Consider the following 226,424-nt stretch of genomic DNA (forward strand, 5'->3'; position numbering starts at 1 on the left):
CAGCATGCATCATTTCGACGGCACAGCAAGCCAAGCCAAATGTCATCGGCCACAGAGAGCCGGTCTTGGCCCAATTCACCACCGAGTCGTAACTCGTGGTGATGAAGCCTTCCTTCATCACGCCTTCAATCATTGCATCATCCTTGTTGAGGCTCGCTCATTCCCAATCCAGGGCACCCTTTTTCCACTCGTAGGCAAAACCCACAACCAGAATGGCCAGGAAAATAACGACCGCCACGAAACCAGCGATCCCCACCTCATGCAGCGTCACCGCCCACGGGAAGAGGAATGCAATTTCGAGATCGAACAGAATGAAGAGAATGGCCACAAGGTAGTAGCGCACATCAAACTTCATGCGCGCATCCTCGAAGGCTTCAAAGCCACATTCGTAGGGAGAGTTCTTCGCGGCATCCGGGCGGTTGGGGCCCAGTATGTAGCCGAGTACAAGGGGGACAACGCCTACGGCGATGCCGACCAAGATGAACAAAAGGACGGGGAGGTACTGATCGAGGTTCATCTTGAGGATGTGCTCACCGCTGTGGCCTTGCCCGTCAGGACCCGAGCCGGGTCATGCAGGCAGGCCTTTGTTTTGGTGCCGTCGGCGAGACTCGAACTCGCACAGCTTTCGCCACTACCCCCTCAAGATAGCGTGTCTACCAATTTCACCACGACGGCTGATTTTTGCATCTGGATGGCATGAGGAACCTTGCGGTTTTGGCTTTCCAGACAATCCAGAATTCTACTCCGGAAAAACCCTGCTTCGGCTTACGGAGCCCAATTTAGTGCAGATTATTTGGTGGGGATCTGCGCTGCACCCGAGGCGGGCACGGCAGGAGCCACAGCAGCATCCGAAGCCGACAACGAAGGCGCACCTGCAGGCACTGCAGCAGCGGGATTTTCCAGCACGCTACCCGAACTGGCAGGACGCGCATTGCCGAAATAGGCCAGTGCCAGCGTTGCCACAAAAAACACCGCAGCCAGCACCGCCGTAGTACGCGACAAGAAGTTGGCGCTACCGCTGGCACCAAACAGGCTTCCGGAACTGCCACTGCCAAACGCTGCGCCCATATCGGCACCCTTGCCATGCTGGATCAGGATCAGGCCAATCATCCCCAAGGCCGTCAGCATCTGCACAGCCAACACCACATTCACGATCACGTTCATTCTCTGTTCACTCCTGATTGAATAGTTTGAAGGGCAGCCTCAACGGGCGGCCGCAATGATTTGAAGGAAATCGGGCGCTTTCAGCGAGGCACCGCCCACAAGGCCGCCATCGATATCCGGCTGGGAAAGCAACTGGGCGGCATTGGCCGCATTCATGCTGCCGCCGTACAGCAGGCGGATTCGATCCGCATGCTCGCTGGCCGCAGACAGCTGTGCCCGCAGCACTGCATGCACTGCCTGCGCCTGCTCAGGCGACGCCGTGCGGCCCGTGCCAATGGCCCAGACCGGTTCGTAAGCCACCACCACTTCGCTGATGCAGTGACCATTGAGGTGGATCACAGCCGCCAATTGACGCTTGACCACAACCTCGGTCTGCCCAGCTTCGCGCTCCTGAAGGGTCTCGCCCACGCAGACGATAGGCGTGATACCTGCCGCCAGTGCGCGTTGCGCTTTCTCGGCAACCACCACATCGGTTTCACCATGGTATTGGCGGCGCTCTGAATGCCCCACCAGCGCGTACCGCACACCAAAGTCTTTCAACATGGCGGCCGACACCTCTCCGGTGTAGGCACCTGCTTCGTGCTGCGATACATCCTGGGCAGCCACAGCCACCAAAGACCCCAACGCAGCAGCCTGCACCTGCGCCAGATAGGGTGCCGGCACCGCAACGGCCACGTCACAAACCGCGTCAGCCAGCCCCGCCAAGATGCCTTTCAGCAAAGCATCGTTGGCAGCCAGACTGCCGTTCATCTTCCAGTTACCTGCGATGAGTTTTCTCTTGTTTTTCATGATTACCACGTCAAAACAATCTTGCCAATGTGCTGATTTGACTCCATCAGCGCGTGGGCCTTAGCAGCCTCCGCCGCCGCAAATGTGCCGTGAATGACGGGCCGCACACGCCCCGCCACCAGCAGAGGCCACACATGCTCGCGCAATGCACGCGCAATCGCCCCCTTGAATGCCACAGAACGCGGACGCAAGGTGGAGCCAGTAATGGTCAGCCGGCGGCGCAGCACCAAACCCGCATTGAAGTCGCTCTTGATGCCACCCTGCACCGCAATGATGACAATGCGGCCGTCCTCAGCCAGGCACTGCACCTCGCGCGCCACGTAGTCACCTGCCACCATGTCCAGTACCACATCCACGCCTTTGCCCTGCGTGATGCGATTGGCTTCTGCCACAAAATCCTGCGTCTTGTAGTTGATGGCCTCGTGGGCCCCCAGCTGCAGGCATGCCGCACACTTCTCGTCGCTACCTGCAGTTGCAATGACCGTTGCGCCAAAGGCCCGCGCCAATTGAACAGCCGTCACACCAATACCACTGGTACCGCCTTGCACCAGCAGGCTTTCACCCGCCTGCAGATGCCCCCGATCGAACACATTGCTCCACACGGTGAAGAACGTCTCGGGCAGTGATGCAGCCTCAACATCGCTAAAGCCATCAGGCACCGGCAGGCACTGCACCACAGGCGCCACGCACCATTGGGCATAACCACCACCCGCCACCAGCGCACAGACGCGGTCACCCACCCGTATACCCGCCTCGGCCATGGCTGCAGCATCCCCCGACTCCACCACTCCCGCGACTTCCAGCCCCGGCAGGTCCGACGTGCCAGACGGAGGGGCATAGTGCCCCATCCGCTGAAGCACATCGGGGCGATTGATACCGCTGGCAGCGACACGGATCAGCAGCTCACCGACACCCGGCTGCGGCACGGTGCGCTCACCCAGGCGCAAGACCTCGGGCCCGCCAAAGGAAGTGATCTCGACAGCACGCATATTGCGATTCATGGGACGGTTAATTTTTGAGTGATTTTGGCTACGAGCGCTTTATTTAAAAGCGCAAGCAGCTACAAAATCAATAGCAAAAATCCGATCAGCCGACGATCTGCCCTGAACCGCTATCCGAAGGCAAGGACTGTTGCTGTTGCTGCTGATCCGCTGGCTGACGCCCCCCGTCACGACCGTGGTCGCGGCGTGGTTCGCGGTCGCCGCGCTCTGCTGGAGCAGGACGGTCGCTGCCGCCGGCAGGACGATCGGCCAGCACCTTCATCGACAGCTTGACGCGGCCCTTCTCGTCGGTTTCCATGACCTTAACCTTCACAATCTGGCCTTCGGTCAGGTAGTCACCCACGCGCTCAACGCGCTCGTGGGCAATCTGGCTGATGTGCAGCAGGCCGTCCTTGCCGGGCAGCAGATTGATCAGTGCGCCGAAGTCCAGAATCTTGGTCACAGGGCCTTCGTAGATCTTGCCAATTTCGACTTCAGCCGTAATTTGCTCGATGCGCTTCTTGGCCTCATCGGCCTTGGCTGCATCGGTGGCGGCGATGGTGATGGTGCCGTCTTCCTCGATGTTGATCTGGCAGCCGGTTTCTTCGGTCAGCGCACGGATCACCGCGCCGCCCTTGCCGATCACGTCGCGGATCTTCTCGGGGTTGATCTTCATGGTGTACAGCTTGGGCGCGAAGTTCGACACTTCGGTCTTGGCTTCACCCATGGCCTCTTGCATCTTGCCCAGGATGTGCATGCGCGCTTCCTTGGCCTGGGCCAGGGCTACCTGCATGATTTCCTTGGTGATGCCCTGGATCTTGATGTCCATCTGCAGCGCGGTAATACCGGCCGTGGTGCCCGCCACCTTGAAGTCCATGTCACCCAAATGATCTTCATCACCCAGAATGTCGGTCAACACGGCAAAACGGTTGGCATCCTTGATCAGGCCCATGGCGATACCCGCCACATGCGCCTTCATCGGAACGCCCGCGTCCATCAGCGACAGGCAGCCACCGCAGACCGATGCCATCGACGACGAGCCGTTGGATTCGGTGATTTCGGACACCACGCGCATGGTGTAGGGAAATTCTTCCTTCGTCGGTAACACGGCAATCAGAGCGCGCTTGGCCAGACGACCATGGCCGATTTCGCGGCGCTTGGTCGAACCCATGCGACCCACTTCACCGGTGGCGAAGGGAGGCATGTTGTAGTGCATCATGAAGCGGTCTTCATACTCGCCAGCCAGCGCATCAATGCGCTGAGCGTCGCGCTCGGTGCCCAGCGTGGTCACCACCAGCGCCTGGGTTTCGCCACGCGTGAAGAGCGACGAGCCATGGGCGCGAGGCAGTACGCTGCCACGGATTTCGATAGGGCGCACGGTGCGCGTGTCGCGGCCATCAATGCGGGGCTCACCAGCCAGGATCTGGCTGCGAACGATGCCGGCTTCGATATCGAACAGCATGCCTTCAACCTTGACAGCGTCGAACTCGACACCCTCAGCCTTCAAGGCTGCCATCACGGCCGCATAAGCTTCGCGGCAAGCCTGCGTGCGGGCTTGCTTGTTGCGGATCTGGTAGGCAGCGCGCAGCTTGTCGTCGGCCAGGGCCACCACCTTGGCGATCAGTGTTTCGTCCTTGGCAGGGGCTTCCCACTGCCATACGGGCTTGCCAGCATCGCGCACCAGTTCGTGGATGGCGTTGATGGCCACATTGCCTTGCTCGTGGCCAAACACCACGGCGCCGAGCATGATTTCTTCGGACAACTGCTGGGCTTCAGACTCCACCATCAGCACGGCGGCCTCGGTACCCGCCACCACCAGATCCATCTGCGAGTTCTTGCGCGCAGTCTGACCAGGGTTGAGCACGTATTCGCCGTTGATGTAGCCCACGCGTGCGGCGCCGATGGGGCCATTGAACGGGATGCCAGAGATGGCCAGGGCTGCACTGGTAGCGATCAGGGCTGCGATGTCAGCGTCCACTTCGGGGTTCAACGACACCGTGTGGATGACCACATGCACTTCGTTGAAGAAACCTTCGGGGAACAGCGGGCGGATCGGACGGTCGATCAGACGGCTGGTCAGGGTTTCGTGCTCGCTGGGCTTGGCTTCGCGCTTGAAGAAGCTGCCAGGAATCTTGCCTGCAGCGTAGGTCTTCTCGATATAGTCCACCGTCAGGGGGAAGAAGTCCTGTCCCGGCTTGGCACCCTTGGATGCCACCACGGTGGCCAGCACCACGGTGTCATCAATGTTCACCAGCACAGCGCCGGAGGCTTGGCGGGCGATCTCACCCGTTTCCATGATGACGGTCTTGTCACCCCATTGGAAGGTCTTGGTGACTTTGTTGAAAATGCTCATGTTCAGCTCCTGTTTTAATAGCTGGTAGCGCTCTACCAGATTGGCTTGGAGAGCAATTCAGAACACGATGCCATTCCAGGGAACCTGCACACCAACCCATGGCGGCAACTTCATTGGAATGACACAGCTTCGCTCTGTTTTGCGACTCCGAAGTAAAAAACGCCTGAGCTAGCGGACTAACCCAGGCGTTTTCGCATGCGATTGCAATTACTTGCGCAGACCCAGCTTGGCGATCAGCGCGGTGTAACGGTCAGCGTCCTTGGCCTTCAGGTAGTCCAGCAGCTTGCGACGACGGCTCACCATGCGCAGCAGGCCACGGCGACCATGGTGGTCCTTGGCATGCGTCTTGAAGTGGGGGGTCAGTTCGTTGATGCGGGCGGTCAGCAGGGCCACCTGCACTTCTGGGCTACCAGTGTCATTGGCAGCACGGGCGTTCGCCTTGACGACTTCGGCCTTGATGGAGGATGCGATCATTGTTTTTCCTTGATAAGGCCCGCAAAGGAAGCTGGGCCGTGGTTTTTACTTGCGCCAGCGGCTGGAACGGCTGCAGGCGTGCGTCTTGCACCATGCAAAACCGTCTGAGTATAACTCAGCCACATTTGCACCTTGCCAAGCACCATCCTCTCCAGAAACACTACACACATTCATTTTCGACCGAAAACCGCATGATGCAATCCGAGCACTCCCCCCACCACACCACTACTCACACCCTGCATCAGAGTCTGCTTGCCTTGCTGGCTGCAGGTATCGCGCTAACACTACTCACAGGCGTCGGCGTCGCGCAGGCCAAAGGCTCCACAGACGACAAAACCCATGTAGCCAAAACCTCTCCCAAGAAAAAAAGCGTGAGCAAGGTCACCTACCAGCGCAGCGCCTCTGAAGAGACGGCGGCTGAACGCGACCGTCGTATGTTCCGGGAGTGCCGAGGCTTACACAACGCCGGGGCCTGCAGGGGATACACACGCAAGTGACAGGCTGAAGCCCGCCTCTCGTCGGCGTGTAGGCGCCACCTGTCACCTGATCTGACTACCACGCACCTCATCTTCGTAGGATCACGATATGCAAGTACTACCCCCATCTCTTCCACCGCAAATGCAGACACGCTCTAGGCCAAGTCACGGATTCACGGCGATCGAATTGATGATTGTTGTAGCCATTGTGGCCGTTCTGGCAGCTTTGGCTGGACCAAGCTTTAGAGACTTGATGGACGGCTTCAGGGTCAGGGCTGCGACCGAAGAGATAACAAACAGTATTTATTTAGCCCGCTCAGAAGCAATCAAGCGGGGAGGGCTTGTCTCTGTGAGAAAGAATTGCGCCACCGGGACCGTCCAACAATGGGAATGTGGATGGATTGTTTTTACGGATGCAAATAATGATGGGATTCTGAATGGAACAGATACAGTCCTGCAGACGTTTCCAAACTTGCCTAATGTCAACGTTAACCACCTTTTCAATGGTGCATTTTACAAAGTGGATCGCTGGGGACAGATCAACGGACTTGGGGCTGCCAGTTTCAGCGTCACACCCCAGCCGCTGGGCGTAGCGTCGAGGCATGCAACAGCTCTGTGCATTTCTTCAGGTGGCCGCATTAAAGCAACGAAAGGAGCAACCACATGTCCGTGAAAAATAACCAACAACGCGGCGTCAGCCTGATCGAATCGCTTGTTGCTATTGTCGTTACAGCGCTAGGCATTCTGGGCATTCTGGGGGTACAACTTCGTACACTAGCAGACACACAGACAGGGGTACGACGTGCGCAAGCCATTCGACTGATTGAAGACTTGAGCGAACACGCCAAGGTGAACCCCAATGCCCTAGGAAACTTCAACAGCTACTTAATGAACTGGGGCGCAACACCTACAGCACCTGTTGATTGCAAAACTGCACCCTGCAACTCTCAACAGCTGGCCCTCTATGACGTCTCACGCTGGCGTCAGGCTGTTACCAACGCACTTCCCAATTCGGATGTCAATGTCTTTATTGTTCCAGATGAAACCGTTGCAAACAACAATCGACAATTGGGGGTTATGGTTAGCTGGCGAGAAAACGAGAAGGATACGGGAACAGGCGCTGTCTTCAAAATTACAAACACAGAGACAGGCAATGTTTCCTGCCCGGCAAACAGCATCTGCCATCTTCAATACATTCAACTGACAGCCCGTTGCGCGCCCTACACAATGGGAGGCCCGACCTTGCCGCAGACTTTTTGCCCTGGAGTCTGAACAATGAAAAATAACCATCTCCCAAGGTTCAAAAATCCAACCACTCAATATGGTGCCACACTGGTGGAGTTATTGGTTGGAATTACCATCGGCCTTATGACGATTGCCGTTGCCGCCAGTGCACTGATGATTTCGCGCGGGGTATCTGGCACTGTGACTGATGCCAGCCAAATTCAACAACAAGCCTCTTATATCTTTCGCATTATTGGACAGCAACTGCGGCAAGCAGGTTCGATGCGCCTGGATCTGGCTGCCAATAAGGGGCCTGCTGATCCCATTGACGCGGCAGATGTTGTTGCTTTCACTCCAGATATATCACTTCACTCACTGACAGCATCTACACCGCCAATCTCTGGAAAAGACTCACCAACAGCGTCTGAATACAAACTCTCTGTGGCTTATCAGAACTATGCGGAGCCGAGCTTCACATCTGCATCCAGCGTGTCATTTTTCCGCGACTGCCTTGCCAACGCACCAAATTTACCGGTAGCCCCCCTCGAACAAAACATCATTCAAAGTCAGTTCGTGGTGCAAAGCGAGGAGTTTCGCTGCAATGGAACAGGAGTGGGATCACAAGCGTTGGCCCGCAATATCGCAGACTTCCAAGTCAACTACCTTCGGCAAACGGATAGCAGTACAGGTACTCCGAAAATTCAGACCGTCAATGCAACCACGATTGGAACGGCCTGGAATACTGTTTATGGAGCGGATGTATGCATCGTACTTTATGGCGATGAACCTATCGATATGCCCGCCGGTAGCTCCTACACTGGCTGTGATGGCACTGCCGTCAATATGAGCAGCACCGGCACACTTCCGGCCAATCGAAAAAATCGCCTTCACATGACCTTTCGCACCACATACCAGTTGCGAAGCCAAGGGCTGACGGGCTGATTACGGACAATGATCATCATGCAAAGCATGTCAAAAAAATCCCATCAAATACAACGTGGCATTTCTCTATTCGTAGTAATAGTTATTGTCATGCTCTCAGCTTTACTGGCAATGTGGGGATCCAGAACCTCTCTGTTTAATGAAATGATCGTTGGGAACGACGCCGACTATCAGCGAGCTTTTGAAGCAGCGCAAGCGCTCATCCAAGATGCAGAATTCGACATCCGTGGTGAGCGACCAGATGGGACCGCCTGCGTCCCGGCCGCAGGTAAACCCGAGGTATGCAGGGTTCCTGACGCGGTAGTAAATAAAGTGTGGATACCCACGGAAGACAAGGAAATTGGGGACATCTTAAGCGAACTGGATGGTGCAACTACAAAATGTATCAAAGGAATATGCCTGAAACGTACAGGCAATCAGGATTTCTGGAATGACAAGACCACATTGACTGCACTAATGGTGGATGGTGTTGGGGCGCGCTATGGCCAATTTACTGGCGCCGAGGCAGGCAGCAAAAGCAATCCAATCCTGAAATTAAATCAGCCAGGAGATGATGCCACCAAAGGCGGCTGGTACTGGATTGAAATTCTTCCCTACGATAACAATGCAGGGAATACAGGCCTTATCACCAATGGCTCCAACAGCCTTGCACTAAACCTCCTTCCAAGCGTCGCATACCGCATCACTGCCGTAGCTCGTGGGCTTAAACCGAGTACGCAGGTTGTGCTGCAGTCAACTTTTGTTCGTCAGAAAATGAAAAACTGACAGGAGAATTTTTATGAAAAAATCGCCATTATTCAAAAAAACGGCTATCGGCGCTCTGATTGCTGCAGTCTGCACCCCTCAAGTAACGTTAGCTGACCCCCTGGATTTTTCGACACTTCCCCCGGGTTTGGTATCCATACCCCCGACACCGAATGTCATTCTGTCCGTGGATGATTCCGGGAGTATGAGCGAACAAGTAGGAGGCGGGGATACCAAGACCAAGATGTTCCGCTTGAAAGAAGCTCTCGCAACTGTATTCAATGACAAACTACTGCTGCCCGATGGGAAGATTCGCTTGGCATGGCAGGTGATGCACAACAATGGTGGATCTCCTGGGGCAGGCAATCTGACTGCAGGTGCTGTCAACTCCATGAAAGTTCTTGACGACGCCCATCGGACCAATTTTTTGAGCTTTGCAAGCAGCCTTTCACCAAATAGCGGAACCCCATCTCACCGGATGATGAAGCAAGCCTACACCTATATGAAAGTGGGTAAGAGCTTGAATAGTCCTTGGGCCTATACACCTGGGACAAAGGAAGAACCTTACTTGGGTTGCCGCCGCTCATACCACATTTTCATGACCGATGGCGGTTGGAATGGTTATGCCGCCAGCGAACTGCCTGGAGAGGCAGACAATGTGAATTACACACTCCCTGACGGACAAATTTACGATACAGCATCTGATCAAACCAACGTCTATCGGGGTGCACAAGGTGATTTGTTAGCAGATTGGGCCATGAGAATGTGGCGAGAAGATTTGCAGACAGGGATTGACGACTTGATCAAGCCCAGTACAACTGATGGAGTTCCCTCTACAGAAACTTTTGGCTCAACCACATTACAACGGTACTGGAATCCGAAGCACAATCCAGCCAAATGGCAGCACATTGTGAACTATACCATCGGATATGGCACTGGCGCTTATTCGTGGCCAAGCGCACCCAAATGGTCGATGGCAGATGATGACAACTACGGTGCGGGCGGAGATTACTCAAAGCTCGTCGCAGGCACAACGACCTGGGTACCCACAGTACTCCAAAATCTTAATTCCAACAATCCTGCCGAACTTTGGCATATTGCAATTAATAGTCGCGGAAAATTCTACCCTACCGGCCCTGGCCGTAAATATGACTTAAAAGAAGCATTTAAAAAGATTCTTGAAAATATTAATCTTGAAAATACAGCCGATGTAGCCAGTATGGCAGGCAGTTCAAGCACCAACATCCGAACTGATCTTCAGCGATTTACTGCAGGCTATGACCCCAAGAAGTGGTCAGGGTATGTAAGAGCCGATAAAATTGACACGTCAGGCAATACATCGCCTGATCCAGGATGGGGAGTTGTGAGCGGCAGCACCCACAAAACTACAGCCAACAAGCTGGATCTTCGGGACATTTCAACCCGGGTGATTTTGACCACAAATGACGATACCAACCAAGGCGTATCTTTTGAATGGGAAGCTGGGACGACAAAATTGAGTGCAACTCAGAAGGCACTTCTTGACGCTGGTAGTCTTGGGGAAAAACGTACCAACTTCATAAGGGGTGAAAGAACCTATGAAGAAGGTACTGTCAGCAAACCCTTTCGCGTACGCGACTCACGGCAGGGAGATATTGGAAACTCCAGCATCTGGTACGTCGATAAGCCTGCCAGCAATTATTCGTTCAAAGGTTATAAATCCTTCGTTTCTACGCACAAAAACCGACTTCCGATGGTCTATGTAGGCGGCAACGACGGCATGCTGCACGGTTTTTCTGGAGTGGATGGGGAAGAACAGATTGCATATATTCCCAAAGCAGTCGTTCCTGAACTCGCTAAGCTAAGCGAGCCCGGTTACGTTCATCGCTATTACGTAGATGGCTCTCCATTCACAGGTGATGCAAACTTGGCAGATAGTGCATCGCCACCAGATTGGCGAACCCTTCTAGTTGGCACCTTGGGAGCAGGAGGCAAGGGGTACTTCGTGCTTGATGTTACCCAGCCTGGTGGAAAGTCAGGCACTCCTGCAACGACCTTCGCCACTGTGAATGCCAAAGACTTGGTTGTAATGGATAAAACTTTGCACCCCAGCGCACCATTGACGGCAGGCAGCGACGATGAGGACATTGGTCATATTTTCCATCCTCCCGTCATGGATGACAACAATCCATTCAAAGCCAGCCAAGTCGCAATGATGAACGACAACCGGTGGGCTGTAATTATGGGCAATGGGTATAACAGTAAAAATGAGCGGCCCGTTCTACTGATTCAATATCTGGATGGCCTCAAGGAATTGGTGAAAATTGTTGCCACAGGGAACCAAAAAATCAGCTCTCCAGTTAATGCTACTCTCGACACCAATGTCATTGCCAACGGCCTTTCGGCACCCAAACCAGTGGATATCAACAGCGATGGTAAAGTGGATATCGTTTACGCTGGTGATCTGAAAGGTAATCTCTGGAAGTTCGACTTGACCAGCCCTAATGCCAGCGTCTGGTCGGTCGCAGCATGGGGAAGCACCGATGCCACACCTTGTGCCTGGAAAACTTCTATTTGCAAACCTTTGTTTACCGCAGAGTACTCGGGGAAGCGGCAGCCCATCACTGCACCTCCCACCGTCAAGGCAAATGACCGCGGTGCCGGCGGAATGATGGTGGCCTTTGGTACCGGCGCGAATCTAACTGACAATGATCGGAGCAGTACAGATGTGCAGTCTGTCTATTCCATTCTTGACAATACACACTACAAAATCGATTCTGGCAAGCTTGTGATCAACACAGATATATCCGACGATGGTGTGATTCCTACTGCTGTCAGTGGAACCAGCGATCTGGTTAAGCAAGACATGGTGGATACCGCAGGGATTGCGGGTCAAGGAGTAAGTTCTGCTCGGCGCTTCTGGCAAATGACCCAGAATAATGTCAACTACGATGCTACCAAAGGCCCGGTGAAGAAAGGCTGGTACTTCAACTTTCAAGTAACCAGCGAGCGTGTGCTGCGTCCGATGAGTTTTTTCGATGCAAGCAACAATTTGATGGTTTTTTCAGTTACTCCAGCGTACGGTGGCAACGGTTCTACTGACGAAACCTGTGAACCGGCAGGCACGCCAGAGAAAGCCTACCTTACCTTGCTCAATATCATGGATGGCAAGAAACCAGGCGTACAGGTTATGGACCGCAATGGTGATGGCTTCTACAACACCACAGACGATGGCGTGTCACGGATGACACTGCCACCCGGAGCTGTCAGCAATGTAGCCGGCAAAAAAACCATTACGCTCTCCGGAGGAGACAACAAGCCCGACAAGCTTGCACGCATGCCCGAGCAACCTGCACGCCCCAGCTGGCGCCAGCTGCAATAATCGGTGCTTCAACCAGGGAGCAAAATCATATGCATAAAAAGCACCAAGGCTTCACGCTGATCGAGGTGATGATTGTGGTGGCCATCATTGGCATCCTCACCGCAATCGCCATACCTTCGTACAGCGAGTACATCCGACGCGGGCACCGTGCTGACGCGCGCGCTGGATTGCTACAGGCGCAACAATGGTTGGAGAGAGCCTCCACTGCCACCGGCAGTTATCCAACTGCTATTCCAAATTCCCTCCAGTTTCGCCGTTCGGATGGGACTCTGGACCCTACCAAGCGCTATACCATCGCCATTGGTGGGCCTGCCACGACGTCGTCATTCACACTGACGGCAACACCGAGGGCTGGCACTCCCCAGGCAGGTGACAAGTGCGGCGACTACACATTGACCCACACAGGGATACGAGGCGCCAACGGGAAAATCCAAACCGACGCTGGCTTTGATGCCACCTGCTGGGACAAATAGCCACTAAGCTACCATCTTGGGCGCCATGATTCATAAAGCGCCCCCCCATATCCACCAAGCGCTTGGGCTCGCCACCCAAGCGCTTTTTGTTTCCAACCCCAACCCTCGTGTTGGCTGCGTGCTTGTCTCTCCAAGCGGCGAAGTGATAGGCCAAGGGTTCACGCAGCATGCGGGTGGGCCACACGCTGAAGTCGTGGCCCTGCGCGACGCCAGCGGCAAGGGGTTCGACACGGCAGGCGCCACAGCCTATGTGACGCTGGAGCCCTGTTCCCACCATGGGCGAACTGGCCCCTGCTGCGATGCACTAATCCAAGCGGGTGTTGCCAAAGTGGTGGCCTCGTTGGCGGACCCAAACCCTTTGGTGGGCGGACGTGGGTTTGACCGGCTGCGTGCGGCAGGGGTGGAGGTCGTGGTCGGCCCTGGGGCTGAAGAATCCCGAGAACTCAACATTGGTTTTTTCAGCCGCATGATCCGGGGTACACCCTGGGTGCGGCTGAAAGTAGCAAGCTCGCTGGATGGCACTACCGCCCTGAACAATGGCGCCAGCCAGTGGATCACGTCCCGCGCTGCGCGGGCGGATGGACACGCGTGGAGGGCCAGGGCGTGTGCTGTATTGACGGGCATTGGCACCGTGCTGGATGACAACCCCCGGCTCGACGTCCGCGAAGTTCCCACGCCACGCCAGCCCCATGTGGTGGTGGTGGACAGCCAGTCGCAATTGCCGACCGACGCCAATCTGCTAATGAAAGGGCGCGATTGTTATGTCTACACGGCCTCCGACAACGAAACCAAGAAGGCCGCCTTGCAAGCCTGTGGAGCCACGGTGATCTACCTGCCCAATGCGAACGGCAAGGTCGATCTTTCGGCAATGCTCAAGGACCTGGGCCAACGGGGCATCAACGAGCTGCATGTAGAGGCTGGGCACAAGCTCAATGGCTCTCTGGTCCGAGAAGGCCTTGTCGATGAGCTGTTGCTGTACCTGGCACCACGGCTTTTGGGTGCGGGACGGGGAATTGCAGACTTTGGCCCGTTGACGGCCTTGGCCGATGGGCTGGCGCTGGAATTCAAGTCCGTAGAGACCTTGGGCGCGGACTTGCGTGTTGTGGCACGGGTGCAGGGACGCGACAGTTTCTAATTCCCCCACCCCACACTCCCGGCAGGCACGGGCTTCGCCATGCGGAAGGTAAATAATGGGTGGGGCAACGACCGAACAACAGCAGCTGGTGGGCTCTGCGGGCGCATCCCAGTGGGAAGTGCCTGCAAAACAACGCAAGCCCCCAGCCGCAAGGGGCGCTCAACCGCGCAGCACAAAGATGACCCGCCACCACCACCCAGCTCAGCCCACCTCCGCAGAAGACGACAGCCTCGGCAAGGCGGCTGCGTTTTGATACTAAAAAAACTCTCACAAAGACACCAGCGCCAAACTCGCTCAAAACTTGGGCTTTGCACAAGCCAGATACCTCGCAACTTTCACTGGATGGCAGTTGCGCGCTCGCGCCGTCGTCATCGCTGCTGGGCGGCGGCGACCCTCGCGGCACGGCCCATTGTCACCTCTCCTCCCCAGCCCTTTCCGCACCACACCAAAACAGTGCAAAACAACGCACCATTCTTTGGCGCGATTTTTGCTTCAATTTGGTGCAAATCTGGTAGCTAGGCTCGAAACGCACCAGAACAGATCAACCAATCGCGCGAGGACGTTATGGAAGCACTCAAACAGGGCACTGATGCCCTGTTCATTCTTCTGGGGGCCATCATGGTGCTGGCCATGCATGCAGGGTTTGCCTTTCTGGAACTGGGCACGGTTCGCAAAAAGAACCAGGTGAATGCGCTGGTCAAGATCCTGGTGGACTTTTCGGTGTCCACAGTGGTGTATTTTGTGGTGGGCTACAGCGTGGCCTATGGCACGCATTTCTTTGTGAGCGCGGAATCGCTGGCGCAGCAAAACGGCTACGCACTGGTCAAGTTCTTCTTCCTGCTCACTTTTGCGGCTGCCATTCCGGCGATCGTGTCGGGCGGGATCGCGGAGCGGGCCAAGTTCTGGCCCCAGCTGATGGCCACGGCGGTCATTGTGGGGTTTGTCTATCCGTTCTTTGAAGGCATTGCCTGGAACCAGCACTTTGGGGTGCAGGCCTGGATCAAAGGACTGACGGGCGAAGAGTTCCACGACTTTGCGGGCTCCATCGTCGTGCATGCCATGGGCGGGTGGATCGCCCTGCCGGCCGTGATCCTGCTGGGCTCGCGCGCCAACCGCTACCGCAAGGACGGGGCCATCTCTGCCCACCCGCCTTCCAACATCCCGTTTTTGGCGCTGGGCGCCTGGGTGCTGGTGGTGGGATGGTTCGGCTTCAATGTGATGAGCGCACAGACCGTGGACAAGCTCTCCGGCCTGGTAGCGGTGAACTCGCTGATGGCCATGGTGGGCGGCACGTTGGCGGCGTTGGTGCTGGGCAAGAACGACCCGGGCTTCGTGCACAACGGCCCGCTGGCCGGGCTGGTGGCTGTGTGCGCGGGCTCCGATCTGATGCACCCGCTGGGAGCGCTGGTGGTGGGTGCCGTGGCGGGAGCAATCTTTGTGGTGATGTTCACGCTCACCCAGAACCGCTGGAAGATCGATGACGTGCTCGGCGTGTGGCCGTTGCATGGCCTGTGCGGCACATGGGGCGGGCTGGCAGCAGGCATTTTCGGCAGCAAGGCGCTGGGTGGGCTCGGTGGTGTGAGCTTCTCGGCCCAGTTGATCGGCAGCACCCTGGGCGTGGCCTGGGCGCTGGTAGGTGGCCTGGTGGTGTATGGCATTCTCAAGAGCACGGTGGGCCTGCGGCTCACGCAGGAAGAGGAATTTGACGGGGCTGACCTGTCGATCCACAAGATCAGCGCCACGCCAGACCGCGAAGTGAGCTGGTAAGCCCGGCGAGGCGCTGAGAAGGCCACTGCCAACCTGGCAGCCGCTGTGGCGGAGTTGGCGCCGCGTCTGACAAGCGCGGCCACCGCCACACGGTCACAATCGCGCCATGCTTTTATCGACCCCTGCCATTCCAGCGTTTCTGGGCAACACGGCCCGCTACGGCTGGCTGGCGCTTTTGGCCGTCATCGTCGCAGGCGCAACCAGCGGCTGCGCCGGCCTGCCCAAGGACGTGGAGCGGCCGGTGTCGAGCGCCCTGGCCTCCCCCGCAGGGACGCCCCTGGGCCAACTCGTCGAGGAGCGCCGGGCATCGGCAGGCGGCCGCCACCCCTCGGGGTTCCTGCTGCTCAGTGGGCCACAGGCAGCCTACAGCAGCCGCCTGGCGCTGGTAGATGCCGCGCAGAAAACGCTGGACCTGCAGTACTACGCCATCCATGCCGACGCCAGCACCGAGCGCCTGCTGCTCAGTGTGGTGGCCGCAGCCCGGCGCGGCGTGCGTGTGCGGGTGTTGCTGGACGACTTTCACAGCGTGGGCCGGGATGCGCAGGTGATGCGCCTGGCCTTTGTGCCCAACATCGAGATGCGCATGTTCAACCCGCTCACCGGGACACGGGGCTCGCCGCTGGGGCGCATGTTCAGCGCGTTGAGCGACTTTTCGCGGGTGCAGCAGCGCATGCACAACAAGCTCTTCATCGCCGACAACGCCATGGGCGTCACCGGGGGCCGCAACCTGGGGGACGCCTATTTCGGCAATGCCGACTCCGGCAATTTTGTGGACCTGGACGTGCTGGCCGCAGGGCCTGTGGTGCAGGATCTCTCCCGCAGTTTCGACAGCTATTGGAACAACGAGCGCGCCTACCCCGTGCAATCGCTGGTCACGCGGGAGGAACTGGACATTCTGCGCGAGCGCATGCGCAACTCAGATGCCGTGCAGCGCGAGCGTATCGCAGGCCAGGGTGGCGCCCTGGCACCGGACAGCCAGCCCGTGCAAGACGGCCGGCGAACCACCGCCGCCCAGCGTGCGCGCATCTGGGACTACCAGCCCATGGACCTGGCGCAAGCGCAGTTCACCTGGGCCCCGGCAGCGGTGCTGGTGGACAAGCCAGCCAAGATTCCGCCCGATGGCACCTCCCTGGCCGCGCTGCCTGAAAAGCCCCCGGCCCGGGCCACGCCCCTCGCCGTCGTGTCGCGGGGCGCTGCGCGTGCGCCAGCCAAGGCCCCCACCGAAGCCCTGACCGTTGCTGCCGGGGCCGCTGCCCCACCCGAATCGTCAGCGCCCAATCCCGCCAACGGCATCCCATCGGCCACTGCAGCAGTGTCTACCCCCGACCCTGCAACTCTTGATGCCCAGACCGATACCGTGGTGGATGGGCTGCTGCACCTCATGGGACAGGCGCGGCGCGATCTGCTCATCATTTCGCCCTACTTCGTGCCAGGGCCTGACATGAAGCAGGCCTTTGCAGCCGCACGCGCGCGGGGCGTTCGGGTGCGGGTGCTCACCAACTCGCTGGCCTCCAACGATGCACCCATTGCCCACGCAGGCTATGCGCGCCACCGGCCCGATCTGCTGGCCATGGGCGTCGAGCTGTACGAAATGCGCAGCGAGCTCACGGGCGTGCTGCGCGGGGCACTGGGCTCCACGGGCAGCACGGGGGGGCGTGATGGGACCAGCGGTGCGGCCAGTTCTGTCGGCAGCTCACGCGCCATGCTGCACTCCAAGATTCTGATCATGGACGGCCGCCTGCTGGTGGTGGGTTCGATGAACCTGGACATCCGCTCGCAGCGGCAGAACACGGAGATCGCGCTGCTGATCCGCAGCAGCGACCTGTCACGCCGCGCCACCACGCAGATCGAAACGGCATTGCGCGAAGCCGCCTGGCATGTGCAGTTGCGCGATGGCGGCCAACTGGTGTGGCATGCCCCCGAGGGCAGCGGCCTGCCAGATGCCACCACCGAACCCGATGCCAGCGCGCCACTGCGGCTGATGCTGCAACTGCTGAGCCCGCTGGCGCCGGATCACCTGCTCTAGGGATGGCCTGCATAAAACTCCCTGCGGTCGGTGATAGCGCGGTCTCGGGCGGTCCGCTGCGTTGCTTTTCTTGCCAATAGCACCGCTATTGGCAAGAAAAGACGCCTTGCGGTCTGTCCCGATCCGCACTACCACCGACTCGCGAGGGTTATGCAGGACATCCCTAGATCAACCCTCGGCTGGCTGCAATGCATCCACCCACGCGGTGATCGCCCGCTGGTCCGTCATCGTGCGCACGCGCTGGTAGGCGACCTCGGCCTCCGGAAAGCGCCTGCGCAGGAGGTTGAGCCATTGTTTGAGCCGCCCCGCGCGCTGGCGTGGTTCCAAGTCGTCACACACCAGTTGCCAGAAGGCCGCCAGGTGCGGCAGCAGGTCGGCCCAGGCCACCGTGTCCGCGCCGGGCTGCCCCGCATCCGACGCGCGGATGGCCCGGGCCAGGCCGGGGTCAGCCACCATGCCGCGCCCGAGCATCAGCGCATCGCAGCCCGACACTTCGCGGCAGCGCTGCGCGTCGGCCACGGTCCAGATCTCGCCATTGGCCACCACGGGGATGCCGACCGCAGCGCGGATGGTGGGGATGTGCTCCCAATACGCTGGGGGCCGGTAGCCGTCGGCCTTGGTGCGGGCATGCACCACCAGCTCAGCAGCGCCGCCCGCCTGCATGGCCTGCGCACATTCGCGCATCAGCCCGGTGTCGTTGAAACCCAGGCGCATCTTGGCGGACACGGGCAGGTGCAGAGGCACGGCGCGGCGCACAGCGGCCACCACGGTGGCGATGCGTTCGGGCTCCTGCAGCAGCGCCGAGCCCCCGCCGTGGCGGTTGACAACCTTGGCCGGGCAACCAAAGTTCAGGTCGATCCCCTCGGGCCCCAGGGCCGCCAGGCGTGCGGCGTTCTCAGCCATGCAGACGGGATCAGAGCCCAGCAGCTGCGCACGCACCGGCACACCGGCCAGCGTGCGGCTGCCGTTGTGCAACTCCGGCACGTAGCGCAGAAACACCTTGTCCGGCAGCAGCGTGCCGGTGATGCGGATGAACTCCGAGACGCAGCGGTCCACCCCGCCCACGCGGGTCAGCACATCACGCAGCACAAAATCCAGGAGCCCCTCCATGGGGGCAAGCAGCAAGGTCATCGCGAGAAAGGCCACCGGGCCCAGCACCCCAGCACAGAGCGCGGCCCGCACACAGCCAAAATATGAATCAAAAGGGCCCTAGCGCTTTATGGATAAGCGCAAGCAGCTATTAAATATATAGCAAATACTGCTTTTGCAGCCATGCTACGACCAGGGGCAGCCCGCCATTGTGCGGCAGCGAGGTCATCACAGCGTCATGGCGGCTTGCTGCAATCTCCGCCATTCACCCGTGAATGGAGACCCCCATGCTGCTACAAAAAACCGAAAAAGCCCGCCTGGAACTCTTGCCCGGCGTACGCACCCTGAGCCTGCGGGAGCGTTCTCTGCTGCTTCTGGTGGATGGCAAGCCGCTGTCCGACTTGCAGGCCATGTACAACGGCATCGGCGCGCAGATTGTCGACAACCTCATGCGCCAGGGCTACCTGGCCGGCCCCGCCGATCTACCGCCGCCCTCCGCCGCGCAAACCGCTGCACACAATAAGCCATCCATCCAGCGCCCGGAGCCCGGCGATGCCCTGCGCTCCCTGGCCGGTGCACGCATGTACCTGTTCGACACCTGCGAGCGTCTGTTTGTGCGCCGCGACCCCGTGCTGGCGCAGCAGTTTCGCGAGGCGCTGCGCGCCGCCAAGGACCGCGCGAGCATGCTGGACGTGGGCGAAGCCATGTTTGAAGAAGTAGCGATGACCGCGGGGGCCGAACGTGCTGCCAGCCTGCGCGAAAGATTCGAGCAGTTGCTGCCTTCTGCACCTTCGGCCTCCGAGCCGTTTGATTCGACCCAACCCTCAGCACTGGCTTGAGGGGTAGGTTTTTTGAAACGTGTCTTGCGCAAAACAGGGTTCAGGCAAGCGGTTCACCCCATGGCGAGGCGGCTGTTGCATCCGGACTTGCGTAGGTCCTGTGAAAATGACTCCGTGGTCAGGCTGCAGCCAGCCGCCACAACGAAGTGACCTCCGCCGCGCGGGCAGCGTGCAGGGCGTCACCCGCATCGGCCGCCTTGGCGTGGTGCGGCTTCACATCGTGCCGGCCACGCACCACCAGCCCCGCATCGGCAATCCATTCGAGCAGTTGCGCGCGTGGGCGCAGACCCAGGTGTTCGGCCAAATCCGACAGTATCAGCCAGCCCTCGCCGCCAGGCTCCAGATGGTCGGACAAACCCGCCAGAAAGCCTTTGAGCATGCGGCTGCCTTCGTCGTACACCGCGTGCTCAATGGGCGAACTGGCCCGTGCGGGCACCCACGGGGGGTTGCACACCACCAGGGGCGCGCGGCCGGGCGGAAACAGGTCGGCCTGCAGCAGCTCAACCTGTGGCATGACACCGAGGCGCTGCAGGTTCTCCCGCGCGCAGGCCAGGGCGCGCGGGTCCTGGTCGGTGGCCACCACGCGCTGCACCCCACGGCGTGCCAGCACGGCAGACAGCACCCCCGTGCCCACACCAATGTCAAAGGCCAATGTCTTGCTAGGCAGTGCCGTGTCGGCCACCAGGCCCACGTATTCGCCGCGCACGGGCGAGAACACGCCGTAGTGCGGGTGGATGCGGTTGAGCGGCGGAGCGCCAAGCGCTGGCACTTCTACACCCTTTTTGCGCCATTCGTGCGCGCCCACCAGGCCCAGCAACTCACGCAGCGTGGCCACCGAGCGCTCGCCCGTGGCCGGGCCCCAGGCTTCGGTACAGGCCTGGCGCCAATCGGGCGCGCGGCGCAGGTCAATGGTGTAGTCGCCTTCGAGCGGGATGAGCACCGACGCCAGCACCCGCGCGCGCTGCGCCTGCGCCTGGCGGTGCAGATGAAAGGCTTCGGCGGGGGTGGCGGCAGCAGCTTTTTCGGCGGCCTTGGCGGCGGACTTGCGGGGTTTGGCCGATTTGCCCGCCTTGCCGGACTTGGCATCGGCCCGGCGCATCAGCGCCTGCAGCAGCATGCGGGCGTTCTGGAAGTCGCCCTGCCACAGCAGCCCCGTGCCTTCACAGGCCATGCGGTAGGCCGTGTCGGCGGCCAAGGTATCGTCGGCGGTGACAACCCGGCGCGGGGCCGGGGCACCACTCTCGGAGCGCCACTGGGCTTGTTGAATCTGGCCCTGGCGGCTCCATTCGATCATTGAGTGCCTTTGCGTGACTACGCGTTGATGGGGCGCTTCAGGCGCACTTCTTCGATCTTGACGCCCCCCACCACAGCCGTCTTGGCGGTGGAGAGTTCGCGCTTGAAGCCCGCCAGTTCGTGAAACCGGATGGCGCGCTCGTTGCGCAGCGGCACCCACGCCGTAACGTTGGTGCAACCTTCTTCCTGCAGGCCGTCGCGGGCAGCATCCCACAGAGCCAGACCCACGCCTTGGTTCCAGTGGGTAGGTGCGGCGTAGATGGCCCAGATTTCACCAGTGGTGGGGCGGGATTTTTCATCGCGCGAGCGGTCGTAGCCGACAAAACCGACGATCTTCTCGCCGTCCACGGCCACCTGGACCTGGGGCTCGCAATATTCAATGGCCTCGCGCCAGTAAGCCTGGCGCTTTTCGACCGACATGGATTTCAACTGCTCGTCTGGCACCAGCCCTTTGTAGACCTCTTGGGCTGAGACGGTATGGATCTGGGCAATGGCTTTGGCATCGCGAAGCGTGGCGGGACGAACCTGGATACTGGACATGAAAAAACCGAACGAAAACAGGGAAAGAAAAAACGAAAGGACCGGCATTGTCGCCGCAAACGGTTTTTCCCCCTGTCCGCCCCCCTCGCAAACCCTCTGTGGGGCCCTCTCAAATGCCTGTGTACATAGCATTGCGGCGCCGGTAAAGCGACTGCCGCTGCGGGCTGCGCCGCAAGCAACACCCAGCAGCGGGCTCCAACCAGGATCTCAGGCCAGCGCCATGGAGCCCGAGAGCGAAGTCCCCGCCGCACCGGCTGCCGCCGCAGCACGCTGCACCAGCGCGCGCTTGTTACGGGGGCGCGGCACATGCACGGCAGGAGGCGCGCCGTTGATGGCCGAGAGCCCCAGCACCAGCGTGACGGTGCGCGAACACCCATCCTCGCGCTCGTCGCTCGCATAGGCGCGGTAGCTGCCGTTGCCTTGCCCGTGGCGACGCTGCACCGTGTGGAAAGCCACACGCACGCCGCTGACGCGGTGGCCCCCAAAAGGCAGCACGCGCAGCCGCGCATCGCAGTCCAGCGCCAGCCCCAGATTGCCATCGCGGTTGATGAGATCGGTGCGGATGGCACGCCATGTCTGCCCCTCGTCCATCGAAAACTGCCAGGTGCCTGCCTGGGCGTCCAGGTGCTCGATCACCACGCCAGCCGACGCCTGCGTGCCCGGGCAGTTATCTTCCACGATCTGGGCCAGCGTGTTGCCCCCCAGCCCCGTGCTGCCCTGCGGCGAAGCGATGGCCCCCGGTCGTCGTTCGCCGTGGTGGCGGGACACATCGGAAGCGGCTGAACCTGGGTGAAGTGCATTGGCAGTCATGGGAAACCCTTTGAAAAACGAAGGTTGCGCATTGATGGATGGTTGGTACGCACCCCCTCAGGTGCTTTTCAATGCTTGACGGAAAGTCTAGAAAGTGCACAACGGAGCGTCCATCGCACAAATGGACTAGTCCGCAACAGTGTGTTGTGCGCAATACTTGCTCATGACTTACGCAAAACAGAGCTCAGGCAAACGGTTCATCCCAAGGCAAGGCGGGTGTTGCACCTCGGTTTGCGCCGGGGCTGTTGCTGTATGACTGCCCGCCTTTTGCTGGTGGACGACCACAACCTGTTTCGCACCGGGCTGCGCCTGATCGTGCAGGACCACCCCCGCGTGGGCACGATTGCCGAGGCGGGCTCGATTGCCGAAGCCTGCGCACTGCAACTGGCCGATGCCGACCTGGTGCTGCTGGACATCCAGCTGCCCGGCATGAGCGGCCTGGATGGGCTGCGCCTGTTGCGCCAGGCCTGCCCCCGGGCGCGCATCGTGCTCGTTTCGGCCAGCGTGGCGCCCGATGCGATCCATGAAGCGCGCGCCCGTGGCGCCGATGGTTTCCTGCCCAAATCCGCCAGCGCCGAAGACATCCTGGAGGCCATTTCGTGCGCCTTGTCGGGGCAGCCGTGTTTTCCGATCAACAGCGGCAACAGCGCCACCACACGCGGGCCGGACACGCCGTCGCTGACCGCTCGCCAGCTCGACGTGCTGTCGCTGCTGTGCACCGGCAAGCCCAACAAGGTCATAGCACGCGACCTGGGCCTGAGCGAAAACACCGTGCGTGTGCACGTGGCGGCCATCTTTGCGCAGCTGGGCGTCAACAGTCGCAGCGCCGCCTTGCTGGCGGCCCAGCGCCTCGGCCTGTCCACCCCCCAGCTCCATGACTCCCTCTGAGGCCCTGCCGGTGCAGCCGGATGCCGCCCAGCCCCCCACCCGCTGGGGGTGGCCGGCGTGGGAGCGCGATGAGGTGCTGCGCGAGCAGGTGGCCCTGCTGCGGCACAACTTTCCGATGACGCTGCTCGCGTCGCTGGCCACCGCGCTCGGCACGTTGTGGGTCATGGCGCGGGTGGCCGAGCCCCAGGCCATCACGGTGTGGCTGGTGTCCCACGCACTCGTGGTGGCCGGGGTGTACCTCACGCTGCGCAGCATTGCGCCTTTCACCGACCCGGCGCAGCAGGCGGCGCGCAAACTGATCGCCTGCATGGCCGCCATGGGGCTGAGCTGGGGCAGCCTGGGGTATGTGGTGCTCTACTGGGGCACCCCGGAAAGTGTCATCTACGCCATCGGCATCATCAGCACGGTGTCGTCGGGTGCACTCGGGCTGGGGGCCCCGCTGTACCGCGCCTATGTCACTTACCTCACCTGTGCCATCGGCGGCGTGATGATGGCGGTGGCGCTGGCTGGCGGGCCTGTGATGTGGCCCGCGCTGTTTCTCACCGGTGTCTACTATGCGCTCACGGGCATGCAGGCGCGCACCGCCGACCGGGCCACACGGCGCAGCATTGCACTCAAGCTGGAAAACGACCGGCTGGTGAACCAGCTGCGCGCCGAATCGCAACGCGCCCTCGCGGCCCAGGAGGCCGCAGAGAAGGCCGACCGCGACAAATCCCGTTTCCTGGCCGCTGCCAGCCACGACCTGCGCCAGCCCTTGCACGCGATGGGCCTGTTCCTCGAATCGCTGCAGCGCAGCCCGCTCAACGACCACCAGCTCACCGTGCTGGGGCATGCCCATGCCGCCTCGGGCGCGGCGGCCGAGATGCTGACCACCCTGCTCGACTATTCGCGGCTGGAAGCCGGTGTGGTGAAGGTGCGGCCCGATGCCTTTGCCGTGCAGCCGCTGCTGACGGCGCTGGAGCAGGAGTTCGGCGTACAGGCCGACACGGCGGGACTGGTGTACCGCACGCGGGAGACTTCGGCAGCGGCCTTTGCCGACCGCTCGCTGGTCGGGCTGGTCATGCACAACTTCATCTCCAACGCGCTGCGCTACACCGCCAAAGGCGGTGTGCTGATTGCGTGCCGCACGCGCGGCAAGCGCCTGGCGCTGGAGGTCTGGGACACGGGGCCGGGCATCCCCCGGAGCCAGTGGGACAACATCTTCAAGGAGTTCCACCAGCTCGGAAACCCCGAGCGCGACCGCCGCAAAGGTCTGGGGCTGGGGCTGGCCATCGTGCAGCGACTTGCGCGCGAGATGAACACCTCGGTCGAGGTGCTGTCGCAGCCGGGGCGGGGTTCGGTGTTCCGGCTGTGGCTTGACCGCTGGCAGGGTGCGCTGGAGGACGACACCGCGCCTGCGCCCGATACCGTCAGCCTCGTGGGCCTGAAGGTGCTGGCCATTGACGACGATGAGGCCGTGCGCCTCGGCATGCAATCGTTGCTGCACAGCTGGGGCTGCCAGTGCATCACCGCAGAGTCGAGCGCCGATGCGCTCGAATGCCTGGAAGACATCACACCCGACATCATCATCACGGACTTCCGCCTGCGCCACGAAGAGACCGGCAAGCAGGTGCTGCAGGCCCTGCGCGCCTACCTGGGCACCAGCGTGCCCGCCATCATCATGACGGGCGACACATCCCCCCAGCGCCTGCGCGATGCGCAGTCCACCTCGGCCCTGCTCCTGCACAAGCCGGTGTCCACCGGCCAGCTGCGCGATGCCATGGTGCAGCTCATCACCCAGCCGCAGCCCGTGCCACCGGACAGCATGCCGCAGGACGACGACGAGGGGACGGCTACAACCAGCGCCGCAGCATCCCCATGACCTGGTCAAACCGGGCGCCATAGGGAGGGTAGAACAGCGAGCCCATGGACCAGCGCGACTGCACCAGCACCGACTTCTGGTGGCAAAAGCGCAGAAAGCCCTGCTCGCCGTGGTAGGCGCCCCAGCCGCTATCGCCCACACCACCAAAGGGCAAGTTGTCGTGGGCAATGTGCATCAGCGTGTCGTTCACCGTCACGCCGCCGCTCACGGTGCGGCGCAGTACGTCGTCACGCACAGCCTCGCTCTGGCCAAACCAATACAGCGCCAGCGGGCGTGGCCCGGTATTGATGTGGGCAATGGCATCGTCCAGCCGTTCGTATGAAATCACGGGCAGGATGGGGCCAAAAATCTCTTCCTGCATCACCTGCATCTGCGATGTGGCACCGAACACCAGCGTGGGCAGCATCTGGCGGCTGGCGCCATCGCCCAGGGTGCCGACGGTGTTCACAACAGGTTTGCCTGCAGCGGGGTCGATGGTCTGCACTTCAGCCCCCTGCGTCTGGGACTGCTGCAGCATGGTGCGCAGGCGCGCATGGTGGCGCGGGGTGATGATGGAGGCGTAGTCAGCGTTGCCCTCGATGGTGGGGAACAGCCGCGCTACCGCGGCCCGGTAGGCCTGCGCAAACTCGCCCTCGCGGCCGCGCGGCAGCAGCACATAGTCGGGAGCAATGCAGGTTTGCCCCGCATTGAGCAGCTTGCCGTGCGCAATCTTGAGCGCCGCATCCGCCATGTCGCAGTGACCATCGATGATGCAGGGCGACTTGCCACCCAGCTCCAGCGTGGTGGGTGTCAGGTTCTGCGCCGCCGCCTGGGCCACCTTGCGGCCCACGGCGGTCGAGCCGGTAAACACCAGATGATCGAACGGCAGGGAGGCAAACAGGGCCGACAGGTTGGCATCGCCCTGCACCACACAGAACTCGTCGGGTGAAAAAAACTGGGCCACCAGCAACGCCAGCTGGGCCGAGGTGTGGGGTGTCAGCTCGCTGGGCTTGAGCATCACGCGGTTGCCCGCCGCCAGCGCCGTGATGGCGGGCGCCAGGGCCAGCTGCACCGGGTAGTTCCACGGGGCAATCACGCCCACAACGCCCAGCGGCTGGCGCTGGATGTGCGCACTGGCGGGCTGCAGGAAGATGGGCGTGCGAACCTTGCGGGGCTTCATCCACTTTGCCAGGTGACTCAGCGTATGCGACAGCAGGGTGCGCAGCACAAAGAAGTCGGCCACCTCGGTCAGGCGCGGAGAACGCATGCCAAAGTCGGCCTGCACGGCCGCTGCCAGCACCGGGCCATGCTCATTGAGCATCTTGGAGATACGCAGCAGCCGCTCGCGGCGCACCAGCAGTGGCACATCCACATGCGCTCGGCTGGCCTGGCGTTGAAGATCGAAATGGGCGTGGATATCGGCGGGTGTCATGGTTGGATCATAGAAGACACCCCGACAGGCGCGTCACGAAAAAAACAGAGGCGACACCGGTGCAGGTTCCCTGTGGCTCCGCGCTGGATGGGGCGTGGTGCGGGGCAGTGCCCGGTCAGAAGCGCCCCTTCAGCGCACTTCGCGCGCCTCGACGTCGGTGACCTCAGCGGCGCCAGGCAGGATGCCACCTCGGCGCGATGCTGCGGTCTCTTCGCTGGCGTCAGGCGCCGCTGGCGCGGCGCCACGGCGGCCTGCGGACCAGCGCTCGGTAGAGCGAAACACCGTGCTGAAGCCCGTGCGCGGGTCCATGCGCATGACCCACGGGGTCACGGGGCGGCCAGTCAGGCGAGCCCAGCCCGCGCGCAACGCCCAGACCAGCGCGAGCACCATCACCGCCACCAGCAGGCTGGCAAACAGCACCAAGCCCATGGCGACGACCATTACCCGCAGCAAAAGGCGCACAACGCCCGCAACAAAATCATTCAAACGTCACCTCTCCTTCACATCTGGGAAGAGGGGAAAAGGGGTTACCCCCTTCTCCCCTGGTCCCGATCAACCCTGCGGCGCGGCGCTGAACTGGAACACCCCCGGTTCCAGCACCGGGTTCACGCTCACAGCGATCACGCTCTTGGGAGGGAACTGTCCCTCCAAGAGCAGCTTGGACAGCGGGTTCTCAATGCGCTGCTGGATCGCCCGCTTGAGCGGCCGCGCACCAAACACCGGGTCGAACCCCACCTTGGCCAATTCTGCCAAGGCAGCATCGGACACCTGCAACTCCAAATCCATCTTCGCCAGCCGGGTTTGCAGCAGTTGCAGCTGGATCTTGGCGATGGAGGCAATGTGCTGCGCATCGAGCGCGTGGAACACCACGGTCTCGTCGATGCGGTTCAAAAACTCGGGCCGGAAGTGGTTCTTGAGCTCGCCCCACACTGCTTCCTTGATGTCGTCAGAGTCCTGCCCCACCATGGCCTGGATCAGGTGCGAGCCGATGTTGCTCGTCATCACAATCACCGTGTTCTTGAAGTCCACCGTGCGGCCCTGTCCGTCCGTCAGGCGGCCATCGTCCAGCACCTGCAGCAGCACGTTGAACACGTCGGGGTGCGCTTTCTCCACCTCGTCGAGCAGCAGCACGCTGTAGGGCTTGCGGCGCACGGCCTCGGTCAGGTAGCCGCCCTCTTCATAGCCCACATAGCCGGGCGGTGCACCGATCAGGCGGGCCACGGAGTGCTTCTCCATGAACTCGCTCATGTCGATGCGGATCAGGTGGTCTTCGCTGTCGAACAAAAAGCCCGCCAGCGCCTTGCACAGCTCGGTCTTGCCCACGCCCGTGGGGCCGAGGAACAGGAACGAGCCCGTGGGCCGGTTGGGATCGGACAGGCCCGAGCGCGAGCGGCGGATGGCGTTGGCCACCGCAGCAATCGCCTCTTGCTGGCCCACCACGCGCTCGTGCAGCTTGGTCTCCATCTGCAAGAGCTTGTCCTTTTCGCCTTGCATCATCTTGGCCACGGGAATGCCCGTGGCGCGGCTCACCACCTCGGCGATTTCTTCGGCACCGACTTGTGTGCGGAGCAGGCGGCGCGCGGCAGGGGCGCCGTCCTTGCCCGCCTCTTGCGCCTGCGCTTCCTTCAGCTGCTTTTCCAGCTCGGGCAGCTTGCCGTATTGCAGCTCGGCCACCTTGTTGAAGTCGCCCTTGCGGGTGAATTCTTCGATCTGGAATTTGAGCTTGTCGATGGCCTCGCGCACATGCGCGCTGCCCTGCGCCTGGGCTTTTTCGGACTGCCAGATTTCGTCGTAGTCGGCGATTTCCTTTTGCAGCTTGGTGATCTCTTCCTCAATGAGCGCAAAGCGTTTTTGCGAGGACTCATCCTTCTCGCGACGCACCGCTTCGCGCTCGATCTGCAGCTGGATCAGGCGGCGGTCGAGCTTGTCCATCACCTCGGGCTTGGAGTCCATCTCGATCTTGATCTTGGACGCCGCCTCGTCAATAAGGTCGATCGCCTTGTCGGGCAGGAAGCGGTCGGTGATGTAGCGGTGGCTCAGCTCGGCGGCAGCCACGATGGCCGGGTCGGTGATGTCCACGCCATGGTGCACTTCGTACTTTTCCTGCAGGCCGCGCAGGATGGCGATGGTGGCCTCCACCGTGGGCTCGCCCACCAGAATCTTCTGAAAGCGGCGCTCCAGCGCTGCGTCTTTTTCGATGTACTTGCGGTACTCGTCGAGCGTGGTGGCACCCACGCAGTGCAACTCGCCACGGGCCAGCGCGGGCTTGAGCATGTTGCCCGCGTCCATCGCGCCTTCGCCCTTGCCAGCGCCCACCATGGTGTGCAACTCGTCGATGAAGACGATGGTCTGGCCTTCATCCTTGGCCAGCTCGTTCAGCACGCTTTTGAGGCGCTCTTCAAACTCGCCACGGAACTTGGCGCCTGCGAGCAACGCAGCCATGTCGAGCGACAGCACGCGCTTGCCCTTGAGGCTCTCGGGCACCTCCCCCGCCACAATGCGCTGGGCCAGGCCTTCGACGATGGCGGTCTTGCCCACGCCGGGCTCGCCGATGAGCACGGGGTTGTTCTTGGTGCGGCGCTGCAGCACCTGGATGGCGCGGCGGATTTCATCGTCGCGGCCGATCACGGGGTCGAGCTTGCCCATGCGGGCGCGCTCGGTCAGGTCCAAACAGTATTTGGCCAGGGCGCCGCGCTGGCCTTCGGCCTCGGCGCTGTCCATCTTCTGGCCGCCGCGCACGGCCTCAATCGCAGCCTCCAGGCTCTTGCGCGTGAGGCCGTTGTCCTTGGCGATCTTGGCGGCTTCGCCCTTGCTGTCGATCACGGCCAGCAAAAACAGCTCGCTGGCAATGAACTGGTCGCCGCGCTTGATGGCCTCTTTCTCCGTCGCTTGCAGCACGCGGCCCAGCTCGGGGCCGCCCTGCACCTGGTCATTGCCCTGTACCTGGGGCAAACGCTTGACGGCGGCTTCCGCCGCTGCCAGCAGGCCGGGCACGTTGGCGCCCGCACGCTGCAGCAGCGCCTTGGGTCCGTCGTCCTGCTTGAGCATGGCCACGAGCATGTGCACGGGCTCGATGTAGGCGTGGTCGTTGCCCAGCGCAATGCTCTGTGCATCGCTCAGGGCTTCCTGGAACTTGGTGGTGAATTTGTCGAGACGCATGTGGATGTCCTCCGAATTGCGCTGCACTTGGGGCAAATCTTCTGGAATTTCAAGACGACGCCCCAGCGCAGGCCTTGCGCCAGATCAATCTTCGCCCAGGCGCCCTGATGCCTTGAACCGATTCATTTGATCACCGCCGGCTCAGACCGCCTGCGCTGAGCCCGCAAAGCAAAAAAGCGCAGGCGGAATACCGCCTGCGCTTTTTTCTGGGTCCGCGAGAAATTACTTGGCGGGAACGACGATCACGGTATCGCCCTTTTTGCCATCGGCTCCCGTATCGCCCGTGGCACCGGTAGCGCCAGTGGAACCCTTGGCACCGTCATAACCGGGAGCACCCGAAGAACCGGTGGCGCCAGTGGCACCCGTCTCGCCCGCAGGACCGGGAACGGCCACCGTGGCACCGGTCGAGCCGGTTGCGCCCGTAGCGCCAGCAGGGCCTGCCGGGCCCGGGACCACGACCACGGGGGCAGTAGCGGGAGGGGTCACAACCGTTTTCTCGCAAGCGGCAAGACCAAAAGTAACGATAAGTGCAGCGAGCAGCAGGGATTTTTTCATGGGAAGCCTTGTAGGAGATGAAGCGCACGCGAAGATGAAACTGTGCGGAGAGTTTCTTTCTGGCTGCAACTGTGGCGTTCAACAGTCACTGCCAGCGGTAGCGCTAATTTATCGATGCCCCCCCTGCCGCCTTGTAGGACGGCCCGACGACTGCTTGTGGTTCCTGGCGATGCCTCACCGCAACCCAGTGAGCCGACGAAGTCCTGGTGCAGCCGAAACCTTCCATCCGCCCCATTCAGAATCACTACAAAATTTATAGCTGCCAGCGCTTTACCAATAAGCGCTAGCCGCCAATTCTGCTCAAAATCTTGTTTGAGCCACCGCTCCGACAAACCGCGCAGACGTGCGTCGGCCGCTCCGCAACGCCAGCAACCCCAGCAGCGCGGCCAGCCCACCCAGGCCCCAGGTCGACAGGGTGGGGATGGCCGCCGGGCTGGGCGCCAGCAGCACGGGGACCACCGGGTCGTTGATGGTGCCGTCCTGCGCGCCAAAGCTGTTGTCGCCCCAGCCACCGTCCGTCACGTCGTAGGTCACGGTGTTGCCGCTGATCTGCAGGTTCACGGGGTCGTAGTAACGGCTGGACAAGGGGCTGTCGGGTGTGGGGCCGTACTTCTTCACCGTGAAGCCCGTGAGGTCTGGAAAGGTCACCGCCACACGCACCGTCTCACCCGGCTGGCAGTTGATGAGCCGCAGGCGGAACGCCCCGTGCGGCAAAGTGGCGCCGGGGTACGGCGCCGGTGCCGCCACCGGGCCGGTGCCCGCCAGGTCCAGCTGGCAACCCGCGCTGCCATCCACCACGCCCACGTTGACCGGCCCCGACCCGGTGTTCGTGGGTGTGGGCAGGGTTTCAAAACGCGCCTGCACAGTGCAAGCGGCCGTCACCGCTGCCGTGGTGTAGGTGCTGCCCGCCAGCGTGCCGCCGCAGCCCGTGACGGCCGCAATGCGGTAGCCCGCAGCGGGCGTGACGGTGAAGGCGCCCGTTTGGCCTTCGGCCACGTTGACGGCCCCAGCCGGACTGATGCTGCCGCCCGCCCCCGCTGTGGCGGTGACCGTGTGCAGGGCGGGTTGACTCCGTTCTACGGTGACGGTGTAGGTGCGCCGGGCCACGCCGTTCTCAGCCACCACGTCCACCTGGATGACATTGGCACCGACCGCAAGCGGCAGCGGCGCAGTCGCCATTCCGCTGGTCACCACCACACCGTTGACCGTGATGGACGCCCCGGCCTGCGCCGCCACCGGTGTCAGCGACAGCTGGGCCACCCCATGGGGCACCGTGGCGGTATACGCCGTCACGCCACCGGCAAATGCCGGGCTGAGCGCCCCCTGCGACAACGCCAGCGACGCGAGCGCGGCATTGGGGGATGGCGAGGCATTCACCAGCACGGTGATGCCCCCCAGACCATTGGCGATGGCAATGTCCAACAGGCCGTCCCTGTTGAAGTCGGCAACCACCATCTGCTCGGGCGTGCCGCCCACAAACCGCAGGAGCGGCGCACCCAGCCCACCGGGGGCGCCCTGACCACGCACGATGGCAAGCTCGCCCGAAGCTGCGTCAGCGGCCACCACATCGGGCGCGCCATCGCCATCAAAGTCAGAGGCGGCAAGAACGCTGGCAGAGATTCCCGCGCCGTAGGTGCCGACCATGCTCAGCGCCTGCCCGGGCGCGGCCGCCAACGAGGCAATCTGCACTCCTGCGGAGGCAAACACCCCTGCCCGGCCCGTCTGGCTCCAACCGGCAATCGCGCTCAGGGCGCCTACGCCCGCCGGCACATAGACGGGATCGCCCGGATACGAGGCTGAGGACAGCGAGGTACCCACGGTGCCCACGGACGTTGCGGCCACGATGTCGGCACGGCCGTCCTGGTCGACATCCAGCGGGGCAAACCCCTTCACGTCATCCCACGACGCCACATCCAACATTTCGATGGAGCCCTGAGGGCTCACGCCGACCCACTGGATGCCTTCGTAAACACCTGCCGTCTCTGGCGCCCACACGGCCGCGTACGCGGGGTAGCCAGCCCCCCGGAAATTGCCAATCACCACTGACCGCGGGGCCAGGCCGATGAAGGACCGCTGCCCGGCCACCGTGAAGGTGCCCCGGCCATTGCCGAGGAAGACCATGATCGTCTTGTCAACCTCGTTCACCACGGCCAGGTCCGCATGCCCGTCCCCATTGAGATCGCCAGCAGCCACGGATCCCGCGCCCGCACCGGCATCAAGCCGGGTGCTGAATTCAAATCCACCAGCACCATCGCCACGCATGATCCAGACAGCATCATCGTCACGGTGCGTCACGGCGACGTCGGCGCGCCCGTCTTCATCAAAATCGGCGACGGCTATCGCCTGGGTGTAACGCTCTGGGATTCCGTAGGCACGTGCTGCAGCGAATCGGCCCGCGCCGTCTCCCCGCAGGTTGGCCAGGTAGCCACGCTGGTCGTCCAGTACGACGATGTCTGGATGCCCGTCGCCACTGAAGTCCGCCACTGCCGGGGGGCTGGCAGATTCGCCCACCGGGTATTCCAGCCCCTGGGCACTGAATCCGCCGCCGGCAAGGCCCGGCACAACCACCACCGTGCCGCTAAAGCGGGACAGCACCACGTCGGCCCGGCCATCGCCCGTGGCGTCCACGATCTGCCCGCCGCTGAAGCGCCCAAAGGCAGGGCCCACCCCTCTGCGCGAAAAACCACCCTGCCCATCTCCGAGCAGGAGGACAGGGCTGGCGGAGGTGTTCTGCACAAGTGCCAGGATGTCCAGGTGGCCGTCGCCATTGGCATCCCCTGCGGCCACAAACGGGACGTACTCGTCACCGGTCACGCGCTGGGCCGCCGCAAAACCGCCCGCGCCATTGCCCAGCAGCAAAAACACACCGTCGCCCGACCCCACAACAATGTCCACATGACCGTCCTCGTTCCAGTCGCCCGAAACAACATGGCGCCCTGCAACACCCAAACCGATGTCAGTGCGGGGGCGACCGTCAAACCGCCCGTCACCATCACCCCACAAGACGGAGACGCCTTTTTGCGCCCCGGAAAAGACGGCAATGGCCAGGTCGAGCCGCCCGTCACCGTCGAAATCCGCCACTGTCAGATCGCGCGGATTGAGCCCCGCACCAAAAGTGACCGGAGCAGACAAACCACCGCTGCCATCCCCCAGGTGAATCGTGGCGGTTCCGTTGTTGAAGCTGGTCACGGCAACATCCAGATGCCCGTCACCATTGAAATCCGCCGCCGCCACGCCATAGGGAGCAGAGCCCACGCTGAATGCTCCCGCCTCGGAAAAACCTGAAACCCCGCCTGTGTTGAGCAGGATCTTGACGGTACTGCCCAGGCGATCCACCACCACGAGGTCGGGCCGGCCGTCTTCATTGAAGTCTCCCGTCGCCATCTCACTGGGAAGCCCACCCAGGCGCAAACTGGTCGCGGCCCCGAAAGCCAGATCAGCACGGGCCTGCCCAGAGACCGCCAGGCACAAACCGACGACGGCCAGGCTCAGCCTCCACGCGCGCCACAGCGCTCGTGCTACAGATTTCATGAAGAATTCCTCCCTGTTCAGGCCCTATCTGGGCAGGAGGCGATTCTCGAAATGGACGTGGCTGCGCACAAGTCCAAACATTGCATGGATGTGAATGACGTGCCCGGCAGGATGCGTATCCGCAACGCCGCAGGGCGCCCGCTGCAGCGACTGACTAGGCGTTGTTCGCCACAATGCCCCAGCGCGCCAGCGCCGCGTCGTCAGACACGCGGGCATCCACCCAGCGCGCGCCCTGGGCGGTTTCTTCCTTCTTCCAGAAAGGCGCCTGGGTCTTGAGGTAGTCCATCAAGAACTCGCAGGCCTGAAAACTCTGGCCCCGGTGGGCACTGGTCACCGCCACCAGCACGATCTGGTCGAGCGGCTGCAGCAGGCCCACGCGGTGGATCACGCGGGCGCCAAAAATATCGAAGCGCCGAAAGGCCTCGTCCACCATGGCTTCGATGGATTTTTCGGTCATGCCGGGGTAGTGCTCCAGCTCCATGGACGACACCTGGTCGCCTTCGTTGCGATCCCGCACCGTGCCCACAAAGCTGCACACTGCGCCGATGCCTTTGTTTTCGCGGCGCAGCGCAGCGACTTCGGTGGACAGGTCGAAGTCCTCGGTCTGGATGGAAACGCGGGGCAGGGTCATGGCAAAAAACTCTCTACGGGGCGTGTGGAAGTCAGACAAAAAGAGTCTTCAGGGCGAGCGGTGCAACCGGGGCGCGGCCAGCAGGGCACGCTCTTCTTCCACCACCTTGTTCAACTGCGCCAGTGCGGGCGACGGAGGCAACTGGGCCAGCAGGGTCTGCAGGCGCGTGACGTCACCGACGGTGGGCGCGACCTTGATCTGTGCAATGGCGGCGGGCAGGTTGCCGCCCCGGACCAGCGCCAGCACCTTGGTGGGCCATTCACTTTTGTTGCGTGCCATAAATAGGTCAAAAGGTTTGTCTGTACGATTCGCCCGCACTGTACCCGCACTTGCTCGCACCACAGCCACCCCTGCACCTTAAGCCCATGGCCACACAAACGATTCAGACCGCTCATTACAAGCTCTACCCGTCCCCGCGCAATACGGTCCGCAACGTGTTCGAGCACCAGGTGTTCGTGCCCCACCCCTACGCCCTCATCGACCTGGATGTGATGGAGCTGGCGGGCAAAACCACCCTGTTTGGCGCCTGCCGCCTGTCGGACATGAAAATGGGCCAGGTGGTGACCTTTGAGCTGGCGTCCGACCAGGCCAAGTTCGAGCGCCTGTTCACGCCGGACTGAATCAGCAACCCTGCACCGCAACACGCCCCATGGACCTGCAAGAATCCTTCGAGGCGCTCGACTCCCGAGCCCCGGACACCTATGCCCAGGCCGTAGAGGCCTATTGCGACGGCATTCTGCGGCTGCACTGGAACGAGCGCCTCATCAACAAGATATTCGGCCGGGCGCTGCAGTCGCATGCGGCGGGGCGGCTGGTGGTGCAGCACTACCAATGGCAATTGCGGGGGGCACCCCGGCCCACGCTGGCACTGCTGCAGCGGCGCATGCCCGGGGGTGCGCGCACGCTGGCCACGTTCTTTGCGGTGCTGCGCCTTGCGGGCATGGTGGCGGTGGACATTGACCCCGACGACCGCCGGGTGCGCTACCTGGTGCCCACCCCCCGGCTGCTGGACGGCCTGCGCACCTGGGTGCGGCACCACCTGCACTGCGCTGAGGCCCTGGGCGCCCTGCCCCCAGGCCATGCACAGCGGCTGGACAGCGATACGGACTACTTTGCCGCCTTTCTGGCCGGGGCCGACCACATCCTGGATCGCCTGGCCGAAACCCGGGGCCGGTTTGGCGGCTGGGACTGGTTTGACCAGCGCGACGGCGGTGGCCGCATTGCCATGCTGCTGTTGCGCGAACACTGCCGGGTGCACCGCCCTGGAGAAGAAGGGTCCACGCCGTTTCCCCTGCGGGCCAGCGAGCTTGCGCAGCGCCTGGGTTTTTCGCACTCGCATGTGCGCAACCTGGTCAATGAAGCCGCAGCGCAGGGCCACCTCACCCAGGACGCGCCCCGGGGCCTCGTCGCGCTCACACCCCGCTTTCAGGCGGAGCTGCAAATCTGGCTGCAGCACCTGCTGGGCTGGTTTGCAGAGACAGCGGCCATGGCGCAGCACCACCTGCAAGCCCGCTCACAAGCACCCACGCACAATAAGTCCGCTGGTGTGCACAACCCCTGACTGCACCGCTCTGGCGGGCTTTTTTTCCTGCCCCCGAACCGCGCCCACCACCCAACAAGCCATGTACGACGACAACCAGATCCACGTGCCGCCCTCCTTCATGGCGGTGTACACCGACACCCGAGGGCGCCTGACGGAAAAGGCGGACGGCGTGCGCGCCCGCTACGAACTGTGCGAAGACTTGGCAGGCCACCTGGTGGAGCACGCGCAGACGCTGTACCACGTGCAGGCGCCTTCCGAGACCGAGATCCTGCAGCGCATCCACGCGGGGCTGTGCACGGCCGAATCCGGCGTGGCGGTGGCCGAAGCGACATGGATCGTCACCCGGCTGGCCGAGTTGCTGGTGTGGCAATGCCCCGTGCTGGTTCCGCCGCAGCCTGAATCTGCAGCCGACGCGGCCCAGCCACCGCAGGCAGGCTGACCAACCTTGGGACACGGTGGGCGCTTGGCTATACTGCGGCCCATGTCCACGCACACCCCCTTTGCCATGACCGCCGCACTTGCGGTGGCGTTGCAGTGCGTGGGCAAAACCAAAAAACCAGAGCTCATCTGACCGGAGCTGTGGTTCCGTCCGGATGAGCGACGGAACCACCTGGTAGAGAAATTTCCTTTTCTCGTTTCACTCCCCGGCATTCCGCGCGCGCTCCCTCCGGACGGTTCTTCCCCTGGTCGAACCCTGAAAGGACGCTTCGCATGTCTGCCACCGATACCGCTACCTCCCACCAGCCGCTGTTCAGCGGGCTCTGGATCGCCTTGGTCACACCGTTCAAGGACGGCGCCGTGGACCACCCGGCCCTTGCCGCCCTCACCACCCGGCTGCGTGCCGACGGCGTTGCGGGCTTCGTTGCCTGCGGCTCGACCGGTGAGGCCGCGGCCCTCGTCAAGGCCGAGCAACTGCAGGTACTGGAGACCGTGCTCAGCGCCGCCCAGGGTTTGCCCGTGGTGATGGGCGTATCGGGCTACCACCAGGGCCAGGTGCTGGAACAGGTGCAGACCCTTGCACACTACCCGGTTGCAGGCCTGCTGGTGTCCGCCCCGCACTACATCCGCCCCTCGCAGGAGGGCCTGCTGCACTGGTTCCGCACCCTGGCCGACGCCAGCGCGGTGCCCCTGCTGATCTACGACATTCCGTACCGCACGGGCGCCACGCTCACCACCGAGACGCTGCTGGCGCTGGCGGCGCATCCGCGCATCCAGGCCATCAAGGACTGTGGCGGCAACACGGCCAAGACGCAGGCCTTGATCGCCGATGGTCGGCTGCAGGTGCTGACGGGCGAAGACGCGCAGATCTTCCCTACCCTGGCCCTCGGCGGCGCAGGCGCCATTTCTGCCTGTGCACACTGGCAGACGCCGCGTTTTGTGGAGTTGATGGCATTGCTGCGCCTGGGCGACCTACCCGCAGCCCGCCACTTGTGGCAGGCCTTGCAACCCTGGGTGGAAGCGTGTTTTGCAGAGCCCAACCCTGCCCCGCTCAAGGCCATGCTGGCGCATGCAGGGTGGATGCGCAGCGAACTGCGCGCGCCGATGATGCCGGCCTCGGAGGCGCTGCAGGATCGTTTGAAGGCGCTTTGAGGTGACGTGCCAGAGCGTGCGAGAGCGCCCCGGCTAACCGCCCGTCACCGGCGGGAAAAAAGCCACCTCGGCCCCATCGGCCAGGGTGGCGGATTCATCGCTCAAGGTCTGGTTGAGTGCCATGCGCACGGCCCGGCCACGCGCGAGGCTGCTGGCATGGGCGCCGCCGCGTGCAATAAGCTCATCGCGCAGGGCACCCAGCGTGGTGGCAGCGGTATCGACCGCTTCGCTGCCTTGCCCAATGGCCTCGCGGATGGAGGCAAAGTAGCGCACGGTGACCGTCATGACAAAAGCTCCGAAAAGGCAATGAACCGCACCGTGTCGCCGGATGCAATCGTCTGGCCCGCCGGGTTGTCCACCACACCATCACCCCAGGCGGCCGAAGTGAGCACGCCCGAACTCTGGTTGTGAAACAGATCCAGCCCACCTGCCGCGTTGTGGCGCACGCGCAGAAACTCGCGGCGTTTATCGGCCTTGGGCCAGGTGAAATCAGCGCGAGCAGCTATGGGTTGAGGAGCAACGTCCACCACACCCTGCAGCCGCAGCACAAACGGGCGCACCAGCAGCGCAAAGGTCAGAAAGCTCGACACCGGGTTGCCGGGCAGGCCCATGAAGTGGGCAGCACCACCGTCACGCGGGATCTGGCCATAGGCAAACGGCTTGCCGGGCTTCATGGCGATCTGCCACAGGTCAAGCGTGCCCAGCGACTCGACGGCGGGCTTGATGTGGTCTTCCTCGCCCACACTCACGCCGCCGCTGGTCAGGATCAGGTCGTGTGCGCTGCTGGCTTGGCGCAGGGCGTCGATGGTGGCGTCGCGCCGGTCGGGCACGATGCCAAAGTCCGTCACCTCGCAGCCCAGGCGCAGCAGCATGGCGCGCAGGAAAAAGCGGTTGCTGTTGTAAATGGCACCAGGGCGCATTTGCTCCGGCGGCACCTCGCCGGGCATGACCAGTTCATCGCCCGTGGAGAACAGCGCCACGCGGGGGCGACGGGCCACCTGCAGTTCGTGCAAGCCGATGCTGGCGGCCAGGCCCAGCTCGGCCGGGGTCAGGCGTGTACCGGCCGACAGCACCACGGCACCCCGGGTGATGTCCTCGCCCGCGCGGCGGATCCACTGGCCCTGTGGGGGCACGGCGTTGATGCGCACCTGGCCCAGGCCGTCGCCCGTGGCGAGGGCTTCGCAGTCTTCCTGCATCAGGATGGCATCCGCCCCCTCGGGCACTGGCGCGCCGGTGAAGATGCGGGCGGCACTGCCTGGCGCGAGCAGATCACCAGCACTGCCCGCGGCAATGCGCTGTGACACCGGTAGCACCACACCCGCTTGTGCCACGTCGGCGCAGCGCACGGCGTAGCCGTCCATGGAGCTGTTGTCCTGCGGCGGCACCTGCAGGGCCGAAACACAGTTTTGTGCCAGCACGCGGCCGTCCGCGTCAAACGTGGTGACCGTCTCAGCCTCTGGCAACGGCGTGGCCTTGGCCAACAGGTCGGCCAGGGCCTCGTCGAGCGGCTTCAGGGGCTTCATTGGGGGGCGCATGGCACCAGGCCTCCGTGCAGATCCCAGTTGTACTCAAAGCGGTGTTCGTATTGGAGCAGCCAGTCCACCACCTGCGCCGGGCTGTTGAGGTCCAGCAGGGGCAACTGGGTGGGCACAGGCAGGCCCTGCGGTGCATCGGTGGCCACGGCGACCACAAAATCGTCTTCGGGGTAGCGCACAGGCTTGGCCACCTGGCCGGGTTCGGGGGCACGCCAGACCTCGATCTTGAGCAGGTCGCTGTCCTTGAAGCCCTCCACCAGCACCCAGTCCACGCCCTGGTACAGCTCGGCCAACAGGTGGTGCACGCTGAGCGTGGCGGGCTGCTCGAACTCGCGCACCAGCATGAGGCGCTTGTCCGATGCCGCGACCACCTCGAAGGCCCCTGCCTCGCGGTGGCGGTAGGTGTCCTTGCCCGGGTGGTCGATGTCGAAACTATGGTGGGCATGTTTGACCACCGACACGCGCAACCCCCGCAGCCGCAGCTCGGGGATCAACTGCTCGACCAGCGTGGTCTTGCCACTGCCGGAAAAACCGGCAAAACCGACAACCTTCATCCACTGCTCCTTGGTTAGCTATTGTATTTATAGCTGCTAACGCTTACCAGACAAGCGCCAGGGGCATTTTTAGTTCAAACCCAGTATCCTGAGCCGCTCCCGCATCCGCAGCGACAGAGCGGCTGCGGATTGCCCACCCTAGAGAGCGGGCGTGCAATGGCGTTCGATGTATTGCTTGACCAACTGCACGTTGGCCGGCATCACCTGCACGCGCTTGGGCAGGTCTTCGATGCCCGCGAACTTGGCGGGCCGCTCGGGCGCATGGCCCAGGGCTTCGACGATGGTCTCGGCAAACTTGATGGGCAGCGCGGTCTCCAGCACGATCATGGGCACCTTGGGGTCCTGGTGGTGTTCGCGCGCCACCTTCACGCCGTCGGCCGTGTGGGTGTCGATGGTGACGCCGTGGCGCTCGAAGTTGTCCTTGATGGTGGCCAGGCGGTCGGCGTGCGTGCTCTTGCCGCTTTCAAAACCGTATTTGGTGGCGGCATCGGCAAACAGCGGTTCGGCGCTCAAGTCGAACCTGCCATAGGCGGGCAGCGCTTTGGCAAACAGCGCGTTCGTGCGCTGGCCGTTGCGGCCCAGCAGGTCAAAGATGAACCGCTCGAAATTGCTGGCCTTGCTGATGTCCATCGAGGGGCTCGATGTCTCGTGCGTGTCGGCTGCGGCGCGCACGCGGTAGGCGCCGGTGCGGAAGAACTCGTCGAGCACGTCGTTCTCGTTCGTGGCCACCACCAGCTTGTCAATGGGCAGGCCCATCATGCGCGCCACATGGCCCGCACACACGTTGCCAAAGTTGCCGCTGGGCACCGTGAAGCTGACCTTCTGGTCGTTGGTCTCGGTGGCCTGGATGTAGCCCGCGAAGTAGTACACCACCTGCGCCAGCAGGCGCGCCCAGTTGATGGAGTTGACGGTGCCAATCTTGTACTTGCGCTTGAAGGCCAGGTCGTTGCTGACGGCCTTGACGATGTCCTGGCAGTCGTCGAACACGCCTTCGATGGCGATGTTGTGGATGTTCTCGTCCTGCAGGCTGAACATTTGCGCCTGCTGGAACGCGCTCATTCGGCCGTGCGGGCTGGTCATGAAGACGCGCACGCCCTTTTTGCCGCGCATGGCGTACTCGGCCGCGCTGCCGGTGTCGCCGCTGGTGGCGCCCAGGATGTTGAGCTCTTCACCGCGGCGGTTCAGTTCGTATTCGAACAGGTTGCCCAGCAATTGCATCGCCATGTCCTTGAAGGCCAGCGTGGGGCCGTTGGACAGGGCTTCGAGCCACAGGCCGTCTTCGAGGTGGCGCAGGGGCACGATCTCGCCCGTGCCAAACACCTCGGCGGTGTACGTCTTGGCGCACAGGGCCTTCAGATCAGCGGCGGGGATGTCATCGATGTAGAGCGACAGGATCTGGAACGCCAGCTCGGCGTAGCCTTGCTCGTGGTAAGCCTTGCGCAGCTTTGTCAGCATCGCGTCGCTGACCTGCGGGTAGTGCTCGGGCAGGTACAGGCCGCCATCGGGCGCCAGGCCTTCGAGCAGGATGTCGCAGAAATGCTTGCGGTCGGCGTGGCCGCGTGTGGAGATGTACAGCATCAGTTCAGTTCCTCCTTGCGGATGCGCGTGATGGGCGCCAGCACCGTGGGCAGGGCCTGCATCTGGGCGATCACGGCGTCCATGGTGCCTTCCCGGGTGTCGTGGGTCAGGATGATCAGGTCCGTTTGCGTAGATCCTTCACCACCGACTTCGTCAGCCTCACGCTGCAATACTGCGTCGATGCTCACACCGGCCTCGGCCAACAGGCCGGTGACCTTGGCCAGCACACCGGCTTGGTCGGCCACGCGCAGGCGCAGGTAGTAGCTGGTGACCACTTCGCTCATCGGCAGCACGGGCAGCGTGTCCATGGCGTCGGCCAGCGTGTTGGCCTGGAAGGCCAGGTGCGGCACGCGGTGCTCAGGGTCGGCCGTGTGCAGGCGCGCGATATCCACCAGGTCGGCAATGACGGCGCTGGCGGTGGGCTCGCTGCCCGCACCCTTGCCGTAGTACAGCGTGGTGCCCACGGCGTCGCCCTGCACCACCACGGCGTTCATGGCGCCTTCCACATTGGCGATCAGGCGCTTGGAGGGCACCAGGCTCGGGTGCACGCGCAATTCGATGCCCCCCACCGGCTTGCCGGTCGCATCAAATCTTTCGGCACGCTTGGTGATGCCCAAGAGCTTGATGCGGTAGCCCAGTTGCTCGGCGTACTTGATGTCGGCAGCAACCAGCTTGGTGATGCCTTCCACATAGGCCTTGTCAAACTGCACGGGGATGCCGAACGCAATCGCGCTCATCAGCGTGACCTTGTGCGCAGCGTCCACACCTTCGATGTCGAAGGTGGGGTCGGCCTCGGCGTAGCCCAGGCGCTGAGCTTCTTTCAGCACCACGTCAAAGTCCAGGCCCTTGTCGCGCATCTCGGACAGGATGAAGTTGGTGGTGCCGTTGATGATGCCGGCGATCCACTGGATGCGGTTGGCCGTGAGGCCTTCGCGCAGCGCCTTGATGATGGGGATGCCACCGGCCACGGCGGCTTCAAACGCCACCATCACGCCCTTGGCCGATGCGGCCGCAAAAATCTCGGTGCCGTGCACGGCCAGCAGCGCCTTGTTGGCGGTGACCACATGCTTGCCAGCGGCGATGGCTTCAAGCACGAGCGCGCGGGCGATGCCATAGCCACCAATCAGTTCGATGACGATGTCGATGTCAGGGTTGGCAATGATGGCGCGGGCGTCGTTGACGACCTGGATGTCAGCACCCACTACCGCCTTGGCGCGCTCCACGTCCAGATCGGCCACCATGGTGATCTCAATGCCACGGCCAGCGCGGCGGCTGATCTCGTCCTGGTTGCGCGCGAGCACGTTGAACACGCCGCTGCCGACGGTGCCGATGCCCAGAAGGCCTACTTGGATGGGTTTCATGGGATTTTTATCAGTCAAAATGGGCTCTGGCGCTTATCCATCAAGCGCTAGCAGCTATGAAAAAATGAGTTTCTGCACCACTCAACGTGCAAGTTACGCAGCCGCCGCCATTTGCACGCGCTTGCGGTATTGCTCCAGGAAGCGCGCCACGCGGCCGATGGCGTCGCGCAGATCGTCTTCGTGTGGCAGGAACACGATGCGGAAATGGTCCGGCGCCGCCCAGTTGAAGCCTGTGCCCTGCACCAGCATGACCTTGGTCTCCTGCAGCAGCTCCAGAAAGAACTGCTGGTCGTCCTCGATGGGATACACGGCAGGGTCGAGGCGCGGAAACATGTAGAGCGCTGCCTGGGGCTTCACGCAGGTCACGCCCGGGATGGCCGTGATCAGCTCGTACGCCAGATCACGCTGCTTGCGCAGGCGGCCGCCCTCGCCTACCAGCTCATTGATGCTCTGGTAGCCACCCAGCGCCGTCTGCACCGCCCACTGGCCGGGCACGTTGGCGCACAGGCGCATGTTCGAGAGCATGTTCAGGCCCTCGATGTAGTCCTTGGCGGGCTTCTTGTCGCCCGACACCACCATCCAGCCCGCGCGGTAGCCACATGAGCGGTAGCTCTTGGACAGCGAATTGAAGGTGAGTGTGAGCACATCCTCGCTCAGCGAGCCAATAGCCGTGTGTTTGGCGCCGTCGTACAGCACCTTGTCATACACCTCGTCGGCAAAGATGACCAGGCCATGCTCGCGTGCAATGGCGACGATGCCCTTGAGCAATTCGTCCGAATACAGCGCGCCCGTCGGGTTGTTGGGATTGATGACCACAATGCCCTTGGTGCGGGGCGTGATCTTGGCGCGGATATCCTGAAGGTTGGGCATCCAGCCGTTGGCTTCATCGCACACATAGTGCACGGGCGTGCCGCCCGACAGGCTGGCAGCGGCGGTCCACAGGGGGTAGTCGGGCGAAGGCAGCAGCAGTTCGTCGCCGTTGTCCAGCAGCGCATTGGTGGCCATCACGATCAGCTCGCTGGCGCCGTTGCCCAGGTAGATGTCGTCCAGCATCACACCCTTGATGCCCTGCTTTTGGGTCTCGTGCATGACGGCCTTGCGCGCCGCAAAGATGCCCTTGCTGTCCGAGTAACCCGCCGAATTGGGCAGGTTGCGGATCATGTCCAGCTGAATCTCTTCCGGCGCATCAAAACCGAACACCGCCAGATTGCCGATGTTGAGCTTGATGATCTTGTGGCCGTCTTCCTCCATCTGCTTGGCCGCGTCCATGATGGGCCCCCGGATGTCGTAGCAGACGTTGGCGAGCTTGGCGGATTTTTGGACGGTTTTCATGCGCTGACGGTGGTGCAGTGGGGTCAGGTGGCGGCCAGAGCGGCTGGCACCTTGGCGAAACCTATAATTTGACCACAGATCACAAGCGCGCCCGGGCCCTGCGCCGGGCCTACCCGCAGCGCCACCGCCTGCAACCGACGCCAACACCCATGAAATTCCAGCCCGACCGCTCCAACGCTCAGACCATCAGCGGCTACGGCCCCGGCTGGATCGGCGTGGATGCCGAGAAGATCACGCACAGCGTCATCATCGGCTCGTCGGGGCTGCGCCAAGCCTGGCCCTGCACGCGCTTTGAAGACCTGACCCCCGAACACTTCGCGCAACTGGCAGCCCTGGAGACAGAGCTGGTCATTTTTGGCAGCGGCACACGCAACCGGTTCCCGCCACCGGCGTGGCTTGCGCCGCTCATCGCCCGCCGGCTGGGGCTGGAAACCATGGACACCCCTGCCGCCTGCCGCACGTACAACATTCTGGCCAGTGAAGGGCGCAACGTGGTGGCAGCACTGATTCTGGAAGCCTGAGCGGCAGGCCCGCAACCGCCGCGGCAAGCTGCAAATCCGGCGCTTGCACCTATGCAAGCCCTTGCCTAAATGCCCGCCACTGCGGGCCGGACACACTGTCTTACATTTGGCCGAAGAGTGAATTCGGGGTAAAATCGCCGGTTGCGGTCGGGGGCACCACCAAGAGCAATAACACACTAGCTCCCCCGGCTTACCAACGACTACATCCTGAGAGATTGAAGTGATATGGCGATCGTTGTCAACAAACCCCTCCCTGAATTTGAAGCCAACGCTACCGGTGGACTCAAGGTCTCCAACACCTCCCACCTTGGCCAAATTCTGGTTCTCTACTTCTATCCCAAGGACAACACGCCTGGCTGCACCACGGAGGCCATGCAGTTTCGCGACAAGTACAAGGACTTCGTGAAGGCAGGCGCTGCGGTTTTCGGCGTGTCCCGCGACAACATGAAGTCGCACGACGAATTCAAGGAAAAGCTGGAACTGCCCTTCGAACTCATCGCCGACACCGAAGAAAAGATGTGCCACATGTTCGGTGTGGTCAAGAACAAGATCATGTACGGCAAGAAGGTCAAGGGCATTGAGCGCAGCACCTTCCTGATCGGCCCCGATGGCCTGCTAGTGCAAGAGTGGCGCGGCCTCAAGGTTCCCGGCCACGTGGACGAGGTCCTGAAAGCCGTCAAATCCATCAAGGCCCTGAAAAAGGCCGCCTGATCTGCACATTGGGGCATCGGCGCGACACCCCGCTTGTTTTGCCCAGGCAAGACATCCGGAGTAGGCATAATGGTTTTATGCCCCTGGTTATCGCAACGTTTGCCCTCCTCCAAAAAGCCGCCTTGGCCTCCAGGCGGCTTTTTGCTTTCTGACCCACCCGTTACCCCTTTACCGACCGAGGCCCTGCCACCATGCCCCTGCCCCCCGCCCCCAGCCGGCGCGCTGCACTCCTCGCGCCAGAAGCCTTTGAAGTCGCAGCCCGCCCCCGCGTAGCTACCACCTCGGCGAACGAAGCCGTTGCTACGCCCCAGCGCACCGCCACCGCTACAGCCCCCACCCGCGCCGGACGCAAGGCAGACAGCGTGGCCTCGTCGCTGGCAGCGCCTGACACAGCTCCATTGGTCCAGATTGAGACCCGAGCACGCACACCCCAACCCTCCGCCGCCCCCGTGGCCCGAAGCACCGGCACGCGCAAGGCACGCAGCACCGGCACACCTGCCGCCGTCACCGCCAGCACCACCCCGGCCACCGCGACCACCACACGCACCCGCAAATCCGCACCGCAAGGTCCGACCAAGCTCTTTGTGCTGGACACCAACGTGCTCCTGCATGACCCAACCAGCCTCTTCCGCTTTGAAGAGCACGACATCTTCCTGCCGATGATCGTGCTGGAAGAACTGGACGGCCACAAGAAGGGCATGACCGAAGTGGCCCGCAACGGCCGCCAGGCCAGCCGCACGCTGGATGCCCTGGCTGCCGCCCAGGGCGCCGACATGGCCAAGGGCCTCAAGCTTGACTCCACCGGCCAGCGTGCTGCGGGTGGCCACCTGTTCTTCCAGACGGTGCCACTGGACTACAGCCTGCCCACCAGCCTGCCCCCGGGCAAAGCCGACAACCAGATCCTGGGCGTGGTCGAAGCCCTGCGCAAGCTGCACGCACCGCGCGAAGTGGTGCTGGTCTCCAAAGACATCAACATGCGCGTCAAAGCCCGCGCGCTGGGCCTGACTGCCGAGGACTACCAGAACGACAAGACGCTGGAAGATGGCGACCTGCTCTACGCTGGCGTGCTGGCCCTGCCCCCCGACTTCTGGGCCAAGAGCGGCAAGAACGTGGAAAGCTGGCAAAGCGGCGCCCACACCTATTACCGCATTGGCGGCCCCATCGTGCCGCAGCTGATGATCAATCAGTTCGTGTACTTCGAAGCCCCCGGCGAGCCCAGCCTGTTTGCGCGCGTGAGCGAAATCCGCGAGAAAACAGCGGTACTGCAGACCCTGAAGGATTACGGTTCGGCCAAAAATGCCGTGTGGGGCGTGACCACGCGCAACCGCGAACAGAACTACGCCATGAACCTGCTCATGGACCCCGAGATCGACTTCGTGACCCTGACCGGCACGGCCGGCACCGGCAAGACCCTGCTCGCCCTGGCTGCAGGCCTGACCCAGGTGCTGGACGATCGCCGCTACACCGAGATCATCATGACCCGCGCCACGGTGAGCGTGGGCGAGGACATCGGATTCCTGCCCGGTACCGAAGAAGAAAAGATGGGCCCCTGGATGGGCGCGCTGGACGACAACCTGGAGTTTTTGGCCAAGGGCGACGGCGGCAATGCTGGCGAGTGGGGCCGCGCTGCCACCAACGAGCTGATCCGCAGCCGCATCAAGATCAAGAGCATGAACTTCATGCGCGGACGCACCTTCCTGAACAAGTACGTGATCATCGATGAGGCGCAGAACCTGACGCCCAAGCAAATGAAGACGCTGATCACCCGCGCCGGTCCCGGCACCAAGATCATCTGCATGGGCAACCTCGCGCAGATCGACACGCCGTACCTGACCGAAGGGTCATCCGGGCTTACCTACGCCGTGGACCGCTTCAAGGGCTGGCCGCACAGCGGGCACATCACGCTGGCGCGCGGCGAACGCTCGCGCTTGGCAGATTTCGCCAGCGAGGTGCTCTGAGTTGGCTGCAGGCTGGGTTGCAGCACTGAAACTGGTGCCCTGGGGCGACGTCATCGAGGCGACGCCCCAGATTCTCCAGGCGGCCAAGAAGCTGCTGGGCACCACCCGAAAAGGGAACGCTGAAGCTGCTGCGGGAGCACTCGAAGGCGCTGGGGGCGAACCCGCCATTCCCGTGGCCTTGCAGCTGGAACATCTGCGCGAGCGGGTGGTAATGCTGGAGCAGGAGCAGCAGGAATCCGCCGTGCTGATCCAGTCACTGGCCGAACAGAATGCCCAGGTGGTGCAGGCGGTAGAAGTGCTGCGCCAACGCCAGCAACGGCTCACTGGGGCTGTGGGTGTTCTTGCCGTGGGATGTGCGGGTTTGCTGGTGTGGGTGCTGCGACCGTAACGGAACTCCGACCAAGACCATCTACCCCGAACAAAACTCCTAATTTGATAGCTACTTGCGCTTACCCAATAAGCGCTAGTGGCTATTTTTATTAGAAATCGTCACCCGAACCCATGGCCAGGTTCTCGAAGCGCGTCTGGTTCTTCTGGAAGAACAGCTTCACGGTACCCGTGGGGCCGTTCCGCTGCTTGCCGATGATGACCTCGGCCACGTTGGGCTCCTTGGAGTCTTTGTTGTAGTAGTCGTCGCGGTAGATGAACATGATGATGTCGGCATCCTGCTCGATAGCGCCTGACTCGCGCAGGTCGGACATCATGGGGCGCTTGTCGGTGCGCTGCTCCACCGAGCGGTTGAGCTGCGACAGCGCGATCACCGGGCACTGCAGTTCCTTGGCCAGCATCTTGAGGCCCCGGGAAATTTCACCCAGCTCGGTCGCCCGGTTGTCCGAACTGGCCGCCGAGCCCGAGCCGCTCATCAGCTGCAAATAGTCGACCACGATCAGGCCCAGCTTGCCGCACTGGCGCGCCAGGCGCCGCGCGTTGGCGCGCAACTCGCCAGGTGTGAGGCCCGGGGTCTCATCAATGTGCAGTGAGACGGTGCGCAGTTTTTCAATCGCCTCGGTCAGGCGCGGCCACTCATCATCGGTGAGCTTGCCGGTGCGCAGATTGCCCTGGTTCACCCGGCCAATCGAACCCACGATACGCACCGCCAGCTGAGCGGCACCCATTTCCATCGAGAAGATGGCGACCGGCAGGCCCTCATTGAGCGCCACGTGCTCGGCAATGTTCACCGCGAACGAGGTCTTGCCCATGGAGGGGCGCGCGGCCAGCACCACCATGTCGCCCGCTTGCAGCCCACTGGTCATGCGGTCGAGGTCTGCAAACCCGGTGGGCACACCCGTCACATCCACAGGGTTGTCTGCCATCTCCTGCACGCGATCGAGCAGGTCGATCACCAGCGTATCCAGCGACTGGAAACCCTGCTTGGTGCGCGAGCCTTCCTCGCCAATGGCAAAAATCTTGGACTCGGCCTCGTCCAGAATCCGTTCGACCGTCTTGCCTTGCGGGTTGAACGCGTTGGTGGAAATTTCGTCGCTGGCCGTGACCAGCTTGCGCAGGATGGCACGCTCGCGCACGATTTCCGCATAGCGGCGGATGTTGCTGGCGCTGGGTACGTATTGCGCCAGATTGTTCAGATAGGCCAGCCCGCCCATCTCTTGCACTTTGCCCAGGTTCTGCAGGTGCTCGAACACGGTGATCACGTCGGCCGGCTTGCTGGCGTTGATCAGTGCGCCGATGGCCGAGTAGATCATCTGGTGCTCATGGCGGTAGAAATGGCTTTCTACCAGCAGGTCGCCCACGCGGTCCCAGGCGTTGTTGTCCAGCAGCAACCCGCCCAGCACGCTGGACTCCGCTTCTATCGAGTGCGGCGGCACGCGCAACTGGGCGATTTCACGGTCGGGCACCGGCGTGAAGCCATCGTCAAGGGGCGGAAAAACAGCAGACATGGAATCCTCGGAGCTAACCCGGCATGCTAGCGCCCGTGCGGCGCGCCGTCATGGCACAAGTCTGTGGATAAAGTTGGGGCAACCAGTGGGTAACCATGTACAACCCAGAGCCGCACAAAAACAAAAGCCGCCCGAAGGCGGCTTTGCGTGAAACACCGAAGTGAATCTCAGGCGGTTTCGCCGTAGACCGACACGGTCACGTCCACCACCACATCGGTGTGCAGAGCCACGCTGACAGTGCTTTCGCTCACGACCTTGATCGGGCCGTTGGGCAGGCGGATTTGCGACTTGGCAACCTTGTAGCCTTGCTTGCTCAGCTCTTCGGCGATGTCGTGGTTGGTCACGGAACCAAACAGACGACCGTCCACGCCAGCCTTTTGCGTCAGCTTGACGGTGGTGCCGGCCAGCTTTTCGCCTTGGGCTTGAGCTTCTGCCAGCTTGGCAGCTGCGGCCTTTTCGAGTTCAGCGCGCTTGGCTTCGAACTCTGCCTTGGCGGCTTCCGTGGCGCGACGGGCGCGGCCAGCGGGGATCAGGAAGTTGCGGGCGTAGCCGTCTTTGACCTTGACGATTTCACCGAGGTTGCCGAGGTTCACAACCTTGTCGAGCAGGATGATTTGCATGGGTTGTGCTCCTTAGATCTTGTGCTGGTCGCTGTAAGGCACCAGGGCCAGGAAGCGAGCGCGCTTGATGGCGGTGTTCAGCTGACGCTGGAAGATGGCGCGCGTGCCGGTCAGGCGTGCGGGGATGATCTTGCCGTTTTCGGCGATGAAGTCGCGCAGCGTATCGACATCCTTGTAGTCGATTTCTTCAACACCGGTCACCGTGAAGCGGCAAAAGCGCTTGCGCTTGAACAGCAGGGACTGGGTGTTGCGCTTTGGGCGCTTGTCTTTGTTGAACTTCTTGAACGTGGCCATTGCGGACCCCTTGAAAATTAATTTTGTTGAATATCCTGGATGTGCAGTACTGCGGTCTTTCCATTGCGCGGGTTGGCCAGAAATCCATGGAAAGTCCAGAGACTTCCGATGTTCTGCCGTGCCAGTCGCTCGGCCATCGCTCCAAAGGCAATGGCTTTCATGGCAGCCTTGACTTCGCGGGGGTGGCCTGCCTCGGTTTGCTGGGACTCGTGTTCGAGGCGCAGCGTAAGGGCAGGCAATCCGGCGGGCGTGTAGCGCAGGGGTTCAGCCTCTGCGATACAGGCGGTCAAGGCGACGCGGTTCTCCACTCCAACGGGCTAGATCAGCGCTCGGCGCGATCTGGGCGCTCGCCGCGCTCACCACCGGCCGCTGCATATTCAGCTTGGCTGGCCTTGCGGGCTTCTTCGCGCTCGACGGTCTTCATCATGGAAGATGGGCCCGTATCAGCCTTCTTCTTCTGAACCGTCAGGTGGCGCAGCACGGCGTCGTTGAACTTGAAGGCGTGCTCCAGTTCAGCCATCACGGCCTGATCGGCTTCGATGTTCACGCACAGGTAATGGGCCTTGGCCAGCTTGTTGATCAGGTACGCCAGTTGACGGCGACCCCAGTCTTCCACGCGGTGCACCTTGCCACCGCCAGCGGTGATCATGCCCTTGTAGCGCTCCAGCATGGCTGGAACTTGCTCGCTTTGATCCGGATGGATCAACAAAATGATTTCGTAATGACGCATGCATACTCCTTTTGGGTAAGACCACCCACTGCGTCTTGAAGTGGTGTGGCAAGGGAAAGCCTGCGATTATAGCCCGGCCTGCGTCGCTTGTACACTCAGTGCTTCGCCGCCCCTGTCCAGGCGTACAAAAAGATGCCATAGATGCTGCCAGCCCCTTGCAAAACCAGTGGCTGGGCCGACATGCACTACAACAAACCGCGATGCATACGGGGCCCGAGAGACCATACCCATGGTGCAGACCTTGATTTGTGGTGGCACGCCCCCAGATCCCGCGCGTACCGTTCATTTACTTCCAGACCAAGACATGTCCGACACCAGCCAAACCCCCCACGCACAGAGCGCCCCCGCCCCCGAAGAAGTCGAAGCCGCCATGGCTGCCCACGCCTCTGACGAGCTGGCACGCCTGCAGGGCGAGTTGGCCGAGCTCAAGGCCAAAAGCGCTGATCTGGCCGACCAGTTCCTGCGCGCCAAGGCCGAGGCCGAGAACGCCCGCCGCCGCGCCGAAGACGAGGTTTCCAAGGCCCGCAAATTCGGTATCGAGAGTTTTGCCGAGAGCCTGCTGCCCGTGGCCGACAGCCTGGATGCCGCCCTGGCCATCAAGGAAGCCACGCCCCAGCAGCTGCGCGAAGGCGCCGACGCCACCCTGCGCCAGCTGACGTCGGCACTGGAGCGCAACAAGGTGATTGCCATCAACCCAGCCGCTGGCGCCAAGTTCGATCCGCACCAGCACCAGGCCATCAGCGTGGTGCCTGCCGAGCAGGAAGCCAACACCGTGGTGGCTGTGCTGCAAAAGGGCTATGTGATCGCCGAGCGCGTGCTGCGTCCGGCCCTGGTCACGGTGACGGCTCCCAAGTAAGCCTCAAAAAAATCGACCCGGAAGACTTGAACCACACCAAGTTATCCACAAGTTACTAGCCATCCAAACCATTCAAGCATTCGGAGAAAAATCATGGGAAGAATCATCGGCATTGACCTGGGTACGACCAACAGCTGCGTCTCCATCATGGAGGGCAACACGACCCGCGTGATCGAAAACAGCGAAGGTGCACGCACCACGCCCTCCATCGTGGCCTACCAGGAAGACGGCGAGATCCTCGTCGGTGCCTCGGCCAAGCGCCAGGCCGTGACCAACCCCAAGAACACGCTGTACGCCGTCAAGCGCCTGATCGGCCGCAAGTTCACCGAAAAAGAAGTACAAAAGGACATCGACCTGATGCCCTACAAGATCGTGGCCGCCGACAACGGCGACGCATGGATCGAAGTGCGCGGCAACAAGCTGTCGGCACAGCAAGTGTCTGCCGACATCCTGCGCAAGATGAAGAAGACGGCTGAAGACTACCTGGGCGAGCCCGTAACGGAAGCCGTCATCACCGTGCCCGCGTACTTCAACGACGCACAGCGCCAGGCCACCAAGGACGCTGGCCGCATTGCGGGCCTGGACGTCAAGCGCATCATCAACGAGCCTACCGCCGCGGCCCTGGCCTTCGGCCTGGACAAGCAGGAAAAGGGCGACCGCAAGATCGCGGTGTATGACCTGGGTGGCGGCACGTTCGACGTGTCCATCATCGAAATCGCCGACGTGGACGGCGAAAAGCAGTTCGAAGTGCTGTCGACCAACGGCGACACCTTCCTGGGCGGCGAAGACTTCGACCAGCGCATCATCGACTTCATCATTGACGAGTTCAAGAAGGAGTCGGGCGTCAACCTCAAGAATGACGTGCTGGCCCTGCAGCGCTTGAAGGAAGCGGCCGAGAAAGCCAAGATCGAACTGTCGAACTCGGCCTCGACAGACATCAACCTACCCTACATCACGGCAGACGCATCGGGTCCCAAGCACCTGAACATCAAGCTGACCCGCGCCAAGCTGGAACAACTGGTGGAAGAGCTGATCGAGCGCACCATCGCTCCTTGCCGCATGGCCATCAAGGACGCTGGCGTGTCGGTGTCTGACATCCATGACGTGATCCTGGTCGGCGGCATGACCCGGATGCCCAAGGTGCAGGAAAAGGTCAAGGAATTCTTCGGCAAGGACCCCCGCAAGGACGTGAACCCTGACGAAGCCGTGGCCGTGGGCGCCGCCATCCAGGGCCAGGTGCTGTCGGGTGACCGCAAGGACGTGCTGCTGCTGGACGTGACACCCCTGTCGCTGGGTATCGAAACCCTGGGCGGTGTCATGACCAAGATGATCACGAAGAACACGACCATCCCGACGAAGTTCGCACAGACCTTCTCGACGGCCGATGACAACCAGCCTGCCGTGACCATCAAGGTCTACCAGGGCGAGCGCGAAATCGCTACCGGCAACAAGCTGCTGGGCGAATTCAATCTGGAAGGCATTCCACCGGCAGCCCGCGGTGTTCCGCAGATCGAAGTGTCGTTCGACATCGACGCCAACGGCATCTTGCACGTGGGCGCCAAGGACAAGGGCACGGGCAAGGAAAACAAGATCACCATCAAGGCCAACTCGGGCCTGTCGGAAGAAGAAATCCAGCAGATGGTGAAGGATGCCGAGCTGAATGCGGCCGACGACAAGAAGAAGCTGGAGCTGGTGCAAGCCCGCAACCAGGGTGAAGCCGCCGTGCACAGCGTGAACAAGAGCCTGGCCGAACACGGCGACAAGCTCGACGCAGGTGAAAAGGACGCGATCACTGCCGCCGTCAAGGCGCTGGAAGAAGCCTTGAAGGGCGAAGACAAGGCCGCGATTGACGAAAAGACCACGGCGCTGATGGCTGCCAGCCAGAAGCTGGGCGAAAAGATGTACGCCGAGTCCCAGGCCGCGCAAGCTGCTCAGGCAGCCGGGGGTGCTGAGGCCGCAGGCGCGTCGGCTGGTGGCGCGTCCGCCAAGCCCACAGACGACGACAACGTCGTCGATGCCGAGGTGAAGGAAGTCAAGAAGGGCTGAGCACGCCGCCGTTGACCCCAGCCGCCGCGCGGGGCCCTTGACGGGGCTTGCGCGGCGTTCCTGTTCCAACCGGGCTCAGAATGACCATGTCCAAAAGAGACTTTTACGAAATCCTGGGCGTTCCCAAGAACGCCTCGGACGAAGAAATCAAGAAGGCCTATCGCAAGCTGGCGATGAAGCACCACCCTGACCGCAACCAGGGTGACGCAGCCAAGCCTGCCGAAGAGAAGTTCAAGGAGGCCAAAGAGGCCTACGAGATGCTCTCCGACCCGCAAAAACGCGCGGCCTACGACCAGTACGGCCACGCCGGGGTGGACCCCAACATGCGCGGCCCCGGCGGCGCGGGGGCGGAGGGCTTTGGTGGTTTTGCCGAGGCCTTTGGCGACATCTTCGGCGACATGTTTGGCCAGCAGGGCGGGCGTGGGCGCGGTGCCGGCGGCCGACAGGTGTACCGGGGCAGCGACCTCAGCTACGCCATGGAGATCACGCTGGAAGAAGCTGCGCGCGGCAAGGATGCGCAGATCCGCATCCCCTCGTGGGAGAGCTGCGACACCTGTCACGGCAGCGGTGCCAAGCCCGGCACCAGTGCCAAGACGTGTGGCACCTGCCAGGGCGCAGGCACGGTGCAGATGCGCCAGGGCTTCTTCAGCGTGCAGCAGACCTGCCCCCACTGCCGCGGCACGGGCAAGATCATTCCCGAGCCGTGCACCACCTGCCACGGTCAGGGCAAGCTCAAGAAGCAAAAGACGCTGGAAGTGAAGATTCCTGCGGGCATCGACGACGGCATGCGCATCCGCTCCACCGGCAACGGCGAGCCGGGCACCAACGGCGGCCCGCCGGGTGACCTGTACATCGAAATCCGCCTGAAGAAACACGACATCTTCGAGCGCGATGGCGACGACCTGCACTGCCAGGTGCCCGTGAGCTTCATCACGGCAGCACTCGGCGGCGAGATCGAAGTGCCCACGCTGGCTGGCAAGGCAGCGATCGACATTCCTGAAGGCACCCAGGCCGGCAAGCAGTTCCGCCTGCGTGGCAAGGGCATCAAGGGCGTGCGTGCCAGCTACCCGGGCGATCTGTACTGCCACATCGCAGTCGAGACACCCGTCAAGCTGACCGAGCACCAGCGCAAGCTGCTGCGCGAACTGGAAGATTCGCTCAAGAAGGGCGGCGCCCGCCACTCGCCCAGCGGCGAGAGTTGGACGGACCGGCTGAAGAACTTCTTCAGCTGACCGCGCACCGGCATCCCATCGAAAACCGCTTGTGGCCTTTTGGCCCAGGCGGTTTTTTCTTGACGCAGGGCAAGAAACTCCCTAAGGCCCGTGCGATGCACGCACAGCGCAGTAGGATGGGTCTCATCGATGATCACCCGGGAGCTTGGGCACATGAACGTCAACATCACCTTCCTGGGCGGCTCCGGCACGGTCACCGGCTCCAAGTACCTGGTGCGTTACAACGGAAAGAGCCTCCTGGTCGATTGCGGCCTGTTCCAGGGCTACAAGCAGTTGCGCCTGCGCAACTGGCAGCCTCTGCCCGTCACGCCGCACCAGATCGACGCCGTGGTGCTGACCCATGCCCACCTGGATCACAGCGGCTACCTGCCGCTGCTGGCGCGCGACGGCTACACCCACGCCATCCACTGCACACCGGGCACACGCGACCTGTGCACCATCCTGCTGCCCGACAGCGGGCACCTGCAGGAAGAAGACGCGGCCTTTCTCAACCGCCACCAGCTCAGCAGCCACAGCCCCGCCCTGCCCCTGTACACCCGGCTCGACGCGCTGCACTGCCTCAAGCAGTTCCAGATCCACCCATTTCACAAGGCGTTTGAGCCCCTGCCCGGCTGGCGTGTGACGTTTTCGCCCGCAGGCCACATCCTCGGAGCAGCCAGCGTGCTGCTGGAGGTGGGGGGCAGGCGCATTCTGTTTTCGGGCGACCTGGGCCGGCCCGATGACCAGCTCATGAACCCGCCTGACGCGCCGCCCCAAGCCGACACCGTGCTCATCGAATCCACCTACGGCGACCGCGAGCACCCGCTCGAAGGCTTGCTCGATGAACTGGGCCCCGCCCTGCAGCGCCTGGCAGCGCGCGGCGGCATTGCCGTGGTGCCGGTGTTTGCCGTGGGGCGTGCACAGGTCGTGCTGCACGCGATTGGCCTGCTCAAGGCGCAGGGTGTGGTGCCCGCATCGCTCAAGGTATTTCTGGACAGCCCCATGGCCGTCAGTACCACGGGGCTGTTCCAGCACCACATGCAGGAACACCGCCTGAGCGGCCGCGAGGTGCAGGCACTGGAGCATGGCGCCACCATGGTCCAGACGCCCGAGCAATCCAAGGGGCTGGCCAAGCTCCATGGCCCCATGGTCATCCTGTCGGCCAGCGGCATGGCCACCGGTGGGCGCGTGCTGCACCACCTGGCACTGCACGCGGGCGACCACCGCAACATGATCATCCTGACCGGCCACCAGGCCCCAGGCACCCGTGGTGCGCGGCTGGCAGAGGGCGAAAAAACCATCCGTATCCACGGCCAGGACGTGGCCGTGCGCGCCGAGGTGGTTCGGCTGTCCTCTGCATCAGCCCATGCCGACGGCAACCAGCTCATCGCCTGGCTGCGCAGCATGGGGCACGCGCCGGACAAGGTGTACGTGGTGCATGGTGAAATGGGCGCGGCCGATCTGCTGCGTCAGCGCATTGAACATGAGCTGCGCTGGCGTGCCGCTGTGCCAGAGCACGGCAGCACCTGCACCGCCTGAGCCACGGTAGCTTTCTGGGCCTCAGCGGTTCTACCCTCGCGCAGAAGGGCAGTGCCGCCATCGCGTATCGCGATGTCAAAGCGGTAATAATGGGGAGAAAATAGACAACCTTCTCATTTCGAGAAGTTAAAACCCCATGAAAAGCTCCGAGCGCAGTTTTGCGCGCCGTATCGACCTGACCTCGCTGCAACTGTTTGTGGCGGTGTGTGAGCTCGGCAGCATTGGCCGCGCGGCTGAGCGCGAATTCATTGCGGCATCGGCCGTCAGCAAGCGCCTGTCGGACCTGGAAACCGCCGTGGACACCGCCCTGCTCTACCGCCACAGCCGGGGCGTCACGCTCACACCCGCAGGCGAGAGCCTGCTGCACCATGCGCGCACCGTGCTGTTTGGCCTCGAACGCATGCAGGGCGAGTTGAGCGAATACGCCGACGGCGTGCGCGGCCATGTCCGTATGCACGCCAACATCTCGGCCATCTTCCAGTTCCTGCCCGAAGACCTGGGCGCCTTTGCGCGCGAGCACAGCCAGATCAAGATCGACCTGCAGGAGCACCTCTCCAGCGACGTGCTGCATGCCGTGCAGGAGGGCGCCGCCGACTTGGGCATCTGCAACATCGGCATGGCCAGTGGCAACGGTGCCCTGGAATTGCAAAGCCGCCCTTACCGCGCCGACAATCTGGTGCTCGTTGTACCCCTGGCGCACGACCTGTCTGCGCTGGACGCTATCAATTTTGAAGAAGTTCTGGACTGGGACATCGTGGGCCTGCATGCCAACAGCAGCATCAGCCTGGCCATGCGCGCCGCCGCGGCCGCCGCCGGGCGCCCGCTGCGACAGCGCATCCAGGTCACAGGGCTCGATGCCATGTGCCGCATGATCGACAACGGCCTGGGCGTGGGCCTGCTGCCCGACCGGGCGTTTGCACTGATGCGCGGCGTGGGCAACCTGCAAGCCATCCCGCTGACCGATGCCTGGGCCCACCGCGAGCTGCGCGTGGTGGCTCGCGACTTCGACGCCCTGCCCGTCACGGCCCGTTTGCTGGTGGAACACCTGTCACCCCGGCCAGACCCCGACACTAAAATCCAATCACCCACCTGAAAAGCAGAAAGAAAGCCACGCCATGGGACGCACCCTGTACGACAAGATCTGGGACGAGCATGTCGTCCACACCGAAGAGGACGGCACCTCCATCCTCTACATCGACCGCCATCTGGTGCACGAGGTGACCAGCCCCCAGGCGTTTGAAGGCCTGCGCGAGGCGGGCCGCAAGGTCTGGCGCATGAGTTCCATCGTGGCCACCGCCGACCACAACACGCCCACCACCGGCTGGGAAAACGGCTACGACGGCATCACCGACCCCATCAGCAAAGAGCAGATCACCACGCTGAACGACAACATGGCGCAGATCTCTCCCGCTGCGTTCTTCCCCTTCATGCACAAGCGCCAGGGCATCGTGCACGTCATCGGCCCTGAAAACGGTGCCACCCTGCCCGGCATGACGGTGGTGTGCGGCGACAGCCATACCAGCACGCACGGCGCGTTCGGCGCACTGGCCCACGGCATCGGCACCTCCGAGGTCGAGCACGTGATGGCCACACAGACGCTGCTGGCCAAGAAGGCCAAGAACATGCTGGTGCAGGTGGACGGCACGCTCGCCAAGGGCGTGACGCCCAAGGACGTGGTGCTGGCCATCATCGGCAAGATCGGCACGGCCGGCGGCACCGGCTACACCATCGAATTTGCAGGCTCCGTCTTCCGCGCGATGAGCATGGAAGGCCGCATGACCGTGTGCAACATGGCCATCGAAGGCGGCGCGCGCGCTGGCCTGGTGGCGGTGGACGACAAGACCATTGAATACGTCAGGGGCCGCCCCCTGTCGCCCACGGGCGTCGAATGGGACCAGGCCGTGGCGTACTGGAAGACGCTGCACTCCGATGCCGACGCGAAGTTCGACACCGTGGTGAAGCTCGACGCCTCCGAAATCGTGCCGCAAGTCACCTGGGGCACCTCGCCCGAGATGGTGCTGGGCGTGGATGCCCGCGTGCCGGACCCCGACAAGGAAAAGGATGCCAACAAGCGCGGCGCCATCGAGCGCGCCTTGACCTACATGGGCCTGCAGCCCGGCAAGGCGATCAACGACATCACCATCGACAAGGTGTTCATCGGCAGTTGCACCAACAGCCGCATCGAAGACATGCGCGAAGCCGCCGCCGTGGTCAAGAACCTGGGCCGCAAGGTGGCCAGCAACGTGAAGCTGGCCATGGTGGTTCCCGGCTCGGGCCTCGTCAAAGAGCAGGCCGAGCGCGAAGGCCTGGACAAGATTTTTGTGGCCGCAGGCTTTGAGTGGCGCGAGCCCGGCTGCAGCATGTGCCTGGCCATGAACGCCGACCGCCTGGAGCCGGGCGAGCGCTGCGCATCCACCAGCAACCGCAACTTCGAAGGCCGCCAGGGCGCTGGTGGCCGCACCCATCTCGTCAGCCCCGCCATGGCAGCCGCCGCCGCCGTGCACGGTCATTTTGTGGACATTCGCCAATTCGCCTGAAGGAGCCCGCCATGAAGAAAATCGCCGCCATCCTCATCGCACTGTCTGCCGCCTTGCTGCTGGGCGGGTGCAACACCGTCAAGGGCGTAGGCCAGGACGTCCAACGGGCAGGGGGCGCACTCGAACGCGCCGCCAACAAGTAACAAGGCACCCATGCAGAAATTCACCTTACTCAAGGGCCTGGTGGCCCCGATGGACCGCGAGAACGTCGATACCGACGCGATCATCCCCAAGCAGTTTCTGAAGTCGATCAAGAAGACCGGCTTTGGCGTGAACCTGTTTGACGAATGGCGCTACCTGGACCACGGCGAGCCGGGCCAGGACCCGGCCAGCCGCAAGCCCAACCCCGACTTCGTGCTGAACCAGCCGCGCTATGCAGGCGCCTCCATCCTGCTGGCACGCAGGAACTTCGGCTGCGGCTCCAGCCGCGAACACGCGCCCTGGGCACTGGACCAGTTCGGCTTTCGCGCCGTGATCGCGCCGAGTTTTGCGGACATCTTCTTCAACAACTGCTTCAAGAACGGCCTGCTGCCTATCGTGCTGCCCGAGGCAACGGTGGCCCAGCTGTTCGATGAAGTGCACGCCTTCCCCGGCTACCAACTCACCATCGACCTGCAGCGCCAAGTCATCGTGCGTCCTCAGGGCGAAGAGATTCCGTTCGACGTGCAGGCCTTCCGCAAGTACTGCCTGCTCAACGGCTTCGACGACATCGGCCTGACCCTGCGCCAGTCCGACAAGATCAAGGCTTTTGAAGCGCAGCGCCTGGCGACCAAGCCCTGGCTGGCGCACACCATGGTGTCGTAAGACACCGCAGGCATCAAAAAATATCATTTAAATTAGCCTCTAACGCTTTATCCATAAGCGGTAGCAGCTATCAAAATCAAAGCAAATTCAATGAAAATCGCAGTTCTGCCGGGTGACGGCATCGGTACCGAAATCGTCTCCGAAGCCGTGAAGGTTCTGGAAGCCCTGGACCTGAAGTTCGAGATGGAATCTGCCCTGGTCGGCGGCGCCGCCTACGAGGCCCACGGCCACCCGCTGCCCGAATCCACCCTGAAGCTCGCCAAGGAAGCCGACGCCATCCTGTTCGGCGCTGTGGGCGACTGGAAGTACGACAAGCTCGACCGCCCCCTGCGCCCCGAGCAGGCCATCCTGGGCCTGCGCAAGAACCTGGGCCTGTTCGCCAACTTCCGCCCCGCCATCTGCTACGAGCAACTGGTGGGCGCATCGAGCCTCAAGCCCGAGCTGATCGCGGGCCTGGACATCCTCATCATCCGCGAGCTGACGGGCGACATCTACTTTGGCCAGCCGCGTGGTCGCCGCGTGGCCACCGATGGCCACTTCCCCGGTTCCGAGGAAGCCTTCGACACCATGCGCTACAGCCGCCCCGAGATCGAGCGCATCGCCCACGTCGCCTTCCAGGCCGCTCGCAAGCGCAACAAGAAGGTCACCAGCGTGGACAAGGCCAACGTGCTCGAAACCTTCCAGTTCTGGAAGGATGTGGTCACCGACGTGCACAAGGAATACCCCGACATCGAGCTGCAGCACATGTACGTGGACAACGCGGCCATGCAGCTGGTCAAGGCCCCCAAGGCGTTTGACGTGGTGGTGACCGGCAACATGTTCGGCGACATCCTGTCGGACGAAGCCTCCATGCTCACTGGCTCCATCGGCATGCTGCCCTCGGCCAGCCTGAACAGCAGCAACCAGGGCCTGTACGAACCCAGCCACGGCAGCGCCCCCGACATCGCCGGCAAGGGCGTGGCAAACCCATTGGCCACCATCCTGTCGGCCGCGATGATGCTGCGCTTCAGCCTGAACCAGGAAGCCGCCGCCCAGCGCATCGAAGCCGCCGTGCAAAAGGTGCTGGCGCAGGGCCTGCGCACGCCCGATATCTACAGCGAGGGCACCACCAAGGTGGGTACGGCGCAGATGGGCGATGCGGTGGTGAAGGCGCTGACCGCCTGATCCCCCGCTCAGCGGTCACAAAAAAAGCGCCGGACGCTCCCGGCGCTTTTTTATTGTGGAGCCGGGTTACTGCCCGTACCGCCTACAGCCACCCGTTGTCGATGAATTCGATGATGGCGTAGCGCCGGTTCTCCAGCGGCCGCTCGCGCACGGCGGCCACGATGTGCGCAACGCCCTCTGCATACGGCGCATCGCCATAAACACGGGTTTCCAGCGTCACGCTGCAGGCCCCATCCTCTATCAGGACCTGGTGGTAGGCATGGCGGCCAAGATGTTCTGGGGGAATCTGCAGCACGCGCTGCTGAACCTCGGCATCGCGCACGGACCGGATATCACTGGGTACAAGACCCAGCGCCTGCGCCATGCTCACGGCCGTGCCCGGCACCGACGACTTCTGAGCCTGGTGCGACTCGGTCAGCCCGATGCGATAGCCACGGAACAAGTGCCCACTGCGCTCCAGCATGGCCATGAACTTAAGTATGAGAAGGTTGGTGTTGGGACACAGGACCACCGGAAAATCTGCTGCCACGTGTTCCAGCGCTGATCCCGTGGCCAGCTCCACCAGGGGAGAGCATGTTGATTCACAGAACGCGCTCACCGCTTGGAGCTCCCGGCCCGAGCCTGCATGCACCACCACCGATTTTTCTGCAGGCAGCCCCTCGGCAGCCCAGGGCACAACCTGCCCTGCGTCCCCAGAGGGCAGCGCCCCCAACAGCTCCCTGGCCAGCTTGCCAGACCCCACAACGATGACTTGCATTTTTCCACTCTCGATGAATCGCAGACAAAGCGATAGGCAGGACTGTAGTGCGGTGCAGACCATGGGCGCAGGCTCTCCCCCAAGTCATTGGCTTTTTTCTACCGTCTATCCCGCCGATCGCTCCCCAGAGATGCCTGTTGGAGCAACGGCACAGAGCCCAAAGCCCGCATCCGCTACAATCTTCGCCTATGTTTGCCGCCCACACGTTCGCCCTGAACATTGCACCCGCCGCCACGGCCGGTGTGGCTGCGCGCGCAACCATCACCAAAACCACGACCATTAAGGGCTGACTCAGCCTGGTTCGTCGTGCGCCCTTCCTGGCCAGACGAGCCAGGCGAGCAGTCCGGTCTGGCACTGTTTCTTACTTAGAAAGGGCGTTGAAATGAGCAAGTTGGTAGGGTTGGTCGGCTGGCGCGGCATGGTCGGCTCGGTCCTGATGGACCGTATGGAACAAGAGAAGGACTTCGATCTGATCGAACCCATGTTCTTCTCCACCTCGAACGCAGGCGGCAAGGCCCCTGCCCAAGCCAAGAACGAGACTGCACTGCAGGATGCGTTCAACATCGAGGCTCTCAAGCGCTGCGAAATCATCATCACCGCCCAGGGCGGTGACTACACCTCTGAAGTGTTCCCAAAGCTGCGCGCCGCCGGCTGGAACGGCCACTGGATCGATGCCGCCTCCACCCTGCGCATGGACAAGGACGCCGTGATCATTCTCGATCCGGTCAACATGCCCGTCATCAAGAACGCCCTGGCCAACGGCGGCAAGAACTGGATTGGCGGCAATTGCACCGTGAGCTGCATGCTGATGGGCGTGGGCGCTCTGTACAAGGCAGGTCTGGTGGAATGGATGAGCACCCAGACCTACCAGGCAGCATCAGGCGGCGGCGCGCAGCACATGCGCGAGCTGCTCACGCAGTACGGCACGCTGAACGCCGAAGTGCGCGCACTGCTCGACGATCCCAAGAGCGCCATCCTGGAAATCGACCGCAAGGTCATCGCCAAGCAGCGCAGCCTGTCAGCCGCTGAAACCGCCAACTTCGGCGTACCGCTGGGCGGCTCGCTGATCCCCTGGATCGACAAGGACCTGGGCAACGGCATGTCCAAGGAAGAGTGGAAGGGCATGGCCGAGACCAACAAGATCCTGGGTATGGGCGAGGGCTTCAACGCCTCCGCCATTCCCGTCGATGGTTTCTGCGTGCGCGTGGGCGCTATGCGCTGCCACAGCCAGGCGCTGACTTTCAAACTCAAGAAGGATGTGCCCGTGGCCGACCTCGAAGCCATGATCGCCGCCGACAACCAGTGGGTCAAGGTGGTGCCCAACACCCGTGAAGCCACCATCCAGGACCTGACCCCCGTGGCGGTGACCGGCACCATGAACATCCCCGTGGGCCGCATCCGCAAGCTGGCCATGGGCCCTGAATATGTGGGCGCCTTCACCATTGGCGATCAGCTGCTCTGGGGCGCCGCCGAGCCCTTGCGCCGCATGCTGCGCATCTTGCTCGACGCCTAAGCCGGCAATCCCCAAAAAGCGCGCACGGCCCTCGCCGTGCGCGCTTTTTTACGCCCGGCGCCTTGACACACTCAGTTACGCCACGTTGGCAATTGGCAACATTTGAATGCCCCAATCTGGTGCGTCTGAACCTCGCTCAAAGCTTCGGAGCCACCTCAGCTTGTCAGTGCAAAACATTGATGCTATGGTGCTTTTTACATATTTTCACGCGCCGGGGCGGGACCAGACCATGAGAAAAAAAGCACCGCTCGACCGAGCCGCACAAAAACCTAATCAGTTGTTGGCAAACATGCATCGTTGGAAATTTTCTGTCCTGGCGGCTGCGGCCGTAGCGTCGGCTGGCTTTTACGCTGGCGACGCCTCGGCCCTGGCGTTGGGCCGCATCACCGTGCAGTCTGCCTTGGGCGAGCCTTTGCGCGCCGAAATTGACCTGCCCCAGATCACCCCCGCCGAAGCCGACACCCTGCGCGCTACGACGGCTACCCCGGAAGTTTTTCGCGCCCAGGGCATGGAATACACGCCCGCGATCAACAACCTGCAAATCCAGCTGCAGCGTCGCCCAGACGGCACCGCCGTGCTGCGTCTGACGAGTGATCGCCCGGTGAACGACCCCTTCCTTGATCTGGTGCTGGACGCCAACTGGGGCTCGGGCCGCATTGTGCGCAGCTATACCATGCTGTTTGACCCGCCAGCACTGCGCCGCGCAGCACCGAATGTGACGGCGTCCCCTCAGATCTCGGCACCTGCTGCCCCATCGGCGCCCGCCGTGCGCGCACCGGTTGCCCCGCGCGCCACCGAATCCTCTGCCGCTGCTGCACCTCCAGCACCACGCCCGGCAGCAGCTGCCCCTCGTCCAGCCCCCGCAGACGGCGTCAAAGTGCAGGCCGGTGACACCGCTGGCCGCTTGGCGAATGCCTACCGCCCCGCCAGCGTGTCTCTGGATCAGATGCTGGTTGCCATGATGCGTGCGAACCCGGACGCATTCATTCAAGGCAATGTCAATCGCCTCAAAGCTGGCGCGGTACTGCAGATGCCCGATGAAGTTGCGGCGCAGGCAACCCCAGCCCCCGAGGCACGCCAGATCCTGGCAGCCCAGGCCAAGGATTTCAACGAATTCCGCCGCAAGCTGGCAGGTGCCGCCCCGACCACGGCAGTGGCCGCTGCCGAGCGCTCTGCGTCGGGCACGGTGCAGACCCGCGTGGAGGACAAGAAACCTGCCACGACCGCACCCGACAAGCTGACGCTGTCCAAAGGCTCCGTGAAGGGCCAGAAGGCCGCCGAGGACCAGCTCGCCAAGGACAAGCAAGCCAGCGAGGCCGCCACCCGGATGGCCGAACTGTCCAAGAACATTACCGACCTGAACAAGCTGGGCGCAGCATCGGCCGCTGCTGGCAGTGCCGCGCCCGCTGGCGGTGCCAGCGCCCCCGCTGGCGTGGCCGTGCAGGCCCCCGCAGTCCCCGCCACGCCTACAGCACCCGCCGCGCCTGAAACACCTGCGTCGGCCCCCGTGCCCCCAGCCAGTGCCCCAGCGGATGTTGCCGTTCCTGCCGAGGCGGCCTCCGAACCCGCCTCTGCACCGGCTCCCGTCGCATCCGCACCCGCAGCCCCCGTACGGATGCCTGCGCCAGCACCAGCCCCTGTTGAAGAGCCGAGTTTCCTGTCCGGCCTCATGGACGATCCGATCCTGCCCCTGGCCGGTGGTGGCCTGCTGGCCCTGTTGCTGGGTTATGGCGCTTACCGTGTGGTGCAGCGTCGCCGCCAGAACGCTGGCGTAGACAGCTCGTTCCTGGAAAGCCGCATCCAGCCTGATTCATTCTTCGGTGCCAGCGGCGGACAGCGCGTGGATACCGCCAACAGCGAAATGACGACCGGCTCGTCCATGGCCTACTCCCCGAGCCAGCTCGATGCTGGCGGCGATGTGGATCCCGTGGCGGAGGCAGACGTTTATTTGGCCTATGGCCGCGACCTTCAGGCCGAGGAAATCCTGAAGGAAGCGATTCGCCACAATCCGGCCCGCGTGTCGGTCCATGTGAAGCTCGGCGAAATTTACGCCAAGCGCCAGGATCGCAAGGCACTGGAAGCGGTGGCAGGGGATGTGTTCAAGCTGACGCAGGGCGAAGGCCCGGACTGGAACCGCATTGCCGAACTCGGCCGCGACCTGGACCCCGAAAACCGCTTGTACCAGCCTGGCGGCCGCCCCGGCATGGCCGAGGACGAATCTCCATCGCTGCCCCCAGGTGGCTTCCCGAGCACCTTCACGGGCGGTGCTGGCAATGCGGCGGCCACAGCGGCACTCCCCCCCGATCTCGACCTGGATCTCGATCTGGACCTGCCAGATGACGCACTGACCGACGCTCCCTCGGTGGCACCAGCACCCCCAGGCGGGTTTGCAGCGGCTGCCGCTGCAGCAGCGGCCGCAGTTGGCACCCGCCGCACTACGGACGCCGATGCCAGCGATGAACCACAAACACTGCGCCCGGAACTGGATTTGCCAGAGCTGCCCTCAGCAACGGCCCCAGCCTGGGGTGGTCAAGATACAGCCCCCGGCCCGATGATGGCCCCTCCACCCGTCGCCAACCTCGACTTCCCGAGCGCTGACGACCTGAGCATGGCGCCATCTGGCCCCATGCCGCTGGCAGGCGACGCCAAGGATTCCGGCCCCATGGAATTTGATCTGGGCGAACTGTCTCTGGACCTGAACGCACCGTCCAAGCCCATGGCAGCCCCTGCGGCCAAGGCACCCGCTCCGGCACCCGAGTTCGTCGATGATGGCTCGGCTGCGGCCCAGGATGATCCGCTGGCCACCAAGCTGGCATTGGCCGAAGAGTTCAACGCCATTGGCGACACCGACGGCGCTCGCACGCTGATCGAAGAAGTGGTGGCCGAATCCAGCGGCGCCCTCAAGACCCGCGCCCAGCGTATGCTGGCCGAACTGGGCTGATGCAGCCGGGTTCTCTCACGGCGCGCTTTCCCCACCCCCAGGCCGCCCCATGACGCGGGTGGCGCTGGGTGTCAGCTACAACGGACAGGCCTACAGCGGCTGGCAAAGCCAGCTGTCGGGCAACACGATTCAGGACAAACTCGAAGCGGCCCTGGGCCGCTTTGCCACGCACCCTGTCAGCACTTTGTGCGCAGGCCGTACCGACGCAGGTGTGCATGGATTGATGCAGGTGGTGCACTTTGACACGCCGCTGAACCGCCCGCCCTCCTCCTGGGTACGGGGTACCAACACCTTTCTTCCTGCCGATATTGCCGTGCAATGGGCGCAGCCCGTGCCGGACGGCTTCCATGCTCGCGCCAGCGCGGTCGCGCGGCGCTATGCCTATGTGCTGCTGCAGTCCCCCGTGCGGCCGAGTGTGGACGCCGGTCGCGTGGGCTGGGTTTTCCATCCGCTGGACCACCAAGCGATGCGGCAAGCTGCGGACTACCTGCTGGGCGAGCACGACTTCACCTCGTTTCGTGCGTCGGCGTGCCAAGCCAAGTCCCCCGTCAAGACCCTGCAGCGCATCGACATTACGCGCCGGGGTCTGGGAGAACCACACCCGGAGCTGGGCTGGATCCCCTGCTACTGGCGCTTTGAGTTCGAAGCCAACGCGTTTTTGCACCACATGATCCGCAACATCATGGGCTGCCTGATTGCCGTGGGCCAGGGCAACCAGCCTCCTGAATGGGTGGCGCAGGTGCTCGCCGCCAAATCCCGCGATGCGGCAGCGCCCACGTTTTCGCCGGATGGGCTGTTTTTTCAAGGCCCGGTCTATGACGCCGCCTGGGGCTTGCCCCAGCGCACGGCTGCGTATGATTGGTTGCCATGAACGCACAAGACATCTCCAAGCTGCCGCATGCACGCACCCGCATCAAAATCTGCGGCCTGACCCGCGAGCAGGACGTGGATGCCGCCGTGGCGGCAGGCGCCGATGCAGTGGGTTTCGTGCTGTATGCCCCCAGCCCGCGTGCGGTAACACCCGAACGCGCAGCACAACTGGCCAGACGCCTGCCGCCCTTTGTCACACCAGTTTTGCTGTTCGTGAACGAGCCCGCTACCAATGTGATAGCTACCAGCGCTTTGATAGCAGGCACTACGATCCAGTTTCACGGTGATGAATCTCCCCAGGATTGCCTGGCCGCCACCCACCAAGGCGCACGCCCCTACCTGCGAGCCGCCCGAATTCCCCTGGGCGACGGTGCGGCCAGCTTTGACCTCGTAAAATACGCCTACGATTACTCTCACGCCCAGGCCATCCTGCTCGACGCCCATGTCGAAGGTTTTGGCGGCAGCGGCAAGGCATTCAATTGGTCACTCCTTCCACCAAGCGTCAGCTCTCACCTCGTTTTGTCTGGTGGACTCACGCCTGCAAACGTGACCGATGGCATTTTGCAAGTCCGTCCGCGGGGTCTCTCGCTGGCGGTTGATGTCAGTTCCGGCGTCGAAGCCGATGGCCCCGATGGAAAGCCCATCAAGGGCATCAAAGACGCACTGAAGATCCAACGCTTCGTTGCCGCCGTGCGGGCGGCCGATGCACAACTTGCAAAGAACCCCCATGAATTCCTATCAGCAACCTGATACTTCTGGCCATTTCGGCCCCTACGGCGGCAGCTTCGTCAGCGAAACCCTGACCCACGCCATCCAGGAACTGCGCGAGGCCTACGCGCGCTACCAAAACGACCCCGAGTTTCTGGCCGAGTTTCACTACGAACTCAAGCACTTCGTCGGTCGCCCATCACCCATCTACCATGCAGCCCGTACCAGCCGCGAAATGGGTGGCGCGCAGATCTACCTCAAACGTGAGGACCTGAACCACACCGGCGCCCATAAGATCAACAACGTGATTGGCCAGGCCATGCTGGCCAAGCGCATGGGCAAGCCCCGCGTGATTGCAGAAACGGGCGCAGGTCAGCACGGCGTGGCCACGGCCACCATCTGCGCGCGCTATGGCCTGGAATGCGTGGTGTACATGGGTGCAGAGGACGTCAAGCGCCAAAGCCCCAACGTGTACCGCATGAAATTGCTGGGCGCCACGGTGGTGCCCGTGGAATCGGGCAGCAAGACGCTGAAAGATGCCCTCAACGAGGCCATGCGCGACTGGGTGGCCAATGTGGACAACACCTTCTACATCATCGGCACGGTGGCAGGCCCACACCCCTACCCCATGATGGTGCGTGACTTCCAGAGCGTGATCGGCAAGGAGTGCATCGACCAGATGCCCGCCATGTTGGCCGAGCAAAAAGTGCTGGGCGACCAGCCCGATGCCGTGATCGCCTGCGTGGGTGGCGGCAGCAACGCCATGGGCATCTTCCACCCCTACATCCCGTTCGAGAAAACGCGCCTCATTGGCGTGGAAGCGGCAGGCGAAGGGCTGGAGTCGGGCAAACACTCGGCATCGCTGCAAAAGGGCAGCGCGGGCGTGCTGCACGGCAACCGCACCTTCATCCTGCAGGATGACAACGGCCAGATCACCGAAACCCACAGTATCAGCGCAGGTCTGGACTATCCGGGCGTGGGCCCGGAGCACGCCTGGTTGCAGGAAATCGGGCGTGCCGAATACGTCGGCATTACCGACAAGGAAGCTCTGGAAGCCTTCCACTACCTGTGCCGCACCGAGGGCATCATCCCCGCGCTCGAATCCAGCCATGCCGTGGCCTACGCCATGAAACTGGCCAAAACCATGCGCCCTGACCAATCGATCCTGGTCAACCTCTCGGGCCGTGGTGACAAGGACATTGGCACCGTTGCCGACCTGAGTGGCGCCGATTTTTACTGCCGACCCAGCTGCCAGGGACAGTCCGTCAAGGGCGGCGAGCAATCCATCAAGGTGGTGAAGTAAATGACCCGTATTGCATCCACCTTCTCTGCCCTGCAAGCGCAGGGCCGCAAGGCACTGATTCCCTATGTGACCGCTGGTTTCCCGTTCGCCGACATCACCCCTGCACTCATGCACGGCATGGTGGAGGCCGGTGCCGACGTGATTGAGCTGGGCGTGCCCTTTTCCGACCCCATGGCCGATGGCCCGGTGATTCAAAAGGCGGGCGAAAAAGCCCTCAGCCTGGGCATTGGCATGGTGCAGGTGCTCGACCATGTGCGCGAGTTCCGCAAGCGCAACAGCACCACACCCGTGGTGCTGATGGGCTATGCCAACCCCGTGGAGCGCTACGACCAAAAGCACGGTGCAGGTGCCTTTGTGCGCGATGCGGCGGCCGCTGGCGTGGACGGCGTGCTCATCGTGGACTACCCACCCGAAGAGTGCGAGACCTTTGCCGCCAGCCTGCGTGAGCACGGCATGGACCTGATCTTCCTGCTGGCCCCCACCAGCACCGATGAGCGCATGGCCCAGGTGGCGCGCGTGGCCAGCGGCTACGTGTACTACGTGTCGCTCAAGGGCGTGACCGGCTCGGGCGCGCTGGACACCTCGGCCGTGGAGCAAATGCTGCCTCGCATCCGCCAGCATGTGACGATCCCCGTGGGTGTGGGCTTTGGCATTCGCGACGCCGCCACCGCCCAGGCGATTGGCAAGGTGGCCGACGCCGTGGTCATTGGCAGCCGCATCATCCAGCTGATTGAAGACCAAGAGCACGCCAAGGTGGTGCCAATCACGATCGACTTCCTGCGCGGCATCCGCAAGGCAATGGACGCGTAGACGCATAATGCAGCCCGGCGCGCCGCCCTCATCGGGGCACGGCGCGCCACAGATTCCACCCGGCCTGCCCCCTGCGGCGCCCCAGCGCCCCGGCAGGCCGAGCCACTGAAGAGGAGAACACCATGTCCTGGCTCGAAAAACTTCTGCCCTCCAAGATCCAGCAAACCGACCCCACCGAGCGCCGCCAGGTGCCTGAAGGGCTGTGGATCAAGTGCCCGAGCTGCGAAACGGTGCTCTACAAGGCCGATCTGGAGCAAAACCAGAACGTTTGCCCCCATTGCAGCCACCACCACCGCATTGGCGCCCGCGCGCGGCTGGACGCTTTTCTGGACGCCGAAGGCCGCTATGAAATCGGCCAGGAAGTGCTGCCCGTGGATGCCCTCAAGTTCAAGGACAGCCGCAAATACCCCGAGCGCCTGAAGGAAGCCCTGGAAAACACGGGTGAAACCGATGCCCTCATCGTCATCGGTGGCGCGGTCAAGAGCATCAACGTGGTGGCAGCGTGCTTTGAGTTCGACTTCATGGGTGGCTCGATGGGCTCCGTGGTGGGCGAGCGTTTTGTGCGCGGCGTGGAAACCGCCATCGAGCAGAAGGTGCCCTTTATCTGCTTTACCGCCACCGGCGGCGCACGCATGCAGGAAGGCCTTCTGTCCCTGATGCAGATGGCCAAGACCAACGCAGCGCTGACCCGCCTGGCCAAGAAGGGCCTTCCCTACATCAGCGTGCTGACCGACCCGACCATGGGCGGCGTGAGCGCAGGTTTTGCGTTTGTGGGCGACATCGTGATTGCCGAGCCCAAGGCCCTGATCGGCTTTGCCGGACCGCGTGTGATCGAATCCACAGTGCGCGTGACCCTGCCCGAAGGCTTCCAGCGCGCCGAATTCCTGCAAACCAAGGGCGCCGTGGACTTCATCTGCGATCGCCGTGAACTGCGCAACACCGTGGCCAGCAGTCTGGCCATGCTGCAGCGTTTGCCTGCTGACGCAGTGATGTAACACCACCGGGTGGGTGCGTGCGCAAAGCCTCGTGCTGAGGTGATGCGCCCGCCAAAGCCGCGAAAACACTATTATTTTGATAGCTGCTAGCGCTTTATGGATAAGCGCTAGGGTTCGATTTCACTGATATTTTGGTATCAGATATCTATTGCCGCGCATCATGCGCAGCCGCCGAAACCGGCGCGGCCCCAACCAGGGACGGCAAGAAAGGGCCGCCCCGCAGCAAGGCCGTCGTCCCCCTGGGGGGAAGGCGCCAAAGGCGACTCAGGGGGGCTACTTCATTACGCTGGCCTGCAAATGGCCCAGCACGATCATCGCCACCTGCAGCAACACCAGCACGGCCAGCGGCGACAGGTCGATACCGCCCACCAGCGGGATGATGCGGCGAAACGGCCGCAGGATGGGCTCGCACAGCCGGGCAATCACATCGGCCAGGGGTGACCGCGCCTGCACCCACGACATCACGGCATAGACGATCAACAAGCCAATCAGCCCCGACACCGCCACCCGCGCGAGGCCAAACAATGCCAGCCACGGCAGCCAGGCCCATGCCGAGGCGGCGCCCAGCAGCAGGGTCAGCAAAAAATACTGCGCCAGCTGCAGCAACACGGCTGCCACCAGGCTCGACACATCCCAGCGCCCCACCGGCGGGATCACGCGGCGCAGCGGCATGATGAGCCAGTCCGTCAGCGCAAAAACCAGTCCGCCGACGGGGTTGGAAAACGGCACGCGCTGCCACTGCATGTACAGCCGCAACAGGCATGCCCCGGTGAGCAGGCCACCAACAACGTCGAGCAGGAAAGAGGCGATCTGGTAGAGCATGGATGAGACAAAAATAAGGGGCCGCCGCGAAAGCAGGCTGCGCCATGGGATGATAGCGAGCCAAGGTATCCCCCCTTTCATGACACAACCCCTCACCCTGTCATCCTTGCCCCTTTTCCCTCTGGGCTCCGTGCTGTTCCCAGGTGGTCTGCTGGCCCTGCGCGTGTTCGAAGTGCGCTACCTGGACATGGTGCGCAAGTGCCATCAGGCGGGCGCCCCCTTTGGCGTGGTCGCCCTCACGCAAGGCCGCGAAGTGCGCCAGGCGGGCGCGCCTGAAGAACAGTTCAACGATGTGGGCACCCTGGCCGTCATCGAGCAGATCGACACCCCGCAGCCTGGCCTGATCACACTGCTGTGCCGTGGCAGCCAGCGCTTTCGCATCACCCAGCGCAGCCACCTGCCCCATGGCCTGTGGATCGCCGATGTGGGGCACATCGACCCGGATCTGATGGTGCCAATCCCGCAAGACCTGAGAAAGGCATCGACAGCCCTCGCCCAGGTGCTGCACACCCTGAAGCAGCGTGACCCCGAAACTCCGACTGCGATTGTCCCCACAGCAGCCCAGCTGGACGACTGCGGATGGGTGGCCAACCGCTGGTGCGAGCTTTTGCCCGTGCCCCTGGAACTCAAGCAGCGCCTGATGGAGCTGGACAACCCGCTGGTGCGGCTGGAACTGGTGGGCGATGTGCTGGAGCGGACCGGAATTGCCCCCACACAATGAGCCGCCGAATCGCTACTGCCCCCTCTTCTTCTCATAGCCCATGCTGAACCGCATCCTGGGCTGGTCCCGCACAGCCAAGCGCATGGTGGTGGTGGCCATGGACATCTGTCTGGGTGTCATCGCGATGTGGCTCGCCTTCACGCTGAGGCTGGAGACGCCCCACTGGCCCTCAGGCATGCAGTGGCTTGCGTATGCGCTGGCGCCCGCCCTTGCGTTTCCGATTTTTGCCAAGCTGGGGCTTTACCGCGCCATCTTCCGCTACACGGGGATCACGGCGCTCATCACCACGGGCAAGGCCGTGGCCATCTACGGTGCCCTGTTGCTGGGCTGCCTGCTGGCCGCCCAGTGGGAGGGCGTTCCGCGCAGTGTCGGCATTCTCCAGCCCCTGCTGTTCATGCTGCTGGTCGGTGCCAGCCGCGCACTGGGCTGGCTGGCGCTGGCAGGGCGCAGCAGCCATGCGCCGTACCGACTGCTGATCTACGGCGCTGGCAGTGCCGGCGCACAGACGGCTGCGGGGCTGGGCAGCATGCGCCAGTACCTGCTCAAGGGGTTTGTGGACGACGATGCCAGCAAGATCGGGCGCAGCATCAACGGCGTGCGTGTGCACGCCTCCAACGCGCTGCCCGAGGTGGTACGCCGCCTTGGCATCACCGACGTGCTGCTGGCGCTGCCCAGCACCACGCGCGAGCGACGGCGGCAGATCATCGAAAGCCTGCGCGAGCTGCCCGTGCGGATCCGCACGCTGCCGGGCCTGTCGGACCTGGCCAGCGGCCGGGTGACCGTCACGGACTTCCAGGACCTTGAAATCGAAGACCTGCTGGGCCGGGAGCCGGTGGCGCCGGACCCAGGTCTACTGGGGCGCAATCTGGCGGGCACCGTGGTCCTGGTCACCGGCGCGGGCGGCAGCATTGGCAGCGAGCTGTGCCGGCAGATCGTGCGCGAAGGGCCGCGCCAGTTGCTGCTGGTGGACCATAGCGAATACGCGCTGTACTCCATCCACCACGAATTGGCGGCGCTCGCGCACCAGGGCGAGCATGCATGTGCACTGGTGCCCCTGCTCGCCAGCGTCACCCACAAGGCGCGCATGGCAGACATCTGCCAGCAATACCGGCCCACCTCCATCTACCATGCGGCCGCCTATAAGCACGTGCCCATGGTGGAGGCCAACGCGGGCGAAGGTATTTTGAACAACGTGTTTGGCACCCTGAACATGGTGCAGGTGGCGCTAGAGTGCGGTGCCACCCATTTCGTGCTGATTTCCACCGACAAGGCCGTGCGCCCGACCAACATCATGGGCGCCACCAAGCGTGTGGCAGAGATGGTGCTGCAAGCGATCGCAGCGTCGCCCCGCGCACCTTTCCCGCAGCTTGCCGACAGCTCACCCGCCTGGGCTTGCCCCACCCGCCTGTCGATGGTGCGCTTTGGCAACGTGCTGGGTTCCAGTGGCAGCGTGATACCGCTGTTTCGCAAGCAGATCGCGGCCGGTGGCCCCCTTACCGTGACGCACCCGGACGTCACGCGCTACTTCATGACCATTGCCGAAGCCGCCCAGCTGGTGCTGCAGGCAGGGGCGATGGCCGAGGGCGGCGACGTGTTCCTGCTGGACATGGGCGAGCCCCTACAGATTCTGGAATTGGCAGAGCGCATGGTGGCCTTGTCGGGATTGACGGTGCGCGACGATCTGCACCCCGAAGGAGACATCGAAATCGTTTTCACCGGACTGCGCCCGGGTGAAAAACTTTTCGAGGAACTGCTGATTGGGGACAATCCCTTCCCCACCGACCACCCCCGCATCCTGCGGGCGCGTGAAGAATACCGCCCATGGGAGGAGCTGCAGACCTTGCTCCAGGCATTGCAGAAGGCAGCCCATGCGGGCGACCCCATCGCCATGACCGCTCTGCTGCGACAGCTGGTGCCTGGCTACCACCCCGAAACGCAACCCGTACTGCCATGAAGTCGGGACTTGTACGGGCAACGCTGACCCTGCTCACGGGCAGCGTTGCAGCCCACGCCATCCCGCTGGTGCTGGGCCCCGCACTCACACGCCTCTACAGCCCTGAGGACTTCGGACAGTTTGCACTGCTGTGGGCGCTGGCCACCAACCTGGCGGTGGTGGGCTGTGCGCGCTATGAATTCGCACTCCCCCTCGAAAGCACCGAGCTGCGCGCCGCCCAGCTCATGGCGCTGTGCGCTCGCATCTTGCTCGCTGTCACCACGGCATCTGCTGCAGCCGCAGCCGTGCTTCTGCTGTGGCGCGGCATGCCGATGGTGTGGGCGCTGCCATTGGCGGTGTTCGCAGGCGGCGCTGTGCAATGGCTCACCCTGTGGGCAAGTCGGTCCCAACGCTTTGGTCTGCTGTCGGCGGCCAGGCTGCTGCAACAAGGCGGTGGCGCCATCCTGCAATTGCTGTTCGGATTCATGAAGACCGGCCCGCTGGGTCTGGTGCTGGGCGCCACATTGGCCAGCCTGGGCGCGGCATGGATGCTGGCCAGGCCTGCCCCTGCGGGTGGCTGGGTGGGTCTGTGGCGCCAGCCGTTGGCCACACTCCGGTCCATGGCCCAACAGCACCGGGACTTTCCGTTGCTCAACACACCCCACGCTTTCATGGGGGCGCTGCAGGACACCCTGACTTTGGTGTTGGTGGCGGCCTGGACTGGAGACGCCGCTGCGGGGTTCTGGGCGCTGGCGCTGCGCTACCTCAAGGCCCCTGCGACCCTCATCGGCGGGGCCTTGTCGCAAACCTTGTACCCCCGCCTTCTGAAGGCGCAGAGCCCCAACGAAGCGCGCACCCTGGTGCGCCAGGCCCTGCTGGGGCTGGCCGCCCTGGCCTGCCCGCTGGCGGCAGTGCTGCTTGCCTGGGGTCCGGACATCTTTTCCCTGGCCTTTGGCGACCAATGGGCGCAGACCGGGGAACTGGCCCGGTCCATTGCGCCGTACATCGCCGTGCATTTCATGGCATCGCCCCTCGCGGTGGTCACCATGGCCTGGGGCGCGCAGGCCTGGGCGCTGCGCCTGGCGTTGGTTGGACAATGCCTGTTTTTTGCGGGCCTGCTGCTGGGCCTCCATCTGGGCGGGCTGACCGGCGCCGGATGGGGCGTGTCAGCGAGCATGCTGGCCTACTTTGCCTACTATTTCTGGGCGTTGGCAAACTGGAAGGACATCCCCCATGAGAGCCGTGCTTAACCGCTGGCGCCGCCGCCTCTGGCAGGCGCTGTTCTACCGCATGGTGTTCGGGGAAAGCGACCACCTGGGCCGCAGCCTGCCCCACACCCGCATTGCCCCCAGCACCTGCATCGAAGGCGCCGAGGGGCTGCGGCTTTCCGACCACGTGTTCATAGGGCAATTCAACTTCATCGACGCCACGGCAGGCCTGCAGATTGGGCAAGGGGTGCAGATCACCAACTTCGTCAGCATCGTCACCCACAGCTCCCACCGCGCCATTCGCCTCCTGGGCAGCAGCTACGCAGTCTACGAGGGCCCCAAGCCTGGCTACATCAGCGCGCCCGTGGAGATCGGCGCCTACACCTTTGTCGGCCCCCACAGCCTGATCGAAGCGGGTACACGCATCGGCAAGGGGGTGGTGGTGTGCGCCTACGCGCAGGTGCGCGGCGAAGTGCCCGATTTCGCCATCATGGCAGGGGCCCCAGCGCGCCAGATTGGCAATGTGCGCGAGCAGGATGAGCGCCTGCTGTTGCAGCATCCGGAACTGCGCCCACACTACGAATCCTGGACACGGGCAAGCTGACATGGCCACACACCTGTGCCTGCTGGGCGATGCCACCAGCCCCCATGTCCAGCGGTGGGCGCGGGAGATGCTCCAGCGTGGCTACCGCGTTTCGCTGATCACGGCCCGCCCCGCGTCCATCGATGGCGTCACGGTGCGGGCCATCCGGCCTGTGCACCGATCGCTGGACTGGCTGCTCCGTGTACGGGAAACGAGGCGCCACGTGGCCAAACTGGCGCCTGACCTCCTGCATGCCCATTACGTCACCTCCTACGGCTATCTGGCCGCACGTTGCGGCAAACATCCGCTGGTGATGACCGCCTGGGGCAGCGACCTGTTGGTGACCCCAGGCAAAAGCGCCTGGATGCGCTGGCTGACCGGCTGGATACTGCGCCAGGCCGACCTCATCACGGGCGACTCAGCGAGCCTGATGAGCGCGGTGGCAGACTTCCGCCCGCCCGGCGCCGCCGAGGAAATCCATTGGGGTGTGGAACTGCAACGCTTCCATCCCGTTCCCTGGAGTCACAAGCAAGGCAGCCAGCTGGTGAGCCTGCGCGCCTGGGAACCCAACTACAACATCGACACCATCATCGAAGCGTTCGCCCTGCTGCAGGCGCGATTGCCGGGCGCCGATCTGCGCTTGCACCTGCTCGGCGGAGGCAGTCTGGAAGGTGCCCTGCGCAGCCAGGTGCACACGGCGCAGCTGGACAACAAGGTGCAGTTCCACGGCCGACTCGATGACGCGGGCATGACCCGGGTACTGGGCGAAAGCAAGATATCTGTGTCGGTGCCCAGCAGCGATGCAACATCGGTCGCCATGCTGGAGAGCATGGCGTGTGGCCTCGCCGTGGTGGCCAGCGAACTGCAGGCCAACCGGCACTGGATCGACGCTGAGTGGCTGGTTGCAGCCGGAGATGCCACAGCGCTCGCCGCCCGGCTCGAAGCCCTGATTGCCAATGAGGCCATCGCGGAACAAGCCGGGCTGCAAAATGCTGCCCGCATAGCGCAAGACGGCGACCGCGCGGTGCAAATGAACCGCATGCACGCGCTGTACCAGCAACTGCTCCCTACCCCTTGATCCCCATGCCCACAGGCCTTGACTTGGACAACCTGATCAGCGTGATCGTGCCATGCCGCAACGAGCGCCAGCACATCGACGCTTTCTGTGACTCCGCCCTTCGCCAGCAACTCCCGGTGGGCTGGCGCATGGAAGTGCTGATTGCAGACGGTGACAGCGATGACGGCACGCGCGAACACCTGATGCAGCGCTGTGCTGCAGACCCCAGGCTCGTGCTGGTGGACAACCCCGGCCGCATTGTGTCCACCGGGCTCAACGCCTGCATTGCCCGCGCACGGGGCGGCACCATTGCCCGCATGGACGTGCACAGCCAGTTTGCCCCCGACTACCTTGCACAGTGCATTGAGGCGCTCGAACGCACCCGCGCCGACAACGTGGGCGGCCCATGGGTCGCCCACGGAACGGGCCCCACCGGGGCCGCCATAGCCGCCGCCTTCCAATGCCGTTGGGTGGTGGGTGGCGCACGGTCGCGCGATGTGCAATACGAAGGCGAGGTGGATACCGTCTACCTCGGATGCTGGCCCCGCAGCGTGTTTGACCGATTCGGGCTGTTTGACGAAACGCTGGTGCGCAACCAGGACGACGAGCACAACCTGCGCATGCGCCTGGGGGGTGCACGCATCTGGCAGAGCAGCCTCATCCATTCCACCTACCATCCGCGCAATTCGCTCAGGCACCTGTTCGCACAACAACGGCAATATGGCTACTGGCGGCCTTTTGTGATGCGCAAACATGGGCAGCCGGGCTCCGTGCGACAACTGGTGCCTGCAGCTTTTGTGGCCGCAGCAGTGGGAGCCTCCGCTGCCTCGCCGTGGTCCGCCTGGCCCTTGGCTGCACTGGGCATCGCCTACGCAGGGTATCTTCTGGCGGCATCAGTGGCGGCAGCCCGGTCGGCCCGCAACGGGGGACTGCTGCCCCGCCTCCCGGGGACGATTGCAGCGTTTCATGTGGGCTACGGCCTGGGTACCTGGCGAGGACTGTGGGACATTGCGCGCTCGCGCGCCCCTTCGTCCGACTTTGCACGCATCACCCGATGACCGACAACGAACCCCAGGCCGTCAAGGCCCGCTACGCCCGGCGCGACACAGTGGCCGACGAAGCGCGCTACAGCCTGTATGCCAACGCTGCGGCGCTGCAGGCGCAGCAGGAGCGCCTGCGCGCCATGGCACGCATCTGGCAAGCCCACGGCTGGAGCAGCCTGGCCCAGCGGCCCATGCTGGAGGTTGGCTGCGGGAGTGCGGGCAATTTGCACGATCTGGTGCGGCTGGGCGCCACGCCCGCTTGCCTGACGGGCCTGGAGCTTCTTCCCGAACGTGCCGCCGCAGCGCGCGCCTCGCTGCCAGCAGGCGTGGCCATTGTGGAAGGGGATGCCGCCTTGGCCCCGGTGCAGCCCGCCAGCCAGGATGCCGTGCTGGCGTTCACACTCTTCAGCTCCTTGCTCGACGAGGGCTATCGCCGCCATCTGGCCGACGTGATCTGGCAATGGGTCGCGCCCGGCGGCGGTGTTCTCGTCTATGACTTTGTCGTCAACAACCCCGCCAACACCGATGTACAGGGCATTCCACTGCGCGAACTGGGCATCCTGTTTCCCGGGGCCCAGATACACTCCCGCCGCGTTACGCTGGCACCTCCGCTGGCACGGCGCCTGCCCGCGCCAGCGATTACGCCAGCATCCGCACTGCTGTGGTTTCTGCGCACCCACCGCCTGACCTGGGCCGTGAAGCCACGCTGAGCGCGGCCTCGCTCTGGCCCTTTTAGCACTCACCACAACGCCCATGAACTCCCCCGCCGACCTACCCTTTCTCCCGTTCGCCCGCCCCGACATCGGGCCGGCAGAAATCGATGCCGTCAGCGCGGCCATGCGCTCGGGATGGGTCACGACCGGGCCCAAGACCAAAGAGTTTGAGCAGGCATTCACCGCCTTCCTGGGCGGCGGTGGTCTGCAGAGCATCGCCGTCAACTCCGCCACGGCGGGCCTGCACCTCGCGCTGGAGGCCCTGGGCATCGGCCCCGGCGATGAAGTGATCGCGCCCACACTGACCTTCACCGCCACCGTGGAGGTGGTGCGCTACCTGGGTGCGGACCCGGTACTGGTGGACGTGGACCCGGTGACCCTCAATATCGACCCGGCCAAGGTACGCGCGGCCATTACACCCCGCACCAAAGCCATCATGCCCGTGCACTACGGGGGCCTGGCCTGCGACATGGACGCCATCCTGGCCATCGCCAAAGAACATGGCTTGAAGGTGGTGGAAGACGCAGCCCATGCCTTGCCCACCACCTGGCGCGGCACCCTGGTGGGGCAGTTGCAGTCCGATGTCACGGTGTTCAGCTTCTACGCCAACAAGACCATCACCACCGGCGAAGGCGGCATGGCCGTCACGCATGACCCGGCGCTTGCGCAACGCATGCGCACCATGCGCCTGCATGGCATGAGCCGGGATGCGTTTGACCGCTTCACCTCCAAAACCCCGGCCTGGTACTACGAGGTGGTCGCTCCGGGCTTCAAGTACAACATGACGGACGTTGCCGCCGCCATGGGCGTGGAGCAGCTGGCACGGCTGCCACAGTTTGTGCAGCGGCGTCAAACCCTGGCAAGCCGCTACAACACACAGCTGGCGCCCCTTCCGCTGCTATTGCCAGCCGATGCACCACACGGCGACACCCATGCGTGGCACCTGTATGTCATCCGGCTGCGAGCGGACGCACCACTGGGGCGTGATGAGGTCATCCAAGCGCTGTCGGACCGGGGCATCGGCACCAGCGTGCACTATGTGCCGCTGCACCGGCACCCGTACTGGCGGGACCGCTATCAGCTCACGCCGGAGATGTTCCCCCAGGCCGATGCAGCCTACCAGGCCATGATCAGCATCCCCCTGTTCACCGCCATGGGTGACAGCGATCAGGACCGTGTGATTGCCGCGCTGCACGAGGTGCTGGGCTGACATGCCCAAGCGGCTGTTCGACCTGTTCTTGGCCGCCCTCGGGCTGCTGCTGCTCGCGCCCGTTCTGCTGACCGTGGCACTGTGGGTGGTGTGGGATTCGCCCGGCCCGGCATTCTTTCGCCAACAGCGCGTGGGCCGCGCAGGCAGGTTGTTTCGCATCGTCAAGTTCCGCACCATGCACCCGCGTGCAGAAGCTGCGGGGCCTGCGATTACCGTGGGGGCCGACGCCCGCATCACCCGGGCGGGCCACTGGCTGCGGCGCACCAAGATCGATGAATTGCCGCAGCTTTTCAACGTGCTGCTGGGCCATATGAGCCTTGTCGGCCCCCGACCCGAAGTGCCGCACTATGTGGCGCTCTACCCGGATTCCGTGCGGGACCTGGTGCTCAGCGTCCGGCCGGGCATCACGGACCGCGCCTCCATCGAATTTCGCGACGAAAGCACTTTGCTGGGCCAGAGCAGCGATCCAGAGCGCACTTACGTGGAGCAGATTCTGCCCATCAAGCTGCGCTATGCCGCCGAGTACGCCCGCTCGCACACGCTTTGGAGCGACCTGAAGATCATCGTGAGGACGGCATCCGCGCTGTGGGGTGACCGGCCGTCCAGGGGATAAGAACCTGTTCAAAATCTTTTCGGGGTCGCACAAGGTCCTTGCCGGGATGGGATGCAAGGAGCGGTGCGCAGTGGATAGCCCGGCTATCCACAAGCGCCGCAACGCCGCAGACCGTCCGGCAAGGCACTTGCCCGAAGGGTTGGAGTGAAATCGGGCGATTGGACGCCCCGGCTGCTTGCATGGGCACGAGCCCATGCGGCGCATCCGAAGCATCCACTCATCCCGATTGCACTCCAATGCGATCCCCGAAAAGATCTTGAACAGGTTCTTAGGACCTGTCGGCAACACATAGCCGATAAAATGAGGGGTTTGGCTGAACCCAGCCCCATTTCACGCCCCCGCACCGACGGCACCTATGTCAGACCAAAACCACGCCCCCGCTCCCCAGGACGAAAACCAGCTCATCGCAGAGCGCCGCGAAAAGCTCCGCGCTCTGCGCGAAGTCCAGGCCACTGGCGGTGGGGTTGCCTTCCCCAATAACTTCAAGCCCGGCCACAAGGCTGCCCAGTTGCACCTGGAACACAGCACTGCCACGAACGAGTCCCTCGAAGCCACGCCAGTGAACGTCTCCGTGGCTGGCCGCATGATGCTCAAGCGCGTGATGGGCAAGGCCAGTTTTGCAACCGTGCAGGATGGCTCGCTGGGCGACGTAGGCGGCCGCATTCAGCTCTATGTGACCCGTGACGCCGTGGGCGAAGACCTGTATGCCGCCTTCAAGCACTGGGACCTGGGCGATATCGTGGGAGCCGAAGGCACGCTGATGAAGACCAAGACGGGCGAGCTGTCGGTCAAGGTGACCAGCCTGCGCCTGCTCACCAAGAGCCTGCGCCCGCTGCCCGACAAGTTCCACGGCATGGCCGACCAGGAGCAGAAATACCGCCAGCGCTACGTGGACCTGATCACCGACGAGCACGCCCGCAAGCGCTTCATGGCGCGCAGCAAGGCCGTGAGCGGGCTGCGCGAATTCATGGTGAGCCACGGCTTCCTTGAAGTCGAAACGCCCATGCTGCACCCCATCCCGGGCGGTGCCAATGCCAAGCCGTTCGTCACGCACCACAACGCGCTGGAGCAGGAGATGTACCTGCGCATCGCGCCCGAGCTCTACCTCAAGCGCCTGATCGTGGGCGGCTTCGAGCGCGTGTTCGAGATCAACCGCAGCTACCGCAACGAAGGCATCTCGGTGCGCCACAACCCCGAGTTCACCATGATGGAGTTCTACGCGGCGTACTGGAACTACCTGGACCTGATGGACTTCACCGAGACCCTGATCCGTGAAGTGGCCCTGAAAGCCACGGGTTCGCTGCAGATGACCTACCAGGGCCGCGCGGTGGACCTGACCCAGCCCTTTGCCCGCCTGACGATCCGCGAAGCCATCTTCCAGCACACCGAAGCAGGCGCCCATGTGGACGATGCCGCCTGGCTCATCAGCGCATTGAAGAAGCTGGGCATGACCGAAGAGAAGGACAAGCTCTCGGCCCGCACGCTGGCCAGCCTGCAGGTGCTGTACTTTGAAGAAACGGTGGAAGACAAGCTGTGGCAGCCCACCTTCATCATGGAGCACCCCACCGAGATCTCGCCCCTGGCGCGTGCCAACGACGCGCGCCCCGAGGTGACGGAGCGCTTTGAGCTGTACATCACCGGCCGCGAGTTCGGCAATGGTTTCAGCGAACTGAACGATGCCGAAGACCAGGCCGCCCGCTTTCACGCCCAGGTGGCCGCCAAAGACAGCGGCGATGACGAAGCCATGTTCTACGACCACGATTTCGTGCGCGCGCTGGAATACGGCATGCCCCCCACGGGGGGTTGCGGTATCGGCATTGACCGTCTCATGATGCTGCTGACTGACAGCCCCAGCATTCGCGACGTGATCCTGTTCCCCGCGCTTCGCCGCGAGTCCTGAGTCGCGCGTCCCGGATGCCCTCGGGGCATCCCGGACCCGCCCTTTGAAGGCCCCAAGGAGACACTACCGTGCCCTTCAGTTCCAGCAACGCCCCCTACCCGGCCAGCCAGCCCTTGCCCTCGGGCAACGCTTTTTCGGTGCTGGTGGTCGAAGACCAGGGATCCGTGCGCGCAGCGCTGGTGGCCGAGCTGCGGCGGGCCGGGGTGTCAGACATCTTTGAGGCGCCCGAGGGCAACGCAGCGCTGCACCTGTTCAAAACCCACCGCCCCGATCTGGTGCTGCTGGACATCCGGCTGCCCGGCCAGGACGGCTACTGGGTGGCCCAGCAGATGCGCGAGAGCGAGGCGGGCGACTGGACGCCCATCATCTTCCTCTCGGGCCTGGACAACGAACTCGATGTGTGGCGCGGTATTGAAGTGGGTGGTGACGACTACCTCGTCAAACCCGTCAAGCCCATCGTGCTGATGGCCAAACTGCGTGCCATGCGCCGGCTGCTGGACATGCGCCGCAGGCTCGTCTCCATGTCGGCCGAGTTGCATCTGGCCAACCAGCGGCTCAACGAAATGGTGGAAATCGATGCGCTCACCGGCCTGGTCAACCGCCGGGGGTTTGACCGCATTTTGCACAACGAGATCCTGGCTGCGCGCCGGGACGGTACGCCGCTCACGCTGATGCTGTGCGACCTGGACCACTTCAAGCTCTTCAACGACGCCAGCGGGCATGTGCAGGGCGATGCCTGCCTGAAGGAAGTCGGCCGCCTGTTGCGCGAGGTGTGCGTGCGCCCTCGTGACATCGCCTCACGCTACGGTGGTGAGGAATTCGCCCTCATCCTGCCCAACACGCCACGCTCGGGTGCCATGACCTTCGCGCGGGCCCTGGGACAGCTGCTCAAGGTGCGCGCCCTTCCACACGCAGATTCCCCGCTGGGCAACATCCTCACGCTGTCAGGCGGCATCACCACCTGCGTGCCTGACGACAGCACGAACGCCGAAAGCATGATCATGCGTGCCGACCAGGCGCTTTATGCCGCCAAGGCCCAGGGCCGCAATCGCTTCTTCAGTTTTGAAATGCAGATGGACACCGTGGAGCAACTGCGCAATTGAGTTTCTTTTCTGCCCTCACGTTTGACGCCACCGAGCGCAACGCCCGCACCGCCGTTTCGCGCATGCAGCTGCTGAAAACCCGCCTTCCCGACTGGGTACAAGACTGGCTCGAAGTCATCATCCCCGGCACGCAGATCCTGCTGATCCTGTTTGTCGCCTGGCTGCTACAACGGGTGCTGCGCCGCATAGTGCGCCGTGCCAGCGCGCACTACCAGGTGCCCGACGAACTGGTGGTGCCCATGAACGGGCTGATCCGCTGGCTCATCATTGCCAGTGCGGCGCTGCTGGTGCTGGAACGCATGGGGGTGTCGGCCACCGTGCTCTGGACCGCGTTCACCGGGTTTGCCACTGTCGGGGCCGTGGCCTTTTTCGCGGCGTGGAGTGTGCTCTCCAACCTGTTTTGCGCGCTGCTCATCTTCACCGTGCGGCCCTTCAAGATTGGCGACTACATCGAGGTGCTGGACACCGCCGAAAAGCCCGGGGCCAAAGGACGTGTGGTGGACATCAACCTGCTCTACACCACGCTCGAAGACCATGGCGCTGCGGCGGACCAGGTCGCCTGGCTGCAGATTCCCAATGCGCTGGTATTTCAACGCGTGGTGCGCAGGTTTCAGGGGGTGCCACCACCGCCTGCACTACCCGCCACCGCTGCAGAGGCCGCAGAAAGTGCACCGGCAGCCCCGCCTCCAGTCACGCCAGGGCCCTTCAACACGCCCTAATCCACTGAAGCCGAGAAATCGGCTGTGCGTGAGGGTCTGGCAGGGTCGCACGCTAGGCGGCGGGCGCAGGCGGGTTGCACACCCGGCGAGCACGGCAACGACGAGGGCGCCGCACCAGACTCCGGGCCAGGGGCTCTCACGGCGTCAGGGCAACAGGTCCAAGGCCTGCAGATAGGCGGGCTGGTACATCAGCTCATCCCAGGCCTGGGGAAGGGTTTCGGGCAGCAGCGCCAGGCGGCGGGATTCGCTGTCCACACTCGGCTGCCAGCGGCCCTGGTTCTGGGCCTGTTCCAGGCCGTCGATGAGTTCATCCACGGCCTTGCCATCGCCCACGCTCTGGTTGCACAACAGCACCAGGTCGCAGCCTGCCTCCAGCGCTGCCACGGCGGCATCGGTGTAGCTGACGACCTGGCCGTCCAGGCGCCGCGCACCTTCCATGCTGAGGTCGTCGCTGAAGATGGCGCCGTCAAAACGCATCTGCCGCCGCAGGATGTCCTGCAGCCAGCGCTGCGAGAAGCCTGCGGGGCGGCTGTCCACCTTGGGGTAGATCACATGGGCGGGCATCACGCTGGTGAGCGTGCTGCTGAGCCAGGGGTATGGCGCGGCGTCGTCGGCCAGGATGGCCTTCAAGCTGCGCTTGTCCACCGGCACCTCGGTGTGCGAGTCGGCTTTGACAAAGCCGTGCCCCGGGAAGTGTTTGCCGCAGTTGGCCATGCCGGCCTGCAGCAGACCGTGCATGAGGCTCTTGGCGAGTAGCGCCACCACACGCGGGTCGCGGTGAAAGGCACGGTCGCCGATCACACTGCTTTCACCCCAATCGAGATCGAGAACGGGGGTGAACGAGAAATCAACCCCACAGGCGCGCAACTCCGCACCCAGCACGTAGCCCGCCGCCGTGGCCGCATTGGTGGCGCGCAGCGCGCCGCTGCCAGGCACGGCCTTGGCGCCCTTGCCATCGTCCATCCACATCTCGCCGAGAGCGCGCATGGGCGGCAGGTGGGTGAAGCCATCGGTGCGAAAGCGCTGCACGCGGCCGCCCTCATGGTCCACGCAGATCAGCAGATCGTCACGCACGGCCTTGATACTGCTGGTCAGCTGCAGCAGCTGCGCGCGGTTTTCCCAGTTGCGGGCAAACAGGATCACGCCACCGGTCAGCGGATGGGTCAGGCGGCGGCGGTCGGCGGCGGTCAGCTCTGTGCCTGCCACGTCGAGGATGAGGGGTGCGTGTTCGGTCATAGGGTGTCAAACATCAGGTTGCTATTACAAACATAGCTGCTAGCGCTTATCCATCAAGCGCTAGAGGCCATTTTTAATCCAATTTCTCTACCACACAGAAGCTGGCGGCGTAGTCGGTCTCGTCCGTAACGCTCAGGTGCGCTTTCAGCCCTTTGGCGTCAAACCATTCCTTGAGTGCGCCGTGCAGCACGATCACGGGCTGGCCGCTCGCAAGCTTGGCCACTTCACAGTGGCGCCAGGTCATGGGCATGCGCATACCCAGGCCGATGGCTTTGCTGAACGCTTCCTTGGCAGAGAACCGCGTGGCCAGGTAGCGCAGGCCGCGGTCGGGCCAACGGCCACTCCTCTCGTGCCAGGTGGCCAATTCACCGTCGGCCAGCACCTTCTGGGCAAAGCGCTCGCCGTGGCGTTCCAGGCTGGCCGCGATGCGGCGCACGTCGCAGATGTCGGTGCCAATGCCGTAGATCATGGTTTTTGAATAAAATTGGGCTCTAGCGCTTATCCATCAAGCGCTAGCAGCTATCAAATCAGGAGTTATCAGGTTGTGCGGCACAACCCGACTGGATGCAGCCCAGGTAGGCCAACACCGTGGCGGCGTAGCCCAGCTCCAGCGCGTCGGCAATGAGGGCGTGGCCGATCGAGACTTCGAGCACACCGGGCACCTCGCGCACAAAGGCGGCGAGGTTGTCACGGTTGAGGTCGTGACCCGCGTTCACGCCCAGCCCCACATCCAGCGCGGCCTGGGCGGCGGCGGCGTAGCGCTTGAGCTCAACGTCTTGCTGCGGCGTGCCCCAGGCTGCGGCATAGGGCTCGGTGTACAGCTCCACCCGGTCAGCGCCCACCGCCTTGGCGGCGGCCATCTGCTCGGGCACGGGGTCCATGAACAGGCTCACGCGCACGCCCAATGCTTTGCACTCGGCGATCAGGGGCGCCAGGCGCTCGGCATCCTGCGGAAAGCTCCAGCCGTGGTCGCTGGTGAACTGGTCTTCGCTGTCGGGTACAAAGGTCGCCTGGTGCGGGCGAACCTTGCGGATGAAGTCCATCAGGTTCTGAGATGGATTGCCCTCGATGTTGTATTCGCGGTCGGGCCAAGCCTTCATCAGCGTGGCCAGCTCGAACACGTCCTGGCTGCGGATGTGCCGCTCGTCGGGCCGGGGGTGCACCGTGATGCCCTGGGCCCCCGCCTGCAGGCACAGCTCGGTCGCCCGGGTGACACTGGGAATGCCCAGGTGGCGCGTGTTGCGCACCAGGGCGACTTTGTTGACATTGACCGAGAGGGCCGTGGCGTGGGGAGTGCGTGAGGTCTGGTTCATAGGGCCTGCAGATCGATCATGAGCTGGCGGGTGCGCAGCATGGGGCTGCCGCAATGGTATTGCAGCAGGGCGCGCAGCTGGGGTTTGAGTTCTGCAGCCACCGGCGCGCAGGCACGCAAGGTGGCGGTGTAGGTGGCGGCGTCGTCCAGCGCGCGTTGCAGCGTCTGCCACTGGCCGCCGAGCAGGCCCACGCGGTCGGCCGAGGAGGAGGCGCGCAGGCCGCCTTCGGGCACCAGCGTGTAGCGCGTCTTGGGTTGCAAGACTTCCAACGTCATGGTCTGAACATCCAGGCCAGGAAGCAAGCCAATCTCGCGCAGCAGCAATAGTTCGAAGCTGCGCAGCACTGGTTCTAACGCATCACCATGTTCGCTGGCCAACACGCGAACCACACCGGCATAGGCATCGAACAGGGCCGCATGTGGATCGGCGCGCGCCAGCAGGCGCAGCAGTAGCTCGTTGAGGTACATGCCCGAGAGCAGGGCATCGCCCGTGGGCATCACATGGCCGCCCACCCACTCCGCCCCCTTGAGGGTGTGGATGTCTGCGCTGCCATCGCCGGTGAGCGTGTAAGTCACCAACAAGGGCTGGAGCGGCAGCAGCACCGGGCGGAAGTTGGAGCTGGGCTTCTTGGCCCCCTTGGCCACCAGCGCCACACGCCCTTGCTGACGGCAGAAAACCTCCAGGATCAGGCTGGACTCGCTCCAGTCGTAGCTGTGCAGCACGAAGGCGGGTTCATCGGAGATGCGCTTGGCGGCAGCCATTGGCTTCAGGCCCGCAGAAATGCATGCGGCTGGCAAGCGCCAGACAGCTTGTGCCGCCCGGACAAGACAGGGTCGCAGGCGGGCACGGAATTATTCGTAACCGAACGAGCGCACGCGCGCCTCGTCGTCGGCCCAGCCGGAGCGCACCTTGACCCACAGCTCCAGGAACACCTTGGCATCCATGAGCTTTTCCAGCTCCTGGCGGGCTTCGGTGCCAATACGCTTCAGGCGCTCGCCCTTGTCGCCGATCACCATCATCTTGTGGTTGTCACGCTCGACCACGATGGTGGCAGCGATCTTGACCAGCCGCTTGTGCTGCTTGCTGGCTTCTTCCTCAAACTTGTCGATCACCACGGTCGAGGTGTAAGGCAGCTCGTCGCCCGTGAAGCGGAAGAGCTTCTCGCGCACGGTTTCGGACGCCAGAAACTTCTCGCTGCGGTCGGTCAGCTCGTCTTCGCCGTACCACCAGCCCTGCTCGGGCAGGTACTTGGCGCAGATGCCAAATAGGCGCTCGATGTCGCCCTTGTTCTTGGCCGACATGGGCACAAACTCGGCAAACGGGTGGCGCTCCTGCATGCTCTTGAGCCAGGGGGCCAGCTCTGCACGGCGGTGCACCATGTCGAGCTTGTTGGCCAGCAGCAGCGTCGGGATGCCGGGCTTGAACAGCGACAGCACCTTGGCATCGGCCAGCGTGAAGTTGCCCGCCTCGACCACGAAGAGGATTAGGTCCACATCGCCAATCGCGCCCATCACGGTCTTGTTCAGCGACTTGTTGAGTGCGGTGGCATGGCGCGTCTGGAAACCCGGTGTGTCCACAAAAATGAACTGAGTCTGCTCGCGCGTACGAATACCGGTGATGCGGTGCCGCGTGGTCTGCGCCTTGCGCGAGGTGATGCTGATCTTCTGCCCCACCAGGGCATTGAGCAATGTGGACTTTCCCACGTTGGGCTTGCCCACGATGGCGATCACGCCACAGCGCTGGCCAGGCACGGCGGCCGGGGAGCCTGCTGCCGCCAGCATGGCTTCGAGGTCATTTTGCGCTCCAGCGCTTGCTGGATCGTCTTCATTCGCTACATCTTTGGTAGCATCATTCATAATTTCTTTGCTTTCAATGTAGCCAGCATGGCAGCAGCGGCTGCCTGCTCGCCCGCCCGGCGGGAGCCGCCGATGCCGCGTTCGGTGAGGCCCAGCTCAGGAATATCGCACTCGACGTCGAAGGTCTGGCGGTGCGCAGCGCCCACTGTGGCGACGACCTTGTACTGCGGCAGCTTCATTTTGCGGCCCTGGAGCAACTCCTGCAATGCAGTTTTCGCGTCCTTGGATGCAGCCTGCATCTGCGGGTTGATCTCCACGCCCTGAAAAAGGCGGTGCACCAACGCTTCGGCACTCGCATAGCCGGCATCTAGGTACACGGCGCCAATCAGCGCTTCCAGCGCGTCGGCCAGAATGGATGGACGTTGCTGTCCTCCCGATTTGGACTCGCCCTCACCCAATCGCAGCACGTCGGAGATCTTGAGGCCCAGCGCCAGCTGGTGCAGCGTGTCCTGCTTGACGAGGTTGGCACGCACGCGAGAGAGATCGCCTTCCGGCAACGCCGACAACTGCCGATACAGCAGGCTCGCAACCGCCAGATTCAACACGGAATCACCCAGAAACTCCAGCCGCTCGTTGTGGTCGGCCGAAAAACTGCGGTGCGTGGTGGCGCGCTGAAGAAGGGATGGATCGGAGAAAACATGCTGCAGACGGGTCTGCAGCGCTTGAAGGCCGGGATGCACTAGTTGGTCTGTCCTTCAAAGCGATAGACAAGGTAGGCAGGGCCTGCCAGCGCTATCTCGCGGGAATACTTGAAGGAAACCACGATCTTGTTGTCCCCCCGTTTAGCAACCTCCAGATCTTTTCCCTGGATGGAGTTGATGGTGTCAATCGCAGCAGAGCGGTCGAAGTTCCCCCGGACATCCGCGACAGTGGAGGCTTCCTTGGCAGCTTTGCTCGCAGCCTTCTTGATCGCCTGATACTCCAGGAAAATCGGGACAGACTGTCCGCCAATAGCAAATGCAGCCACGGCGATCAAACCCACAAAAATCACCCCAATGAATGACAAACCGCGTTGGCGAAATGGGCTGGTAGAGCGATTGATATGCATGTGTTTCCCCCTCAGTGTCCAAAAAAGCTGGTCATCCATCAATGGAACGACCCAATGCGCTTGAGATTACCGAAATTCATCCAGACAAAAAAGGCCTTCCCGACGATATTGCCCTCAGGAACAAAGCCCCAGTAGCGCGAATCGAGCGAGTTGTCCCGGTTGTCCCCCATCATGAAATAGTGGCCCTCGGGCACCTTGCACACAACGCCCTCAACACTGTAACGGCAGTTCTTGCGATAGGCAAAATTGCTGGCGCCTTGTACAAAAGCGGGCACATCCGGGTTGTTCAACAAACGGTGGGGCTGTGCACCCAGTTGCTCTTCAAACTGTTTGAAGTAGCGCATCGAGTCTTCTTCGAAAAAGTCTGGCAGCGCCTTGGTGTCAATGGCCTGGCCGTTGACCGTGAGGCGCTTGTTGAGGTAGGCCACCTCGTCACCCGGCACACCCACCACCCGCTTGATGTAGTCAAGGCTCGGCTGGGGTGGATAGCGGAACACCAGAACATCACCGCGCGCAGGCTTGGCGCCCTCGGTGATCTTGGTATGGATCACCGGCAGGCGGACGCCGTAGGTGAACTTGTTCACCAGGATCAGGTCGCCCACCAGCAGGGTGGGAATCATCGAACCCGACGGGATTTTGAAGGGCTCGAAAAGAAACGACCTCAAAACAAACACGGCAACAATGACCGGGAAAAGCCCCGCCGTCCAGTCCAGCCACCAAGGCTGCATGAGCAGCCGCCCCTTGGCCTCCTGCACATCCACATCGACCTTCTGGATGCCCATGCGGTCCAGCTCCGCACGGCGTGCGGTCGCCGCATCTTCGACGGCCTGGGCGGCTCGGCGGCGTTGGGGCAAAAAGTAGAAACGCTCGGCCAGCCAGTACGCGCCCGTGACCACCGTGGCCAGGAACAACAGCAAGGCGAAATTGCCTTCGATGGCACCAAAGTACCAGGCCCCGATATAGCCACCAAATGCGGCCAGTACCAGGGATGTGAAAATCTGCATGAACTGGAGCATCAGTCTTCCACCTGCAAAATGGCCAGAAATGCCTCTTGTGGCACTTCGACCGATCCGATCTGTTTCATGCGTTTCTTGCCCGCTTTCTGCTTCTCAAGGAGCTTGCGTTTGCGGCTGACATCGCCGCCGTAACATTTTGCCAGCACGTTCTTGCGCAATGCCTTGATGGTCTCGCGCGCAATGATGTTGGCGCCGATGGCGGCCTGAATGGCCACGTCATACATCTGGCGGCTGATGATCTCGCGCATCTTGGCAACCACTGCGCGGCCACGGTACTGCGATTGTGATCGGTGCACGATGATGGACAGCGCGTCGACCTTTTCACCGTTCAGAAGGATATCCACCTTCACCACGTCGGACGCACGGTACTCCTTGAACTCGTAGTCCATGGATGCATAGCCACGCGACACCGACTTGAGCTTGTCGAAGAAGTCGAGCACGATTTCGCCCAGCGGCATTTCATAGGTGAGCATCACCTGGCGACCGTGGTACGCCATGTTCATCTGCACACCGCGCTTTTGGTTGGCGAGCGTCATCACCGGGCCGACATAGTCCTGGGGCATGTACAGATGCACCGTGACGATGGGCTCGCGGATTTCCTCAAGCCGCCCCTGGTCCGGCATCTTGGAGGGGTTCTCGACCATGATCACTTCACCATCGGCCTTGACCACTTGGTAGACCACGCTGGGTGCAGTCGTGATGAGATCCTGGTCAAACTCACGCTCCAGACGCTCCTGCACGATTTCCATGTGCAGCAGGCCAAGAAACCCGCAACGAAAACCGAAGCCCAACGCTTGGCTCACTTCCGGCTCGTAGTGCAGCGAAGCATCGTTGAGCTTGAGTTTTTCAAGCGCGTCACGCAGCGAGTCATATTCGCTCGCCTCGGTCGGGTACAGACCGGCAAACACCTGGGGCTGGATTTCCTTGAAGCCGGGGAGCGCCTCGGCGGCAGGGCCCGCATTGTTGGGCAATTTCTTTTCGAGCGTGATCGTGTCACCCACCTTGGCAGCCTGCAACTCCTTGATACCAGCGATGATGTAGCCCACCTGCCCTGCGTCAAGCGTGTTGCGCGGCTCGTTGGCGGGCGTGAACACGCCGAGGTTGTCCGCGTTGTACACCGCACCACTGGCCATCATCTTGATGCGCTCGCCCTTGAGCAAACGGCCATCGACCACGCGCACCAGCATCACCACACCCACGTAGCTGTCGAACCAGCTGTCGATGATCATCGCGCGAAGCGGTCCATCGGCATTGCCGCGCGGCGCGGGCACCTTGGCCACGATGGCTTCAAGGATCTCATCAATACCCATGCCGGTCTTGGCGGAGCAGGGAATCGCGTCGGTCGCGTCAATGCCGATCACATCTTCGATCTCAGCCTTGGCATTGTCGGGATCGGCATTGGGCAGATCCATCTTGTTGAGTACCGGCACCACCTCGACACCCAGATCCAATGCGGTGTAGCAGTTCGCAACGGTCTGAGCTTCCACGCCTTGCGAAGCATCCACCACCAGCAACGCGCCCTCGCATGCCGACAACGAGCGGCTCACTTCATACGAGAAGTCCACATGCCCCGGTGTGTCGATCAGATTGAGGTTGTAGACCTGCCCATCCTGCGCCTTGTATTGCAGCGCTGCGGTCTGCGCCTTGATGGTTATCCCACGCTCTTTTTCGATATCCATCGAGTCCAGAACCTGGGCCTCCATCTCACGGTCCGCAAGGCCTCCGCAGCGCTGGATCAAGCGATCTGCAAGCGTCGACTTGCCATGGTCGATGTGCGCAATGATGGAAAAATTTCTGATGTGGTTCATCAACGGAAAGCGTCAAGTGATTGAATTAAAACGGAGCACACAAGAAAAAAGGGCGCGTCGAATGGCGACGCGCCCTGAACCAACAATCATTGGCAACTGCGATAGTTGGAGCTTCATTGTAGGCAAAAAGCCCGCAGTAAAAAGCCCATCCGACTGCATCCAAGGGGAGTTGCCAGGGTGCAACAGGGATCTTATCAACAACTTATACACAGTCTGCACAACTACAACGCTGGACAACTTGTGGGTGAGCTGTGGATCGGCTGTGCATGACACCGTCACATCCCGCATCGTGAATCAACGTCCAGCCAATATATGAATTAGCGTTGAACAGGGGCCTCTATTCTATCGAAATCAGTTGATAGGCCCTCATAAAGTTAGCCAAGGCTAACTTGCAACATCGAAAGAAGGAAAAGACAAAAAAACCAAAATGCCCACACCTCCGGCAAAGGCCTGCTGCAAACGTGGGGAAATGGGTCAACCCATCCCCCCATATCTGCCACAACGCCACTCGTCATCGTCCGGGACGGATCAAGGCATATTGGGCCCACTCGCCGCGCCGATACAGCACATTGATGGACTTGTTCTTGTCGGCCTTGGCGAGTACAGCCTCAAACTCCTTCACACCAGACACTTCCGTGTTGGCAATCGCGAGAATCACATCCCCTTCGCGCAGGCCGGCACGTGCTGCGGCCTCTGTGGCGGTCGCGACCAGCACACCGCCCTTGATCTTGAGCTCCTTTTTCTGGGCGTCCGAAAGTTCCGTGACCGCCAATCCCATTTGCTGTGCAGCAGCCGAAGCCTTGGGTTTCTCCTCACGCTCCGCCGTTTTGGCCGCTGGCTTGTCGGGCTCAATTTCGGCAATGGTGATGCCCAGATCCCGCGAAGCGCCACGGCGGAATACGGTCATCGTGCTCTTGGTACCAGGCTTGGTATTGCCCACCAGTCGGGGCAGGTCCGCAACCTTCTCGATGGACTTGCCGTCAAAGCGGGTGATGATGTCACCAGCCTCCACGCCCGCCTTGTCTGCGGGTGACCCCGCCTCTACCCCGGTCACCAGCGCACCCTGGGCCTTGCCCAGGCCAATGGACTCCGCAACGTCCTTGGTGACCTGCCCGATCTGCACGCCGATACGGCCCCGTGTCACCCGACCGGATGCGCGCAACTGCTCACTCACGCGGATGGCCTCGTCCATCGGAATCGCGAACGAAATGCCCATGAATCCACCCGAGCGCGAATAGATCTGGCTGTTGATCCCCACCACCTCGCCACGCATGTTGATGAGCGGACCGCCCGAGTTGCCCGGGTTGATGGCCACATCGGTCTGGATGAACGGGAGATAGTCCCCCGTATCGCGCTGCTTGGCACTCACAATGCCCGCAGTCACGGTGTTCTCCAGCCCAAAGGGCGATCCAATCGCCATCACCCATTCGCCCACCCGCAGACGCCCCACATCACCCACCTTGACGGCAGGCAAGCCCGTGGCCTCGATCTTGACCACCGCCACATCAGTACGCTTGTCCGCACCAATGATCCTGGCCTTGAATTCGCGCTTGTCGGTCAGGGTGACGATCACCTCATCAGCGCCGTCCACGACATGCGCATTGGTCATCACAAACCCGTCCGCAGTCAGGATGAAGCCAGAACCCACGCCGCGCGGCTGCTCATCGTCTTGCGGCCGCTGAGGACGTTGCTGCCTGGGCACATTGGGGATCGGCACGCCAAAGCGGCGGAAGAACTCCATCATCTCCTCGTCCATGCCGTTTGCACTTGCACGGCTCGACGCTTTTTCTACCGTCCGAATATTGACCACCGAGGGCCCCACCTGATCCACCAGATCCGTAAAGTCTGGCAACCCGCGAACCGCTGCAGCAGGTTGTGCCAAGGCAGCTTGGGGCAAAGCCATGCCGCCAGCAGCCCCTGCGAACATGCATGCAAATGCCAGGGAGCGCAGCGCATTTCCATCGAACTTCGACATCATCGACCTTTCGTGATTGGTAGCAAATACAGTCATCAAACTGTGTGTAACTGTGAAGAGTGTGCCGCCATTTGGTTCCCGCATCGCAAATGCACTTCGCATGCCCCTGCAAACGGCCCCGCCACAGCGCAGGCTCAAAGACAGCAGCCGCCGGCATCACACCCGCTGGCCTCAGTGTCAGCGTGTGCGCTCCAATTGACCCGCAAACAGGCGAAGGGTCTGCAAAGGAACCTCCCCCACCGCTGTGAGCCATACATCGGGCAAGACCCGTTGCGCAAGAAGCTGCGTAGCCCCCATACCCGAGACCTGGGGCTGGGAGGGGTGTCGCTGGGGATCAAAGGTCTCGATGAACAGTGATACCGATGCAAGACCATCGGAGTACAGGCACTGCAAGACACCCTGCGCACCGTCGTCAGCAGACACAGCACGCCGATGGCAGCTCACCGGAACAAAGCCAGCAACCGGCTGACGAAGCACCCAGCCCTCGGCCGTGGCCGTTGTCTTGACCACGACCGGCGCCACCACCTTGTAACCAGCGGTCGCGTCCATCAGGCGTGAAAGCTGCTCCACGCGAACGGGGGCGTTCAAGTCCAACTCAGAGAATGCAGCCTGCTCCAGAACGCGTCCGTTCGCGCCCAAGGTCTGCAGCTTCACGACCAGACCGGTCTCCCGCTCGCTCCAAAGCTTGTAGCCAAAACGCAGCGAGTCCACGGGTTTGAACCACACCACGTCGGCAACAAATCCAGCAACGCGCTCTTGGCCCACAGGGCGTGCGGCATAGAACTGGGATATGGAAGTGCCCTCAACCACCGGAACTCGTGGAAACAGCCCAGAGGCATCTCGTCGATCCGAGCGCACCACACGCGACTGGAGCCAGAACGTACGTACCTCGTCGTTGCGCCGAAAAATGGTCCGGGGAGTGCCACTGAGAGCCTCCACGCGCTCCATCTGCTGCGCCCCTTCACAGGCGTGCCAGATGCGTGAACTAGCCATCGCTCCGGAAGCAGCCAGCACCACAAAGGTACCGGCATACGGGCGCGCGCAGGGCGCGCTGTGCATGCGCTCGATCCACTGCAGAATACTGCGCTCCGCAGGCGCGGGAGCCGCCTCTGCTGCAGAAGAAACACCCCCCTCTGCCGACGAGGCCCCTGCCGATACGGAGAGTCCTGTCACGCACAGGGCAGCAACCACCCCGTGTTTGAACTGCTGCGGCAGTGCTTTCAACCAAACGCACAAAACTCCCGGGTAGCTCATCACACAATCTCACCACGCCAGCAAGCCACTCCCGGCTCAGCGGCTGGGCGTCTCAAAGGTGGCATTGCGCAAAAATCCTGCAGGCATCTGCAAGGCGGATGTGCTGCCAAACTGCTTGTGTGCCGCCAGCAACTCATCCAGGCGGGGATCCCGAATCATCACCTGCGCTCCGCCATCGGCATCAGCCACTGCGACCACAGGGGCACCGGAGCTGGGGCCATTCGCACCCGACTCGGGAGAGATGGCCAGCTGGGCTCCACCCGTGGCACTGGGTGCACCATTGCCTTGCAACGTGGCCAGAGAGGTCCAACCAATCGCCGCAACTGCCGCCAGAGACGCAAAACCCGCGACCATTTTCCAGCGAAAGACCGACGCATTGGCAGCATCCGCCATTGCGGGGGCCACCACATCCACCTGCTGCACAGCAGCGGCCGCAGGACGTACAACAGGCCCTTCCTTGGCCAGTTCATCACGCAACCGCGCCATGAAATTCGGATTGGCAGGTTGCGCGAGGTCGGAAGAACGCAATACATCTCCCACCAAATGGTAGAGCTGCCAAGTGGCATGGCCCTCGGCTTGCGCCGCATAGGCCAGGGCGTCCGCCACCTCGTCCCCATGCAACTGACCATCCGCCAGTGCCGACAATTGCTCGCGCCTGCTTATCTCAGCCACCACAGCACCGCCCACCAATCCATCACTTCGTACAGCGTTGTTCATTTCATTACCTCACCACCGTTTGCCTGACTGGTTCTCAAGCAGAGGACGCACTTTTGCCGAAATGGCCTCTCGCGCCCGAAAAATCCGTGACCGCACCGTGCCGATGGGGCAATCCATGGCCGTCGCAATCTCTTCGTAACTCAGCCCTTCAATCTCGCGCAACGTTACCGCCTGGCGCAGATCGTCGGGCAACGCCTCCATAGCCGCATTCACGGCTTGCGCGATTTCTCGGGCAGCGAGTACGGTTTCGGGGGTTTCGTCGCTGGTTAGTTCGTGTCCGAGGCGGGAAGTTTCATCTTCGTCCTCGTTCCCCCGCAAAGCGTTCTCAGAGATGACCGGATTGCGTTTCATGTCCATGAGCGCCTTCTTGGCGGTATTGACAGCAATCCGGTAGAGCCAAGTGTAGAACTGCGCATCCCCCCGGAACTGGTGCAGCGCGCGGTAGGCCCGGATGAACGTCTCCTGCGCTATGTCTTGAACGATGTCGGTGTCCCGCACCATCCGGCCAATGAGACGCTCGATACGGCGCTGGTACTTGATGACCAGTAACTCATAGGCACGCTGATCGCCCGCTACCGCGCGCTCCACCAGTTGGAGGTCGCTATCTTCGGAAGGGGAAGGCGGAATTACAGTCATGGATACTCAGGATTCACGCCCACGGCTGCTGGCCGGGGCGGTTTCGTCAGCGTTGTCAGCGCCCGGTCTGGCGCGCGAATATACCGCACGCCGCAGATCCAGCCAACGCTCGGGCTGCGCGGAACACGCCAGCCACAGCCAGGTGCGGCGGTGCCCCACCGGAATGACATGCAGCCACAGATGTGACTGCAAATCGAGAAGGACTTCAGGAGGCCCGGACAATGCCATCCAGGCCGCCCCGGAGTTCGGAGCCACCAGTGTCCAGGTCTGGCCATCCCAGTGGATACCACCAGAGAATTGACAGAACCAGAAATGGAATGCGCTGGCGGCAGCCAGACACCAGAGACCACCCGCCATCGCTGCGGGCCATGGGGATGCAGCACCACCACTTCGAACGAACCAAGCAACCAGCCCCGCTGCGCTGATCAGCAACAATGCCCCCAGCAAGCCCCCGAACAGGCGGCTGCGCCGCAGGGGGTAAAACACCGAAGGTGGTCGCTGCGAAGTCACACCCACGAAACGCTACCAAGGCTGTGCCGCCTGCTTAGCACGGAACATAGGCCCGTGCTGAGCAACCAACGATTGCAGGACCGCAACAAGAACCACGACCTCGCCAAGTCGGGCGGCAGAGCACCTGACCCAATGATCAGACGCGCTTGAAAACCAGCGTCCCGTTGGTGCCACCAAAACCGAAGTTATTCTTGACTGCAACGTCGATCTTCATGTCACGCGCCGTGTTGGCGCAGTAGTCCAGATCGCACTCGGGGTCCTGATTCGCCAAATTGATGGTGGGTGGTACCTTTTGGTCATGCAAGGCCAGCACTGTAAAAATGCTTTCAATACCGCCCGCACCACCCAGCAAATGACCGGTCATGGACTTGGTGGAGCTCACCACAGCCTTGTAAGCATGGTCGCCCAAGGCCGCCTTGATGGCATTCGTCTCATTAATATCACCCAGCGGCGTGGAAGTGCCATGGGCGTTGAGGTAGTCAACTTGATCGGCATTCATGCCGGCATTGCGCAGGGCGTTGAGCATGGCACGGCGCGGACCATCCATACTGGGGGCCGTCATGTGGCCTGCATCGGCGCTCATGCCAAAACCACCCAGTTCCGCATAGATCTTGGCACCACGGGCTTTGGCATGCTCGTATTCCTCCAGCACCATGACCCCGGCGCCTTCACCCAAAACAAAACCATCTCGGTCCTTGTCCCAGGGGCGGGAAGCGGTCTTGGGGTCGTCGTTGCGGGTAGACAGGGCGCGCATGGCAGCAAAACCACCAATGCCCAGCGGCGACACCGTGGATTCAGTGCCACCCGCCACCACCACATCCGCATCACCGTATTCGATCATGCGGCCAGCCTCGCCAATGCAATGCAGGCCGGTTGTGCAGGCCGTCACGACCGCAAGGTTCGGCCCCTTGAAGCCAAAGCGCATGGACACATGGCCCGCCACCATATTGATGATGGACGCTGGTACAAAGAACGGCGTGATGCGCCGCGGACCGCGACTGACCAGTTCCGCGTGGGTATTCTCGATCAGTGGCAAGCCACCAATCCCCGAACCGATCACGCAGGCTATGCGTGTCGCAAACTCTTCACTGAGCGCTTCACCCGTGGGCAGACCGGCATCTTCAACCGCCTGTGCAGCAGCTGCAATGCCGAAATGGATGAAGCTGTCCATCGCGCGCGCATCCTTGGCGCTGATGTACGACTCCAGGTCAAGACCTTTGACCTCCCCTGCAATCTTGCAGGCAAAGTTCGACGTGTCGAACTTGGTGATGAGGTCAATACCGGATTTTCCGGCAAGGAGATTGGCCCAGGATTCGGCCACCGTGTTGCCCACGGGGCTGACGCATCCCAGGCCGGTCACGACAACGCGACGACGGCTCATGCGTAAAAACCTTCTGTTGATCGCTTGAGTCAGGCGCAGTGCGCCGCTCAGGCCTTCTGGTGGGTGTTGGCGTAGTCGATGGCGTTTTGCACCGTCGTGATCTTCTCGGCGTCTTCGTCAGGGATCTCGATGCCGAATTCGTCTTCCAGTGCCATCACCAGTTCCACCGTGTCGAGCGAGTCGGCACCGAGGTCTGCCACGAAGGCCTTTTCATTGGTGACTTGGGACTCTTCCACACCGAGTTGTTCGGCAATGATTTTTTTGACGCGTGCTTCGATATCGCTCATGGTTTCCCTCTGGGGGTTGTGAATGAATCCGCGATTCTAGCCGCTTAAGGAGAAGCCCCTCAGCAGCCCGCCGTCCGGATGAACCGGCGTTAACTTGTCTCAATTACATGTACATGCCGCCATTGACATGCAACTCCTGCCCGGTCACGTACCCTGCTTCGCGCGAAGCAAGGTAGGCCACGGCATGTGCGATGTCTTGCGGCTTGCCCATATGCCCCAAAGGGATCTGGGCGTTGAGGGCTTTTTGCTGTTCTTCGGGCAGCACCGACGTCATATCCGTCTCGATAAATCCCGGCGCTACACAATTGACCGTGATGCTGCGGCTGCCCAGTTCGCGGGCCAGTGCACGGGTCATTCCCGCCACTCCAGCCTTGGCTGCCGCGTAGTTGGCCTGACCAGGATTGCCCGATGCCCCCACCACACTGGTGATGCTGATGATGCGCCCGAATCGCTGTTTCATCATCGGGCGAATCGCCGCGCGGCTCACGCGGAAAACCGCCTTGAGATTGGTGTCCAGCACCGCATCCCAGTCATCGTCCTTCATGCGCATGGCCAGGGTGTCGCGGGTGATGCCCGCATTGTTGACCAGCACATGCAGACCACCCTGCTGCTTGACGATGGAATCCATCAACGCCTCGATGGCAGCTCCGTCATTCACATTCAGATTGGCACCACGGCAGCCGGGGTAGGCCGCCAGGGCCTGGCTGATGCGCTCGGCGCCATCGTCCGTCGTGGCCGTGCCCACCACCTGGTAGCCACGTACCGCCAGCTCGAGCGCAATGGCCGCACCAATGCCGCGCGATGCGCCTGTGACCAACGCCACTTGCGCGGCCGATGAGGATTGCGTCATGCCAACAACTCCCGGGTTTCGGCCAGCGTGGCCATATCAAACAGTGCCGCACCCACCAGCTCAGGATCGATGCGCTTGGTCAGACCCGCCAGCACTTTGCCAGGGCCACTTTCAATAATATGGGTGACCCCCCGGGCCTTGAGGGCCTGCACACACTCCACCCAGCGCACGGGGCCAAAGGCCTGGCGGTAGAGCGCGTCTCGGATCGCCTCAGCGTCCTGCTGCACCGCGACATCCACATTGTTCAGAACCGGAATCTGGGGCGCAGCAAGCGCCACATCCGCCAGCGCCAAGCGCAGCTTCTCAGCGGCAGGCTTCATCAGGCTGGAGTGAAAAGGGGCGGACACCGGCAACGGCAGTGCGCGCTTGGCACCTGCCGCCTTGAGCATTTCGCAGGCCTTTTCGACGCCGGCCTTGGTGCCCGCAATGACCGTCTGGACGGGGTCGTTGAAATTGACAGCCTCAACCACTTCTGCCGTTCCCACACCGAACGAGGCCACTGCCTCGGCACATCCTGCGATGACCTTGGAAGCCTCCATCCCCAAGATGGCAGCCATGGCGCCAGTGCCAACCGGCACGGCCTCCTGCATGGCAGCTGCACGCAGGCGCACCAGCGGCGCCGCCTGGGCCAGCGTCAACACACCTGCGGCAACCAGCGCCGAATACTCGCCCAGAGAATGCCCCGCAACAGCGACCGGGGCTGCACCACCTTCTGCACGCCAGACACGCCATGCAGCCACCCCAGCCACCAGCATCACCGGCTGCGTGTTGGTGGTCAGGGCCAGCGCCTCCTTGGGACCTTCCTTGATCAGCAGGCCGATGTTTTCACCCAGGGCATCCGAGGCTTCCTGCACGGTCTGGGCCACCACCGGGTGATCACCCCATCCGTCGAGCATGCCCACCGATTGCGAGCCTTGTCCCGGAAAGACAAATGCAAAAGACTTCATGAAAAATCCAGAAATATGATTGAAATTGATGCCTAGCGCTTATCCAGCAAGCGCCAAAAGCTATAACTTCAGGAGCACCGCGCCCCAGGTAAAGCCGCCGCCCACACCTTCGAGCAGCAGGGTCTCACCCTTTTTGACCTGGCCCGTACGCACCGCATGGTCCAGCGCCAGGGGGATAGAGGCTGCCGAGGTGTTGCCATGCTGATCCACCGTGACCACCACCTTGTCCATGGACAGCTTGAGCTTGCGGGCCGTGCCCTGCATGATGCGGATATTGGCCTGGTGTGGAATCAGCCAGTCAATATCGGCCTCGGTCAGCCCCGCCTTGGCCAGCACCGCATGCGCGGCCTTCTCCAGCACGCCCACCGCCAGCTTGAAGACAGCCTGCCCGTCCATCTTGAGGACAGGGTCCCCCAGGACCTTGCCACCCGACACGTTGCCGGGCACACACAGGATGCCGACATGTTTGCCGTCGGCATGCAGGTCGCTGGACAGGATGCCCGGCGTTTCCGATGCCTCCAGCACCACTGCACCAGCACCATCACCAAACAACACGCAGGTCGTGCGGTCATTGAAATCCAGAATACGGCTGAAAACTTCTGCCCCAATGACCAGCGCGCGGTTGGCAGCGCCCGTCTGGATCATGGCATCCGCCACGGACAGGGCATAGACAAAACCGCTGCACACCGCCTGCACATCAAACGCAGGGCAACCATTGGCTCCCAGCTTGTTCTGCAATATGCAAGCAGCCGAGGGAAACACCATATCCGGGGTGGACGTGGCCACGATGATCAGATCAATGTCGGTCGGCAGTAGGCCCGCCGCCTGCAAGGCATTGCGCGCAGCCTCCAGGCCCAGATCGCTGCAGGCAACATCAGGCGCTGCAAAGTGGCGCGCGCGGATGCCGGTGCGCTCCACGATCCACTCATCTGAGGTTTCGATGCCGCGCTGGGCCAGTTCAGCCACCAGATCAGCGTTGGTCAGCCGGCGCGGGGGCAGGTAGCTGCCGGTGCCGGTAATGCGGGAGTAGCGTCTCATCAATGTGTCATCGTCGCCGCAACGCCAGGCTGGGGCTGGGCATCCGCAGGCACCAGAAGCGGCGCTGCGTGCGCAATCCGGGTCCGGACGCGGTCGAGCAGGTTGTTGCGGGCTGCATCATACGCCCGGTTCAAAGCCTGCTCGAACGCCATTGTGTCAGCCGACCCATGGCTCTTGAACACCAGCCCGCGCAGCCCCAGGAGCGCCGCGCCGTTGTAACGGCGGTAGTCCATGCGCTTCATGAGCGCTTTTAAGATCGGATACGCGGTGATCGCAGCGATTTTAGTGAAGATGTTGCGAGAGAACTCCGTTTTCAGGGCACCAATGATCATCGATGCCACCCCTTCACTGGCTTTGAGGGCCACATTGCCCACAAATCCGTCGCATACCACGATGTCAACGGTGCCCTTGAAAATGTCATTGCCTTCAACATTTCCATAAAAATTCAAATCACCGGAATTGGCTGCAGATCGAAGCAATTCACCGGCTTTTTTGATTACTTCACTACCTTTGATCGCCTCTTCACCGATATTGAGCAAACCGACGGTGGGCTCCCCGCCATCCCGAAGGACCGAAACCAAGGCAGAGCCCATCACGGCAAACTGCAGCAAATGCTCGGCGGAACAATCCACATTCGCCCCAAGGTCCAGCACCGTGGTGGCACCACCTGCGGCGTTGGGCAATTGCGTCGCAATGGCGGGGCGGTCGATGCCGTCCAGCGTCTTGAGGAGATACCGGGCAATAGCCATCAGCGCGCCGGTATTGCCTGCCGAAACGGCCGCAGAGGCCGCGCCATCCTTGACCTGCTGAATCGCCACGCGCATGGAAGAATCTTTCTTCTTGCGCAGAGCCACCTCGACAGGATCATCCATGGCCACCACTTCGGTAGCAGGAATGATCGTGGCACGGTCGTGCGAAAACGATTGCAGACTATCCACCAGGCCGACGAGCAGCAGGCGGGCATCAGGGTGTGTATCGAGAAACTGGCGGCACGCCGCGAGCGTGACGCGGGGGCCATGGTCGCCCCCCATGCAGTCAACAGCCAGTGTGATCATGGGCGACTTGTCCGGCCGGCCAGGAGGGCCGGAAAAATAAATACGACGGTCAAAACAAAGGCCCGCGCTACGGTTTCAGTAGCAACGGGCCTTTGGATGGGGCGAAGATCAGGCTTCAGACTTGTTCTTCAGCACCTGACGGCCACGGTAGAAACCGTTGGGGCTGATGTGGTGACGCAGGTGCGTTTCACCGGTGGTGGGTTCCACAGCAATGCCTGGCACATTCAGGGCATTGTGCGAGCGGTGCATGCCGCGCTTGGAGGGGGACTTTTTGTTTTGCTGAACGGCCATGATGGCTCCTGATCTGGAATAGGTTGGTAAAAACGCGATCAGCCCAAAAGACACGATGGGGTTCGCGTGAAGCCCACGATTATAACCCAAATGATTTTTGGGTCGTCCAATCAGCCCTTGTTGTCTTTGCGCAGTGCGGCCAACGCCGCAAAAGGATTGGGCTTTTCGTCGTTGGCTTCCTCAAAATCGTCGTCCGAAGAAGCCAGTGGTACTGCGGTGGGGCACTCGTCGTGTTTGGGCACCACGGGCAAGGCCATCAGCAACTCATCCTCAATCAGCTCGTGAAGGTCAAACTCGCGGCTCATGGCCAGCAGGTCTTCTTCGCTTTCGTCGTCCAGAGCCTCTGCGGTGGCCTCGTCGGCCACGAAGCGAAACTCACGGTCCACCTCCAGCGGCACATCCACCGGCGTCATGCAACGCTGGCATTCCATGGGGAAGCTCGCAGTAACCTTGATATGCAGCCAGACTTGGCCCATGCCGCCCAGCGCCGTGCGCACTTCGCCCACAGCCTCCCAGTCCACCATCAGGTCCGGGTGCAGGCCCTTGGCCTCCTGGGCCAGGCGTTCGTACTTCAGCAGTGAATCGTGGCCCGCCAGCCGACCGCCCGCCTGTGCAAAGGCTTTCACGTCGAGGCGCTGGGGGGAGAATTCCTTGGTCATGGCGGCAGTGTAAGAGAATCGGCGCATGCATCAATCCCCCCCCCTGAAACGCCCTCTGGTATTGGGCTCCACATCGCGGTATCGGCGTGAATTGCTAGAGCGGTTGAACCTGCCTTTCGACGTCACGGCCCCGGAGGTGGATGAGACCCCCCTGCCCGGCGAAGCCCCTCGCTCACTGGCCTTGCGCCTGGCGCTGGCCAAGGCACGCGCCGTGGCGCAACTCCACCCCGATGCGGTGGTAATCGGCTCCGACCAGGTTGCCGACCTCGCTGGCGAGCCCCTGGGCAAGCCCGGCCACCACGAGCGTGCGGTGGCGCAACTGCGCCAGATGCGCGGCCAGACCGTGGTGTTCCAGACCGCCGTGGCCGTGGTGTGCGCCGCGACGGGTTTCGAGCAGATCGACCTGGCCCCGGTGGAGGTGAAATTCCGTGACCTGTCCGACGCGGAAATCGAGCGCTACCTGCGCGCCGAGCAACCCTACGATTGCGCTGGCAGCGCCAAGAGCGAAGGCCTGGGCATTGCGCTGCTGGATGCCATCCACAGCGACGATCCCACAGCCCTCATCGGACTGCCTTTGATCCGCACCTGCCGCATGCTGCGCGCGGCAGGCTTGGTGCTGCCATGACAAATCCCCCCACCGAACCGCGCTCTGGCGCTCGCAAGGGCACGCTTTATCTCGTGCCCGCCCCCCTCGACTTTGGCTGCGACACCCAGGTCCCGCTGCAGAATGCCTTGCCCTCCGCCACCCTTCAGACGGCTGCCCGGCTGACCCAGTGGGTGTGCGAGAACGCCAAGAGTACACGCGCCTACCTCAAACGCATCGACGCACTGCACCCCCTGGCAGCCCCCCTGCAGCAACAGCAGATCACCGAGCTTCCCCGCGAAGTCCACAAAAAAGGCGACCATGGCGACAAAGGATCAGCCCCGTTCGACGCACGCCCGCTGCTCGCAGCGGCACTGAATGGGCACGACATGGGGCTGATCAGCGAGGCGGGCATGCCTGCAGTGGCCGACCCCGGTTCGTCTGTGGTGCGCGCGGCACACGACCTTGATATCCCCGTTGTACCCCTCGTGGGCCCTGTGTCGCTGCTGCTGGCGCTGGCGGCCAGCGGATTGAACGGGCAAAACTTTGCGTTTGTCGGCTACCTGCCTCAGGACAGCCAGGAGCGCAACCAGCGTATCAAGGAGTTGGAAAGCCTGGCCCTCAAGACAGGACAGACCCAGCTTTTCATCGAAACTCCCTACCGCAACGCCGCCCTCTGGCAGGCCCTGGTGCAAACGCTGCAGCCCCACACCCGCCTGGCGCTGGCCAGCGGGCTGACGCTGCCCGACGCACGCATCCGCAGCCAGCTCGTGCGGCAATGGCGCCAGCAACCCACGCCCCCAGACAACCGCACCCCTGTCGTGTTTGCGATGGGCCGCTGAGCATGAACCGTCTATTCACTATATTTTTTATAGCTGTTAGCACTTATGGTTCAAGCGCTGAGGCCACTATTCGTTGTGAATTGAATGGCAAACCCATCAATATCTCCAACGGTGCCGAAACCGCCGGCCAGTCCGGGCTGGTGCGCTGCCGCGAAGAAGACACCGGCCACCTCCAGCGCGAGCAGGAACTGCGCGACGGAAAGTTCGTGGGCCTGGAGCGCATGTTCGACCGCGAAGGCCGCCTGCAGCGCGAACGCACGGTCAACGAACGCGGCAACAGCCACGGCCGGGTGGCCGAGTTCTGGCCCAACGGCCAGGTGCGGCGCGAAGAAACCGCCGACAACGGCCGCACCCAGGGGGCCGTGAGGCGCTTTGACGCCACCGGCCGCGTGGAGCGCGTGTCGTACCACGGCGGAGGGCAGGAGCTGTTCTATGTGGAAACCAACAGCAAGGGCCAGCCCACACGCCTGTTCTGCCCGCGCACCAGCGTGCTGCCCGAAGACCGCAAACTCTGCGGCTTTGACGGTGCCACTGACACCCTGCTCCATGCAGACAACGGCGCCAAAACCGCGCAGCTGCACTACGACCAGGGCCGCCTGCTGAGCGCGACCGAATGGACCCGCGACGGCATCGTCGCCGCCCAGCAACTCGTGGTGGACGGTCGGCGTGTGCACCGCAGCTTCACCACCGAGGGCGGCAAAAGTGTGCTGCGCGAGGAACGGGTGTTCGCACCGGATGAGCGCACACTGCGCGATACGCGCGGCTCGCTGCTCAGCGCCAAGCGCTACGGCGCATCCGGCCAGCTGATCGAGCAGCGCAGTTTTGCCGATGGGCGGGAGGTGCAGGTCGAGCGCTGGTACCTCAACGGATTGGTGCGAGAGCGCAGCACCTGGACCGGCACCGGTGAGCAGGGGCGCGTGCAGCGCGAGATGTACCGTGACGATGGCAAGCTGGCGCGGCGCGAGCAGCTCAATGCCGAGCAATGGCCCGTGGGCACGCAGCAGGCCTTTCACGACAACGGCCGGCTGGCGATTGAAGAACAGTATTCAGCCCCCGATGCCCGGGGACGCACGCGCCTTACGGCCCGCAAGCAGTGGGACGAGACGGGCAAGCTGGTGGCCGACGACACCATCCTGGAAGACGGCTCGCGCCAGCGCAAGGCGGGCGGGCTGGACAGCTAAAACCCCCCTCCTGCCAGCCCTCGGAGGCCCGGCACTGCAGGATGCGTCACACCACGTACCGCCACGCAGGCCCAGATGCAAAAAAGCCCCGTGTGGAGTCTCCACCCGGGGCTTTTTTTGTGCATGGCCCAAAGGCCGCGTCGGACGGTGTCAGCGCAGCTGAGGTCCAGCCACGGCCAGTGACTTCACGGCGCCCACACCAATCGCCGCGCCAAAGCGCTTGACAAGCCGTTCCGCCACATTGTCGCGGCGGGTGTAGTCGATGATGTCTTCGGCCTTCACCACCTCGCGGGCCACATAGTCCAGGTTGCCCAGCTTGTCGGCCAGGCCCATTTCCACGGCCTGCTGGCCGGTCCAGAACAGGCCACTGAAGGTGTCGGGCGTGGTCTTGAGGCGGTCACCACGCCCGGCTTTCACCACGGCAATGAACTGCTGGTGGATCTGGTCGAGCATGGTCTGCGCGTAGGCACGCTGCTTTTCGGTCTGCGGGCTGAACGGGTCGAGGAAACCCTTGTTCTCGCCAGCGGTCAGCAGGCGGCGCTCCACACCCAGCTTTTCCATGGTGCCGGTGAAGCCAAAGCCATCCATCAGCACGCCGATACTGCCCACGATGCTGGCCTTGTCCACGTAGATGTCGTCCGCTGCAGCGGCAATGTAATAAGCCGCCGAGGCGCAGGTTTCTTCAACCACGGCGTAGATCGGCTTGTTGTGCTTGGCCTTCAAACGAACAATTTCGTCATTGATGATGCCGGCCTGCACCGGGCTGCCGCCGGGGGAGTTGATGAGCAGCACCAGGGCCTGCGAGCCTTCGTCCTCCAGCGCGCTGCGCATGGCGGCCACCACAAACTCGGCGCTGGCCTCGGCGCCGCTGGCGATCTCACCTTTGATGTCCACCACCGCCGTATGGGGCGTGCTCTTGCTGGCACTGGGCGATGCCTGGCGCAGGGCCGCAAAGGCAACTGCGGCAATCAGCAACAGCCATGCCAGGCGGAAGAAGATCTTCCAGCGGCGGGCGCTGCGCTGTTCTTGGAGGGCGGAGAAGGCCAGCTTTTCAAGCGTGGCGCGCTCCCAGCCGGGTTCACGCGATGAGTCGCTCACAGATGCTCCTGAATTTGTAGCTGCTTGCGCCCACAGGTCGGGCGCGGGATTACTTTTTGGGTCAAAACCCGAAGAGCCGGGCTGCTGGGGGTCTGTCATGTCGTACGTCCTGGGCACTGCAACACTGCTGCCCGCGCATCGCGCTGGCTGGCACCAGGCGACAGCACATAAGGGTAATTCATCTGGATTTTCTAGAACTCTACGGGTTGCAGGTTGTAGGCAGTATGCCAGTGCACCACACCATCGCTTTCGGACAAAGCAATTTTCACCAGCCCGCCGCGGCACGGGCCGCCCGCGCACTGGCCGGTGCTCGGCAGGTAGGCGGCCCCGTGGGTGGCACACAGCAGCCAGTGGCCCGTGTCGTCAAAAAAGCGGTCCGGCTGGTAGTCCATCTCCATGGCCACATGGGTGCAGCGGTTCAGGTAGGCATGCGGCAGGCCCTGGTAGCGGATCGCAAAGGCCCGGCAGGTCTGACCTGCGTACTGCACATCAAACGGAACCGCCAAGCCCCCATCGACGAGGTCGGCACTGTTGCACAGCGCAATGGGCTGATCGGGTGGTGTGGTCATGGGCTCGTCCCGCTCCAATATCCGGCGTCACGCGTTGTGCAGCAGCCAATCGTGCAGCTCGCGCACCGAATGCACGACCGCCAGCGGCTGGAGCGCGTGAAAGGCGTCGGGCTCATGCGCGCCATAGCTCACCCCCACGCTCGCACAGCGCGCGTTGACCGCCATCTGCAGGTCGTGGGTGGTGTCGCCAATCATCAGCAGGCGCTCCGGCGCCACGTCAAATTCGGCCATCAGCTCCTGCAGCATCAGCGGGTGCGGCTTGCCAGCGGTCTGGTCGGCGGTGCGCGAGCCGTCAAACACGCCGCGCAAGTCCACCGAGTGCAGCGCATCGTCCAGCCCGCGCCGGCTTTTGCCCGTGGCCACGGCCAGCAGGTGGCCGCGTTCACGCAGGTCGTTCAGCAGGGGCAGTACGCCGTCGAACAGGCTCAGGTCGTCCTGGTGCTGGATGTAGTGGAAGCGGTAGCGGTTGCCCAGCTCGGTGTACTTTTCGGTTGGCACATCCGGCGCCGCATGGGCCAGGGCCTGCATCAAGCCCATGCCAATCACATAGGCCGCCTCTTTGTCGGTGGGCACGGTGCCACCCACGTCACGCACCGCCGCCTGGATGCAGCGCACGATGATGGCGGTGGAGTCGAACAGGGTGCCATCCCAGTCAAAGGCGATGAGGTCGAAGCGGCGCGGACGGAAGTTTTTGGCAGACATGGAGGGGGTTCTTCGCGCAGGATCGTCAGGCAGGGGACACAAAATCGGCCAGCTCGCGGGGCAGCTCGGCAATCAGCTGCACACGCTCGCCCGAAGCGGGGTGATTGAACTGTAACCGCCATGCGTGCAGGAACATGCGCTTCATCGAGAGCTTCTGAAGGCGCCTGTTGAGGTCAAAGTCGCCGTATTTGTCGTCCCCGACGATGGCGTGGCCCTGGCTGGCCAGGTGCACACGAATCTGGTGGGTGCGACCGGTCTTGATGGTCACCTCCAGCAACGACATGGCGGGCAGGCCCTGCGCAGCGCGCGCGGGCACGGTGCTGCGCACCTTGACCAGTGTGATGGACCGCATGCCATCCGGGTCGTCGGCCGTGGTCACACGCACGCGGCGCTCGCCGTCAGCCTGCAGGTATTTGTGCAGGGGCAGGTCGATGACTTTTTTGTTGGCAGGCCAGGTGCCCGTGACCAGTGCCAGATAGGTCTTTCCCGTTTCTCGCTCGCGGAACTGGTCCTGCAGGTGGGTAAGCGCAGACCGCTTCTTGGCCACCAGCAGGATGCCCGAGGTGTCGCGGTCCAGCCGGTGCACCAGTTCCAGGAACTTGGAAGCCGGCCGCGCCTGGCGCAGCTGCTCGATCACGCCAAAGCTCACCCCGCTACCGCCATGCACCGCCACGCCAGCAGGTTTGTCGATGGCGATCAGGTGCTCGTCTTCGAGCAGGATGGGGAATTCGCGCGCGGGCGCCGGGCGCTCGGCCTTTTCGGCCACCTTGTCTGAAATTCGAACAGGAGGCAGGCGCACCACGTCCCCTGCTTCCACGCGGGTGTCGGCACTCACGCGGCCTTTGTTGATGCGCACCTCGCCGCTGCGGATGATGCGGTAGACATGCGTTTTAGGCACACCTTTCAAGTGGCGTATCAAAAAGTTATCGAGCCGCTGGCCTGCGGAGTCAGCATCCACTTCCACCAGGCGGGCTGCGGGAAGCCCCCCAGGGGCGGCGGGCGGTTTGGCCCCTATAATGTGTTTCACCTGCGCGTTGTTATGTAAGTGGTTGATTTGTCTGGAGTTTAGTCCACACAGCCCTTGCCCCTCGTGCAGGCAGGTCGATGCCAGCGGGCGTCGTGCGCGCAGATTGCAGGCCAGATGCCTGTGGTGGCCAGCACGCCGTGCGGCGGGCTGACAGATTGAAACACTGATACGGAATCCCCCAAGCTGGCAGATGTTCCCTACCCGGGCGCAGCCTGCCAGCGGATCAAAGCGAGCATGTGGTTGTTGATGGCATGGATGGTGACCCTGTGGCGGAGGCTGCGGCCTTTGGCTGCATGCTCAAAATCGCCCTCAGCGCACAGCCAGCAAGCGCAATCAGCTACTCTTTTGCTAGCAAAACTGCGTTCCTACCACTCGCCCCCATCCACGCGCCCCTGCCTCCCGATGCTGCGCTAGAGCGCAGCAGATCATTGGCATCCCCGGCAATTCCCTTCGTTTCGATGCGTCAGTCCAGGCATTCACAGCTCCTGTAGAGCTTGTTGCATTGGTTTGGAAACTGTGGGCGGCAGCCCGCGCAGCCCTCTCCGTGGGTCACGGTTGGCTGCTCCGCTGCTGTCCGCGAAACACTGAAGGAATCGCATCATGAAGCGGATGCTCATCAACGCCACGCAGCCCGAAGAACGGCGCCTGGCCATCGTCGACGGACAAAAACTCCTCGACTACGAAATCGAAATCGAAGGGCGCGAGCAGCGCAAGGGCAACATCTACAAGGCCGTCGTCACGCGCGTCGAGCCCTCGCTGGAAGCCTGTTTTGTGGACTACGGCGAAGACCGCCATGGCTTCCTGCCGTTCAAGGAAATCTCGCGCAGCTACTTCACCCCCGGTGTCTCGCCCAGCCAGGCGCGCATCAATGAGGTGATCAAGGAAGGCCAGGAGCTGCTGGTCCAGGTTGAAAAGGAAGAGCGCGGCAACAAGGGCGCTGCCCTGACCACCTTCGTCTCGCTGGCTGGCCGCTACGTGGTGCTGATGCCCAACAACCCCCGGGGCGGTGGCGTTTCGCGCCGCATCGAGGGCGAGGACCGCGCCGAGCTCAAGGAGGCGATGGACCAGCTCGAATACCCGAACGGCATGTCCATCATCGCGCGCACCGCCGGCATTGGCCGCACCGCGCCCGAGCTGCAGTGGGATCTGAACTACCTCCTCAAGCTGTGGAATGCCATCGACGGCGCCGCCAAGGGTGGCAAGGGCGCCTTCCTGATCTACCAGGAATCGAGCCTGGTGATCCGCGCGATCCGCGACTACTTCAACAACGACATCGGTGACATCCTCATCGATACCGACGACATCTACGAACAGGCACAGCAGTTCATGGCGCACGTCATGCCCGAGCATGCCGCCCGCGTGAAGCGCTACCGCGACGACGCCGCCCTGTTCAGCCGCTTCCAGATCGAGCACCAGATCGAATCGGCCTACGCCCGCACCGTGCAGCTGCCCTCGGGTGGCGCCATCGTGATCGACCACACCGAAGCGCTGGTGTCCGTGGACGTGAACTCGGCCCGCGCCATCAAGGGCGGCGACATCGAGGAAACCGCCACCCGCACCAACCTGGAAGCTGCCGACGAAGTGGCCCGCCAGATGCGCCTGCGCGACCTGGGCGGCCTGATCGTGATCGACTTCATCGACATGGAGGAGAGCAAGAACCGCCGCGAAGTGGAAAACCGCCTGCGCGACGCCTTGCGCCAGGACCGTGCCCGCGTGCAGTTCGGCACCATCAGCAAGTTCGGCCTCATGGAAATGAGCCGCCAGCGCCTCAAGCCCGCCTTGAGCGAAGGCTCGTCCATCCCCTGCCCCCGCTGCGGCGGCTCGGGCCACATCCGCGACACCGAATCGTCGGCCCTGCAGATCCTGCGGATCATTCAGGAAGAGTCGATGAAGGACAACACGGCCGCCGTGCACTGCCAGGTGCCGGTGGAAGTGGCCTCGTTCCTGCTGAACGAGAAGCGCACCGAGATCGCCAAGATCGAACTCAAGCAGCGCGTGGCCGTGCTGATGGTGCCCAACAAGACGCTGGAAACCCCCAACTACCGCCTGGAACGCCTCAAGCACGACGACCCGCGCCTGGACCACATCGAAGCCAGCTACAAGCTTGCCGAAGAAGTGGAAGACCCCACCGCCGTGACGCGCCGCTCGCAAGAGCCCACCAACAAGCAGACGCCGGTGATCAAGGGCGTGTTGCCCGACGCACCCGCCCCGGTGGCCGAGCCCCGTGCCGAAGGCGCCGCCCGCCCACCACGCGCCGGCCAGCGCCCTGCCGCTGCGACCGCGCCAGCACCCGCCCCCGTGGCAACGCCAGCCCCGGCTGCGGCCGCCCCCCAAGAGCAAGGCTTCTTTGGGTGGATCAAGAGCCTGTTCGGCGTTGGCACCACACCGGCAGCCCCTGCCCCCGTGGTTGCACCCGCACCGGCAGCAGCCCCGGAGACCACCGCCCGTGGCGAACCCCGCCGCGATGGCCGCAACGGTGAAGGCCGTGGCCGCCGTGGTGGCCGCGACGGCAACCGGGACGGCCAGCGCGAAGGCGCACCCCGTGACGGCAACCGCGAAGGCAACGGCGAAGGCCGGGGCCGCCGTGGCGAACGCTCGGCCGAAGGCCGCGCACCCCGCGACGCCGAGCGCCGCCCCGAAGGCGAGGCCCGCGAAGGCCAAGGCCGCGACGGTGGCCGCAATGGACGCGAAGGGCGTGAAGGAGGCGGCCGTGGCCGCCGTGACAACACCGAGCCGCGCAACCAGAACGCGGGCTTGAACGGTGATAACAACACCGCCGTGACCGCACAGGTGGAAGGCCCCAACGCTGGCAATCCCGGCAACAGCACAGAAGGCCAACCCACCCAGCAGCCCCGTGGCGAACGCGGCCCACGCCGTGAACGTGGGGATCGCGGCAACCGTGGCGAACGTGGCGAGCGCGCCCCCCGCGCGGTGGAAGCCCAGGAAACGGCCGCTGCCGCAGCGCCTGGCGACTTTGCCGACACAGCGCCACTGGCTGCCTTGCCCGATCTGGACCTGTCCGGCAACGACGCTCAGCCCAACGGCAATGGAGCCGCTGCAGAAGAACAGCGTCGCGAGCGCCGTTCGCGCGACCGCTACGGCCGTGACCGCCGCGAGCGTGGCGAACGCGGTCCGCGTGACAACAACGGCAATGCCGAAGCCGCCGCACCGGCGATGCTGGATTTCGACCCCACGCAGGCCGAGCCAGCACCCGCGCAGGACGAAGCGCCACGCCGCAGCTACTTCACGGCCCCTGCAGCGGAGCCAGCGGCAGCGGCACCCGCTCCAGCGCCTGTGGCAGCACCCGCGCCCGCCCCGGCCCACGCACCGGCCCCCGTTGCTGCACCTGTCGCCGCGCCGGTAGCAGCCCCGGTGGCGGCCGCGCCAGCACCTGTGGCGGCACCAGCGCCTGTTGCAGCACCTGCACCCGCTGCGGCACCCGTCGCACCGGTGGTACCCGCTGCGAACGGTCTGCCCCGCGTCCAGGCGTTCGCACTGCCCATCGACGAGCTGCAGCAAGTGGCTGCCGCGTCGGGCCTGCAGTGGGTCAACTCCGACATGGACAAGATCGCTGCCGTGCAAGCTGCGATTGCCGCCGAGCCCAAGCCCATCCGCGTGCCGCGCGAGCGCCCACCTGCAGTAGTGCTGGACGAAGGCCCGCTGGTGCTGGTGGAAACCCGCCGCGACCTGTCTGCCATGAAGCTGCCGTTTGAGCAGACTCCCTCGGCCTGATGCGCTGAAAACAGCTGCTGCCCCTCCGGGAGCCGCAGCTATGCAAAAAGAAGGCGGCCCAGGCCGCCTTCTTCTTTTGCGGGAGCCTGCCAATGCCCGCAAGCGCCCGAAGACAGTCCTTCAACAGGTACCATTTCGAGCCACCGCCTCCCCAGAATCGCAGCAGCCCACCCGGCCACCTGCTTCACCTTCCGAGATCCACGGACCTTCTGCCTCCATGCTGTTCCTGCTGTCTCCCGCCAAATCGCTCGACTACGACACGCCCTTGCCCGAAGGCCTGCCACACACCACGCCCCAGTTTGTGGCGCAATCCACCGCGCTCATTGAGGTGCTGCGCGAGCAATCTCCGCAGCAAATCGCTTCGCTGATGGACCTGAGTGACAAGCTCGCCGCGCTAAACGTGGCGCGCTACCAGGCCTGGCGCCCCCGTTTCACGGCCGCCAACTCGCGCCAGGCGCTGCTGGCCTTCAACGGCGATGTGTACGAGGGACTGGACGCCCGCACGCTCGCCCCGCAGGACCTGGACTGGGCACAAAGCCATGTGGCCATCTTGAGCGGCCTCTATGGCGTGCTGCGGCCGCTGGACCGCATGCAGCCCTACCGCCTGGAAATGGGCACGCGCCTGGCCACCAGCGCAGGCAGCAGCCTGTACCAGTTCTGGGGCAGCCAGATTGCCGAGCACCTCAACACCCGCCTGCGCGCCGACACGACCCCCGTGGTGGTCAACCTGGCGTCGCAGGAATACTTCAAGTCCGTCGACCGCAAGGCGCTCAAGGCCCGTGTCATCGAATGTGTGTTCGAAGACTGGAAAGGCGGCGCTTACAAGATCATCAGCTTCCATGCCAAACGTGCGCGGGGCCTGATGGCGCGCTATGCGATCACGCATCGGGTGGCCACGCCGCACAAGCTCGAAGGGTTTGATCTGGACGGCTATGCCTTTGCCCCGGCATCATCCGAGCCCGAGCGCCTGGTCTTCCGGCGCAAGACCCTGCCCACCGCCTGACTCTGCTAACCCCATTCACGTTGAAGGACCGCCATGGCATCGCGTTCTGAGCAGCACCCCGACAGCAGCACCCCAACCACCCACCAGCGCGCCAGCGCCGTGCGGCAGGCCATCACGCCCGAGCTGCGCCGCTGGATCATCGAACAGGCCCAGGCCGGCTACGCCGCGCCCGTGGTGCTGCAGTCCATGCGCGATGCGGGCTGGGATGAAGACGTGGCCGCCGACGCCTTGGAGGTCACGCTGCAAGACCACCTGAACGAACTGGCCGTACAACAAGGCCAGCCCGCCGCCGTGCCTGTGCCCGAGCCCCAGCTGGATGCATCGCCCGCCCAGGTGGACTGTGGCGACCGCACCGTGAATGTGCTGCTGGCCATGGCCCAGCCGCGCATCGTGGTGTTTGGCAACCTGCTCTCGCCCGAAGAATGCGACGCCCTCATCGCGGACGCTGCGCCGCGCATGGCGCGCTCGCTCACCGTGGCCACCAAAACGGGCGGCGAGGAAATCAATGACGACCGCACCAGCGACGGCATGTTCTTCCAGCGCGGCCAGAGCCCGCTGATCCAGCGCATCGAAGAACGTATTGCGCGCCTGCTGAACTGGCCCATCGAGAACGGCGAGGGCCTGCAGGTGCTGCACTACCGCCCAGGCGCCGAATACAAGCCGCACTACGACTACTTCGACCCCGCCGAGCCCGGCACACCCACCATCGTCCAACGCGGCGGGCAACGTGTGGGCACACTGGTGATGTACCTGAACACCCCCGAAAAAGGCGGCGGCACCACCTTCCCCGACGTGCACCTGGAGGTCGCGCCGCAGCGCGGCAATGCGGTGTTCTTCAGCTATGAGCGCCCGCACCCGTCCACCCGCACGCTGCACGGAGGTGCGCCGGTGATCGCGGGCGAGAAGTGGATCGCCACCAAGTGGCTGCGCGAACGGGAATTCAAGTAAAAACAGGCTCTAGCGCTTATCCATAAAGCGCTATTAGCTATAAATTTGATAGCATTTATGAACACCCCGGAACAATCCCAACTCGGCAAGTCCTCCGCCTACGTGGACCAGTACGACGCATCGCTGCTGTTCCCCATCCCCCGCTCTGGCAAGCGCGCCGAAATCGGGATCACCGGCGCCGCGCCGTTCTTCGGGGCCGACCTGTGGACGGCATTCGAGCTGTCGTGGCTGAACCTGCGCGGCAAGCCGCAGGTGGCGCTGGCGCACATCACCGTGCCGTGCGAAACGCCCAACATCGTGGAGAGCAAGTCGTTCAAGCTGTACCTCAACAGCTTCAACAACACCCGTTTTGCCGATGCGGCCGAAGTGCAGGCGCGCATCCGTGCCGACATCAGCGAAGCCGCGTGGCGTGGCGCGGAACACTCGGCCACCGTGGGCGTGAGGCTCATCGCGCCGGAGCTGTTCGACCAGGAACCCGTGCATGAACTGGACGGCCTGAGCCTGGACCGCCTGGATGTGGAATGCACGCAGTACCAGCCAACCCCCGAATTGCTGACGGCCACGTTCAACGAGGCACCCGTGACCGAAACCCTGACCAGCAACCTGCTCAAAAGCAACTGCCTGGTGACCGGCCAGCCCGACTGGGGCAGTGTGCAGATCAGCTACAGCGGCCCGCAGATCAACCAGGAAGGGCTGCTGCAGTACCTGGTGAGCTTTCGCAACCACAACGAGTTCCACGAGCAGTGCGTGGAGCGCATCTTCATGGATGTGTGGACGCGCTGCAAACCCATCAAACTGACTGTGTACGCGCGCTACACGCGCCGGGGCGGGCTGGACATCAACCCGCTGCGCACCAGCCACCCGCAAGGTCTGCCGCGCAACGTGCGCACGGCACGGCAGTAGGCCCAGCCGCCGTCAGTCGCGTCCATCAGCTCCGCACATCGATCCAGTCGCACCGCAGGGTGTGGCGCAGGTGGGCACGCGTTCGCCAGGTGACATAGAGGCTGGGCCCGAAGATACCCATCAGGCACAGCGGCGCGGTCCACGGCTCGCCAAAAGCGATGATGGGAAACCAGCCCACCCAGCCCAGCATCCAGACCGTCAACACCAGGTCCCACAGGTGGTATTCGAGCGGGTGGTCTGCCTTGTGCGCGACATGCCACTGCTTGATGCGTTGCAGCTCGTTGATGGTCATGGTGATCTCCCGGAAAACGGGAAAATCACTGTAAGTTACGAGTAAGCATTCGTCAAGGTCTGCGTGGCTGGCGGTCGCTCGCCACAGCACCCGTTACCCGTTACCCGTTACCCCAGCCGGAACACATCCACCGAGCGGCCCAGCGACACCGCACTCTCCTTGAGCCCCTGCGCCGCCGCCGCAGACTCCTCGACGAGCGCCGCGTTCTGCTGCGTCACGGTGTCCAGCTGCGTCACCGCCTCGTTGACCTGGGCGATGCCTTGCGACTGCTCTTTGGTGGCACTGCTGATCTGCTGCACCAGCGTGCTCACGCGCTCCACTGCATCGACCACGCCCTCAATGGTGGTGCCGGCATGGCCCATCTGCTGGGCACCGCTGGCGATCTGGTTCACCGTCACGCCGATCAGACCGCTGATCTCCTTGGCGGAGCTGGCGCTGCGCTGGGCCAGCGCCCGCACCTCACCCGCCACCACCGCAAAACCCCGCCCCTGCTCGCCGGCACGGGCCGCCTCGACGGCGGCGTTCAGGGCCAGCAGATTGGTCTGGAAGGCGATGCCCTCGATCACGCCCACGATTTCGCTGATCTTGGTGGACGACAACTTCATCTGCTGCATGGCGGCGCCCACCTCTTGCACCGCTTGGCCGCCGCGCTTGGCGATGTCGCTGCTCTGTGCGCTCTCGCGCGAGACCTTGGCGGCAGTCTCGGAGGTCTCCAGCACCGTGCTGGCCAGTTGCTCCATGGCCGCAGCAGTCTCTTCCAGACTGCTGGCCTGCGATTCGGTGCGGGCCGACAGGTCCAGGCCGCCGCGCGAGATCTCGTCGGCTGAGTCAATGAAGTTGCGCACCTCGGTGCGCACATCGCCCACCACTGCGCGCAGGTTGACCTGGGTCTGCAGCAGGCGCTGCATCAGCGCGCCCAGGGGTTGGGGATAGTCAGTGCCCACCGACGTGGCCAGGTTGCAGGCCGAGATGTCGGACGCGAAGCGGGTGGCATCGTGCACGCCCTGCAACACGGTGGCCTGAAAGCGCCACAGCGTCCACCCCGCCCCCAGCAACAGCAACACCAGGCGGGCTACCCAGGCGGTGGTGCCTTGCAGACCCATCACATCGGGCAACAAGGCCAGCAGCACCGTTACCAGCAGCAGGATCGCCATGCGCGGCAGCAACGCCATCTGCGCCAGGTGCTGCTGCCAGCCACGCACTCCCCGGTAGCGCACGTTGCCCGAGTCCAGGTAGAAGCTGCTCGCGCCCGATGCCGCCTCGCTGCGCATCTGGGCATACAGGGCTTCGGCAGCAGAAATTTCTGCCGCGCTGGGCTTGGTGCGCACCGACATGTAGGCACGTGGCTTGCCGCCCTCCATGATGGGGGTGACATTGGCGCGCACCCAATAGTGGTCGCCGTTCTTGCGGCGGTTCTTGACCAGGCCCGTCCAGGGCTCCCCCCGGCCAATGGTGCGCCACATGTCCTTGTAGGCCTCGGCGGGCATGTCGGGGTGGCGGATGAGGTTGTGCGGCTGGCCAATGAGTTCGTCGTAGCTGTAGCCGCTCACGCGAACGAACGCTGGATTGCAGTGGGTAATCTCGCCCTTGGTGTTGGTGCTGGACACCAGCAGTTCATCGCCGGAATAGTCGAAGTTCTGCAGGGTCACCGGCAGGTTGATGCGCATGTTGGCTCCTGATGGGCCTGCAGCAGAGGCAGGCAGCGCGGCACGCTATTCGTTACCGCTTGATACCGATCAAGTCTAACGGGCCAACAGCGCCTTACACACTAAAAATCAGGCGCCTGAAAACGATACAAAGCGGATAACAAAACCCAGCGCAGCGGTTCTGGCGAGGCGCTGCGTCGCAGGCAGTACGGGTAGTACGACCAGACGCAGCAACAACGCAGGAAGGGTTTTTTAGCCGCTCCTACTGCGCCGGCTTGTAGGCCGCAATGGCCTTGGCCAGATCGGTGGTCTCCTCGCACTGCGCGCAGATGGCCTGCAGCTTGGCGAGCTGGGCTTCGGCCTGCGCCTTCTGGCCAACCTTGAGGTAGCCCATGCCCGAGTATTCCAGCGCTCCCTTGTGGCGGGGGTCCAGCGCCAGCGCCTTGTTGTAGGCCGCAAACGCCTCGTCGTATTTGCCGAGCCAACGGTTGGAGTAGCCCAGCAGGTTATAGGCATCGGCGTTCTGAGGATTCTGGGCCACCACCTTGCTGAAGCTGCTGGCCGCCAGCGCCCAGTTCTTGGCTTCGATGGCTTTTTTGCCCACGGCAAAGTCGTCAATGCGTGCGTTCTCCACTGGCGTGGTGGGCATATCGGCCGCGTGGGCCACGGGCAGTGCCAACACGGGCAACAGCACCAGCGCCAGGCTCAGCAGGGGCGCAGACATCAAGGGGCGAACAGGGAATGAAGGCATGGGAAGCTCCTGAAAACGTGAAGTTGGAATGGTCGGAGGCCGCGCTGGCCCCATGCCGGAGACCGGCACCCCAGATAAACGACACGGAATGCAAAACGGATGCAGCACCGGACAATTATTTTTGCAAAGCCTATGGAGGCCTTGCGCCGCTCACCACAGCTTGGCGCAGTTGCCGGTGAAAAGCACGGTGCTGCTGGGCACCTGCGGCGTTGCCGATGTCTCCAGCGTCACCATGAGTTTGCTGACCTTGAGCAGCAGCTTCTCCGACGTATCGGACAACACCGACACCGCAGAACCCGCCACCGGCACCGTGCCCAACACAAACGGGGCACCGTCAGCTGGCACCGCCCACAGCACCAGCTGGGGGGCTGCACCCACCATCGTCGCTGAAGTCGCTGGCATCGCTGGAAGCGTGATGGGCCCGATGACCTTCACCGTCAGCGTGCGTCCATGGCGCAGCGAACTCACCAGCACCTTGCCGTTGCCCGCCTCGTCCGTCAGCAGGCCCACATAGGCCTGCGGCAGTTTGTCCCCTGCGCGCAGGGCCACCTGGTCGCTCGACACGAACAAGGTTGGCACCGCAGCCACCAGGGCCACGGCGGCCACCACACCCAACACCACACCCGCCAAGCCCTGCAACACACCATGGCGCCGCCACAGCAGACCGGCCCAACCGCCCTGCGCGGCTGCGTCTTTCACATCGCGCGGCCGGGTGCGCGCCTCTATGGCGGCCCACACGCGCTGCGGTGGCTGTTGCACCGGCACCGAACGGGCCAGCATCCCCAGCCGCCCTTCCCACTGCGCCACCAACAGCTGCACATCGCTGCGATCGCGCAGCAGCCGCTCGAAGCGGCGGCGCGCGCCACCACCCAGCGTGCCCAGCACGTAGGCAGACGCCAGGTGATCCAGCAGCGCGGGGTGGGTGTACCTCATGCGCCCACCCCTTGCGCGGCCAGGCAGCTTTTCAGGCGCTCCAGGCCCCGCCGGATCCAGGCCTTGACCGAACCCAGGGGCGCGCCCATCTGCGCCGCCACCTCGGAATGCGACAGGCCCTGGTAGTAAGCCAGTGCCAAGCTTTGCCGGTAGCTTCCGTCCAGCGCATTCATGCAGCCTTCGATGCGCAGCGCCTGGGTGGCCTGCTCCAGCAGATGCAGTGCGCTGGGTGCGGGGGCCAATGCAGACGCAGCACCCGGCGGCGCGTCGCTGCCATCCCCATCGCTGCCTGCAAGCTCCGTGGTGTCGTTCCAGGCGCTTTCAGGCCGCCGGGCGCGGACGCGCAAGGCGTCCAGCGCCTTGTTGCGCACGATGGCGATCAGCCATGTCATGGGCTGGATAGGCTGCCCGCCCACTTCGCTGCGGTAGCTCCCAGCGTTCTTCCAGATGCTCACATACGCCTCTTGCAGCACATCCTCGGCCGCCTGTCCTTGTCCCAACATACGCACGGCAACGCCGAACAGATGCACGTGGGTGCGCTGGTAGATCTGCGCGAAGGCGGCATGGTCTCCCCCGGCTGCGGCGCGGATCAACGCTTGCAGGTTGGCGGAAGGAACATCGGTGGCAGTGGCCATATGCGGGCGAGTATAGGAACGCAACAGGCGATGCAGGCAGGTCTCACTCTGGGTGTTTACGCCGATTGCCACGACCCCACCGGGCCGTGAACTGGCAGGAAACGACGTCAACCCGCGCTAAAAAAGCTGCGCCGTGCCACCCACACCCTCTGCGCCATCTGCGCGATCTGCGGAGCCTGGCTTGCGTCGGCGCGCTTCTGCCGTTGCCCCAGCCCGTGGCTCCAGCACGGGCTCTTCGCCCCGCCGCGCCAGCGTGCTGGCCCGCACGCCCAGCAGCCGCAGGCGCTTGTCCAGCGGCACGCGTTTGAGACACTGCCCGGCCAGCTGGCGGATGGTGGCGCCGTCGGCCGTGTAGAGGTTCGCCGTGTGGTCGCGCGTGGCGATCTTGAAGTCGTCGTAGCGCAGCTTGATGCCGATGGTGCGCGCCACATAGCCCTTGCGCTGCAGGTCTTCTGCCAGGCGCATACACAGGTCGGTGAAGATCGCGCCCAGTTCAGCGCGGTCTCGCACTGCGTGCAGGTCGCGGTCGAACGTGGTCTCGCGGCTCATGCTCACGGGCTCGCTCTCGGTCACCACCGGGCTGTCGTCCCGCCCCCAGGCCACCCGGTGCATCCACGCCCCGGTGGACTTGCCAAAGTGGCCCATCAGCCATTGCTCATCCTGCGCCGCCAGCTGCCCGATGGTTTCGATGCCCAGCCGTGCCAGCTTCTCACCGGCCTTGGGGCCAATGCCATTGATTTTGCGCACATTGAGCGGCCAGATCCTGGTCTGCAGGTCTTCCTCGTAAACGATGGAGATGCCGTTGGGCTTGTTGAACTCGCTGGCCATCTTGGCCAGCAGCCGGTTGGGCGCCACGCCAATCGAGCAAGTCAGCCCGGTCACGTCAAAGATGCTCTTCTGGATGAGCCGCGCCAGCACCCTGCCCCCTTCGCGCTGGCCGCCGGGCACGTCGGTGAAGTCGATGTACACCTCGTCCACGCCCCGGTCTTGCATCACGGGGGCTATCTCCATGATGGTGCTTTTGAACAGGCGTGAAAACCGCCGCACCTCGTCAAAATCCACCGGCAACACAATGGCCTGCGGGCACAGCTTGGCGGCCTTCATCATCCCCATGGCCGAGCCCACACCAAACTGCCGCGCGGGGTAGGTGGCGGTGGTGATCACGCCCCGGCCCACATAGTCCTTGAGCAGCGGAAAGTCCTCCACCGGGATGAAATGCCGCTCCCGCAAGCCCGTGCCATCCGGGCCTTGCAGCAACAGTTCATCCACCTTGCGCCGCCCGCCCCCAATCACCACGGGCAGGCCCTTGAGCTGCGGGTAGCGCAGCAGTTCGACAGATGCGAAAAAGGCATCCATATCGAGATGGGCGATGCGGCGCAGCCGCTGCCCCTGGCGCTGTGGCGGGGCGGCAGTTGCGGGCTCGTTATCGGGGAAATCGGGCGCTGAAACGGTCACGCCCGCTATTGTGCGCGGCACAGTGACAGACTGCTGCCACCGGGCATGAAGGGACTATCGCCTGGCCATCGCCGCGCTGCGAATGCCCTGCAGCGTGCCCGTGGGCGTGATGGCCTCGGGGTCGATCAAACAGTGCAACACGCTGGGCAGGCCGCTCGCGCGTGCACGGGCAAGAGCCGGAGCGAAGTCTTCGGTGCGCTCTACCCGCTCTCCATGCCCGCCAAAGGCCTGGGCGTAGGCTTTGAAGTCCGGATTCTTGAGCTGGGTGGCGCTGATGCGGCCGGGGTACTCTCGCTCTTGGTGCATGCGGATGGTGCCGTACATGGCGTTATCGAGCAGCACCACGATGATGGGCAGGCCGTACTGCACAGCGGTCGCAAACTCCTGTCCGTGCATCAAGAAATCGCCGTCGCCCGCAAACACCACCACCTCGCGCTGCGGCCACAGGCGCTTGGCACCCACACCCGCAGGCAGGCCGTAACCCATGGAGCCACTGGTGGGCGCCAGCTGGCTGGCATAAGTGGTAAACGGCCAGAAGCGGTGCACCCAGGTGGCAAAGTTGCCTGCGCCGTTGCAGAAGATGGTGTTGGCCGGCAGCGTGGACTTGAGATGCTGCATGACCTGGCCCATCTGCAGCTCGCCGGGGATCTGGATGGGGTTGGTGTCGCTCCACAGGATGTACTCCGACCGTGCCATCTCCGCATGGGCATGCCAGGCCACTGCCCCCGCTGGCCGCACACCCGCCAGCGCCGCCGTGAATGCCTGCGGCGTTGCGTGGATGGCCTGCGCGGGCCGGTACAGCTTGCCCAGCTCATCGGCATCGGCATGCACATGCACCAGCGGCTGCGTGGGGTTGGGGATGGCAAACAGCTCGTAGCCCTGCGACGGGATCTCTGACAGGCGCCCGCCCACCACCAGCACCAGGTCGGACTCGCGGATGCGCGCCAACAGCCGCGGGTTCACCCCCAGGCCCAGGTCGCCGCCATAGCAGGCGTGGTTGGCCGGGAAGAGCATTTGCCGCCGGAACGAGCAATACACCGGCAGTGACCAAGCCTCGGCAAACGCCACAAACTCGCGCACCGCCTGCTCGGACCAGCGGCTACCGCCCAGAATGGCCACGGGCTGGTGCGCGGCCTTCAGGCGTTGGGCCAGCTCGGCCATCTGCGCAGCCCCTGGGTGCGTCTCGGTCACCTGGTAGGGCAACGCATCGGCCACGCTGGCGGCTTCGGTCAGCATGTCCTCGGGCAGCGCCACCACCACGGGGCCGGGGCGGCCCGAGGTGGCCACATGGAAGGCGCGCGAGATCAGCTCCGGCACGCGTGCCGGGTCGTCAATCTGCACCACCCACTTCGCCATGGTGCCAAACACCGCGCTGTAATCCAGCTCCTGAAACGCCTCGCGCCCCATGGCACCGCGTGCCACCTGGCCCACGAACAGGATCAGGGGGGTCGAATCCTGGTGCGCGATGTGCACACCGGCCGACGCATTGGTGGCGCCCGGCCCGCGTGTCACAAAGCAGATGCCGGGCTGGCCCGTGAGCTTGCCCTGTGCCTCGGCCATCATGGCCGCGCCGCCTTCCTGGCGGCACACCGTCACGGCAATGTCGGCATCGTGCAGGGCATCGAGCACGGCCAGATAGCTCTCGCCCGGCACACAGAACAGCTGCTTCACGCCGTGGGTGATGAGCTGGCGGACCAGGATCTGGCCGCCCGTGCGGGAGGTGGTGGGTGCGGTAGTCATGTCAGACGGTCATTTCACAAAACAGAACAAGAACTCAGAACAGTGCCTTGCACGCGCGCTGGATGCGCGCGCAGGCCTCTTGCAGGTCGGCCATGCTGGCAGCGTACGAGATACGGAAGTACGGCGCCAGCCCCAGCACGCTGCCTGGCACCACGGCCACATGGAACTCGCGCAGCAGGTAGTCGCAAAAATCGGCGTCGGTGCGCAGCAATACACCGCCCGGCGTGGTGCGGCCCAGCACACCTTCGCAACTGGCAAAGGTGTAGAACGCGCCCTCGGGCACGCGGCAACGCAGGCCCGGCGATGCGTTGAGGGCCGCCACCACCAGGTCGCGCCGCGCCTGAAACGCACGGCAGCGCTCGGCCACCACGTCCTGCGGGCCGGTGAGTGCAGCCACCGCAGCGGCCTGGCTGATGGACGACGCGCACGATGTGGCCTGGCTTTGCACCACTGCCATGGCCGCGATCAGTGCCTTGGGCCCGGCGCCGTAGCCCAGGCGCCAGCCCGTCATGGCGTACGACTTGGAGACACCGTTCACCGTCAGCGTGCGCTCGCGCAGTGCGGGCAGCACGGCTGCGGGGGTGGCAAACGCGAGCCCGTCGTACAGGATGTGCTCGTAGATGTCATCCGCCAGCACCCACACCTGCGGGTGGTGCAGCACCACCTCCAGAATAGGCCGCAACTGCTCGGCGCTGTAGGCCGTGCCGCTGGGGTTGGAGGGGGAATTGATGAACACCCAGCGCGTGCGCGGCGTGATGGCCGCGTCGAGCTGTTCGGGCGTGATGCGAAACCCGTTGGCTTCGCTGCAGGGCACCACCACAGGCACGCCACCGGCAATCAGCACCATGTCGGCGTACGAGGTCCAGTACGGCGCGGGCAGGATGACCTCGTCGCCGGGATTCAGGCTGGCCATCAGCGCGTTGTAGATGACCTGCTTGGCGCCGGCACCCGCCGTGATTTCGTTGGAGGCGAACGCGAGGCCGTTGTCGCGGCGGAACTTGAGCTGGATGGCCGCCTTGAGCGCGGGCGTTCCGTCCAGCACCGTGTAGTGCGTGTCGCCCTGCGCCATGGCCTGCTGCGCGGCTTCAATCACGTGGGCGGGCGTGTCAAAGTCGGGCTCGCCCAGGCCCAGCACAATGACGGGCTGGCCCAGGCGCTTGAGCTCGTTGGCGGCCTGAGTGATGCGCACGATGTCGGACACACCGATGGCGCTGATGCGGTCGGCCGCGCGGAAGGCCGTGGCAGGAACGGCGGCGTTCATTGCTGGTAGGTCTCCAGGGGCTTGTCGTTGGGCGTGGCAAACAGCTGGCGCAGCGTGGTGCCCAGCGGCAGGTTCAGGCTCATGTTCTTGGGTGGGATGGGGTTTACAAACCACTTGGTGTAGATCTTTTCCATCTCGCCGCTTTGCATGAGCTTGGTGAGAACACCGTCCACCGCGGCCTTGAAGGCGGGGTCGTCCTTGCGGAACAGCAGTGCGATGGGCTCGGCACCCAACGGTTCGCCCACGATGCGGTAGGCAGATGGGTCCTTGGAGTTGGCGATCATCCCGGCGAGCAGGTTGTCGTCGAGCACAAAGGCATCGGCACGGCCTGTTTCCAGCAGCAGGAAGCTTTCGTGGTGGTCCTTGCCCAGCACGGTCTTGATGGCGGTGCCGCCCAGTGCTCGCTCTTGCTTGCGCAGCAACTGTACGGCCGTGGTGCCGGTGGATGCCGCGATGGTGCGCCCGGCAAGTTGGCTGATGGACTTCAGGTCCGAATCCTTGCGCACCGCCATACGCACTTCGCTCACGTAGGTGGTCACCGCAAAGGCCACCTGCTGCTGGCGCGCCGTGTTGTTGGTGGTGGGGCCGCAGCCGATGTCGAGCGTGCCGTTTTGCACCAGCGGCAGCGTGTTTTGCGCCGTCACGGCCATGTATTCAAGCTTGGCGTCGGGCGCGACTTCTTTCAGCACGCGCTCGCACAGCTCCACGTGGTAGCCCACGTATTTTTCGTTGGCGCCGAGTGCGTAGGCCATGGGCGGCGAGGTCTCGCGCACGCCAAGCACCGCCTTGCCAGATGCCTTAATTTTCTCCAGCGTGGGGGTGGATGGGGTCTGTGCCTGCGCGGGTGCAAAAGCCGTGTAGGCCAGTGCCAGCCCTGCGGCGAGCGCGGTGAATGTCTTGCGGGAAATTGCCATGGTCGTTGTCTCCGGTGGTGTTGTGATTGGCAGGTTGGAAAGCGTCGAAAGCAGAAATACCAAAAAAAGGAAAAATCGAACGGGCGGTGCGCCGGGGCATCGCCGCAGGGGGCTCAAGGCTCAGATGACGTTTTTCTCCAGCAACGGCTGGTTGCGCGCAATGCGCTCGATGGACAGCGGCGACAGGTCCAGGCTCTGGTAGCCGCCCGTCAACATCCACTCCGCCAGGCCGCGCCCCACCGCCGGGCACTGCTGCAGGCCGTGCCCCGAAAAGCCGTTGGCAAACACCAGGTTGTCGCACGCCGGGTGCAGGCCCACGATGGCGTTGTGGTCGAAGGTGTTCATCTCGTAGTAGCCCGCCCAGGCACCCTGCATGCGCAGCGCCTCAAAGCCCGGAATGCGCTCGGCCAGCGTGGGCCAGATGTAGTCCTCGAACGCGTCGTACTCGGGCTCCAGCGGGGCAAAGTCGGCGTCGTTGTCGGCGTCGGGCGCAAAGCCGCAGATGAAGCCTTTGCCCTCGGGCCGCAGCCAGATGCCACTGGTGTCGATGAGCAGCGGGCAGCCCGGCAGCGCTGCGGGGCTGGCCAGGTTGAAGACGGTGCGACGCTTGCCCACCACGGGCAAATCAATGCCCGCCCAGCCCGCAATGGCTGCCGCCCACGGGCCGCCCGCGTTCACGGCGTAGCGGCAAGGCAGCACGGTGCCGCTTTGCAGGCGTACTGCGTTCACATGCAGCACGCCGTCGCTGGCCGCAGTGTCGAGGCCTACCGCGTCATCGGCCACATAGCGCACGCCCTGGCTCTGTGCCTTCTTGCGCAGCGCCGTCAGCAGCAGGTAGCCATCAAACCAACCTTCGCCCGACAAACCCAGCGAGCCCAGCGTCACATCCTGCAGTGCCAGCCACGGAAATCGCCCGGCCAGATGCTGCGGGCTGAGCAGCGCCACATCGGCACCGTACTGCCTTTGCAACGCATGGTTCTCGCGCAGCGTGGCCTCGCCTGCCTGCGTGGCCAGGTACAGGTAGCCGCCTTCGTGCAGACCGATGTTGGGCACATCGCCGTTGCAGGCCAGGAGCGTGCCCACGTTGCGCAGAAAGCCAATGCCGTAGGCCGAAATCTGGATGTTGATGTCGGTCGAAAACTGCTGGCGGATGGAGCTGGCCGACAGCGCCGACGATGCACGTGCATAGGTCGGGTCGCGCTCAACCACCACCACCTCGCAGCCCGGTTGCTGCAGCGTGAGGAAGTACGCAACCGCACTGCCAATGACACCACCGCCGATGATGACGATGGGGTGTGATTCCTTAGCGATCAACATGAACAGGGCAACCAGCGCGTGGGTTACACGTCAAACGTCACGCCTTGCGCAAGTGGCAATGCGGTGGAGTAGTTGATGGTGTTCGTCGCCCGGCGCATGTAGGCCTTCCAGCTGTCCGAGCCCGCTTCGCGCCCACCGCCCGTTTCCTTCTCGCCGCCAAACGCGCCGCCAATCTCGGCGCCGCTGGGGCCAATGTTCACGTTGGCAATGCCGCAGTCCGAACCAGCGGCCGACATGAACTGTTCAGCCTCGCGCACATTGAGCGTGAAGATGGACGACGACAGGCCCGCGCCCACGGCGTTGTTCATGGCAATGGCTTCGTCAATGGTGCCGTAGCGCACTACGTAAAGGATGGGCGCAAAGGTTTCGTGCAGCGCGGGGCCTTCGTGTTTTTGCAGTTCCACCAGCGCAGGGCGCACGTAGTACGCATCCGCACCGCCGATGCCTTCTACACGGCCACCACCGTGCACCGTGGAGCCCAGCGCGCGGCTTTGCTCCAGCGCCTTTTGCATGCCGTCAAAAGCCATGCGGTCGATCAGCGGGCCCACCAGCGTGCCAGCGGTGCGCGGGTCACCCACCTGCACGTTGGCGTACACCTTGGCGAGTTGGGGCACCAGCTGGTCGTAAATGCTGTCGTGCACAAACAGGCGGCGCAGCGTCGTGCAGCGCTGGCCCGCCGTGCCCATGGCGGCGAACGCAATGCCGCGCAGGGCCAGGTTCAAATCTGCCGTGGGCGCCACGATGGCTGCGTTGTTGCCGCCCAGCTCCAGAATGCCGCGCGCAAAACGCGCTGCAAGGCGCGGGCCCACGGCGCGGCCCATGGCGGTGGAGCCCGTGGCCGACAGCACGGGCACGCGGGCGTCATCCACCAGCACCTCGCCAAGGTCGCGCTGGCCCACAATCAGCTCCAGCAGGCCCTCGGGTGCGTCGCTGCCAAAGCGCGCAATGGCGCGCTGGGCAATCGCGTGCGTGGCCAGGGCCGTGAGCGGCGTTTTCTCCGACGGCTTCCACACCACCGAATCGCCACACACCAGCGCCAGCGCGGCGTTCCACGACCACACGGCCACCGGGAAGTTGAAGGCCGAGATCACGCCACACACGCCCAGCGGATGCCAAGTTTCCATCATGCGGTGGCCGGGGCGCTCGGTGGCAATCGTCAGGCCGTACAGCTGGCGCGACAGGCCCACGGCAAAGTCGCAGATGTCGATCATCTCCTGCACCTCACCCAGGCCTTCGGACGGGATCTTGCCCGCCTCGATGGTCACCAGCAGGCCCAGGTCCGCCTTGGCGGCGCGCAGTTCCTCGCCCAGCAGGCGCACCAGCTCGCCCCGGCGCGGTGCGGGCACATTGCGCCACGCCTGGAAAGCCGCATGCGCGCGGCCGATGGCGGCCGTGGCATCGGTCGCGCTTTGCTGTGGCACCTGGGCCAGCACCTCGCCCGTGATGGGCGATCGCGCCGCCAGCGTGCCGCCGGTGTACGCCGTGCGGGGCACGCCCAGGCGTTGCAGCAGTTGATCGACTTCGGACACGAGGGAGGTGGCGACAGGGGTGGTGGACATGGCGGCTCGCTAGCTTGGATGGAGGCAGAGAAAGGGAAACAGCGTGGGAAAACACACGCAGTGAATGCACCAATATCCGCCAATCGCGCCGCGCTGGATAGCAAAAAAATGGAACTACTTGATCACAAATCAGAATGAAGTACCTGAAAATATCAGGACCGCTACCCTATACCCAATGAGCGACAGGGGCTCAAAAGGCTCAATTTTTGGCGTCACCCATCATTCCCCCAACGCATGACCTAGTATGACCCTGCTGCGCCGAACCTTCCTGCCCTCTACCGCCGACCTTCTGGCCTTCGAGGCCGCCGCCCGTCACCAGAGCGTGTCGCGCGCGGCCGAAGAGCTGCACCTCACCCAAAGTGCCGTGTCGCGCCAGATCCGCCAGTTGGAAGAGCAAATCGGCACCGCCCTCTTTCACCGCGTGCGCCAGCGCGTGGTGCTGACCGACGCGGGCCGGGTCTACGCGGCCGACGTGCAAAACGTGCTGCAGCAGCTGTCAGCCAGCACGCAAAAAGCCATGGCGTTCTCCAGCACCGACGGCCTGCTCAACCTGGCCGTGCTGCCCACGCTGGGCACCCGATGGCTCATCCCGCGCCTGGGCGGCTTCATGGCGCTGCACCCCGAGGCCATGGTCAACTTCTCGGCCCGCACCGAGCCGTTTGACTTTGCGGGCACGCCGTTCGACGCTGCCATCCACTTCGGCACCCCGCACTGGGCAGGCGCCGTGTGCGAATACCTGATGCACGAAGAAACCGTGCCCGTGTGCAGCCCCACCTACCGCGACCGCCACGGCATCCACACCCCGCAGGATTTGACCCGCGTGGTGCTGCTGCAGCAAAGCACCCGCCCTACCCAGTGGGCCGAATGGTTTGAGCTGGTGGGCGTGCCCACGGCCCTGGCCCTGCGCGGCCCGCAGTCCGAACACTTCGCCATGATTGCGCAGGCTGCGGTGTCCCACCTGGGGGCGGCGCTGCTGCCGCGCTTTTTGATTGAGCAAGAGTTGGCGGTCGGGAGTTTGGTGGAGCTGTCGGACCAGGTGCTGACGAGCACCGATGCGTATTACCTCGTGTACCCCGAGGCGCGGGCGCAGACGCCGTTGGTGAAGGCATTCAGGGATTGGGTGGTGGGGGAGTGCGGGGGCCAACGCCCTACTTAACCCTGCGCCCCGAGGCTGAAATGGGAAACATGGGGGAAAAATGGCGCTAGCGCTTAGGGGCAAAGCGCTAGAAGCTATAAAAATTAGAGCGCCATTAGCCACTGTATCGGTGGCGTGGTTCGGGCACAAAGCAACGGCCGATGGGCCAAGGTGCAGGGATTGTCTCGACACTGGCGCGGCCATTGACGGTGGCCGGAAGCGCGCTTCAACCGGTATAGACTGAACAGCCGGATGTGCTCATCAGCATCGCCAAAAAATTCTATTGATGTCGACGCTGCAGAACCTGCCGTCAACGTTGAAATGCGAGGCGAAGCCCGGCACCCCGGGTGGTGTCTTCTCGATGGCAGGGTTGGGCCGCTTCAGTTGCTCTGTGCATTGCCAAATAGTCGAAGTGCGAGCAGGCCGTGCCCGACAGCTGCACCTGCCTGCAGAGCAGAAGCAATGAAGATGGCTTCGGCGAGCTCTTCACCGGTGACACCTGCTTTGACTGCATTCTTGGTGTGAGCTTCAATGCAATACGGGCATTGCGTGGTGATCGCCACTGCCACGGAAATGAGCTCACGGTACTTCGGCGGAATTTTCCCATCTGGCCTCTCAGCAGCAGCTTTGAGGTTGAGAAACGCCTTGGCTTCAATGGATGCTAGCTGTACGAGTTTTTGCGCGTACTGAAGATCTTGAGGTTGTTGATAGCTCGACATGATTGAACCCAGAGTCACGGGAATAGCCCCAGGGACTAAGAGGCGGCTTCGCGGTGTTTGGATTCATAGTCGCGAGAATTTGGTGGGCGCAGACTTTGAGAGCGGCCTGGTCTAGCTACGACTGGCGGGCTGTGGGCTAGCGGACCCCAGCCTACAGGACGTCTGTGCAAACCTCATCCCAGAGAACTGGGCCAGCGGGCCACACCATACCGGCCAAGACAGCGCCGAATGCCCGACGGTGGCCGAGGTGGCAGTGCGCTATCGGCGTTGCCGATTCAGGCGGTCAGCAATCGCCCCCACTCTCAGCGCCGCCACGGTACGGCCTTCGTGGTTGCAGCTGGGCTCGGCCACGCCGTCAACGCCTTGGAGCAAGCCCATGTCGTGTCCCGTTACGCCGGCTGTCGCACGCTCGATTCGGCCCGCAGTCTCTCGTGCTACTTCAGGCTCTGCTGCGCATACGCGTACACCGCATCCCCCAAAAACTCCACCATCCGCGGGTGGTACGCGTTGTGAAACGCCTTCATGTCCGCGTTGTCTTCATAGAACAGCGCGGTGCCCACATACGCGTCGCCCGACGGCGCGTAAAAGCGCGATGCGATGGCGTAGTGCTGGGCCATCAGTGCCTGGATGGTGCGGGACGCAGGCTCGTTCGCGTCGATCAGCGGGGCCAGTTCTTTGTAGAACGCATCGAAATCGGCATGCGCCTGGGCCTTGTCAACGTGCGCCCAGTTGTTGGTGCTGGCAAGGGATTGCGCTTGCTCGGCGCCCTGTGCGGCGCGGCATTGTTCGAGGTATTCGGGGGTGGCTTGTTGAAGAAGACCCATGGTGTTGTGTGTTCGTTTACGAAGATGTTGAGTGCTCTGCGGTGTGCGCCATTGTTGGCAATGCGGCGCAGACGCGGAAGAGCGCGGACTATAGCGGCGCATCTGCGCAAGCCACAACCGCATTGGCAAGCCGTGCTTTTCAGGCCACAGGACTCGCGCGAATGGGTGGCGGGTGTTGCGGGCTGAGCCACCACCCGCTCGCACAGCACAGCACAGCACTGCGCAACGCGATGGGTCACGCTTCAGTCGAGTTGCCGGAATCCTGCAACGCGGTCTGTGCCGGGCGAAACCCGCTGCCATGGCGACTAGCCCGCCAAGCCCTGCGCAGGCCTTCTCAACGTCGCATCAAACGGATTGATCTTCCGCCCAATAGCCGCCGCCTCGGAGCTTGAGTTCTTATTGCATCAAAGTAATTTACATTGTACATTTACATCGTAAATTACATAGAGATGCGATGCCGAAGGCGTTGACAGAAGCAGAGGTTCAGGACTTTCGCCTCCGGCTACTTTCAGTGGCCGAGCGTGCATTTGCCGATCACGGCGTCGAGGGGGTCTCCGTGCGGCAGCTTGCGCAGGAATTGGGCTGCAGCGCGATGACGCCCTACAGGTACTTTCGCGACAAGAACGAAATCCTTGCCGCTGTCACGGCCGCCGCACTCGACCGCTTTTCAGAATCCCTGGAGCTTGCCTTTGCCACAGAGGCGGGCGCCTGGGAGCGTTCAGCCGCTGTGCGGCAGGCATACCTTCGCTTCGCGTTTGAAAACCCCAGGGCCTACAAGCTGATGTTCGATCTTCCGCACCCTGACGTGGCGGGATTTCCGGACCTTGCGCGCGCCGCCCTGCGTGCCGAACAAATCATGACTGCGCCCATGGAGCTTCTGGTGAAAGGCGGCTTCCTGGCCGGAGACTCGCGCCTTCTGGGGCGGATTTTCTGGAGCGCCATCCACGGAGCCGTTTCGCTGCAGTTGGCCGGAAAACTCGATTCCGACCCGGCCTTTGAACATGTTCTTGAGAACATGCTGCGCTTTCTCGTTGCTGGCGCCAGTGCTGACCACCCATAAGGAGCCGGAATGTTGAATGTCGAAGGAAGCCAGGTGCACCTGGTGGACAAGGGCATGGGGCCCCCCGTGTTATTTCTGCACGGCAACCCAGACACCTCTGAAGTGTGGAGCGGCCTCATCGAACACATCCAGTCGGAGCACCGGTGCCTTGCACCTGATCTGCCAGGCTACGGACGATCCATCGCTGCGCCGCACTTCAACTGCTCGCTGGAGCACTTGGCAGGGTTCGTTGATGGTCTGCTCTTGCAAGCGGGGCTGACGGAGCCGCTTCATCTGGTGGTCCATGACATTGGCGGCCAATTTGGCTTGGCGTGGGCCGTCAAGTGGCCTGAAAAGGTCAGGTCGCTCACCATCTTCAACACGGCGTTCTCGCCGGACTATCAATGGACAACGCTACACAAGATCTGGCGCACGCCCTTCGTCGGTGAACTGGCCCAGCGCCTGACAAGCCGCCGGGCCTTCACGCGCGAGATGAAGAAAGGCGCCAGCCGGCTCTCCACCGCGCAAATCGATCAGATCTACGACCGGATCACCCCCGCGATGAAGAAAATGGCGCTGCGCTTCTTTCGCGCTAGCGAACTCTCTCACTTCCGAGGGTGGGACACGCAGTTGTGCGATCTTGCGTCTCGCATTCCCTCTCAGGTGTTGTGGAGCGATGACGATCCCTACATCGCCCCCACGTTCGCGGATCGCTTCGGCGCGCAGGTAGTACACCGATATCCGGGCTATGGACATTGGCTCGCGCTGGAGGCGACAGACCTTGTGGGTCGTGAATTGAAAGCGTTTCTCGCGCGGACACGTGGTTGACGCCAAGGGCGCGGGTTACCTGTCGATTGGAGGAAGGACCACGCAATCTGTACACGTTCTTTGGAACAGCTGTTTTTGGACTGTTTGTGAGATCGGCGACCGACTCAAAACAGCGTCCCTGGGCGCCACTTTCGATCAATCCCTTTGCGTGGAGGTTGCCATCCCGACAGGGTTGATCTGCCGTTCTCCACTCCCGCCTGACAGACTTTGCGCAGGCCGCCTCAACGTCGCATCAAACGGATTGATCTTCGGCCCGATCGCAGCCGCCTCGCGCTTGAGCAACTCCACCACCGTGGGAAGTCGGTCGTCGTTCAGTCGCGCAGAGATAGTGCCCACGCTCAGCGCCGCCACTGCACGGCCCTCACGGTCCAGGATAGGCACAGCCACACCAGCCATGCCTTCGAGCAAGCCGGTGTTGCGGCCGGCGTAGCCCAGCTGGCGCACGCGCTCGATCTCGGTGCGCAGATAGACCTCGTCAAACACGCCGTACTCGCGCACGCGGGAGAGGTTGAAGCGGATGACCTCTTCGCGCTCGGCCTCGGGCAAGAAGGCCAGGATGGCCAGCGCACCCTGCCCCACGCCCAGGGCCACGCGGCCGCCGATGTCGCCGGTAAAGGACCGGATGGGGAACGGGCCTTCGCTGCGGTCCAGGCACACGGCATCGAACCCGCTGCGGACCAAGAGAAAGATGCTGTCGCCCAGGCTGGCGCACAGGCGCAGCAGCGCGGGGCGGCACAGGCTGCGCAGGTCGCCGGGGTTGCCCGCTTTGGCGGCCAGGGCGAAGAAGTCCATGCTCAGGCGGTAGAGCTTGCTGCGCTCGTCCTGCTCGACCATGCCCTCTGCCACCAGCGATTGCAGCAAACGGTGCGTGGTGCCTTGCGTCAGGCCCACGGCACGCGCCAATTGGGTGACTCGCCCGCCCTCGGCCTGCACGGCCGACAGGGCCCGGATGACGGCAAACACCCGGGGTACGCCGCCGGTGGCGGTGGATGCGGCTTCCATACCTCGCTCCTGTGGAATTCGTTGATCAAACTGAAGGCATCATATTTCATTGAACGGAATAAATTCAATAAAAATTCTGTTTAATGGAATACCCGAAGCATTCTGGTTTGTTTATTGCAATAGATTCAATTGAATCGAGCGGCTGTTCCAGCCTTTGTGCGGCACTTGCACCACCCCGGTGCAAGCACACCGAAGGCCCGCAGCCCATCCATGCAACTCCACAGCAGGTGGCACGCACGGCCCCCAGGCAAACCGTGCGATGCCACCACCGGAAAGGCTTTCGCCATGTCGTTTCTCAAGCTCACGGATGTGACCAAGTTCTATGGCAGCACCTGCGCGGTGCAGTCCATGAACCTCACGGTGCAAAAGGGTGAATTTGTGTCGTTGCTGGGCCCGTCGGGCTGCGGCAAGACGACCACGCTGCAGATGGTGGCGGGGTTTGAAGCGGTGACCAGCGGGCGCATCGAACTCGATGGCAAGGACATCACCCACGCCAAGGCCAACACGCGCGGGCTGGGCATCGTGTTCCAGAGCTATGCGCTCTTCCCGCACATGACGGTGGCGGCCAACGTGAGCTTTGGGCTGGAGATGCGCAAGGTGCCCAAGGCCGAGCGCGCCGAGAGGGTGGCCCAGGCGCTGGCCCTGGTGCACCTGGAAAAGCATGCCACGCGCTACCCGCGCGAGCTGTCCGGCGGCCAGCGCCAGCGGGTGGCGCTGGCCCGTGCGCTGGTGATCGAGCCGCCCGTGCTGCTGCTGGACGAGCCCTTATCCAACCTCGACGCCAAGCTGCGTGAGGAGATGCAGTTTGAGCTGCGGCAGATTCAGCGCAAGGTGGGCACCACCACCATCATGGTCACGCACGACCAGAGCGAAGCCATGTCCATCAGCGACCGTGTGGTGGTGATGGAAGCCGGCCGCGCCACGCAGATCGACCACCCGCACCGCGTGTACGAGCACCCGCGCACGCGCTTCATCTCCACCTTTGTGGGCAAGGCCAACCTGCTACCGGGCCAAGTCGCCCATGCGAGCGGCACACACACGCAGGTGAAGGTGGGCGCCCTCACGATGGCGGTGGACGGTGCCCGCTACCGCCCCGGCGCCGCCGTGCTGCTGAGCGTGCGGCCTGAAAAAGTGCAACTGGTGCCCGCCGTGCAGGGCCGGATGGATGGTCAGGTGTGCGAGCGGTTCTTCCTGGGCAGCCAGTGGCTGTACCGTGTGGGCACCCCCGTGGGCGACCTGATGGTGCTGGTGCCCAACGACGGCCGCGCTGCGCTGGCCGAGGGCGAGCGCACGGGCGTGGACTGGCCCGACCACTGCATGCGCCTGCTGCCCGCCGATGAAACCGCCATGGCCGAGCTGGAGGCCGAAGACGCCGCCGAGGTGGCGCCATGAGCCTGGCCACCACCTTGCTGCACAAAAAGGCCGTGCCCTGGTGGTTGTCCGGCCCGGCGCTGCTGCTGTTCACGGTACTGCTGCTGGTGCCGCTGGCACTCACGGCCGTGCTGTCGTTCAACGCGTTCGACCCGGCCACAGGGGTGAAGGCAGGCGAGTTCACGCTGGAGCACTACGCCCATGTGTTCACCGATTCGTACTACCACACGATCTTCTGGCGCACGTTCTGGATTGCGGGGCTGGTCACGCTGATCTGCGTGGCCATTGGCGCACCCGAGGCCTACATCCTGAGCCGCATGGGCAACCCGTGGCGCTCCATCTTACTGCTGGTGGTGCTCGCGCCGCTGCTGGTGTCGGTGGTGGTGCGAGCTTTCGGCTGGAGCATGCTGCTGGGCCCCGAGGGGCTGGTGAATGGCGCGCTGCAACTCGTTGGCATCGGGCCGGTGAAGATGCTCTACACCGAGATCGCGGTGGTCATCGCCCTGGTGCATGTGATGCTGCCCTTCATGGTGATCCCCGTGTGGACCTCGCTGCAGAAGCTGGACCCCGGTGTGGAAAACGCGGCGCTGTCGCTGCAGGCCTCGCCCTTCACCACGCTGCGGCGCATTGTGTTGCCGCAGGTGCTGCCTGGCATCTTGTCCGGCAGCCTCATCGTGTTCGGCCTCGCGGCCAGCTCGTTTGCCATCCCCGGCCTGCTGGGCGGGCGGCGGCTGAAGATGGTGGCCACGGTGGTGTACGACGAATACCTGCACGAGCTGAACTGGCCCCTGGGCGCAGCGATTGCGCTGACGCTGCTGGTGGCCAACCTGGTGGTGATGCTGAGCTACAACCGGCTGGTTGAGGGCCGGTACAAGAAAGCGTTGGGCTGAAGTTATGCAGAAGAACGGACCTTTGGCCCTCGCGTTCAACGCGCTGGTCATCACCTTCATGCTCGCCCCGCTGCTGGTGGTGTGCATCGTGGCGTTCACGCCGCACAACACGCTGACGCTGCCCACCACTGAGTTCTCGCTGCGCTGGTTCAAGGCAGTGTTCGCGCATTCGGACTTTGTGCAGTCGTTCTGGAACAGCCTGTGGCTGGCGCTGGCATCGGCCACGCTGGCCACGGTGCTGGCCGTGCCGGCGGGCATTGCCATCACACGCTACGAGTTTGCGGGGCGCGGCTTTCTCAACGGCCTGTTCCTGTCGCCGCTGATCATTCCGCACCTGGTGCTGGGTGTGGCCCTGCTGCGCCTGTTTGCGCTGCTGGGGGGCACGGGCAGCTTTGGCTGGCTGGTGTTTGCGCATGCGCTCATCGTTACGCCCTACACGCTGCGGCTGGTGGTGGCCGCGCTGGTGGGGTTTGACCGCAGTGCCGAGCATGCCGCGCTGTCGCTGGGTGCCAGCCAGGCCACGGTGTTCACACGCATCACGCTGCCGATGATTTTGCCCGGCGTGACGGGCGGCTGGTTGCTGGCCTTCATCAACAGCTTTGACGAAGTGACGATGTCGATCTTTGTCACCTCGCCCAGCACGGTGACGCTGCCGGTGCGCATGTACATGTACGCCACCGAGTCGATTGACCCGCTGATGGCTGCGGTGTCGGCACTGATGGTGGCCCTGACGGCCTGCGCGATGGTGATTCTCGACCGGGTGTATGGACTCGATCGCGTTCTGGTCGGCCGGAAATAAATGAGCACCGCAACCATGAGTTCCAGCCAACCTCTGCTCCACCGCGTGGCCGAAAAAGACCGCACACCCGTGCCCTTCGTGCTCGATGGCGAACCCGCCGCTGCGCTCGAAGGCGACACGGTGCTGACCGCCATCCTCACCCACCGCGCCCAACTGCGCCGCAACGAGTTCAGCCACGAGCCGCGCGCAGGCTTTTGCCTGATGGGCGCGTGCCAGGACTGCTGGGTGATGACGGCTACCGGCGAACGCCTACGGTCTTGCGCCACCTTCATCCAGGCGGGCATGCAGCTGACTACCGGAGGGGCCGCATGACCGCCCCCACCTTGCAACCCGTGATCGTGGGCGCAGGCCCTGCGGGCATCCGTGCGGCGCAAACCCTGGTGGCGCATGGCGTGCGGCCCACGGTGATAGACGAGGCCGCACGGGGTGGCGGACAAATCTACCGTCGCCCGCCTACCCACTTTGCCCGCAGCCCGCAAACACTGTACGGAACCGAAGCATCACGCGCCACGGCGCTGCACAGCACCTTTGATGGGCTGCGCGCGCACATCGACTACCAACCCGACAGCCTGGTGTGGAACGCCCAAGGCGGCATGCTCGATGTGCTGCATGGCCCCACGCAGACCACGCGCACGGTGCCCTACGGCCAGCTTATCGTGGCCAGCGGCGCCACCGACCGCGTGCTGCCCGTGCCGGGCTGGACACTTCCAGGGGTGTACACGCTGGGTGGAGCACAAGTGGCGCTGAAGTTTCAGGGCTGCACCATCGGCCGCAACGTGGTGCTGATGGGCACCGGGCCGCTGCTGTACCTGGTGGCGTACCAATATGCCAAGGCGGGCACCAAGGTCGCGGCGGTGCTGGACACCGCCCGCTTTGCCGACCAACTGGCCGCCCTGCCCGGCATGCTCACCCAGCCTGCCGTGCTGGCCAAAGGGATGTACTACGTGGGCTGGCTGCGCGCGCATGGCGTAGCGGTGCACACCGGCGTGCGGCCTTTGCGCGTGGAGGGCGAAACGCGGGTGAATGCCGTGGTGTGGAGTGACGGCCAGGCCGAGCACACCGTGCCCTGCGATGCCGTTGGCTTTGGCTACGCACTGCGGTCCGAAACCCAACTGGCAGACCTGCTGGGCTGCCGCTTTGCCTGGGCGCCCATGCACCGCGCCCACCTGCCCGAGCGCGACAGCGCAGGGCGCACCAGCGTGGCAGGCGTGTACCTGGCGGGGGATGGCGCGGGCATCATGGGCGCCGATGCGGCCGAATGGGCGGGTGAGCGCGCTGCGCTGGCGCTGCTGGCAGACCATGGCGTGAAGGTGGATACCGCACGCGCTGCAGAGCTGGAACGCAAGCTCGCGGACTTGATGCCCTTCCGCCAAGGGCTGGAGCGCGCCTTCCCCTTCCCTTCAGACTGGGCAACGCACGCCCCCGACGCGCTGGTGGTGTGCCGCTGCGAGAACATCACGGCCGGCGAGCTGCGCGCCTGTGCCCGCGATGCGGGCGCAGACGAGATGAACCGTCTTAAAGCCCTGACCCGCGTGGGCATGGGCCGCTGCCAAGGCCGCATGTGCGGTGTGGCCGCTGCAGAAATTCTGGCCCACGCCACAGGCAAGCCGATTGACACGGTAGGACGGCTGCGCGGACAGGCGCCGATCAAGCCGATTCCCATCCACCTGCAACGCCAGGCGGAGGCCCGCGCATGACCGCCACCCCAACGATCGACACCGACGTTGCCATTGTGGGCGGCGGCATCATGGGCGCATCGGCCGCGCTGGCACTGCGCCGCAAAGGCGTGGCCGTGGTGCTGCTGGAACGTGACCTGTGCGGCTCGCGCTCCAGTGGCGTGAACTATGGCGGCGTGCGCCGCCAGGGCCGCCCGGTGAGCCAGCTGCCGCTGGCGCAGCGCGCCCACCAGGTGTGGGCCGACCTGCCCGCGCTGATTGGCACCGATGGCGAATACCAGCGCAGCGGGCACTTCAAGATTGGCCGCAGCGAGGCGGACATGGCCGCGCTGGAAGGCTACGCCAACCTGAGCAGAGACTTCGACCTGGGCATTCAACTCATCTCGGGCACCACGCTGCGCGAGCGCTGCCCATGGCTGGGCGGGCGCGCCGTGGGTGGGTCGCTGTGCCCCGACGACGGCCAAGCCAACCCGCGCCTGGTGTCGCCCGCGTTTGCGCTGGCGGCCAAGCGCGCGGGCGCGCAGATTCTGGAGCGCACTCCAATGACCTCGGTGGAGCACGACGGGCAGCTGTTCACCGTGCGCTCGGGCACCACCGTGGCGGTGCGTGCACCCGTGCTCATCAATTGCGCAGGAGCCTGGGCCGGTGCGCTGGCCGCGCAGTTTGGCGAGGCCGTGCCCATTCACTCCGGCCACCCCGCCATGGCGGTGACCGAGCCCCTGCCCTTCTTCATGCACTGGAGCCTGGGTGTGGAAGGCGGCGGCATCTACTGCCGACAGGTGGCGCGTGGCAATCTCGTTCTGGGTGGTGGCGCAGGTGTGGCGCTGGATGCCGACCGCGCCCGCTCCGAGCGCGGCGCCATCGCTACCTTGGCAGTGCAGGCCGTAGAGCTGTTGCCCGCCCTCAAGAATGCGCATTTCATTCGCACCTGGAGCGGCACCGAAGGCTATCTGCCTGACCGCCAGCCGGTGCTTGGCAAGAGCCACACCACGCCCGGCCTGATCCATGGCTTTGGCTTTGCGGGTGCGGGCTTTCAGATCGGCCCCGGTGTGGGCGAGGTGCTGGCAGAGCTGGCACGCGATGGCCGCAGCACCACGCCGATTGATGCCTTTGCAATTGAGCGATTTCTCCCAACGACGGTGGCTGACGTGGCCAGCACTGCCGCTGCCCACTGACCCCGTTTGCCACCGACAAAACTCCCCTCCCCACCAGAAAGGAAACCACCATGACCTTCTCCCCCCGCTTTGCCAGCCGCACCCGCCGCGCCCTTGTGACTGCCGCTGCACTGACCGCCGTGGCCGCCACAGGCACCGCCACCGCGCAGACCAAGACGCTGTACATCGGCATGAACGGCGGCACCATGGAGAAGGCGTACACGCAGTACGTGTTCCCGGCGTTTGAAAAGCTGCATGGTGTGAAAGTGGTGGTGGTGCCCGGCACGTCCTCGGACATCCTGGCCAAGGCCCAGGCCAACAAGGACAAGCCCCAGATGCACGTGATGTTTCTGGACGACGGCATCATGGTGCGCGCCATGGGCATGGGCCTGTGCGAAAAGCAAAAGCCCAACCAGCATCTGAACGACATCTACCCCGCCGCGCGCTTCAAGGACGACCTGGCCAGCGGAGTCAGCGTGGGTATGACGGGCATCGCCTACAACACCAAGATGTTTGCCGAAAAGGGCTGGGCCGCGCCCACCTCGTGGATGGACTTTGCCGACCCCAAGTACAAGGGCAAGGTAGTGTTCCAGTCCATGCCCTCCTCATCGTTCGGGCTGCACGGCTTCTTGATGTTCAACCGCATCCAGGGCGGCAACGACAAGTACGTGGAACCCGGCTTTGCCAACTGGGCCAAGACCATCGGCCCGAACGTGCTGGAGTACATCCCCAGCTCGGCCAAGATTTCGGAGATGGTGCAAACGGGCGAGGCTGCGATCTTCCCGCTCACGCCCACGGCCGTGGCTGCGCTCAAATCCAAGGGCATTCCGGTGGAATACGCCCAGCCCAAGGAAGGCTCGGTGGTGCTGATGACAGGCCAGTGCGTGATCGCCAAGAACAGCGAGCCCGAACTGGCGCAAAAACTGGCCGAATTTCTGCTGAGCCCCCTGGCCCAGGCCAATGTGCTGCAGTTTGGCGCGCAGATCCCCACCAACCCCAAGGCCCCGGCCGTGGGTGAAGGCGCCGAGCAGGTGGCCAAGATCAACCAGTGGATGAAAAACGCCGTGACCCTGGACTGGGACAGCGTCAACGCCAACCGCCCGGCCTGGAACACGCGCTGGAACAAGACCATCGAGCGCTGAGCAACGGGGCCGTTGACGCGCGCCGCACCACACTGGCGGCGCGTTTGTGACAAATGTCACCGGCTGCGCCACGCCCTGCGGCAGGAGGGTGTCACAAACCGCTTCTTCGAATCCAGAATCCGGCGCCTGAACACGCTGATTCGTTCAGTTGCCATTCATTCGAAGAAGAGGGATACCACCATGAAACGCTGGATCAAATGGACCGCAGGCGGCGCGCTGCTGCTGGGCGTGGTCGTTGTGGCCACAGCCACCAGCGGCCTATACCTGGCCGAGCAAAAGCGCAACCGCTACATCGACATCAAGCCGCGCCCCGTGGCCTACACCACCGACGCGCAGACCATTGAGCGCGGGCGGTACCTGTATGCGTCGCGCGGCTGCACCGACTGCCACGGCGCGCAAGGCACGGGCCGCGAGTTTGTGAACGACGGCAAGGGCACGCGCATCGTGGGCCCCAACATCACCCCCGCTGGCGCGGTGGCCCGCTACCAGCCCGAAGACTGGAACAGCGTGATCCGCCACGGCGTCAAGCCCAATGGCCGCCCGCTGCTGGTGATGCCGAGCGAGGACTACAACCGTTTTACCAACGACGACCTGAATGCCCTGGTGTCCTACGTACGCCAGTTCAAGCCGCAGGAGGGCACGCAGGCCGTGGTGGAACTGCCCCGCCCTGCCTGGGTGCTGTACGGCCTGGGCGCCATCCCCGACGCAGCCGCGCGCATCGACCACCAGCTGGCGCCATCGCGCCCCGTGCCTGCGGGTGTGACGGTGGCCAATGGCCAGTATGTGGCCAACATGTGCATCGGCTGCCACGGCGCAGACCTGTCGGGCGGCAAGATCCCGGGCGGCCCGCCGGACTGGCCCGCCGCTGCCGACATCCGCCCCGGCGCCAACAGCGCCATGGCCCGCTACCCCAATGCCGCCAGCTTTGTGGCGATGCTGCGCACTGGCAAGCGGCCGGATGGCACGCCGATCCAGGTGATGCCGTTTGAGTCGCTGGGGCAGTTGAGTGATGTGGATGCGAAGGCGCTGTATCTGTTTTTGACAGCCCCTGGTGCCCTTGCCAAGGCGGGGGGCACCGGGGCGGGCGCGGGCCATGCACCGGCCAGTGGGGAGGTGGGGCTGAACGGTGGAGTTGCAGACGCGCATCTGGTACGGGTGGAGCAGCCACAGGGGTCGCAGCATCGGCCGTCGAACGTGCCTTCGGTGTCTTCGGGGTTGCGGATGCCGGGGTGATGTTTGGTCTTGGATTTTTGATGTTTTAGGCCGCTAGCGCTTGTGTATAAAGCGCTAGCAGCTACTATTTTTATAGTGGTCGCGGGTAGGTGCCCCGCCCGTTCGGGCCGAGCTTGCCGAAGCCGGGATGGCTTGCTGGTTTGTGAGGCGTGCCTGTTCAGAGCACAAGCCCGGCCGGTTCAGTGAACATCCGGCAGTCACTATCAATACCATAGCTGCTCACGCTTTATAGATAAGCGCTAGAGCCCCATAGCACCCTTAAACCCCCGCTGCCCCCTGCGGCACATGGTTGCGCAGCAGCCACCGCGTTTCCCGCGTGGCCTCGGTGTCCGGGTGGCGGGACTCCAGCGTGGCCAGCACGCGCAGGGCCATGTCGGCGCGGTTCATGCCCTGCAGCAGCACGCGGGCCACCAGTTCATAGGCGGCGGGCACGCTGTCGTGGTTTTTGAAGCGGCGGTCAAAGCCCTGCAGCAGGGCCAGCGCGTCTTTGGCGTTGTTGGCATTCCAGGCGGCTTTGGCCAGGTTGAGGGTGGCGTTGGCGTCCTGCAGCGCAAACTGGGCGTCCTTGGTCCGGCAGGTTTGAAAGACCTTGAGCGCTTCGCCGCCCTGGCCCGAGCGCAGCAGCAGCGGGATGTAGCGCTGGGCATGGTCCAGCAGGGTGGCGGTTTTGCCTTCGGCCAGCGTCAGCACACGGTGGTAGCGGCGCTGTGCGGGCACTTCGTCGCTGCGGGTGCGCTGGTCTTCGTAGGCTACGCCCAGGGCGCCGACCATGTCGCCCGCGGTGATCAGCGCGGCCACGTGTGCGTCGGTGGCGTCTTGCTCGATCTGGCGGGGGCTGCGGCGGTCCACAGGGGTGCCGTCGTCGTCCAGGCCTGCGCCGGGCAGCAGGTCAATGCCAAAGGCTGCATGGTTCTGGTACATCGCGTAGCCCAGCAGGCTGGCCATGACCCAGCTGAAATAGATCAGCAGCCAGTTGACGATGGGCAGCAGGATCCAGCCCTTGAAGATGGGCACCAGCATGCCCAGCGCAATGAAGGTGCCCTGGCTCAGCAGGAAGAGGAACAGGCACAGCAGCAGGTAGGGCCAGCCAATGGTGCGCACGGCGTTCCAGGCGTTGGCGGGGTTCAGGGTTTCGGTAAAGCTGCAGGTCTGCACCAGCACGATCTGCGTGGCGGGAAGCAGGAAACACATGGCCAGCCAGGCCAGCGTGCCCAGCAGGGGGTTCAGGCGCTGCAGCCAGCCCACGGCCATGGCTTGCACGATCAGGATGGCGAACAGCTTCCAGGGAAGGTTCTTCCAGTCCGGGTCCAGCTCGGAAGGGTAGTCTTCGGCCTTGTAGATGCCGCGCGAGCCCAGGGCCGTGACTTTGAATCCGTAGCGCGATGCGGCCAGCAGGATGCCGATCTCCACGATCAGGATGCCCAGGGCGTCGGGCACAAAGAAGATCAGCTTGAACAGCAAGCTGGAGAGCGCCAGCAGCACGCTGTACATCAGCGGCTTGGGTTGCAGCGGAAACGCGAAAAAGGTGTTGATCTGGTGCCAGAACGGACGGGGCGTCTTTGCGGTTTCGCGCTGCATGGGGTGCCCCGGGCTTATTTGGAGAAGAAGTCGGACTGCGACATCCCGCGCCCGCCCGCCATGCGCACCACGGTGCGCTGGTCGGAGCGCAGGAGCTTCATTTGCCCCATTTCGCGCACGAGTTGCTCGTTGAAGGTGGAGCTGAACTGCATGACGGTTTCTCCCATCTTCAGGAGGCTGGTGCCTTTGACCTTGGCGCTTTTGCGGCCCGGTTCGATCTCGATGCTGTCGATGTGGAATTCGAACTCGACCGTCAGGATGCCGCCCATGCGGTCACCGATCTGCTCGAACATCTGCATGCTGGCCTTGAAGGCCTCGCACTGCTGGTCGTGGTTGAGTGTGCTGCGCTGCGTCTGGCCGTTCATCACCGTCTCGTCCTGGATGATGGCCTTGCTGCTGAGCTGTTTGCACATCAGCTCGGCGTCTCGCTTGTAGAGGGCGTGCGCGCTCTGGTCGTAGTAGGCGCGCACCATTTTTTCGTCCAATGTGCGCCCACCGACAAAGTAATACCAGGCGCCCGCGCACAGGGCCGCCAACAAGACGATCTTTTTCATGATTCCCTCTCTCCCGCTTTATTTTGCGGCGCAGTATACCGGTGGGGTTTGTGCGCGCTGCCCGCCAGCCTTGGCGCGCGGGGGCTGCGAACGAGTTGTTACCTTCCGTGTCATTGCAGCAGGGGGCGGTCCCCGGCATATCGGCTACCCTCGCGGTCGAGTCGGATAGAGGGATGTCAAAAATGAATGTCTTGCAACGTGCCCTGGTGTTGTTGTCGGGGGCTTTGGTTTCGATGGGCGCACACGCCCTGCAGATCACCAGTTTTTCACCGCAGGGCGAAGTGGCCCGGGTGCGGCAAGTGGTGGCCAAGTTCGATGCGGCGGTCGTCAACTTCGGCGACCCCAAGGCGCCCGCGCCCATCAACCTGAGCTGCAGCGATGCCAGCGCCACCAAGGGCACGGGCCGCTGGACAGGCGAGCGCGAGTGGGTTTTCGACTTTGAAAGTGACCTTCCACCCGGCGTGCGCTGCACCGCAACGGTCAAACCCGGGTTCAAATCGGCCTCTGGCGCTGAACTGACGGGCGCCAAAAGCTATCAGTTCAATAGCGGTGGCCCGTTTGTGCAGACCATCCGCCCCAACCCCTACCAGGCCATCGACGAAGAGCAGTTCTTCGTGCTGCAGTTCAACGGGCCCGCCACCACCGCCAGCGTTCAGGCCAATGTGTGGTGCACGGTGGAAGGCGTGGGCGAGCGCGTGCCGGTGCGGCTGATTGAGGGCGCGCAGCGCGCCGAAATATTGAAGACGCTGGGCCTGGAAAAAAGCGCGGCGAAAGAGCCCCTGCAATACGCCACACTGGCCTGCAACCGGCGGTTCACCTCGGGCTCGCGCATGCAGATCGTGTTTGGCAAGGGCGTAGCCACACCCAGCGGCGTGGCCAACACGGTGGAGAAGCGCTTTGACTTCAAGGTGCGCGAGCCGTTTGCGGCCGAGTTCAGCTGCGAGCGCGAGAACGCGCAGGCGGCGTGCCTGCCCATCCGGCCGATGCAGCTGTCCTTCAACGCCCCGGTGCCGCGCAGCCTGGCCACCGCCATTCGCCTCAAGTCCGCCAAGGAAACCCTGAAGCCCCAGACCGATGGCGGCATCGAGGGCCAAAAGGGCGATGCGCTGGTCAACAGCGTGCAGTTTGCTGCGCCCCTGGCCGAAAACACGGCCTTCACACTGGAGTTGCCCAAGGACTTCAAGGACGCCTCGGGCCGCCCGCTGCGCAACGCAGACAACTTCCCGCTCAAGGTGGCCACCGGCGGCATGCCGCCCCTGGCCAAGTTTGCGGCCGCGCCTTTTGGCATCGTCGAGCGTTTTGCCGAAGGCCCGCGCTCTGACAACCCCCCAGCGCTGTTGCCCGTGACACTGCGCAACGTGGAAGCCGCCCTGCGCGTGCAGGGCCTGCAGCCGGGCACCGTGAGCACGCTCAAGCCGCGCACCGACGCCGACATCATTGCGTGGTTCAAGAAGGTGCAGCGCTACGACAGCTACGTGGTGGATCGCAAGCAGGCGCGGCGCGACGTGACCGGCCCGCTGCCCAAGGTGCTCGACGAAGACAAGGAGTATGTGCAGTCACGCATGCTTTCGCTGCTGGCGGGCAAGGGTGGCGTGAAGACGCTGGACTTGCCCAAGCCAGCGAGCAACGACCCGCGCCCGTTCGAGGTGGTGGGTATTCCGCTGCCGCCCGGCTTCCACGTGGTGGAGATCGCCTCGCAAAAGCTCGGCGCTTCGCTGCTGGATGAGCGCCACGGGGACGCCCGCACGATGGTCGTGCGTACCTCGGCCCTGGTGACCAACCTGGGCGTGCATTTCAAGCTCGGCCGCGAAAACGCCCTGGCCTGGGTGACCACGCTGGACAAGGGCCAGCCGGTGCAGGGAGCCACGGTGCGTGTGAGCGACTGCAAGGGCAATGAGCTGGCCAACGCGCTGACCGATGCCCAGGGCGTGGCCCGCATCGAAGGCCTGTCGTCCGACCCCACCCGCTGCGGCGATGGCGGTGACTACGGCGACGGCGGCAACGCCTACTTCGTGAGCGCGCGCCACAAGGACGAGGGCGGCGTGGAGGACATGGCTTTCACCTGGAGTGACTGGCAGCGCGGCATCGAACCCTGGCGCTTCAACGTGCCCACCAGCAGCGACCCGCGCCCCAGCGAACGCGCCCACACCATTTTTGACCGCACCTTGTTCCGCGCGGGCGAGACCGTGTCGATGAAACACGTGCTGCGCTCGGAAACCCGCCAGGGTTTTGCGCTGCCCAAGGAACGGCCCGAAACCCTGGTCATCACCCATGTGGGCAGTGGCCAGCAGTTCACCCAGCCCGTCGCCTGGCGCGACACGGCCACGGGTGGCATCAGTGCGCTGAACAGCTTCGCCATCCCGCCCGCCGCCAAGCTGGGGGTGTACCAGGTGGAGCTGCGCAAGGATTCCGGTGATGAACGCAGCTTCGGCTCCGGCGAGTTCCGGGTGGAGGAGTTCCGCCTGCCCGTGCTGGAGGGGCGCATCACCCCGGTCGAGAAGAAGGCCCTGGTGCGCGTGCGCTCGGTGCCCACCGATGTGCAGATCAACTACGTGGCGGGCGGCGGACCCGCCAACCTGCCGGTGCGCGTGTCGGCCATGGTGCGCGGCAAGGCGCTGCAGTACAGCGACTACGAGGCCTTCCGCTTCACGCCGCCCCGCAAGCGCGAGCAGGAAAGTGCGAACAGCGACGACGAAGAAGCTGCGGCCCGCCAGGATGCACGCGTGATTGCCGACAAGCTGCCGCTCACGCTGAACAAGGACGGTGCGGGCAAGGTCACCATCGACAACGTGCCCCAGGCCCGCCAGCCGCAGGAGCTGCTGCTCGAGGCCACCTACGCCGACCCCAATGGCGAGGTGCAGACCATCCGCAGCACGCAAGCGCTGTGGCCCGCCGGTGTGGTGGCGGGCATCAAGACCGAGGGCTGGGTGTCTGCCCGACAGAAGATCCGCTACCAGGCGCTGGCCTTGCAGCACAACGGCAAACCCGCCGCCGACACCTCGCTGCAGGTGCAGGCCATTGCCCGCATCACCACCAGCACGCGCAAGCGCATGGTGGGCGGCTTCTACAGCTACGACAACCAGACCGAAACCAAAGACCTGGGCACGCTGTGCAGCGGCAAGAGCGATGCACGCGGCCTGCTGCTGTGCGAATCCAAGCTCGACGAACCCGGCGAGGTGGAACTGGTGGTGACGGCCACCGACAAGGACGGCAACACCAGCGTGGCCGCCTCGTCAGTGTGGGTCACGCGCCAGGGCGAGCTGTGGTTTGGCGGTGAAGACCACGACCGCATCGACCTGCTGCCCGAAAAGAAAAGCTACCAGCCCGGCGAGATCGCCAAATTCCAGGTGCGCATGCCGTTCCGTTTTGCCACGGCCCTGGTGGCCGTGGAGCGCGAAGGCATCATCGACACCCAGGTGGTGCAGCTCAACGGGCAAGACCCCACGGTGAGCCTGAAGGTGCAGCCCGACTGGGGCCCCAATGTGTACGTGAGCGTGCTGGCCCTGCGTGGCCGCCTGCGCGAGGTGCCGTGGTACAGCTTCTTCACCTGGGGCTTCAAGGCGCCGCGCGAGTGGTGGACCTCGTTCTGGTACGAAGGCAAGGAGTACCAGGCGCCCACGGCGCTGGTGGACTTGTCCAAACCCGCGTTCCGTCTGGGCATGGCCGAGATTCGCGTGGGCACAGCGGCCCACCAGATCGACGTGAAGGTGACCACGGACAAGGAAAGCTACGCCGTGCGCGGCAAGGCCCAGGTCACCATCACCGCGACCCTGCCGGGCGGCAAGCCCGCTGCCAATGCCGAGGTGGCCCTGGCCGCTGTGGACCAGTCCCTGCTGGAGCTGATGCCCAACACCAGCTGGAACCTGCTCGAAGCCATGCTGCAGCGGCGCAGCTGGGGCGTGGAGACATCGACCGCGCAGATGGAAATCATCGGCCGCCGCCACTACGGCAAAAAGGCCGTGCCTGCAGGCGGTGGCGGGGGGCGCGCGCAGACGCGTGAGCTGCTCGACACGCTGCTGCTGTGGGAGCCCTCCATCCAGCTCGACGCCAACGGCCAGGCCAAGGTGACGGTGCCGCTGAACGACGCACTCACCACCTTCAAGATCGTGGCCGTGGCCGATGCGTCCACCGGCCTCTTCGGCACCGGCAGCACCAGCATCCGCGCCACGCAGGACTTGCAGATCATCAGCGGCCTGCCGCCACTGGTGCGCGAGGACGACCAGTTCCGCGCCCAGATCACGCTGCGCAACACCACCAAGACGGCGATGAAGGTGGAGGTATCGCCGCGCGCCACGCTGCTGGACTTGAAGCCGCAGACCATCGACATCCCGCCCGAAGAAGCGCGTGAAGTCGCCTGGAACGTGACGGCCCCTGCGCAGCTGGCGCAGACCCGCGCCGAGTCCATCCTGTGGGAGATCGAGGCGAAGGACACGGTGGGCGGCGCGCGCGATGCGCTCAAGGCCCGCCAGCGCATCATCCCGGCCGTGCCACTCACGGTGCAGCAGGCCACGCTGGTGCAGGTGGATGGCAGCTTCAACCTGGATGTGAACCCGCCTGCGGATGCCATCCCTGGCCGGGGTGGCCTCAAGATGTCGCTGCAGCCCAAATTGGCCGAAGGCCTGCCGGGCGTGCGCGACTGGTGGGCCCGCTACCCCTTTGCCTGCCTCGAGCAAAAGACCAGCAAGGCCGTGGGCCTGCGCGACGGCGCGCTGTGGCAGACCGTGGTGGCGCAGCTGCCCACCTACCTCGACAGCGACGGCCTGGCCAACTACTTCCCGCCGCGCGACGGCGATGGCAACCGGGGCAGCGACACGCTGACGGCCTATGTGCTGGCCGCCACGCACGAGGCCGCCAGCATCAACCCCGCGTTTGCGTTGCCCGATGCCGCCCGCGCGCCCATGGAGCGTGGCCTGATCGCGTTTGTGGAAGGCCGCATCCAGCGCAGCTTCTGGAGCCCCCGCAAGGACCTGGACATGCGCAAGGTGGCCGCGCTCGAAGCGCTGTCGCGCTACGGCAAGGCCCAGGGCCGCATGGTCAGCAGCATCACCATCGCGCCCAACCAGTGGCCCACGCACACGGTGATCGACTGGGTCAACGTCTTGAAGCGCGTGGCCGATGTGCCCCAGCGCGACCAGCGCCTGGCCGAGGCCATGCAGATCCTGCGCGCGCGCCTGTCGTTCCAGGGCACCAAGCTCATCTTCAGCACCGAGCAGGACGACTACTGGTGGTGGCTGATGCAAAACGGCGACGTGAACACCGCGCGCCTGATGCTCGCCGTGATGGATGACCCCACCTGGAAGGACGACATGGGCCGCCTCGCCAACGGCTTCATCAGCCGCCAGCAGGCGGGCTCCTGGCACACCACCACCGCCAATCTGTGGGGCGGGCTGGCGCTGGAAAAATTCAGCGCCAAGTTCGAGGCCGTGCCAGTCTCGGGCACCACCAAAGCCGCGATGTCTGGCAACACCGCCAGCGTGGACTGGAGCAAGGTCGAACGCTTGAAGGCCAGTGACGCCACGGGCGCCGCGCACCAGACGACCTGGTTCGGCGCGCCCGCATCGCCCGGCAACCTCAAGAACAACGACATGTTCCTGGCCTGGGGCAAGGCCGGTGGCAAGGAGAACCTGGCGGTGACCCACCAAGGGCCCGGCAAGCCGTGGCTCACCCTGCAATCCGTCGCTGCCATCCAGCTCAAGGCGCCCTTTGCTGCGGGATATGCCATCACCAAGACCGTGACACCCGTGGAGCAGGCCAACAAGTCGCTGCCCGCAGGCCAGTACACGCGCGGCGACGTGCTGCGTGTGACGCTGGAGGTGAACGCCAGCGCCGACATGACCTGGGTGGCCATCACCGACCCGATTCCGGGCGGTGCCACCATCCTGGGCAGCGGCCTGGGCCGGGATTCGGCCATTGCCACGCAGGGCGAAAAGGCCCGCAGCGGCGCGGGCTGGCCCGCGTTCGAGGAGCGCAGCTTCGAGGCCTTCCGCAGCTACTACGAATACCTGCCCAAGGGCACGGTCAAGATGGAATACACCGTGCGCCTGAACAACGTGGGCGACTTTGCCTTGCCGCCCAGCCGGGTGGAGGCCATGTACGCCCCCGAGATGTTTGGCGAGGTGCCCAACGCGCGGGTAAAGGTGGAGGCGGCTCGGTAAACCGCAGCGCCATGCAGCCTTCCGTTTTGAGCCTGCCCTTCAGAACAACGCCATGAGCCTCAGTGTTTTTGTGGAACTGCGGTTCTGGGTGCTGGTGGCGTTTTCGCTGGTACTGCCTGCGGGCATTTACGGGTTGCTGCTGGCGACCCGGTCCATCTCCCGCGTGGCCGTACTCGGCTTTGGTGTGGCGCTGGTGCTGATAGCTGGGGTGGACGTGTACCTGCTGCAGTCGCTCGCGTCCCTGGCCAAAACCACGCCGTCGCTGGCCGACGACGCGGTGTTCATCTCCGAGCTGTCCATCGCGCTCTATGTATTGCCCGTGGTGTTTGGTGGCATTGGCGTCAATCTGATTTCGCACGTGCTGCTGCGCCACCTGAGCGAGGCCGAAACCCGGTTTGACCGGGAGCATCCCAATGGCTGAGCGCCGGGGGGGCGGCGTTCGCCGCTGGTACGCTGGCTGGACTCTCTGGATGGTCAGCGCATCGGCCGCCTGGGCTATTCCGGCGTTTGACGAGGTGCGAGCCGACTTCAAGCCCTCCGACACCCTCATCCTCTCCCGCGAAGGCGAGGTACTGCAGCGCCTGCGCACCGATGCCACCGTGCGGCGCGGCCAGTGGGTGCCTTTGGCGGAGGTGTCGCCCGCCCTGCGCACGGCCCTGGTGCTCAGCGAGGACAAGCGTTTTTTTGAGCACAGCGGCGTGGACTGGCGCGCCGCATCGGCCGCCGCCTGGGGCAACCTGTGGAACCAGCGCACGCGCGGGGCCAGCACCATCACCATGCAGCTGGCGGGTTTGCTGGACGGTGACTGGCGCCAGGGCCCTGGCGGGCGCACCGTGGTGCAAAAGCTGGGGCAGACGGTGGCCGCACAGGTGCTGGACCGGCGCTGGCGCAAAGACCAGATCCTGGAGGCCTACCTCAACCTCGTGCCGTTTCGCAGCGAGCTGGTGGGCATTGATGCCCTGAGCCGCACGCTGTTTGGCAAGGCCGCGCACGGGCTGGACGACCGCGAGGCGGCGGTGGCTGCTGCGTTGGTGCGCGCGCCCAATGCCCGGCCCGCGCTGGTGGCGCAACGGGCGTGCGGGGTGCTGCGCGATATGCAGGCCACCAGCGGCGCGCGCCCCGCGCAGCGCGCCACCCCAGCCCCGGCCCGTGTGGATTGCGATGCGCTGGACCTCTTCACCACCGCCGCCCTGCAGCGCCGCGCATTTGATGCGAGCGAAGGCGTGGCGCCGCACTTCGCCCGCTACCTGCTTCGCCAGCGCTCTGGCAAAGACGGCGCCGTGCCCGAGCGTGTGCCCAGCACCCTGCGCGCGCCGCTGCAGCGTTTTGCCGTGCAGAGCCTGCAGCAGCACCTGCGCGAGCTGCGCGGGCGCAATGTGGAAGACGGCGCCGTGCTGGTGCTCGACAACGCCACGGGCGCGGTGCTGGCCTGGGTGGGGTCTTCAGGGCAACTGAGCCAGGCCAGCGAGGTCGATGGTGTGCTGGCGCTGCGCCAGCCGGGCTCCACGCTCAAGCCGTTTTTGTACGCGCAGGCGATTGCCGAGCGGCGGCTCACGGCGGCCTCGCTGGTAGAGGATTCGCCCGCGCAGATCACCACTGCCAGTGGCCTGTACATCCCGCAGAACTACGACCGGCAGTTCAAGGGCTGGGTGTCGGTGCGCACGGCGCTGGCCGCGTCGCTCAATGTGCCGGCGGTGCGCACGCTGGTGATGGTCACGCCCGACGCATTCCACCGCCAGCTCGGCGCCGTGGGCTTGCCGCTGCGCGAAAGCGGCGATTATTTTGGCTACAGCCTGGCGCTGGGCAGCCCGGAGGTGCCGTTGCTGCACCTGACCAACGCCTATCGCACGCTCGCCAATGGCGGGCGGGCCAGTCCTGTTGCGGGCACCCTGGCCAACGGCGGACGGTCGAGTGCTGTAGCACTCTCGGATGTTGCCAAGCCGCGCTTTGCCCCTGCGCTGGACGCCCGTGCCGCCTTCATCGTGGGCGACATCCTCTCGGACGGCAACGCACGCGCCCGCACCTTTGGCACCGACAGCGTGCTGGCCACCCGCTTCTGGACGGCCGTGAAAACCGGCACCAGCAAGGACATGCGCGACAACTGGGCCGTGGGCTGGTCCGAGCGCTACACCGTGGGCGTATGGGTGGGCAACGCCAGCGGCGCGGCCATGCACGACGTGAGTGGTACCAGCGGCGCGGCCCCCATCTGGTCGGCGGTGATGGGGTTTTTGCATGCCCGCGAGCCCAGCCGCGCCCCCAAGGCCCCCCTAGGCCTGGCCCGCACAGCGGTGCGATTTGGGCCCGTGGCGCCGCAGCCTGGCAGCCCGGACCCACGCGGCGGCGGCCAGCCGCTGGAGGCCGCGCGGGAAGAATGGTTTGTGCAGGGCACCCAGCAGGCGTTTTTTGCTATTGATTCGGTAGCTATTAGCGCTTATCCATCGAGCGCTAGTGGCCAAAATGATGTTAAAAAATCTGCGCCCGATGCGGCCGTATCTCCTGCGGGTCTGCCCCCGCGCATCACCGCCCCCGCCCCGGGCACCATCATTGCGCTGGACCCCGACATCCCCCCGGCGCGCCAGCGCCTGCAGTTCACCGCCACGGGCAATGCGGTGCATTGGCGGCTGGACGGCAAAACCCTGGGCCGAGGCCCTCGGGTGGCCTGGTTGCCCTGGCCCGGGCGCCATGTGGTGCAGCTCACCGACGCGCAGGGCAAGGTGCTGGACGAGGTCCGTTTGGAGGTGCGCGGCGCAGGTGTGGTGGCCAAGCCTCTCCGGGCAGGTGCGCATTGACGCTGACAAGTCCGAGGAATACGGTGTGACTTGGGGCCAAGTCCCTGTTAAGGCGGCTGTCTAAAATAGTTACAAACTATCCCTATGCCCTCCCTTCGCCAGTTTTTCTCTCACCGCCTCATATGGCTGGCTTTGCTGGTGGCTCTGGGCATTGGTGCCTTGTTTGCCCGCACCATCTGGACCATTCGCAACGACGAATGGAGCTACGCGGTGCAGACCAACTCCAACCTGGCCCGCACCATGGAGCAGGGCCTGGCCTGGTCGCTGGACTCGTTCAACAAATCCCTGGAGGGCGTGGCCCGCGAGGTGGCACGGCCCGAGGTATGGGCGCTGCCACCCGACCTGCGTGCGCGGGTGGTGTTTGACAACTCGCTGCGCGCGCGCGGCGCGGGCGATGTGCTGGTGCTGGACGCTCAGGGCAACGTCATTCTGGACTCGGGTTCCCTGACCCCTCGCCGCACCAACTTGGGCGACCGCGACTACTTTCTGGCATTCAGTGAGCGGGGCGAGCGGGAGCTGTTCTTCGGCAAGCCCGTGCCTTCACGGGTGACGGGTCTGAACATCCTGCCCATTTCTCGTCCGTACTTCCATGCAGACGGCAGCTTTGCCGGGGTGGTGGTCGGCGCTATCCGCCTGAGTTATTTCAACGAACTGTTTGGTTCGCTGGACCTGGGCTCCAACAGCGGGGTCAACATGTTTCGGCGGGACGGGGTGGTGATCTCCCGCTTTCCGTATGGTGATGCTGATGTCGGCAAAACCATCGCTGGTGCGCCTAACCTGCTGCGTTTTCAGGCCGAGGGCACAGGCTCTTTTGTCGGTAAGGCCGCGCTCGACGGCGTGGAGCGTCTGTACTCCTTCCGGCCTGTGGGCAACTACCCGCTTATTCTGAACGTGGCCCAGTCCACCGACACCATCTTGGCCAAGTGGAGGAGCAGTGCCTGGGTCCTGGGTGGTTTTGCTGCGCTGTTGATGGCTGGCTGCCTTGGGTTGGCGCTGCTGTTCGTGCGTGAGCTGGTGCTGCGCCAGCAGGTTTCGGCGCGTTTGGCCGAGGCTGAGCATGACCTGCGCACCATCCTCGACAACGTGCCTTCGATGATTGCCTACTGGGATGCCAGTATGCACAACCGCTTTGCCAACCGGGCGGCACTCGAGGAGTTCGGCACCTACCCGGTGCCTGTGCGCGGCCGGCATATCAGCGAGCTGCTCAGCGAATCCCGCTACGCGGCCAGCAAGCCCTACTACGACCTGGCGTTGGCGGGTGCACCGCAGCGCTTTGAACGTACGGACCAGAACCCGAAAGGCCAGCCGCGGCACAGTATCGTCTCCTACCTGCCCGACGCAGACGCGCGCGGCGTGGTCACCGGGCTCTTCGTGCAAGTGACGGATATTACCGAGCGCAAGCACATGGAGAACGAGCTGTTCGACGAGAAAGAGCGCGTGCGCCTGATGCTGCAAGCCATTGGCGACGCAGTGGTCTGCTCGGACGCGAAGGGCATGGTGACCTACCTCAACCCCGTGGCAGAACGCCTGACGGGCTGGCAGGCGTTTGATGCGGCAGGCCACACCGTGGACGAGGTGGTGAGCCTGCGCAGCCCTGACAACGATGAGCCTTTGACCAACACGCTGCGTGCGGCCATCCAGTGCGGCATGGCGACTCCCCCCGTGCGGGGTGTGCTGTTGCACCGCACCAATGGCCAGCGCTTCCAGGTGGAGGAAACCGCCAGCCCCATCACCGACCGCCATGGCACGGTGACCGGCGCCGTGGCCGTACTGCGCGACGTGACCGAATCGGTGGTCATGGCCGAGCGCATGGCCCACCTGGCCCAGTACGACGCACTGACCGACCTGCCCAACCGCGTGCTGCTGCAAGACCGCGCCCAGCTGGCCATCTCGCAGGCCCGCCGCGACGGCAAGTGCCTGGCCGTGATGTACCTGGATCTGGACGGCTTCAAGGACGTGAACGATACCCTGGGCCACGATGTGGGCGACCTGCTGCTGGTGCAGTTTGCGCAGCGCCTGAAGGCTGCCGTGCGCGCGTCCGACACCGTGTGCCGCCAGGGCGGGGATGAGTTTGTGGTGCTGCTGCCCGGGCTGGACGGCGCCGAGGCCGCCTGCCAAGTGGCGCGCAAGATCCTTGCGTCGTGCGACGCGCCCTTCGCGCTGGCGGGGCGTTTTCTGCAGGTGGGGCTGAGCGGCGGCATCGCACTCTTCCCTCAGCACGGCGATACGTTCGATGCGCTCTCGCGCCATGCCGACAGCGCCATGTACGCCGCCAAACGCGGCGGGCGCATGCGCTTCATGCTCTACCGGGGCCCGGACGCCGAGCCCGAGGTGGTGCTGGCCGCTGTGGAGGCTGGGCAGGATCCATAAGCCGCCAGAGCTCTGGTGTGGGATCTTGCTATAATTTTTATAGCTATTAGCGCTTTCCAAATAAGCGCTAGCAGCCAATTTCTTTGAAGTTCTTGCCCCTCCAAGGCCCCCGCTCTCCCACCGCCTTGGAAATTTGTTGCAGCCCGCACAAATAATTTTGATGGCCCACCCGCAGGCAAGTGCCTACCATTCGGCGCAGTCCTGTCTGCCCCCTGTGCAGCCCCCTGTGCAACCCCTTTCTGGAGCGTCCGCGTGCCCGATCTGTCCAAAATCACCTGCATTGAAGACCTGCGTGTCATTGCCCAGCGCCGCGTGCCGCGCATGTTTTATGACTACGCCGATTCGGGTTCGTACACCGAGGGCACCTACCGTGCCAACGAAAGCGACTTTCAGCGCATCAAGCTGCGCCAGCGCGTGGCCGTGAACATGGAGGGCCGCAGCACCCGCACCACCATGGTCGGCCAGGACGTGGCCATGCCCGTGGCCATTGCGCCCACGGGTCTCACCGGCATGCAGCATGCCGACGGCGAGATCCTGGGTGCCAAGGCGGCCAAGGCCTTCGGCATCCCGTTCACGCTCTCGACCATGAGCATCTGCTCCATCGAAGACGTGGCCCAGCACACGGGCAACCACCCGTTCTGGTTCCAGGTGTACGTGATGCGTGACCGCGACTTCATCGAGCGCCTGATCGACCGCGCCAAAGCCGCCAACTGCTCAGCGCTGCAGCTCACGCTGGACCTGCAGATCCTGGGCCAGCGCCACAAGGACATCAAGAACGGCCTCTCGGCCCCGCCCCGCCCCACCGTCGCCAACCTCATCAACCTGGCCACCAAGCCCCGCTGGTGCCTCGGCATGCTGGGCACCCCGCGCCGCTCATTTGGCAACATCGTGGGCCATGCCAAGGGCGTGGGCGATTTGTCGTCGCTGTCGTCGTGGACGGCCGAACAGTTCGATCCGCAGCTCAACTGGGGCGATGTGGAGTGGATCAAGAAGCGCTGGGGCGGCAAGCTGATCTTGAAGGGCATCATGGACGCCGAAGACGCGCGCCTGGCCGTCAACAGCGGCGCCGATGCGCTCATCGTCAGCAACCATGGCGGCCGCCAGCTCGATGGCGCCCCATCCTCCATCGCCGCGCTGCCCGGCATTGCCGCTGCGGCGGGCAAGGACATCGAGGTGTGGATGGACGGCGGCATCCGCAGCGGGCAGGACGTGCTCAAGGCCCGCGCGCTGGGCGCGCAGGGCACGCTGATCGGCCGCAGCTTCCTGTATGGCCTGGGGGCCTTTGGTGAGGCAGGCGTGACCCGCGCGCTGCAGATCATCCAGAAAGAGCTGGACATCACCATGGCGTTCTGCGGCCACACCAACATCAACACGGTGGACCGCTCCATTCTGTTGCCAGGCACCTATCCGACCTGAGTCTTGCCGACTCGCCCTTGCAAAGGCCGCGCTGCGGCCTTTGTTGTTTCTGGCTTCCGGGTGAATCCATCCTCCCTTTTGTGGCGTATTCAGCTACAGCAAAGCCCCGCAAGTCCTTGAAACCCGATCCATCCCAGAGAATGGGCGCATGAGCACCCCCCAACCAGACCGTGAACTGATGGAACTCCTTGACCGCATCGCCGCGCAGGAAGACTCTGCGCTCAAAAGGCTGTACGAGCGTACCTCGTCGCCGCTTTTTGGCCTGGCCTTGCGCATTGTGCGCAACCGCGATGTGGCCGAGGACGTGCTGCAGGAGGCCTTCCTGAGCATCTGGCGCGGCGCCGGCAACTACCGCGCATCACTCAGCCCGCCCATGGCGTGGATGGGGCTCATCGTGCGCAGCCGGGCGCTGGATGCGCTGCGCAAGCGCAGCAGCGACCGGGCCGACCTCATGAACGAGCTGGACGACGAACTGGCCCAGACGCTGGAGGGCGATTCGCCCAACCCCATGGACACGGCCGATGCCAGCGAGCAGTCGTTTGCGCTGCACCACTGCCTGGGCAAGCTCGACCACAAACAACGCGAGGTGGTCAGCCTGGCCTATCTGCGTGACCAGAGTCACGGCGAACTGGCCGAGCAGCTCAAGTTGCCGCTGGGCACCGTGAAGACCTGGATCCGCCGGGGGCTGGAGCAACTGCGCACCTGCATGGCGCGTTACGCCTGAGCACGGAAGGTCCACGATGAACATCACCCAACACCCCGACCTGCTCGACCGCCTGGCCGCCAGCTATGCCCTGGGCACGCTGCGCGGCGGCGCCCGCCGCCGCTTTGAAACACTGGCACGCGAACATGCCACCGTGCGCGCCGCCGCCCTGGTGTGGCAGACCCGCTGGTCGGGCCTGACCGAGCTGCAACCTGCCATCGACCCCGCCCCCGCCGTGTGGACCCGCATCGACAACCTCGTACAGGCCGACAAGGCTGCGGCGGCCATGCAGGCTGCGCGTGTGCCCCCGGCTGCTGCGGCCCCCGGTGGCTGGTGGCGCAACCTGCTGGTGTGGCGCGGTGCTGCCGCTGCGGGGGCCATCGCCACGCTGGCGGCCGTGGTGGTCGGCGTGCAGGTCAATGGTGGCCTGCGTGCCACCACCGGCGCGCAGATTGCCACGCTGCAGCAGCAACTGCAGGCCACACCCCAGATCCAGTACGTGGCCGTGCTGGCCGACGACAAGGCGGACGCGTCGATGCTGGTCACCTTCGACCCCAAGAACAACCAGCTGGTGCTGCAGCGCGTGGGCGGCTTTCAGGAGGGGGCGGACAAGTCGCTGCAACTGTGGGCGCTGCCACCCGGCCAAGGCCCACGCTCGCTCGGTGTGCTGGGGCATGACAAGCTGCTCAAGCTGGTGGCCCAGGAAGGTGATGTGAAGGAAGTGCCCACACTGGCCATCAGCCTGGAGCCGCTGGGCGGCGTACCCAGCGCCACAGGCCCGACCGGGCCGGTGCTGTTCAAGGGTGCACTGATCCGCAAGGCCACCTGAACGGCACGCAGCGGGCTGCCGCGTGGGATTGCCGTATGGGGCGGCGGGACGCCTTCCACAAAGAAACGTCGCAGCCGCTGAATCCAGAGGGTTCTCTTCGCCGTATAGGTGGTGGGGTGCTTGGCACCTCTCTATCCACCTACGAGGAGATCTCCATGCCATTGAGAAGAATCAGTCTGGCCGTGCTGGCTGCCCTGGCAGCCAGCGCAGCGGGCGTCAGCCTGGCGTCCAGCCACCGCGAAGCACCGTTCATCACGACCCAGCCCAAGGTTGACGGCGCCGATTTCTACCTGTTCAACAGCTACGAACCGGGCCGCGCGGGCTTTGTCACCATGATCGCCAACTACCTGCCGCTGCAGGATGCCTATGGCGGCCCCAACTACTTCAGCCTGGACCCAAATGCGCTGTATGAGATCCACATCGACAACAACGGCGACGCGGCGGAGGACATCACCTTCCAGTTCCGCTTCAAAAACACGCTGAACAACGGTGGCAACGGCATCACCCTCGACATCGGCCCTGACGGTGCCCGCAAGAAGGTAGCGATCCCGCTGCGCAACGCCGGGGGCATCAGCGGCGCGGCGGCCGACCCGCTGGCCTACCGCGAAGAGTACGAGATGTTCATCGTGCGCGGTGACCGCCGCACCGGCAAGCGCGAGCAGATCAGCATGGCTGGCGGGGGCACCACCTTCACCAAGCCCATCGATTACATCGGAGAAAAATCCCTGGGCAGTGCCGCTGCCTACGACGCCTATGCCAGCAAATATGTGTATGGCATCAACATCCCCGGCTGCTCCACGCCCGGCAAGGTGTTTGTGGGCCAGCGGCAGGACCCGTTCCCTGTGTCGCTGGGTACCATCTTTGACCTGGTGAATGCGCCCGCTGCGGTCATCACCAGCGAGTCGAATGCAGCGGCTTTTGGTGCCGGCCAGATTGCCGACAAGAACGTGACCTCGCTGTCCGTGGAAGTGCCCACCAGTTGCCTCACGGCTGCATCGGGCGAGAAGGTCATTGGCGGCTGGACCACTGCCAGCCTGCGCCAGGCCCGCCTGCTCAACGGCAAGCCGGACTCGGGCCTGCAGGCCAGCGAGAAGGCCGGTGGCGCATGGACGCAGGTCTCGCGCCTGGGCATGCCGCTGGTCAACGAGGTGGTGATCGGCCTGAAAGACAAGGACAAGTTCAACGCGTCCAAGCCCAAGGACGATGCCGCCAACTTTGCGGACTATGTGACACACCCCACGCTGCCCGCGCTGGTCGAGACGCTGTTTGGCGCCAAGGCCCCCACCAACTTCCCGCGCACTGATTTGATGACGGCGTTCCTCACGGGCCTGCCCACGGTGAACCGCCCCGGAAACATCACCGGCCTGGGCGCAGGCGGGCCCCTGGCCGAAATGCTGCGCCTGAACACCGGCATTGCGGCCACGCCAGTGGCTGCACAAAGCTCCCTGGGCGTGGTCGCCGGCGATGCGGCAGGCTTCCCCAACGGGCGCCGCCTGGGCGACGATGTGGTGGACGTGTCCCTGCGTGTGGCCATGGGTGCGCTGTGCACGGTGACCGGTGCCTCGGACGCACTCAAGGTGGGCTGCAAGCCCGGTGACGCCCCGGCAGGAGGCGTTGCATTTGTCGATGGCTCACGCACGAAAGCCACCGACTACCGCACAGCATTCCCCTACGTGAACCCACCACTGCCCGGTGCCAAGAACTTCTGATCCGAAGGAGACACACCATGCAAAAAAACCTTCGGATTCAGCACCTGGCGCTCACCTCGGTGGCGGCATTGGCCATCACCGGTTGCGGCGGGGGCGGAGGCGGTGACAACACGGCAGACCCTGGCAATGGGGGCCCCGTGATGGTGAACGCGTTCGCATACGTGCAGCCGATTGTGGCCAGCGGCGCATCGGACACCACCGAGCCTCAGGCGGTGGACCAGTTGGTGCTGTCCAGCACCGAGACCGAAGAGCCCGATTCGCGGCTCTGACCTTCCGCGATGCCCCTGGCTGCGCCCTGAATGGGCGTAGCCAGGGGTATCCGTGGGTGAGTCTGCCTCCTCCCATACCCGTTTGTTGTCACGAGCTCATGAAGAAACCTTCCCACCTTGTGTGCGCGGCCCTGCACCTGATGTTCTGGGCTGGCACTGCCGCAGCGGCCTTGCCGCAGGACTTGCCCCCCGGCCTGGATGCCGATGTGGTCGAGCGCCTGCCCGAGCGTGTGAGTGCAGCTCCCGCCACCCCCCAGGCCGCCGCCGCCATCGCCCGGCGCTGGATCAGCTTGTCACGCGAGACGGCGGACCCGCGTTACCTGGGCCGGGCTCAAGCGGCCCTGGCACCCTGGTGGGGCCAGGCCGATGCCCCCGCCGATCTGCTGGTGTTGCAGGCCACCGTGGAACAAGGGCGCCATGAATTTGCAGCAGCGCGCGCCACGCTGGAGCGTGCCTTGCAGGCCAACCCCGCGCAGGTGCAGGGCTGGCTCACGCTGGCCACGCTGGAGCGTGTGGCCGCGCGCTATGAGGCCGCCGAAGCCGCCTGTCGCAACGTGGCGCGCTATGGCGCCACGCTGTATGCCACCGCCTGCCTGCTTGAAACCCGTTCACTTCAAGGTCAGCACGATGCTGCGCGCAGCGGTCTCACCGCCCTGTGGCAGCAGGCTGCGGGGGATGCCACCCAGCGGGCCTGGATTGGGTCGCTGCTGGCCGAAAGCGAAGAGCGCGCAGGGCGCGATGATTCCGCCGACGCTGCCTACCGCCGCAGCCTGGCCGATGCCCCCGACGGCTACACCGCTCTGGCCTATGCCGACCAGCTGTTGCGCCGCAACCGTGCGAGCGTCGCGCTGGAGGTACTCAGGCACCAGCCCGACAGCGATGCCGTGCTGCTGCGGCGCGCACAGGCCCTGCGGCTGATGGGGGACGCCGCGTGGCAACCCCTGGCGCGCGACCTGGAAGCGCGGTTTGCCTCCATCGTGGCGCGCGGCGAGGGGCTGGATGCCCATGCCCGTGAGCGCGCCCTGTTGGCGTTGTGGTTGCAAGGGCAACCCGCCGCCGCGTGGAAGGCGGCCCGCACGAACCTTGCCCTGCAAAAAGAGCCACTCGACTGGTGGCTTGCACTGCAGACCTCTGAACAATCGGGCGACGCTGCCGCCCACCAGGCGGTGCGGCAGGCCCTCCTGCAAACCGGGCTGCAGGACGTGCGCCTGGCGCGCTGGCAACCCCGGGGAGGCCAATGATGCGCTGCGAACACTGGACAACGGCCCCCCTGAGGGCCATGGTGGCGGTCGTGTTGCTTGCCGCGGCGCTGGTGCCCAGCGCACGGGCCCACAAGGCCAGCGACGCCTATCTGCGGGTGGCGGATGCCCCGGCACCCCTGGGCACTGCAGGGGCGGGCGCATCGGTAGGCCTGGTGCTGTCGGTGGCCTTGAAGGATGCGGATGCCGCGCTGGAGCAGCTCGATGCCGATGGCGACCGCCAGCTCACTTGGGGGGAGGTGCGGCAGTCCATGCCCGCCATCGTCCAGTGGGTGGGCCAGCGCATGTTGTGGCAGTGCGACGGCACGGCGACGGCCCCTGCCTGGCGCTTTGAAGCGCTGGAGCAGCGCACCGATGGCCGTTACGCGCGACTGGCTGCCACGCTACCCTGTGCGCCAGCCCAGGCGGTCACCCTGCGCTACGGGCTGATGCAGGGCATCGACCCCACGCACCGCCTGCTGGTGGGCGGTGTGCTCGGCGGCCAGCCGCTGGCGGCCGTGCTGGCCCCCGATGGGCGCGCCAGCACCGACCTGCGGTCCGCAGGCAGCGGTGTCGCACCCCAGGGGGAGCCAGGTGCGCAAGGGGCTGGAGGTGCAGACGCCCAGGAGCTCGCATCCCCACGCAGTGGTGTGGCAACACTGCTGCAATTTGTGGCCGAAGGGGTGCACCACATTCTGCAAGGCTATGACCACCTGGCCTTTTTGCTGGCGCTGTTGTTGCCCATTTCGCTGGTGCGACAGCCTCTGCCTCGCAGCCCGCAACCGATGACAAAGCAGGTGCCTGCGTCCCGGACGACTGACGCTCTGGATCGCCGTACCGGGCTGAAGGCGCTTTTGCTCACCGTCACGCTCTTTACCTTGGGCCACTCGGTCACGCTGGCACTGGCGGGCCTGGGCTGGGTGACGGTGTCGGGCAATTGGGTGGAACCTGCCATTGCGATCAGCATTGGTATCTCGGCGCTGCTGAATCTGTTCCCCGTCCGTCGCCTGCGGGGCCACTGGCTGGCGCTGGGCTTTGGCCTGATCCACGGCCTCGGCTTCTCGGGGGTGTTGGTGGAGGCAGGGATTTCAGGCAGCTCGCTGGTGTGGGCGTTGGCGGGGTTCAACCTGGGGGTCGAGGCGGGGCAGCTCCTGGTGGTGGCCCTGTGGTGTGCTGCATCCTTGGTGCTGGCGCGTTGGGTGCTTTACCGCACGGTGGTGGTGCGGGGGGGCTCGGCGGCGCTGCTGGTGTTGTCGCTGTACTGGACGGTGCAGCGGATCGCTTTTTCGGGCTGAGCCACCGCGCCAGCGGCGGCGTGGTTCAAAGACCCTCGGCAGCGCTCTGGAATGTGCATCCGCTGGAGGCGCCCTGACGTACCTCCATCGGTGTAGCATTTATTTACAACCCAGGAGCGACCCCATGAAGAATCCACGCTGGCTTGCGGTGTCCGCCACGCTTGCCTTGGCCGCCACCGTGGCCCATGCCGACACCGGCAAACTGCTGCTCACAGGGGGCGTCAGCACCATCGCCGGGTCGGCCGGTGGCGGGCTCACCCCCTGGGCGGTGATCGGCAGCAACGCCACCGAAGGCGAGGTGGGCTTTTCCGGATACGCCACGCGCGCCGCCACGCAGGACTACGGCCTCAATGGCTACGGTGTTGCGGTGGGTTTGCATGACCGGGTGGAGCTGTCGCTGGCGCGGCAGGACTTTGACGCATCACCCGCCATCGCGCTCAATGGCATTGCGCCGTTTGGCGTGACCCCCGGGCAGCACATCCAGATGGATATCGTGGGCATCAAGGTCAAGGTGGCAGGCGATGCTGTGCTGAACGCCGACAGCTGGATGCCGCAGATCGCCGTGGGGCTGGAGCACAAGCGCGTGCGCCCTGGCTCCATCGGGTCGGTGCTCGACTTTCTGGGCACCCAAACCAGCGGCACCGACGTGTATGTGAGCGCCACCAAGCTGCTGCTGGCGCAGAGCCTGCTGGTCAACGGCACGCTGCGCTCCACCAACGCCAACCAGAACGGCCTGCTGGGCTTTGGCGCTGCCGCACCCGGCAAGAACCGCCGCAGCCTGCAGCCCGAGTTCTCGGTGGCGTACCTCATCAACAAGAACCTGGCGGTGGGCGCCGAAGTCCGCTTCAAACCCAACAATCTGCAGGCGCTGGGCGCCGCCGCCGGCCTGGGCGCCGCGTTGCGCGAGGACGACTGGAAAGACATCTTCATCGCCTGGGCGCCCAGCAAGAACCTGTCACTGACGCTGGCCTATGTAGACCTGGGCCGCATCGTGCCGGGCATCACCAACCACCGCCGCCAGACGGGCTACTACCTGTCGGCCCAGGTCGCTTTCTGAAGAGATTTTTCCATGACCCACCCCAAAACCCTCATTGCCCTTGCACTCGCCCTGGGCGGCCTGCTGGCCCAGCCAGCTTTGGCCCAGACCGGCGCCTCCAAGGCCACGGCCCCGGCAGGCCTCTACCAGGCACTGGGTGAAAAGCCCGGCATCACGCGCCTGATGGACGATTTTGTGAACCGTCTGGTGGTGGACCCACGCATCGGCGGCCACTTCAAGGACACCAAACCCGCCGCGCTCAAGGAAAGCCTGACCGACCAGATCTGCCAGCTCAGCGGTGGCCCTTGCAAATATGAAGGCGCTGACATGAAATCAGCCCATGCCGACATGGACATCACCAAGGGCCACTTCAACGCCCTGGTGGAGGTGCTGCAAAGCGCCATGGATGCCCAGGGCATACCGTTCGCACAGCAAAACCGCCTGCTGGCCTTGCTGGCGCCCATGCACCGCGATGTGATCACCATCCGCTGAGAATGTACCTATGAAAAATACTATGATTTTTGTAGCTGCTAGCGCTTTGTGGGCAAGCGCTAGCGCTGGAAATGTTCAAATCCAGGTGCTGGACCGCGACGGCAAGCCCGTGCCCGAAGCCGTGGTGGTGGTGTACCCCGGTGGCACGGGCGGCACATCGCCCAGCCTGCTGCAGGCCAACCCCACCATCGAGCAGGAAAAGATGCGCTTTGTGCCCGCCGTCACGGTGGTCGAGCCCGGTGCCACGGTGCGCTTTACCAACCAGGACCGCTGGGACCACCACGTGCGCGGTGCGGCGGCGGGCCTGGCGGCCGCGGCGGGCACAGCCAACAGCGGTTTTGAACTGCGCCTGGCGGGCAAGGCCGACGGCAAGCCTGCAAACTCCTTTGAGGTCAAGCTCGATACGCCGGGGGTGGTGCTGTTGTCATGCCACCTGCACGGCTCCATGCGCGGCCATGTGTTTGTGACGGATTCGGGCTGGACGCTGAAGACCGATGCCGATGGCATTGCCCGCTTTGCGGGCGTGCCGGATGGTGCCGCGCAGGTGCGGGTGTGGCATGCCGAGCAGTTGATTGATTTGCCGCGCAAAGCGCTGAACGTGGTGCCGGGACCGGTGCTGGACACCGTGCAATTGAGCGTGGTGCCGCGCGTGCGGCGGGCGCCACCGGCTGCGCCTCCCACTGCGCCTGGAGGGCCGATGGGGGGATACAGCCAGGGGCCTGCCGGGCATCTGGAACAGGTGGCGCATCGGCATTGATGGGGGGTTGCCCAGGCTTCGACCAACTCAGCCCGAGCGACGGCGATGAGAAAGACGATTCACACATAAACTATCAATTTGATAGCTGATAGCGCTTACCCAACAAGCGCTAGCGCCAAATTTCCTCCCAACCCCCACCCTCACCACAGCCCCCGCAACGCCGCACTCCCCGGCGCCAGCCGCTGCAACTGCGGCCCCAAGGCTGCCGCCTGCTCCTGCCGCCCCGCGTGGCACAAGGCCGACACCAGCATGCCCAGCGTCTCGCCCAGCTCGGGGTGCGTGGGGGCAGTCATGTGCAAGGCGTTGAACAGCTTTTCGGCATCGCCCCATTGCTGCGCACGCGCAAAGCGGCGTGAGAGGCGGGCCATGTCGTCCGGCTGCAAACGGGCACCGGGCTTGGCCTTTTCAAAATACGTGCGGTAGCTGGCGTGCTGAAACTGCAGCGTCTGCTCGTCGTGGGCGTGCAGGCGAAAGATGCGGCGCGCGGCACGGTGGAAGTCTTCGCCGTCGGGCCACAGCGATGCCGTTTTGAACCAGGCGCTGAGCACCGCCTGGTCTTGCGGGCGCAGCTTGGCTGCAGCGCGCCACTGGGCCAGGGCCTGTTCGAACTTCATGCCCTGCGCCAGGCGCTGGGCGTTGGCCACGTGGGCGTCAAAGCCGTCGTCGGGCGCGGCGTCCTGCGTCACCGGCACTTCCATCGGTTTCTTGCGCAGCAGCATGGCCAGCGCCATCAGCGATGCGCCGGTCACCAGCCCGCCCAGGTGGGCCATGTAGGCCACGCCCTTTCCGCTCAGCCAGTGCTGCAGCAACTCGTTGGCAATCCACGCGGGCAACAGCAGCAACGCCGGTGCGGTCACGTAGTTGAAGTAGAAAAACAGCTGGTAGAAAAACCGCACGCGCCGCAGCCGGTACAGCACCGCGTACATGCCCATCAGGGCCGACACGGCGCCCGAAGCGCCCAGGCCGTAGCTGCCCATGCCCGCATAGGCCCAGCCCGCCAGCAGCGAGCCGCCCAGGCCACCCAGCAGGTAAAACGCCAGGTACCAGCCCCGGCCCAGTGCCAGCTCCACCGAAAAGCCGAACAGAAACAAAAACACCATGTTGCCGATGAGGTGCCCGGTGCTGCCGTGCAAGAAGGTGGCCGTGAGCCAGGTGACGGGGCGCAACTCCGCGTCTTTTTCAAAGTTCTGCGCCCACTTGCGGGTGAAGGGGGCTGGCATCCGGGCTTCGTACTGGGTGCGCGCGGCCTTCCAGTCGGTGTACTGCGGGTCTTCGGGTGGCACAAAGCGCGGGCTTCTCAGCCGCTGCTGAAAGCCGTCTTCCTGCTCCATCCAGCGCAACAGCATGCGATGGTCGCCCGCCTTTTGCAGGGCGCGGGCCTCTTTGAGGTGCTTGTCGCCGGTCTCTTCCAGCCAGGCCACAAAACGCGGGACTTCGATGGCGGGCAAGGGGCTGGCCATGTAGAAGGCGGCCGCCCGGTCCTGCGCCTTTTCTTCGGAGCGCTGCGGGCCCCAGAACACGAGCATGTTCACCAGGATCAGCAGCACCGTCATCCAGGGCGGGTTGCGCCAGGTGGGCCGGTTTTCGAGGGGGATGGCGTAGAACATGGATCAGTCTGGCAAGGGCAAAGGAGAGGGTCGCGCCACAAGGCAATGGGCCCTGCAGGATGGGCGCAAGCGTAGCAAACACCGAGAGGCTTTAGCGCACAGGCAACGGGCCATTGCCTGACGACGACGACGCCCGGATGGGGCGGCGTCCTACTCCTCGAAAAGCACGGGGGTCCAACGATGTTGGTTGGTCTTGTTTCATTACCCAGAACCCCCAGGAGCGCCCATGGCCCAAACCCCCACTTCGCGCGGCGCGGCAAAAAAATCGCCGTCTGCCCTGCCCTCTTCCACCCAGTCAGACACCTTTCGCGGCAACGCAGGCGAGTTGCAGCAGCAAGCCGGGGGCAAGCACCCGGTGCTGACCACGCAGCAGGGCATCCCGGTGGCAGACAACCAGAATTCCCTGCGCCCGTCGCCACGCGGCCCCACGCTGCTCGAAGACTTCATCCTGCGCGAGAAGATCACGCACTTTGACCACGAGCGCATCCCCGAGCGCATCGTGCATGCGCGCGGCTCCGCAGCCCACGGTTTCTTTGAACTCACGCATTCGCTCAAGCAATACACCACTGCCAAGGTGCTGACGGAAGTGGGCGTGCAGACGCCCGTGTTCACGCGCTTTTCGACCGTGGCAGGCGGCGCGGGATCGGTGGACACACCGCGTGACGTGCGCGGCTTTGCCGTCAAGTTCTACACGCCCGAAGGCAACTGGGACCTGGTAGGCAACAACATCCCCGTGTTCTTCATCCAGGATGCGATGAAGTTCCCGGACCTGGTGCACGCGGTGAAGATGGAACCCGACCGCGCGTTCCCCCAGGCGGCCAGTGCGCACGACACCTTCTGGGACTTTGTCTCGCTGATGCCCGAAACCATGCACATGATCATGTGGGCCATGAGCGACCGCACCATCCCGCGCAGCCTGCGCATGATGGAGGGGTTTGGCGTGCACAGCTTCCGGCTCGTCAATGCTGCGGGCGACAGCACGTTCGTTAAGTTCCACTGGCGCCCCAAGCTGGGCATCCAGTCCACGGTGTGGGACGAAGCCGTCAAGCTGCAATCGGCCGACAACGACTTCCACCGGCGCGACCTGTTCGAAGCCATCGAGGCGGGCGACTTCCCGGAATGGGAGCTGTCGGTGCAGCTCTTCACCGAAGAAGACGCCGAGCGCTTCCCGTTCGACCACCTGGACCCCACCAAGCTCATCCCCGAAGAACTGGTGCCCCTGCAGCCTGTTGGCCGCATGGTGCTCAACCGCTGGCCCGACAACTTCTTTGCAGAAACCGAGCAGGTGGCGTTTTGCCCCGCCAACGTGCCGCCTGGCATCGACTTCAGCAACGACCCGCTGCTGCAGGGCCGCCTGTTCTCGTACGTGGACACGCAGCTGTCCCGCCTGGGCGGGCCCAACTTCACGCAGATCCCCATCAATGCGCCCAAGTGCCCGTTCCACAACATGCAGCGCGACGGTCACATGCAGATGCAGGTGCCCAAGGGCCGCGTTGCCTACGAACCCAGCAGCCTGCAGGGTGACACGCCACGCGCCTCACTGGCACAAGGCTTCCGCCACTTCGCTCAGGCCGACGACGGCGATGGCCGAGGAAAAGGCCGCATCCGCCCCGAGAGCTTTGCCGACCACTACAGCCAGGCGCGCATGTTCTTTCGCAGCCAGAGCCCGCTGGAGCAGGCCCACATGGCGTCGGCCTTGGTATTCGAGCTGTCCAAGGTAGCCACCGTGCATGTGCGTGAAGCCGTGGTGGGCCACCTGCAGCATGTAGACACCGACCTCGCCCAGCGTGTAGCCGACGGCCTGGGCATGCAGGCGCTGCCACCCGCCCCGACTGCCGCCGAGCCAGTGCAGGACCTGCCTCCGTCACCCGCGCTGCGCATCATCGACCGCATGAAGCCCACGCTGCAAGGGCGCTGCATCGGCATCCTGGTGGCCGATGGCTCCAACGGCAACACGGTGGCCAACCTGCGCAAGGCGCTGGAGAAGGTGGGCGCCACCGTCAAGATCGTGTCGCCCAAGGTGGGCGGAGCCGTGCTGAAAGACGGCACGCTGTTGCCCGCCGACGGACAGCTGCAAGGCACGCCATCGGTTGTGTTTGACGCTGTGGCCTCCATCCTGTCGCCCGACATGGGCGCACTGCTGGCCAAAGAGGCCGCCGCCGTGGACTGGTTCCGCGACGCGTTCGGCCACCTCAAGGCGATTGCCGCCTGCAAGGGCACCCAGGCGATCCTGCAAGCCGGTGGCATCGAGCCCGACGCAGGCGTGGTGGACCCCGCCGACGCGCAGGGCTTCATCGCCGCCGCACAGACCCGCCAGTGGGAGCGCGAACCCAAGGTCCGCACCCTCGCATGACGCATCCATCCCGTTCCCAACCCCACCACCCAAGGAGAAATCATGCCCAAAGCCCACTATGACAGCCACCAGCTTGATGATCTTGTGCTCCAGATGATGGAAACCGAACTCGGCGGCGAGCAGGTGTACCGCACCGCGCTCACCTGTGCCGTGAACCCCGATCTCAAGAAGGAATGGGAAAGCTATCTGGAAGAAACCTTGACCCACCAGGATGTGGTGCGCAGCCTGTGCGACACCCTGGGGCTGGACCCCGATGCGCAGTCGCCCAGTCGGGCGGTGGTCAAACACATCGGCGAATCCCTGGTCAAGGCCATGCTGCTGGCCAAACAGGGGGGCAACCCCGCCGCCGCCCAGTTGGTGGCCTGTGAATGCGTAGTGCACGCCGAGACGAAAGACCACGCCAATTGGGAGCTGCTGGGCAAGGTGGCCGAGGTGGCCACGGGCGACGTGGGCCAGACGTTGAAATCGGCCCACAAGGCGGTGGAGAAAGACGAGGACCACCACCTGTACCACACCAAGGGCTGGTGCCGCGAGCTGGCCCTGGAGGCGCTGGGCCTGCCTGCCGTGCTGCCCCCGCCCGAAGAGGTCAAGAACGTGGAAACCGCCATTGGCGCATCGCGCGCAGAGCAACAGCGCGAAACCATGCTCTGACCGCAGCAATGCCGCAAGGCGGTGGCACACTGCCCGGCATTCGCTATTAAAAATATAGCTGCTTGCGCTTTACTGATAAGCGCTGGCGGCTATTTTTCTTTGGCACTTGCCCCCCATTCCCTATTCCTGTTTGCCTCAACGGATCGTGGCTGGGGGCGCCGACGCCAGTTGGCCCAGTGCAGCCACCCCCACCGGCGGCGTAGCCAGCCAGGGCAGCACATAAGTGCGCTGCGCCAGGCCATTGGCAATGCGTGCGGCCTGCTGCTGTTCGCCCACCAGGCGGGCCTGCAGCAGCGGGTCGCTGGTGCCCGTGGCCGCCACGCTTTTGTTGATGACCCAGGCCCAGGGCTCGATGTGGGCGCGGCGCAGGTCGTCCTGCAGCGCTGCCGCCTGGCTCACGGGGGTGACTTCGGGTAGCGTGACGATGACCACATGGGTCATGTCAGCGTCCTGCAGGCGCATGAGCGGGGTGATGATGTGTTTGGAGTTTGCGCTGCCTTCGTACTGCTGCGTCATCTGCCGGTGGTAGGCGCCGGTGGCGTCCATCAGCAGCAGGCTGTGGCCGGTGGGCGCCGTGTCCAGCACCACAAAGGCGCTGCGCGCTTCGTTGACCACGCGGCTGAAGGCATGGAACACGGCCACCTCTTCGGTGCATGGCGATTGCAGGTCTTCCAGCAGCAGGGCGCGGCCCGCGTCGTCCAGGGCCTTGCCGCGCGTGGCCATGATCTTGTCGATGTAGGCCTGTGTCTCTGCGTGCGGGTCGATGCGGCCCACTTTCAGGCCGGGCAGGCTGCCGTCGAGCTGGGCTTGCACATGGGCTGCCGGGTCGGTGGTGGTGAGGTGGACGCTGTGCCCGCGCTGCACCAGGCCCACGGCCAGCGCGGCGGCGATGGTGGTCTTGCCCACGCCGCCCTTGCCCATCACCATGATGAGGCCGTGGCCCTTGGCGGCCAGTGCATCTGCCAGGGACGAGAGGGGTTCGGCCTGCAACAGCACACCCGCCGTGGAGGCAGGCGCGCCCAATGGCACATCGCCGCCCCCCAGCAATGCCCGCAGCGCGGGCAGGCCCACGGTGTCAAAGGCGCGCAGCGGCACCTCGTCGCGTGGCAACTGGGCCAGCGCATCGGGCATCTGGTCCATGGCTTCGCGGCCTAGGGACTCAATGGCGTCGGCCACCGCGTCCTGCCCCGGTCGGCTGGCATGGAACACGCCGTTGATGGCCAGGCGCTGGTTGGCCAGGCCGAGGGCGCGCAGCTCCAGCGCGGTGCGCGCGGCCTCCTGCATGGGACGGGGGTCGGGGCGGGTGACCAGCACCACGGTGGTCAGGGCCGGGTCGCTCAGCGCGGCCAGGGCGGCGTTGAAGCGCGCCTCCTGCATCTTCAGGCCCGAGTGCGGCCCGAGGCACGATGCGCCCCGGTCATTGCCCGCCAGGAATCCGGTCCACGCCTTGGGCAGGCTCAGCAGGCGCAGCGTGTGGCCGGTGGGCGCGGTGTCGAACACCACATGGTCGAACACATGGCCGGTATCGCTGCCCTCGCTGGCCAGCAGCGCCGCAAATTCATCGAACGCCGCGATCTCGGTGGTGCAGGCGCCCGAGAGTTGTTCGCGCACCGTCGCGCGTTCGTCGCTGGTGGCTGTGGCCTCCAGCTGTGCCAGCACACGCTGGCGGTAGGCCTCAGCGGCGGTGTCGGGGTCGATGTTGAGCATGTGCAGCCCCGGCACCCCGGGCACGGCCACCGGCTGGTTGGACAGCGGCACGCCCAGCATTTCATCGAGATTGGAGGCTGCATCGGTGCTGACCAGCAGCACCTGCCGACCAGCATCCGCCAGGGCAATGGCCGCAGCCGTGGACAGCGAGGTCTTGCCCACGCCGCCCTTGCCCGTAAAAAACAGAAAACGCGTGGGCTGGGCGAGCAGGCCCAGGGTGGCGGGGGCGGCGTGGGGGGAAGTCATTCCACCAGAATGGCACAACCACCTGGCGCGGCCTTGAGCCAGGTCAAGGGCGTCAATGCGCGTGCGCCGCCCCGCTCACCAGCGTCACGATCACCATGCCCGCAATCAGCCAGGCGATCTGCGCAATGGTTTCGCGCGCCGTGAGGCGCTTTTGCAGCTGGGGAATCAGGTCGGCCAGCGCCACATACACAAAACTGCTCGACGCCACGGCCAGGAAGTAGGGCAAGAAGTCTTGCAGCTGCCCCACCAGGAAGTAGCCCACCACGCCGCCCAGCGCCGTCACGGCGCCCGCCAGCGACACCTTGACCAGCGCCATGCGGCGGTTGGGGCTGGTCTGGCGCAGCACCACCAGGTCGCCCATGTGGTGCGGCACCTCGTGCGCCAACACTGAAACGGCGGCGATCACGCCCAGGCGGATGTCGGCCATGAAGGCCGAGGCGATCAGGATACCGTCGCCAAAACAATGCACGCTGTCGCCCGTGAGCACCGCCCATCCGCCAGAGCGCGGCCCGTGGTGATGGTGATGGTGGTGCGCATGGCCGTGGTCATGGGCGTGATCGTGGTCTGCATGGACGTGGCCGTGGGTGGAGGGCTGTGCGTGGCTGTGCTCATGCCCGTGGTGCCACAGCTCGGCCTTGTCCAGCAAGAAGAAAAACACCACACCCACCAGCAAGGTGGCAAACAGGTCGTGGGCGCCCGCCTGGCTCTCGAACGCCTCGGGCAGCAGATGCATGAAGGCCGTGGCCAGCAGGGCGCCCGCCGCCAGGCTCAGCAGGTGCTGGGGGCCCACGCTGTCGGTGCGCCCGCCCAGGCCCAGCCGCATCAGCAGTGCGGCCAGCCACACGCTGCCAATGCCCGCAGCCAGCGTGGCCAAGATGATTGCTACTAAAGTCATAGCTTCTTACGCTTTATAGATAAGCCACAGAGCTTATTTTCGTTCAAATCCCACGCCCCGGACGCGAGATTAAAAAAGCCGCCCCGGTGAGGGGGCGGCTGCGGGCGGATTGCAGGGTACCGGCTCAGAGGCCGAGAGTTTTTTGCCCGAGCCCGAAAGGTGCGTCAAAACGCAGCTGATCGAGGCGCAAAGCGCAGCCATAGCTCGGGCTATGGCGAGCATTTGCAACGACGAGCAGCGGTGTTTTGGCGCGCAAGGCGGGCATAGGCAAAAGACTCTCAGCCTCTCAGACCACGCCATGCGTCTTGAACCAGGCCAGCGCCCGCTTCCAGCCGTCTTCGGCGGCTTCCTTGCGGTAGCTCGCGCGGTAGTCGGCATGGAAGGCGTGGGGCGCGTCGGGGTACACCACAAATTCCGATGCCTTGGCCTGCGGCGAGCCACTGGCCAGGGCAGCTTTCATCTTATCAACCGTGTCAAGGGGTATCCCGGTATCTTTTTCGCCATACAGCCCCAGCACCGGGGCCTTGAGGATGGGGGCGATTTCCACAGGGTGCTTGGGCGTCAGCTCGCTGGCCTGGCCCACCAGCCTGCCGTACCAGGCCACGCCCGCTTTCACGGGGCCATGGGCTGCGTACAGCCAGGTGATGCGGCCGCCCCAGCAAAAGCCGGTGATGCCCATGCGCGCGGCGTCGCCGCCGTTGGCAGTGGCCCATTGCACCGCACCATCGAGGTCGGCCATCACCTGGGCGTCAGGCACCTTGGAGACCACTTCGGCCATGAGCTTGGCAATGTCGGTGTACTGCGACGGGTCGCCCTGGCGCGCATACAGCTGGGGCGCAATGGCCAGGTAGCCTGCCTTGGCAAAGCGGCGGCAGGTGTCGGCGATGTACTCGTGCACGCCAAAGATTTCCTGGATCACCAGCACCACGGGCAGACCGGTCTTGCCGGCAGGTGCTGCGCGGTAGGCGGGCACCTTGAAGCCGTTGACCGTAAAACTCACCTCCCCGGCCGTCAGGCCGTCGCTGGGCGTGGCGATGGCCGTCTGCGCCATGATGGGTGCGGCTGCTGCGGCATAGCCCAGGCCCAGTGCGGTCTGTAGCGCTGTGCGGCGGGTGGCGCCCGCCTCGGTGGTGCGGCCTGGCAACAGCGCGCGTGCGTCGGAGTGGAGGTCTTCAGTGAGCATCGGTTTCTCCAGGGTGAAAGAAGAGGGGGCCAACAAGGGCGGTAACGGGCGGAAGCCGCAGTCTAGGCGGTTTGGAGCCTTGCCGCATTTGCCGGTACCGCAAACAGGGGCGCACTGCTAGACTTTCTGCGAACCTGGGACCTACCAACCATGCCCCCTGCTCCACCGCCAGCGCGCGAAGAACCTCCGGCTCTGCTGACGGCGGTCGTGTGTGGGGTCTGCGGCATCGGTGGGCTGGGGCTGCTGGCCTGGGCGCTGGCCAGCCATGTGCTGGAGGCGCCAGTGCGCGCGGCGCTGGTGGCTGCCGGGCTGGCGCTGTGGGCCATGGCCGGCCTGCACTGGCAGCTTGCACGGCGTGCGCAGCGCTGCCAGGTGGCGGCAGAGGCTGCGCAGCAGGCAGCCCAGCAGGCCAGCGCACAGCTGTCGGCCACGCTCGACATCCTGCCCGACGGCCTGGCCATCTACGACGCGGACGACCGCCTGGTGCTGTGCAACACACGCTACCGCGAGGTGGCCCCGGGCATCACGATGGCGGTGGACTATGGGACACGGTTTGAAGACGTACTGCGCCGGGCCGCCGCTTCGGGCGAGATCCGGGACGCGCGACCAGACCTGGAAACCTGGCTGGCGGGCCGCATGGAACGCCACCGATCACCGTGCGGCCCCGAAGTGCAGGAGGTTCGGGGCGACCGCTGGATGCAGCTGACCGAGCGCACGCTCGACGGTGGCGGCGTGGTGGTGCTGCGCACCGACATCACCGACACCGTGCACAAGGAACGCGCGCTGAAACAGGCGCTGGCCGACGCCGAACGCGCAGAGCGCCGCCTGCACGAGGCGGTGGACGCCATGCCCGCCGGCCTCGATATCTATGACGAGAACGACCGGCTGGTGCTGTGCAACAACTTCATGGCCAACCTGCGCCCGCACCTGCCCGTGCAGACATCGCTGGGCAAGACCTATGAAGAACTGCTGCGTGAAGGCCTCCAGCACGGCATTCCCGAAGAAGCGCGCGGCCAGGAAGAGCTGTGGCTGGCCCACGAACTGGCCCTGCGCGGCCACCGCCCTGGCCCCGAGGTGCGCCACTACCCCAATGGTGCATGGATGCACATGCACGAAAGCCGCACCCCCTCGGGCATGACCGTGGTGGTGCGGCTGGACATCAGCGACCTGATCGAGCAGCGCCAAAAGGCAGAGGAAGCCCGCCAGGAAAGCCAGCGCATGCGCCAGTTGCTGGAGCGCGCGGTGGAGGCCCTGCCCGTCAGCATCGAGATCTTTGACGAGCAGGACCGGCTGGTGCTATTTAACCAGCAGCTTTCGCGCATGTACCCCCACATGAACTACGCAGAGCATCTGGGCAAAAGCTTTGCCGACATCCTGCGGTATTCGGTGCAGCGGGGGCTGGTCCCCTCTGCCAACGGCCGCGAGGAAACCTGGATTGCCGAGCGCCTGTCAGAGCACGGCAGCCGCACGTCCAACCTGGTGCAGCGGCTGGCCGATGGGCGCTGGATCAACATTTATGAAACCCGCACCCCTGAAAACTATGTGGTGGCGGTGCGCCTGGACATCACCGACCTTATCGAGCAGCGCCAGGCACTCGAAGCGGCGCAGGACGAAGCCCAGCAGGCGCGGCAACTGCTGCAGGACGCCATCGAATCGCTGCCCGAGGGGTTTGCGCTGTTCGATGCCGACGACAGGCTGGTGGTGTGCAACGCGCAGTACCGACGGCTGTACCCCATCTCGGCACCCATGATCGTGCCCGGTAGCACCTTTGAGCAGATTGCCCGCTACGGCGTTGAGCGCGGGCAGTACCTGGACGCAGTGGGCAACGAAGAGGCCTGGCTGGCCCAACGTGTGGCCGACCACCAGGCCGCCATCCAGTCCGTTTTGCAGCACCTGACCGACGGCCGGTGGGTACAGGCCGACGAACGCCGCACCCCCCAGGGCGGCATTGCCGGTGTGCGCACCGACGTGACCCAGTTGGTGCGCAAGGAGCAGGAGCTGGCCGCCGCCAACGCCAAGCTGGCGCTGCTGTCCACCACCGACGGTGTCACCGGCATCGGCAACCGGCGCCGTTTTGACGACCGGCTGGCCACGGAATGGATGCGCTGCGGCAGGCACGGCCTGCCGCTGACCGTCATCCTGATCGACATCGACCACTTCAAGCTCTACAACGACCACTACGGCCACCTGGCTGGCGACGAATGCCTGCGCCGCGTGGCCCAACTGCTGCAAGCCACCATCCGACGCGCGGATGAGGTGGCCGCACGCTATGGCGGCGAAGAGTTTGTGCTGCTGCTGCCCGACGTGCCGCTGCCCGAGGCCGTGACCGTGGCACAGCGCTGCATGGACAACCTGCGGGATGCCGCCCTGGCCCACCCCCGCTCCCCCACGGCGCCCATCATCACGTTCAGCATGGGCATTGCGAGTGTGGTCCCACGCCCGGAGGCCGGGTCTGACACACTGGTGCAGGCGGCCGATGCAGCCCTGTACCGCGCCAAGTATGGGGGCCGCAACCGCTTTGAGGTGTTTGACCCGGGCGCATGAACAGGCCCGGCGCCGCTGACAGCAGCGGAGCCCTCAGCGTTTTCGTGCACCGCTCCAAGAACCCGCACCCGCCGACGACCTTCTTTCCTTTCAAAGGCACTGTTGATGCACATCCTGCTGACCGGCTCCACCGGATTCATTGGCCACACCGTGGCAGCGGCACTGACCCGCGCAGGGCACACGGTGCACGGCGGGGTTTCACCCCGCCAGCGCACCGCGCAGCCGCTGCAGATCCCCATGGACTTTGCCCGCGACACCACGCCCGATGCGTGGCTGCCACGCCTGGCGGGGATCGACGCCGTCGTCAACGCTGTGGGCGTGCTACGCGACAGCAGCGCACGCCCTATCGACGCCGTCCACCAGCACACCCCCGTGGCCTTGTTCAACGCCTGTGCTCAGGCGGGTGTGAGGCGGGTGGTGCACATCTCGGCGCTGGGCATTGAAGGCAGCACCACGCGCTACGCCAGCACCAAGCGCGCGGCCGACGTGCATTTACAGGCCCTGGCCGCGCGGGGCGCCCTGAACCCCGCCATCCTGCGGCCCAGCGTGGTGTTTGGCAAAGGCGGCGACAGCAGCGCCCTGTTCATGAATCTGGCCCGCCTGCCCGTGGCGCTGTTCCCCGGCCCGATGCTCACGGCGCGCGTGCAGCCCGTGTCGGTGCACGACCTGGCCGCTGCCATCGTTGCCCTGCTGGGACCAGCCATGGCCACCCAGGGCCTCATTGAATGCCCGGGGCCCGAAGCGCTGACCATGGGAGATTTCGTCGCCAGCCTCCGGCAACAACAGGGCCACGGCCCCGCCCGCGTGCTGCGCCTGCCCGACGCGCTGACGCAGCTCAGCGCCCGCATGGGCGATGCGGTGCCCAGCGTGCCTTGGTGCACCGAAACCCTGAGCATGCTGGGCAGCGACAACGTGGGCAATCCGGCCGTGTTCGAGCAGTTGCTGGGGCGCAAAGGCGTGCATTACAGCCAGCTGGTGGCTACGGCCTGGCGTTGAAGGCCCACCCCGCGCGCCACCGTGCCTACTGCGGCACGTAGTCCGACGGGTACTTGAGCGAATCCACCAGCAGGTGCGGCATGCGCATGCCCAGGTTGATGCCTTGGGGCGGAATCGGCTGAGTGAACCACTTGTCATACAGACGGTGCAGCTCGCGGGTCTGGATCAAACGGCGCAGCTCGGCATCCACCACGGCCTTGAGTTCGGGGTTGTTGCGCTCAAACGCCACCGCATAAGGCTCGATGGTCATGGGCTTGCCGATGACCTTCAGGTCCTGTGGCTTGGTGTGGCTGGCGCGCAGGCCGTAGAGCAGCACGTCGTCCATCGCAAAGCCTTCGACCTTGCCGCTGACCACCCAGCCGAAGCCCTCGGCGTGGTCCTTGGCGGGCTCGATGCGCACGCGCACCGACTTGGTGGCAGCCTCGCGCGCCAGCGAATCAATGTTGGTGGTGCCCGCTGTGGATGCGAGTGTCTTGCCATCCAGGTCTTCGATGCGGGAATACGGCTTGTCACTTTGCACCACGATGCGCGACGAGGCAATGAAATGCGCAATGGTGAACGCCACGCGCTCACGACGCGCTGCCGTATTGGTGGTGGAGCCACATTCCAGGTCCACCTCGCCTTTTTCAATGGCATCGAAGCGGCTGCTGGAAGTGACCAGGCGGTAGGCCACCTTGGTCTCGCGCAGCTTGAGATGGCGCCCCAGCGCCTGCGCAACCTGAAGGCAAACATCCACGCTGTAACCCATGGGTGTTCCGTGGGCCACATAGGACATCGGCATGGACGATTCGCGGTGGCCGATGACCACCACGCCGCTGGACTGGATGCGTTGTAGCGTCTTCCCCTGGGATGGTGACGACGGCGCCGCCTGCGATGGTGCCGCCGCCTGTGCCAGCACCTTGCCGCCATCCGCCGTGCCGAACGCAAGCGCAAGCACGGCCGCGCTCATGCTCCCGCCCAGCCTTTTTCCGACCGTCGCAACTGTCATGGTGTTCACCTTCAATCAAGAAGTCGCCACCCCAGGCAGACTGAGGACATGGCAAGAAAAAGGATTCGGCCGCTCACCAAGCCGACGGCAGTGCGCTGGGCTCAGCCCGCAGGATGGATGTGCCAGTAGGCATGCCGGGCCAGGGCCGAGGCCAGCACCACCGAGGGATTCACCAGCGAGAGCCCTTCGAGCCGGGGGTGCTCCGCCAGCGCCAGGGGAATCTCGGTGCAGCCCATGATCAGCGTGGACACGCCGTAGCGCTCCTGCAGCGCAATCGACACGGCCTCAAAGCGCTGTCGCGCCAGCGGATAGTTGCCCGCCTTCACGCCGTCGTAGATTCCCTGCATCAACTGCTCGCGCTCATAGTCGTCGGGTACAAAGCAGGCGATGCGCGCACGCTCCAGCTCACGCTGGTACAGGCCCGCGTCGTAGGCGCCGCGTGTGGCCAGTAGCCCCACGCCCTGCACCTTGCGCGCCGACAGCTCGGCCACCACCTCCTGCACGCCGTGCAAGACCACCATCTGTGGAAACCGCTGCTGCAGGATGCCGTGCCAGGCATGGGCCGTGTTGCAGGCAATCGCCACCACTCGCGCGCCCAGCGCAGCCAGCCGCCCGGTGGCCTGCAGCATGGGGTCTGCGGGCTGGTGCGCGCCGGGGCGCGTGTCGTTCAGCGCGGCCGTGCGGTCCGGTATGGGCACCTGCGCCAGCCAGTGCTCGGGGTAGGCCTGGTCGTGCACCGGAATGCCCAGCACCTCCATGCGGTCGGTGCAGGCCTGCACGAACAGGCGCACAAAGTCAGCCCCGGCGGCCGGGCCCATCCCGCCCAGAATCCCCACCACCTGCGGGGCGTGGGGGTGGCTTGCAGACACTAAAGACATGCGCGCTCCGGCTTACTGTGCGGGCTTGTCGCTTTGGGCCACCAGGTTCTCGCGCAGCTCCTTGCTCATGGCCAGGTTCAGGTTCTGGTTGCGCGGTGGCACGGGCGACATGAACCACTTGGTGTAGAGCTTTTCGAATTCGCCCGACTTCATCATCCCGCCGATCACGCCGTTGACCAGCGCCTGGAACTGCGGGTCATCCTTGCGCAGCATGCAGGCATAGGGCTCCACCTGCAGCGAATCACCCACCACCGTCCAATCGGCCGGGTTGCGCTGGTTGCCCATCAGGCCGAACAGCAGGATGTCATCCATCGCAAACGCTTCCGCCCGTCCCGTTTCCACCAGCAACACGGAGTCGTCATGGTCCTTGCCCAGCACGATGTCCATGTCGAGGTTGTTGTCGCGGTTGTACTTGCGAATCACCTGTGCATTGGTGGTGCCCGAGGTGCTGGCCACCTTCTTCTTGGCCAGGTCTGCGTAGTTCTTGACGCCCGATGTCTTCTTGGTCAGCAGGCGCGTGCCGGTGTAGAAGTAGTTGATGGCAAATTGCACATCCTTGCCCCGCGCCGTGTTGTTGGTGGTCGATCCGCACTCCAGGTCGATGGTACCGTTGGTCAGCAGCGGAATACGGTTCTGCGATGTCACCGCCTGCAGTTCCACCTTGAGGGCGGGGTTGTTCACACGCTTCTTCACGGCATCAACCACCGCGTTCGAGATGTCCACCGCAAAGCCCACCGGGGCACCGGGGCCCGAGAGGTAGCTGAAGGGCACCGATGACTCGCGGTAGGCCAGCGTGATCTTGCCCGACTCGGCAACCTTCTTGAGGGTGTCGGCACTGGCCATGGCGCTGGCCAGCAGGCCGGTGAGCACGATGGCGGCGGAGGTGACGGCGGAGAGCTTCATGGGAATCCCTTTGCGAAAAATCAGGTGGACGGTTGAAAAAGCGAAACGCAGGGGCACTGTAAAAATTCGCGCCACACTTGAACAATTCATTTGCACGGGTACGTCATGACCAAAAGTTATGCCGCCGATCTGGTGCACACCGCTGCACCATCCAAGTGCCATTTTTCCCATTCCGCGCGGCTGTTCCGTGCTGTGTGCCTTCCATCGGTGCACACGCATAACTTCCCGGCATGGCTGCGCATGGCATTGGCATTGTTCAAAGGCCCGCCCCCACCCTACATTGACTTTCAGTCAACCAACAACGTAGAACACACAAGATGCAGGTATGTGTCCTCGGCGCGGGCATCGTGGGCCTGGCCACCGCCTATGAGCTCCACCAGCGCGGCATGCAGGTGACCGTGATCGACCAGGCCCAGCCCGGTGCTGGCGCCAGCGGCGGCAATGGCGCGCAATTGAGCTACAGCTATGTGCAGCCCCTGGCCAATGCCGGCCTGTGGCACCAGTTGCCCGAACTGCTGCTGTCGCCCCGCTCGCCGCTCAAGATGCGCCCGCAGTGGGACGTGCACCAGTGGCGCTGGGGCCTGGAGTTTTTGCGGGCCTGCAACCGGCGCACGTCCGAGCGCAGTACCCAACACCTGCTGGCCCTGGCCGCACTCAGCCGCCAAGGTTTTGAAGCCATGCTGCAGGCCGAGCAGCTGGACTGCAATTTCTCCAACACTGGCAAGCTCGTGCTGTACAGCACCCCTGCGGGCCTAGCCGCAGCGCAGCAGCAGATGGAACTGCAGCGCGCCTGGGGTAGCGAGCAGGAAGCCGTCTCGCCCCAGCGCTGTGTGGAGATCGAGCCCGCGCTGCAGCACTACCACCGCAGCATTGCAGGCGCCATCTACACCCCCAGCGAATGCGCGGCCGATTGCCTGGCGGTGTGCCAGGGACTGCAGCGGCTGCTGGCGGCACGCGGGGTGCGCTTTGTGCTGGGCACGCGCGTGGAGGGCTTTGTGCACCATGCGCGGCGCATTGCAGCCGTCCAGACCAGCGCGGGCGCCATCGAGGCGCAGCAATTTGTGCTGGCCCTGGGGAGCGCCAGCCACCAGGCGGCAAAGACCCTGGGCTTTCGCCTGCCCATCTATCCGCTCAAGGGCTACAGCATCACGCTCGACACCACGGAAGCTCCCGGCGCAGCACCCCGCGTCAACGTGACCGATGCTGCGCGCAAGGTGGTCTTTGCACGCATCGGCCGGCGGCTGCGCGTGGCCGGCATGGCCGAGCTGGTGGGGCACAACGACCACATCCCCCCAGCGCGCATCCAGAGCCTGTGCGAGTCCACCAGCGCGCTGTTTCCGGGCTGCAGCGACTTCCGTGAACTGCGCCCCTGGACCGGCATGCGCCCGGCCACGCCCACGGGCGTGCCGCTGGTGGGACGGCACCCCCACGCACCGGAGAACCTGCTGCTGAACACGGGCCACGGTGCGCTGGGTTTCACGCTGGCCTTTGGCACGGCGGCGCAGGTGGCCGCATTGGTAGCGCCCGCGGCCTGACACCGCGCGGGCGAAGGTGCGGGAGCGCAACAGCGTCCTGCACAAGGCGCTATTCGGCCTCCCGCAGACCGACGGACTCCAGCGTCTCGGCCACCGCCTGGCGCATGCACTGCGTCATGGCGCTGGCCAGCAGCGAGCTGGGCCGGTTCACGGTGCGCAATGACTTGATGGGCACGGCAATGTGTGGAGCCAGCGCCAGCACCTCCACCTTGCTGCGGTCGGCCGACGCGGCCGTGCAGGTGTCGACCACCGCCACCGCATGGCCGTGGTGCGCCAGGGCCAGCGCGGCGTGGTAGGTCTGCACCGTGATCGCTGTCTGCAAGCCCACCCCGGCCTCCCGGCAGGCATGGTTGACCACCGTGCCGATGGGGTCACGCACATCGAGCCGCACCACCGGCGTATCCGCCAAGTCGGCCAGGTGCACCACGCCCGCAGCCACCAGTGCGGCATTGAGCATGCCCTTGGGCGCCACACACACCATGCGCCCATCGGCCAAGTGCTCTTGCGTGAGCGCGGGGTGAGCGATGGCGCTGAACACAAAGCCCACATCCGCCTCCTGCAACACCAGGGCCGACACGATCTGCGGCGAATGCAGCGCATCGATGGTGACCTTCACGTCCGGGTGCTTCTGCCGAAAGAACCGCAGCGCACGCGGCAGCACTTCGTAGCTCAGCGCCAGCACGCTCAGGATGTGCAACTCGCCCTCGCGCTGGTCGCCCTTGAGGCTGTTGGCCAGGCGCTGCACATCGTCGAGCTGGGTGAACAGGCGCTCGATGTGGGGGTACAGGGTCTGTGCCTCGGTGGTGGGCACCAGCTTGCCTTTGAGCCGATGAAACAGCGGAAAACCGAGCTGCAGTTCCGCATGGGCCAGGATGCGGCTGACCGCCGGCTGGGTGACGTTGATGAGGCGGGCCGCCGCGCTCACGCTGCCGGTGAGCATGACGGCGTTGAAAACTTCTATGTGGCGAAGGCGCATGGGCTAACAATGCAAGGAACAGGCCCGATGCGCAATCCTTGCATCCACCCATTGCGACTAAAACGGGGACTGGAGCAGCGCGATAGTTAGAGCGACATCGACAGCCGCTGCGCCATGGCCGCACGCCAACGCAGCAAGTGCGGGTGCTGCTCGCCCGGCTTGTGCTTGACCACACGCGCAAAGTCCACCGCCACCACCGCCGTGATGTCGGCCACGCTGAAGCGGTCGGTGGCAATGAAGTCGCGGTCCGCCAGGCGCTCGTTGAGCAGCTGAAAGAACTGCCCCACGCGCACCAGCCCCCGCTCGGCCAGGGCCGGAATTTGCGGGTAGTCCACCGCGCCGGGCAATGCCCGGTTGGCCATGGCGGGCGCGCTGTTGCGCAGCGCCTCGGCAATGGCCAACAGGCCCTCGAACTCCATGCGCCAGTTCCAGCTCGCAATCTCGGCCTTTTCTGCATGCGTCTCGCCCAGCAACGCAGGCTGTGGGTAGCGCGCCTCGACATACGCGGTGATGGCCGCGTTGTCGGTCAGCAGCAAACCCTCTTCGGTGCGCAGCGCGGGCACCGTGCACTGCGGGTTGATCTGGCGGTAGGCATCGCCCAGTTGCTCGCCATTGCGCAGGTCCACCTGCACGGTGTCGTGGGCCACACCCTTTTCTGCCAGCAGGATGCGCGCGCGGCGCGGGCTGGGCGCGGTGGTGCAGTCGTACAAAGTGATCATGGTGACGCCTTGCAAAAACACTCAGCGTGCGGGTGAAGAAGCTGCTGCCGCAGCCTCGATCTTGTCCTGCGTCTTTGTGTCAAAGTCGCTGGCGTCATGCCGCTCGCGCAACTGGCTGGCCAGGTCGCCCTGCACGCGGTTCACCTTGCGCCCCCGCTGCACCGCCGGGCGCTTGGCCACCTGTTCGGCCCAGCGCACCACATGCTTGTACTCATGCACCTGCAAAAACTCGCCCGCGTTGTAGGCCTGCCCTTTCACTAGCAAGCCATACCAGGGCCAGATCGCAATATCGGCCACCGTGTACTCATTGCCCGCCACGTACTCCGTCACGGCCAGGCGCTGGTTCAGCACATCGAGCTGGCGTTTGGCCTCCATCGCATAGCGGTCGATCGCGTACTCGATCTTGACCGGCGCATAGGCATAAAAATGACCAAACCCGCCGCCCACGAAAGGTGCACTGCCCATCTGCCAGAACAGCCATGACAGGCACTCGGCGCGCGCAGCGCCGTCTTTGGGCAAGAAGGCGCTGCCAAACTTCTCGGCCAGGTACATCAAGATCGCCCCAGACTCAAACACCCGCACAGGGTTGGCGGGGTCGGTGCGGTCCAGCAGCGCGGGGATCTTGGAATTGGGGTTCACAGACACGAACCCGCTGCCAAACTGCTCGCCCTCGTTGATGCGAATCAGCCATGCGTCGTACTCAGCACCGCTGTGGCCCAGCGCCAGTAGCTCTTCCAGCATGACCGTGACTTTCACGCCATTGGGCGTGCCCAGCGAGTACAGCTGCAGTGGGTGCCGCCCCACGGGCAGCTCTTTGTCGTGCGTCACCCCGGCAATGGGCCGGTTGATGCTGGCGAACTGGCCGCCGTTTTCCTTGTTCCAATGCCAGATGGCGGGGGGGGTGTAGGGGGTGGAATTAGACATGGGAACTCCTGGAGAAGTAAAAACTGGTAGCGAGCGGGGCCAGCGATAACTGCATGAGTTCAGCGACGAAACTGAATTGCGGGCGGCGAAAAATGCCAGTTAGTGGCACGTCATCGCCCCAAGCCACTCGGTATCTTTGTATTGACTGCGACTCTTCAAGTCACCGTCTTGATTGCAGTGCATGCAGATACCCACCAAAGCTGCCGATGTCGAATGGCTCAAGGGCTGTTGAGGCAACCGAAATTTTCTAGCGCTTCATAACCTCCAAGATTCGCACTAGCTCATCGGTGGGCATCTTCCTCCGTTTCTTCTCTAGCAGCAGCTCGTCGATAGATTCTTCGTACTTCGCTCCAGATGAAATGACAAGTTTCAAAACCTCTGCCGACTCTGCGTTCCAATGAGCATATTGCTGTACTGCCAGGTTAAGCGGTGTACTCGCGGCTGGAGCTTGTCGCAAGTAGATCGCTGGCGCAGTGATGGGATCGTTGACGCGAACGCCAAAATCCAGGCCCATTTGAACCAATGCTGGATTACTCACCATGATGCCCTCAGCAACAAAAGCAGACTTATCGTAAGTTTTCATGAATGCAGCACCACGAAGAACCTCCCGCACGCGGGACATATCCTTTTGCTTCAAATACCTCAGACCAAAGATCAACGGACCAGCATCACGCCTGCATTTCAAAGGATCTGCGCCGACATCGAGTGCATCCTGCATGATGTCGACTCTTGCTCTTGAAATGGCAAGCTCCAAGAGGCACAACCCGTTGCTGTCAATCGGATGGTTCACCGTCCTGGGAATGATCGGCGTCCGACTTTCAAAGACATTGGCCAGATATTCATCTGTCTGCCGCTGTTTCGCCGTTTGGTGTTCAGCTAACGCTGGACTGACAGCAAGTGCCCCCAGAACGACAACTGACTCGCAGGCTGCAAGAAAGCCTGCGCACAGCACAACGCAAACAGGCATTGACCAACGTCTCATCTTCATCCCTCTCCTCCTCACAATACCCAAACCGTCACAGTCCACGATGCTAGTTGACTGAAAGCGCCAAGCAAAACGCTTTGCCAGAGCAGCTAGATCATGGGAGTAATTCCGGGGCAAGAAACAAGTAAAACGGACGAAGCAAAAATGCGACGCGGGTCCGCCGGATGGAATTTGGTAGTGAACCACGCTTACCGCGCAGGCGACACTGGCCATGAATCCGTGAGTCTCTTCCTCTGGCGCTAACTAGCGACATTTCGCTCAGTGCGCCTTATCCCAGTTCGCCCCCACCCCCACCTCGGCCAATAGCGGCACCTTCAGCGCCGCCACTTCCGCCATCAGGCGCGGGATCTCGGCCTTGAGCCAGTCCACCTCGCTCTCGGGCAGTTCAAACACCAGTTCGTCGTGCACCTGCATGATCATCTGGATACCCGGCTTGTGCGCGTCCAGTTCCTTCTGCACGGCCACCATGGCCATCTTGATCAAGTCCGCTGCCGTGCCCTGCATGGGCGCGTTGATGGCCGCGCGCTCGGCTCCGGCGCGGCGGGGGCCGTTGGGGGAGTTGATCTCGGGCAGGTACAGGCGGCGGCCGAACACGGTTTCGACATAGCCCATGGATTTGGCGGCGGCCTTGGTCTCGTCCATGTACTGCTTCACGCCGGGGTAGCGCTGGAAGTATTTGTCGATGTAGGCGGCAGCGGCCTTGGTTTCGATACCCAGGTTCTTGGCCAGGCCAAAGCTGCTCATGCCGTAGATGAGGCCAAAGTTGATGACCTTGGCGTAGCGGCGTTGCTCGCTGGTGACCTGATCGACCTCTACGCCAAACACTTCTGCAGCGGTGGCGCGGTGCACGTCCAGCCCGGCGTGGAAGGCGTGCAGCAGCGAGTGGTCGCCGCTCAGGTGGGCCATGATGCGCAGCTCGATCTGGGAGTAGTCGGCGCTGGCGATCACACGGCCTGCGGGGGCCACGAAGGCCTCGCGCACGCGGCGGCCTTCGGGGGTGCGGATGGGAATGTTCTGCAGGTTGGGGTCGTTGCTGGACAAGCGCCCGGTCACCGCCACAGCCTGCGCGTAGTGCGTGTGCACGCGGCCTGTACGTGGCAGGGCCAGTTGCGCCAGCTTGTCGGTGTAGGTGCCTTTGAGCTTGCTCAACGACCGGTGCTCCAGCAGCTTGGCGGGCAGGGGGTAGTCCTCGGCCAGCTTTTCCAGCACTTCTTCGTCGGTGCTGCGGGCGCCGGTGGCGGTCTTCTTCACCACGGGCATGCCCAGCTTGTCGAAGAAGATTTCGCCCAGTTGCTTGGGGCTGCTCAGGTTGAAGGGCTGGCCCGCAATTTCGTACGCCTCGGTTTCGAGCTGCAGGATGCGCTGGCCCAGCTCGTGGCTTTGCGCGGCCAGCGTGGGGGCGTCAATCAGCACGCCATTGCGTTCGATGCGGTACAGGGCCTCGCTGCTCTGCATCTCCAACTCATAGATGAAGCGCAGCTTGTCATCCGTCTGCAGCAGGGGCCACAGGGCGTTGTGCACGTCCAGGGTTTGGTCAGAGTCTTCGCACGAGTAGGCGGCGGCTTTGTCCACCGGCACTTGCGCAAACGGGATCTGGTGCGCGCCTTTGCCGCACAGGTCTTCGTAGGTGATGCCTTTGCGGCCCGTGTGGCGCTCGGCCAGGCTGGTCAGGTTATGGGGCTTGTGCACTTCGAGCACGTAGCTTTGCAGCATGGTGTCGTGCGCGTAGCCCTGCACTTCAATGCCGTGGTTGGCGAACACATGGCGGTCGTATTTGATGTGCTGGCCCAGCTTGTGGTGCTTGGGGTTTTCCAACCAGGGCTTGAGGCGGACGAGCACTTCGTCCAACGACAGTTGCGCGGGCGCATCGGGGCCTTCGTGCCGCAGGGGAATGTAGGCGGCCTCGCCGGGCTGCACGCTGAAAGATATGCCGACGATCTGCGCACGCATTTCGTCGAGGGAGTCGGTCTCGGTGTCGATGGCCGTGAGCGGGGCTTTGTGCAGGCGCTCCAGCCACTGGTCAAAGTCCGCCCAGTTCAGGATGGTGTCGTACACCACGGTGCGGTGCTGGGCTTCTTCGGCCACGGTGCTGGCGGAGTGGTCGGCAAACAGGTCGCCGCTCTGGCCGGGCATGGCGACGGTGGGGGCTGTGGTGGCGGGGGCCGCGGCACCCTTGATCGCGCTGGCCAAGCCCTTGAAGCCGTACTTTTCGTAAAACGGCAGCAGGCCGGCGTTGTCCGGCGTGTCCAGCGTGATGTCGTCAAACGCGGGCAGGCCGGGGATGTAGTCGGCCAGCGCGCAGTCGGTCTTCATGGTGACGAGCTGGCGGCTCAAGGCCAGCTGGCCGCTGGCAATGGCCTCGCGCAGGTTGTTGCCCGCCACGCCCTTGATGGCGTCGGCGTTGGCAATCAGGTTGTCGAGCGAGCCATATTCTTCCAGCCACTTGGCGGCCGTCTTGGGCCCCACCTTGGTCACGCCGGGCACGTTGTCCACGGTGTCGCCCACCAGGGCCTGGTAGTCCACCATCAGCGCAGGCGGCACGCCAAACTCTGCCGTCACGCCCGCCACATCGCGGCGCTTTCCGCTCATGGTGTCGATGATGGTGATGTGCTCGTTGACCAGTTGGCTCAAATCTTTGTCGCCGCTGGACACAATGACCTCAATGCCCTGTGCGGCCGCCACGTGGGCCAAGGTGGCGATCACGTCGTCGGCCTCCACGCCGGGCACGGCCACTACCTTCCAGCCCAGCAGGTCCACCACCTGGTGGATGGGCTCGATCTGGCTGCGCAGGTCGTCGGGCATGGGTGAGCGCGTGGCCTTGTATTCGGTGTACAGGGCATCGCGGAAGGTGGGGCCGCTGGCGTCGAACACGCAGACGGCGTAGTCGGCAGTCACCTCTTTGCGCAGGGCCTGCATCATGTTGATCATGCCGCGAATGGCACCGGTGGCAGGGCTTGTGGGGTCGCCCGGCACCGCCCGCAGGTCGGGCATGGCATGGAAGGCGCGGTAGAGGTAGCTGGAGCCGTCCACCAGCACCAGAGTCTTTTTGTCAGTCATGCACGGATTGTGCACGGCCGGACTCCACCCAGGCAGCGCTCTACAATCGCCTGATGCGCGCTCTCTACCTCCTTTTGCTGCTGGGCATTGCCTCCGGCACCGCCCTGGCCCAAAATCCAAGCCAAAATGCCCCTCAGGGCACGACGGACAAGCGCGAAGCGCTCTCAAATCAAGAGCAACCTGCAGGCCGCACCAACCAGCGTACCGAGCGCATCCAGGTGGAAGACGCGGGCAGCCGCGTCGATGAGCTGCGTGTGGGCGGGCAAACACAGACGATTTCGGTGCAGCCCAAGACCGGCAACATGCCCGGCTATGAAGTGCAGTCGCCCGATGGCGCCCGCAGCCGCGCAGGCAGCAACAGCGGCGCCGAGACCACCACCGCCCCGCGTGTCTGGAACGTGCTGAAGTTCTGAGGCCCCGGCGGCGACTGCGGTATTTGGCAGCGCCACCGCGCTGCCCCCAAGAAGCCGCTGCACGCCCTGCCCTTCTTCTGCCAGTTTTTCATTTCTTTGTAACCCCCCTGAGCGATGGCCGTTTTTACCGAAGTCTCCAACACCGAGGCGCGCGAGCTGCTGCGCCGTTTGCAACTGGGTGAGCTGGTAGAGCTGCGCGGCATTGAGGGTGGCATCGAGAACACCAACTACTTTCTGACCAGCGACCAGGGCGAGTTCGTGCTCACGCTGTTCGAGCGCCTCACGGCGGCACAACTGCCGTTCTACCTGTACCTGATGAAACACCTGGCGCACGGCGGCGTGCCCGTGCCCGACCCGCGTGCTGACAAGAACGGCGACATCCTGCACACCGTGTGTGGCAAACCCGCTGCGGTGGTGAACAAGCTGCGCGGCAAAAGCCAGCTCGCACCCCAGGGCGTGCACTGCGCGGCCGTAGGCACCATGCTGGCCCGCATGCATCTGGCGGGGCGTGGGTTTGACCGGCACCAGCCCAACTTGCGCGGCCTGCCCTGGTGGAACGAAACCGTGCCCGTGGTGCTGCCCCACATCGATTCGGCCCAGGCCGCCCTGCTGCGGTCCGAGCTGGCCTACCAGAACCATGTGGCGGCCAGCGCCGCGTATGCCGCACTGCCCAGGGGCCCCGTGCACGCCGACCTGTTCCGCGACAACGTGATGTTCGATGGCGAGGAGCTCACGGGTTTCTTCGACTTCTACTTTGCGGGCGTGGACACCTGGCTGTTTGACCTGGCGGTGTGCCTGAACGACTGGTGCATCGACTTGGGCCAAGGCGCGCACGACGCCGAGCGCGCCACCCGCATGCTGGACGCCTACCAAGCAGTGCGCCCGCTCAACGCGGCCGAACGCGAACTGCTGCCTGCCATGCTGCGCGCCGGTGCCTTGCGGTTCTGGATCTCGCGCCTGTGGGACTTTTACCTGCCGCGCGAGGCCTCGATGCTCACGCCGCACGACCCCACCCATTTCGAGCGCGTCTTGCGTGCTCGCCTTGCACACCCAGTGCACGCCTGAGCCCTTGTGCAGTGGCCGGAATGGGCCGCTGGGGTAAATTCCAAGCTATTGCACTGCCATGGGCGGCCTTCTGGCTGCCGGCAATGCCCGGGCGCAGGCCCCACCTTTCTTCAGCAGCACCTTCATGAAACTCCACATCGTCCCCGCCCGCACTGGCATGACCTGGGTCAAGCTTGGTATACGGACGTTCTGGAAGCAGCCCATGGCATTGGCAGCGCTGTTTTTCATGACCATGGCGTCCATGTCGCTGGCCTCCATGATTCCACTGGTCGGCCCTGCGGTGGCGCTGATGCTGTTGCCATCGGCCACCCTGGCCATGATGGTGGCGGCGGCGCAAGCCTCGCAGGGGCGGTTTCCCACACCGGCCGTGCTGCTGGTGGCGTTTCGCACCGGGCAGCAGCGGCTGCGTGACATGCTGGTGCTGGGCGCCCTGTATGCGGCTTGCTTTCTGGCGGTAATGGGCCTGTCGGCCCTGATCGACGGCGGGCAGTTCGCCAAGGTGTACCTGGGCGGTGCCCAGCTCAGCAAGGAAGTGGCCGAAGACCCGGCGTTCCAGAGCGCGATGTGGCTCTCCATGGTGCTGTACCTGCCGCTGTCGCTGCTGTTCTGGCATGCCCCGGGGCTGGTGCACTGGCATGGCGTGCCGCCGGTCAAGGCGCTGTTCTTCAGCATCGTGGCCTGTGTGCGCAACTTCAGCGCATTCCTGGTCTATGGGCTGGGCTGGCTGGGCGTGTTTCTGCTGGGGGGGCTGGTGGTGGCGCTGGTGTCGGCACTGCTGGCCACGGCGGGGCTTGCGGCATCGGCGGCTGGCGGCATCATGGTGGGTGCCGCGTTGATGATGGCGGCGATGTTCTTCACGTCGGTGGTGTTCACCTTCCGTGACAGCTACGAGCCCCCTTCAACCCCAGAACCCGAGCCGCCCCATGACACACCACCACCTGACTCCCCTGCTCCTGGGCCGGACTGACAACGAGCTTCTCTGGCACCGGCGGCGCAGCCTGTTGCAGGCAGCCGCCGCGTGGGTGGCCGCTGGCGGGTGGATGGCCGCGCAGGCGCAATCGCGCAGCAACATCGTCGAAGTGCGCGGGGATGTGCTGCGCAATGGGCAGGCGCTGACGGCACAGGGCAGCATCGCCGCCGGTGACCGCATCGAAACGGGGCCGGGCTCCACTGCCGTCTTTGCCGTGGGCAACAGCGCTTTCATGGTGCGGCAGAACACACGCCTGGCGCTGGAGGGCGACACGCCGACCGCCGTCAAGGTGCTGCGAGTGCTGACCGGCGCGGTGGCCAGCGTGTGGGGGCAAGGCACCGACCGGCAGGTGATTTTGCCCACCGCCACGGCGGGAATCCGGGGCACCGGTGTGTATGCCGAGGTGTTCCCCGAGCTGGACCACCGGGGCTACTTCTGCAACTGCTATGGAACGGTGGACCTGGCCGCTGGCAACGATAGCGTGGTCAGCCAGTCGGTCTACCACCAGTCGTTCTGGGCCGAGCCTGCGCCGCGCGACGGCCGCCTTCTGACCCCTGCAGGTGCCATCAACCACACCGACGAAGAGCTGGAGTTTCTGGCCGGCCTCATCGGCCAGCGCACGGCCTGGCAGATTGCCGGGCGCAAGGGCACCAAAGACGGCAGCGGGCAGATGAACTACCCCGCGCCCGGCGGCACAACGCCAGGAACCACACCGCCGGCACCCACGGCCCCCACCCGCGCCGTTCCACCGCCCCCCGGCGACACCAGCACCGACTGACCCAGCTACGGCGCCCCTGGCAACGCGCCCACCGCAACGCACAAGGCCCACTGGCCAGGGGGTTGCCCTGTTGGTGGCAACCCCCTGGCCAGCGGGCCGGGTCGGTCAAAAAACGAACTAGCGGGGGATCAGGTCCCGATCACGCCGCCGTCGTTCTTGGTGATCACGATGGTGGCCGAGCGGGGGCGCTTGCCTGCGCCGTAACCTGCGTTGGCGGGCCACTGGCTCTGGTACTTGGTGGCGTCGCCCACATTGGCCAAGGCGGTGCCTTCACCGGGGTGCTGGATGTTCACGAAGATGGCCTTGCCGTCGGGCGTTTCGGCCACGCCGGTGATTTCGCTGCCCTTGGGGCCGACCAGGAAACGCTTGAGCGTGCTTTCGGTGGCAGCCTTGCCCACGGGGGTCACGATGTCCAGCTTGGTGCCGTCGGTCTTGGTGTAGCTCAGCGTCTTCTTGCCGCCGTCACCCACCTGGCCGGGCACAGCGGCCAGCATCATGCAGTTGGTCACGTCGGTGTAGGCGCCGTCGTCGGTCTGGATCCAGCAGATGCCGGTGGCCTTGCTGAAGGCCAGGCCGTCGGGGCTGGAGAAGTCCTGGTCAGCAGTCAGCGACGAGATGTTGACCAGCGCCTTGTCGGCCCCGGCTTCGGCGCCGAACAGGTACACGTCCCAGGTAAAAGCCGAGACCGAGGCGCCTTCTTTCATGCGCACCAGGTGGCCGTTGGGGTTACCGGTCTGTGCCGAGGTGCCCTTCATGTCGGTGTAGGCACGTGGGTTGGCGGCGTCTGGCAGGTACTGGCTACCCGTGGGGTTCACACTGCGGTTGCTGTTGTTGGTCAGCGTGAAGTAGATCTCGCCGTTGGCGGGGTTCACGGCGTTCCATTCGGGGCGGTCCATCTTGGTGGCGCCCACGGCATCGGCCGCCAGACGGGTGTTGATGGCGATGTCGGCTGCATCAGCAAACTTGTAGGCTGCATAGCCGCTGATGGCGGTGTTGGCCAGCGCCAGCTCGACCCAGGTGCCCGTGCCATCGGCATTGAACTTGGCCACATACAGCTTGCCGCTGTCCAGGTACTTGTCGCCCACGGCCATGCGGTCGGCGGCATTGGCATCGGCGGCATTCCACAGCGCGGTGGACACAAACTTGTAGATGTATTCGCCGCGCGAATCATCACCCATGTACACCGACAGCGGCTTGCCTGCCTCAACCTTGCCAAACGCCGCGCTTTCGTGCGCAAAGCGGCCCAGGCCCGTGCGCTTCTTGGCCATGCGGGTCTTGTCGTAGGCATCGATCTCGACGATGTAGCCCATGCCATTCATCTCGTTGCGGTAGTCGTCGCTGCCGTCCACCGAGGTGCCAGTCTTGCTGTTGTTCCAGCGCTGGTACTGGTCGGCGGCGCCGCCGCTCTCCCAGCCGTGGCGCGATGCAGCACCCTGGTTGCGGCCATAGCGCTTGAGGGCCGTGACGCTCTTGTCGTTGCCGCGTGCTGCATCGTCGGCAGCGCCACGCGTGAAGTAGCCAAACCAGTTTTCCTCACCGGTGAGGAACGTGCCCCAAGGCGTCTTGCCCGTGCCGCAGTTGTTCAGCGTGCCGCGTGTGGTGGTGCCCGTGGGGGAGAACTTGGTGATCATCTGCGCATTGCCACGCGCAGGGCCCGAGATCTCGATGGGGCTCAGTGCCGTGAGGCGGAAGTTGAGCGCAGAGTTCTGCACGTAGGCCCACTTGCCACCCGACTTGGCGACTTCGATCACGGCAATGCCGTGGATCGCCGTTTCCTTGTCGATTTCGGCCGCAGGGCGTGGCAAGGTGGTCGTGCCGCCGTTGGCATGCAGGAAGTGGGACGACAGCTTCTCGTCGGTGGTGGCTTCGTGGTTGATGGCCAGCAGCCCGCGCTCGATGGCGTTGTCGTTGCGCTTGCCGTCAGCCCCCAGGCCAAACCATTCCATGCCGTCGTGGTGATCGCCACCGCGCTTGTCGAAGTCACCATCGGTGCCATCGTTCTTGTAGGCAGCCACGCCTGCTGCAATGGGGTCGCCCAGCGCAAACAGCACACTGGCGGTGTAGCCTGCAGGCACGGCCACCACGTCGGCCAGGCTCTTGGGCACCGCGCCAAAGCCCAGCAGCTTGGGGCCGGCAGGGGGTGGAGTCACTGCAGGGTCGTCGCTGCCGCCGCAGGCCGACACGCCAAAGCCCGCCAGCACCGTGGTGCCCACCGTGCCCACGCTGCCCCGCAGAAGGCCACGGCGCGACAGGCGAGCGCCCAGCACCGCATCAAAGCTGGGGTTGGCAGAGGTGTTGGAGTTCTCGTTGTTGAAGTCAATCGCCTGCTCTGGCGCAGCCACACGGTGGTTCATGGGGTTCCTCGGGTTGTTGGTTACAAAACCCATGGAGCGTAGAAACCGTGGGTGACATCGCCGTGAAGCTTTTGCGGCGGTTTGATGACAGCCGGTCCCTGCAAGCTGGTGGTCGCACCAGAGATGGACATACACAAATACGAATCACTACTATTTGTATAATCAAAACCTGCCTTCGCCCACCCAGCCACGCCCTCGCACCTTGTGGTGCACAGGCTCCCTCAGCCAGTGCGGCCCCTTCGTTGACCACCGCAGCGCCCTTGCAGGCCCAACCGCCTTCCATGCCATGGCCTGCGCGCCCCTTTGCCCCGGAGACCTCTGCATGCCCCATTCCTTTCTGAAGACCTCGGTCCTGGTAGCCGCTCTGGCCCTGTGCACCTATGGCACTAACGCAGCAGCGCAGGCAGGTGGTGCGCCGGCCCCGTCGGCCAACGCACAGGCGGTGAACACCAACATGGTGGCCGCGCACTACGGCCACCTGGTGCATGCCAACTACACAGACACGCTGAATGCTGCCAAGGCCCTGCAGGCCGCAGTGCTGGCATTCACCGCCAAGCCCTCTGCAGAAACGCTGGCCGAAGCCCGCAAGACCTGGTTGGCCGCACGCGAGTTCTACGGGCAGACCGAAGCCTTCCGCTTCTACGGCGGCCCCATTGACAACGACAACGGCCCGGAAGGCCGCATCAACGCCTGGCCCATGGACGAATCGTTTGTGGACAGCGTGCAAGGCAAGGCCAACGCCGGGCTGGTGAACAACCGCAAGTTCACCATCAACAAGAAGAACCTGTCCGCGCAGAACGAGCGTGGCGGCGAAGAAAACATTGCCACAGGATGGCACGCCATCGAGTTCTTCCTGTGGGGCCAGGACCTGTCAGACACCGGCCCGGGCAACCGCAGCGTTGAAGACTTTGTGGATGGCAAGGCCCCCAATGCCGACCGCCGCCGCCAATACCTGAACGTGGTGACAGAGCTGCTCATTGACGATCTCACCACGCTGGTGAAGGCCTGGGCGCCAGATGCCAAGAACAACTACCGCGCCCGCTTCGTCAAAGGTGGCCAGGAATCGGTGCGCAAGATGCTGGTGGGCCTGGGCTCGCTGTCGCGCGGCGAATTGGCCGGCGAACGGCTGGAAGTGGCGCTGAACAGCCAGGACCAGGAAGACGAGCACTCGTGCTTTTCGGACAACACCCATCGCGATGCGGTGACCAACGCACTGGGCATCCAGAACGTGTGGCTGGGCCAGTACAAGCAGGCCAACGGCACGGTGCTGCAAGGCCCTTCGCTGCGTGACCTGGTGGCCGCCAGGGACGCCGCGCTGGCCGACAAGACCACGCAGCAGATCGCCGCATCGGTGGTCGCCGCAGAAGGCATTCAGGCCCCGTTCGATCGCGAAATCATCGGCGGCAAGGACGCCCCAGGCCGCCAGCGCATCCAGAAGACCATCGACAGCCTCACACAACAAAGCAAAGACCTGGTCGCTGCCGCCAACGCCATTGGCATCACCAAGTTGACGCTGGTCCAGCCTTGAACATGCAGATCTCGCGAGCCAAACGCCGCCAGCGCGCTGTGCGCCTGGCGGCTGCCAGCACCGCCATCGTCGCGCTCGCCGGCTTCGGCAGCCTGGGCATTCCATCGCTGACGGCGGCCCCCCAACCCGACCCGCAGGGCGAAAAAACCGGCGGCGAGACCACCGTATTCGCCACCGGGCGCAATGCCTTCTCGTTCCCAGCCGCCAACCTGACCGATGAGGAACGCACGCGCTTTGTCATCGGCAACTCGTTCTTTCGCCGCAACTGGGTCGAGGCCCCTGCATCCACCAAGGCCCGTGATGGCCTGGGCCCGCACTTCATCGCGCGCTCGTGCGGTGGCTGCCACGTGCAGGACGGCCGGGGCGAGCCGCCAGCGATCTTCAACCGCCTGGGCGAGACCAAGGACCCGACCGTGGCCCTGCTGATCCGCCTGTCCATCCCCGGCAAAGACGCGCATGGCGGGCCCAAGCCCGACCCGGTGTATGGAGACCAGTTCAACAACGCGGCCATCCAGGGCGTCAGCCCTGAAGGGCGCGTCACGCTGCGCTACGAAACGATCAAAGGCCAGTTTGCCGACGGCATGCCTTACACACTGCAAAAGCCCGTGTATGGCTTCGCCGACCTGGGCTACGGCCCCATGCACCCGGACGTGATGAGCAGCCCGCGCATTGCGCCGCAGATTATCGGCGTGGGCCTCCTCGAAGCGATTGCCGAGGCCGACATCCTGGCCAACGCAGCCGACCAGGCCGCCGCGCCCGGCCCCATCAAAGGCCAAGCCAACAAAGTGTGGGACGCGCCCTCGGGCAGCATGATGACAGGGCGATTTGGCTGGAAGGCCAATGTGGCCACCATCGCGCACCAGACGGGTGGCGCCTTTCTGGGCGACATGGGCATCACGTCCCGCCACTTCGCGCACGAGACCTGCACCCCCGCACAAAAGGACTGCCTGGCAGCACCCAGCGGCAAAAGTGGCAAGGAGGGCGCCAGCGTGCAAGGCCAGCCGGCTGTAGAGATCGACGACAAGACCCTCGCCGACGTGATCTTCTACCAGGCCACGCTGGCACCGCCCGCGCGCCGTAACGTCAACGACGTGCAAGTGCAACGCGGTCAGGCCTTGTTTGCCCAGGCCCAGTGCGCTACCTGCCACCGGCCCAGCTACGTGACCAAGGAAGGCCCCTTCCCCACGCTGACCAGCAAAGCCCTGAACGGCCAGCGCATCTGGCCCTACACCGACCTGCTGCTGCACGACATGGGCGAACGCCTGGCCGACAACCGGCCCGACTTTGGCGCCAACGGCCGCCAGTGGAAGACTCCCGCACTGTGGGGCACCGGCCTGATCAAGGATGTGAACGGCCACACGCGCCTGCTGCACGACGGCCGCGCGCGCGGCGTGCTGGAGGCGGTGCTGTGGCACGGCGGCGAGGCCGAAGCAGCCAAGGACCAGGTACTGAAAATGAAGAAGGCCGACCGCGATGCGCTGGTGAAATTTGTGGAGTCGCTATGAGTATTGACCCCCACGCTCCGCCGCTGCGCGGGTCGCTGCCCCCCGAGGGGGCCGCGTTTTCATCTTGGGGCGGCCCGGCGATGAAAACATCCCTCCTTGCTGCCGCCCTGCTGCTGACCGCACTGCCCCCCATAGCGACGCAGGCCCAGACAGCGGCTGCCGCCCCCGCCTGGCAGCGCGAGGCAGTGCCGTTCTACGACACCGTACACGCGCTGCAGGGCATCTACGGGCATTGGGCCCTGCCCCGCGCCAAAGACTTTGACCAGAGCGCCCGCGCCCTGGCGCCCGCCGTGGCCGCACTGTGCCAGGCCCCGGCCAGTGACAGCAAGACGGCTCTGGCCGCCGCGCGCACAGCTTGGCAGGCCACAGCGCGCGCATGGGAGCAGCTGACCGCTGTGTCGATAGGCCCCGTCATCGCCCGCCGCAGCCAGCGCGCCATCGACTTCACACCCACCCGCCCCGCGCTGATCGAAAAAGCCATCGCCGCCCAGCCCCAAGGCGCCAAGGCGTTCGAGCGCATCGGCACCCCCGCCAAGGGCCTGCCCGCGCTGGAATGGCTGCTGTGGACCCGCCCCGTGCAGCCCGGCAGCCCTGCCTGCAGCTACGCACACGAAGTGGCGCAGGACGTGGCCCGCGAATCCGCCGCCTTGCAAGCCGCCTTCACCACCGCCGCAGGCACCGACTGGGGCGCCGAGGACGAACAGGAGCAGTCCACCCAGGCCATCAGCGAGTTTGTGAACCAATGGGTGGGCGGCATCGAACGCCTGCGCTGGGCGCAGATGGAAAAGCCCTTGCGCGCCGCTGGATCGGGATCTGGCAGCCGCACCCCCGACTACCCCCGTTCTGCCAGCGGCGACACCCTGGCCGCCTGGGCCGCCACCTGGGCAGGCCTGCGCAGCGTGACCGCCCTGCCTGCGAACGCCGCCACACCCGCGCCCGGCGAGGCGCTGGTGCCGCTGGAGATGTATTTGCGCGGCAAGGGCCTGAACCCGCTGGCCGACAAACTGCACCAAGCCGCCAGCAAGGTCGATGCATCGATGGCGCAGGTGCAAAAAGCGGGCGTGCAGAACAAGGCGTCCATCCAGCAAACCGCCAAGGATCTGGCCGCACTCAAGTTTCTGGCCGAATCCGAAGTGGCACCGGCGCTGCAGGTGAGCATTGGATTCTCGGACGCCGATGGTGACTAGCTTGGAAGCGCCCCCTGAGGCGCTGCGCGCCATCCCCCCAGGGGGACGCCACCCGCAGCCCGGCCAAGCCGGTTCTGCGGTGGCCCCCGCCTTGGGCCGCGCCCCCCGCTTCCCGCAGTTCCATCGCCGCCACACGCTGCTCACTCTAGCAAGCCTTGGCGCCTGGTCCATAGCGCCCAACACGGCATGGGCCAGTACCAAAGGCCTTCCCATCCACCTGGCCGCCGCGTGGGAGCGCGAGGGCAGCTTTCACATCGGGCTGCTGTCCACGCAACCGGGCGCCGGGCAGTCGTTGCAGATCCACGCATCGCTCGAGGTCCCCACCCGCGCCCACGGCCTTTTTGTGCTGCCCGATGGCTCGGTGCTGGCCACCGCCCGCCGCCCCGGCGACTGGCTGGTGCGGTGGTGGCCCGGCCAACGCACCGAGCCGCAATGGCTGTGGCAGGACGGTGAGCGCAGCTTCAACGGCCATGTCATCGCCAGCGCAGACGGGGCCCGTTTGTTCACCACCGAAACGGATGCAGAAACCGGCGCCAGCTGGGTCGGCGTGCGCGACGCCCGCACCCTGCAAAAAATGGCCGAATGGCCCACCCACGGCATCGACGCCCATGAGCTGACCTGGGACACGCGCACCACCCACCACGGCGCGCCCACCCTCATCGTTGCCAACGGCGGCGTGCCCACCGCGCCCGAAACCGGCCGGGTGAAGCGCGACCTGCCAACCATGAATTCGTCCATCGTGCGGCTGGATGGCCACACCGGCCGTCTGCTGGGCCAATGGCACCTGCAAGACCAGCGCCTGAGCCTGCGCCATCTGGCCTGGAGCCCCGATGCTCGGACCCTGGGCATCGCCCTGCAGGCCGAACACGACGACACCGCCGCCAAAGACGCCGCCCCCGTGCTGGCCCTGTTCGACGGCACCGCTCTGCGGGTGGTGCCTACGCCCGAGCACATCGCGCAAAGCATCCACGGCTACGGCGGCAGCATGGCCGCCACACCTGCGGGTTGGGCCGTGAGCTGCCCGCGCGCCAACGGTATTGCCACGTACACGCCACAGGGCGAATGGCGCGGGCTGGTGCCGCTGCCCGACGTCTGCCCGCTGGCTGTGCACGGCGGCGCGTTGTGGGCGGGCGGTTTGGGCGCCAGCCTGCAGAACGCGCAGGCCGCAGCGCCTGTGAGCCACGCGCATGGCCGCAGCCTGCGAGGCGTGCGGCTGGACAACCACTGGGTGTTGGCAGCGTAGAAAATTGAAGCCAAAAGTGCCTCTAGCGCTTGCTGGATAAGCGCTAGCAGCTATAAATAACTGAGCAAACCGCCTGCACGCCTACGGCTGGCGCGCAAAGCGCCCGGGCGCCAGCCCCACATGGCGGCTGAATGCGGTGCTGAAGGTGCTGGCCGAGCTGTAGCCCACGCGCGCGGCCACTTCGTCGATGCCTATGCGGCCGTCGCTGCCGCGCAGCAGCTTCTTGGCCAGCGCCATGCGCCAGGCCAGCAGGTATTCCATGGGCGGCACCCCCACGGCGCGCAAGAAGCGCTCAAAGAATGTGGATCGCGACAACGCCGCCTCGCGCGCCAGCGCGTCCACTGTCCACGACTGCTCTGGCGCGCTGTGCATCAGGCGCAGGCCCACCGCCACGCGGGCGTCTGCCAGGCCGCGCAGCAGCCCGGGGGGCGTACCCGCCTCGTCGCTCGACCGCAGGGCCTCGATCAGCAGCAACTCCACCAGACGGTCCAGCACCAGGTCTCGGCCGGGCAGCATGGCCAGGCATTCCTGCCGCACCAGTTGCACCAGGGTCGGCAGCCGCGCCACCCCGCGCACATGCAGCAGGTCCGGCAGCAGCGACACCAGCAACGCGGCGTCGGGCGAATCAAACTCAAAGTAGCCGCCCAGCATGCGCATGTCCGGCGGGCCGTCGGGCGTGCCATGGCGCAGCCCGTGCTCGCCATCGGGCGCTGGCAAACGTTGGGGGTCCATGAACACCGGCTGCGCCAGTGGCTGCTCCATGCCCGACAAGGTGAACCCCGGCGTCGCGGGCATCAGCACAAAGTCGCCCGCCTCCAGCGTCACCGGCTCTTGCCCCGCCACGGCCAGCACGCACTGGCCGTCCAGCATGGTGCAAAAGCTCGGACTGCCGAACTCCCCATAACGCACGGCCCAGGCGCCCGCGCCGCTGATCACCTTGGAGAACACGGCGCGCGGCCGCAGCAGCGCAATCACTTGGGCGAGGGGATCCACCACAGCCGGACTCCTGCAAATAAAAATTGGACTTTGGATTGTAGTTAATCCAGTCTTGGCCCGATATCGTTGCACCACCTTCCATCTGTTCCCATCCACCATCCACAAGGAGTTTCACCATGAAGACCATTCTCATCACCGGCTGCTCGTCTGGCTACGGCCTGGCCACCGCCCACCACTTTCACGCCCAGGGCTGGAACGTGATTGCCACCATGCGCACCCCGCGCGCTGACGTGTTGCCCGCATCAGACCGCGTGCGCGTTCTACCGCTGGACGTCACAGCGCCCAACAGCATCGCCCAGGCATTACAGGCCGCTGGCCCCATCGACGTACTGGTGAACAACGCGGGCCTGGGCTGTTCGGCGCCTTTGAGGCCACGCCCATGACCACGGTGCGTGACATCTTCGACACCAACACCTTCGGCACCATGGCGATGACCCAGGCCGTGTTGCCGCAGATGCGCGAGCGGCGTGCAGGCCTGGTGGTCAACGTCACCTCCAGCGCCACGCTGGCGCCCATGCCGCTGGTGGCGGCGTACACCGCAAGCAAGACGGCCATCGAGGGATTCACCGCATCGCTGGCGTTCGAGCTGGCGGCATTTGGCGTCCGCGTGAAACTCGTCGAGCCCGGCTACGCGCCCACCACCCAGTTCACCGCCAACGGCGCGGAGCGCATGCAGGGGTTGATCCCGCCCGCCTACGCTCCCTACGCCCAGTCAATCTTTGCAGCCCTGGGGCAGCCAGCCGCCGTGACGACCGAACAGGATGTGGCCGAGGGTGTGTGGGCGGCGGTGAACGATGCGTCAGACCGCCTGCGGTATGCGGCGGGGGCAGATGCGGTGGCGCTGGCGGAAGCGACGGTGGGTGAGCTTGCTGTGGCTTAAGAGCACCCAGCAAACCATTGCCACGCACCGGGCACCCGGCACCTTGGTCCAGTCACTCGTAATGGCTGACCGTGACGCTATACAACACCCCTGGGCGTACCGGCTGCACCGTCACAGCAACAACCCCGTCCGCTACAGACGCGTATTCGGCATAACGCACAAAGTAGCCGTTGTGCGCTTGCACAGCCTCCAGTTCCGATGGCTCCAACGCACGCTCTTGCAGGCCGTTTTGCAGCAGGTAGGCGTTGACGGCAACCACAGCCCGGCCCATATCGTTGCGAGAAACTTCAAACGACACCTCCGAGCGTGGTTGCTTGTTGCCGTCACCCACTGTTCCAAAGTACTCCGGCTCCGTCGCAACCCCCACCGCAGGAGCGCCGCGCACCAGCGAAGAAATCCCGAGGTAATAGGTGAGCGTGCCCCGCTTAGGCGTGAAGTCCTCTTGGGAGATGAGAAAGAGCCATGCACTCACCCAGAGTGCCAACGACGCGCAAGCCACCACGGTCAAGGCGATGCCGAGCACGCGCGGACGAAAATGCAAGCGCATAAACCTGCCGACAAAAACGATCACCTTAGCGTCAATCCACCACCGTCAACTTGGCCACGCTGAGCGCCAGCCACTTGGTGCCATGGCGCGGGAAGTTGACCTGCGCACGCGCGTCGTCGCCCGTGCCCTCGATGGCCAGCACCTTGCCTTCGCCGAACTTGGTGTGGAACACGTTGATGCCTGCGCGCAGGCCGTGGGACGGCGCGGTCTTTTGCACGGGCACCGGTGGGCTGGCGAATGTCTCGGATTTAAAGCCAAATTGGCCTCTAGCGCTTGATGGATAAGCGCTACCAGCTCCTGAATTAGGAGCATACGATCCAAACCCTTGCTGCTTGGGCGTAATCCACTTGAGCGCGCTTTCGGGCAGCTCGTCAAAAAAGCGGCTCTTGATGTTGTAGCGCGTCTGCCCATGCAGCATGCGCGTTTGCGAGTGGCTCAGGTACAGGCGCTTGCGGGCGCGGGTGATGGCCACATACATCAGTCGGCGCTCTTCCTCCAGGCCATCGCGCTCGCTGGCGGAGTTTTCGTGGGGGAACAGGCCCTCTTCCATGCCGCCGATGAACACACCGTCAAACTCCAGGCCCTTGCTGGCGTGCACGGTCATCAGTTGCACGGCGTCTTGGCCAGCCTGGGCCTGGTTGTCGCCCGCTTCGAGCGCGGCGTGGGTCAGGAAGGCGGCCAGGGGCGAGAGGGTTTCGCCGGTGTCGGCGTCCACGATGCCCGGCACGGCGGGCTTCAGGGGTTCGTCCAGCATCGGTGCGTTGGGGTCCAGCCCCTGGCTGACAGCGCTTTGCGTGAGCGGCGTGCCATGCTCGTCCAGTGGCAGGGCCACGGCGTCGCGGCCAAATCCTTCCTGCGTGACAAAACTCTCGGCAGCGTTGACCAGTTCCTGCAAGTTCTCGATGCGGTCGGCGCCTTCCTTCTCCGTGCGGAAGTGCTCCACCAGGCCCGTGGATTCGAGCATCTGCTCGATGATGCCGCGCAGGTTCAGGCCCTGGGTCTGCTCGCGCAGCACATCCACCATGGCGACAAACGCGCCCAGGTTGGCGCCCGCCTTGCCGGGCACGGCGCTCACCGCGTCGTGCAGCGAGCAACCGGCAGCGCGGGCCGCGTCCTGCAGCACTTCGATGCTGCGCGCGCCAATGCCACGCGGCGGAAAGTTGACGACGCGGGTGAAGCTGGTGTCGTCGTGTGGGTTCTCCAGCAGGCGCAGGTAGGCCAGCGCATGCTTGATTTCGGCGCGCTCGAAGAAGCGCAGACCGCCGTACACGCGGTAGGGCACGCTGGCATTGAACAGCGCCGATTCGATCACCCGGCTTTGCGCATTGCTGCGGTAGAGCACGGCGATTTCCTTGCGCTCAAAGCCGTCGTTGCGCACGAGTTGCTTGATCTCATCGACCATCCACTGCGCCTCCGCCAGGTCGGAGCTGGCTTCGTACACGCGCACGGGCTCGCCCGCGCCCTGCGTGGTGCGCAGGTTCTTGCCCAGGCGGCGGCTGTTGTGGCTGATGAGGGCGTTGGCCGAATCAAGAATGTTGCTGTAGCTGCGGTAGTTCTGCTCCAGCTTGATCTGGCGCTGCACATCAAACTCGCGCACAAAGTCGGTCATGTTGCCCACGCGCGCACCGCGAAAGGCGTAGATGCTCTGGTCGTCGTCGCCCACGGCAATCACGCTGCCGCGCGCCTCAAAGCGCCCGTCCACCTCGTTGCCCGCCAGCTGCTTGAGCCAGGCGTACTGCAGCTTGTTGGTGTCCTGAAACTCGTCCACCAGGATGTGCTGAAACCGGCGCTGGTAGTGCTCGCGGATCGGGTCGTTGTCGCGCAGCAGCTCGTAGCTGCGCAGCATCAGCTCGCCAAAGTCCACCACGCCTTCGCGCTGGCATTGCTCTTCGTACAGCTGGTAGATCTCGACCTTCTTGCGCGAGTCGCTGTCGTGCGCCTCCACGTTGGCGGGGCGCAGGCCTTCTTCCTTGCAATTGGCAATGAAATACGCCAGCTGTTTGGGCGGAAAACGCTCGTCGTCCACGTTGTGCTGCTTGCACAGGCGCTTGATGGCCGATAGCTGGTCTTGCGTGTCCAGAATTTGAAAGGACTGCGACAGGCCCGCCGCCTTGTGGTGCGCGCGCAAAAGGCGATTGCACAGGCCGTGGAAGGTGCCGATCCACATGCCACGCACGTTCACGGGCAGCATCGCGGACAGACGCGCCACCATCTCTTTGGCAGCCTTGTTGGTGAAGGTGACAGCCAGAATGCCACCGGGCGTGGCATAGCCGTTTTGCAGCAGCCAGGCAATGCGGGTGGTGAGCACACGCGTCTTGCCCGAGCCTGCGCCCGCCAGTATCAGTGCGTGGCCTGCGGGCAGCGTGACGGCCGCCAGTTGCTCGTCGTTCAGATTGGCCAGGAGGGGCGATGCAGCCGAGGCCGCAGCAGCGTGTGGGGGCACCAAGGCTTCGGGTGCACCCGGGAACGGGTCTTGTGGGAACATGCGGCCATTGTAGAAAGCGCCCCGGCACCCTCCCCCGACCGACCATGAAAAACATTGCCCGCACCCTGGCCAGCGTCCTGGTCCTCACTTACACAGCCTCAGCGCTGGCCCAGACCAGCTGCAGCAGTGACGGCATCCCACAGCCCGTGGCCATTTTCGAGCGCTTCATCAGTGCCGACTGCGAAGCCTGCTGGAGCGATGCGACCACCCCCGCGCCCTCTGCCACGGCGGGCGTGGCGGTGCTGGACTGGATCGTGCCGGGCAAGGCCGGTGACGAAGCGCCCTTGTCGGCCGCCGCCACCAACGACGCCCTGGCCCGCCTGCAGACCCTGGGCCGCAAGCCCCCTGTCACCACCGATGTCCACACTGCCGCCATCGAGGCCGCCACGCCCGCCCGCCTGCGCGTGGCCCACGGCATGCCGTTCAACGACTACCTGGGCGCGGCCATCGCGTTCACGCCCCTGCAGCGCGCTGCGCAGCGCAACGTAGCAACGCCCGGAGCCATGGACTTTTACCTGCTGCTTGTCGAATCCGTGCCTGCAGGCACCGAAGGCACGAAAGTGGCACGAAATATGGTTCGAAACATGCTCCACGGCACGTGGGAAAAGCGCGAAAAGCTATCAAAAAAAGAACAAATGAAATGGATGGAAACCCGGTCCATGCGCATCCCAGAAGGCGCACAGGCCGAGCGGCTGCGCATGGTGGGCTGGGTGCAGGACGCCCAGGGCAGCGTCCTGGCGGCTGCGCAGTCCACCTGCCGATGACATCGGTGATACCGGTCATACCCGCACGGTTATAGGGTCTGCCAGGCAGACGGGTAGAATCAATCACCGGGCCCAAGTTTCTTGACGCCCGGTTTTTTGTGCCCGCGCAATCTGCGAGGTTCGGAGCTGGCCACCACGCCAGTGCCCACAAAGCCGGTCCCAAGCCAAGCGCCCACGCCCGCGAAATCCTTTGCAGGCGACCTTTTCAAAGGAGCTTGGAATCTCATGGAAATCTTCGATTACGACAACGTTTTGCTGCTGCCCCGCAAATGCCGCGTGGAAAGCCGCTCGGAATGCGACGCCAGCGTGGAGCTGGGCGGCCGCTCGTTCCGCATCCCCGTGGTACCCGCCAACATGAAAACGGTGGTGGACGAAAAGATCTGTACCTGGATGGCCCAGAACGGCTACTTCTACGTCATGCACCGGTTTGACCTGGACAATATTCAGTTCGTCAAGGACATGCACGCCAAGGGCTGCTACGCCTCGATCTCACTGGGCGTCAAACAACCCGACTACGACACCGTGGACCAGTTGGTGGCACTGGGCCTCACGCCCGAATACATCACCATCGACATCGCCCATGGGCATGCCGACAGCGTGAAGAACATGATTGGCTACCTCAAGCAGCACCTGCCCAAGGCGTTTGTGATTGCTGGCAACGTGGCCACGCCTGAAGCCATCATCGATCTGGAAAACTGGGGCGCCGACGCGACCAAGGTAGGCGTGGGCCCGGGCAAGGTGTGCATCACCAAACTCAAGACCGGCTTTGGCACGGGCGGCTGGCAGCTGTCGGCCCTCAAGTGGTGTGCCCGCGTGGCCACCAAACCCATCATTGCCGACGGCGGCATCCGCAGCCATGGCGACATCGCCAAGAGCATCCGTTTTGGCGCCAGCATGGTGATGATCGGCTCGCTGTTCGCAGGCCATGAAGAGTCCCCCGGCAAGACGGTGGAGGTGGACGGCGCTCTGTTCAAGGAGTACTACGGCTCAGCCAGCGACTTCAACAAGGGCGAGTACAAGCACGTAGAAGGCAAGCGCATCCTGGAGCCCATCAAGGGCAAGCTGGCCGAGACGCTGATCGAGATGGAGCAGGATGTGCAAAGCTCCATCAGCTACGCTGGCGGCACCAAGCTGATGGACGTGCGCAAGGTCAACTATGTGATCCTGGGCGGCGACAACGCGGGTGAGCACCTGCTGATGTAAACCAGCACCCGGGCCGAGATCAACGCGAGGTCAGGCCCGCAGCAGGTTCTGCGCCATGTGGTGCAGGTCGTGCCCCGGCTGGGCCAGCGCATCGACGATGCTGAAGTGGTGCAGTCCGGGTAATGCCACGCTACGGGGCACGAAGTGGCTGCCCCAGGCGTTCTGCATCAACTGGTTCTGCCGTAGGAACTCGGGGCTTTCATCCGCCCCCACGGCGCAATAGAGCGTACCGATGGCGGGCTCCAGCAGGCGCGCCGGGCTGCACTGCAGCACTTGCTGCTCCGTGAGGTTCAGCACCGTCTGGTACATGGGGGTGTGCATGATGGGCTCCAGATCGTGGACCCCGGAGATCGACAGCGCATTGCGCACCAGCCCATCCGGCAGACCGTCACCGATCAGCGGCCACACACTGGTGAGCAGCAGGGCCGCCAGTTGGCCTCCCGCCGAATGCCCTGCCACGGTAATCCGCTTCGGGTCGCCCCCATGGGCGGCAACGTGGTGCCACACCCAACCCAGTGCTTTCTCCATTTGCCGCACGATGTGCGGAATGGTCACCGGCGCCTCGGGGGTGCCTGGGCACAACGCATAGTTCACCACCACCACACAAAACCCGGCCTGGGTAAAAGGCGGCGCAATGAAAGAGTGATCGGATTTGTCGAGCGACCGCCAGTAGCCGCCATGGATGAACACCAGCACAGGCACCGGCCCGCCCGTGGTACGTGCAGACGGAAACACGTCCAGGGTTTCCCCTGCACCGCTGCCATAGGCCACATCCAGCACACAAGGGACGTTGGCCCGCACCTGCGCAGAATCCCGTGCCCAGCGCTGCAGGTAGTCCATGTGGTCGGGCACCAGAGCACGGTTGTTGTACATGCGCTCCAGCCAGGCGGGGTCATGCAGGGGCAAGGTCATGGGTAGGGTCTCCTGGGGCTGTGCGGCATCATCATTCCAATCTAGCCATGCTGCAAGCTCCGTGACAGGGTGATGCACCAAAAAGGCACATGATGCACACAGAGACAACGATCCCGGATGAATGACGCCATGACCACCACCCCGCTTCGCATTGCAGTCCTGGGCATTGGCATGATGGGCCGCCCCATCGCACGCCGCCTCAAGGAAGCCGGCCATCAGGTCCAGGTGTGGAACCGTACCCGAGCCAAGGCGGAGCCCCTGACAGCGTTTGGCATCACCGTCCATGCCTCGCCCACCGAAGCGGTCCAGAACGCCGATATGGTGATCAGCCTGCTGGAAAACGGCCCTGTCGTAGGACACGTCCTGTTCGAATCCGGAACGGCCAAGGCGATGCGCAAAGGCGCCCTCTTCATCGACATGGCCTCCATCCAGCCCCGCGAAGCACGGGACCACGCCGCCCGCCTGGGCGAGATGGGCCTGGCCCACCTGGATGCACCTGTATCAGGTGGGACGGTGGGAGCAGAAAACGGCACGCTCGCCATCCTGGTGGGCGGGCGCCCTGAAGACTTTGCGCAGGCCCAGCCCGTGTTCGCCGCCTGCGGACGCGCCACCCATGTGGGCCCGCACGGCGCGGGCCAGCTCACCAAGTTGGCCAACCAGATGATCGTGGGCATCACCATCGGCGCGGTGGCCGAGGCATTGCTGTTTGCAGCCAAGGGCGGCGCAGACATGGCCAAGGTGCGCGAAGCCATTCAGGGAGGTTTTGCCGACAGCCGCATCCTGCAACTGCATGGCCAGCGCATGGTGGAGCGTGACTTTGCCCCACGCGGCCGCATGGCCGTGCAGCTCAAGGACATGCGCAACGCCCTGGCGACGGCCGGCGAGATCGGCTTCGACGCGCCCATCACAGCCCTGTTCGAGACCCTCTATGCCGAAGGCGTAGATCATGGCTTGGGCGAACTGGACCACAGTGGTCTGTTTGTCGAACTCGCCAGCCGCAATGCCATGCAATAATTTTCTGGGTTGCTTGCCAAGCCAGAAAAAACTAGTGCATAATTCGAGGCTCTGCAGCAATGCAGACAGATTTATAAAAAGTTTGGGTTCTTAGCTCAGTTGGTAGAGCAGCGGACTCTTAATCCGTAGGTCGAGTGTTCGAGTCACTCAGGACCCACCAAACAAAAGCCGCAAGGCGCACAAAGCCGGTGCTACTTCAATGTAGCGTCGGCTTTTTTGTTTTTTCTGGCTACGAAAGAGGCACAACACACCCCTTCCTCGGCCGGCTCCGTTCTCAGCAGCATCTTCAGGTTACAAAATAACCTCATCGTGCTCGCACATATGCGCTGTGCACCATAGGCTATCCAGAAGAACCCGTTCCTGTTGGTATTGCAACACGAGGATTTTCATGACTCCAATGCTCCTGAGACGGACAGCACTTCTCACAGGACTGAGCCTGCTCGCGCCCGCCACGCTGTCACGCGCGCAAGGGCAGGAGCAAGCAGTGGCAGGCTTGGCGCGCGGCGGCCAATGGCCTGCCTGGGATACCTTCAAGACCCAATTCACCAGCGAGCAAGGCCGGGTGATCTCGGACGACGGGGAGGGAGGGCGCACCTACTCGGAAGGCCAAGCTTACGGACTTTTCTTTGCCCTGGTCGCCAATGACCGCAAGGGTTTCGACACCCTCCTGCGCTGGACCGAGAACAACCTGAGCGGTGGAGACCTGGGCGCACGCCTGCCCGCGTGGCTGTGGGGCCGTCGGCCGGACGGAACCTGGGGCGTTATTGACAGCAATGCGGCCTCCGACGCTGACATCTGGATTGCCTATGTCTTGGGCGAGGCTGCACGCCTGTGGAACGCCCCACAATATCGCGCCTTGGGGGCTCGTCTGGCCGCCCGCATCATTGCAGAGGAGACCGCAGACCTCCCTGGCCTGGGGCCGAGCCTGCTCCCTGCGCCAAGCGGCTTTGTGGAGGCCGAAGGCCGATGGAAACTCAACCCAAGCTATATGCCGTTGCAGGTCATGCAACGGCTGGCCACGCTCTACCCCCTCCCTGCCTGGAGGCAGCTCATTCAAAGTTCTGAAAAAATCATCGTGGGAGCCTCCCCCAAAGGCTACGCCCCTGACTGGACCTTGTACGACGCACGGCAAGGCTTTCTCATTGACGAAAAAGGCAAGGAAAAAGGCCAGGGCGCCTACAACGCGATTCGCGTCTACCTGTGGGCAGGCATGCTGCACCCTGCCGCACCTGGCCGCAAGCCCTTACTTTCTGCATTGGCCCCCATGGCGAGATACGTGCGCGAACAGGGGTACCCACCTGAATCGATTGATGTACTGACAGGACAGGGCTCAGGCCCCGGTCCGGCAGGCTTTACGGCAGCGATGCTGCCCTTTTTGCAGGCGCAAGGCGATAGTGCTGCATTGAAAGGGCAGCTCAGCCGCCTCGTCGCGAATCCCGTGCGATCCACGGCGTACTATGAACAGACTCTGGCCCTGTTCGGACTGGGCTGGATGGAGGGGAGGTACCGGTTTTCATCCGGGGGCCAACTGCTGCCGCAGAGAACCAAGTCCTGACAGCGGCTCTTGCCGCAACAGCCGTCATCGGCCCTGTCCGAGCCCCCTGCCCACGCCCGATGTTCTACCCGTTGCCCACCCGATGAATCCCAACGCCCACACACTTTGGCGCGCCCCCCAATGGACCCTCGCTGCCCTCCTCGCCGTACTGGGCATGCTGGGGCCTTTCTCGGTTGACACCTACATACCTGCCTTCACAGGCATTGCCAGTGCTCTGGGCGCCACCCCGGTGGAGATGCAACAGACCCTTTCGGCCTATCTCTTTGGTTTTGCGTTCATGAACCTCTTCCATGGAGCACTCGCAGACAGCTTTGGCCGGCGACCGGTGGTCCTGTGCGGGATCGCCATGTTCACGCTAGCCTCGGCTGGATGCGCGCTGTCACAAAGCATCGGCCAGCTCATAGCGTTCAGGGCATTGCAGGGCTTGTCTACGGGCGCAGGCATTGTGGTGTCGCGTGCGGTCATCCGCGACATGTTTCCCCCAGCGCGGGCGCAGCAGGTGATGAGCCAAGTGACGATCTACTTTGGCATAGCCCCAGCCATCGCTCCCATCGTGGGCGGCTGGCTCTTTGTACATGCAGGCTGGCACAGCATCTTCTGGTTTCTGACCTGCGTGGGTGTGGTGCTCTGGGTCGCAAACTTCAGGCTCCTGCCCGAAACATTGCAGGTCGAGCATCGCCAGCCGTTCAATGTGCCCCATCTGATGCGGGGGTACTGGCAGCTGGGGTCAAGCCCTCGATTTGTGCTGCTGGCGCTCGCAAGCGGCGTTCCATTCAATGGGATGTTCCTGTACGTACTGGCAGCACCTGCCTTTCTGGGCGAACACCTTGCACTAGCCCCCACGCAGTTCTTCTGGTTCTTTCTACTGACCATTTCGGGCATCATGGGCGGCGCGTGGCTGAGCGGGCGTCTGGCCGGCAAGATCGCTCCAAAACGACAGATACGGCACGGCTTTGTGATCATGTTTACCGTAGCCGTCTTCAATCTGGGAGCTAATCTGCTCTTTCCCGTGCACGCGGCCTGGTCACTGCTGCCGATTGCGGTCTTTGCGTTTGGCTGGGCACTGATGGTGCCGGTAGTGACCCTGCTGGTGCTGGACCTTCACCCCGAGCGCCGCGGCATGGCCTCGTCCATGCAAGCGTTTGTCGGCTCTACTGCGAACGGCATTGTGGCGGGCATCCTGGTCCCTTTGGTAATGCACTCAACGGTCTTGCTGGCCTTCGCATCGCTGCTCATGATGTGCGTGGGCATGATGGCTTGGATCTATCTGCACCATCGCTGGCCCGATATTGGAAGGACTGCAACGCCAGGTTGAGCCCCTGGCGTTCGTGAATTGCCCTGCGCGCTAGCAACAATGAGACCTCACTCTACGCCCCGCCAAGTCAGTGCGCACCCGCGAGAGTGGGATTCCAGGCGCCCGAGTACAAAGCCCAGCCTAACTGGAAGCTTGGCAAGTTTGTCGATGTCGAAGCGTTCAAGGCGGTAGAGGCACAGGTAATGGCACAGTAGTCACCCTGGGAAGCCTCTGGAAAGCCGCTACGCCCGCCAGGCACTGGGGCCATCGATGCCTCGGAGCGCAACTTTCTAGCCAGGGCGCCAACCGGGTGGCTCTACGGCTACGCAGTTCACGCGGGCTGAGTTCTGAAGTACACCCCACGGCACCTGACGCCAAGCTTCCGTGCAACCCGGAAGGGGTCCTATGACAGTTGCCGCCGGTCCACCCCTTTTTCCTGGTAGTACCGGATTTTTTCGGCATACATGGCCTGGTCGGCACGATGGATGGCCGCTTCCACCATGTCGCCCGAACGGCATGAAGCGACGCCCATGGCCAGGCTGATAGGCTGACCCGGATAGAACTGGTTGTTCAAGTCCAACATGGAGAGAATGCGCTCCTGCAACGCAAAGGCGCTGCGCTCGTCCATGCCGGGCAGCAACACCGTGAATTCGTCTCCGCCAATGCGCGCGGCGCAGGCTGGCGGGTCCACCGCCTTGGCCAGTACTTCGCCCACCCTGCGCAGCATGGAATCGCCCGCAGCATGGCCCTGCTCATCGTTCACAACCTTGAGCCCGTTCAGATCAATCGCAATGATGGACAGAGGCCACGGCCCCTTGCGGGTGACACGATTGAGTTCTTCCGCATAGAAGGCCCGGTTGCGCAGCTGCGTCAGGACGTCATGCTTGCCAAGGTACTCCAGGTAGGCTTCCGCCTTTTTGCGCGCCGTGATGTCCACCAGCGACAGCAGCACCAGCCCCCAGTCCGCAAGATGGTCTGCCAACACAGAAAACTGCATGTGGATATGCACCGCATCCCCGGACAGCGCGTAGTTGACCACTTCGCGCTGCTGAAAGGTCTTGCCCTCCCACAGGTCCAGCAACTGGTCCGCGAAGGACTCATGCATCTCACCCCTAAACACCCGCCCGATGTTGTTCAGAAGCATCTCCTTGCTGGACGCACCGAACATGCGCAACGTCTGCTGGTTGACATCGATCACGCGAATCTCCTGCATGCAGCGCGTGACGAATTCAGGGTGCACCGTGATGAAGGTCTTGAAATCGTCAATGCCCTGCGAGCGAACACCGTCGAGCAGGCTTTTCACGGCACTGAAATCCTCGACCCACAACGAGACCGGGGAGTGCTCGAACAAATCCCGTGCATATTGTTCGCTGCGCCGAAGTTGGCTGGCACTCCGCACTTGGGCCGTGATGTCTTCCAGCGAAAGCAGAACGCGGCTCCAGTCCGCTTCATACCCTGGAAGGATGCGTGCGCGAATCTGAACGTCAAGACGCCGGCCATCCAGCGCATAGTTGACAGTCTGGTTCGAAAACTCCAGCTGCCCGGACCACAGCGCCGCCAGCTCATGGAAGACCGCATCGTGCATGTCATCCCTGAAGACCTGGTCCAGATTCGCTTCAAGCACCTGTTGGTTCTCGGCCGCAAACAGCTCCAGCGTGCGGCGATTGACTTTCAACACCTTGAGGGCAGCGCTGCATTGCCGCACCCTTGCGGAGTCCTGAGCAAGGTGGGCACGAAGATCGGAAACCCCCGCAGCGCGCCAGCGATCAAAAAGTTGCTTCAGGGCGCTGTAGTCCTCCAGCCAGAGAGACACAGGCGCCAGTTCGAACATGTGTTCAAAGTCTGCCTCGGAAGATAACGAAGACGACACTGCAGATTCCTCCCTGGGCAATTATTGTCGAGCTACTCTGCGTATTCTTGGTCCAGGGTCCCCACAACAACAAAAAAGGCCAGCACCTTGCGGTACCGGCCTTTGCAACAGGGGTGGCGCTAGCGCCACAGACCTGCCAGCGATCAGCGCGCGGGGCGCGCAGGGCGCTTGCGGGCATCGTGTGCCACGAACGGCTTGCCGCCACCACCAGCTGGCTTGGCAAACGCTGGCTTGCGGGGAGCGAAATCACCACGCGGTGCACCTGCATCACCACGGGGCGCAAAGTTGCCACGGCCTGCGTCACCAAAACCAGGTTTGCGGCCATAGCCTTCACCATCACGACGCGGCGCAAAACTACGGTCACCACCACGGTCATCACGACCCGCAAAACCGCCAGCGCCTTCACCACGCGCAGGAGCACCACGGTTGTCGCGGCCAGCGAAACCACCGCCAAAGCCACCACCGAAACCACCACGGTCATTGCCACCACGTGCGGGACCACCGAAGCGGCCACGCGACTGGTTGTCACGGTTGTCGTACGAACGGCCCGGGGCGCCACGGCCACCACCAAAATCGCCACCGCGAGGTGCCTGCGGCGCGCGCTGCGAGGGCTCCATGCCGGGAATCACTTCGGCCTTGAACTGCTGGCGGCTGTACGACTCAATGTCGTAGATCTTGCGGCGATCGCGGAACTCGGCAAACGTGATGGCCAGGCCATCGCGGCCCGCACGGCCAGTACGGCCAATGCGGTGGGTGTAGTCCTCGGCCTTCATGGGCAGGCCGAAGTTGAACACATGGGTGATTGTGGGCACATCGATGCCACGTGCTGCCACATCGGTAGCCACCAGAATCTGCACCTGGCCAGCGCGCAATGCCATCAAACGGCGATTGCGCAAACCCTGGCTCAGGGCACCGTGCAATGCAACGGCCGAAAAGCCTTCTTGCTGCAGGTCGTTGGCCAGGCCATCGCACTCCACCTGGGTGCTGGCAAAAACGATGGCTTGGTTGATCGTGGTGTCACGCAGCCAGTGGTCCAGCATCTTGCGCTTGTGCTGGGCGTTGTCGGCCCAGTACAGCATTTGCTTGATGTTGGCATGCTTCTCTTGCGGAGAGTCAATGGTGACCTTCTGCACAGACGAACCTCCGTCGTGCATCACGCGCATGGCCAGCTGCTGGATGCGGGGCGCGAAGGTGGCGCTGAACATCATGGTCTGCTTGCGCTGGGCGGTCAGCTGGTTCAGTTCGGCCAGGTCGTCCGAGAAACCCAGGTCGAGCATGCGGTCGGCTTCGTCAACGACCAGGAACTGCACCTTGTCGAGCTTGATCTGCATCGAGCGCTGCAGGTCCAGCAAGCGGCCGGGGGTGGCCACCACCAGGTCGGCGTTTTGCAGCTTGGCGATCTGCAATTGGTAAGGCATGCCACCCACCACGTTAGCGACACGCAGGCCACGGCAGTGCTTGACCAGGTCGATAGCATCGTGCGCGACTTGCTGCGCCAGTTCACGCGTGGGGCACAGAATCAGGGCACCAGGGGTGGCGGCCTTGAAATTGCGCGAGCTGGTGGGGTCCTTGCGCTTGGCGCGCTTGGGGGCAGCTTCACCACGGGCGGCAGCTTCGGCCACAGCGCGCTCGAAAGCAGCGCGTTCTTCGGCTTCGGCAGCAGCCTGCTGGTTGATCAGCGTGTGCAGCACGGGCAGCAGGAAGGCGGCAGTCTTGCCGCTGCCGGTCTGGCTGGAAACCATCAAGTCGATGAACTTGGTGGAGTCGTTGCCACCGCCCATTGCCAAGGGAATGGCCTTGAGCTGCACGCTGGTGGGCTGGGTGTAGCCCAGGTCAGCCACGGCTTGCACCAGTTCAGGGGCCAAGCCCAGTTCGATAAAGCCGTTGGGTTCAGCAGTCACGGCAACGTCGGCCTCGGCGACAGCTGCTACCACGGCGTCCAGAGGGGAAGACTGCACGGAAATGTCGGCAGCAAAGGAAGTGTCGGCAGGCGCGAATTCGCCCTGCACCAAAGAGGTGTCGGTCATGATTTTTCTCTCACGAAGACGATCGCAAGCGTAGCCTGCGAGTGGCTTCGTCAATGGTTAAAAAACATCAACCATCAAACGAAACCTGCATTGCTCTGGGCGGATGCTGGTGGGCGTTGTTCGCTAGTCCTGCACTGCGTTGAAAACAGTCGGCTGGCAAGCCCGGTGTGTGAGGGGAGATGCACAATCTGCGAGGAATGGATTCCTGCGCAGCCGCTGATTATGGCATGGATAGGTATTTTCCCGCAAGCCCCTCTCAGTTCTTGCGATACAAACCCACAAGGTCTTCAGCCGCCCTCCCCGGAATCCGTCACACCGAAAGCAGGTGCTTGCGGTAGTGCGCCAGTTCGTCAATGGACTCATGCACGTCTGCCAGGGCCGTGTGCTTCTGCGCTTTCTTGAAGCTGGTGTAGGCCTCGGGCTTCCAGCGCTTGGCCAATTCCTTAAGGGTGCTCACGTCCACGTTGCGGTAATGGAAGAATCGCTCCAGCTTGGGCATATAGCGCACCAGAAAGCGCCGGTCCTGGCCGATGCTGTTGCCGCACATAGGCGCAGTCCCTTTGGGAACGTACTTGCTCAGGAAGGCAATGATCTGCTGCTCTGCCTCCTCCTCCGTCACGGTCGAGGCCTTCACCTTGTCGATGAGGCCGCTGCGGCCGTGGGTGCCCTTATTCCAGGCATCCATCTTGCCCAGCAGTTCATCGGACTGGTGGATCGCAAAAACTGGCCCCTCGATGCGCGGCTCCAGGCTCGGTCCCGTCACGATGACGGCGATTTCAAGAAGGCGGTCGGTATCGGGCTCCAGGCCAGTCATTTCGCAATCGAGCCAGACCAGGTTCTGGTCGGATTTGGCAAGTGCGTGAGGGGTGGGGTTGTTGGCTTCTGACATGGCGCGGATTGTCGCCGATGGCCTAAACTCGCCGCTCATGCCCACTTCCGACGCCTTCTCTCCCGCCCTGGCGCTGACGCTTGCGTTTGCCGCAGCTCTCACACTGGGCCTTGTGCTCAAGTTCTGGCTGGCTACGCGCCAGATCCGGCATGTGGCGCGACACCGCAGCGACGTTCCCGCACCATTTGCCGAACGCATCGCGCTGGCGGCGCACCAGAAGGCCGCGGATTACACGATCACCAAGGCGCGCCTGGGCTTGCTGGAAATGGCACTGGGTGCGGCCGTGCTGCTGGGCTGGACACTGCTGGGTGGACTGGATGTGCTGAATCAGGCCCTGCTCAGCGCCCTGGGCGGCGGGATGTGGCAGCAGTTGGCACTGCTGACCGCCTTCGCCGCCATCAGCGGCCTGATCGACCTGCCGCTGTCGCTGTACCAGACCTTCGTCGTGGAAGAGCGCTTTGGTTTCAACAAGATGACCTGGCGCCTGTGGGTTGCCGATGCGCTCAAGGGCCTGCTGGTCGGCGCACTCATCGGCCTGCCCATCGCCGCGCTGATCCTTTGGATCATGGCGGCGACCGGTCCGCTGTGGTGGCTGTGGGCCTGGTGCTTCTGGATGGGTTTCAATCTGCTGCTGATGGTGGTGTATCCCACCTTCATCGCCCCGCTGTTCAACAAGTTCCAGCCCCTCGAAGATGAATCGCTCAAGGCCCGTGTCACTGCCCTCATGCAGCGCTGCGGCTTCTCGGCCAAAGGGCTGTTCGTGATGGACGGCAGCCGCCGCAGCGCGCATGCCAACGCCTACTTCACGGGCTTTGGCGCAGCAAAGCGCGTGGTGTTTTACGACACCCTCTTGCGCCAGCTGGCCCCGGGCGAGGTCGAGGCGGTGCTGGCCCATGAGCTGGGGCATTTCAAGCACCGCCACATCATCCAGCGTATCGTGACCATGTTCGCATTGAGCCTGGCAGGCTTTGCACTGCTGGGCTGGCTCTCCAACCAGGTGTGGTTCTACACCGGGCTGGGCGTGCGGCCGAGTATCTCGTTGGACCCCACCCTGGCCGCAGCCCCCAATGACGCATTGGCCCTGCTGCTTTTCATGCTTGTGGTGCCAGTCTTCACGTTTTTCATCTCGCCGCTGTTCTCGCAACTTTCGCGCCGCCACGAATTCCAGGCAGACGCCTACGCCGTCGCCCAGGCCAGCGGCGCCGACCTGTCCTCCGCCCTGCTCAAGCTCTACGAAGATAATGCCTCCACGCTCACACCCGACCCGGTGTACGTGAAGTTCTACTACTCGCACCCACCCGCCACCGAGCGGCTGGCGCGCATGCACAACCCCTCCCATCCATGACTACCATGTTGAAGAAAAAAGACTGGTCAACGCTTACCCGTCGTGCGTTGACAGCTACCGAAGTTGTAGCAAACCTGGCCAAACTCGAAGGCTGGAGCCTGACGGGCGATGGCGCTAACGTCGCCATTGAGAAGACCTACCATTTCGCCAACTACTACGAGACCATCTCGTTCGTGAACGCCTTGGCCTTCATTGCCAATGCCCAGGATCACCACCCCGATCTGTCGGTGCACTACAGCCGCTGCGTGGTGCGCCTGAACACGCACGACGTGCATGGCATTTCATCCACGGATTTCGAGTGCGCAACGCAGTTCGATGCCCTGGTGGCCTGACCCCATGACCTTGCGCACCACAGGCTCCCATGGCTGAACGCAGCGCGCTCATGGACGGCACCGTGGTCGCCAGCCATGGGCGCCACTGCATGGTGGAGACACCCGACGGCGAACGCCGCATCTGCCACCCACGCGGCAAAAAGAGCCAGGCAGTGGTGGGCGACCATGTGCTGTGGCAGGCGCCCCCGCCCGGCCAGGGCGAAGAGGGCACCATCGAAAAGGTCAAGGAACGGCGCAACCTCTTTTACCGACAGGACGAGATCCGCACCAAGTCGTTTGCCGCCAACCTCGACCAGGTGCTCATCCTGATCGCGGCAGAGCCGGTGTTTTCGGAAAGCCAGCTAGCCCGCGCCCTGATTGCCGCCGAGGCCGAGGGCATCAAGCCCATCATTGCACTCAACAAGAGCGATCTGGTCGAACCTTTCGCCCGCGCCTGGGAGCGCTTGCTGCCCTACCGGCACATGGGCGCCAGCAAGCACTATGGCGTGCTGCCGCTGTCGCTGGCGCTCTCCAGCGACGTGGACCGCGCGCTGCTGATGGAACATCTGCAGGGCAAGACCACGCTGGTGCTGGGGCCCTCAGGGTCCGGCAAGAGCACCCTCATCAATCTGCTGGTGCCAGGCGCTTCCGTGCTCACCGGTGAAATCTCGCAGGCGCTGAACTCGGGCAAACACACCACCACCAGCACGCACTGGTACTGGATGGACAAGGCCCGTACCACCGCGCTCATCGATTCACCAGGCTTTCAGGAGTTTGGGCTGCACCACATTGCCCCCATGCAACTGGCAGCCTGCATGCCCGACATTGCAGCACATGCGACAGCCTGCAAGTTCTACAACTGCACGCACCTGCACGAGCCGGGCTGTGGCGTGCTGGATGCAGTCAAACTGGGCCCCAGCGCAGGCGGTATAAGCGCAACACGCTATAAAATTTATAGCGATCTATTTGAAGAACTGCGCCACACCCGGTACTGAGCCGGGCGCGGCCTTCACTCCTGGCACGACGGAAACCAGCGCACCCGTGGAACTGGCTTGCATGGGTGAGGGTGCGCCCCTCCTCCGAGGGCAGCCGCACTGCGGTTCAGAGGGCTTGCCAGCTACCCCAGCAAACGCGCCAGCGTAAGCAACGCCAGCAGCAGCATCCACACCACCACCGAGCGCCACACCAACCCCACAACGCTGCGCAGGTGGCCCACCTCGGGCTCGCGGCCGGGGGTGGAATCGCTGTCACCCATGTCAGCGTCAATCTCCAGGCCCTGTGGCGCGTGCAATTCAGTGCGCGCCTTCAGTGCCTCACCCCCCAGGCGTACATTGATGGCACCTGCCGTGGCGGCCAGCACCACGCCGTCGTTGTCATTGGGGAAACGCTGTGCGTGAAACCGCCAGCCCTCGATCGCCTCTTCAAAGCTGCCCACCACCGCAAAGCTCAGTGCGGTGAGCCGGGCCGGAAGCCAGTCGATGGCAGTCCACGCCTGCGCAGAGGCCTGCTGCAGGGAGGCGCTGGCAGGCTGAGCGCCCGTGCGCTGCTTGTAATGCCAATAGCGCGATACAAACTCAGCCAACCGGTACAGAACAGCCCCGGTCGGCCCCAAGCCCAGGGCAGCCAGCACGGAGAACCATGCCAACACGCCGAACACATGCCGGTGGGCCGCCAACACTGAATACTCGATTACATGGCGCACGATCTCGCTGCGCGGTAGCGCCCCCACATCCACCTGCTGCCAGTGAGCCAGGCGCTCGCGGGCAGCATCTTCATCGCCCTCCTCCAACGCGTCGCGGATGCCCGTGAAGTGGTGGCTGAACTGCCGAAACCCGAGCGTGATGTACAGCACGGCCACACTCCACAGCACTGCGAAGGGCCACCCCAACCCCCAAAGCAACAGCCAGTGAATGGCCAGGGTCACCAGGGCCGGAACCAGCACCGCAAGGCTCCAGGCCACCCAGCCGTGGTGCGGCTTGCCCGCATCAAAATTGCGGCTCACGGACAGCGCCCACGCCCGCAGACCCGCATGAATGGGATTGCTGCGTGCCAGCGGGCGGGCCTGCTCGATCAGCAGAGCGAACAGGATGGCGAAGAAACTCATGGGGGGCAATGATACTGGTGCTTTGCCCTGATGCACCCTATCGCACGCGGGCCCGGTTTACGCCTGCATGAAACGGTAGAAGTTGCGCAGCATGCCTGCTGTCGCACCCCAGATGTAATGGTTCTTGCCGCCGTCCTGGTAGGGCATCGAGAACCACTCCCGGTGTACGCCATCACGGTCGAACACATGGCGCCGGTGGTTGGCGGGGTTGAGCAGAAAATCGAGCGGCACCTCGAAAAGGTCCGCCACTTCATACGGATTGGGTTGGAGCACGCAGTCCGGCTGCACCAGCGCTACCACGGGCGTGATGATGAACGATGAGCCTGTGACATAGATTGGCAACGTGCCGAGCACTTCGACAAAATCCCGAGCAAGCCCCACCTCTTCCTGCGCCTCGCGCAAGGCCGTGTCGGCAGGCGTTGCATCTCCCGCGTCTGCCCGCCCACCGGGGAAGGCCACTTGCCCCGAATGGGTGGACAGGTGGGCCGTGCGTTCTGTCAACAGCACCATGGGCTGTTCGCGCAGCACGATGGCAATCAGCACCGACGCACGGGCGGGCTCGCGGTTCATGAACTTCTTTTCCAGCAGCACCTCAGGCTCCCACTGCGGCGGGTGCGCAAAACGCGCCCGCAGCGCTTCAGCGGTCTGCGCCTGAAGCGGCACCGCAGGCAGGTGCGCATCCACCCCCACCACCGGAACAAGGCGGGGGTCAAAGTCGGTCAGGCTCGACAAAGGAGCGATCACCGACGAGACAGCAGGACTGGAAGAAGGGTCCACAAGAAGGGGGAGGTGAACAAGCCAAAAAACAAAAAGCCGCTACAGGCAGACGCTGTAGCGGCTTGTGAGGTCGAGCCTGCGCCTTATGCGGCGGTGGCGGCTGCAGCCTTGTTGACACGCGAAGGCAGCTTTTCCTTGATACGTGCCGACTTGCCGCTGCGGTCACGCAGGTAGTACAGCTTGGCACGGCGCACATCACCACGGCGCTTGACTTCAATGCTGGCGATCAGGGGGCTGTAGGTCTGGAACGTACGCTCCACGCCTTCGCCGCTGGAGATCTTGCGCACGGTGAAGCCGCTGTTCAGGCCGCGATTGCGCTTGGCAATCACCACACCTTCGTAGGCCTGCACGCGCTTACGGGTACCTTCCACCACATTCACGCTCACGATGACGGTGTCACCAGGGGCGAATTCGGGGATGGTCTTGTTCAAGCGGGCGATTTCTTCCGCTTCCAGGGTCTGAATCAGGTTCATGTTTGATATCCAACGATCTTGTCCGCGCCAAAAATGGCTGCGTCGGGATTGACGTCTCAGTGTTTTGCGGGAGAACTCCCTGTCAAAACGGCCGGCCAGAGGATCGAAAAGCCTTTGATTATAGCAATTCAGCTGAGCTTGGCCAATACTGCTTCATCCGCAGCGGCCAGATGCCCTGCTTTGCGCGCGGCCTCGATGAGATCGGGCCTGTGCCGGGCCGTGGTGGCCAGGCGCTGGTCGCGCCGCCAGCGCTCGATCTGCGCATGGTGGCCAGACATCAGCGCGGCAGGCACCTGCTGCCCAGCCCATTCTTCAGGGCGCGTGTAGTGCGGGCAATCGAGCAGGCCGTCGAGCGCCGGGTTGAAGCTGTCGAGCTGGTGGCTGCCCTCATCATTGAGCACACCGGGCTGCAAGCGCGCCACAGCGTCCAGCAGGGCTATGGCAGCGATTTCGCCACCCGACAGCACAAAGTCGCCCAGACTCATCTGCAGATCGACATGGGTATCGATGAAGCGCTGGTCAATGCCTTCATAGCGCCCGCACAGCAGGATTGCACCCGTACTTGCAGACCAGCGCTCTACGGCAGCATGGTTCAGCGTTTCGCCAATGGGCGAAAAAAGGACCAGCGGCGCCTCACTACTCTCGGCCTCACCACGCTCCACCCGGATAGCTGCAAGACACCGGGCGAGGGGCTCAGCCATCATCACCATACCCGGCCCGCCGCCAAAGGGCCGGTCATCGACACGGCGGTAGTTGCCATCGGCATAGTCGCGCGGGTTCCACAGGCGTACATCGACCTGGCCGCCGGCATACGCGCGGCGGGTCACGCCGCTGGCCAGGAACGGCGCAAACAGCTCGGGGAACAGGGTGATGATGTCAAAGCGCATGGTGGGCGGCGCCAGGGCGGGAGTTCCGATCAGTAGTCCGGCTGCCAGTCCACCGTGATGCGCTTTTCGGCCAGGTCCACGTTGTCAATGAAGGCCGAGACAAAAGGGATCATCCGCTCCTGTGCCTTGCCGTCCTGCTCATAAGTCAACACCAGCACCGTCTGCGGACCGGTGGACATCAATTCCTGCACCTGCCCCAGCGCCACACCTTCGCGGTTGACGACCGCAAGACCGATCAGATCGATCCAGTAGTACTCGCCCTCCGTGGTGGACGGAAAGCTGGAGCGCGGCACAAAGATGCGCGCGCCGCGCAAGGCTTCGGCGGCATCGCGGTCATCAATGCCCTGCGCCCAGGCAACCACGGTGTCCGAATGGTCCTTGGCCTGGCGGATGGACAACAACACGGTGCCCGCAAAGGTCTTGGCGCCGCGCTCGGAAGGCTGCAGGTACCAGCGTTTGGATGAAAACAGCGCCTCAGGGCTGCTGCTGTGCGACAGGACCTTGAACCAGCCCTTGACACCCCAGGCATCGGCAATGCGCCCCACTTCAACGGCGTCTGTGGGCAGCTCTGCGGGTTCGAGGGTCAGGTTGGTGGCCATGGCGGGGGATTCCAGAATAGGAAAAGGGCGGGTTTCGCCAGGCATGCCGACGAAACCCGCCCTTTTCAGGGAGCTTTAAGCAGCCTTCTTGGCGGCTTGCTTGATCAGGCGGTCCACGGTAGGCGAGGACTGGGCGCCCACGCTCTTCCAGTACGTCAGACGGTCTTGCACGATGCGCAGGCCTTCTTCGGATTCCTTGGCGGTGGGGTTGTAGAAGCCGATGCGCTCGATGAAGCGGCCATCACGGCGCACGCGCTTGTCAGCAACGACGATGTTGAAGAAAGGACGGCCCTTGGAGCCGCCGCGGGAGAGTCGAATGACGACCATGATTTATCCTTCGGGTGGTGAACTCCGGCAACATTTGCCTTGAGCCACTGTGTTCGCAACCATATTCGCAACGCTTGAGACACGCGACATGGCCACCCGGCCAGCGACACGCTGCAAAGCCCGCGATTATATCCATTTCCCTCTTCCATGCCCAAAATTCGTTCCAGCACCGACAGCGATATTCCCGCCATCACGGCCATTTACCAACACCATGTGCTTCACGGTACAGGTACCTTCGAGATCGATCCGCCATCTGAAGCCGACATGGCAGGCCGCCGTGCCGACGTGCTGGCCCGGGGCCTGCCCTGGCTGGTGGCCGAAAAGGACGGCCAGGTGCTGGGCTATGCCTATGCCAACTGGTTCAAGCCCCGTCCAGCCTACCGGTTCTCTGCCGAGGACTCGATCTACGTGGCCGACAGCGCCCGTGGCATGGGCCTGGGCCGCAAGCTGCTGACCGAGCTGGCGGCCCAGGCCGAAGCAGCTGGGGTACGCAAGCTGCTGGCCGTGATTGGCGACTCGGCCAACGCGGGCTCGATCGGTGTGCACCGGGCGCTGGGCTTCACCAACGTGGGTGTCATGCGTTCGGTGGGATGGAAGTTCGGCGCTTGGCGCGACATCGTGCTCATGGAGAAAACCCTGGGCGCGGGCGACACCACATCGCCCGAATGAAAACGGCCCCCATGCTCGCCCCGCAGCACAGAGCGCAGCCCTCCGAAGCGGCCCCCTTGGAGACCACTTGTTCATCTTGGGGCGGCCCGACGATGAATAATGCCCCATGAAAAACAAAACTTTGGCGGCATGGCTTGCCTTCGTGGGCGGGCCGCTGGGCCTTCACCGCTTTTATCTGCACGGGATCACCGACATGCTGGGCTGGCTGCTCCCGATACCGACGGCCCTCGGTATCTACGGCATCCAGCGCGTGCAGCAGCTCGGCCAGGACGACCACACCAGCTGGATGCTGATTCCTTTGCTGGGCTTCACGATTGCGGGCTGCGCCTTGCAAGCCATCCTGTTTGCACTCAAGACGCCCGAGGCGTGGAACGCGCGCTACAACCCCACGGCCGCACCCGACGCCCCGGCGGGCAGGACCCAATGGATCACCATCGGCGCCATCGTGGTCTCGCTGTTGGTGGGCACGGCGGTGCTGATGGCCAGCCTCGCGTTCAGCTTCCAACGGTACTTCGAGTACCAGATCGAGGAAGCTCGCAAGATCTCGCAGTGACCGACACCCACCAAGCGAACGCCCCATTGAATCCACATTCAAATGGGGCGTTAGCGCTTTTCCATATTGCCTAATTAGCTATACATTCAATAGCAAATCAGGAATCAGGGCATTCAGAATATCTGCAGACTGATCCAGTACGCCACGGCAGCCACAAACGCACTGGCGGGGATGGTCAAGATCCACGCCCAGACGATATTGCCTGCCACGCCCCAGCGCACTGCGCTGGCGCGCTGCGTGGAGCCCACGCCCACGATGGCGCCTGTGATGGTGTGGGTGGTGGACACCGGAATACCCAGCGTTGTTGCCAGGAACAGGGTCAGCGCCCCGCCCGTCTCGGCACAGAAGCCGCCCACGGGCTTGAGCTTGGTGATCTTCTGGCCCATGGTTTTCACGATGCGCCAGCCGCCGAACATGGTTCCGAGACCGATAGCCACGTAGCAGCTGACAATCGTCCAGGTGGGTGGCGAAGCATCGCTTGCCGACGAATACCCTGTGGCAATCAGCAGCAGCCAGATGATGCCGATGGTCTTTTGCGCATCGTTGCCCCCGTGACCCAGGCTGTAGGCCCCTGCGGACACGAGCTGCAGGCGCCGGAACCATTTGTCCACCCGGCTTGGCCGCGTTCGCCGAAAGATGTGCGCCACAGCCACCATCATGAGAGAGCCCAGCAGGAAGCCGAGCAAGGGCGAAACGAAGATGAACGCCACGGTCTTGAGGATGCCGGTGGAGATCAGCGCGCTGGCACCCGCCTTGGCGATCACCGCCCCCACAATGCCGCCGATGAGCGCATGCGATGAGCTGCTGGGGATGCCGTAGTACCAGGTGATGACGTTCCAGGTGATGGCGCCCACCAAGGCACCAAACACCACATGGGTGTCCACGATGCCAGGCTGCACGATGCCCTTGCCCACCGTAGCGGCCACGCTCAGGTGGAAGACAAAGATCGCTACAAAGTTGAAGAACGCGGCGAACAGCACCGCCTGCGCGGGCTTGAGCACGCCGGTGGACACCACCGTGGCAATCGAATTGGCAGCATCATGAAACCCGTTCATGAAGTCGAACAGGATCGCCAGTGCCACGAGCAAGACCACAACCCAGAGGGCCGTCTGTACGGTTTCCATACTGGTCAGCCTGCCGGATCAGGAGTTTTCGAGGACGATGCCCTCGATGCAATTGGCCACGTCCTCGCACTTATCGGTGATGGTCTCCAGCAGCTCGTAGATGGCCTTGAGCTTGATCACCTCGCGCACATCGGGCTCTTCACGGAAGAGCTTGCTCATGGCGCTGCGCATCACGCGGTCGGCGTCGGATTCGAGCTTGTCGATCTCTTCGCAGGTCTTGAGCGCGGCTTCAGCCACGGCCGG

General features: G+C 64.0%; 204 protein-coding genes, 2 tRNA genes and 1 pseudogene (2 of these 207 only partly in view). 106 read left to right on the top strand and 101 right to left on the bottom strand.

What is annotated here, in order from left to right; translation table 11 throughout:
* From AC2YJX_RS12305 to rpsO, 8 genes are all read right to left on the bottom strand, one after another.
* Positions 1–133, bottom strand: the beginning of a protein-coding gene (locus AC2YJX_RS12305) for a NuoB/complex I 20 kDa subunit family protein (RefSeq protein ID WP_007849129.1). It extends 347 nt beyond the left edge of the window; only the first 133 of its 480 coding nucleotides appear in the window; the start codon lies at positions 131–133; the stop codon falls past the left edge of the window.
* 24 nt (positions 134–157) lie between these two features.
* A complete protein-coding gene (locus AC2YJX_RS12310) occupies positions 158–517 on the bottom strand; it encodes an NADH-quinone oxidoreductase subunit A (RefSeq protein WP_055393226.1) in 360 nt (119 codons plus the stop codon).
* Between the two features lie 73 nt (positions 518–590).
* A tRNA-Leu gene (locus tag AC2YJX_RS12315) sits at positions 591–675 on the bottom strand.
* Positions 676–789: 114 nt separating this feature from the next.
* Positions 790–1,164 carry a preprotein translocase subunit SecG gene (gene secG / locus AC2YJX_RS12320; RefSeq protein WP_055393223.1) on the bottom strand — a complete coding sequence of 125 codons (375 nt, stop codon included), beginning with the start codon at positions 1,162–1,164 and terminating at the stop codon, positions 790–792.
* Positions 1,165–1,203: 39 nt separating this feature from the next.
* Complete coding sequence (gene tpiA, locus AC2YJX_RS12325; protein ID WP_055393221.1) at positions 1,204–1,953, bottom strand: triose-phosphate isomerase; 750 nt, start codon at positions 1,951–1,953, stop codon at positions 1,204–1,206.
* A gap of 2 nt (positions 1,954–1,955) precedes the next feature.
* Positions 1,956–2,942, bottom strand: a complete 987-nt coding sequence (locus tag AC2YJX_RS12330) for an NAD(P)H-quinone oxidoreductase (protein WP_487256359.1) — start codon at positions 2,940–2,942, stop codon at positions 1,956–1,958.
* A gap of 97 nt (positions 2,943–3,039) precedes the next feature.
* Entirely contained in the window at positions 3,040–5,286 is a 2,247-nt protein-coding gene (gene pnp / locus AC2YJX_RS12335) for a polyribonucleotide nucleotidyltransferase (protein ID WP_228899345.1), read from the bottom strand.
* A 207-nt stretch (positions 5,287–5,493) separates the two neighbouring features.
* Complete coding sequence (gene rpsO / locus AC2YJX_RS12340) at positions 5,494–5,760, bottom strand: 30S ribosomal protein S15 (RefSeq protein WP_005793232.1); 267 nt, start codon at positions 5,758–5,760, stop codon at positions 5,494–5,496.
* 92 nt (positions 5,761–5,852) lie between these two features.
* Between rpsO and AC2YJX_RS12345 the strand changes: the two genes are divergently transcribed.
* From AC2YJX_RS12345 to AC2YJX_RS12390, 10 genes are all read left to right on the top strand, one after another.
* Positions 5,853–6,257 (top strand): hypothetical protein, encoded by a 405-nt coding sequence (locus AC2YJX_RS12345; protein ID WP_487256197.1) that lies wholly within the window; start codon positions 5,853–5,855, stop codon positions 6,255–6,257.
* 121 nt (positions 6,258–6,378) lie between these two features.
* Positions 6,379–6,909, top strand: coding sequence for a GspH/FimT family pseudopilin (locus AC2YJX_RS12350; RefSeq protein WP_487256360.1), 531 nt, complete (start codon positions 6,379–6,381; stop codon positions 6,907–6,909).
* Complete coding sequence (gene pilV, locus AC2YJX_RS12355) at positions 6,900–7,508, top strand: type IV pilus modification protein PilV (protein ID WP_487256198.1); 609 nt, start codon at positions 6,900–6,902, stop codon at positions 7,506–7,508. Before AC2YJX_RS12350 ends, pilV begins: the two co-directional genes overlap by 10 nt.
* 3 nt (positions 7,509–7,511) lie before the next feature.
* Positions 7,512–8,402 (top strand): PilW family protein, encoded by an 891-nt coding sequence (locus AC2YJX_RS12360; RefSeq protein ID WP_487256199.1) that lies wholly within the window; start codon positions 7,512–7,514, stop codon positions 8,400–8,402.
* 18 nt (positions 8,403–8,420) lie between these two features.
* A complete protein-coding gene (locus AC2YJX_RS12365) occupies positions 8,421–9,167 on the top strand; it encodes a pilus assembly PilX family protein (protein ID WP_487256200.1) in 747 nt (248 codons plus the stop codon).
* 13 nt (positions 9,168–9,180) lie between these two features.
* A complete protein-coding gene (locus tag AC2YJX_RS12370) occupies positions 9,181–12,507 on the top strand; it encodes a PilC/PilY family type IV pilus protein (RefSeq protein WP_487256201.1) in 3,327 nt (1,108 codons plus the stop codon).
* A 29-nt stretch (positions 12,508–12,536) separates the two neighbouring features.
* On the top strand, positions 12,537–12,980 hold the full coding sequence (locus tag AC2YJX_RS12375) for a type IV pilin protein (protein ID WP_487256202.1): 444 nt from the start codon (positions 12,537–12,539) through the stop codon (positions 12,978–12,980).
* Positions 12,981–13,005: 25 nt separating this feature from the next.
* Positions 13,006–14,115: a bifunctional diaminohydroxyphosphoribosylaminopyrimidine deaminase/5-amino-6-(5-phosphoribosylamino)uracil reductase RibD gene (gene ribD / locus AC2YJX_RS12380; protein WP_487256203.1), complete on the top strand. Its 1,110-nt coding sequence runs from the start codon at positions 13,006–13,008 to the stop codon at positions 14,113–14,115.
* Between the two features lie 564 nt (positions 14,116–14,679).
* Positions 14,680–15,882 (top strand): ammonium transporter, encoded by a 1,203-nt coding sequence (locus AC2YJX_RS12385; protein ID WP_055393202.1) that lies wholly within the window; start codon positions 14,680–14,682, stop codon positions 15,880–15,882.
* A 106-nt stretch (positions 15,883–15,988) separates the two neighbouring features.
* A complete protein-coding gene (locus AC2YJX_RS12390) occupies positions 15,989–17,908 on the top strand; it encodes a phospholipase D family protein (RefSeq protein WP_487256204.1) in 1,920 nt (639 codons plus the stop codon).
* Positions 17,909–18,076: 168 nt separating this feature from the next.
* Here the strand turns inward: AC2YJX_RS12390 and AC2YJX_RS12395 are convergent, their stop codons facing one another.
* Positions 18,077–19,039, bottom strand: coding sequence for a tRNA dihydrouridine synthase (locus AC2YJX_RS12395; protein ID WP_487256205.1), 963 nt, complete (start codon positions 19,037–19,039; stop codon positions 18,077–18,079).
* A gap of 245 nt (positions 19,040–19,284) precedes the next feature.
* Between AC2YJX_RS12395 and AC2YJX_RS12400 the strand changes: the two genes are divergently transcribed.
* Entirely contained in the window at positions 19,285–19,836 is a 552-nt protein-coding gene (locus AC2YJX_RS12400; RefSeq protein ID WP_055393196.1) for a hypothetical protein, read from the top strand.
* A 118-nt stretch (positions 19,837–19,954) separates the two neighbouring features.
* Here AC2YJX_RS12400 and AC2YJX_RS12405 read toward each other — a convergent pair whose 3' ends face one another.
* The 3 genes from AC2YJX_RS12405 to AC2YJX_RS12415 form a co-directional block, all read right to left on the bottom strand.
* A complete protein-coding gene (locus AC2YJX_RS12405; RefSeq protein ID WP_487256206.1) occupies positions 19,955–21,130 on the bottom strand; it encodes a methyltransferase in 1,176 nt (391 codons plus the stop codon).
* 17 nt (positions 21,131–21,147) lie between these two features.
* Positions 21,148–21,669: a GNAT family N-acetyltransferase gene (locus AC2YJX_RS12410; protein ID WP_055393295.1), complete on the bottom strand. Its 522-nt coding sequence runs from the start codon at positions 21,667–21,669 to the stop codon at positions 21,148–21,150.
* 207 nt (positions 21,670–21,876) lie between these two features.
* On the bottom strand, positions 21,877–22,479 hold the full coding sequence (locus AC2YJX_RS12415; RefSeq protein ID WP_228899320.1) for a hypothetical protein: 603 nt from the start codon (positions 22,477–22,479) through the stop codon (positions 21,877–21,879).
* Positions 22,480–22,731: 252 nt separating this feature from the next.
* On the opposite strand from AC2YJX_RS12415, the gene AC2YJX_RS12420 reads away from it, so the two are divergent.
* Positions 22,732–23,367, top strand: a complete 636-nt coding sequence (locus AC2YJX_RS12420) for a response regulator (RefSeq protein WP_055393190.1) — start codon at positions 22,732–22,734, stop codon at positions 23,365–23,367.
* On the top strand, positions 23,354–25,228 hold the full coding sequence (locus tag AC2YJX_RS12425; protein ID WP_218300583.1) for an ATP-binding response regulator: 1,875 nt from the start codon (positions 23,354–23,356) through the stop codon (positions 25,226–25,228). Before AC2YJX_RS12420 ends, AC2YJX_RS12425 begins: the two co-directional genes overlap by 14 nt.
* Here AC2YJX_RS12425 and AC2YJX_RS12430 read toward each other — a convergent pair.
* From AC2YJX_RS12430 to AC2YJX_RS12460, 7 genes are all read right to left on the bottom strand, one after another.
* Positions 25,200–26,639, bottom strand: a complete 1,440-nt coding sequence (locus tag AC2YJX_RS12430) for a coniferyl aldehyde dehydrogenase (protein ID WP_487256207.1) — start codon at positions 26,637–26,639, stop codon at positions 25,200–25,202. The two genes, AC2YJX_RS12425 and AC2YJX_RS12430, sit on opposite strands and share 29 nt — an antisense overlap.
* A 129-nt stretch (positions 26,640–26,768) precedes the next feature.
* On the bottom strand, positions 26,769–27,125 hold the full coding sequence (locus AC2YJX_RS12435; RefSeq protein ID WP_487256208.1) for a hypothetical protein: 357 nt from the start codon (positions 27,123–27,125) through the stop codon (positions 26,769–26,771).
* A 66-nt stretch (positions 27,126–27,191) separates the two neighbouring features.
* Entirely contained in the window at positions 27,192–29,798 is a 2,607-nt protein-coding gene (gene clpB / locus AC2YJX_RS12440; RefSeq protein ID WP_121505789.1) for an ATP-dependent chaperone ClpB, read from the bottom strand.
* 222 nt (positions 29,799–30,020) lie between these two features.
* A complete protein-coding gene (locus AC2YJX_RS12445; RefSeq protein WP_121420727.1) occupies positions 30,021–30,353 on the bottom strand; it encodes a YajG family lipoprotein in 333 nt (110 codons plus the stop codon).
* A gap of 300 nt (positions 30,354–30,653) precedes the next feature.
* Complete coding sequence (locus tag AC2YJX_RS12450; protein ID WP_487256209.1) at positions 30,654–33,884, bottom strand: IPTL-CTERM sorting domain-containing protein; 3,231 nt, start codon at positions 33,882–33,884, stop codon at positions 30,654–30,656.
* A gap of 154 nt (positions 33,885–34,038) precedes the next feature.
* The gene (locus AC2YJX_RS12455; RefSeq protein WP_218300580.1) at positions 34,039–34,515 is read right to left on the bottom strand and encodes a molybdenum cofactor biosynthesis protein MoaE; all 477 of its coding nucleotides are present in this window, start codon (positions 34,513–34,515) and stop codon (positions 34,039–34,041) included.
* Between the two features lie 48 nt (positions 34,516–34,563).
* Positions 34,564–34,794: a hypothetical protein gene (locus tag AC2YJX_RS12460; protein WP_487256210.1), complete on the bottom strand. Its 231-nt coding sequence runs from the start codon at positions 34,792–34,794 to the stop codon at positions 34,564–34,566.
* A gap of 86 nt (positions 34,795–34,880) precedes the next feature.
* Between AC2YJX_RS12460 and AC2YJX_RS12465 the strand changes: the two genes are divergently transcribed.
* The 4 genes from AC2YJX_RS12465 (at position 34,881) to dapA (ending at position 37,648) form a co-directional block, all read left to right on the top strand.
* Positions 34,881–35,135 (top strand): hypothetical protein, encoded by a 255-nt coding sequence (locus tag AC2YJX_RS12465; protein ID WP_055393174.1) that lies wholly within the window; start codon positions 34,881–34,883, stop codon positions 35,133–35,135.
* Positions 35,136–35,164: 29 nt separating this feature from the next.
* The gene (locus AC2YJX_RS12470) at positions 35,165–36,076 is read left to right on the top strand and encodes a hypothetical protein (RefSeq protein ID WP_218300579.1); all 912 of its coding nucleotides are present in this window, start codon (positions 35,165–35,167) and stop codon (positions 36,074–36,076) included.
* A 61-nt stretch (positions 36,077–36,137) separates the two neighbouring features.
* A complete protein-coding gene (locus AC2YJX_RS12475) occupies positions 36,138–36,497 on the top strand; it encodes a hypothetical protein (RefSeq protein WP_055393170.1) in 360 nt (119 codons plus the stop codon).
* 272 nt (positions 36,498–36,769) lie between these two features.
* Positions 36,770–37,648, top strand: coding sequence for a 4-hydroxy-tetrahydrodipicolinate synthase (dapA, locus tag AC2YJX_RS12480; protein WP_487256211.1), 879 nt, complete (start codon positions 36,770–36,772; stop codon positions 37,646–37,648).
* Positions 37,649–37,681: 33 nt separating this feature from the next.
* Here dapA and moaD read toward each other — a convergent pair whose 3' ends face one another.
* The 6 genes from moaD to AC2YJX_RS12510 form a co-directional block, all read right to left on the bottom strand.
* Complete coding sequence (gene moaD, locus AC2YJX_RS12485; protein WP_055393166.1) at positions 37,682–37,933, bottom strand: molybdopterin converting factor subunit 1; 252 nt, start codon at positions 37,931–37,933, stop codon at positions 37,682–37,684.
* Positions 37,930–39,171 carry a molybdopterin molybdotransferase MoeA gene (locus AC2YJX_RS12490; protein WP_487256212.1) on the bottom strand — a complete coding sequence of 414 codons (1,242 nt, stop codon included), beginning with the start codon at positions 39,169–39,171 and terminating at the stop codon, positions 37,930–37,932. Before AC2YJX_RS12490 ends, moaD begins: the two co-directional genes overlap by 4 nt.
* Positions 39,168–39,737: a molybdopterin-guanine dinucleotide biosynthesis protein B gene (gene mobB, locus AC2YJX_RS12495; RefSeq protein WP_121420733.1), complete on the bottom strand. Its 570-nt coding sequence runs from the start codon at positions 39,735–39,737 to the stop codon at positions 39,168–39,170. The genes AC2YJX_RS12490 and mobB overlap by 4 nt, the downstream gene beginning before the upstream one ends.
* Before the next feature lie 138 nt (positions 39,738–39,875).
* Positions 39,876–41,315 carry a threonine synthase gene (gene thrC / locus AC2YJX_RS12500; RefSeq protein ID WP_121420734.1) on the bottom strand — a complete coding sequence of 480 codons (1,440 nt, stop codon included), beginning with the start codon at positions 41,313–41,315 and terminating at the stop codon, positions 39,876–39,878.
* Entirely contained in the window at positions 41,315–42,676 is a 1,362-nt protein-coding gene (locus AC2YJX_RS12505) for a homoserine dehydrogenase (protein WP_487256213.1), read from the bottom strand. Before AC2YJX_RS12505 ends, thrC begins: the two co-directional genes overlap by 1 nt.
* Before the next feature lie 93 nt (positions 42,677–42,769).
* Positions 42,770–44,008 carry a pyridoxal phosphate-dependent aminotransferase gene (locus AC2YJX_RS12510; protein ID WP_121420736.1) on the bottom strand — a complete coding sequence of 413 codons (1,239 nt, stop codon included), beginning with the start codon at positions 44,006–44,008 and terminating at the stop codon, positions 42,770–42,772.
* Positions 44,009–44,157: 149 nt separating this feature from the next.
* Between AC2YJX_RS12510 and AC2YJX_RS12515 the strand changes: the two genes are divergently transcribed.
* The 4 genes from AC2YJX_RS12515 (at position 44,158) to AC2YJX_RS12530 (ending at position 47,586) form a co-directional block, all read left to right on the top strand.
* Complete coding sequence (locus AC2YJX_RS12515) at positions 44,158–44,529, top strand: Mth938-like domain-containing protein (protein ID WP_055393291.1); 372 nt, start codon at positions 44,158–44,160, stop codon at positions 44,527–44,529.
* 225 nt (positions 44,530–44,754) lie between these two features.
* Complete coding sequence (locus AC2YJX_RS12520) at positions 44,755–45,240, top strand: peroxiredoxin (protein WP_055393154.1); 486 nt, start codon at positions 44,755–44,757, stop codon at positions 45,238–45,240.
* 191 nt (positions 45,241–45,431) lie between these two features.
* Positions 45,432–47,198: a PhoH family protein gene (locus AC2YJX_RS12525; RefSeq protein ID WP_487256214.1), complete on the top strand. Its 1,767-nt coding sequence runs from the start codon at positions 45,432–45,434 to the stop codon at positions 47,196–47,198.
* Between the two features lies 1 nt (position 47,199).
* The gene (locus AC2YJX_RS12530; protein ID WP_055399381.1) at positions 47,200–47,586 is read left to right on the top strand and encodes a hypothetical protein; all 387 of its coding nucleotides are present in this window, start codon (positions 47,200–47,202) and stop codon (positions 47,584–47,586) included.
* 91 nt (positions 47,587–47,677) lie between these two features.
* On the opposite strand, the gene dnaB is transcribed toward AC2YJX_RS12530, so the two are convergent.
* The 5 genes from dnaB to rpsF all read right to left on the bottom strand — a co-directional run bounded on the left by dnaB (position 47,678) and on the right by rpsF (position 50,737).
* Positions 47,678–49,093 carry a replicative DNA helicase gene (gene dnaB, locus AC2YJX_RS12535; RefSeq protein ID WP_121505782.1) on the bottom strand — a complete coding sequence of 472 codons (1,416 nt, stop codon included), beginning with the start codon at positions 49,091–49,093 and terminating at the stop codon, positions 47,678–47,680.
* 167 nt (positions 49,094–49,260) lie between these two features.
* A complete protein-coding gene (gene rplI, locus AC2YJX_RS12540) occupies positions 49,261–49,713 on the bottom strand; it encodes a 50S ribosomal protein L9 (protein ID WP_055399385.1) in 453 nt (150 codons plus the stop codon).
* A 12-nt stretch (positions 49,714–49,725) separates the two neighbouring features.
* The gene (gene rpsR, locus AC2YJX_RS12545) at positions 49,726–50,007 is read right to left on the bottom strand and encodes a 30S ribosomal protein S18 (RefSeq protein WP_005795932.1); all 282 of its coding nucleotides are present in this window, start codon (positions 50,005–50,007) and stop codon (positions 49,726–49,728) included.
* A gap of 17 nt (positions 50,008–50,024) precedes the next feature.
* Positions 50,025–50,315 (bottom strand): primosomal replication protein N, encoded by a 291-nt coding sequence (gene priB / locus AC2YJX_RS12550; protein ID WP_121420739.1) that lies wholly within the window; start codon positions 50,313–50,315, stop codon positions 50,025–50,027.
* Between the two features lie 14 nt (positions 50,316–50,329).
* Positions 50,330–50,737, bottom strand: coding sequence for a 30S ribosomal protein S6 (rpsF, locus tag AC2YJX_RS12555; RefSeq protein ID WP_055399389.1), 408 nt, complete (start codon positions 50,735–50,737; stop codon positions 50,330–50,332).
* Between the two features lie 304 nt (positions 50,738–51,041).
* On the opposite strand from rpsF, the gene grpE reads away from it, so the two are divergent.
* The 9 genes from grpE (at position 51,042) to leuB (ending at position 60,894) form a co-directional block, all read left to right on the top strand.
* Complete coding sequence (gene grpE, locus AC2YJX_RS12560) at positions 51,042–51,593, top strand: nucleotide exchange factor GrpE (RefSeq protein ID WP_487256215.1); 552 nt, start codon at positions 51,042–51,044, stop codon at positions 51,591–51,593.
* Positions 51,594–51,686: 93 nt separating this feature from the next.
* On the top strand, positions 51,687–53,639 hold the full coding sequence (gene dnaK, locus AC2YJX_RS12565; RefSeq protein ID WP_487256216.1) for a molecular chaperone DnaK: 1,953 nt from the start codon (positions 51,687–51,689) through the stop codon (positions 53,637–53,639).
* Between the two features lie 86 nt (positions 53,640–53,725).
* Complete coding sequence (gene dnaJ / locus AC2YJX_RS12570; RefSeq protein ID WP_055399485.1) at positions 53,726–54,871, top strand: molecular chaperone DnaJ; 1,146 nt, start codon at positions 53,726–53,728, stop codon at positions 54,869–54,871.
* Between the two features lie 153 nt (positions 54,872–55,024).
* On the top strand, positions 55,025–56,389 hold the full coding sequence (locus AC2YJX_RS12575; protein ID WP_487256217.1) for an MBL fold metallo-hydrolase: 1,365 nt from the start codon (positions 55,025–55,027) through the stop codon (positions 56,387–56,389).
* A gap of 136 nt (positions 56,390–56,525) precedes the next feature.
* On the top strand, positions 56,526–57,482 hold the full coding sequence (locus tag AC2YJX_RS12580) for a LysR family transcriptional regulator (RefSeq protein ID WP_176886611.1): 957 nt from the start codon (positions 56,526–56,528) through the stop codon (positions 57,480–57,482).
* Positions 57,483–57,504: 22 nt separating this feature from the next.
* Positions 57,505–58,926: a 3-isopropylmalate dehydratase large subunit gene (leuC, locus tag AC2YJX_RS12585; RefSeq protein ID WP_121420744.1), complete on the top strand. Its 1,422-nt coding sequence runs from the start codon at positions 57,505–57,507 to the stop codon at positions 58,924–58,926.
* Between the two features lie 11 nt (positions 58,927–58,937).
* On the top strand, positions 58,938–59,069 hold the full coding sequence (locus AC2YJX_RS12590; protein ID WP_055399399.1) for an entericidin A/B family lipoprotein: 132 nt from the start codon (positions 58,938–58,940) through the stop codon (positions 59,067–59,069).
* Positions 59,070–59,079: 10 nt separating this feature from the next.
* A complete protein-coding gene (leuD, locus tag AC2YJX_RS12595) occupies positions 59,080–59,730 on the top strand; it encodes a 3-isopropylmalate dehydratase small subunit (RefSeq protein ID WP_487256218.1) in 651 nt (216 codons plus the stop codon).
* A 90-nt stretch (positions 59,731–59,820) separates the two neighbouring features.
* A complete protein-coding gene (gene leuB, locus AC2YJX_RS12600) occupies positions 59,821–60,894 on the top strand; it encodes a 3-isopropylmalate dehydrogenase (RefSeq protein WP_487256219.1) in 1,074 nt (357 codons plus the stop codon).
* A gap of 82 nt (positions 60,895–60,976) precedes the next feature.
* On the opposite strand, the gene AC2YJX_RS12605 is transcribed toward leuB, so the two are convergent.
* Positions 60,977–61,651, bottom strand: a complete 675-nt coding sequence (locus AC2YJX_RS12605; protein WP_487256220.1) for a dihydrodipicolinate reductase — start codon at positions 61,649–61,651, stop codon at positions 60,977–60,979.
* A gap of 382 nt (positions 61,652–62,033) precedes the next feature.
* Here AC2YJX_RS12605 and asd point away from each other — a divergent pair, with 382 nt between their 5' ends.
* From asd to accD, 7 genes are all read left to right on the top strand, one after another.
* Positions 62,034–63,164 carry an aspartate-semialdehyde dehydrogenase gene (gene asd, locus AC2YJX_RS12610; protein ID WP_121505776.1) on the top strand — a complete coding sequence of 377 codons (1,131 nt, stop codon included), beginning with the start codon at positions 62,034–62,036 and terminating at the stop codon, positions 63,162–63,164.
* Positions 63,165–63,453: 289 nt separating this feature from the next.
* Positions 63,454–66,105: a motility hub landmark protein FimV gene (locus tag AC2YJX_RS12615; protein ID WP_228896793.1), complete on the top strand. Its 2,652-nt coding sequence runs from the start codon at positions 63,454–63,456 to the stop codon at positions 66,103–66,105.
* 49 nt (positions 66,106–66,154) lie between these two features.
* A complete protein-coding gene (gene truA / locus AC2YJX_RS12620) occupies positions 66,155–66,976 on the top strand; it encodes a tRNA pseudouridine(38-40) synthase TruA (protein ID WP_487256221.1) in 822 nt (273 codons plus the stop codon).
* Entirely contained in the window at positions 66,973–67,725 is a 753-nt protein-coding gene (locus AC2YJX_RS12625) for a phosphoribosylanthranilate isomerase (protein WP_487256222.1), read from the top strand. The genes truA and AC2YJX_RS12625 overlap by 4 nt, the downstream gene beginning before the upstream one ends.
* Positions 67,703–68,986, top strand: coding sequence for a tryptophan synthase subunit beta (gene trpB, locus AC2YJX_RS12630; RefSeq protein WP_121420750.1), 1,284 nt, complete (start codon positions 67,703–67,705; stop codon positions 68,984–68,986). The genes AC2YJX_RS12625 and trpB overlap by 23 nt, the downstream gene beginning before the upstream one ends.
* Entirely contained in the window at positions 68,987–69,796 is an 810-nt protein-coding gene (gene trpA / locus AC2YJX_RS12635; protein ID WP_487256223.1) for a tryptophan synthase subunit alpha, read from the top strand.
* A gap of 122 nt (positions 69,797–69,918) precedes the next feature.
* The gene (gene accD / locus AC2YJX_RS12640) at positions 69,919–70,791 is read left to right on the top strand and encodes an acetyl-CoA carboxylase, carboxyltransferase subunit beta (RefSeq protein ID WP_055399419.1); all 873 of its coding nucleotides are present in this window, start codon (positions 69,919–69,921) and stop codon (positions 70,789–70,791) included.
* A 273-nt stretch (positions 70,792–71,064) separates the two neighbouring features.
* On the opposite strand, the gene AC2YJX_RS12645 is transcribed toward accD, so the two are convergent.
* Entirely contained in the window at positions 71,065–71,613 is a 549-nt protein-coding gene (locus tag AC2YJX_RS12645) for a YggT family protein (protein ID WP_055399421.1), read from the bottom strand.
* Positions 71,614–71,692: 79 nt separating this feature from the next.
* Here AC2YJX_RS12645 and AC2YJX_RS12650 point away from each other — a divergent pair, with 79 nt between their 5' ends.
* The 12 genes from AC2YJX_RS12650 (at position 71,693) to AC2YJX_RS12705 (ending at position 84,416) form a co-directional block, all read left to right on the top strand.
* On the top strand, positions 71,693–72,334 hold the full coding sequence (locus AC2YJX_RS12650; protein WP_121505770.1) for an LON peptidase substrate-binding domain-containing protein: 642 nt from the start codon (positions 71,693–71,695) through the stop codon (positions 72,332–72,334).
* 40 nt (positions 72,335–72,374) lie between these two features.
* Positions 72,375–74,288, top strand: a complete 1,914-nt coding sequence (locus AC2YJX_RS12655; protein WP_487256224.1) for a polysaccharide biosynthesis protein — start codon at positions 72,375–72,377, stop codon at positions 74,286–74,288.
* Positions 74,285–75,517: a lipopolysaccharide biosynthesis protein gene (locus AC2YJX_RS12660; RefSeq protein WP_487256225.1), complete on the top strand. Its 1,233-nt coding sequence runs from the start codon at positions 74,285–74,287 to the stop codon at positions 75,515–75,517. Before AC2YJX_RS12655 ends, AC2YJX_RS12660 begins: the two co-directional genes overlap by 4 nt.
* Entirely contained in the window at positions 75,501–76,079 is a 579-nt protein-coding gene (locus AC2YJX_RS12665; RefSeq protein WP_487256226.1) for an acyltransferase, read from the top strand. The genes AC2YJX_RS12660 and AC2YJX_RS12665 overlap by 17 nt, the downstream gene beginning before the upstream one ends.
* Position 76,080: 1 nt before the next feature.
* A complete protein-coding gene (locus tag AC2YJX_RS12670; protein ID WP_487256227.1) occupies positions 76,081–77,136 on the top strand; it encodes a glycosyltransferase in 1,056 nt (351 codons plus the stop codon).
* A gap of 5 nt (positions 77,137–77,141) precedes the next feature.
* Positions 77,142–78,173, top strand: coding sequence for a glycosyltransferase family 2 protein (locus tag AC2YJX_RS12675; protein WP_487256228.1), 1,032 nt, complete (start codon positions 77,142–77,144; stop codon positions 78,171–78,173).
* Positions 78,170–78,868 carry a class I SAM-dependent methyltransferase gene (locus AC2YJX_RS12680; protein WP_487256229.1) on the top strand — a complete coding sequence of 233 codons (699 nt, stop codon included), beginning with the start codon at positions 78,170–78,172 and terminating at the stop codon, positions 78,866–78,868. Before AC2YJX_RS12675 ends, AC2YJX_RS12680 begins: the two co-directional genes overlap by 4 nt.
* Before the next feature lie 43 nt (positions 78,869–78,911).
* Positions 78,912–80,081: a DegT/DnrJ/EryC1/StrS family aminotransferase gene (locus tag AC2YJX_RS12685; protein WP_121505763.1), complete on the top strand. Its 1,170-nt coding sequence runs from the start codon at positions 78,912–78,914 to the stop codon at positions 80,079–80,081.
* A gap of 1 nt (position 80,082) precedes the next feature.
* Positions 80,083–80,694 carry a sugar transferase gene (locus AC2YJX_RS12690; RefSeq protein WP_487256230.1) on the top strand — a complete coding sequence of 204 codons (612 nt, stop codon included), beginning with the start codon at positions 80,083–80,085 and terminating at the stop codon, positions 80,692–80,694.
* A gap of 355 nt (positions 80,695–81,049) precedes the next feature.
* Entirely contained in the window at positions 81,050–82,594 is a 1,545-nt protein-coding gene (lysS, locus tag AC2YJX_RS12695; protein WP_055399439.1) for a lysine--tRNA ligase, read from the top strand.
* Positions 82,595–82,662: 68 nt separating this feature from the next.
* Entirely contained in the window at positions 82,663–83,697 is a 1,035-nt protein-coding gene (locus AC2YJX_RS12700; RefSeq protein ID WP_055399441.1) for a GGDEF domain-containing response regulator, read from the top strand.
* 62 nt (positions 83,698–83,759) lie between these two features.
* On the top strand, positions 83,760–84,416 hold the full coding sequence (locus tag AC2YJX_RS12705; protein WP_487256361.1) for a mechanosensitive ion channel family protein: 657 nt from the start codon (positions 83,760–83,762) through the stop codon (positions 84,414–84,416).
* 144 nt (positions 84,417–84,560) lie between these two features.
* Here the strand turns inward: AC2YJX_RS12705 and nagZ are convergent, their stop codons facing one another.
* From nagZ to AC2YJX_RS12810, 21 genes are all read right to left on the bottom strand, one after another.
* The gene (gene nagZ / locus AC2YJX_RS12710) at positions 84,561–85,652 is read right to left on the bottom strand and encodes a beta-N-acetylhexosaminidase (protein ID WP_487256231.1); all 1,092 of its coding nucleotides are present in this window, start codon (positions 85,650–85,652) and stop codon (positions 84,561–84,563) included.
* 73 nt (positions 85,653–85,725) lie between these two features.
* Positions 85,726–86,121, bottom strand: a complete 396-nt coding sequence (gene acpS / locus AC2YJX_RS12715) for a holo-ACP synthase (RefSeq protein ID WP_121420761.1) — start codon at positions 86,119–86,121, stop codon at positions 85,726–85,728.
* Between the two features lie 58 nt (positions 86,122–86,179).
* Positions 86,180–86,965 carry a pyridoxine 5'-phosphate synthase gene (locus AC2YJX_RS12720; protein WP_487256232.1) on the bottom strand — a complete coding sequence of 262 codons (786 nt, stop codon included), beginning with the start codon at positions 86,963–86,965 and terminating at the stop codon, positions 86,180–86,182.
* Positions 86,962–87,726 (bottom strand): DNA repair protein RecO, encoded by a 765-nt coding sequence (gene recO / locus AC2YJX_RS12725; protein WP_228896760.1) that lies wholly within the window; start codon positions 87,724–87,726, stop codon positions 86,962–86,964. The genes AC2YJX_RS12720 and recO overlap by 4 nt, the downstream gene beginning before the upstream one ends.
* Positions 87,727–87,816: 90 nt before the next feature.
* Entirely contained in the window at positions 87,817–88,821 is a 1,005-nt protein-coding gene (era, locus tag AC2YJX_RS12730; RefSeq protein ID WP_121420764.1) for a GTPase Era, read from the bottom strand.
* Positions 88,818–89,501 carry a ribonuclease III gene (gene rnc / locus AC2YJX_RS12735; RefSeq protein WP_228896755.1) on the bottom strand — a complete coding sequence of 228 codons (684 nt, stop codon included), beginning with the start codon at positions 89,499–89,501 and terminating at the stop codon, positions 88,818–88,820. Before rnc ends, era begins: the two co-directional genes overlap by 4 nt.
* Positions 89,501–89,869, bottom strand: coding sequence for a DUF4845 domain-containing protein (locus AC2YJX_RS12740; protein WP_121422809.1), 369 nt, complete (start codon positions 89,867–89,869; stop codon positions 89,501–89,503). Before AC2YJX_RS12740 ends, rnc begins: the two co-directional genes overlap by 1 nt.
* A gap of 38 nt (positions 89,870–89,907) precedes the next feature.
* The gene (gene lepB / locus AC2YJX_RS12745) at positions 89,908–90,885 is read right to left on the bottom strand and encodes a signal peptidase I (RefSeq protein WP_487256233.1); all 978 of its coding nucleotides are present in this window, start codon (positions 90,883–90,885) and stop codon (positions 89,908–89,910) included.
* A complete protein-coding gene (gene lepA / locus AC2YJX_RS12750; protein ID WP_487256234.1) occupies positions 90,885–92,693 on the bottom strand; it encodes a translation elongation factor 4 in 1,809 nt (602 codons plus the stop codon). The genes lepB and lepA overlap by 1 nt, the downstream gene beginning before the upstream one ends.
* A gap of 511 nt (positions 92,694–93,204) precedes the next feature.
* Positions 93,205–94,668 (bottom strand): DegQ family serine endoprotease, encoded by a 1,464-nt coding sequence (locus AC2YJX_RS12755; RefSeq protein ID WP_487256235.1) that lies wholly within the window; start codon positions 94,666–94,668, stop codon positions 93,205–93,207.
* 177 nt (positions 94,669–94,845) lie between these two features.
* Positions 94,846–95,841, bottom strand: coding sequence for a MucB/RseB C-terminal domain-containing protein (locus AC2YJX_RS12760; protein WP_487256236.1), 996 nt, complete (start codon positions 95,839–95,841; stop codon positions 94,846–94,848).
* Positions 95,842–95,958: 117 nt separating this feature from the next.
* Positions 95,959–96,639, bottom strand: a complete 681-nt coding sequence (locus tag AC2YJX_RS12765; protein ID WP_487256237.1) for a sigma-E factor negative regulatory protein — start codon at positions 96,637–96,639, stop codon at positions 95,959–95,961.
* 9 nt (positions 96,640–96,648) lie between these two features.
* Positions 96,649–97,275, bottom strand: a complete 627-nt coding sequence (rpoE, locus tag AC2YJX_RS12770; protein ID WP_055399464.1) for an RNA polymerase sigma factor RpoE — start codon at positions 97,273–97,275, stop codon at positions 96,649–96,651.
* A 646-nt stretch (positions 97,276–97,921) separates the two neighbouring features.
* Positions 97,922–99,166 carry a beta-ketoacyl-ACP synthase II gene (gene fabF, locus AC2YJX_RS12775; RefSeq protein ID WP_487256238.1) on the bottom strand — a complete coding sequence of 415 codons (1,245 nt, stop codon included), beginning with the start codon at positions 99,164–99,166 and terminating at the stop codon, positions 97,922–97,924.
* A 47-nt stretch (positions 99,167–99,213) separates the two neighbouring features.
* On the bottom strand, positions 99,214–99,453 hold the full coding sequence (acpP, locus tag AC2YJX_RS12780) for an acyl carrier protein (protein WP_003058049.1): 240 nt from the start codon (positions 99,451–99,453) through the stop codon (positions 99,214–99,216).
* Between the two features lie 103 nt (positions 99,454–99,556).
* On the bottom strand, positions 99,557–100,303 hold the full coding sequence (fabG, locus tag AC2YJX_RS12785; RefSeq protein ID WP_121420771.1) for a 3-oxoacyl-ACP reductase FabG: 747 nt from the start codon (positions 100,301–100,303) through the stop codon (positions 99,557–99,559).
* Positions 100,300–101,250, bottom strand: coding sequence for an ACP S-malonyltransferase (fabD, locus tag AC2YJX_RS12790; RefSeq protein ID WP_426304783.1), 951 nt, complete (start codon positions 101,248–101,250; stop codon positions 100,300–100,302). Before fabD ends, fabG begins: the two co-directional genes overlap by 4 nt.
* 60 nt (positions 101,251–101,310) lie before the next feature.
* Positions 101,311–102,288: a beta-ketoacyl-ACP synthase III gene (locus tag AC2YJX_RS12795; RefSeq protein ID WP_121420773.1), complete on the bottom strand. Its 978-nt coding sequence runs from the start codon at positions 102,286–102,288 to the stop codon at positions 101,311–101,313.
* Complete coding sequence (gene plsX / locus AC2YJX_RS12800) at positions 102,288–103,343, bottom strand: phosphate acyltransferase PlsX (RefSeq protein ID WP_055399475.1); 1,056 nt, start codon at positions 103,341–103,343, stop codon at positions 102,288–102,290. Before plsX ends, AC2YJX_RS12795 begins: the two co-directional genes overlap by 1 nt.
* Positions 103,344–103,451: 108 nt before the next feature.
* Complete coding sequence (rpmF, locus tag AC2YJX_RS12805) at positions 103,452–103,634, bottom strand: 50S ribosomal protein L32 (protein ID WP_005794249.1); 183 nt, start codon at positions 103,632–103,634, stop codon at positions 103,452–103,454.
* 110 nt (positions 103,635–103,744) lie between these two features.
* Positions 103,745–104,293 carry a YceD family protein gene (locus AC2YJX_RS12810; RefSeq protein ID WP_121420774.1) on the bottom strand — a complete coding sequence of 183 codons (549 nt, stop codon included), beginning with the start codon at positions 104,291–104,293 and terminating at the stop codon, positions 103,745–103,747.
* A 25-nt stretch (positions 104,294–104,318) separates the two neighbouring features.
* On the opposite strand from AC2YJX_RS12810, the gene AC2YJX_RS12815 reads away from it, so the two are divergent.
* The 3 genes from AC2YJX_RS12815 (at position 104,319) to AC2YJX_RS12825 (ending at position 106,899) form a co-directional block, all read left to right on the top strand.
* The gene (locus AC2YJX_RS12815; RefSeq protein WP_436129804.1) at positions 104,319–104,918 is read left to right on the top strand and encodes a Maf family nucleotide pyrophosphatase; all 600 of its coding nucleotides are present in this window, start codon (positions 104,319–104,321) and stop codon (positions 104,916–104,918) included.
* The gene (locus AC2YJX_RS12820) at positions 104,915–105,718 is read left to right on the top strand and encodes an SAM-dependent methyltransferase (protein ID WP_487256239.1); all 804 of its coding nucleotides are present in this window, start codon (positions 104,915–104,917) and stop codon (positions 105,716–105,718) included. The genes AC2YJX_RS12815 and AC2YJX_RS12820 overlap by 4 nt, the downstream gene beginning before the upstream one ends.
* Before the next feature lie 80 nt (positions 105,719–105,798).
* Positions 105,799–106,899 (top strand): toxin-antitoxin system YwqK family antitoxin, encoded by a 1,101-nt coding sequence (locus AC2YJX_RS12825; protein ID WP_487256240.1) that lies wholly within the window; start codon positions 105,799–105,801, stop codon positions 106,897–106,899.
* Between the two features lie 150 nt (positions 106,900–107,049).
* Here AC2YJX_RS12825 and AC2YJX_RS12830 read toward each other — a convergent pair whose 3' ends face one another.
* The 4 genes from AC2YJX_RS12830 to AC2YJX_RS12845 all read right to left on the bottom strand — a co-directional run bounded on the left by AC2YJX_RS12830 (position 107,050) and on the right by AC2YJX_RS12845 (position 110,295).
* Complete coding sequence (locus AC2YJX_RS12830) at positions 107,050–108,096, bottom strand: S49 family peptidase (protein WP_121505743.1); 1,047 nt, start codon at positions 108,094–108,096, stop codon at positions 107,050–107,052.
* Between the two features lie 92 nt (positions 108,097–108,188).
* Positions 108,189–108,566, bottom strand: a complete 378-nt coding sequence (locus tag AC2YJX_RS12835; RefSeq protein WP_055395307.1) for a Rieske (2Fe-2S) protein — start codon at positions 108,564–108,566, stop codon at positions 108,189–108,191.
* Between the two features lie 27 nt (positions 108,567–108,593).
* On the bottom strand, positions 108,594–109,268 hold the full coding sequence (locus tag AC2YJX_RS12840; protein WP_121505742.1) for an HAD family hydrolase: 675 nt from the start codon (positions 109,266–109,268) through the stop codon (positions 108,594–108,596).
* 25 nt (positions 109,269–109,293) lie between these two features.
* Complete coding sequence (locus AC2YJX_RS12845; protein ID WP_487256241.1) at positions 109,294–110,295, bottom strand: RluA family pseudouridine synthase; 1,002 nt, start codon at positions 110,293–110,295, stop codon at positions 109,294–109,296.
* A 600-nt stretch (positions 110,296–110,895) separates the two neighbouring features.
* Here AC2YJX_RS12845 and AC2YJX_RS12850 point away from each other — a divergent pair.
* The 4 genes from AC2YJX_RS12850 (at position 110,896) to queF (ending at position 116,881) form a co-directional block, all read left to right on the top strand.
* Entirely contained in the window at positions 110,896–114,027 is a 3,132-nt protein-coding gene (locus AC2YJX_RS12850; RefSeq protein ID WP_487256242.1) for an Rne/Rng family ribonuclease, read from the top strand.
* 217 nt (positions 114,028–114,244) lie between these two features.
* Positions 114,245–115,030, top strand: coding sequence for a peroxide stress protein YaaA (yaaA, locus tag AC2YJX_RS12855; protein WP_487256243.1), 786 nt, complete (start codon positions 114,245–114,247; stop codon positions 115,028–115,030).
* A 33-nt stretch (positions 115,031–115,063) separates the two neighbouring features.
* Complete coding sequence (locus AC2YJX_RS12860; RefSeq protein WP_121505739.1) at positions 115,064–115,978, top strand: 2OG-Fe(II) oxygenase; 915 nt, start codon at positions 115,064–115,066, stop codon at positions 115,976–115,978.
* Between the two features lie 57 nt (positions 115,979–116,035).
* The gene (gene queF, locus AC2YJX_RS12865) at positions 116,036–116,881 is read left to right on the top strand and encodes an NADPH-dependent 7-cyano-7-deazaguanine reductase QueF (RefSeq protein WP_487256244.1); all 846 of its coding nucleotides are present in this window, start codon (positions 116,036–116,038) and stop codon (positions 116,879–116,881) included.
* 25 nt (positions 116,882–116,906) lie between these two features.
* Here the strand turns inward: queF and AC2YJX_RS12870 are convergent, their stop codons facing one another.
* The 11 genes from AC2YJX_RS12870 to amaB form a co-directional block, all read right to left on the bottom strand.
* Positions 116,907–117,173 (bottom strand): hypothetical protein, encoded by a 267-nt coding sequence (locus AC2YJX_RS12870; protein WP_487256245.1) that lies wholly within the window; start codon positions 117,171–117,173, stop codon positions 116,907–116,909.
* A 107-nt stretch (positions 117,174–117,280) separates the two neighbouring features.
* Positions 117,281–118,840 (bottom strand): methyl-accepting chemotaxis protein, encoded by a 1,560-nt coding sequence (locus AC2YJX_RS12875; protein WP_487256246.1) that lies wholly within the window; start codon positions 118,838–118,840, stop codon positions 117,281–117,283.
* A gap of 241 nt (positions 118,841–119,081) precedes the next feature.
* Positions 119,082–119,570 carry a tetratricopeptide repeat protein gene (locus AC2YJX_RS12880; protein ID WP_228896713.1) on the bottom strand — a complete coding sequence of 163 codons (489 nt, stop codon included), beginning with the start codon at positions 119,568–119,570 and terminating at the stop codon, positions 119,082–119,084.
* Positions 119,571–119,720: 150 nt separating this feature from the next.
* Positions 119,721–120,503: an anti-sigma factor gene (locus AC2YJX_RS12885; RefSeq protein WP_487256247.1), complete on the bottom strand. Its 783-nt coding sequence runs from the start codon at positions 120,501–120,503 to the stop codon at positions 119,721–119,723.
* Positions 120,500–121,138, bottom strand: coding sequence for an RNA polymerase sigma factor (locus AC2YJX_RS12890; RefSeq protein ID WP_431150094.1), 639 nt, complete (start codon positions 121,136–121,138; stop codon positions 120,500–120,502). The genes AC2YJX_RS12885 and AC2YJX_RS12890 overlap by 4 nt, the downstream gene beginning before the upstream one ends.
* A gap of 117 nt (positions 121,139–121,255) precedes the next feature.
* On the bottom strand, positions 121,256–122,494 hold the full coding sequence (locus AC2YJX_RS12895) for a Y-family DNA polymerase (protein WP_121505733.1): 1,239 nt from the start codon (positions 122,492–122,494) through the stop codon (positions 121,256–121,258).
* Positions 122,495–122,647: 153 nt separating this feature from the next.
* Complete coding sequence (locus AC2YJX_RS12900) at positions 122,648–124,333, bottom strand: thiamine pyrophosphate-binding protein (protein WP_121505732.1); 1,686 nt, start codon at positions 124,331–124,333, stop codon at positions 122,648–122,650.
* A 34-nt stretch (positions 124,334–124,367) separates the two neighbouring features.
* The gene (locus AC2YJX_RS12905) at positions 124,368–125,594 is read right to left on the bottom strand and encodes a pyridoxal phosphate-dependent aminotransferase (RefSeq protein ID WP_487256248.1); all 1,227 of its coding nucleotides are present in this window, start codon (positions 125,592–125,594) and stop codon (positions 124,368–124,370) included.
* Positions 125,591–126,508, bottom strand: coding sequence for an amino acid ABC transporter substrate-binding protein (locus tag AC2YJX_RS12910; protein WP_487256249.1), 918 nt, complete (start codon positions 126,506–126,508; stop codon positions 125,591–125,593). Before AC2YJX_RS12910 ends, AC2YJX_RS12905 begins: the two co-directional genes overlap by 4 nt.
* Positions 126,509–126,628: 120 nt before the next feature.
* On the bottom strand, positions 126,629–127,825 hold the full coding sequence (locus tag AC2YJX_RS12915; RefSeq protein ID WP_487256250.1) for an NAD(P)/FAD-dependent oxidoreductase: 1,197 nt from the start codon (positions 127,823–127,825) through the stop codon (positions 126,629–126,631).
* A 23-nt stretch (positions 127,826–127,848) separates the two neighbouring features.
* Entirely contained in the window at positions 127,849–129,384 is a 1,536-nt protein-coding gene (amaB, locus tag AC2YJX_RS12920) for an L-piperidine-6-carboxylate dehydrogenase (RefSeq protein WP_487256251.1), read from the bottom strand.
* Positions 129,385–129,628: 244 nt separating this feature from the next.
* Here amaB and AC2YJX_RS12925 point away from each other — a divergent pair, with 244 nt between their 5' ends.
* Positions 129,629–130,540 (top strand): LysR family transcriptional regulator, encoded by a 912-nt coding sequence (locus tag AC2YJX_RS12925; RefSeq protein WP_487256252.1) that lies wholly within the window; start codon positions 129,629–129,631, stop codon positions 130,538–130,540.
* Between the two features lie 359 nt (positions 130,541–130,899).
* Here the strand turns inward: AC2YJX_RS12925 and AC2YJX_RS12930 are convergent, their stop codons facing one another.
* A complete protein-coding gene (locus AC2YJX_RS12930; RefSeq protein WP_487256253.1) occupies positions 130,900–131,238 on the bottom strand; it encodes a carboxymuconolactone decarboxylase family protein in 339 nt (112 codons plus the stop codon).
* Between the two features lie 434 nt (positions 131,239–131,672).
* Positions 131,673–132,062: a TipAS antibiotic-recognition domain-containing protein gene (locus AC2YJX_RS12935; protein ID WP_288850907.1), complete on the bottom strand. Its 390-nt coding sequence runs from the start codon at positions 132,060–132,062 to the stop codon at positions 131,673–131,675.
* 454 nt (positions 132,063–132,516) lie between these two features.
* Here AC2YJX_RS12935 and AC2YJX_RS12940 point away from each other — a divergent pair, with 454 nt between their 5' ends.
* Together AC2YJX_RS12940 and AC2YJX_RS12945 are read left to right on the top strand one after the other, a co-directional pair.
* Positions 132,517–133,122, top strand: coding sequence for a TetR/AcrR family transcriptional regulator (locus AC2YJX_RS12940; RefSeq protein ID WP_288850905.1), 606 nt, complete (start codon positions 132,517–132,519; stop codon positions 133,120–133,122).
* A 9-nt stretch (positions 133,123–133,131) separates the two neighbouring features.
* The gene (locus AC2YJX_RS12945; RefSeq protein ID WP_288850904.1) at positions 133,132–133,929 is read left to right on the top strand and encodes an alpha/beta fold hydrolase; all 798 of its coding nucleotides are present in this window, start codon (positions 133,132–133,134) and stop codon (positions 133,927–133,929) included.
* A 135-nt stretch (positions 133,930–134,064) separates the two neighbouring features.
* On the opposite strand, the gene AC2YJX_RS12950 is transcribed toward AC2YJX_RS12945, so the two are convergent.
* Positions 134,065–134,931, bottom strand: coding sequence for an IclR family transcriptional regulator (locus AC2YJX_RS12950; RefSeq protein WP_288850903.1), 867 nt, complete (start codon positions 134,929–134,931; stop codon positions 134,065–134,067).
* Between the two features lie 285 nt (positions 134,932–135,216).
* Here AC2YJX_RS12950 and AC2YJX_RS12955 point away from each other — a divergent pair, with 285 nt between their 5' ends.
* The 8 genes from AC2YJX_RS12955 (at position 135,217) to AC2YJX_RS12990 (ending at position 143,196) form a co-directional block, all read left to right on the top strand.
* Positions 135,217–136,323 carry an ABC transporter ATP-binding protein gene (locus tag AC2YJX_RS12955; RefSeq protein ID WP_055400640.1) on the top strand — a complete coding sequence of 369 codons (1,107 nt, stop codon included), beginning with the start codon at positions 135,217–135,219 and terminating at the stop codon, positions 136,321–136,323.
* The gene (locus AC2YJX_RS12960) at positions 136,320–137,192 is read left to right on the top strand and encodes an ABC transporter permease (protein ID WP_487256254.1); all 873 of its coding nucleotides are present in this window, start codon (positions 136,320–136,322) and stop codon (positions 137,190–137,192) included. The genes AC2YJX_RS12955 and AC2YJX_RS12960 overlap by 4 nt, the downstream gene beginning before the upstream one ends.
* 4 nt (positions 137,193–137,196) lie before the next feature.
* Positions 137,197–137,991, top strand: coding sequence for an ABC transporter permease (locus tag AC2YJX_RS12965; protein ID WP_121505723.1), 795 nt, complete (start codon positions 137,197–137,199; stop codon positions 137,989–137,991).
* Between the two features lie 15 nt (positions 137,992–138,006).
* Complete coding sequence (locus AC2YJX_RS12970; protein ID WP_228896682.1) at positions 138,007–138,303, top strand: (2Fe-2S)-binding protein; 297 nt, start codon at positions 138,007–138,009, stop codon at positions 138,301–138,303.
* The gene (locus tag AC2YJX_RS12975; protein ID WP_487256255.1) at positions 138,300–139,688 is read left to right on the top strand and encodes an FAD/NAD(P)-dependent oxidoreductase; all 1,389 of its coding nucleotides are present in this window, start codon (positions 138,300–138,302) and stop codon (positions 139,686–139,688) included. Before AC2YJX_RS12970 ends, AC2YJX_RS12975 begins: the two co-directional genes overlap by 4 nt.
* Entirely contained in the window at positions 139,685–140,842 is a 1,158-nt protein-coding gene (locus AC2YJX_RS12980; protein WP_487256256.1) for an NAD(P)/FAD-dependent oxidoreductase, read from the top strand. Before AC2YJX_RS12975 ends, AC2YJX_RS12980 begins: the two co-directional genes overlap by 4 nt.
* Before the next feature lie 50 nt (positions 140,843–140,892).
* Complete coding sequence (locus AC2YJX_RS12985; protein ID WP_487256257.1) at positions 140,893–141,963, top strand: ABC transporter substrate-binding protein; 1,071 nt, start codon at positions 140,893–140,895, stop codon at positions 141,961–141,963.
* A 180-nt stretch (positions 141,964–142,143) separates the two neighbouring features.
* Positions 142,144–143,196 carry a c-type cytochrome gene (locus AC2YJX_RS12990; RefSeq protein ID WP_487256258.1) on the top strand — a complete coding sequence of 351 codons (1,053 nt, stop codon included), beginning with the start codon at positions 142,144–142,146 and terminating at the stop codon, positions 143,194–143,196.
* A gap of 258 nt (positions 143,197–143,454) precedes the next feature.
* Here the strand turns inward: AC2YJX_RS12990 and AC2YJX_RS12995 are convergent, their stop codons facing one another.
* Both AC2YJX_RS12995 and AC2YJX_RS13000 read right to left on the bottom strand, forming a co-directional pair.
* The gene (locus AC2YJX_RS12995; RefSeq protein WP_487256259.1) at positions 143,455–144,774 is read right to left on the bottom strand and encodes a tetratricopeptide repeat protein; all 1,320 of its coding nucleotides are present in this window, start codon (positions 144,772–144,774) and stop codon (positions 143,455–143,457) included.
* Between the two features lie 14 nt (positions 144,775–144,788).
* On the bottom strand, positions 144,789–145,328 hold the full coding sequence (locus AC2YJX_RS13000; protein WP_055400622.1) for a hypothetical protein: 540 nt from the start codon (positions 145,326–145,328) through the stop codon (positions 144,789–144,791).
* A 182-nt stretch (positions 145,329–145,510) separates the two neighbouring features.
* Here AC2YJX_RS13000 and AC2YJX_RS13005 point away from each other — a divergent pair, with 182 nt between their 5' ends.
* From AC2YJX_RS13005 to AC2YJX_RS13070, 14 genes are all read left to right on the top strand, one after another.
* Positions 145,511–151,483 carry an alpha-2-macroglobulin family protein gene (locus tag AC2YJX_RS13005; protein ID WP_487256260.1) on the top strand — a complete coding sequence of 1,991 codons (5,973 nt, stop codon included), beginning with the start codon at positions 145,511–145,513 and terminating at the stop codon, positions 151,481–151,483.
* A gap of 52 nt (positions 151,484–151,535) precedes the next feature.
* Positions 151,536–151,904: a hypothetical protein gene (locus tag AC2YJX_RS13010; protein WP_055400618.1), complete on the top strand. Its 369-nt coding sequence runs from the start codon at positions 151,536–151,538 to the stop codon at positions 151,902–151,904.
* A gap of 49 nt (positions 151,905–151,953) precedes the next feature.
* Entirely contained in the window at positions 151,954–154,272 is a 2,319-nt protein-coding gene (pbpC, locus tag AC2YJX_RS13015) for a penicillin-binding protein 1C (protein ID WP_487256362.1), read from the top strand.
* A gap of 84 nt (positions 154,273–154,356) precedes the next feature.
* Positions 154,357–156,642, top strand: coding sequence for a bifunctional diguanylate cyclase/phosphodiesterase (locus AC2YJX_RS13020; RefSeq protein ID WP_487256261.1), 2,286 nt, complete (start codon positions 154,357–154,359; stop codon positions 156,640–156,642).
* A 252-nt stretch (positions 156,643–156,894) separates the two neighbouring features.
* On the top strand, positions 156,895–158,058 hold the full coding sequence (locus AC2YJX_RS13025) for an alpha-hydroxy acid oxidase (RefSeq protein WP_055400613.1): 1,164 nt from the start codon (positions 156,895–156,897) through the stop codon (positions 158,056–158,058).
* Positions 158,059–158,206: 148 nt separating this feature from the next.
* Entirely contained in the window at positions 158,207–158,782 is a 576-nt protein-coding gene (locus AC2YJX_RS13030; protein ID WP_121420810.1) for an RNA polymerase sigma factor, read from the top strand.
* A 16-nt stretch (positions 158,783–158,798) separates the two neighbouring features.
* Entirely contained in the window at positions 158,799–159,590 is a 792-nt protein-coding gene (locus AC2YJX_RS13035; protein ID WP_121420811.1) for an anti-sigma factor, read from the top strand.
* A 155-nt stretch (positions 159,591–159,745) separates the two neighbouring features.
* A complete protein-coding gene (locus tag AC2YJX_RS13040) occupies positions 159,746–161,299 on the top strand; it encodes a DUF4331 domain-containing protein (protein WP_487256262.1) in 1,554 nt (517 codons plus the stop codon).
* A 17-nt stretch (positions 161,300–161,316) separates the two neighbouring features.
* Positions 161,317–161,568, top strand: coding sequence for a hypothetical protein (locus AC2YJX_RS13045; RefSeq protein ID WP_218300515.1), 252 nt, complete (start codon positions 161,317–161,319; stop codon positions 161,566–161,568).
* A 98-nt stretch (positions 161,569–161,666) separates the two neighbouring features.
* Complete coding sequence (locus AC2YJX_RS13050; RefSeq protein WP_487256263.1) at positions 161,667–162,809, top strand: hypothetical protein; 1,143 nt, start codon at positions 161,667–161,669, stop codon at positions 162,807–162,809.
* Positions 162,809–164,101, top strand: coding sequence for a HupE/UreJ family protein (locus AC2YJX_RS13055; protein WP_487256264.1), 1,293 nt, complete (start codon positions 162,809–162,811; stop codon positions 164,099–164,101). Before AC2YJX_RS13050 ends, AC2YJX_RS13055 begins: the two co-directional genes overlap by 1 nt.
* 124 nt (positions 164,102–164,225) lie before the next feature.
* On the top strand, positions 164,226–165,158 hold the full coding sequence (locus tag AC2YJX_RS13060) for a DUF3034 family protein (protein WP_487256265.1): 933 nt from the start codon (positions 164,226–164,228) through the stop codon (positions 165,156–165,158).
* 12 nt (positions 165,159–165,170) lie between these two features.
* A complete protein-coding gene (locus tag AC2YJX_RS13065) occupies positions 165,171–165,629 on the top strand; it encodes a group I truncated hemoglobin (protein ID WP_487256266.1) in 459 nt (152 codons plus the stop codon).
* A gap of 85 nt (positions 165,630–165,714) precedes the next feature.
* On the top strand, positions 165,715–166,386 hold the full coding sequence (locus AC2YJX_RS13070) for a cupredoxin domain-containing protein (protein ID WP_487256267.1): 672 nt from the start codon (positions 165,715–165,717) through the stop codon (positions 166,384–166,386).
* 140 nt (positions 166,387–166,526) lie between these two features.
* On the opposite strand, the gene AC2YJX_RS13075 is transcribed toward AC2YJX_RS13070, so the two are convergent.
* Positions 166,527–167,993 (bottom strand): rhomboid family intramembrane serine protease, encoded by a 1,467-nt coding sequence (locus tag AC2YJX_RS13075; RefSeq protein ID WP_487256268.1) that lies wholly within the window; start codon positions 167,991–167,993, stop codon positions 166,527–166,529.
* Between the two features lie 226 nt (positions 167,994–168,219).
* On the opposite strand from AC2YJX_RS13075, the gene AC2YJX_RS13080 reads away from it, so the two are divergent.
* Both AC2YJX_RS13080 and AC2YJX_RS13085 read left to right on the top strand, forming a co-directional pair.
* Entirely contained in the window at positions 168,220–170,346 is a 2,127-nt protein-coding gene (locus AC2YJX_RS13080) for a catalase (protein WP_487256269.1), read from the top strand.
* Between the two features lie 42 nt (positions 170,347–170,388).
* Positions 170,389–170,997: a hypothetical protein gene (locus tag AC2YJX_RS13085; RefSeq protein WP_055400597.1), complete on the top strand. Its 609-nt coding sequence runs from the start codon at positions 170,389–170,391 to the stop codon at positions 170,995–170,997.
* A 135-nt stretch (positions 170,998–171,132) separates the two neighbouring features.
* On the opposite strand, the gene arsA is transcribed toward AC2YJX_RS13085, so the two are convergent.
* The 3 genes from arsA to AC2YJX_RS13100 all read right to left on the bottom strand — a co-directional run bounded on the left by arsA (position 171,133) and on the right by AC2YJX_RS13100 (position 175,028).
* Positions 171,133–172,950, bottom strand: a complete 1,818-nt coding sequence (gene arsA, locus AC2YJX_RS13090) for an arsenical pump-driving ATPase (protein WP_228896655.1) — start codon at positions 172,948–172,950, stop codon at positions 171,133–171,135.
* A gap of 52 nt (positions 172,951–173,002) precedes the next feature.
* The gene (locus AC2YJX_RS13095) at positions 173,003–173,845 is read right to left on the bottom strand and encodes a ZIP family metal transporter (protein WP_228896653.1); all 843 of its coding nucleotides are present in this window, start codon (positions 173,843–173,845) and stop codon (positions 173,003–173,005) included.
* A gap of 286 nt (positions 173,846–174,131) precedes the next feature.
* The gene (locus tag AC2YJX_RS13100) at positions 174,132–175,028 is read right to left on the bottom strand and encodes a dienelactone hydrolase family protein (protein WP_228896651.1); all 897 of its coding nucleotides are present in this window, start codon (positions 175,026–175,028) and stop codon (positions 174,132–174,134) included.
* Positions 175,029–175,178: 150 nt separating this feature from the next.
* On the opposite strand from AC2YJX_RS13100, the gene AC2YJX_RS13105 reads away from it, so the two are divergent.
* Together AC2YJX_RS13105 and AC2YJX_RS13110 are read left to right on the top strand one after the other, a co-directional pair.
* On the top strand, positions 175,179–177,572 hold the full coding sequence (locus AC2YJX_RS13105) for a sensor domain-containing diguanylate cyclase (protein ID WP_487256270.1): 2,394 nt from the start codon (positions 175,179–175,181) through the stop codon (positions 177,570–177,572).
* A 105-nt stretch (positions 177,573–177,677) separates the two neighbouring features.
* On the top strand, positions 177,678–178,568 hold the full coding sequence (locus AC2YJX_RS13110) for an NAD-dependent epimerase/dehydratase family protein (protein ID WP_487256271.1): 891 nt from the start codon (positions 177,678–177,680) through the stop codon (positions 178,566–178,568).
* Positions 178,569–178,593: 25 nt separating this feature from the next.
* On the opposite strand, the gene AC2YJX_RS13115 is transcribed toward AC2YJX_RS13110, so the two are convergent.
* The 3 genes from AC2YJX_RS13115 to AC2YJX_RS13125 all read right to left on the bottom strand — a co-directional run bounded on the left by AC2YJX_RS13115 (position 178,594) and on the right by AC2YJX_RS13125 (position 181,337).
* A complete protein-coding gene (locus tag AC2YJX_RS13115) occupies positions 178,594–179,556 on the bottom strand; it encodes an amino acid ABC transporter substrate-binding protein (protein ID WP_487256272.1) in 963 nt (320 codons plus the stop codon).
* A 101-nt stretch (positions 179,557–179,657) separates the two neighbouring features.
* Complete coding sequence (locus AC2YJX_RS13120) at positions 179,658–180,434, bottom strand: aspartate/glutamate racemase family protein (protein ID WP_487256273.1); 777 nt, start codon at positions 180,432–180,434, stop codon at positions 179,658–179,660.
* A 12-nt stretch (positions 180,435–180,446) separates the two neighbouring features.
* Complete coding sequence (locus tag AC2YJX_RS13125; RefSeq protein ID WP_121505700.1) at positions 180,447–181,337, bottom strand: amino acid ABC transporter substrate-binding protein; 891 nt, start codon at positions 181,335–181,337, stop codon at positions 180,447–180,449.
* A gap of 317 nt (positions 181,338–181,654) precedes the next feature.
* Here AC2YJX_RS13125 and AC2YJX_RS13130 point away from each other — a divergent pair, with 317 nt between their 5' ends.
* Positions 181,655–182,872, top strand: a complete 1,218-nt coding sequence (locus tag AC2YJX_RS13130; protein WP_487256274.1) for a D-amino acid dehydrogenase — start codon at positions 181,655–181,657, stop codon at positions 182,870–182,872.
* 49 nt (positions 182,873–182,921) lie between these two features.
* Here the strand turns inward: AC2YJX_RS13130 and AC2YJX_RS13135 are convergent, their stop codons facing one another.
* The 5 genes from AC2YJX_RS13135 to polA form a co-directional block, all read right to left on the bottom strand.
* Complete coding sequence (locus AC2YJX_RS13135) at positions 182,922–183,848, bottom strand: LysR family transcriptional regulator (protein WP_057226658.1); 927 nt, start codon at positions 183,846–183,848, stop codon at positions 182,922–182,924.
* 86 nt (positions 183,849–183,934) lie between these two features.
* Complete coding sequence (locus AC2YJX_RS13140; RefSeq protein ID WP_055403111.1) at positions 183,935–184,567, bottom strand: glutathione S-transferase family protein; 633 nt, start codon at positions 184,565–184,567, stop codon at positions 183,935–183,937.
* A gap of 21 nt (positions 184,568–184,588) precedes the next feature.
* Complete coding sequence (gene yghU, locus AC2YJX_RS13145; protein ID WP_487256275.1) at positions 184,589–185,491, bottom strand: glutathione-dependent disulfide-bond oxidoreductase; 903 nt, start codon at positions 185,489–185,491, stop codon at positions 184,589–184,591.
* A gap of 247 nt (positions 185,492–185,738) precedes the next feature.
* Positions 185,739–186,479 (bottom strand): hypothetical protein, encoded by a 741-nt coding sequence (locus AC2YJX_RS13150; protein WP_487256276.1) that lies wholly within the window; start codon positions 186,477–186,479, stop codon positions 185,739–185,741.
* Positions 186,480–186,734: 255 nt separating this feature from the next.
* Entirely contained in the window at positions 186,735–189,533 is a 2,799-nt protein-coding gene (polA, locus tag AC2YJX_RS13155; RefSeq protein ID WP_487256277.1) for a DNA polymerase I, read from the bottom strand.
* A gap of 53 nt (positions 189,534–189,586) precedes the next feature.
* Between polA and AC2YJX_RS13160 the strand changes: the two genes are divergently transcribed.
* The 4 genes from AC2YJX_RS13160 (at position 189,587) to AC2YJX_RS13175 (ending at position 192,759) form a co-directional block, all read left to right on the top strand.
* The gene (locus tag AC2YJX_RS13160) at positions 189,587–189,946 is read left to right on the top strand and encodes a hypothetical protein (RefSeq protein WP_121420832.1); all 360 of its coding nucleotides are present in this window, start codon (positions 189,587–189,589) and stop codon (positions 189,944–189,946) included.
* 114 nt (positions 189,947–190,060) lie between these two features.
* Complete coding sequence (locus tag AC2YJX_RS13165) at positions 190,061–191,011, top strand: homoserine kinase (protein WP_426304852.1); 951 nt, start codon at positions 190,061–190,063, stop codon at positions 191,009–191,011.
* 124 nt (positions 191,012–191,135) lie between these two features.
* Entirely contained in the window at positions 191,136–191,978 is an 843-nt protein-coding gene (locus AC2YJX_RS13170) for a BPSS1780 family membrane protein (RefSeq protein ID WP_121422818.1), read from the top strand.
* Positions 191,935–192,759: a FecR family protein gene (locus tag AC2YJX_RS13175; protein WP_487256278.1), complete on the top strand. Its 825-nt coding sequence runs from the start codon at positions 191,935–191,937 to the stop codon at positions 192,757–192,759. Before AC2YJX_RS13170 ends, AC2YJX_RS13175 begins: the two co-directional genes overlap by 44 nt.
* Before the next feature lie 128 nt (positions 192,760–192,887).
* Here the strand turns inward: AC2YJX_RS13175 and AC2YJX_RS13180 are convergent, their stop codons facing one another.
* Positions 192,888–195,113: a PhoX family protein gene (locus AC2YJX_RS13180; RefSeq protein ID WP_487256279.1), complete on the bottom strand. Its 2,226-nt coding sequence runs from the start codon at positions 195,111–195,113 to the stop codon at positions 192,888–192,890.
* A 322-nt stretch (positions 195,114–195,435) separates the two neighbouring features.
* Here AC2YJX_RS13180 and AC2YJX_RS13185 point away from each other — a divergent pair, with 322 nt between their 5' ends.
* From AC2YJX_RS13185 to AC2YJX_RS13200, 4 genes are all read left to right on the top strand, one after another.
* A complete protein-coding gene (locus AC2YJX_RS13185) occupies positions 195,436–196,641 on the top strand; it encodes an imelysin family protein (protein ID WP_487256280.1) in 1,206 nt (401 codons plus the stop codon).
* 2 nt (positions 196,642–196,643) lie between these two features.
* Positions 196,644–198,146 carry a di-heme oxidoreductase family protein gene (locus tag AC2YJX_RS13190; protein WP_487256281.1) on the top strand — a complete coding sequence of 501 codons (1,503 nt, stop codon included), beginning with the start codon at positions 196,644–196,646 and terminating at the stop codon, positions 198,144–198,146.
* Between the two features lie 80 nt (positions 198,147–198,226).
* Complete coding sequence (locus AC2YJX_RS13195) at positions 198,227–199,333, top strand: imelysin family protein (protein WP_487256282.1); 1,107 nt, start codon at positions 198,227–198,229, stop codon at positions 199,331–199,333.
* 91 nt (positions 199,334–199,424) lie between these two features.
* Entirely contained in the window at positions 199,425–200,576 is a 1,152-nt protein-coding gene (locus tag AC2YJX_RS13200; protein ID WP_487256363.1) for a DUF1513 domain-containing protein, read from the top strand.
* Between the two features lie 81 nt (positions 200,577–200,657).
* On the opposite strand, the gene AC2YJX_RS13205 is transcribed toward AC2YJX_RS13200, so the two are convergent.
* The gene (locus tag AC2YJX_RS13205) at positions 200,658–201,572 is read right to left on the bottom strand and encodes an AraC family transcriptional regulator (protein WP_487256283.1); all 915 of its coding nucleotides are present in this window, start codon (positions 201,570–201,572) and stop codon (positions 200,658–200,660) included.
* 116 nt (positions 201,573–201,688) lie between these two features.
* Between AC2YJX_RS13205 and AC2YJX_RS13210 the strand changes: the two are divergent.
* Positions 201,689–202,452 (top strand): annotated as a pseudogene (locus AC2YJX_RS13210) (SDR family oxidoreductase).
* 52 nt (positions 202,453–202,504) lie between these two features.
* On the opposite strand, the gene AC2YJX_RS13215 reads toward AC2YJX_RS13210, so the two are convergent.
* Positions 202,505–203,023, bottom strand: a complete 519-nt coding sequence (locus tag AC2YJX_RS13215; protein ID WP_487256284.1) for a hypothetical protein — start codon at positions 203,021–203,023, stop codon at positions 202,505–202,507.
* A 7-nt stretch (positions 203,024–203,030) separates the two neighbouring features.
* Positions 203,031–205,484, bottom strand: coding sequence for a UvrD-helicase domain-containing protein (locus AC2YJX_RS13220; RefSeq protein ID WP_487256285.1), 2,454 nt, complete (start codon positions 205,482–205,484; stop codon positions 203,031–203,033).
* Between the two features lie 44 nt (positions 205,485–205,528).
* On the opposite strand from AC2YJX_RS13220, the gene AC2YJX_RS13225 reads away from it, so the two are divergent.
* Both AC2YJX_RS13225 and AC2YJX_RS13230 read left to right on the top strand, forming a co-directional pair.
* Entirely contained in the window at positions 205,529–206,248 is a 720-nt protein-coding gene (locus AC2YJX_RS13225; RefSeq protein ID WP_487256286.1) for a hypothetical protein, read from the top strand.
* A 225-nt stretch (positions 206,249–206,473) separates the two neighbouring features.
* A complete protein-coding gene (locus tag AC2YJX_RS13230) occupies positions 206,474–207,451 on the top strand; it encodes a GMP reductase (protein WP_121420842.1) in 978 nt (325 codons plus the stop codon).
* A 30-nt stretch (positions 207,452–207,481) separates the two neighbouring features.
* Here AC2YJX_RS13230 and AC2YJX_RS13235 read toward each other — a convergent pair whose 3' ends face one another.
* Positions 207,482–208,363, bottom strand: a complete 882-nt coding sequence (locus tag AC2YJX_RS13235) for an alpha/beta hydrolase (RefSeq protein ID WP_228896605.1) — start codon at positions 208,361–208,363, stop codon at positions 207,482–207,484.
* A 129-nt stretch (positions 208,364–208,492) separates the two neighbouring features.
* Between AC2YJX_RS13235 and AC2YJX_RS13240 the strand changes: the two genes are divergently transcribed.
* From AC2YJX_RS13240 to AC2YJX_RS13255, 4 genes are all read left to right on the top strand, one after another.
* The gene (locus AC2YJX_RS13240; RefSeq protein ID WP_199726966.1) at positions 208,493–209,377 is read left to right on the top strand and encodes an NAD(P)-dependent oxidoreductase; all 885 of its coding nucleotides are present in this window, start codon (positions 208,493–208,495) and stop codon (positions 209,375–209,377) included.
* Between the two features lie 84 nt (positions 209,378–209,461).
* Positions 209,462–209,537: transfer RNA gene (locus tag AC2YJX_RS13245), tRNA-Lys, on the top strand.
* A gap of 228 nt (positions 209,538–209,765) precedes the next feature.
* On the top strand, positions 209,766–210,932 hold the full coding sequence (gene bcsZ / locus AC2YJX_RS13250) for a cellulose synthase complex periplasmic endoglucanase BcsZ (protein ID WP_487256287.1): 1,167 nt from the start codon (positions 209,766–209,768) through the stop codon (positions 210,930–210,932).
* 82 nt (positions 210,933–211,014) lie between these two features.
* Positions 211,015–212,247: a multidrug effflux MFS transporter gene (locus tag AC2YJX_RS13255; RefSeq protein ID WP_487256288.1), complete on the top strand. Its 1,233-nt coding sequence runs from the start codon at positions 211,015–211,017 to the stop codon at positions 212,245–212,247.
* A 382-nt stretch (positions 212,248–212,629) separates the two neighbouring features.
* Here AC2YJX_RS13255 and AC2YJX_RS13260 read toward each other — a convergent pair whose 3' ends face one another.
* The 3 genes from AC2YJX_RS13260 to orn all read right to left on the bottom strand — a co-directional run bounded on the left by AC2YJX_RS13260 (position 212,630) and on the right by orn (position 217,012).
* Entirely contained in the window at positions 212,630–214,096 is a 1,467-nt protein-coding gene (locus AC2YJX_RS13260) for a sensor domain-containing diguanylate cyclase (protein ID WP_373692584.1), read from the bottom strand.
* Positions 214,097–214,239: 143 nt separating this feature from the next.
* Positions 214,240–216,123 (bottom strand): DEAD/DEAH box helicase, encoded by a 1,884-nt coding sequence (locus tag AC2YJX_RS13265; protein WP_228896598.1) that lies wholly within the window; start codon positions 216,121–216,123, stop codon positions 214,240–214,242.
* Positions 216,124–216,433: 310 nt separating this feature from the next.
* A complete protein-coding gene (gene orn / locus AC2YJX_RS13270) occupies positions 216,434–217,012 on the bottom strand; it encodes an oligoribonuclease (protein WP_008904975.1) in 579 nt (192 codons plus the stop codon).
* A 37-nt stretch (positions 217,013–217,049) separates the two neighbouring features.
* Between orn and AC2YJX_RS13275 the strand changes: the two genes are divergently transcribed.
* Genes AC2YJX_RS13275 through rsgA form a run of 3 tightly spaced genes read left to right on the top strand, consistent with a single transcriptional unit; the run spans position 217,050 to position 219,663 of the window.
* Positions 217,050–218,357, top strand: coding sequence for a M48 family metallopeptidase (locus tag AC2YJX_RS13275; protein WP_228896597.1), 1,308 nt, complete (start codon positions 217,050–217,052; stop codon positions 218,355–218,357).
* The gene (locus tag AC2YJX_RS13280; RefSeq protein ID WP_218300481.1) at positions 218,354–218,689 is read left to right on the top strand and encodes a 4a-hydroxytetrahydrobiopterin dehydratase; all 336 of its coding nucleotides are present in this window, start codon (positions 218,354–218,356) and stop codon (positions 218,687–218,689) included. The genes AC2YJX_RS13275 and AC2YJX_RS13280 overlap by 4 nt, the downstream gene beginning before the upstream one ends.
* A gap of 29 nt (positions 218,690–218,718) precedes the next feature.
* A complete protein-coding gene (gene rsgA, locus AC2YJX_RS13285; protein ID WP_121420850.1) occupies positions 218,719–219,663 on the top strand; it encodes a ribosome small subunit-dependent GTPase A in 945 nt (314 codons plus the stop codon).
* Between the two features lie 122 nt (positions 219,664–219,785).
* On the opposite strand, the gene AC2YJX_RS13290 is transcribed toward rsgA, so the two are convergent.
* The 6 genes from AC2YJX_RS13290 to rpsP all read right to left on the bottom strand — a co-directional run bounded on the left by AC2YJX_RS13290 (position 219,786) and on the right by rpsP (position 223,835).
* Positions 219,786–220,772 carry a CobD/CbiB family protein gene (locus tag AC2YJX_RS13290; RefSeq protein ID WP_055403047.1) on the bottom strand — a complete coding sequence of 329 codons (987 nt, stop codon included), beginning with the start codon at positions 220,770–220,772 and terminating at the stop codon, positions 219,786–219,788.
* 57 nt (positions 220,773–220,829) lie between these two features.
* Positions 220,830–221,549, bottom strand: coding sequence for a CoA pyrophosphatase (locus AC2YJX_RS13295; RefSeq protein WP_487256289.1), 720 nt, complete (start codon positions 221,547–221,549; stop codon positions 220,830–220,832).
* Between the two features lie 83 nt (positions 221,550–221,632).
* On the bottom strand, positions 221,633–222,022 hold the full coding sequence (gene rplS, locus AC2YJX_RS13300) for a 50S ribosomal protein L19 (protein WP_055403050.1): 390 nt from the start codon (positions 222,020–222,022) through the stop codon (positions 221,633–221,635).
* A 128-nt stretch (positions 222,023–222,150) separates the two neighbouring features.
* A complete protein-coding gene (trmD, locus tag AC2YJX_RS13305) occupies positions 222,151–222,909 on the bottom strand; it encodes a tRNA (guanosine(37)-N1)-methyltransferase TrmD (protein WP_121505672.1) in 759 nt (252 codons plus the stop codon).
* A 29-nt stretch (positions 222,910–222,938) separates the two neighbouring features.
* Entirely contained in the window at positions 222,939–223,508 is a 570-nt protein-coding gene (gene rimM, locus AC2YJX_RS13310) for a ribosome maturation factor RimM (protein WP_055403096.1), read from the bottom strand.
* Positions 223,509–223,583: 75 nt separating this feature from the next.
* A complete protein-coding gene (gene rpsP, locus AC2YJX_RS13315; RefSeq protein WP_008904984.1) occupies positions 223,584–223,835 on the bottom strand; it encodes a 30S ribosomal protein S16 in 252 nt (83 codons plus the stop codon).
* A gap of 147 nt (positions 223,836–223,982) precedes the next feature.
* Here rpsP and AC2YJX_RS13320 point away from each other — a divergent pair, with 147 nt between their 5' ends.
* Both AC2YJX_RS13320 and AC2YJX_RS13325 read left to right on the top strand, forming a co-directional pair.
* On the top strand, positions 223,983–224,504 hold the full coding sequence (locus tag AC2YJX_RS13320) for an N-acetyltransferase family protein (protein WP_487256290.1): 522 nt from the start codon (positions 223,983–223,985) through the stop codon (positions 224,502–224,504).
* Positions 224,505–224,610: 106 nt separating this feature from the next.
* Positions 224,611–225,057 carry a TM2 domain-containing protein gene (locus AC2YJX_RS13325; RefSeq protein WP_055403056.1) on the top strand — a complete coding sequence of 149 codons (447 nt, stop codon included), beginning with the start codon at positions 224,611–224,613 and terminating at the stop codon, positions 225,055–225,057.
* Between the two features lie 113 nt (positions 225,058–225,170).
* Here the strand turns inward: AC2YJX_RS13325 and AC2YJX_RS13330 are convergent, their stop codons facing one another.
* The gene (locus AC2YJX_RS13330) at positions 225,171–226,181 is read right to left on the bottom strand and encodes an inorganic phosphate transporter (RefSeq protein WP_055403058.1); all 1,011 of its coding nucleotides are present in this window, start codon (positions 226,179–226,181) and stop codon (positions 225,171–225,173) included.
* An 18-nt stretch (positions 226,182–226,199) separates the two neighbouring features.
* Positions 226,200–226,424, bottom strand: partial view of a DUF47 domain-containing protein gene (locus tag AC2YJX_RS13335; RefSeq protein WP_055403060.1) — the 3' portion only. It continues 423 nt past the right edge of the window; the window shows 225 of its 648 coding nt (coding positions 424–648); the start codon falls outside the window, past its right edge — the gene reads right to left on this strand; its stop codon occupies positions 226,200–226,202.

It is taken from the genome of Acidovorax sp. SRI_002 (genome assembly GCF_057586455.1).

Excerpts from the sequence above, each read along its gene's own strand:
- AC2YJX_RS12310 (WP_055393226.1), bottom strand. The coding sequence starts at position 517 with ATGAACCTCGATCAGTACCTCCCCGTCCTTTTGTTCATCTTGGTCGGC.
- secG (WP_055393223.1), bottom strand. The coding sequence starts at position 1,164 with ATGAACGTGATCGTGAATGTGGTGTTGGCTGTGCAGATGCTGACGGCC.
- tpiA (WP_055393221.1), bottom strand. The coding sequence starts at position 1,953 with ATGAAAAACAAGAGAAAACTCATCGCAGGTAACTGGAAGATGAACGGC.
- AC2YJX_RS12330 (WP_487256359.1), bottom strand. The coding sequence starts at position 2,942 with ATGCGTGCTGTCGAGATCACTTCCTTTGGCGGGCCCGAGGTCTTGCGC.
- pnp (WP_228899345.1), bottom strand. The coding sequence starts at position 5,286 with ATGAGCATTTTCAACAAAGTCACCAAGACCTTCCAATGGGGTGACAAG.
- rpsO (WP_005793232.1), bottom strand. The coding sequence starts at position 5,760 with ATGATCGCATCCTCCATCAAGGCCGAAGTCGTCAAGGCGAACGCCCGT.
- AC2YJX_RS12345 (WP_487256197.1), top strand. The coding sequence starts at position 5,853 with ATGCAAAACCGTCTGAGTATAACTCAGCCACATTTGCACCTTGCCAAG.
- AC2YJX_RS12350 (WP_487256360.1), top strand. The coding sequence starts at position 6,379 with ATGCAGACACGCTCTAGGCCAAGTCACGGATTCACGGCGATCGAATTG.
- pilV (WP_487256198.1), top strand. The coding sequence starts at position 6,900 with ATGTCCGTGAAAAATAACCAACAACGCGGCGTCAGCCTGATCGAATCG.
- AC2YJX_RS12360 (WP_487256199.1), top strand. The coding sequence starts at position 7,512 with ATGAAAAATAACCATCTCCCAAGGTTCAAAAATCCAACCACTCAATAT.
- AC2YJX_RS12365 (WP_487256200.1), top strand. The coding sequence starts at position 8,421 with ATGCAAAGCATGTCAAAAAAATCCCATCAAATACAACGTGGCATTTCT.
- AC2YJX_RS12370 (WP_487256201.1), top strand. The coding sequence starts at position 9,181 with ATGAAAAAATCGCCATTATTCAAAAAAACGGCTATCGGCGCTCTGATT.
- AC2YJX_RS12375 (WP_487256202.1), top strand. The coding sequence starts at position 12,537 with ATGCATAAAAAGCACCAAGGCTTCACGCTGATCGAGGTGATGATTGTG.
- ribD (WP_487256203.1), top strand. The coding sequence starts at position 13,006 with ATGATTCATAAAGCGCCCCCCCATATCCACCAAGCGCTTGGGCTCGCC.
- AC2YJX_RS12385 (WP_055393202.1), top strand. The coding sequence starts at position 14,680 with ATGGAAGCACTCAAACAGGGCACTGATGCCCTGTTCATTCTTCTGGGG.
- AC2YJX_RS12390 (WP_487256204.1), top strand. The coding sequence starts at position 15,989 with ATGCTTTTATCGACCCCTGCCATTCCAGCGTTTCTGGGCAACACGGCC.
- AC2YJX_RS12395 (WP_487256205.1), bottom strand. The coding sequence starts at position 19,039 with ATGACCTTGCTGCTTGCCCCCATGGAGGGGCTCCTGGATTTTGTGCTG.
- AC2YJX_RS12400 (WP_055393196.1), top strand. The coding sequence starts at position 19,285 with ATGCTGCTACAAAAAACCGAAAAAGCCCGCCTGGAACTCTTGCCCGGC.
- AC2YJX_RS12405 (WP_487256206.1), bottom strand. The coding sequence starts at position 21,130 with ATGATCGAATGGAGCCGCCAGGGCCAGATTCAACAAGCCCAGTGGCGC.
- AC2YJX_RS12410 (WP_055393295.1), bottom strand. The coding sequence starts at position 21,669 with ATGTCCAGTATCCAGGTTCGTCCCGCCACGCTTCGCGATGCCAAAGCC.
- AC2YJX_RS12415 (WP_228899320.1), bottom strand. The coding sequence starts at position 22,479 with ATGACTGCCAATGCACTTCACCCAGGTTCAGCCGCTTCCGATGTGTCC.
- AC2YJX_RS12420 (WP_055393190.1), top strand. The coding sequence starts at position 22,732 with ATGACTGCCCGCCTTTTGCTGGTGGACGACCACAACCTGTTTCGCACC.
- AC2YJX_RS12425 (WP_218300583.1), top strand. The coding sequence starts at position 23,354 with ATGACTCCCTCTGAGGCCCTGCCGGTGCAGCCGGATGCCGCCCAGCCC.
- AC2YJX_RS12430 (WP_487256207.1), bottom strand. The coding sequence starts at position 26,639 with ATGACACCCGCCGATATCCACGCCCATTTCGATCTTCAACGCCAGGCC.
- clpB (WP_121505789.1), bottom strand. The coding sequence starts at position 29,798 with ATGCGTCTCGACAAATTCACCACCAAGTTCCAGGAAGCCCTGAGCGAT.
- AC2YJX_RS12445 (WP_121420727.1), bottom strand. The coding sequence starts at position 30,353 with ATGAAAAAATCCCTGCTGCTCGCTGCACTTATCGTTACTTTTGGTCTT.
- AC2YJX_RS12450 (WP_487256209.1), bottom strand. The coding sequence starts at position 33,884 with ATGAAATCTGTAGCACGAGCGCTGTGGCGCGCGTGGAGGCTGAGCCTG.
- AC2YJX_RS12455 (WP_218300580.1), bottom strand. The coding sequence starts at position 34,515 with ATGACCCTGCCCCGCGTTTCCATCCAGACCGAGGACTTCGACCTGTCC.
- AC2YJX_RS12460 (WP_487256210.1), bottom strand. The coding sequence starts at position 34,794 with ATGGCACGCAACAAAAGTGAATGGCCCACCAAGGTGCTGGCGCTGGTC.
- AC2YJX_RS12465 (WP_055393174.1), top strand. The coding sequence starts at position 34,881 with ATGGCCACACAAACGATTCAGACCGCTCATTACAAGCTCTACCCGTCC.
- AC2YJX_RS12470 (WP_218300579.1), top strand. The coding sequence starts at position 35,165 with ATGGACCTGCAAGAATCCTTCGAGGCGCTCGACTCCCGAGCCCCGGAC.
- AC2YJX_RS12475 (WP_055393170.1), top strand. The coding sequence starts at position 36,138 with ATGTACGACGACAACCAGATCCACGTGCCGCCCTCCTTCATGGCGGTG.
- dapA (WP_487256211.1), top strand. The coding sequence starts at position 36,770 with ATGTCTGCCACCGATACCGCTACCTCCCACCAGCCGCTGTTCAGCGGG.
- moaD (WP_055393166.1), bottom strand. The coding sequence starts at position 37,933 with ATGACGGTCACCGTGCGCTACTTTGCCTCCATCCGCGAGGCCATTGGG.
- AC2YJX_RS12490 (WP_487256212.1), bottom strand. The coding sequence starts at position 39,171 with ATGAAGCCCCTGAAGCCGCTCGACGAGGCCCTGGCCGACCTGTTGGCC.
- mobB (WP_121420733.1), bottom strand. The coding sequence starts at position 39,737 with ATGAAGGTTGTCGGTTTTGCCGGTTTTTCCGGCAGTGGCAAGACCACG.
- thrC (WP_121420734.1), bottom strand. The coding sequence starts at position 41,315 with ATGCTGTACATCTCCACACGCGGCCACGCCGACCGCAAGCATTTCTGC.
- AC2YJX_RS12505 (WP_487256213.1), bottom strand. The coding sequence starts at position 42,676 with ATGAAACCCATCCAAGTAGGCCTTCTGGGCATCGGCACCGTCGGCAGC.
- AC2YJX_RS12510 (WP_121420736.1), bottom strand. The coding sequence starts at position 44,008 with ATGAAAACCGTCCAAAAATCCGCCAAGCTCGCCAACGTCTGCTACGAC.
- AC2YJX_RS12515 (WP_055393291.1), top strand. The coding sequence starts at position 44,158 with ATGAAATTCCAGCCCGACCGCTCCAACGCTCAGACCATCAGCGGCTAC.
- AC2YJX_RS12520 (WP_055393154.1), top strand. The coding sequence starts at position 44,755 with ATGGCGATCGTTGTCAACAAACCCCTCCCTGAATTTGAAGCCAACGCT.
- AC2YJX_RS12525 (WP_487256214.1), top strand. The coding sequence starts at position 45,432 with ATGCCCCTGCCCCCCGCCCCCAGCCGGCGCGCTGCACTCCTCGCGCCA.
- dnaB (WP_121505782.1), bottom strand. The coding sequence starts at position 49,093 with ATGTCTGCTGTTTTTCCGCCCCTTGACGATGGCTTCACGCCGGTGCCC.
- rplI (WP_055399385.1), bottom strand. The coding sequence starts at position 49,713 with ATGCAAATCATCCTGCTCGACAAGGTTGTGAACCTCGGCAACCTCGGT.
- rpsR (WP_005795932.1), bottom strand. The coding sequence starts at position 50,007 with ATGGCCACGTTCAAGAAGTTCAACAAAGACAAGCGCCCAAAGCGCAAC.
- rpsF (WP_055399389.1), bottom strand. The coding sequence starts at position 50,737 with ATGCGTCATTACGAAATCATTTTGTTGATCCATCCGGATCAAAGCGAG.
- grpE (WP_487256215.1), top strand. The coding sequence starts at position 51,042 with ATGTCCGACACCAGCCAAACCCCCCACGCACAGAGCGCCCCCGCCCCC.
- dnaK (WP_487256216.1), top strand. The coding sequence starts at position 51,687 with ATGGGAAGAATCATCGGCATTGACCTGGGTACGACCAACAGCTGCGTC.
- dnaJ (WP_055399485.1), top strand. The coding sequence starts at position 53,726 with ATGTCCAAAAGAGACTTTTACGAAATCCTGGGCGTTCCCAAGAACGCC.
- AC2YJX_RS12575 (WP_487256217.1), top strand. The coding sequence starts at position 55,025 with ATGAACGTCAACATCACCTTCCTGGGCGGCTCCGGCACGGTCACCGGC.
- AC2YJX_RS12580 (WP_176886611.1), top strand. The coding sequence starts at position 56,526 with ATGAAAAGCTCCGAGCGCAGTTTTGCGCGCCGTATCGACCTGACCTCG.
- leuC (WP_121420744.1), top strand. The coding sequence starts at position 57,505 with ATGGGACGCACCCTGTACGACAAGATCTGGGACGAGCATGTCGTCCAC.
- AC2YJX_RS12590 (WP_055399399.1), top strand. The coding sequence starts at position 58,938 with ATGAAGAAAATCGCCGCCATCCTCATCGCACTGTCTGCCGCCTTGCTG.
- leuD (WP_487256218.1), top strand. The coding sequence starts at position 59,080 with ATGCAGAAATTCACCTTACTCAAGGGCCTGGTGGCCCCGATGGACCGC.
- leuB (WP_487256219.1), top strand. The coding sequence starts at position 59,821 with ATGAAAATCGCAGTTCTGCCGGGTGACGGCATCGGTACCGAAATCGTC.
- AC2YJX_RS12605 (WP_487256220.1), bottom strand. The coding sequence starts at position 61,651 with ATGCAAGTCATCGTTGTGGGGTCTGGCAAGCTGGCCAGGGAGCTGTTG.
- asd (WP_121505776.1), top strand. The coding sequence starts at position 62,034 with ATGAGCAAGTTGGTAGGGTTGGTCGGCTGGCGCGGCATGGTCGGCTCG.
- AC2YJX_RS12615 (WP_228896793.1), top strand. The coding sequence starts at position 63,454 with ATGCATCGTTGGAAATTTTCTGTCCTGGCGGCTGCGGCCGTAGCGTCG.
- truA (WP_487256221.1), top strand. The coding sequence starts at position 66,155 with ATGACGCGGGTGGCGCTGGGTGTCAGCTACAACGGACAGGCCTACAGC.
- AC2YJX_RS12625 (WP_487256222.1), top strand. The coding sequence starts at position 66,973 with ATGAACGCACAAGACATCTCCAAGCTGCCGCATGCACGCACCCGCATC.
- trpB (WP_121420750.1), top strand. The coding sequence starts at position 67,703 with ATGAATTCCTATCAGCAACCTGATACTTCTGGCCATTTCGGCCCCTAC.
- trpA (WP_487256223.1), top strand. The coding sequence starts at position 68,987 with ATGACCCGTATTGCATCCACCTTCTCTGCCCTGCAAGCGCAGGGCCGC.
- accD (WP_055399419.1), top strand. The coding sequence starts at position 69,919 with ATGTCCTGGCTCGAAAAACTTCTGCCCTCCAAGATCCAGCAAACCGAC.
- AC2YJX_RS12645 (WP_055399421.1), bottom strand. The coding sequence starts at position 71,613 with ATGCTCTACCAGATCGCCTCTTTCCTGCTCGACGTTGTTGGTGGCCTG.
- AC2YJX_RS12650 (WP_121505770.1), top strand. The coding sequence starts at position 71,693 with ATGACACAACCCCTCACCCTGTCATCCTTGCCCCTTTTCCCTCTGGGC.
- AC2YJX_RS12655 (WP_487256224.1), top strand. The coding sequence starts at position 72,375 with ATGCTGAACCGCATCCTGGGCTGGTCCCGCACAGCCAAGCGCATGGTG.
- AC2YJX_RS12660 (WP_487256225.1), top strand. The coding sequence starts at position 74,285 with ATGAAGTCGGGACTTGTACGGGCAACGCTGACCCTGCTCACGGGCAGC.
- AC2YJX_RS12665 (WP_487256226.1), top strand. The coding sequence starts at position 75,501 with ATGAGAGCCGTGCTTAACCGCTGGCGCCGCCGCCTCTGGCAGGCGCTG.
- AC2YJX_RS12670 (WP_487256227.1), top strand. The coding sequence starts at position 76,081 with ATGGCCACACACCTGTGCCTGCTGGGCGATGCCACCAGCCCCCATGTC.
- AC2YJX_RS12675 (WP_487256228.1), top strand. The coding sequence starts at position 77,142 with ATGCCCACAGGCCTTGACTTGGACAACCTGATCAGCGTGATCGTGCCA.
- AC2YJX_RS12680 (WP_487256229.1), top strand. The coding sequence starts at position 78,170 with ATGACCGACAACGAACCCCAGGCCGTCAAGGCCCGCTACGCCCGGCGC.
- AC2YJX_RS12685 (WP_121505763.1), top strand. The coding sequence starts at position 78,912 with ATGAACTCCCCCGCCGACCTACCCTTTCTCCCGTTCGCCCGCCCCGAC.
- AC2YJX_RS12690 (WP_487256230.1), top strand. The coding sequence starts at position 80,083 with ATGCCCAAGCGGCTGTTCGACCTGTTCTTGGCCGCCCTCGGGCTGCTG.
- lysS (WP_055399439.1), top strand. The coding sequence starts at position 81,050 with ATGTCAGACCAAAACCACGCCCCCGCTCCCCAGGACGAAAACCAGCTC.
- AC2YJX_RS12705 (WP_487256361.1), top strand. The coding sequence starts at position 83,760 with ATGCAGCTGCTGAAAACCCGCCTTCCCGACTGGGTACAAGACTGGCTC.
- nagZ (WP_487256231.1), bottom strand. The coding sequence starts at position 85,652 with ATGACCGAACACGCACCCCTCATCCTCGACGTGGCAGGCACAGAGCTG.
- acpS (WP_121420761.1), bottom strand. The coding sequence starts at position 86,121 with ATGATCTACGGCATTGGCACCGACATCTGCGACGTGCGCCGCATCGCG.
- AC2YJX_RS12720 (WP_487256232.1), bottom strand. The coding sequence starts at position 86,965 with ATGAACCAGACCTCACGCACTCCCCACGCCACGGCCCTCTCGGTCAAT.
- recO (WP_228896760.1), bottom strand. The coding sequence starts at position 87,726 with ATGGCTGCCGCCAAGCGCATCTCCGATGAACCCGCCTTCGTGCTGCAC.
- era (WP_121420764.1), bottom strand. The coding sequence starts at position 88,821 with ATGAATGATGCTACCAAAGATGTAGCGAATGAAGACGATCCAGCAAGC.
- AC2YJX_RS12740 (WP_121422809.1), bottom strand. The coding sequence starts at position 89,869 with ATGCATATCAATCGCTCTACCAGCCCATTTCGCCAACGCGGTTTGTCA.
- lepB (WP_487256233.1), bottom strand. The coding sequence starts at position 90,885 with ATGCTCCAGTTCATGCAGATTTTCACATCCCTGGTACTGGCCGCATTT.
- lepA (WP_487256234.1), bottom strand. The coding sequence starts at position 92,693 with ATGAACCACATCAGAAATTTTTCCATCATTGCGCACATCGACCATGGC.
- AC2YJX_RS12755 (WP_487256235.1), bottom strand. The coding sequence starts at position 94,668 with ATGTCGAAGTTCGATGGAAATGCGCTGCGCTCCCTGGCATTTGCATGC.
- AC2YJX_RS12765 (WP_487256237.1), bottom strand. The coding sequence starts at position 96,639 with ATGAACAACGCTGTACGAAGTGATGGATTGGTGGGCGGTGCTGTGGTG.
- rpoE (WP_055399464.1), bottom strand. The coding sequence starts at position 97,275 with ATGACTGTAATTCCGCCTTCCCCTTCCGAAGATAGCGACCTCCAACTG.
- fabF (WP_487256238.1), bottom strand. The coding sequence starts at position 99,166 with ATGAGCCGTCGTCGCGTTGTCGTGACCGGCCTGGGATGCGTCAGCCCC.
- acpP (WP_003058049.1), bottom strand. The coding sequence starts at position 99,453 with ATGAGCGATATCGAAGCACGCGTCAAAAAAATCATTGCCGAACAACTC.
- fabG (WP_121420771.1), bottom strand. The coding sequence starts at position 100,303 with ATGACGCAATCCTCATCGGCCGCGCAAGTGGCGTTGGTCACAGGCGCA.
- fabD (WP_426304783.1), bottom strand. The coding sequence starts at position 101,250 with ATGAAGTCTTTTGCATTTGTCTTTCCGGGACAAGGCTCGCAATCGGTG.
- AC2YJX_RS12795 (WP_121420773.1), bottom strand. The coding sequence starts at position 102,288 with ATGAGACGCTACTCCCGCATTACCGGCACCGGCAGCTACCTGCCCCCG.
- plsX (WP_055399475.1), bottom strand. The coding sequence starts at position 103,343 with ATGATCACACTGGCTGTTGACTGCATGGGGGGCGACCATGGCCCCCGC.
- rpmF (WP_005794249.1), bottom strand. The coding sequence starts at position 103,634 with ATGGCCGTTCAGCAAAACAAAAAGTCCCCCTCCAAGCGCGGCATGCAC.
- AC2YJX_RS12810 (WP_121420774.1), bottom strand. The coding sequence starts at position 104,293 with ATGACCAAGGAATTCTCCCCCCAGCGCCTCGACGTGAAAGCCTTTGCA.
- AC2YJX_RS12815 (WP_436129804.1), top strand. The coding sequence starts at position 104,319 with ATGCATCAATCCCCCCCCCTGAAACGCCCTCTGGTATTGGGCTCCACA.
- AC2YJX_RS12820 (WP_487256239.1), top strand. The coding sequence starts at position 104,915 with ATGACAAATCCCCCCACCGAACCGCGCTCTGGCGCTCGCAAGGGCACG.
- AC2YJX_RS12830 (WP_121505743.1), bottom strand. The coding sequence starts at position 108,096 with ATGACAGACCCCCAGCAGCCCGGCTCTTCGGGTTTTGACCCAAAAAGT.
- AC2YJX_RS12835 (WP_055395307.1), bottom strand. The coding sequence starts at position 108,566 with ATGACCACACCACCCGATCAGCCCATTGCGCTGTGCAACAGTGCCGAC.
- AC2YJX_RS12840 (WP_121505742.1), bottom strand. The coding sequence starts at position 109,268 with ATGTCTGCCAAAAACTTCCGTCCGCGCCGCTTCGACCTCATCGCCTTT.
- AC2YJX_RS12850 (WP_487256242.1), top strand. The coding sequence starts at position 110,896 with ATGAAGCGGATGCTCATCAACGCCACGCAGCCCGAAGAACGGCGCCTG.
- yaaA (WP_487256243.1), top strand. The coding sequence starts at position 114,245 with ATGCTGTTCCTGCTGTCTCCCGCCAAATCGCTCGACTACGACACGCCC.
- AC2YJX_RS12860 (WP_121505739.1), top strand. The coding sequence starts at position 115,064 with ATGGCATCGCGTTCTGAGCAGCACCCCGACAGCAGCACCCCAACCACC.
- queF (WP_487256244.1), top strand. The coding sequence starts at position 116,036 with ATGAACACCCCGGAACAATCCCAACTCGGCAAGTCCTCCGCCTACGTG.
- AC2YJX_RS12870 (WP_487256245.1), bottom strand. The coding sequence starts at position 117,173 with ATGACCATCAACGAGCTGCAACGCATCAAGCAGTGGCATGTCGCGCAC.
- AC2YJX_RS12875 (WP_487256246.1), bottom strand. The coding sequence starts at position 118,840 with ATGCGCATCAACCTGCCGGTGACCCTGCAGAACTTCGACTATTCCGGC.
- AC2YJX_RS12880 (WP_228896713.1), bottom strand. The coding sequence starts at position 119,570 with ATGCCTTCATTCCCTGTTCGCCCCTTGATGTCTGCGCCCCTGCTGAGC.
- AC2YJX_RS12885 (WP_487256247.1), bottom strand. The coding sequence starts at position 120,503 with ATGAGGTACACCCACCCCGCGCTGCTGGATCACCTGGCGTCTGCCTAC.
- AC2YJX_RS12890 (WP_431150094.1), bottom strand. The coding sequence starts at position 121,138 with ATGGCCACTGCCACCGATGTTCCTTCCGCCAACCTGCAAGCGTTGATC.
- AC2YJX_RS12895 (WP_121505733.1), bottom strand. The coding sequence starts at position 122,494 with ATGGATGCCTTTTTCGCATCTGTCGAACTGCTGCGCTACCCGCAGCTC.
- AC2YJX_RS12900 (WP_121505732.1), bottom strand. The coding sequence starts at position 124,333 with ATGACTACCGCACCCACCACCTCCCGCACGGGCGGCCAGATCCTGGTC.
- AC2YJX_RS12905 (WP_487256248.1), bottom strand. The coding sequence starts at position 125,594 with ATGAACGCCGCCGTTCCTGCCACGGCCTTCCGCGCGGCCGACCGCATC.
- AC2YJX_RS12910 (WP_487256249.1), bottom strand. The coding sequence starts at position 126,508 with ATGGCAATTTCCCGCAAGACATTCACCGCGCTCGCCGCAGGGCTGGCA.
- AC2YJX_RS12915 (WP_487256250.1), bottom strand. The coding sequence starts at position 127,825 with ATGTTGATCGCTAAGGAATCACACCCCATCGTCATCATCGGCGGTGGT.
- amaB (WP_487256251.1), bottom strand. The coding sequence starts at position 129,384 with ATGTCCACCACCCCTGTCGCCACCTCCCTCGTGTCCGAAGTCGATCAA.
- AC2YJX_RS12925 (WP_487256252.1), top strand. The coding sequence starts at position 129,629 with ATGACCCTGCTGCGCCGAACCTTCCTGCCCTCTACCGCCGACCTTCTG.
- AC2YJX_RS12930 (WP_487256253.1), bottom strand. The coding sequence starts at position 131,238 with ATGTCGAGCTATCAACAACCTCAAGATCTTCAGTACGCGCAAAAACTC.
- AC2YJX_RS12935 (WP_288850907.1), bottom strand. The coding sequence starts at position 132,062 with ATGGGTCTTCTTCAACAAGCCACCCCCGAATACCTCGAACAATGCCGC.
- AC2YJX_RS12940 (WP_288850905.1), top strand. The coding sequence starts at position 132,517 with ATGCCGAAGGCGTTGACAGAAGCAGAGGTTCAGGACTTTCGCCTCCGG.
- AC2YJX_RS12945 (WP_288850904.1), top strand. The coding sequence starts at position 133,132 with ATGTTGAATGTCGAAGGAAGCCAGGTGCACCTGGTGGACAAGGGCATG.
- AC2YJX_RS12950 (WP_288850903.1), bottom strand. The coding sequence starts at position 134,931 with ATGGAAGCCGCATCCACCGCCACCGGCGGCGTACCCCGGGTGTTTGCC.
- AC2YJX_RS12955 (WP_055400640.1), top strand. The coding sequence starts at position 135,217 with ATGTCGTTTCTCAAGCTCACGGATGTGACCAAGTTCTATGGCAGCACC.
- AC2YJX_RS12960 (WP_487256254.1), top strand. The coding sequence starts at position 136,320 with ATGAGCCTGGCCACCACCTTGCTGCACAAAAAGGCCGTGCCCTGGTGG.
- AC2YJX_RS12965 (WP_121505723.1), top strand. The coding sequence starts at position 137,197 with ATGCAGAAGAACGGACCTTTGGCCCTCGCGTTCAACGCGCTGGTCATC.
- AC2YJX_RS12970 (WP_228896682.1), top strand. The coding sequence starts at position 138,007 with ATGAGTTCCAGCCAACCTCTGCTCCACCGCGTGGCCGAAAAAGACCGC.
- AC2YJX_RS12975 (WP_487256255.1), top strand. The coding sequence starts at position 138,300 with ATGACCGCCCCCACCTTGCAACCCGTGATCGTGGGCGCAGGCCCTGCG.
- AC2YJX_RS12980 (WP_487256256.1), top strand. The coding sequence starts at position 139,685 with ATGACCGCCACCCCAACGATCGACACCGACGTTGCCATTGTGGGCGGC.
- AC2YJX_RS12985 (WP_487256257.1), top strand. The coding sequence starts at position 140,893 with ATGACCTTCTCCCCCCGCTTTGCCAGCCGCACCCGCCGCGCCCTTGTG.
- AC2YJX_RS12990 (WP_487256258.1), top strand. The coding sequence starts at position 142,144 with ATGAAACGCTGGATCAAATGGACCGCAGGCGGCGCGCTGCTGCTGGGC.
- AC2YJX_RS12995 (WP_487256259.1), bottom strand. The coding sequence starts at position 144,774 with ATGCAGCGCGAAACCGCAAAGACGCCCCGTCCGTTCTGGCACCAGATC.
- AC2YJX_RS13000 (WP_055400622.1), bottom strand. The coding sequence starts at position 145,328 with ATGAAAAAGATCGTCTTGTTGGCGGCCCTGTGCGCGGGCGCCTGGTAT.
- AC2YJX_RS13005 (WP_487256260.1), top strand. The coding sequence starts at position 145,511 with ATGAATGTCTTGCAACGTGCCCTGGTGTTGTTGTCGGGGGCTTTGGTT.
- AC2YJX_RS13010 (WP_055400618.1), top strand. The coding sequence starts at position 151,536 with ATGAGCCTCAGTGTTTTTGTGGAACTGCGGTTCTGGGTGCTGGTGGCG.
- pbpC (WP_487256362.1), top strand. The coding sequence starts at position 151,954 with ATGGTCAGCGCATCGGCCGCCTGGGCTATTCCGGCGTTTGACGAGGTG.
- AC2YJX_RS13020 (WP_487256261.1), top strand. The coding sequence starts at position 154,357 with ATGCCCTCCCTTCGCCAGTTTTTCTCTCACCGCCTCATATGGCTGGCT.
- AC2YJX_RS13030 (WP_121420810.1), top strand. The coding sequence starts at position 158,207 with ATGAGCACCCCCCAACCAGACCGTGAACTGATGGAACTCCTTGACCGC.
- AC2YJX_RS13035 (WP_121420811.1), top strand. The coding sequence starts at position 158,799 with ATGAACATCACCCAACACCCCGACCTGCTCGACCGCCTGGCCGCCAGC.
- AC2YJX_RS13040 (WP_487256262.1), top strand. The coding sequence starts at position 159,746 with ATGCCATTGAGAAGAATCAGTCTGGCCGTGCTGGCTGCCCTGGCAGCC.
- AC2YJX_RS13045 (WP_218300515.1), top strand. The coding sequence starts at position 161,317 with ATGCAAAAAAACCTTCGGATTCAGCACCTGGCGCTCACCTCGGTGGCG.
- AC2YJX_RS13050 (WP_487256263.1), top strand. The coding sequence starts at position 161,667 with ATGAAGAAACCTTCCCACCTTGTGTGCGCGGCCCTGCACCTGATGTTC.
- AC2YJX_RS13055 (WP_487256264.1), top strand. The coding sequence starts at position 162,809 with ATGCGCTGCGAACACTGGACAACGGCCCCCCTGAGGGCCATGGTGGCG.
- AC2YJX_RS13060 (WP_487256265.1), top strand. The coding sequence starts at position 164,226 with ATGAAGAATCCACGCTGGCTTGCGGTGTCCGCCACGCTTGCCTTGGCC.
- AC2YJX_RS13065 (WP_487256266.1), top strand. The coding sequence starts at position 165,171 with ATGACCCACCCCAAAACCCTCATTGCCCTTGCACTCGCCCTGGGCGGC.
- AC2YJX_RS13075 (WP_487256268.1), bottom strand. The coding sequence starts at position 167,993 with ATGTTCTACGCCATCCCCCTCGAAAACCGGCCCACCTGGCGCAACCCG.
- AC2YJX_RS13080 (WP_487256269.1), top strand. The coding sequence starts at position 168,220 with ATGGCCCAAACCCCCACTTCGCGCGGCGCGGCAAAAAAATCGCCGTCT.
- AC2YJX_RS13085 (WP_055400597.1), top strand. The coding sequence starts at position 170,389 with ATGCCCAAAGCCCACTATGACAGCCACCAGCTTGATGATCTTGTGCTC.
- arsA (WP_228896655.1), bottom strand. The coding sequence starts at position 172,950 with ATGACTTCCCCCCACGCCGCCCCCGCCACCCTGGGCCTGCTCGCCCAG.
- AC2YJX_RS13095 (WP_228896653.1), bottom strand. The coding sequence starts at position 173,845 with ATGACTTTAGTAGCAATCATCTTGGCCACGCTGGCTGCGGGCATTGGC.
- AC2YJX_RS13100 (WP_228896651.1), bottom strand. The coding sequence starts at position 175,028 with ATGCTCACTGAAGACCTCCACTCCGACGCACGCGCGCTGTTGCCAGGC.
- AC2YJX_RS13105 (WP_487256270.1), top strand. The coding sequence starts at position 175,179 with ATGCCCCCTGCTCCACCGCCAGCGCGCGAAGAACCTCCGGCTCTGCTG.
- AC2YJX_RS13110 (WP_487256271.1), top strand. The coding sequence starts at position 177,678 with ATGCACATCCTGCTGACCGGCTCCACCGGATTCATTGGCCACACCGTG.
- AC2YJX_RS13115 (WP_487256272.1), bottom strand. The coding sequence starts at position 179,556 with ATGACAGTTGCGACGGTCGGAAAAAGGCTGGGCGGGAGCATGAGCGCG.
- AC2YJX_RS13120 (WP_487256273.1), bottom strand. The coding sequence starts at position 180,434 with ATGTCTTTAGTGTCTGCAAGCCACCCCCACGCCCCGCAGGTGGTGGGG.
- AC2YJX_RS13125 (WP_121505700.1), bottom strand. The coding sequence starts at position 181,337 with ATGAAGCTCTCCGCCGTCACCTCCGCCGCCATCGTGCTCACCGGCCTG.
- AC2YJX_RS13130 (WP_487256274.1), top strand. The coding sequence starts at position 181,655 with ATGCAGGTATGTGTCCTCGGCGCGGGCATCGTGGGCCTGGCCACCGCC.
- AC2YJX_RS13135 (WP_057226658.1), bottom strand. The coding sequence starts at position 183,848 with ATGCGCCTTCGCCACATAGAAGTTTTCAACGCCGTCATGCTCACCGGC.
- AC2YJX_RS13140 (WP_055403111.1), bottom strand. The coding sequence starts at position 184,567 with ATGATCACTTTGTACGACTGCACCACCGCGCCCAGCCCGCGCCGCGCG.
- yghU (WP_487256275.1), bottom strand. The coding sequence starts at position 185,491 with ATGTCTAATTCCACCCCCTACACCCCCCCCGCCATCTGGCATTGGAAC.
- AC2YJX_RS13150 (WP_487256276.1), bottom strand. The coding sequence starts at position 186,479 with ATGAAGATGAGACGTTGGTCAATGCCTGTTTGCGTTGTGCTGTGCGCA.
- polA (WP_487256277.1), bottom strand. The coding sequence starts at position 189,533 with ATGACTGACAAAAAGACTCTGGTGCTGGTGGACGGCTCCAGCTACCTC.
- AC2YJX_RS13160 (WP_121420832.1), top strand. The coding sequence starts at position 189,587 with ATGCGCGCTCTCTACCTCCTTTTGCTGCTGGGCATTGCCTCCGGCACC.
- AC2YJX_RS13165 (WP_426304852.1), top strand. The coding sequence starts at position 190,061 with ATGGCCGTTTTTACCGAAGTCTCCAACACCGAGGCGCGCGAGCTGCTG.
- AC2YJX_RS13170 (WP_121422818.1), top strand. The coding sequence starts at position 191,136 with ATGAAACTCCACATCGTCCCCGCCCGCACTGGCATGACCTGGGTCAAG.
- AC2YJX_RS13175 (WP_487256278.1), top strand. The coding sequence starts at position 191,935 with ATGACACACCACCACCTGACTCCCCTGCTCCTGGGCCGGACTGACAAC.
- AC2YJX_RS13180 (WP_487256279.1), bottom strand. The coding sequence starts at position 195,113 with ATGAACCACCGTGTGGCTGCGCCAGAGCAGGCGATTGACTTCAACAAC.
- AC2YJX_RS13185 (WP_487256280.1), top strand. The coding sequence starts at position 195,436 with ATGCCCCATTCCTTTCTGAAGACCTCGGTCCTGGTAGCCGCTCTGGCC.
- AC2YJX_RS13190 (WP_487256281.1), top strand. The coding sequence starts at position 196,644 with ATGCAGATCTCGCGAGCCAAACGCCGCCAGCGCGCTGTGCGCCTGGCG.
- AC2YJX_RS13195 (WP_487256282.1), top strand. The coding sequence starts at position 198,227 with ATGAAAACATCCCTCCTTGCTGCCGCCCTGCTGCTGACCGCACTGCCC.
- AC2YJX_RS13220 (WP_487256285.1), bottom strand. The coding sequence starts at position 205,484 with ATGTTCCCACAAGACCCGTTCCCGGGTGCACCCGAAGCCTTGGTGCCC.
- AC2YJX_RS13225 (WP_487256286.1), top strand. The coding sequence starts at position 205,529 with ATGAAAAACATTGCCCGCACCCTGGCCAGCGTCCTGGTCCTCACTTAC.
- AC2YJX_RS13230 (WP_121420842.1), top strand. The coding sequence starts at position 206,474 with ATGGAAATCTTCGATTACGACAACGTTTTGCTGCTGCCCCGCAAATGC.
- AC2YJX_RS13235 (WP_228896605.1), bottom strand. The coding sequence starts at position 208,363 with ATGACCTTGCCCCTGCATGACCCCGCCTGGCTGGAGCGCATGTACAAC.
- AC2YJX_RS13240 (WP_199726966.1), top strand. The coding sequence starts at position 208,493 with ATGACCACCACCCCGCTTCGCATTGCAGTCCTGGGCATTGGCATGATG.
- bcsZ (WP_487256287.1), top strand. The coding sequence starts at position 209,766 with ATGACTCCAATGCTCCTGAGACGGACAGCACTTCTCACAGGACTGAGC.
- AC2YJX_RS13255 (WP_487256288.1), top strand. The coding sequence starts at position 211,015 with ATGAATCCCAACGCCCACACACTTTGGCGCGCCCCCCAATGGACCCTC.
- AC2YJX_RS13265 (WP_228896598.1), bottom strand. The coding sequence starts at position 216,123 with ATGACCGACACCTCTTTGGTGCAGGGCGAATTCGCGCCTGCCGACACT.
- orn (WP_008904975.1), bottom strand. The coding sequence starts at position 217,012 with ATGTCAGAAGCCAACAACCCCACCCCTCACGCACTTGCCAAATCCGAC.
- AC2YJX_RS13275 (WP_228896597.1), top strand. The coding sequence starts at position 217,050 with ATGCCCACTTCCGACGCCTTCTCTCCCGCCCTGGCGCTGACGCTTGCG.
- AC2YJX_RS13280 (WP_218300481.1), top strand. The coding sequence starts at position 218,354 with ATGACTACCATGTTGAAGAAAAAAGACTGGTCAACGCTTACCCGTCGT.
- rsgA (WP_121420850.1), top strand. The coding sequence starts at position 218,719 with ATGGCTGAACGCAGCGCGCTCATGGACGGCACCGTGGTCGCCAGCCAT.
- AC2YJX_RS13290 (WP_055403047.1), bottom strand. The coding sequence starts at position 220,772 with ATGAGTTTCTTCGCCATCCTGTTCGCTCTGCTGATCGAGCAGGCCCGC.
- rplS (WP_055403050.1), bottom strand. The coding sequence starts at position 222,022 with ATGAACCTGATTCAGACCCTGGAAGCGGAAGAAATCGCCCGCTTGAAC.
- trmD (WP_121505672.1), bottom strand. The coding sequence starts at position 222,909 with ATGCGCTTTGACATCATCACCCTGTTCCCCGAGCTGTTTGCGCCGTTC.
- rimM (WP_055403096.1), bottom strand. The coding sequence starts at position 223,508 with ATGGCCACCAACCTGACCCTCGAACCCGCAGAGCTGCCCACAGACGCC.
- rpsP (WP_008904984.1), bottom strand. The coding sequence starts at position 223,835 with ATGGTCGTCATTCGACTCTCCCGCGGCGGCTCCAAGGGCCGTCCTTTC.
- AC2YJX_RS13320 (WP_487256290.1), top strand. The coding sequence starts at position 223,983 with ATGCCCAAAATTCGTTCCAGCACCGACAGCGATATTCCCGCCATCACG.
- AC2YJX_RS13325 (WP_055403056.1), top strand. The coding sequence starts at position 224,611 with ATGAAAAACAAAACTTTGGCGGCATGGCTTGCCTTCGTGGGCGGGCCG.
- AC2YJX_RS13330 (WP_055403058.1), bottom strand. The coding sequence starts at position 226,181 with ATGGAAACCGTACAGACGGCCCTCTGGGTTGTGGTCTTGCTCGTGGCA.